This window comes from Ktedonospora formicarum, from assembly GCF_016587355.1.
In the GTDB taxonomy this organism is placed as follows: Bacteria; Chloroflexota; Ktedonobacteria; order Ktedonobacterales; family Ktedonobacteraceae; genus Ktedonobacter; species Ktedonobacter formicarum.
Genome location: NZ_BNJF01000003.1, coordinates 343,842 through 574,527, shown reverse-complemented (window position 1 = coordinate 574,527; position 230,686 = coordinate 343,842). Strand labels below are relative to the sequence as shown.

Sequence of the window (230,686 nt, the reverse complement as noted above, 5' to 3'; positions counted from 1 at the left end):
CGGTTCTGGCAATGTGTGCCGCAACTGGTTGCGCCCTCACTCTATCAGGCTGTACGCAACGTGGAACAAGCACAAACGCCCATTGAGATTCAGTACGCTTCATCCGTCACTCACTCCTGGTTCCATGTGCAGGTCTCCCCCACTGCTGCTGGTCTTGTGCTGCGCTTCCGCGAGGAGAAAGCACATCCCCAGGTAAGCCCTGAGCTTTACGCCATGATCGATACCATTCCGCAGTTACTTTGGATTGGGCAACCAGACGGACAAATCAGCTATTGTAACCAGCGTTGGCGTGACTATACAGGGCTATCCATGCAGCAGATACAGGAAAATGAATGGCTACAATACATCCATCCAGATGATCAGCAACGGACTCTGCATAGACGACAAGAAGCTCTTCAGGCAGGTTTGCCCTATGAAATCGCGATACGCCTGCGCCACGGTGCGACTGGCGAGTATCGCTGGTTTCTGAGCCAAGCCATCCCCTACAAAGACGCGCGAGGGAAAATCATTGCCTACATTGGTGCTTACACCGACATTGACGAGCAGAAACGGGCCAGGCAGCAACTCGCGACCAGTGAGCGGAATTTTCGTGTGCTGGCCGAAACAGTGCCGCAACTGGTCTGGACCACACTGCCCGATGGCCGTCTCGATTACTGTAATCGGCGCTACTGCGACTGTACACAGGCTCCCTTTGAACAACTGCAAGGGTACGGATGGCGCGCATTCTTGCATCCAGACGATCGTGAGCGTATCATCTCTCGGCGCCAACAGACCCTCGATTCCGGCGAACCCTTTGAGAGTGAACACCGTCTCAAAGATGGTCAAACGGGGACCTATCGCTGGTTCCTCGTCCGCGCTATACCGATACGCGACGAAACAGACCACGTGGTGAAGTGGTTCGGTACGAGCACCGATATTCACGACAAGAAGCAAGCTGAGAATGAATTGCGCGCCCTCATTGAGGCGATTCCGCAATTTGTGTGGACTATGTATCCTAATGGTGCATGCGAATACTGTAACAAGACGTGGTGCGACTATGCCAATATGTCGCTCGAACAATTACAAGGAGATGGTTGGGTCAACATGCTCCATCCTGATGAGCGAGAACACGTTCTGGCGACCTGGCACACAGCATATCAGACCAACATGCCTTATGCCATAGAGCACCGCATCCGTAATGGAAAGACGGGCGAGTATCGCTGGTTTCTTGCTAGAAGCATGCCCCTACGTGATAGCTGTGGCGTCATCCGACGCTGGATAGGAACCTGCACTGACATTGATGTTCGCAAGCGGGCCGAGCAACAACTTGCGGCTAGTGAGCGAAACTTTCGCGTGCTGGCCGAAACAGTGCCGCAACTGGTCTGGACCATGTGGCCCGATGGTCGTCTTGACTATACCAATCAGCGCTATCGCGACGTGACGCAGGCCAATCTGCATCTCGAAGGGGACGATCTATGGCGCGAGTTTGTCCATCCTGATGATATTGAGCACACGCTGGCACTTCGACATCAGTTGCTTAGAACAGGTGAGATCTATGAAAACGAATATCGTCTCAAGGATGCACGGACGGGCGAGTATCGCTGGTATCTCACGCGGGCACTACCGATACGCGATGAAGCGGGTCACGTCGTCAAGTGGTTTGGCACCAGCACCGACATTCACGACCAGAAGCGCATTGAAGAGGCTTTGCGTCAAAGCCAGGAACGGGCCAATGCCCTGATGAATTCAACTATTATTGGTATCATTATTAGCGAAGGCGAGCGCATTGTTGACGCGAACGATACCTTTTTGCGCATGACAGGTTATACCCGCGAAGACCTGTGCAACGGGGACATGTACTGGAGGCGCATGACGCCTCCAGAGTACCAGGAACGCACGCAGCAGGCACATCAAGAACTTGCTGCACGGCAATACTGGACGCCTTACGAGAAGGAATACACCTGCAAGGATGGTAGCCGCCTTCCCGTGCTCATAGCGGGAATCCGCTTACAACATCACCCTCAGCAAATTATCGCTTTTGTGCTGGACAACTCGGCACGGCAAGAACTTGAACAACGCAAGGACGCTTTTATCAGCATGGCAAGCCATGAACTCAAGACACCGCTCACAGCCTTAAAGATGCAAGCACAACTGGTGCGCAGGCGTCTGCAACGTCAGGAACACACTGAGGCCGCCGCACTCCTCTCTCATGTGGAGGGGCCCATCAAGCAACTCGAACGCCTCATTAACGAACTCCTCGATGTGTCGAAGATGCAGGCTGGACGCCTGGAATATCGCCGGGAGCAGGTTGAGCTTGAGGCATTGCTGCGCGAGGTGGTAGAGACGATGCAGCATATAACCCCGACACATACACTTGTACTGCATAGCTCAGCTCCCTGTGTGCTTCTGGGTGATAAGGATAGGCTGGGACAGGTCTTTATCAATCTCATTAGCAATGCCATCAAATATTCACCAGGCGTACGAACCGTCGAGATTGACCTGAGCGCGACACACAACACGGTAAGCATTCGCGTGCAAGATCATGGCCTGGGTATTCCCCAGGAGCAGCGCGACAAGATCTTCGACCGCTTCTATCGCGTCACGAGTGCCAACAGCACGGCCATTCCTGGTTTAGGCATGGGCCTCTACATTGTCGCGGAAATTATCAAATATCATGGAGGGACCATCACGGTAGAAAGCGAGGTTGGACAAGGTTCCACCTTCCAGGTCACGCTCCCCTGCTCAGATACTCCTCTCACTTCTCGGAAAATGAAACTTTGATTATGGTACATGTTTTTGAGACGGAAAAACTGAGAAGCTCTGAAAACAGTATCAAGCAATGGTGACAAAAACGCCATTCCTCTGCAAATCTACCACCATATCTGGCTCATCTTCATCATTGCCGGTGTCATGCACTTCGAGCAGATCTCCAATTGTGATATACTCAATAACAATGATTTTCGGGGGGCCTTCTATGCCTACACAGAGCCGTTTTACAGGGATAACCCAACAGTTTAAGGGCCTGATATCGAGGCAGGAAGTGATTTCTATGCACATTTGTTTGGTCGCGAACCTGATGTTGAGCCGCGCGAGGATTCCGACGCATGGGACCTCGCCCTCATGAGCTGGCTCCAACGAGCGGAAGGAACACCAGAATCCGCAGGCTGGTTGCGTCTGGAGGTGGACGATCTGGCAAGCAGACGGGCGCAGGTCCAAACGGAGCAGGGAATCACGTGTAGCCATAGCAAGCGCATCTCAGGGCGAGCTGTGTGATTCAATTTTGAATCCTTGGGGCAATCTCCTTGGCTTCTTGCAAGATCTGGCTGTCAATAGTGAGCCTTTTCTTCCTGGTGGGAACGTGAACGACACTTTTTCAGAAACGCCGAGAGTTAAAGAGGAGAATCCCTGTAAACTTCGTTCATCGTCACGTTACCTATAAGGCTTCGGAAGCGCTCTCCTATTTCAACGAAAAGGTGAAAGACATGCCTTTCTCTCCACAAATCGTGGCAATCGGAGCCCTTCTCTTACTCATCCTGCTCTTTGTGCTCTGGCTCCTTCTTGGGCGACGTCGCAGGCACCGTCGCAAGAGACATCATGAGGCCATCGTGCCCAGGAGAAGACGAGGAAGGGACCATGGGGCACGAATCGCAAAAAAACATGGGAAGGAACGAAGTGGTGAATGGTCCAGAGTGCAGGATGAGCACCTGCTTCGAGAACCTGCCTGTAGAGCCTGTGGCTATAAGGGCAAAAAAGTCCAGGTCCATCATATCAAACCTTTCCACCTTCACCCAGAACTGGAGCTTGACCCGAGCAACCTGATCACGCTCTGTCAGGTGAGAGGCAAGCACCATCATATGCTCCTGGGTCATCTCAACCTCTGGGCATCCTACAATGCCGAGATTGAGCACGATGTTAAGCATTTTTACGGCAAGAGTGCCAGGCAGATCAAGGCGAACCTGGAGTGGAAGAAGAAAGTGTTACAGCGACCATAAATCTTTGATGGTCGCCGAATTGCGGAAAAGGTGTGTAAATCATTCTTACTCAAAGGCAGAGGCAAAGAGAGCCCAAACAGCTCAGCAAGTTCCTCTGTCAACTTCCACATGGCTCTTAGCGTTACCGTGAATCCATGAATGATGGGCCTTCGGTGATATTAGAATGCAAAATTACTGATAATAAGCAATAGTGCATTTTTAAGGTATATAGATGCATTATTACCCAGAGAAGCATAGCTAATCAGATTGAGAGGGAATAACCAGCGAATGGAGAGGTTCCCTCTCATTGTTTCTTAAGCAAGAGTGTTGGCAATAACGAACGTGAGCATGGCGGTGCGCAACACTTGACCGAGAAGCACTATTCTTGATCAAGCATTCTCCGACAAGTTCCGGGTCTGATGACTGCTTGTAGCAGCTTCAAGAGACGTGCTATACTCATCGATGTTGGGGAGTTGGGGAAGATATTTGTTGTGGACAAGGAGCCTATGCCAAAATCACCTACTTACGTGCTCGTGTGGTCTGCCGAAGACCACATGTATGTTCTCCATGCGCCCGAATATCCACCACAGTCGATCATGCCCGGAAACGAAGAGGTGTGGCACGCTTGGCTGACAGCCCATACTTCGTTTGCTTTCCAAGGGCAATCTGGTCACCTCAATGTGCTTAAAGAGTCCCGCTCACGCGGCAGCGGCTACTGGTATGCCTACCACACAAGCTCAGGGAGTACTCGCAAGCGCTATCTCGGACACAGTGAGAACGTGACGCTTGCGCGTTTAGAGGCGGTGGCCCAGGACCTCCAGGAGGGTAAGCAAGAGTCTTCGCTACAGCCCTCACATCTGCCTGCTTCTCCTGTTTCTTTACAGACCATGCATGGTGGAAAAGAGATCCCTTCCAGCACTGTGCAGCCAGGCCATGAGTTCCATGATCCCAGCCTCATGATGGTAGTGACCAGGCTCTCTCCACCACATTTACCTGCCACACTTGTTGTGCGAGAGCGGTTGCTCGCAGCTTTAGATGCCGCCCTCTCTCGCCCGCTCACTCTGCTCTCTGCCTCCGCTGGTTGGGGAAAGACCACTTTGCTTGCTACATGGGTGCAAAGGCATCCTCAATCAGTGGCCTGGCTCCCTCTGGAGGAAATGGACAATGATCCGATGCGCTTCTGGGTCTCGCTGATTGAAGCCCTGCGCCGATGCAGACCTGCGATTGGGGAACGCGCGCTCACCCTGCTACGGGCGGCTGCTCCTTTCGCGACCAGTTTGACAGCCTTGCTCAATGAACTGGCCGGCCAGCACGCGGAGACTTCGCCCATTCTGCTAATTCTGGATGACTATCACGTCATCAATGAATCAACGATTCACTCCTCGTTAACATTCTGGCTGGAGCACCTACCGCCACATGTGCATCTGCTCATCGCTAGTCGCACCGATCCAGATCTTCCTCTCGCCCGTCTCCGTGTGCGTGGGCACCTGGGAGAGGTCCGCAATAACGAGTTGCGCTTTACTCAAGAAGAAACGCAGGACTTCCTCACTCAGCGCATGGGGCTTGCCCTCTCGGAGACGGAAGTCGCGTTGCTACAAGCTCGCACCGAGGGGTGGATTGCCAGCCTGCAACTGGCTGCCCTCGTTCTCCAGAAACATGCCGACCCGTCCGCATATGTGCAAAAACTGAGCGGCAGTCAACGTTTCTTGCTTGATTATCTGCGCGAAGAGGTCCTCGCAAGTCAGCCTGAAGTGTTGCAAGACTTCTTGTTGCAGACCAGCGGGCTCGACCTTTTGAGTGCCTCGCTCTGCGATGCTCTGACAGGAAGAGAGGATAGTCACCGCCTGCTTGAACAGGTGGAACGGGCCAATCTCTTTCTCCAACCCATCGACGAGAGTCGACAGTGGTATCGCTATCACGCCATGTGGGCGCAGGCAATGCAGCACGAAGCTCGCCGCCGCCTGGGAGCAACCGCTGTGGGTGAGCTTTACAATAAGGCGAGCCAATGGTATGAGCAACAGCGGCTACTGCCGGAAGCGATTGAAGCAGCTCTCAAGGGCGAGCATTTTTCCCGTGCAACGGTGTTAATTGAGCGTTTTGTGGCTCCTCATAACTTTCGCAATGAGTATCCCCTGGTCAGCTCCTGGCTAAGACGCATATCAGATGAGGTGCTGCAAGCCCAACCTGAACTCTGTTTCCAATCAACATTGGCTTTGATGCTTACGACCGATCGGCGGTCATCTGATACCTGGACACGTTCTGAGCAGCTCCTCCAGTGGGCAGAGCAGGGTTTTGAGGCCAGAGAACAGTGGGAACGGCGCGGGGACGCTTTGCAACTTCACGCGGTCCTGGCCTTCTTTCAAGAAGACCTGATGCATGTATTTGCGTTGACCCACCAGGCTCAACCATTCCTGACAGAACACAATCTCATGTATCCTAATAATCTTGTAACCAGAGGCATTGAAGCTTTGCTTGTGGGTGAGGTGCAGATGGCCTGGGAGTACCTTCTTGAGGGGTACGGGCAGCTAAAAAAACTCGGCGATCATGCTGGCGCTTTCGGGGCAACTCTCTTCCTGGGTGAGGTGTGCCTGGAAAAAGGCGAGCTGCGCAGGGCCTCACACTTCTTCCATCAAGCGCTTGGTCACATCGATGAAGATCAAAGTCTTGTCCGACAGCAATTTCTCCTGGAAACAGGGGACACCGAGCCGTTCTTCGTCTCCTGGGCCTTTTATTGCCTGGCGCAGCTTGCGTATGAACACCATGAGATGAACGAGGCGTGGCGGTATCTGTCCCAGGCGCAGACATTGAGAGAGAAACCGGAGCAAGAGATACACGTCCTGGCATCAGGTGCGCTCATTCAGGTTCGTCTGCTATGTGCTTCTGGAAAGCCTGGACAGGCACTAGATCTACTTTTAAAATGGGAAAAGCATACACGTTTTCCCTGCCCTTTGAGCACCATACGCACATGTCGAGCACAGATACAACTGGCACAGGGAAATCTGGCCGCCGTAGAGCAATGGGCTCAGGCAAGGGAAGAGGTAGTTAGTCCCCCATCGCTCGCACAAGAGCAAAACCTACCACTCTTGTATCAGCAGGAAGAAGCGCTTCTCCTCGCGCGTTTGTACATGGCGCAAGAGAGAGGAGAGATAGCATTGGAAGATCTAGCTTCCTGGAAAGAGAAGGCCCAATCTCAGGGACGCGCGCGGAGCGTCCTCAACATCCAGATCCTGGAGGCTCTAGCCCATGTTGCCTGCCAGCAACACAGCCAGGCCAGATCCTCGCTCCTCCAGGCCCTGAAACTGGCACAACCAGAGAATTTTCAACGCGTCTTTCTGGATGAAGGCCCTGCCATAGAAGCTCTGCTGCGAACGCTGCTGCCAGAATTGCGCGAGCCCTCCCTGCTCCTCTTTGCGCGTACCATCCTGCAAGCCTTTGCTCAGGAAGCTGAGACGCCATATGCGAAGAATCCCCCGTCCGCAGCAGAGATGCCGGGGCTCCTGGAGCCACTAAGTGAGCAGGAGCAACGTGTGCTGCGTCTGCTGGTCTCTGGATGCTCCAATCCAGAGATTGCGAATGCCCTGGTAATTTCGGTTAATACCGTTAAAACCCATGTCCAGAGTCTCTATCGTAAACTGGGTGTTCGCAACCGTGTCGAGGCAAGCAAGGTGGCACGGCACAACTCTTTGCTCTAGTCTTCCCTCTTTTCCTCTCACCCTCTCAGAACCACCCTATTGGGCGATCACAACTCACCCACTGGGGCTATATACTTCAACCATCCTGAACGGAAGGAGGATGGTACCGTACATGCGATGCCATATAGCTATAAAAGGACACCTGGACCCATCCTGGCAGGAATGGTTTGAGACCCTTGAAATTTTTCCCGAGGCCTCCGGTAGAACAGTGCTGCGCGGACAACTGGTTGATCAAGCGGCGCTCTATCGAGTTCTCCTGAAAATTCAAAGCCTCGGACTCGATCTGCTCTCGCTGGACACAGATGTGTTCTTATCTGACCAGGAGGAGCAACTGCCATAGTGGAAGAAAGTCGTTTTGTACATCCTAAGATGTACAAAACGACGACACCAAAGCTTGTTATGGACACATGAGATGTTAAAGAATGAACCGAGCGCAGGTTTATCGAGCAAAGTATCATCATCAAAATAGTACATTGACAATCACAGTACTATATCGTATAATCTCCATACGAGGTGATGATATATGAGTGAAAACAAACTGACGTCCGATCTGCTACGCGGTCATACCGATACGATAATTTTACGGCTCTTATCGGAAGCTGACCGCTACGGCTACGAGATTGTCAAACTGATTGCTGAGCGCTCGGGTGGCGAGTACGAACTCAAGGAAGCCACCATGTATTCCAGCGTCCGACGACTTGAGATAGACGAGGATATCGAGTGGCATTGGGGTGATGAATCTCAGGGCGGGAGAAGGAAATACTTCCGGATCACGGAAAAAGGGAAAGCGACCTACGATCGCAACACACGAAACTGGGGGTACGCCAAGCGCGTGCTAGAGGACCTCTTGTAGCTGAAGAATTTCTTGTAAAGGAAAGGTATTGATATGAACGATACATTGACCAACTATGTCAACGGCGTCTTTGCTCCCTACGATGAGGTCAAAAGCACGACCGAATTAAAGGCGGATCTGCTCTCCGATTTACAGGAGCGCTTCCGCGAGCTCAAAGCCGAGGGCAAGGATGACGAGACCGCCTTTGCCATGACCATTGAGAGCATCGGCGACATCGAGCAAACCGTCAGGGAGGTCGCCAACCTCTCCCACTCGCTGGAGCGGCAGGTGGTTACCAACTTGAGCGCGAGCCATCTCCCACAGAGCGACTTCGCCGACGTGGTTGCGCCGAAAAGCAACTTTCAAGGCAGCGCGTTGCGTGGCTCTGACTTTACGGGCGCGGACCTCACCGGGAGCTCGTTTCGGGGCAGCGACGTCCGTGAAGCCAATTTCACGCGCGCCAATCTGACCGATTGCGACTTCTCTGTCCTTGACCTCGTGGATGCGAACTTCAGCGAAGCCATCCTGGTACGCACCAACTTCAGCAAGTCGGGACTGGTTGGAGCGAAATTCGTCGACATCAAGCTGACGGATGTCAATTTTACCAAGACGGACCTGCGCAAAACGACCTTTGAACGCTGTACCTTTCTCGGTGTGAACTTTGCCTCTTCCGACCTGAGCGGACAGCGACTGGATGGGCAGACCTTTCTTGGTGTCACGTTTGACCTGCCGGCACTCAGGGATGTGTCGTTTCAGGGTGCGACCCTCAAAAATGTCTCTTTCCGCCAGACGGGCATCTGGTCTCTGAAGCGGGCCATCCAATCCATTCGCTTTGATGGCGCGATGATGGATAAGTTAACGTATGCCGCCCTCAAAGGCATAGGGGCTGATGTCTCGAAGGTGACTGTTCTCTCATAAGGAAAAGATTATGCACAACATTTCCATTCAGGTCAAAGACCTATAGAAATCATACAAAAAGCTTGATGCTTTGCAATGCGTGCATTTCACCGTGGAAAGCGAACCATAAGCGATGTGTCTGAGTTTTCCAGGAAGAATGAGCAGATAAGCAAGAATAAGGAATGATCATGTCAACTACTTTGAATCCAGAGGAATTCGCACCGGCCAGCACGCCGGAACAAGCAAAGCAGACAGACGAAACGAACGCACAAAAGGGTTCGATGGAAAGCGCAACGCAGCCAGACACAGCCAAACCAGTTGCTGGAGGGATGATGCGGCTCTTCAAACAGCGCAATTTTACCCTGTTGTTCGGTGGTCAGACCATCTCGACCTTCGGTGATGCGCTCTACATGGTGGCCCTGCCGTGGCTGATCCTGACCACGGGCGGCAATGTGCAGGAGTTGGGCGTGGTGCTGTCTGCTTACGGCATTCCCCGCGCGCTGTGCATGCTGGCGGGTGGCTGGCTCTCCGATCGCCTGCGCCCACGGCGGCTCATGTTGATTGCTGATACGCTGCGCCTGCTGTTGATGGGAGTCCTGGCGGCGCTGGCCTTTGGTGGTCATCCTCCGCTCTGGCAGCTCTGCGCCATTGCGGTACCGCTGGGTGCCCTGGGAGGCGCATTCACCCCCGCATCCATGTCCATGGTGCCAGATATTCTGGGCAAAGACGAGCTGCAAGCTGGCAATGGGCTGATGATGGCCTCAATGCAGGGCGCGAACTTGATCGGTTCATCAGTTGCTGGCGTGATCGTTGCTGGGCTCACATCGGCGGGAACGCTGGCTCTCGACGCAATCACCTTTCTCGTCTCGGCAGGCTCGCTCGCGCTGATGCGGGGGACCACACACGCCACCCCCGATGCAAGCCAGGCCGAAACAAGCCAGGCTCATCCACAAGCCAGCGCGCAGGACGCGGAGACGCAGATCAGCTTCTGGGGATTTCTGCGCACTTCACGGTTGATTCAGATTGCCCTGTTCATGTTCATTGTGAGTAGCCTGGTGACAGGCGGGTTGATCGAGGTGGCCCTGCCCGCGCTGGTTCAGGGTCCTATGCATGGGAGCGCGAGCGGATTTGGGTTCATCATGGGTGGGTGGGGCGGCGGCGCGCTCATTGGGTCTATCCTGGTTGGCATGTTGGGCAAATACAAACACAAAGGACTGATAATCCTCCTGGGAGGGTTCATCATCGCCGCCATGTTTGCGCTACTGCCAGTTGGAGGGGTGCCAGGAGCTGTGGTCTGCATGCTGATTGCAGCTATCGCCAGCAGTGGCTTCAGCGTCCTGTTCTTCACTGCGGTCCAAATGAACATTCCGAGCCATCTGATGGGGCGTGTCATGGGCTTGTTGATGTTTAGTTCATTCGGGCTCTATCCGGTCTCGACGATCCTGACCGGTGTGCTGGCGAACCATTATGGTCCAGTGATCATCTTCCCAATCGATGGGATTGTGCTGGCTGTGGTGATGCTGTTCGGTTTGACGCAAAAAGTGCTGCGAGAGCTCTAACGCAGAGAGCAGAGGGATGATGCTCTCTTGAAGGAGTCCATCATGGAAGGACGTGGGCGAAAAGCGGGGACACGGCGTGAGTGAGGGTTTGGCTTAATGGTGAGCCTCGCACATTCAGGAAAAGCACGCTTGATCTCTGCGCCTTGACGCCCACGTCCGGGTCCGATGTTCGCCCGCAACGCTTACCAACAGGGAACACGCGCACAACGACAGTACTCCGCGCCTCCGAGCAATGCTTCACGTGTGAGGGCCGGATCTGCTCATGTGCGTGGGATATGTTCCATCAATAAAGTAGAAGAGAATACAAAGGGAAAGAAGAAAGAATATGCAGGCTAATTCCAAGCGAGCAGAGCTCACAGCCACTTATGACTGGTATCGTCAGATGCGCGAGACCCAGCCTGTGCTCTTTGACCCAAATATCCAGGCATGGCACATCTTCCGCTACGATGATGTGCTACGTGTGCTCAGTGATCACGCGACGTTTTCATCCGATGAGAGCAGCTTCCTGCCACCTGAGTACCGCAATGCCACTCCGATCAGTTCGAGCATGCTCCGTATGGACCCACCACGTCATCGCAAGTTGCGCAATCTCGTCTCGCTCGCCTTCACGCCGCGCATGGTGGCTCACATGGAGTCGCGCATCCAGGAGATCACCAATGGCTTGCTCGATCAGGTGCTGGCATCGGGTGAGATGGATGTCATCAGGGATCTGGCCTATCCGCTGCCTATCACCGTCATCGCGGAGATATTGGGAGTTCCCGCTGAGCGGCGCGAGGAGTTCAAGCAGTGGTCTGATGCGTCCGTTGGGGGAGAGGCGGAATCGACACCAGAGGAAACACAGGCGATCATGCAGGCCATGGACAGCATGAAAGCCTACTTCAACGAGGTCTTTGAGGAGCGACGTGCGCATCCCCAGAATGATCTGGTGAGCGCGCTGCTCCAGGCGGAAGTAGATGGCGAGCGCCTGAGCAACGAGGAATTGCTGGGATTCTGCGTGCTGCTGCTGGTCGCGGGAAACGAGACCACGACCAATCTGATTGGTAATACCATCCTCTGCCTTGATGAGCATCCCGAAGCGGTGGAACGTCTGCGTGCCAATCGCGAGCTGGTGCCAGGTGCGCTTGAAGAGGCCCTGCGCTACTACTCGCCGATCAAACTCACGATACGCGGGACCACGACCGAGACGATGATAGGCGATCAGCGCATAGAAGCTGGCAAGTTGCTCTTTGCCTGGATTGCCTCGGCGGATCGTGATGAGGCTCAGTTCCCCGATGCCAGTCAGTTCAATATCGAGCGTGAGCCCAATCGGCACCTGGGATTCGGGCGTGGTGTCCATTTCTGCCTGGGGGCTCCCCTGGCACGTTTGGAGGCGAAGATTGCGCTGAACACGATGCTCGACCGCCTGCCCGGTTCCTGGCACGTGTCCGATGCGCCATTATCTCCGATCAAGAGCTCGTCCGTCTTTGGAGTAAAGCAGTTGCCCTTAACCTGGGAAAAGTAACAGAACGTGGGTTGATCCCTCTCCACTGACTGATTGGAACCCTCCTCAACGCTTCTCTCAGTCAGCGGAGGGGATCAACCAATGCGTTTGACGGCTGTTATTGCGTTCTCTCGACGATGTGTGCCGCTCAATAATTGGCACTAAATTGCCAACCATTGAGCGGCAGCCCAAACTCCTTGCTTCTCGGACGAGTTGACAAGCAAGCCTCATTCCGAGGCAGCGCGCTTTTTTCCTGAGCTGAGAGAGGATATACTGAGAGAAAACCTCGGAGGCAAATGCTGGTTATGAAACGTCTTTTTCATATGAGCCAGGTCGTGTCTCATCCCTCGACACTGGCTGTTTTTTCTGGTTTGTTTGCTGCGATCATCGCCTTCCTCATCAATCTTCTCAGCGGAGGAAATACTTCAGGTCAAATTGTCACCGCGTTGGTTTTCGCAATGTTGCTCAGTCTGTGCCTTGCCGCCTGGCAAATGTACGCGCAGGACCAGAGTGGAAAGCAATGGATGGCGATGATGCAGGAGATGGTCTTCCAGACCTACTTCCTCACGCTGCTTACCGACAATCCAGAGGTCTCGCAGATCGCACAACAACGGCTGGGCCAGGTATTGAAAACCTTAAATGCCGATCAGCAGGTCAGCATGGTGAAGTTTTTCAGTCACAACGGCTTGCCTGCGACCTTTATCCGCGATGGTTTGCAGGGAAGCACGAGCCTGGTCGGAGCTGATCTCCAGAAGATAGTGCTGCCGCAGATCAATTTAGCCCAGACGGATCTGAGGCGTGTGAACTTCAGGGAGGCTAATTTACAAGGAGCTGACTTCAGTGGTGCGAACCTCAATCGTGCCGACCTCTCTGGAGCCAACCTCTCACATGCGACGCTGAAGGGTGCCGACCTGAGGGGGGGCGATTTGCGCGGTACCGATCTCACGGATGCTGATCTGAGTGATTCGAGCTTCGGGGAGGCGAAGGAAGGCCATGATGCTCCTGGCTCTCAAGGCGAGAGAGGGAGGGCGAGCCGTCCCGATCTGCAAGCAGATCTCTCACATGCGCAACTCGTTGGCGCACAGATGCAAGGATCCTATCTCAGCGGCGTTGACCTCAGCCAAGCAAATCTGCGAGGCGCGGACCTCTCGAAGGCGTATTTCTATAGAGCGAATTTGCAAGGGGCCGACCTCAGCGGTGCGAATCTCACAGAGACGACTCTCACGGAAGCGAATATAGAGGGAGCCAACCTGACAGAGGCAAATCTGAGCAATGCGACCCTCATTGGCGCGAACTTGCGCCAGGCTGACCTCAGCGGGGCGACGCTCACCAAGGCAGTTCTCATTGAGGCGAATTTGCAGGGAGCTGATCTGGGCGGTGCGACGCTCAGCGGGGCGATCCTTGACGACGCTGATTTGCATGCGGCAAAAGTGACGGAAGAGCAATTGCAGACGGTAGTCTCTAAGAAGAACGTGAAGCGAGGGCCTTTCATTACAGAAAGCCTTTCGACTGACTCATAGGGGTTACGGCATATTTTTTTCACTGTTTTGGCTCTGACTCATGTGTAATGCCCATTTTGACGCGATTTTCAAGAGCAATTGGTGAGATTGTGGTCATAAAAGAGGAGGAGCGCGTTCTGTTTCTGCTCGTGTGATCAGAACGTTCTCCCCCTCAAGCGCAGTTCAACTCAATGGAATAATCGAGCGGTACTTACCACCGGGCGACTGCAGAGGTAGCTCCTCTGTACGCTCAAGCGTGATATGGCCCGCCTTGTGTTCGGTGAGAACACGCGTTACCTCGGTTTGTACCTGCTGCCACACATGGTCAGGATCTGTACCTGCTGCGTACCGCAGGCGTAAACGCAGGTTGGTAGGTGTGGTCTGCACGATCTGGAAGAGCGTGATTCCTGGCAAACTATCAATCAGAGTGCTGAATACTAAGGGGGCGATGCTCACTTGTTCGCCTCTTTCCGTGGGGAAGGTGAGCACATCTGCGATTCGGCCCTGAACACGGACTGCCGGAAATGGGTTGCCACATGGGCAGGGATCGGGCCGTTGCAAGACGCTATCCCCCAGGTCATAGCGCAGAATTGGTTGCACTCGATTAGCGAGATTAGAGATCAGTACCGTGTGCGACTGCGTTCCAGGTGGGACGGGCCGATAGTCGGCATCCACGGGCTCAAACACAACCCAGTCGCTATTGACATGATACCATCCTTCCTTACAGGATACACTCAGAAAAGGGCACTCAGTTGCGGCATAGGCGGTGCTGACCTTCGCCTGAAACGCCCTGGCTACCCGCTCAAATTCGCTTGCGGGGAGCGTCTCTGCGCCAGCTTGCACCAGAGCCGGGTGAATGTGCAGGCGGCCCGCCTCTTGCTCTCCAGTCAGCATTATGATCTGGCTTGCGTAGCCGAAGAGGATGGCCGGGCGAAACTGGTTGAGCTGCTCGACCAGTTCGGGCAGGGGGGTGCGCACCGAGAAGAGTTTGGCCCTTTTGCGGTATAGTGCGCTTTCCCTGGCCGCCCGGACGCTCCCGGCGGACCCCATAAAGTGTCCGCCAGTAGCAATCACCAGTGCCATGCGTCCGCCATGTGCGAGAAGCCTGATGAGATCGCTGGCTCCTAGCCCGGAGACCTCTCGTGGAGCGAGGGCAGATGTCACCGCTGCACTCCACGCGTCCTGTAGAAAGATCCCACGCATCCCGCTGGTGCCCGAGCTGGTCGCCATCAGATACTTGTCCAGGAACCGTTCTCCAATCAGGTCAGGATTGTCAACGAACTCGCTTACCTGCTCGATGTTCACCTCTCGGTCAGTCACCCAGTCATCGAAGTGGGGCATCAAGATCTTCTTGCTAGTGACAGGCAAGAGCGCAGGGGTTTCGATCCGCTCTGGCAGATCCTGATAGAGCTTGCGATAGTAGGGGGAGTTGGTGCGTGCGTAGGTCACCATCTCAGCCAGGCGCGTATGCTGTCGTTGCATGATCGCGTCCAAACCCTGCTTCTTGGCGCGACGAGCATCAAGGAGCAAAGGCAAGGTTTGGACATGATCTGGAGTATGAGCGTGTGACATCTTAAACACCTTCCTTTGTGTCTCTTGTTTGTCCGTGAGAGAGCCTCATGTGCTTCATTTGTCCTTTCGTTTCTGCAACAATCTGGCGAATAACATCCTTGCCTGCCTCGCTGTTGCCTCCATCTTCTGGCAACAGCCAGCGATCCATCATGTCGGCAAGTGCTTCCATGACCACAGGAAAGGGTGGAAGCTGATCAGGTGATTGAAAGTCTGCTATCGTTAACTGTCCATACGAGAGCGTTTCGATGAGGTGCGCTGTAACCTCTGGATCAAGGTCCTGGCGAGCCGCTCCTACCGCCTGAAGCGCTTTGATCCAATCGACGGAGGTCGAACCAGACTTTATCCTGGCAACTAGATTGTCTGGCTTGCGCAGATAATTGCCAAGCACACGCCGATCCCGTCGCATTATGGAGGCCATCAAGGGGCGGCTGCCCACAGCATGAAAGATTGCTCGGTAGAACCCTCCAATGGTGCCGCCGCGTGGATCGGACTCGATGGCTTCCAACCAGATTTGGGAGTACTGCGTCCATTCCCAATACAGGAGGGCTTCAAAGAGTTCCTCCTTTCCTTTGAAATAGAGGTAGACTGTCCCTCGACTGACGCCAGCTTCATCGGCGATATCGCTCATCGTGGTCTTGTCATATCCCTGACGGATAATAACGGCTGTTGCCGCACGGAGAATCTGAGCCTCTCGTTCGTCATGGTCGGGCATTGGCTTCTTCCTCTCGTCCTGCCGTGAACACATTGAACAATCTGTGATATTTTGTTCATTATAACAACAAGAACGATTCCGTGTCAAGGCGTATGATGGGCGATGAATCATGAGTTCCCAAGTACATTCACCTCTAGCGTGTTTTTCCTGGTCGTCTGATGAGGCTTGTCTCGAAATTGATGGGGTATTTGCTATCGGTCACACACTCATATGACATGAGCAAAGTTGCTATTTAACGTGATGCAATTTCAGCATGAGTGGTGAGGTGGAGTGGAGAGAGGAAACAGCGATTCTTTCCATACCCCAAGTTATCTATTATTCATAACAGACTCTAGAGAGATGCAGTCATGGGTAGAAGGGTGCTCTTGCCCAGGGCAATCGCATCTAAATTTTCAATCGGCTCGTAGGACGCATTTGCACTGCAGGGTTTTGAAAGTCTCCTTGTTGTGATGCAGCCTGTAGAGCCGGTTCCAAAAATGAGATGCGATTGCCCTGGGAGACGCACTGGCCGCACGCTTTTGGGGAACCAGATGGCCTGGTCCTGCGCGGCTTCCAGGGGCCTGCGATGAAAGGCGCTAAAGAACAAGAGTGAGGATATTGCAAGGTGCTTGTGTTGAGAGAAAGCGCCAGCTGAAATCAGGACCCAGAGCTTGACAGACCCATTGGATTGATGTGTGGGATGCCGCCCTGGTCTATAATGCGCTGGCTGATGGGCTGGGCGAGAGCCAGCAGGCGTTCGGATTGCTCTCTTCCCAGGTAGTGCCAGGGAGGCAGGGCCAGCAGATCGGTACGATCCTCTATCGCTTGGCGCACCTGTTTCCCAGCGGATGTCAGAAGCCCATGCTCATCCAGCATGCCACGCTGCTGCAAGCGTTTGGCTGCTGCATCCCATTCCTCGTCGCTCCAGCCGCGTAGGGGCTGCATCGTCGCTCTGGACACCTCGCCTGTACCAACATAGGTGAGGTGAGCTTCGCAGCCATCGACTCCCTCTGTCAGCAGCGTCGCCATGTGTCCATCCCAGCGATGCTCACGCAGGAGCGTCGTGGCGTGCCAGAGCACAAGATGTGGCTCCTTGGGCCAGGGCAGTTGTGAGTACCCTGCAAAGAGCGCTCGCCCATTGACGGAGCAGCCGCGTGTCGCCTCTTTTGCCAGGTCCGCCGCCTCCGCCATCTCAACGGACGCAACCTGGTCACCGAGGAGACGGCGCAGCGCTGCATCGGCAGCTTGGAGACGTACCTCCAGTACCTGCTCCGGGCTAGCGATGCGCCATGCATCGGGGAGAGCGCGAGCAACCATATCGGGATGGAAATGGTAAAAGATACCCGTTACGACAGCTGCAGAGGCAGGTCCAAGTGGTGCGGATCGTGAGGCAAAATAGCTCATCCAGTAGCCTTTTAGCCCGATATCAAGAAATGCCTGCCGCGCCTCCGGTGCAAAGAAAATCATGGTGTGATACGGCTCAAACATCCGCCGCGCGCGTCTTGACAGCGCGAGATCCGTGGGTTGTATGTGAGAAATCATGGCAAATCATTGCCTCCTTACCAGGAAATATACTCTAGAGATCACCTCAAATTGTTTTCCAGCTTTCCTCCCACGCGGGCAGAGAGCCTGGAGCACCGAGATGACCCATGATTCTTCCCTCTATCTTATCTCCGCATCTGTTCAACTAGCAAACAAGAGCGGCGACGAGAAAGCCGAGGAGAACGTATGAGCTGCTCACGGGCCAGGCTGTTTTTGATGGAAGAGATCCTGCCTCGCTTCTGTATCAGCATGTCCATGGTGTGCCCCGTCTCTGTTCCATATGTTCAGGTCCTCTCTCTCGGTATGATCAATTTTCCATCTTGATTGGTATTGATTTGTGGCGCTTTGACATGCTTGAAGATGCATCGATAGCGCGGAGCGTGGAACAGCTTGGCAGTCAGTACATCGTGGATGCCCACCAGATTCAGCGATCGAAAGAAACCGACGGCCAACAGCGCCCCGAGGGGAGAGGCGAGGTAATACACCCACTGGTCGCGCCAGAACCAGGAAACCAGAGCGGGACCGAAGCTGCGAGCAGGATTGAGGCTAGAGCCAGAGATAGGCGCTGCCAGCCAGTAGATGAACGCCATCAGAAGCCAGGTCATGAAAGGGGTCCAGTGCATCAGGCGATGGTTGCTGAGAAAGAGAAATATCGCCAGGACCAACAGGCAGGTAAGTCCCATCTCGATGAGCATAACGCTCCAGATGGAATATCCCATCCCTGGAGCGGTGACGCCATTCTGGATACTTGCCGCCCACGCCCCCCAGACCAGCACGGCCACACCCGCTCCAAGCACTGCTCCGAGCAATTGGCTCGCTAAGTAACCAGCAAGATCGTGTGGATGCATCTTGCCTTGCAGCCAGAACGCCAGCGAGAGAGCTGGATTGAGATGGGCACCGCTCAGCTTGCCCAGAGGCGAGATAGCCACGAGCGGCCCGCTTGCTGCCAGGATCAGTCCCGCAATGAGCCGACGGGCGCTGCTTTTGGGAAGCGCCGTTGCCAGCGGCGAACATGAACCGAACGTGAGGGTGACCACACTTAACGCGATAAAGACGAGAAATGCGGTTCCCAGCAGTTCTGAGCCGTATTCGGGCCAGTGGGGTCGTTGCCACCAGGAATGCTTCGGCATGCCTCTGTTCCTCTTAGATTATTGCGCGTGCCAGGGGTGTATGAACGAAGATGCTCTCGTGCAGGGCTGTAGATGAGCATGTGCATCCCATCTTTTCAGGGGTTCAGGACCCTTCTTCCACCTTTTCGAGATGACCACCGAATTCCAAACGCATAGCCGACATCAGCTTATTGGCGAAATCTGCCTCGCCACGCGAAGCGAAGCGCTCATAGAGCGCGGCGGCTAGCACATATGCGGGAACTCCTTCATCGATCGAGGCATGGATCGTCCACCGGCCTTCGCCCGAATCAGAAACACGGCCTTCAAATTGGGACAGGGCCGGATCTTTGAGCAGCGCGCTCGCCGTCAGATCGAGAAGCCATGAACCAATGACGCTCCCTCGCCGCCAGACTTCCGCAACATCCGCCAAGTTAAGATCATATTGATAATATTGTGGATTGCTTAATGGCGCTGTTTCGGCATCAACCTGTTGCTGGTCCTTGCCAATGTTCGCATGATGCAACACATTCAACCCTTCAGCATAGGCAGCCATGATACCATACTCAATCCCGTTATGCACCATTTTCACAAAGTGGCCCGCGCCAGTTGGCCCGCAATACAGGTAGCCTTTCTCTGCTGTGCCTCCCACTTTTTCCCGCCCCGGTGTGCGCGAGGTAGCGTCCACGCCAGGGGCCAGCGCCTCAAAAATCGATGAAAGGCGCCCCACCACCTCTGTTTCCCCTCCAATCATCAAACAATACCCACGGTCCAGCCCCCAGACACCGCCGCTTGTGCCGACATCAAGGTAGTGGATACCTTTCTGCTTCAACTCGGCGGCCCGACGAATGTCATCATGGTAATAGGAATTGCCTCCATCGATCACGACATCATCCTGCGCGAGCAAGGGAACCAGATCTGCCAGGGTAGCATCGACAGATGCGGCAGGGACCATCAGCCAGATGGCTCTGGGGGCATCAAGTTGCGCCACAAGGTCTGCCAGCGAGGTCGTTCCTTGTGTGATTGCTCCCTCCTGCAGCGCCCCCTGAACAGTACTGTCGTGGCGAGCCATGCCAATCACTGTATGCCCATGGTGAAGCAGGCGTTTGGCCATAAACCCGCCCATGCGCCCAAGACCGACTAATCCAAGTTGCATACGATTCTCCTTTCTCCAGATGTCTTAGAGAGAAATGCTTATCCACCTCTATCTATAAAGTATATCTCTCAGAGAAATCTCTTCGGGCGGGAGTACTCTACCATCGACAATGTTGACCATACCAGGTTGGAGGAATGTGACCGCGCCATAAAGAGCTTTCTGAGCTCCTGTCAGCGGTGCCAATTACAGTCTCCTCTTGCGGATAGAATTATCTGATACCCTAATCATTATATTAAGAGATTTATAGTATGTCTTTCTCAATAAGTTCGATTAGGTTGCTCCTCTGGTGGTATCAGTGTGTCGATGTTTATGACTGTTTCTCGTCTGGTATGGCATATTATTGTTCTAAACATTGTTTTTACGTCAAAAGCACAGGGATTTTCGAATAGCAATTGCGGGTTCTAGAGCTTGAGGGGCTCTCCATGCGTCAATGTGGGCGTATAAGAGCTGATAGCGTCCTGTTGTTAATGAAAATCACTCATATTATCATGACAACAATGATTTGCGTTCATCGTATGAGGTCCAGTATACTCCTGACAAGCGAGAGAACAGAAAAGAGCATTTCAACCTGACATTCGGTACTACGGACGTCAGTAAAGGAAAGAGATATGACTTTATTGAATGAAACGATTATCGTGCTTGGGGCAACGGGCCGACAGGGTGGGGCAACAGCTCGTCATCTTCTGGCAAAAGGCTGGCGCGTCAAGGCGCTCACTCGTGACCCGAACAAGCCTGCGGCACGCGCGCTACAGCAGGCTGGCGCTGAAATCATCCAGAGCGATAGTGAAGATCGTGATTCGTTGGAGGCTGCTATGCAGGGTGCCTACGGTGTCTTCAGTGTCCAGGGCTATGAGCAGGAGGCTCGCCAGGGGAAGAACGTTGCCGACGCAGCCCGGCAAGCTTCTATCCAACATTTCATATATTCGTCGATGCAAAGTGCGGAAGGCCAGGCCCGCGCGGGCAGCAGTGCGGCCATGTCCAAATGGGAGATTGAGCAGTATATTGAGGCATCTGACCTACCTGCAACGATTCTTCGTCCTGCCACTTTTATGGAAGATGTGATCGGCCCGAGCTTCGGCGTGTCGAATGGGACGTTTGCCATTGCGATCAAGCCTGATGGCATGATGCGGCTGATAGCTGTGGATGACATCGGCGTATTTGCAGCGCTCGCGTTCGAGCGCCCGGATGTCTACCTGGGTCGTATGATCGAGATCGCAGGAGATATGCTTACACCGCCTCAGATCGCCGCCGCCATTTCGCGTGCAACCGGGCGCATGATCCTTACGTCCAGATCCCGCTTGAGACCATCCGTCAGCAAAGTGAGGAGGCTGCTCGTGTGTTCAGATATGCGAATGAGGCAGTCTACGATATGGATCTTCCTGCGCTACGCGAGCAGCACCCTGATCTGATGGCCTTCAACACCTGGCTGAAGCTGGAAGGGGATGCAAAATTTGTGATAAACGATCCATCAGGAGATCACTCTTTATGAGAGCACTTTCATACGAGGGAAAGAAGAATGCAAGAAAACACACAAAATGAAAAAAAAGTAAATGGGAACTTGAGAACCTTCATCGTCGGCGTGTTAACTGTTGTGGCGGCCCTGGTTGCGAACCTTGTGATACGGGCACTGGCATTCGCAATCTGGCCTATCTCACCGATCTTTCTCCCATTGAAGATAACTTCAATCGGTGCTTTTACCATCGTCCTTGTCGGAGGCAGCGCGCTCATCTACATGTTGGTCTCGCGTTTTTCCAGGCAACCAACTCGTATATTCACGTGTATCGCACTAATTGCGCTCTTGTTGTCTTGCGTGCCCAACGCCCTGCTCTTTCTCAATCCTGATACCCGGATGTGGCCTGGAATCACGCCACTGGCGATCACCATTTTGATTGTTCTACACGTAGTGGATGCAATTATCGTTATCATGATGTTAACACGATTTGCACCTTCCAAAGGGCGTCCCGCAAAGGCGTAGGACGCTCTTCAAACGAGGTCAGTATCAAAATTGGCGAAGTTCCGTAACTTACCTTAAGGTGTAGGCTGACCAGTATAATAGGCATATTGTACAAAATAACGGTCAGGAACAAATGATGGCCATGCCATGATAAGGCTTTGCTGATAAGCGCATAAAGTGGGAGAGGCGCCGGCACCGAAATCGGCAATGCGTACTTTTCCAGACCATTGGGCTCCATCAAAATCGGCATACCAGAGATTACTCGTTTTATTCAGGAGATAGTCTTCTTGCCATGCCAGATAGAGACGATCATTGAAAATACCCAGAGCCGGAGCACTTACTACTTTATAGTTGTAGATAGAAAACGGGCCGTCTAGGTGATCGTAGGCATCGAGACGAGCGTAGAGAAGCTGATTGTCGTATCCTTGCCACACGAGGTGGAGTTGATCATTGTGCGCAACGACAGCTGGTGAGGAGCGAGTGTATATATCTTTATGCTTCTGAGCAGTCCAGTGACCGTTGCCATCGGTGCTCGCATACCAAATATTGGAACCCGCACCTGCGCCTTGCCAGAACACATATAATTGGTCCGCAAAAACCGCCAGCTTTGGTGTGCTTATCGTGCGTGCATCATGAGGAATATGAAATTTACCAGACCATTTGTGGAAAGCATCAAGAAAACCAATATACATGTTGCCATTTGCTTGATCATCTCGCCAGGCAAAATACAGACGGTTCTTGTAAGAGGCGAGAGAAGGATCTGCTTTTGTCCTTACGTCATCAGGCAGAGTCCCATGAAGTGTCCAGGTATATTTACCATTGTGGCTATGAGTGCTAATTTCTATATGATTATTCTCCGAGCGTTTTTCGCAGAAGCGAACGCAAGTGTATGTTTCTATTTCATGTATCGCATCTAACGCACCTTGTCGTATATCATCGGGACAATCTAAGGCAAAAGTATAGGGGATTTTCCAGGAAGGCCAGAGTTTCAGTGGTTGACTGGATGCTACCATAGAAATTGTCTCCAATGCTTCTTACTCTTATTCGCATTTTCAAGCTCAATCGCCTTAAGTAGGCCAATGTTACCTGCTTCTTTTCTAGAATAACCTGAGAAATTTCTTTTTAGCAACAATGATGAGCTTTCACCAAAAGTGACACTGCTGGTCCATATCTTCGCCAGTTTGATACATTTTTTCATGGCTCTTGACCAATTATGGAGCTTACCAAGCCCGTTTCAATGGTTCTATCTTTATTGTTCCGATGGAGATAGAAACAATTTAGAACTGAGAATAGGGTGTCTCGGCGTGCATCATCTCTCGGTATGTGGCTACCTCCTCAGCGTCGCAGGAATATCCTCACCAGTATCTTCGTAGCACTTGAATCTTCGTATGGGAGCAACACAGAAAGTGCTTGCTGATCTTTCCCTGGTATCGATGACCAGAGCTTTCTCGCCACGTTCTCTGTAAGCTGCTAACTAGTATCAGACTACCGGTTATCGTACATCAGGTGTTGACATTGGCATAGGGTATAATTTGTTTTCAAGAATAGGGACAAAAAAGGGCAAACATGGACATACCTTCCCTTGAAACATCAGCGACTTTGTGGTATATTTGTTCTACATTCACCACAGAGGAAGAAGCGCAGAAGATGGTACGTGGCTACCGAGGAGAACTTGATCTCAATAACGTGCAAAAGACACTCTGCCGCAAACATGCCGGGGCGGCTCGCTGGGCGTACAATTATGGTCTTCGCCGCAAACAGGAAGCCTACAAGGCAGGGCAGAAAACGCCCACCGCCATCGATTTGCATCGCGAGATCAATGCTCTCAAGCCCTCTGAGCCTTGGATGTATGCGGTCAGCAAGTGCGCCTTCCAAGAAGGATTGCGTGACCTGGATGCTGCCTTCAAGCACTTCTTTCGCAAGTGCCGGCTCAAAAAGGAGGGCACATGGAAAGGCTCATGTGGCTATCCCCGCTTCAAAAGCCGGAAGAAAGCCATCGGTGGTGCCCGCTTCACTGGGAGTATTCGGGTGTCTGTGGGTGCCATCCAGTTGCCTCGTTTGGGAGTGCTCCGACTCAAAGAGCATGGCTATTTCCCTCTCAACGGCAAGATCAGTAGCGCCACCATCCGTGAGCAAGCAGGCAGGTGGTTTGTCTCGATCTGTGTGCATGAGGATGCAAAAGACCCCCAGCCAGCCACTGGTGAGGTTATTGGAGTTGACCTGGGGATCAAGCGGCTGGCGACCCTCTCGGATGGACGTACGTTCGAGAATCCCAGGGCGCTACGTAAGAAGATCACGGCGTTGAAGCGCCTCTCGCGACGCCATAGCCGCAAGGCCAAAGGATCACGTAATCGTCAGAAAGCCAAGCAGCGCCTCTCGCGGATGCATGCTCGGATCGCCAACGTACGAAAAGATGCCTTGCACCAAGCGACCGCTCAGATCGTGGCGAGAACCAAGCCCGATGCCCAGAGGCCGCGTGTGATCGTCTTAGAGGATTTGCATATTGCAGGCATGCTCAAGAACCGGAGGTTGAGCCGAGCCATCGCCGATGTGGGCATGTACGAGTTCAAGCGGCAGATCCTCTACAAAGCCGAGCAGGCAGGGGTGCAGGTGCTGCTGGCCTCGCGCTGGGAGCCCTCCTCAAAAACCTGTTCGTGGTGTGGCTGGGTCAATGAGGCGCTCACCCTGTCGGATCGGGTCTTTGTTTGCCTGGAGTGTGGAAACGTGCAGGATCGAGATGCCAATGCCGCCAACAATCTCGCAGCATTGGCACAATGAAAACGGCGTACCGCAAGTTCTGCGGGAAGTGACGCCTGTGGAGCAGATGTAAGACGAGCGAAAAGCTTGCTCTCTGCATTGAAGCAGGAATCGAACACTGTGTATGGCTTGTCCATATATGGGTAAGTTTCGGAGAACGGTAGCTTCTGGGGTCATTCATAACATCGGGCCAGGCTTTACCATTGATAAGAAAATAATCTGGCTGATACTGGACCCAGTTGGGAGCCATTGCCATGCTATTGTGGATAGTGTCATAGTCCTCTTGATGCATCTTGCTATCCATCTCGCTGAGCAAGAAAGTATACTCTTTGTCGTAGCGTGGCGTTCCAGCGTAAACCTGGCTGTGGGTACCACGGGGATAGATAACAATGGGGCCATACATGCCCATCTGAATATGCTCTGGCGCTCCTTCGTGGCAGTGATACCAGTAGGTTCCTGCATTCTTTGCCGTAAACTGATAGGTGTAGTCGAAGCCCTGTTTTATCGAGCCACCCACTGTCATTGGGTCGCCATCATACTTGCTGGAAACGTCCAGGCCGTGAAGATGAATGGTATGCCCATCGCCCATGGCGTTTCCCGCTCCCATAGTAGGATCCTGGTTATTCTTTAATGTGATGATGACCTGATCCCCTTCATCTGCCGTAATCATAGGTCCAGGAATCTTAGCAGGTCCTTTAGGATCGTCAGTGTAGCCAAAGGTGTAGATCTTCTTTCCATCGGGCATAGTGAGCCAGGCGCTACGCACATAGAGCGTGTATCTGTGTACCCTGGCAGGAGGCGTAGTCTGTGTCTGTGTCGCGCTCGCGAGTCGTTGAAAACCGCTATATATTCCTATGCCGATCATTCCCAGTAGCGTCAATGCTATGAGGAATAGCATGCCAATTTCGCGTTTTGTGAGTGTTGTCATGAAAGATGTATCCTGCAGTTGTAGGAGTAGTTGAGATATTATGCGAAAAGACCAACCCACATACATGGGTCGGTCCTTCGTATTAGCCTTGTTTATCAGCCTGATAAACCCGCATTACCTATGAACTGGCTCGCCTGTCGTGGGATCGAGCGTGAGATTCCGGTTGTTGCCGTGGCGAGAGAAGTCGAACATATTGTTCACACTCCCTGCCAGAGCATCGAACGATTGATCACCGATACGGCCTGTGTTCCAGTTATCCTCAATGAAGCGGAGAACGGAGGTCTGATCCGTGGTCGAGTGGTCGACGAAGTTCTCTTTCGCAAAGGGCGAGACAACCAGCAGTGGAAGGCGGGGACCGTAGCCACAGCGACCAGAATAAGCACCAGCCTTCGCAGTCCCGCAGGCTCCTGTTCCGGTGAGCGCATCATTGGGATCGTTTGACTGATTGATTACTGGGGGCATTACGTGATCGTACCAACCGTCGGAGTCATCGTACGAGATAACCACGGCAGTACTACTCCACTCGGGGGTGCGCTGTAAGCGGTTGATGGTATCGACCAGGAAGCGCTGCTCATCCAGAGGATCAGAATAACCAGCGTGACCATCCTGGTAGGCTGAGGCTTTCAGAAAACTGACCGCTGGCATATTGCCCTTGTTTATGGCAGTCCAGAAATCGCTGAGGTCATACTGGTGGTTCGCCTGGTCCGTCTTACCAACCATCGCTGGCGAGGTAGGGGGCAGGTGATGGGGATTGGCGGTCGACTGATAATACTGGAAGGGTTCATGGTGAGGGATGTAGTCTGTAACCGACGCATTGCCCATGTTGGTATGCGTCGAACCACAGATCGCCTTATTATTCGTAGTTGTCGTGGGACGGAAGCCGCCCTCGAACCAGCCCCAGGTGGTATTCTTGGCATTGAGCAGATCGCCAATGTTCTTGCCAGTCATCCCACCGACGCTTCCGGAGGAGCAATCATCATACAATGGATCGAAATCGTTGAGGACAGTACCATTGGAAATCATTGGATAGCCAGGTGCACTCAGTGTGGTAGGAGTCGCGCCATGCGTTTGTCCTGCGATCAGATTCAACGCGCCGGGGGTTGAGGGGCCAAAGATCGTATCAAATGAGTTATCGCTCATCGCATAGTTTTGCGCATAGTTCCACAGCGCGGTCACGGTGTTACCATCGTAGTAGTCCATCACGATGGATTTATCTGAGCATTTGCTCCCGCTGGCCGACTCGACAAACTTATCGACTAGGCCATGATCATACGCCTTTTGCTCATCAGTGTAGGCATGATCCTGATCGCAGGTCATGTTCTGAGCGAGCCCAAGGCGCTGTGGGTTGGCCGAGTTGGGGTTATTCGTGAGCAGGCTTGGGGTCAGGCCATTGACGGAAGGTGTGCCTGGGCGAGCGTGGAACGCTGGTTCCCCCGCCGGATTTGTCGCGTTGGGATACGTTCCAAAGTAATGATCGAATGAGACATTTTCCTGAAAGATAACGACCACATGTTTAATAGGGGTCGAGGTAAGCGACCTATCATCTTGATTCGTAGAAGTTGAGGAGGCCGCATTTGCCGCCTGGGTAGCATAGAAGGAAGCGAGCAACGCCGCCACTATCACTACGCCGGCCAGAATCGATATAATCTTGCGCGGGTGCCTTTTCATGAAAATACTCCTGTTATGCGTCCAGGGGAATTCCCTGTCAGATTGATTGTATAGCGATATTGTTAACAATCTGCTAAATGGGCGTTAAGTGAGAATGTGATGAAAGGTGCCAGTAATAATCTTTATCGGGTTAGCACTCTAACTCCTTCTCCCTCACGAGGTGAGGAGATCAGTTCAAGATAGTTGTTCTGACCTCTCGCTAAGTGCCCCACTCGTGAGCGAATTGGTGAGAATCTCTCAATTGCTCCTCATTTGAACTTTGGTCGGTAAATTTCGTTTGTGCAGAAAAAAGAAACGGTCCTGACGCGAATACCAATTTTGGTATAATAGCCTAGAATTCCTCATTATTATGCATAATTACAAAAAAGATCGTATCTTCTCAATATATATAGTATACTTTCTTATATCATTACAGAGTGTATTGCTCATATTCAACATATCAAGGAAGTACGTCCAACACTAACAATAAACACATCATTAGCATCATGGATGGAGCATCAAAAATGTCCACAACCACCCCCACGATTCGCATTCCTGGTCCCGCAGGTTTTCCTTTGATCGGAGTATTGCCGTATCTCTCAAGAGATCCATGTGGTTTCTGTTTGAAGGCGGCTGCCGAAGGTGATGGGCTTGTGCGCCTCAATGCCGGTCCAATCAAGGTTTATCTGGTGAGTCACCCCGATTATGTACAACAAATCCTGGTAACCAATGCGGCCAACTACATAAAAGGCAGCATGATGGACGGTATTCGGCTCGCTCTGGGCAATGGATTGTTCACCAGCAATGGCGACTTCTGGAAACGCCAACGACGTCTCATGCAGCCAGCGTTTCACGCCCGGCGAATTCAGGATATGGTAGAACACATCAATAAGGTCGTTGCCGATGGCCTCAAACGGTGGACACCAACTATAGAGCGTGGCGAACCAATCGATATTCTGACGGAAACAATTCATCTAAACATTGAAATAATCATGAATACGTTGTTTGGCGCGACCGTCGAATCTGAGCGCTCAACGCGTCTATTAGACCTGACCAACAAAGTATTTCATGGCATGACGGAACGCGTGTGGACCTTCTTCCTTCCACGCTGGATTCCCACACCCGGAGCCACCGCGTATCAGCAGGCGATTACTTCACTTGATGAGGAAATCTACAGCATCATTGCCACGCGCCGTGCCAATCCAGTGGAACATGAGGATCTCCTAGGCATGCTGCTGTCCATCCAGGATGAAGAAACTGGCGAGCGGATGAGCGATGGACAGATACGCGATGAGATATTTACGCTCTTCCTGGCAGGCTATGAATCGACCGCTAGCGGCTTAACCTGGACCTGGTATCTCCTTTCCCAACATCCCAAGGTCGCCGCTAAATTGCGAGAAGAACTCGATCAGGTACTTGGTAATTGCCCACCAACATACGAAGACCTGCCTAAACTTACTTACACACGACAAGTTATCGACGAGGCATTCCGTCTTTATCCGGCCTTCCCGATGTTCTTCCGTAGTTCCGTTGATACCGATATACTTGGTCCATACCAGCTACCTGGCGGATCTCAGATCATCCTCAGTCCTTACGCGACTCACCGCGATCCTCGCTACTGGGATAACTCGGAGACGTTTGATCCAGATCGCTTCGCACCAGAACGCTTCGATGCTCGCGTACGTCACGCATATTACCCGTTCGGCAAAGGCCAGCGAATGTGCATTGGCGAGCCAATGTCTCTCACTATCGCTCAAATCCTCATCGCGACAATTGTTCGCGCTTACGAGGTTGAGCTGGCGCCAGGGGTAGTCATAACTCCCCGCTATGCGATGACTTACCAGCCCAGGCATGGCCTCCCGCTTATCCTACGTCCCCGTTCAGACAAACACTAGTACCATTTTATAGCTCATCTAGTTTTAGAGACAAGTATGAGCGACCCACGCCACCAAGATATAAGCGAGGGATATGTAGGCGCGTACTTCAGAAGCGCACTACATATCCCGCTCGATATCTCTTGCTCCGTAGCGTTCCCCAAGCGAGGGAGCGGAGGATTGAAGCCTCCGATATTACTCGGAGGCTGATAAAGTGCGAAGTAGCGGACCCAAGTGAGGGATGGGCCTGGGAGAGGAGGAGTGTATAGTAAATATTATGAGCGCAGTGATGCGCTGATGTACGAGTTGACGCTTGATGCAGCAGGATTTGAACAAGCCGCACAGAAGGCAGAGCAACTGTGCCTCGTTTCCAACGCTTTGCGCACCAATGTTGCCATTCGGCTCTAGGTATATCTGGCTGCCTTACCGTTCTGAGTGGAACCCAGAGGAGGAAATGAGATGAGCAAGCAGCCTATTATTATCGTGCTCAAACGTGTCTACGACGAGCCAGCAGCGAGCGATGGGACGCGTGTGCTTGTGGAACGCCTATGGCCACGCGGGATCTCCAAAGAGCGCGCCCATATTGATCTCTGGCTCAAAGAGGTCGCCCCAAGTCATGAATTGCGCATCTGGTTTGGGCATGATCCTGAAAAGTTTGAGGAGTTTCGTCGCCGCTACGAGGCTGAATTGGCGTCTGGGGTTGGACACAGTGCCCTCTGCACACTGCGGGATCTGCTCAGAGAAGGATCACTGACTCTTGTGTTTGCCGCCCACGATGTCGAGCATACCAATGCGGTCGTGCTGCGTGACCTCCTCATCAGGAACGATTTCTCAAACAAATATGAAGAAAAAGAGAAAGCCAGCAATTGAGGCAGCGGCGGGGGATGGGAAGAGGTGAAGGGTAGATCGACGTGCGAAGCGTCGGGGCATGTGCCGTAGGTGCCGTATCGGTGGCGTGAGCCAGGGTCGAGGAAGGTGCAGAGTTCATCGATATGGGCGCAGTGATGCGTTATTGTGTGCGTTGGCGCTTGATGCGGGTCTGGAGCCATCGCGTTGATGAGTAGGTGTGACAGGTGTGGTGGTGGGAACATGTGTGAAAATGTGGCGGGCCTGGTATGTAAGAGGCGTAGCAGCGCGTGTGCTGCTGCGCTTGGCGTGTCTGTGTCCCGTTCTCGCCGCTCGACGGTGTCTGGTGGCATTCATGAATAGTCGTGCTGATTGCGAAGCCTGGAGCGTTTGGTCTATTTTTGTGTTCAGGCGAGCGGCAACAATGTGCTGTTCTTCTTTTATGCTCATGGCCTCGGCTGGTCCAGCCGCGATCCACGTGAAACCGCTGCGACTCAGCCGAGTTCTTGGGCCAGCCCGATGAGAAGTCCTTCAGGTCCGCGGATGTAGCAGAGCCGATACGCGTCTTGGTACTGGACTACTTCGCTGCTGACAAGCTCTGCGCCGTGCTTGCGGAGCCGGGCGAGCGTATCGTCAATATCGTCCACGGCAAACATGACACGTAGGTAGCTGAGAGCGTTAACTGGGGCGTTCCGGTGATCGGCGACCACAGGAGGCGTGATAAATCGCGAGAGTTCGAGCCGGCTGTGGCCATCTGGCGTGCGCATCATGGCGATCTCTACGCGCTGGTCGCCCAGTCCAGTGACGCTCCCTGCCCACTCGCCTTCTACCATAGCTCGCCCTTCGAGCTCGAGGCCGAGCTCAGCGAAAAAAGAGATAGTGGTGTCGAGGGATTCCACTACGATGCCGACGTTGTCCATTCGTTTAAGTCCCATGTGTCCATTCTATAATATATTGCCCGTCCTGTCAACGAGCTCAGACCAGGAGATTCCACCAACAATCGGGTGCTAAGCTGCCATTACGTTGTATCCCGATGTGCTCTCTCTGTTGAAAGATACCTATCGTCTCGGGCTTGCCACCAATGGAAACACCTACCCAGAATGCTGCGGCTTACCGGGTCTGTTTGCTTTTACGATTTTTGCTCAAGATTATCAAGTACAGAAGCCTCAGCCTGAATTCTATGAGCGAGTCCTTTCTAAGACGTACACACATGCCCTCTGGAGATCATACATGTTGGCGATTTCTTACACAACGACGTAGGTGGAGCGCAAGCAGTTGGCATCCTTATCGGACCTCCTCTGCTCCTCGCATTCCTGACTCACAACGTGTTTTTCCGTCAAGCGAATAAGCGCCGCCATGAGCTACAACGGCAGGAGAGGGCGCGCTGGCAATATCTGGTGTGCCAATGGGAGCAATTCTGCTACTGCCATCGGTGCGATTGCGTCTTCTCTGCGAGTACCGAGAAAATCGCTGTACCTGCTCAAATACAGCAACTCTACTGTCAGTAAAGGCCTGCACGGTTTCTCTCTTTTGCCATCTAAAACTACCAGAGCCTTGAACCTCAGCATCTTTTCACATGGGACTAGCACCAATGACCCAGGTGCGTGCCTACGCCAGGTACGAACAGAAGGGTGGTCTCGCAAGCTGTTTTCTGGCATTCAATAACGAAGGCCATGTCCAGATCATCGAATTCCCTGGGAACGATGCCCCCATGCGAGTATCTACTTTGGTCCGTCGCTCACTGGTCTTGATGCCAGTACGGCTCCAGTGACGTTGCGCTTCAGTGATCCGAGGGAGATAGGACATCCTGCGAGCCCGTCTTCTTTGTTGCCTAACAGAGCAAGCTGTGCTATATTTGTTGGGTCACAGGTGTTAGGCAACATGATGTGCCTCTTGTCATTGCACAGAAAGTACGCTCTATGCCCAGATATGCCCTCGCTCAGTTTTGGTGGTCCGAGCACGCACAGACCTATGTCCTCTTCATGAATGATCAGGCCAGTACACAAACACTCACAAGTGATTGGCTTGAGCACGTTTCCTCCTTCTCCTTTCACAGCCGTTGGGGCATATCTTATACCGTCCGGAAGCAGCGGGTGCAACGTGGGAGTAGCTACTGGTATGCGTATCGACGCTTGCATGGGCGCCTCGTCAAGCGCTATCTTGGTTCTGCCGTTGCCATCACTTTTGCTCACCTGGAGGACATGGCCCAGGTCTTGAACGGCATTGCCCAAGAACAAGACGAGAGCACTATCAGCACCCCAGGCCCCAAAGAACGGCTGTTTGTGAGAACACCCGATGTTGTCTGGCAGCAGGGGGGGACAACAGTACGGCAAGCCCTGGAGAAAGATGCTCCAAGTTCCTCTCAAGAGAGAGGAACTGTTCAGCTTCCCAAGTTTCAACGCCCTGGCTTGCCTGTCTCACTGGTCGAGCGCCCGCGTTTACTTGATCTGCTAGATACCGCGCTCGTGCACCCTCTGGCGCTGCTCTCTGCCTCCGCTGGTTGGGGGAAAACCACCCTGCTCTCTGCCTGGACTGCGCGCCATCCTCGGCAGGTTGCCTGGCTCTCTCTCGATGAGCAGGATAACGATCCTGCCCGCTTCTGGGTGACATTTATTGAGGCCTTGAGACAATGTCCTGCCTGCCAATCAGGGATCGGCGAAGCCGCTCTCAGCCTGCTCCAGACCCGTCACTCCCCAACCCTTCGCACGATCCTGGCGACGCTCATCAGTGAACTGACGTTGCTCTCGGAAGAAATAGTACTCATTCTGGATGATTATCACGTTATCCAGGAGCAAGCTCTTCACGAAAGCCTGCTTTTTCTGCTCGAGCATCTGCCATCCTCTTTGCATCTGATGATTGCCAGCCGTGAAGATCCTCCGCTTGCTCTTGCACGCTGGCGCGTGCGTGGACAACTTGTCGAGCTTCGAGGCACAGAGCTTCGTTTTAGCCAGGCTGAAACACACGCATTTCTGATCCAGGGTATGGGATTGCACCTCTCGATAGACGATGTGCAGATACTCGAAGACCGTACCAAAGGCTGGATCGCCGGTCTCCAACTGGCAGCACTCTCTCTCCAAAAGCATGATGACTCTTCTGCTTTTCTTCAAGCATTGAGTGAGAGCGACCGTTTTTTGCATGAGTATGTGCAGGAAGAGATTCTCTCGCGCCAACCTCCTTCTCTCCAGGATTTCTTGTTGCAGACGAGCGTCCTCAGCCGTTTAAGTGCCTCGCTCTGTGATACCGTCACAGGCCGCAACGATAGTGCTCTTCTGCTTCATCAGGTGGAACGAGCCAACCTCTTCCTGCAACCGCTGGATAGCGAATGGTATCGCTATCACCCGTTGTGGGCCACGGCCATCCAGCGTGAGGCCAAGAGACGCCTGGGGGAGGCCGGAGTGCAGTGCCTCTATGCTCGAGCAAGCCATTGGTATGTAGAACACGACAACTTGCCTGATGCCATTGAAGCGGCGTTTCAGGCCAGAGACTTTGAGCAGGTGGCCACACTGCTTGAGCGGATGCTGGCTCCCCAACATTTTCGCAAAGACTACGCCGGGCTACGCCGCTGGCTCGAACGTTTCCCAGAATCCCTGCTCAGTGCTCATCCGTTGCTCAGTTTTGCCTATGCCGAATCCCTTATTTTTACATCGCAGCGGCGCGATCCTGCGACGAGAACACGTATTGAACAGCCTCTGGCGATGGCCGAACGGAGCTTTCGCTCCCAGAAGGATGAAAGCAAACTCGCCCAGGTTCTCTCTCTCCGTGCCACTTTTACCTTCTTTCAACACGAACTGCCCACGGCTTTCGCGCTCGCTCATGAGACCTTGCGCCTCCAGCCGGAGGGGGAGCAGCATTGGCGTGGCAGTAGCCTCTCACTGCTCGCCGTTGAAGAATTGCTTGCCGGACGCCTGGAAAATGCCCGACTGAAAGCCCTGGAAGCACGCGTGGCTTATGAGGCTGATCAGTCGCTGCCGGGGCAGTACGCTGTTCTGTGGATTCTGGGCGAAATCGAGGAAGGTCAGGGCAGATTGTCACAGGCCTCCCAGTGGTATCAACAAGTATTGAGATCCACAGAGCAGGAAACTGGGGAACTGGCTCAATTCCAACTCACCACAGTGAGTGGAGACCGGGAAACGTTTTTTATCCGCCAGGCTTTGCATGGTCTGGCGCAACTGGCTTACGAGCGCAACGAATTAGATACTGCTGAGCAGTTGCTCTCCCAAGCTCACCATCTCAATGCTGCTCAAACAGAAGAGTTGCACTTCTTAACCGATGGATCACTGCTGCTCGCCCGCATCCTCCAGGCACGTGGACAGACGCTCCAGGCACAGGAACTCCTGGGCCGATTGGCTGCTCAAGCACACTCCCCGCAGTTTCTGCGTGAGATCCAGGCTCACCAGACGCGCATCGCGCTAGCCACAGGTGATCTGGCCAGCGCCCAGGTGTGGTCACATCGTGTCTCAGGAGATCCCGCCCAGTATCACATCCGCCGTGAAGAAGAAGCATTTCTTCAGGTTCGTCTCTCCATTGCCAGGGCAGAAAGCAGGCAAGCACTCTCTTTCCTGGCATCCTGGAAAACAGACATGCAGGAGCGCCAGCGCTCGCTCTTCGAGCTGCAGCTGCTTGAAGCCCTCGCGTATGCCGCAGCCGATCAACAGACAGAGGCCAGAAAAATCGTGCTGCATGTGCTCACCCAAACCAGGAGTGAAGGATACCGGCGCCTCTTTCTTGACGAAGGTCAGCCCATGGAAACGCTGCTCAAAGCGATCGTCCCTCAGCTCCAGGATCTCGCATTAGCAACGTATGTGCGCACCCTCTTACACGCCTTCGCATCCAAACGCCGTGTCCCAGGTGCCGAAGAATCCTTGCTCCAGACAGGATCTTTGAGTCCACAAGAACGACGTGTGCTGCATTATCTCTGCGCCGGGAACACCTACGACGAAATTGCCCAGATCCTGGTCGTCTCCTCCAATACCATTAAAACTCAGGTCAGGAGTATCTATCACAAACTGGGCGTGAATCGCCGTGCCGAAGCCATTGCGCTGGCTCAACAACTCCACCTGCTCTCACCTGCTGCTCGTTTGCTGGTCTGATCTTTCCCTGCTGGGGTTCTCGCAAACAGGCAACCATCGATATCACCTGCTCCTTACCTCTGAAAATCACCCGCGCTATCACCAGAAGTGGCGAAGTCAGCTCGTCCATGAAAAGCTATACTTCAGGCATACTCAAAGAAATACATTTCCAGGGGGGAGCAACCGAGTAGGCCCTGGAATAGGATAAGGAGTGAACAACGAGTATGATCAGCGCAGAATTTCCCTATCAAAAAAAGCGGAAGCCTGTTCTGGGATTAGAGATGGCATATGTAGATGAAGGTCAGGGCGACCCAATTGTCTTCCTGCATGGAAATCCCAATTCCTCTTATAGCTGGCGCAACATTCTGCCGTATGTGCAGGGTTCCGGGCGCATTATTGCCCCTGATCTCATCGGCATGGGCGATTCACAGAAGCTGCCGGAGAGTGGACCCGGCTCCTATACCTTCGTTGAGCATCGCCGCTATCTCGACGCGCTGCTTGAAGCGTTGGGGGTACGTGAACGAGTCACTTTGGTTGGGCATGACTGGGGATCGGTCCTGGCTTTCGATTGGTCATATCGCCACCCGGAGGCGGTGCGCGGCATCGCCTATATGGAAGCGATTGCCATGCCGTTCTCCTCCCATGAGTCTTCAGAAACAGCACGCAACGTCTTCCAGAAGTTGCGCTCGCCAGCAGGCGAACAGATGGCGCTGGAACAAAATTCGTTCATCGAGTTCAACATGCCAGCTGGTATTCTGCGCGCCCTTTCGGAGGAAGAGATGAACGAATACCGCCGCCCCTTCGCAGATCCTGGTGAAGGGCGCCGCCCCACGCTCTCTTGGGCACGTCAGCTTCCGATTGATGGAGAACCAGCCGATGTGATCGAGATCGTCACGGCCTACGGAGAATGGCTTGCCAGCAGTCTCGTCCCCAAATTATATATTCAGGGAGATCCAGGTAGGGTGGTGCCAAGTCAGCATGCGTTTTGCAGCGCCTGGCCTGCACAGAGCACAGTGATCGTGAAAGGGCTGCATAATCTCCACGAGGATTCTCCTGACGAGATTGGACAGGCCATCGCGAGCTGGTTGCAGCATCTGTAAAAGCAGTTTGGCAATCTTTCATACATATTGTCCGGTTGACTTTTCTCTAAGAGAGTTGTGAGTGCATATTCACACCCATGTTTCCAAGGCAGAAAGAGCCTTGAGTTTCTCAACGTACGAAAGGATAATACGATGCAAAACGTTTTGATTGACATCTTTATCGTTCCCGAGGAATCGAGAACTGCTTTTTTGGAGGGTACACGTGGCATACTAGCCTTCCTCAAAACCTTGCCGGGCTTTGTTGAAGGATATGTCTATGAAAAGAAAGCGGGAGCAAGTCGGTACAACATCATAACGACCGCCGTCTGGGAAAGCGAAGAGGCCTTTAAGAACGCACAGAAAGTTATGGCAGCGGAAAACCAACGACAACACTTCAATCCTCAGGAAAAATTGAAACAATGGAAGGTTGAAATTGAACGAGCGGTTTATGAAAGATTTCCATATTGAGATTGGCCTAAGACCCCGGCGACAATGTGTTGGAAGCTAGGCTGAGCCGGTAAGAGGCAGGAAATAGGTGGGAAGCTCGATTCCCGCCTGTTTCTTTCGTGAATCCTGTGGAATGACCGTTCTCCGAAACTGACCCATATATGGACAGGCCATACACGGTGTTCGGTTCCTGCTTCAACGCTGACAGCAAGCTTTTCGCTCGTCTTACTACCAATTAAAATGTTTGACAATCAAACTCATTAAAAAACGAGCTGAGAGCTAAAACTTACCAACGAGCAGTGGTGGGATAACATGGAGGATGATATCGCAGGCAAAGTGCGCTACCATTGCCAATAAAATGCCACGCTTCCAGTAGACCCACCCAAAGGTCAGACCAACAATACCATTGAGCAGCAGAATATTGAGCACCATCGCCACGCCCGATGCGCCAATAATAGCCGCATTCGTGAAATGCAATGAAGCGAAAATGAGAGCCGCCAGAATATTTGCTATCCAGAATATGGATGCCGAGAGACGCCCACCGCGAACAATCTTTGTTCCGAGCCAGGCGAAAAGTGTCAGTAGACCTAAGCGTGTCCAGATCTCTTCACGAATACCTGCTGAGATCGCAGCAAGAAAGCCCTGCCAGGCTGAGGGAAGGTTAGCAGGCTCACTAGTTTTCATAGGCGCAACGAGAGAAAGGAGAGCCGCCAGGATGAAGACGATAATTCCAGCCAGGAGCCCGATAATGAAGGCCAAGGGGAGTCCTTTAACGAAGGCACGTGCCGCCTCGCGTCTCCCATTCAGCCAGTCTTCCAGCGGTGGCGCGCCTAATCCAATGCCACTTCCCAACCAGAGACCTATGCCCGCGCCAATAGCTGAGAAAATAACGTCCTGTACAATCTCTGCGATAGTAGTGATTGTAATAACTGGCATACTGGGATTATTGATACCGAGTAATGCAAAGGTATAGGGAATGATCAGCAGGCTACTCATAGCTGTACACAGGAGCAAAAACCAGAATGCCTTCGCATGCGAGCGTTTTGCTGGGAGGGAGGGTATTTCTTCAGGAGAGGGAACCTGTATTGGCTCTGAGGAAAAGTTCCCTTTCCCAGATGGGGGCGTCGTTGAATCATGCATCTCATCCATAAATAGAGATTCTCCTTCCTTAACAGCAGAATAAGAAACGGCGTACATTAAAAAGGACGCATACCTGCTGAATCACTCAAAATCACAATCTCCGACCAAACACGTTTTCACTGGATGATGAGTACACCCATAACCACAAACCAAGCCAGGACCTCAATGGCCAGGTTGCGTCTGCCACCCCGGTTTGCATTCCTTCCACAGTGGGCGAGAAGGTCATGAAGAACAGGACCACCAGTGCCAGTGGACTGCCCAGTAGTAGCCAGTTGCCGAGGCCCGGACGAGAACCCGCCCTACACGGGATTTTACCTCTAGCAGTACCGTACGAAGATGCAAGAGCCGCGTCACCCTCCGAGGTGGCGCGGCTCTTGTGCGTTTCGGCCCAGGATACACACGACCAAGATAATACAATGCATAACGGGCATGAGATGAGGCTGAACAGTGTATACCATTCATTGTCCCACATTGTTTGAGATTCACATAGGAGATACGTGTAATAGAAAGAATAGATGTTATAGAAAATGCGGAATCATGCCTATCCTGCTCTTTCGAATGAGGATTGGAGAGTTGCAAATGAAACCTGTATCGTTAGACTCCCAATGGTATGACTATCAAAGCATGGTGGAGACCTACCAACTAGGGGAACTACGCAGAGAGTTTGCACCCAATGTCAGAGTGTACATGATCCTCCTGGCGCTGCTTCCTATTGTAATGCTGTTTGTGTTCTCTCACTCCTATGACCCTGAAAACAAGTCTTTTTTTGCTCTCTGGCTGCCTATCTATGCCTTGATCGTCCTGAGTTGTCTCACAGGCTTGATGATCCTCTATCGAGGACGTAAGAGGCGCATATTTGTCTACGAGCATGGCTTACTCGCCGTGCGTACCAATAATATCGAGGTCATTCGTTGGGACGAGATTGTTATTGTCTGGCATAGGTTTACAAGGAATAAGAATAGTGTGACCCATGACTATACCCCTCAGCGTAGAGATGGTCGTCAATTTAAGCTTGGCTACTTCTTCTCGACAAATCAGGCATTGGGAGGCATAATTGAGCAGGAGACCACACATCTGCTCTTACCAGAAGCCCTAGCGAGCTACCAGCAGGGGCAATCACTTTTCTATGGTCCATTCACTCTCGATCAATCGGGTCTCAGCTACAAAGGAAAATCACTCCTCTGGAGCGAGGTCGCGAATTTCCAGGTCGCGCGAGGTCATGTAGTGATCAAGAAATATAACAAGCTCTTTGCCTGGGCTGATGTTGTCTATGGGGAGGTTCCTAATCTGCGTGTGTTTGAGCGGCTCTGTAAGATGATTCTACATAGACCAGATGAGAGATATACTTAGCAGCGGCGTGACAATAGACGCCACACGACCACTTAAACAAGTGGTGGATGAGATTCTTACGTGTACCCACGTAGCGTTCTGATATCATCTTCAGTTGGAGTCATCTACGAGATTGCCGTTCCTCTGTTTCGCGCCTATTTCCTACTATTCGCCAAACTCCGCTGCTGGATGCCTCTATTTTTCAAACATGGATAGGAAGGCGGTGAATGCACAGATGGCCGTGCTCTGGCACCAGGTACCCACCTCCTTTGGGAAAGGCTCGATGGGCAATTCGGCTTGTTGTTTCTGGAACTGCAACTAGACGCTTTGGTTTCATGGACATGGGGATGCTCCACTATTTCTCATCTTCTACTCCATTTCAGTCAAGGTGATACTTTTTCTCACCTTACCACCTTTGCTTTTTCTTGACGAATTGTCTGAACAAAAATTCCCAACAGAGTCATCAATCACAGGGATTTTCTCGCTCGGGTTTCTGTAATCCTCTTTTGAGCAGGGTACGCTGGTTGTCAACAAGACATGTTCTCAGCAGTATCGTCTTTTCTTTTGCCAAAAAGCGCACTGATGGAACTCCTCGCACAAAAGAGCGCACAATCCAACTAGCGGACAGTACACAATCCAACCAGAGGGCGATCCATTCCGATCGTTTTCCAGGTATGCTTCCTGGGAACAAAACAGGACTTGGCCTGCTACCGCATCTGGCACTTGTTGCCCCCGTCGTTGTTGTTGTGTCTGCTCAGAGTGAAAGGAGCTTACAGTATGCGAACGAAGGAAACAGGACCGTCAATTGCTCTCGCGAGAGGAGATGACCTGATTCAGGTTGAGCATCTTTGCCGAACAATTGCGACCCATGCTCAGAAAACGGTTCTCCTCGATGATATTACCTTTATTGTGCCTGCTGGCAGTCTCTTTGCCATCAATGGCCCTTCCGGCAGCGGTAAATCGACACTCCTGAACATGATCACAGGGATTGATCGACCTACCAGCGGGCGTGTGATCTTTGCCGGTGAGGAGCTACGGGCCAGGAATGAGGATGCACTGGCGCGCTGGCGCGGACGCCACGTTGGCATTGTCTTCCAATTTTTTCAGTTGGTGCCTACACTGACCGTGCGGGAAAATGTGTTGTTGGCCCTGGAATTAGGAGGAAACTTGCCGCGCCGGGCGTGGCAGGAGCGCACCCATACCTGTCTCGCGGAAGTTGGGATGGAAGCCCTGGCTGGGCGCCTGCCATCAGAACTCTCGGGTGGTCAGCAGCAGCGCGTGGCCCTGGCTCGAGCTCTGGCGAATGATCCACCGGTTCTGGTGGCTGACGAACCCACTGGCAACCTGGACTCAAAGACGGCTCAAGCAATCTTCGAAACGCTGGTGAGCCTGACCAGGCAGGGCAAGACGGTCATCTATGTCACGCATGATCCTCAGCTGGCGGCACATGCCAATGCTCGCATCGACCTGCTTGACGGCCATATTATCGGACAACAGAGAGCCAGTGCGATGGTTACTGCAGCCTCAGAGGAGCTCTCATGAGTTATCACATAAGTGCAAGCCTGCGCAAATCATTGGCCGACGTCACGAGACGCAAGGGCCGCACTCTGCTGGTGGTGCTGGGCATCTTCATTGGGGTCTTCGGGCTGACGGCGATTACTCTTACCCAGGATCAGCTCTTTGCCGCCTTTGCCTTTAGTGTTGGTAATCAAGCGACACAACCAGACCTGGTCGTGGATGTGAATCGACTGGACTCACGACTCGTCCCCGCTCTCCTCGCAGTTCCTCACATCGAGCGGGTGCAGGAGGAGACCACGCTCATGACGCAGTGGCACGTCAGCCGAGCTCCTGGGCACGTTGATTTCACGATCATCAGCTATCCTGATCTGCAACATCCTCCCATCACGCCATTTGAACTAGTCAGCGGACACTATCCGGGGGCGGGCGAAATTGTGATGGAGTACGGGGATGTTGCCATCCAGCCTTTCGCCATCGGCGACCTGATAATGGTGGATACCGCTCACGGGGTAGCACGACTCCGCGTCGTGGGATTGGCGCGTACGCCTGGAGTGAACCCTGCTACGACGGATAGCGCGCGCGGCTATATGGGTGAGAATGCCCTCCAAAGCCTGCCAGCATTTACCGATGTGACCACGGCCCCTCCGCTGGGACCGATCCGACTCTCTCATCTCGCGATCAAGCTCGCCTCGATGACACAGGTGAGCACGACAGCTCAGGCACTTGGCCCGCTGTTTCACAGTCATGGAGTGACCGTACTGGGAATCAGCTTCCCAACGCCGATTATCGCGCAATTGCGCCAGCTTGATGGGATTTTCACTCTCTTGCGTATCCTGGCGCTGCTTGCAGTGGTGATGAGCGCCATCCTGCTCTTGAACACGGTGGCGACACTCGTTACGGAACAAACGGCTACTATTGGCATTATGAAAGCCATCGGCGGTACACGCTTCTCTATCCTGCGTGGCTACGTGCTCTCGATTGGTCTGTACAGTCTGTTGGCGACGGTCCCGGGGCTTGTACTGGGCATTCTTAGTGGTGCCGGGCTCGCCTCTTTCCTTGCACAAAGAATTCCTCTGGCGCAAGGCCCGCTGATCGTAACGCCACAACTCATTGCGCTTAGCCTGATACTTGGGTTTGGCGTGCCCCTATGTGCTTCACTCTGGCCGCTCTTGAACGGATCGCGCATTACCGTACGCGCGGCCCTTGCTGCTTATGGGATCAACAAAGGCAAGGGTGCCAGTGCGCTGGCACGGATTGGAGGGTATCTTACCTGGGTCCCGCAGATAATCTGGCTGGGACTGCGGAGCGTCTTTCGCAAGCGGACGAGCGCCGCCCTGACGCTCCTGATGCTCACAGTGTCTGGGGCGAGCTTTCTTACTGTGCAAACGGCAGCAGGCTCAGTCAACAAGACAGTTGGCTCGGCTTGGACGCACATCCATGCCGACGTCGAGGTCTACGTGGATGAATCCTACAGCCAGGCACGCACCCAGCTGGACACACTGCCGAATGTGAGACGTATAGAACGCTTTGGGGTTGCTGGAGCGCAGACGCCCTGGGGGAAACTGGGGCTCTGGGGGGTCGAGCCGCAGACACAAATCTACCATTACCAACTCACCAGCGGGCGCTGGCTGCGCGAGGGCGATACCAATGTGGTGCTGATCAGCGATGCGGTGGCTGCACAGACAGGCTTGCATGTGGGCAGCAGATTGGTCGTCACGAGCCTTGAGGGCAACAAGCCTATCAACTGGACCGTCATCGGCACATTGAATGAAGCGGTTGATAGTCTGGGTCAGATTGGTACTGCTGTGGTGCCGGTCACGACCCTCTACCAGTTTGAGGGCACACCTCCCGCCAGTGTTGCTGATTACGTCAATAAGCTACTAGTCCAGGCAAAAGATTCCACACCTGCCGGGGTGAACCGGCTCGCCAACCAGATCGATACGGTTGGTACCAATCTCATTCTCAGTGGCTCGGTGGGAAGAGGAACTGGGCTTGGGCCAGTGTTTTTGGTACAGGATGAGGCCCTGCGACACCAACGGAACTTTTATGTCCTCTACGCGGTGCTCTATGCAGTTGCATTGCTCACCGGTGCGGCGGGCATCCTGGGACTGGCGAGTACATTGACCGCCTCGGTCGTGGAGCGCCAGCGTGAGGTCGGTTTGGTGCGCGCAATGGGGGCCAGTAGCTGGCGCGTGGGGCAGATCTTCTGGGTCGAAGGTCTGACACTTGGCGGTATTGCCTGGTGCCTCGGCGCGTTGTTGGGACTGCCTCTGGCCTACGCCTTCTTGCAGTTCTTCAGTCGCCTGGTCATCGCGGTTGATTTTGTGGTCGATCCCCTGGCCTTTCTCGTTATGCTGGCTGCTCTGCTTCTGATTGTTACGCTGGCAAGCATTATCCCTGCTCGACGCGCCTCCCGTTTGCGGATCGCTGATTTATTGCGCTACGAATGATTATGTTCAATAAAACTAGGATTCGGCGTTGTAATGCTATACTGATGCAGATATTACACAGAACTGTCTGAAGTCTGGAGGAAGATTCGATGAAAAGCATACGCTGGCGACCTGGAGGGATCTCCCGGCGATTGGCCTTGTCCTACCTCATCGTCACGCTGGTTGCCACCCTGAGCACCGGGATAACGCTGACGCTCCTCCAGTTCGTGCGAGAGACGCAACAGTCCAGCGTTTCCTCTCAGGCTTCGGCGCTGGAGAAACAGCATATTGTTGAGGTAGCTCCTTATCTGGAGCAGACAACTCCCGACCTGGAGGCCTTGCGTTACTGGCTGACTTTTGAGGTGATAGGCAGGAACGCTGGGGGTGTGCAGCTTGTGGTGGTTCTGGATCAGCAGCGGCGCGTTCTGGCTTCAGCTTCCTGCAATCAATTCGCACTGCTGTCGACCGGGTCGAAAACGTGTGCTGCGGATGCAAACAGCAGGACCACCACATACTTGGCGCAACCCCAGATACGTGCGACCATACAGCGCGTTATGGACTCTCCTGGAGAGATGGCGGGGACAACCTCTGATGGCAAGAACTTCCTGGTCGCTGCCGTGCCAGGGCAGAGAAAGCAGGTGATTGGGGAACTGGTCGCCGTCTTCTCCGACCAGGCCTCCACTCGGACGACGACTGGTCCAGGTGCTGTGCTAGATGACTTCTGGACGATCTGGCAGCCAACAGGTTTCTCCTTTCTCCTGCTCGCTCTGCTGTTGGGTACTGTGACAGGACTCCTCGTCTCACGCAATCTTGTTCATCGCCTGAACCTCATTGCGCTGGCTGCCTCTGCCTGGAGCCGTGGTGACTTCCAGGCCGTCGTACAAGACCGTTCACACGATGAATTGGGGCAATTGGCTAGCAACCTCAACAGCATGGCTGAGCAGATCAAATCGCTCCTCTCGACGCGTCAGGCCCTGGCTGTGGCTGAGGAACGCAATCGCCTGGCACGCGAACTGCACGATTCGGTCAAGCAGCACCTATTTACCAGCGCGCTTCTCGTGCGCGCTGCACGTAAGTTGTTTCCACGCGATCCCGAAGGTGCGCAACAGCACCTGGTCGAGGTGGAGCAGATTGCTGAACAGGTACAGCAGGAACTGAGTGCCGCAATCCAGGCGATGCGACCCGCTCCCCTCGAAGACCTTGGCCTGGCGATAGCGCTGCAGAATTACGCACGCGACTGGTCTCATCGTGTGGGGATTGCGGTTGATGTCAGCGTGCAAGGGGGATGCACGACTCCTCTTCAATCTGAAGAGGCTCTCTTTCGCGTGTCTCAGGAGGTGCTTGCCAACGTAGTTCGCCATAGCAGAGCAAGTGAGGTGAAGATTCAATTGAGCTGGAAGGAAGAGGAGGTTGCTCTGAGTATTTGCGATAATGGCCAGGGCTTTGACACCGCGCGAATAGTTGGTAAAGGTCTTGGACTGACGAGTATGCGTGAACGCATGGAAGCACTCTCTGGCCGCCTTACCATATCTAGTTCCAGAGAAGGAACCAGGGTAGTAGCTCAGATCCCTCTGGTGTGGGTCGATACAAGCACGAAGGAGGGAAGTCATGGGTGAGCCAATTACGGTTCTGATCGTAGACGATCATGCGGTGGTGCGCCACGGGATTCGGGCTCTGCTCGAAGCAGAAGGAGATTTTGTGGTGGTGGGCGACGTTGGTTCAGGCGGTGAGGCCGTGCTGTCAGCCGCTGACCTGGCACCTGATGTTGTCTTAATGGATTTGGTCATGCCAGGGGTAGATGGTGTGGAGGCAACTCGCCTGTTGAAGCAGCGTAGCCCTTGTTCGCAGGTCATCATCTTGACCTCGTACCACGAGGATGAACATATTTTCCCGGCTATTCGTGCTGGAGCCCTTTCCTACCTTCTGAAAGGAGTAGGGTTGGATGAACTGGCGGATGCCGTGCGCAAAGCAGCCCGAGGTGAGGCCGTTTTACACCCCCATGTGGCTGCACGCCTGGTGCAAGAGTTGCACGGAGCCTCCAGAGAACAGGCCCGGCTCTATGCAACCTTGAGTGAGCGCGAGCGCGAGGTGCTGTACCTGATTGCGAATGGTCTCTCCAATGCGCGGATTGCCGAACGCCTTGTGATCAGTGAACGCACCGTGAAGAGCCATGTCAACAATATTCTCTCGAAACTGCATATTGGGGATCGCACCCAGGCTGCTATCTATGCCTGGCGTGAGGGATTCATGGACCATTGACACTCCCTGGCTGATACTTCCACACAAAACATGAAGGATGAGAAGAGTGGTGCCTTCCAATAAGAAGATGACAAGGTCATGGTGGGAAAATACGGCTTTCTGAATCTTGATGGCAGCCTGCTGGTCTAGAGAGAGGTGGTGACCCAGATACACATCCGCAAACGCGTCCTGCCCAAGGAAGTGGACTAGACGATAGTGGCCAAAGACTTCACCAACGCGATTTTGCATCAAGCGTTCCCTCTGAATATGCATGAAAATATGTTATTGCGCTCATAATGGGTACAGCCCCACTAACCGGTGAACGTGCTCAAGCGAGCTTGCGGGGACGCCCTCGCGGTCGCTTGGGCACCGTTGGATCAGGCAACGGGCGTGAGCGAGGACGTCCCCGCCGTTTCGGCTCAACCCAAGGTGCTGGAGCAATCTTGAAGGTCAACACCTCGCCAATGCCCCAGATATGATTGGTGAGGCCTGACGCCATCGCTGGCGTACAAGGAAACCCGAAATGCTTGGCCGAACTCAATTCGTGGTGTGCAAAGCACAAATTGTAGGTGCAGCCGAGCAGATACATGCCCGTTTCCAGCGCGTGTACACGATGGGCCGCATGGCGACATTTACGCGTGAGGCTCGCGAGCCGTTCGCGCATGGTCCCATTGAAGCGCTCGATAAAAGCGGTGTTGAGCACCGTTCCGCCTCGTGACTGCTGTAACAGCTTTTCGGCTGAAGACAGCAGACCTTGTGTCATTCTCCGCGTGATTTCCACTACACGCTTTTTCTCCGTGCGCTTGATGACCGTTGCAATCACGATGTCAGGCCACGGCATCAAGCATGCTCTTCCTTTGCCTGCGGTCTTTTTCACCTTTTCACGGAAAGCTCGACGAATGCTGCCCGGATACGATGCCCATCCATCCGTGCAGACCAGTAGCGTCCGCAACGATTGGCTGCACGCTCGCACCTGCCGCAGAAGGCAATCAGCGAGCTGGTTATCGCGCCTTCGGCTCACTACCCCAGCCAGCCACAGACGCGTTGAGACCATCATCGCTAACCCCATCCAGGCAACCATTTGACGCCCTTTCACCCGGATCTCATCGGCCTGCACATGCACTAGATCAAGCTGTCCTTGCTGCACGATCGCCTCATGGACCTGCTTGCAGTGCTCGCCTGCTCGATCACGCCAACTGGCGACGGTGCGTTCGTCTAACCCAAACGCCTGCACAATGGCCTGGACCGGACAACCATAGGCCACTAACGTCATCACAATGATCACCAGGCTCGCTGGCCTGCGTAGGCCTTCCAGCATCGTCCCTTTGCGGGCACTAAAGGTCTTTCGACACATCTGACATCGATATCGTGGTCGCTTGCGTCCATGAATACTGATGTTTCCTGCCCCTTTTTTGCCTCTTGCGCAACACATCTCGTTCGGGCAAAATTGAGAGGATGCGTCCATTGGCTCTGTACTTTTTTGCATAAGCGCAGCATCTCTTTGGACGCTGCTTTTTTCAAGCTTTCCTGACCTTTTCACCAGTTAGCGCAGTGCTACCTCATAATGCCATCTATGGTAAGTATTTGCATATATTCTGTCAAGAAGCAATTGCTAAGGTATAATGAGTGGTATCAAGAACAGAACACGTATCACTGAGGATTGAGCGTGAGGGGCTCTCTCGTGAACTCTATGATAGGATAAAAATGCATATGTACTCTTTTTGCAGAGCACACGTTCCAATCTCGCCGAGCGTAGCAAGAGAAAATGCTTAATGGCAAGAGAGACAGCCTGGATATCCTCTCATCTCTTGGGAACGGAAATGGGTCACATGGTGTATTGCCATATGACCCATTTCGTGAGAGTATCCAACTTTGTGGCTGCCGGAGCAGGTCTGGAACGGTGAAAGCTTCCAGACCTGCCCGGTTGGCGTGCAATGTTCACACGCTCCGTGTTAGCATAAGCAACTTAGGCTAGTGCAACCCAATAATAGCTCGTATTAGCAACCGCAGTCGCAGGCACCACGGAGGCACTCCATGTGGCGACCCATCTGGCAGTTGTGGCACCGAGCACGCATCGCAATCACGACGCGCTTGATCTTGGCGATCATGGCCTTGCACCTCCTTCCCTGGCAATCAACGCCGTGTTGACCACCACATCTCAGAATACACTCACCGTATCCATCCGGTGAAACGAGTGCACCCTGGGTTGCGAGAGATCACCTGGTGTTGGCTTAGAAAGGAGAGAGCCTCATGCAGTACCATGTTAGACACATTCACTGTGTGACTTTTCAGTCCCATCACTCCAACAGCCTGTCTCCGAGCTGACGCGAGCCAGTGACCGAAGGAGTGACACGCGCTCAGGACACACCACAACCTGAGCTAGCGTTAAGGTTCAGCGACCCGGAAGGGGCGAAAGGGACATAACTCTACGAAGAGTGTAACATGACATTCATGAGGATGGTAGGGGGAAAGAGGGAAATAAGTTGGCGAGTCTATCTCGGAACGATCCCTGCGGTCATCTGGTGGAGTAACGATCATCACTCCCAGTAAAGAGGCGGTCAAACGTCACGCTGCTGATATGAAGGGGGTGATTGACAGAAATCGACATGCCCAACAAGAGAAACTCAATCACGTGAACCGGGGATGGGCGAACTACCATCGCCGAACAGCGGCGGGACATGTCGCTTGCTCGAACGAGTCTTTGCATAGCGTATCACGCAGTTGCATTACCACATTTCCACGAGGGAAAGCTGCACGAGCTACACGGGCGGTCTCCTCTGGAATTGGGAGAATGGAGGTTGGCTTTAAGGACATTGAGAGGCTCCTTCCTCGTTTTTCTTCCCATCGTCTCCCTCCAACATTGCAGAGTTCCCATACTTTTTACAGCTCAATGATTTTGCCACCAATATCGAGAATGTGTAAGAGCCCAAACTCCTGCGAAATTTGGGTGAAACCCAGGATACCAAGGAACATCCTCTTTGGCGTCGCCAAAGAGGATGTTCCTGCCTCTGCCGCTTCGTAGGGGCAAGACATGTCTTGCACTCTTATGAAACCATAACACTATCCCTTTCTCGATCGGTACTCCGAATCGGGAAAAGAGTGCTTGCATCCTCACTCGTAATACTCCGGCAGCTTTTTCAGCCCTTCCCATTGTTCCTTGTCATGACCGAAAATCACAAGCTCGATATGCTCCCGTTCGACCAGATCAAGCAGTTTAATCGTACTGGCGCGGATCGCTTCGGCGTCCGGGTTGCTACCGTCGTCCTGCTCGTCACGGGTAAAGCCCTCGCCGAAGGGTACAGCGTCAATCGGCAATAAAATCGCCCCCGTTTTGGGCAGCCGCACCAGCACCGATTGATGTCCTGGCACATGCCCGCTCGTCTCAATCAGCTCCAGCCCCGGCAGCAGTTCCGTGTCCCCATCCACCAGCCGAATGCGCTCCATTGGCTGATCCCATTGGGGCCGATTGGCAGCAAAACGTGGGTTGCTCGCCGCATCCAAATGATGCACACGCTGAACAACATATTGCGCCTTCGTGAATGCCTTGTGTCTTCCGGCATGGTCGATATCATAATGCGTCGAAATAACAGTATCAATATCATCCGGTTTTAAGCCAATGCTCGCCAACTGCTCGATAACGTCCTGCCCATTCTCGAACTCCGATTCTCCTTCAGGCATAATCTCCGGTAGGCCACTATCAATCAGAATATTCTTGCCGTCAACCGTTTGCACCAGATAGCACACAATCGGAATCTGGTATTCCGGCATGGACCCAACCTGCATCAGATAAAGATGCTTCATGGCATTCTGGCTCATAAGCCCCTCCTCGGAATTTAAACATATGTTCTATCACATCAATCGCGTTGGCGTTCGTATAAAGCTAACGCCGGGCCGATACGAACGCCAACGGTCTTCCGCTCCCTCATTGCATGCAAGGCATTCTACTGTCTTACTAAGCAAAAAACTTCTTCAATCTTGCTCAAATCCTCGGTCCGGCAGGGCAAACGCATGAGAAATTGCGCACAATAGGCAGACAGGTTACCGTATGGTCGCCGTGAAATCCGTCATGATCGTATGCAGTCGCTCGCTATTTTCAGCAAAGGCTTGCATGCGCTGAATAAGAAGCTCGTAACTTGAAGCGAGTCGTTCAAGCACGAAGCATTCACGGCGATCACCTCTCACCATCAAGGATGCACACGTTGGATTTCATCGGCTGGGAAAGGCACCGTTCGGCTTTCCCCATGCAATTTCCAATACAAGTCGTTCATGATGGCTGCTATCTGCCGCTCATCTTCGACGGACACGCTGGACAGAAAATACCGCTTTTCTGCCGTAGTGACTCCGTGCGACTTAATCATACGAATCGATGCCACCGCTAGAATGCTTTTTATTCCTGGCCAGTCTTCAAGCACCTGTAGCTCGGTGGGTACTGCATGCACAAACACCCGGCGACGGGTGAGACGACCATGACTCTCGTCAAAGGCATCCAGCACCGGCTTCAAGGAGGTCGGCACGGCAAAGGCATGTTCCTCAAACCAAGTTTCCACTTCTTGCAAGGTGTGGTGCTGATTTCCTTTCACGGTGATCACATAGTCGGCTTGCTGGTCGCGAATCGCCTGGGTGATAGCTTTCTGACAGCCTACTGCGTAGATGGTGACCAGCTCACCGGGGAGTGCCAAACCTGCGAGCAGAGCGGGAATGGCGGTGATCTCATTGGATTTGCTATCCACCGCCTCTTGCCCTTTTTCATGCGTTTACCCTGTTACCATGCCCAACATGAAACAGGAAGAGCAACAAATCCTTCACTTGTCTCCTCGGCTTTTGATAAGCACGCTCTTTGAGAGCAGCCACGGAGAACTTGCCAACGTGAGCAAATCCATGAGCCAAATAGGCCTGAAGAAAACCGGAAAGTCAACCGTTGCGCGCTCATGAAGAGGACTTTGGTCGCCTATTTGCTTCACCATGGAGCACCGAGCTCTGCTCCCAGTGTATCCACCATCGGTGGGGCCTGGCTTCTCCGCGAATTATCCAACATAAGAGATATCGGAAGCCACAGCACCACAGCAGCATAGTAAACGCTAGCAAGTGCAGAGCATCCCTTCTCTGCGACATCTGGGAAACTAACCTGCAAAGAAAGTCCCTGGCAAGATCTTTTCATTATCTTTGCTGATGACTTTCAGCTTCTTTTCAGCCTTCTATTAAGAAGGTCACATCCGTAAAAAGGATGCGAAGGCAGAAGAAACAGCACTTTTGTCCCATAAGAGAGTAGAAAAGGAGACAACACATGCTCACTGCCAAGCCTCAATCCCGGCCAGAGACGTTTCGCTGGTCCAATTTCTACAAAATCTTGCTGCTTGTCGTCTTTCTTGGTACCGCTTTTGATAACATGGATCAGGTCACGTGCTCGTTCATTCTGCCCATGATGCGCATGGAGTGGAACCTCAACTATATCCAGGGCTCCTACATGCCCACCGCCGCCCTCTTTGGCACCTGTGTCGGCGCCATTTTCTGGGGCATCATTGGCGACCGTATTGGCCGACAGAAGGCCCTGACCTACACCATCCTCTTATTTTCCGTCACCAACCTCATCCAAACGCACGCCTGGGACTATGTACAATTCACCATCACCTGCTTCTTCATGGGCGTTGGCGTCGGGGGAGAAATTCCACTGGCCTTCACTCTGCTCGCTGAGTTCCTGCCTGCTCACCTGCGCACGCGTACCCAGGTGGTGCTCGGCATCCTGGCTATTGTTGTCGGCTATGCTTTTTCCGCGCTCAGTGCCCATTTTCTCCTGCCAGTCGCTGGCTGGAAATCGCTGTTCTATATTCAGGCACTGCCGGCTCTGCTTGTGGTCCTGATCCGCTTCAAATTTCCCGAATCTCCTCGCTATCTTCTGACTGCGGGCAAAGAAGATGAAGCCCTGCGCGTCGCTGCTGAAATTCGCCGCCAGACCGGCAACAACTACGACCCTCTGGACGATGCGCAGGATGACCTCTCCCACGAAGATAAGCGAGTCTCAGTCATCGAGGGGCTGATGAGGCTCTGGCGCAGCGTCTACCGCAGGCGCACCGTTGCCAACTGGATCTTTGGCTTCTTTATTGGCTTCTTCGAGTTCTCCTTCATCATCTGGCTGCCCACAACCCTCGTGAATCTGGGCTACTCTGACGCCCAGAGTGTCAACTATCCCATGCTGATCAATTTTTTTGCCATTCCCTCGGTCTTCCTGGCACTCTTCTTGCTGAATAAGGGCGGCTCCAAGCTGGTGCTGACGCTCTACCCGCTGATTGCAGGCATTTTCATGCTCATTCTGGGTGTCTTTCTGCCTCAAATTGCCGCGCAACCCGTTTTCCTTGTGCTGGTGGGAGGTGTCATCTTCTTCTTCGGCACCACGCTGCTTGGCATCTTCCCACCGTATAGCGCAGAAGTCTACCCCACCGAGATCCGTGGAACTGGCGCTGGCTGGTCTGCTGGCTTCACCCGCATCGGCTCCTTTATCGGCCCACTTTTCGGCGGCGTGCTGCTGGATCTGGGAATTTCTGCGCAGGTCGAGCTAGTTATCTTCGGTGCCCCTTTGCTCATTGGTGCTCTCGTGATGCTGCTCTACGGCGTCCAGACGCACAAGCAATCCCTGGAGCAGATCTCTCCTTCCTTTGTGGAGACAGCCTCTGCTGAACAAGTAGGAGATTAAGCGATGCATCCGTGCGCCCGGTTCCATAAGTGGTCTCGTTTTCTCCACACGATCATAGTGTACAGCCTTGAACGCGATACCATCATGCGCTCGTTGAAGGCTGCACTGGTGATCGGCACGCTCTTGGGACTGATTAATCACGGTCAAGCGCTGGTCAGCAGCCACTTCACATGGAGCGAACTGGTGCCGCTGCTCATCACTTATCTGGTCCCATTCTGCGTCACCACCTACGGTCAGGTGCAGGGCAAACGCCAGCGTGACAGGCACTGGACAGGCCAGAGCAAGCTCAGTTAAGAACGTGTTTGGTGAAACATAAAAGCCGCCCTTCAGACGGCTTTTATGTTTCACCAAACACGTTCACAGAAACTCATCCTTCACCGAGAGTGGGTAAGAACCACCTGGGGAAATCAGCGCGAATTGTAGGAATTCATCATGGAGCATCTGGAGAAACAGCTTCCCATCTGAGGTACCAGCAGAAAATATTGTAAATAACTTGAGGCGCGTGGAGCAATCATTTAAAGAGAGGCAGTGAAGGCCACTGTCATTCACCGCAACGTAACCAAGAGAAGAAAAGTAGAGCAGATTGACAACCCTTCCCTTATAATTTTAATATGTTATTAAGTAATGACTTGTTAACCTATAAGGAAGCACCATCATGCCAACACTCCAAGCGCAAGCCCTCACCCTCAAAGCAAAGCTGTATCGTGGATTTGCTGATCCTTCACGCCTCTCCATTCTTGAAGCACTGCGCGCAGGCCCTCTGACGGTCAGTGCTATTGTAGAGCAAACTGGCTTGTTACGGACCAATGTCTCCAACCATTTACGCTGTTTATCTGACTGTGACCTCGTGACTTCTGAGTCGCAAGGACGTTACACCTTTTACCAATTGAGCCACCCCAAAATTGCTGTGCTGTTCTCCTTGACGGAAGAAATCTTACAGGACATTGCGCGCGGCATTTACGAATGCGCCAACTACACAGAAGAACATCCGCGCGTTGACGGAGAAAAGAGCGAACTGTGACGAATGCAACTCCTGATGCTCTACGCACAATAGAACTCCCGATCTCGGGGATGGATTGCACCGAGTGTACCCAGCATGTGCAACAGGCGCTCTGCGCACTTCCTGGAGTCGAGCAAGCGCAGGTTTACCTTTCCTCTGAGAAAGCCGTCGTGCGCTACGATCCGGTTCAGGTAGATATGAGTACTTTTCGCAAAGCAGTGGAGGGGGCTGGATACATCCTTTCGCTTCCCTTACGCACAGTTGAGCTGAAAATCGCCGGGATGGATTGTACCGAATGCACAGAACATGTGCAGCACGCGCTAGCGGGATTGCGAGGCGTCGAAGAGGCTCAGGTCTATCTCTCATCAGAGAAAGCTCTGATCCGTTACGATCCTACCCAGATTGATTTTTCTGCCTTTCATCAGGCGGTCGAGAAAGCAGGGTATTCCATTGACTCAGAGGGAACAGCACAAGAGGAAATATCTGCTTTTCCTTCGCTTGGCTCCTTCACCCGTCCCATTCTCACGCTTTTTGCTCTGGTATTGGGCATCGTGCTCCTAGTCGTGATTGTTGGCGAGTGGTTGGGCTGGATGAAACGGGTCACCGACCTGATTCCCTGGTACGTCGGCTGGGCACTTGTCCTGCTTGCTGGATCTCCCATTTTTCTGAATGTCATCAAAGCCGCTCTGCGTCGTCAGGTGATTTCTCATACGCTGATGAGCCTTGGGGTCGTGGCTGCCCTCGTCGTGGGACAATGGCCCACGGCTGCGGTCGTGGTCTTCTTTATGCATGTGGGCAATTTTGCGGAGAACTTTACCACCGAGCGTTCTCGACATGCACTCAAACATCTGACCTCGATGACACCCAAAACAGCTCGCCTTGAGCGCGATGGGAACGAAATCGAGGTGCCTATCGGTGAGGTGCAACCAGGTGAGGTCGTGATTGTCAGACCAGGCGAAGCCATTCCGGTTGATGGCCTGGTGCTCATGGGACAGGCCACGATCAACCAGGCTGCGCTCACCGGTGAAGCCATGCCCGTTGAAGTGAGTGAAGGAAGTCAGGTCTATGCTGCCACCATTGCCACGTTGGGGAGTCTGCGTCTTCGCACGACCCACGTGGGAGCTGATACCACCTTTGGACGAGTGATCAAGATGGTTGAAGAGGCGGAAGCTCACCGTGCCGACGTGCAGCGCCTAGCAGATCGTTTTTCTGCCTACTTCCTCCCGGTGGTGGCTGCCATTGCAGCCCTGACACTCCTCATCAGTCGAAACCCACTCGCAACCGCTTCTGTTCTGGTGGTTGCCTGCTCCTGCTCGCTGGCACTGGCGACCCCTGTTGCTATGCTTGCCTCCATTGGAGCTGCTGCGAAACGAGGCATGCTCATCAAGGGTGGCAAGTATCTGGAAACGCTGGCACGAGCCGATGTAGTCCTTCTAGACAAAACCGGGACTGTGACCGTGGGCGAGCCACAGATTGCCGATGTCATTGCGACCAGCCAGATGGGCAAGAACGAGGTCTTACAGCTTGCCGCCAGCGCCGAGCGCTATTCGGAACATCCTCTCGCTGAAGCGGTACGGGAAAAAGCAAGGAAGCTCCGTCTTCCTCTCCTTTCAGCAGAACAGTTTGAAGCCATTCCAGGCCAGGGGATACGGGTCTGTGTGGATGGCAGTCAACTTGCCGTTGGTAATACACGCCTCATTCCCTCCGGTCGCGATCAAGCTGAAACTGCTGCTCTTGAAGCACAAGGCAAGACGCTGTTGTTTGTCGAGCGTGATGGCGAACTCGTCGGCCTGCTAGCAGCCTCAGATACTGTGCGTCCTGAAATGCCGGAAGCTCTCGCCCATCTTAGACGGTATGGAGTCAAACATATCGAAATGCTGACAGGCGACAACGAACAAGTAGCAGCGGCTCTCGCCGAGCAACTTGGCATTGGATACCAGGCGAATCTCTTGCCCGAAGACAAGATTCGCCTCGTCAAAGAATACCAGGCAAAAGGGCATACCGTCGTCATGGTCGGCGATGGGGTCAATGATGCGCCTGCGTTGGCGCAAGCGGATGTGGGCATGGCAATGGGAGTGGCTGGAACCGATGTAGCAATGGATGCAGCTCATATGGCGCTCATGCGCAATGATTGGCGATTGGTCCCAGAAGTCTTTGCCATCGCGCACCGAACTATGCGTGTGGTCAAGATGAACATTGGTTTTACAGCCCTCTACAACGTGGTTGGCCTCTCACTGGCTGCCTTTGGCGTTCTTCCACCGATTCTTGCTGCCGCTGCCCAATCACTGCCCGATCTGGGTATCCTTGCCAATTCAGCACGATTGCTAAGAGCAGGGCAGAAGCTACAGAATAACAGGGAACGTGTTTAACCTGTCACCTTTCGTGAAGCGTATCTGAGTCCAAGAAGGATATTTAGCATGAGTGAACATCGAAAACGAGTGTTGTTTCTCTGTGCCCATCGCTCAGTCCGTGCACTCATGGCTGCAAGTTTGCTTGCAGCACGAGCACATGGTCTGTGGGATATTTGGAATACGCCATTCCAGAGTAACGACCATGAGCTAGATCTTGCTCGCCAAGTCCTTGGTGAGGTGAACATTCCGCTTCTCACGTCATCACAAACGACAGAACCAAACTTTGGTCTTTCTTGGGATGAAGGAGTCATTCTTTGCAGTGGTTTGGCGAATACCTGACCTATCGTGCCAGGTGCCGGTCGGCATCGCTACTGGGCCATAGAAGATCTCCCATCCACTCAGCTTGGAGATGAACAGCGGCTTCTTGGTTATCGCAGTGCTCGTGATGCGTTGCGTTCCCATATCGATCTAGAGCTTTTTCTCCCCTCACTTCGTCGAGGTCTTCCGCTTCGGAAATGAGCCTTGGAAGAAATCCATTGCAAAAATCTTGCCTAATGAAAATTAGGCAAGGTTTTTGCAATGGATATTGCACAGAGACGCAAGATCAAGGATCAAATGACGAGGTCTGATACAGTGTGATTTACGTGATAGGCGTCCTCATTATTTCCATTCTCTTTGTTTCTCTCGCGCGTCGCTTTCCCTATTTTCCTCCAAGTTTTACTTTCTTCAAAGGAAATGTGTATAACATTCATAAAGAGCATAGAGTCCAAAAAGATATGAAATGATGGAAAAGCATGTGAGAATAGACAAAAATAAGGCGTACTTCACTATGTTATTACATATATATGTTTAAAGTGCAAAGACTGATGGATGCTCTCTACGGATATCCTTATCCGTATGGCATAGCAAAAAACGTTCTTTTGCACACTTCCTCTTTCTTTCCATGAGGAGTTTGGCATGATGTATCAATTGCTTCAGCAGAGAAGAAGCATATTCGTCTATGGGGCAGCTTTCCTGTTCTTCATTCATCTCATCACCTATTTTCTTCCTAGTATTCGTGATGCCACAGTAAGTAGTTCCTGGATTGTCGCTGAGTTGAACGCACTGCTTGGTGTGGCTGAACATCTGCTCCTCTTTCCTGTAATTGCAACCCTACCCGCACCGCGTTGGGGGAGAGCAGCTGGATATGGATGGCTGGTCATCGATATGGCAACCGAGATCATGCAGTTAAATGGTGCTACTAAGATCGTCTATCTCACCCTCCGCTATGGGGGGCATATCGCAGCAGCACTGTGGACAGCGTCCGCGTCCTGGCAACTGAAAGGGGCGTTTCGCATCATTGGGGTGCTCTATGCTGTCGATCTGGTCATCTATTCCTTTGTGGCTTTTGTACCTCTCTCCTTCCTCATTCTGCTTCCTTCGCTTATTTTTCTTCCGGTATGGTTGGTGCTCGTTGGACGTGTCATTGCGCAACCAAACGAGAAGGAGCAGCTCCAACAAGGGGATGCTGAATCGCTGCTCCCAGAGATCTAGCTTCATTCCCACCTCATAAGAAGCGAAAACAAAGGGGGAGGACGTGGAACTGAACCAACTTTAGTTCCACGTCCTCTCCCAAAGGAACTTCTGAAGATGCAGAACCGTCCTTTGTAGGAGTATCTCTTGAAACATTGTGCCTCAACGTGGTCAAGCTCACCATCTCCAATCAATGGCCGACAGGATATTACCGGGCACGGCTGGACTATAGTGGAGGCTCAGAAACGAAGGGTGGTGGTGCCGCGACGGTTGTTTCAAGTGTGTTTCGGGTGGGCTGATAGCTGCTGCCGTCTTTTCTAGAACTGTAGGTATTGTAGGAACGTATGTGCTATCTTGGCTGCTCACCAGGAAGGGAATGGCCTTTTGCAACCATCTCCTTCTCCGATGCTCTGCACTACTCTGACAGTCACCCTAATTCACATTGATATCGTCAAAGCGTGTATAGGTCGCATCTCCAGCATAGTTGTCATTGTGGCTGGTCAAGGCGAGTGTGTAGGAATGGTTCGCTGTCATTCTGGCAGTGACCTGTGTCCATGTCGCACTGATGTTACAGGTATTTGTCGGGATAGTCGAGGTCGTATTGCTCATGTTGCCCTTAAGTATCGCCGTTGCCTAGTCGTACATCACCGTGTCGCCTTGAAATGAGGACACATTTTCCACAAATGAAGAGCTTCGGTTCAAGAAGGATAGTGTGGAGGGGCCCTGCTCTATTGCCTCATGGCTTCTGGGTAAAACTGGCCTAGCTTGTCCCCAGGTCGTGCCCACGAATAGCGACGTTCCAATGAGAAAGCCTTCTATCAAGATGCCTACTGAGAGCTCCCCGTGCTAAAACAGCGGAGGTTCCAGGGGTTCAGCCCACGCTTCCAATTCTTCTCCCTCAAGGAGAAGAATTGGCTCTAATGGAGGTTCCTCTGAACTTTTGGGCAGACGCACTCTGGCTCGAGTCAGACCCAAGCTTCGGGGCAGATCCTGCCCCTCTTTCGCACGTTGGATGAGGCACTCGTGTGCTGCCCGCAGGCGCGCTTCCGCACCTTCCCAATACGGCTGGTATTGGGCACACGAGGGAATGGGGTCTGCTGGATCAAGATAGGCAGCCAGAAACGCCGAATAGAGGTCACGTTGCACAGGACCCACACCACACTCGCACTGGTGCCAGCGCTCTGAGAGCGGTTTCTTCACCCGCTTGCCACAGCCATGACACCACTGGCTCAGTGCCGTGGTGCGTGTGGGAACTTCCACCAGGGTGCCGCCCGTGCTTACAACCCCCAAAGGGGGCACGGCGGTGCGTTTCAACAGTGCTACAAACATCCCGGGGGCTCGCAGACCCACACTCGTGCCAAATTGCTTTTGCCATGCCTTGTAGGAAATCTTTTCGAGGATGATGGTATTACCCTGTGTAAGCACCTCATGCACCTTATGGCCATGCAGGCTCTTTCGATACGCCGCCAACTTGCGTTCTTTGCTCGCCTTGCGTCGTCGCGTCGCCTGGTAGCGCTTGCTCTGTTTCCACTGTCGCTTCTGTTTGCCCTGCTTCCTGATGCGTCCCTTCTCGTCGTAGTACTCCGGATTGCCTGCTCGTCTTTGTCGATCCATCTGACGCTGCAGACGACGAATGGCTCTCTCATCAGGTACCAGTTCCGCACAGAACACCTGCAGGCTTGCCTCCCCTTCCTGAGGAACGAGCGCCAGAGTCGAGGGACCCAGATCAGCGCCAACGACTCCTTGACTCACCGTGTGCTTGGGTTTACGGTAAGGGGTGCCTTCCAGGATGAGTTGCACACAGTAGCGGTTGCTCTTGGCATCGGCACCAGCCGCTCTGGAACTGCTGGCAGGACGTTGGATGAGGCGGGCATACTTGATGCGATGTCTCAGGCCATGAGCCACCACTTCGTCCTGCCAATCGATGAGGGCTGGCAACTGGTCCCCGTTCCAGAGCAGGAACCCTGCGTTTCCCTCCTCGGGTGGCTGCAGGACAAAGCGCAGGCCAGTGTCATTGCGCTTGTTCTCGATGCTGGAGCAGCCTCGCCCTCGGCTCTTGAACCGGACTCGCCTGGCGTGGCCCAGGCAGACGCGATTGAGGGCACGGTAGGCGCGGCTCGACAGCGTTTGCGCCAGCACCGCTTCAATGTGCTCGGCAATCCACCCAACGCGCAAGCCTTTGACCGCTTGATGCAAGGCCGCCTCGGTAAAGCCATGGGCTTTGCGCAAGTCGGAGAACGCCACCGCTCGTTCCGCCTTGTGGGTGCGGGGAAGAGTGCGGGCCTCCTGCCAGGCAGGATCAGCGCGCATGCGGCGCAGGCGCTGTTGCCCCAGGGAGAGAAGAGCATTGTAGAGTTGTCGGGCCGCTTCCAGATGGGCACGCAGGCGCTTAGCCTGCCCCTGGTTCACCACGAGGGACAGTTCCAGCAGAAATGTGGGCGTACGTATGGTGGGTGCTTGTGTGTGGTCGTTTGCTGCCTGACGCTTCTTCATCCCATCTCTCCTGTGCATGGCGCTTTGTGTCTAGATCATATGTTCCATAGAATAGCAGCATGGTGACCTCTCGTCAAGTGCCCCACCATCCGTTGGCGCGAGGATTCGTCCCTCCCCTGCGCCTTGCAAGGAACGGCGATTCATCCCTGCCATCCATGAGCAGGGCTTTCTCGCTCGGTTTCTTGTAAGATCAGTCCAGCCAGCGCCAGATAGAAAAGGAGCATTCGGGAGTGTGCCATAGGTGATTTACCTTCCCTTCGTCGAAGACGTGTTCTCGGTCGGCTTCTTTGCGGGCGCCCCGCTGAGTGGGGTGCTGAGCCTGTCAGCGGAGTGGTGTCGAGGTATCTGACTTCGTAGACGCGTTCGCAAGTTGGGTAAGCTTGCTGGCCGTCTCCGCTTCGGGAAGCGACGTATAGAGAAACAGTTTGAGATTCGGGTCGTCTGCGACAAGCAAGGCCATGGGTTGCACGACCAGTAAGCCGACGTCCGGGTGAACCAGTTCCTTACGCTTGAGATGTTCCTCACCCACATCATGTCGCGACCACCAGGTACGAAACTCCTTGCAGGATTGCATCAATCGATCTCTGCGCTCAATAAACCACTCCTCATCTGCGTGCTGACCACCACTCGCGCGAAAAAGACCGAGGATGCGTCGGGCCGTTTCTTCCCATTGAATGTAGATCTTTCGTTGCTCTGGATCAGTGAAAATAAGCCAGACCAGATTGCGTTCCCAGGCCGGCAAAGAGGCATAATCCGCAAAAACTCGCGAGGCAGTCCGGTTCCAGCCAATAATATCGAGCCGCTCGTTCGTCACAAACGCGGGGTTTGGAAGAAGCGCATCCAGGACATTTTGGAGTTCTGCACTAATGTTCGGAAGAGGGGTATGTATAGGCAGGGGAAGCTGCGCACGTGCCAAGAGAAAAAGATAGTTTCGCTCATCAGGCGTAAGTTGGAGTGTGCGGGCAAGACTCTCCAATACCTGAGCTGAAACCTGAATATCCTGGCCTTGTTCCAGTTTGACATACCAGGTCAGCCCAATCCCAGCAAGGTGAGCCAATTCCTCCCGTCGCAGCCCTGGTGTCCGCCGCCTCCTTCCTTCATCTGGGAGGTGAAACTGCGCTGGCAAAAGGCGCTCGCGCCGTGTTCGCAGAAAGTGTGCCAGCTCCACTCTGCGTTGTTCCTCATTCATCTGCTCACCTTCTTTCAGAGGTAGTAGTTTTTATACTAGCTTATCTTCGGTTATTGTTCAACTCTTCTCGATCCAGCATACTGGTGACACGAATGCGACGAGACCCAACGATGAGCGTGACTCGCCGTCGTTGACAAGTAACAAGCGTATGAATATGAGCAGAGAAAGATGAATATTATTTATGACAACTCCCCGACTTCAACATGTTTCCCTTCTTGTTCCGCCTGAAACCCAGGAGACCGTGCGCGCATTTTATGGGCGCCTGATCGGCCTGGAGGAAAAACAGCCACCATCATCCCTGGCGCAGTTCAAACTCGTCTGGTTTGCGGTTGGCGAAGGTGAAATGGAGTTACATTTTCTTCCTACCACAGACCGTCCCGCTGAAAATGATCAGCACATCTGCCTGATGGTCGATGATGTAGACGCGTATCGGCACCGACTGCGTGCAGCGGGTGTATCTATCATTGAGGCCGAGCTGATCCCCTTGCGCCCGCGTTTCTTCTGCCGCGATCCATTCGGCAATCTGATCGAATTTACGACCCTTCTGAGCGAATATTACTCCGCCCGATAGAGCAAAGAAAAGAGAAGAAAGATGCTCTTTCAATCTGACAGAGTGTATGGAACAGGGAGTGGTCGAGATCTGCGGCTCGATCTGTTTCTTCCCGATCCACAAAAGAGCCTGCGTACAGTTGTGCTCCAGTTCCACGGTGGTGGATGGCGCATGGGAAATCGTCAGATGATGCATGTTCATGCGGAAAAACTGAGCAGCCTCGGCTTCACATGTTGTGCAGTCGAGTACCGGCTCGTTCAGGAAGCGCCCTGGCCGGCCCAATTGCATGATGTGAAAACTGCTATTCGCTGGGCGCGCGCTCATGCTGAAACATTGGGCATTGATGCTCATCGCATCGTTCTCCAGGGATACAGCGCTGGTGCTCACCTGGCTCTGATCACGGCGGGAACACCCAACTGGCGTGAGTTCGAGGGCGAGGGAGGCTCGCCCAGCCATTCTACCCAAGTCGCTGCGGTCATGGCTGTCTACCCTCCTACGGAATTCTTTGTTGATCCGCAAGAGGTGGTGTTTGGAAATCAGTATCCACCTGAAGACAAGGGTGAATGGGATCGACACAAACGCTCGCAGGAGGGGTTTCCTTCCTGGGTGCTGCTTGGTCCGAATGCCTCGCCAGAAGACATTCGGCAGGCCAGTCCTTTCACTTATCTCTCGCCTGCGTTTCCGCCAACCCTCCTGTTGCATGGAACCGCCGATGTTCATGTGCCTCATCCACCGACCGTTCGTTTCTACCAGCAGCTCGTGGAACTTGGCGTCAAGAGCGATTTGCACCTGTATAGCGGGCAGTCCCATGGGTTTGATCTCCTCAATGGTTTCCAGCAAGTCATCCAGGAAGAGGCAGCGCTCTTTTTTCGTCGCATAGTGAGTTCGACAGAGGGGGCGGAAACTGTTTGAGAAATCATTAGCACCGAACGAGGAAGTGGGAACAGTGTTAAAATGGGCGGGTGATCTGCCTTCCCATGTGGAAAACTATGAAACGCCAGAGCGTGCTTTCGGCTCTTGAAGAGCGTGTGCTCTTGGCCCGACGCCGATTTGGTCAGTACGATCTGATTGACTTTGCGGTTGTTTTGCTGGACTAAGCGATCAGCGGCGAACGCACGTTGGAAGTGTTCTATGAGCGCGTCCAGCCCTTTGCTGTTCCATTCACGGCCCTTTTCGGGCGAGAGCGGCTCTGCCACTGCTCGACGCTCTCTCGCTTTCTTGCCATCTCTCTCGGTTCGAGATCGCTTCTTCGCGCGCTCGACGCTGTGTCGGGCGACCTCCTGGGAATGACGCGATTCTAAGACCGAGTTGAGTGAATCGCAGAGGTGACCACATATGATAGACTGGAAAGGGTGAGTATCAGTTATCCCAGTAATCTATTTGATACGGAGTGGGCGTGTCTGCAACGTTCTCTCCCTCCCTTGCCCAAGCGAGAGAGATCACCAATTTACCCATTGCGAACCATCTTCGATGCGATATTCTATGTGCTGCGCATGGGCAGCCCGTGGCCCTACTTGCCAGCCAACTTCCCGTCCTGGCCGACGGTGTTCTCCCATTTTCGCCGTTTGCGCCTCAAAGGCATCTGGTTTCGGCTGCTCATGGCGCTACGAGCACAGCGAGCGGGAGGATTTGATGGGAGGGAGAAAGCCGCTATAGGGAGAATTGAAGATACACAGGCAGACTGATGTACTGAAAGAGAGGAAGGGGAAATTCATGATTATTTCTCAACGAAAGAAGAAAGGTGAGCAGAGATGAAGCATGGAAGGCGGAAGCGTCCCATTGGTATCACCAGGCTGGCGCTATTTGAGTTTTTGGGAGTGTTGGGGTGTTTTGGTCTGCTCTTGTTCACGGTGCCAGGCTCGCGTGATTATATTGCGTTGCTGATAGGAGGATGGGTAGGGGTCGTGGTGGTCTATGGGCTCTGGACGATGCAACTCTGGGCCTTCTGGATGACAGCATGTTATGAAGCAACGGAAATCTTGTATGAGGGGTATCTTCTCACGCAGTCTGAATATAGAGGGCTTCTGCATATGGCGGGTCCGTTGGTGGGAATACTTATGAGTGCAATCACATTAGGATACCTATTCCTGGACCGGACGATGAAGCCAGTGTTCAGCAGGCAGAGTTCAGTGTCGTAGCGCTGGATGTTCGGGTCTGAGGAGTGGCTCATTTACGAGAACGATAAAAATTGCGGCAATGTTCTTGAATGTGTGCCACATGTCCCTGAATGTATGGTATGCTATCCGCGAACATTCCTGTGTTTGTTTGAGAGGGCGTTTCGCTGTTGTCGCCGCGGAGCGGTGATGTGATGGATACGTCTATCCCTCATCTGGTCCCGGACAACATCAACCCCTGAAGCGTCCGCAGCAGCGTTGGCTTCGGTGGAGAAAGTCCTGGCGCTCACGACTCCTCTTGGGCGGATTGGCCAAGCCGACGAGGTCGCCAAGACGGTGGTGTTCCTTGCCTCCGATGATGCCTCAAATATCCAGGCTGCCGAAATTGTCGTCGATGGCGGCGCGGTTGGAGCGCCATTTGGTGCTCCAATTTATCGGCAATAGATGCTTTTGTCAGCCGGGGAATGAGAGGACAACCATTCTTCGGCTCTTTGAGGGCCAAAGCGCTTTACATTACTCCGGCAGACCTAATAGGCCGTCACGGCAACAGAATTCCTATTCACAAGGTCTGCCAGTTGGAGCGGGCAATTGATTTAGTACATAACTTGCTGAGAACTCGTTTCAGTAAGAGCCATATCCCGACTGTGGGCTAATTCAGATTTCATTTTGTGTTTTATCTTCCCGAATCACCTACGACGATCCTCCCCAGTGGATGTCGGATCACCCTCTGTCTTTCTGTATTTGTCTTTCAAAGGACACAACAACGTATCTATCCGCACAGTCTTGTCGTTGATCAGTATGTGTACTTTACGATTGTATAACAATCTCTGTTTATTAGGGCCCAAGTCAGAATGCCTTTTGTCCCGAGCCGCGTCCAGGTGCACGCTCTCACGTTAAGGATTCTTGACACATCTGTCTTGCTATCTGATAAAATACAAGCCATGATTATTTTGCTGCATTCATCGAAAACGATGCGCCGCTCTCCGAAGGAAGCTGTCCGCTTGCGAGAGCCCCTGCTGCTAGAGAAAGCAAGGCGGCTTGATACATACCTAAAAACGCTTTCGCCTCTCCAACTCACGAAGATCATGAGCATCTCACCTGCGTTGGCTGAAAAGACACACGCACTCATTGCCGCGTGGGCGGCTAAGCCAGAGGACCAATCGTTGGCCGTTGATAGCTTCGTGGGCGACATTTATAGTGGGCTGCATGCCAACGACCTTTCGCCCGCCGATCGCGACTATGCTGACCAAACGTTGCGCATTTTATCGGGCTTGTATGGAATTCTTCGTCCCTATGACGGCATTTGTCCTTATCGTCTGGAGATGGGGTATACGTTGCCCGATCCGGCATTTGCCCGTTTGCCAATCTATTGGGGGAGTCGATCGCAGCCTGCCTCCCTGAGGCGGGACCGATCATCAATCTGGCTGCGGGAGAATATGCCCAAACGGTGACACCTTTTGTTGATGCGTCGCGCCTTATTATGCCGAGATTCTTGACAGTGAGCCCAAAAACGGGTGAGCCAACCTTTGTTGTTGTCCATGCCAAGATTGCCAGAGGCGCTTTTGCTCGCTGGCTGATCCGCACCCGCACGAGCGATAGCGCAGCCCTCACGCAGTTCGATGATCTTGGCTATCGCTTCGCTGGGGATCTCAGCAGCGCAAACAGCCCAACATTTGTGTGCGAGACCTTTGAAGGCAAAGGGCTGAGCCTACGATTGCAGTAGACTCTAGGTCAGAGAAACAGGGAGTGTTGCAAAAAATAAGCTCATCAAAAAGAGGCATATTCGAGAACCTTCTGTTGATAAAGCACATAAAAAGAGCGCTCTTTTTATGTATGGGAGAGTTTAGCACGCGAGTTGGGGAAGAGCCATGTTTCCGGGCCAATTCCAGAGTGGAACAAAGGTATTCTTTATGATCAGTGCTGGCCTGATCAACCGTGATCAGCCATGCCTGGTATGAGGCTGACGAGAGACATCTTCTGTGTCAGGCCGATACCTCTGAATCAGCAGATCAAAACTTGGAAGCTGGACGCTAAGGGACGAGGAAGGAGAGAACCTTGACGGGCGTGATCCTTCCATTGGTCCCTGTGATAGGAATGAACCAGTGAAACAAGGGGGCTATTTGTTGATGCTCTCAAGATACCTTGTGTATACTCTATTATATGCTGCTACTCGTCCTTTCTCAGGTGCGGCGATAAGGGATGTATGAGGGGCTATCGAAGTTGTTTCCAGGGCATCGGCCCAGATACCACTTGCGATACCACTCAGTAAAGCAGCACCTCGCACGGAAGCAGCAGGCGTATCGACGGTGAGCAGTTCCCGGTTCAGGATATCGGCCAGCATCTGACGCCAAGCTGGATGTTCGCTCCCTCCTCCAGCTAAGCGCAGGGCGGTTGCCTTGTCAGCTTCTGGAAGAGCCTCGAAAGCGACACGGATGCCGAAAGCGACTCCTTCGAGCGCAGCATGCAGTAAATGCTCACGCCGATGATCGATACGCATACCAAGGAAGGCTCCCTTGCTAGATAGACTGGGATGATGCGCGCGTTCTCTGGTCAAGTAGGGCAAAAAGAGTAGGCCATCAGCACCAGGAGACACAGCAGCACTTGCGTAGACGTCATCCCAAGTGACATTGAGCATCTGACGTACCCAGTCGAGGGCGAGTCCGGCATTTTGCACAGCCGCCATGGTATACCAATGAACGCCGTCAGCAGCACGGTAGAGATGAGTCCGCCCTGTTAGGTCGGCAATGGGTTTCAAGGAGAGCTGTATCAATTGTGCTCCTGTTCCAAGGGTGAGTTGGATGGGACCTGGAGTGAATAGACCAGTACCAAGTGCGGCTGCGGCAGTATCAGCAGCCCCAGTCGCTACAGGGAGTCCTACAGGGAGGCTGAGCGCTTCAGCAGTTTGCGCAGAGAGCCTGCCAGCGATAGTCCCAGATGGGAGAATTGGTGGTAGGAGGTGACGTTTTAAGCCGAGTAAGGCAATAATGTCATCTGCCCAACCGTCTGCCTGCAGATCATAGAGCAGAGTAGCAGAGGCATCGCTGGGATCTGTGGCAACCTCACCAGTCAGGCGAAGCCGGAGCCAGTCCTTCGGTTGGAGTGCCCAACGGGCCTTCTGATAAGAGAATACTTCGTGTTCTGCTAACCAGCACAACATCGGACCTGCCATACCTGGCACAAGTGGATTTGCCAGACGTTCTCTGAGAGAAGCAGGGAACTTCCGATACCGTTCAAGCTCCGCTTGCGCACGTGTGTCAGCCCAGAGCATCGCTGGACGTTGTGGCAGCCCTTTCTCATCCGTAAGCACCACGCCATGCATCTGCCCAGAGAGACCGATAGCGGTAATCTCGGCCTGCGGAACCTGCGCTATCGCCGTTTGTACAGCGGATACTGTAGCAGACCACCACTCATTGGGATCACTCTCGGACCACCCTGGCTGTGGAGCCATGACCGTATAGCCTACTTTGCTCACGCTCAGGGTACGACCCTGCGTATCCTGGACAATGACTTTGACTGAGCTTGTGCCCAGGTCGATGCCCAATAGTGCCATTCACATAACTCCTTGAAATTCCGCTAGAACCATCTGACACATATCTTGGCGAGACCTGTTTCTGTATCAATAGTGTCGAAGATTGAAGAAAAGCAAAGCATTTGATAGGTGACAATGGCGTCTTTGCCAAATTATATTGACAGAGTGTAAGAAATGCAATGAATGATTCATCCTCTGAAGGTAAAAAAAGAAGAGAAATCTGGGCTATGCCAAGTTATTTGGCATAGCTTGCTTGTCTGAATCTAGCAAAATCGTCGCCAAGTTATAAAGTGCCTTCCATATTCATTCAAACTGTTCGACTTTGTACATTCCCAATTCAGGAACAGACGCCCAAAGAGCGCCACTTGATGACGTTCGCTGTGGAGGAGTATGTCAGGAATCGCGCATACCATCGGTTCATAGGTGTTGCCTGTGTTGCGAAAACGAATTTGGAGGCCGTTCACGCTTACTATCAGATCAGGATGGCGCGTACCTCCAGAGAAGGTGAGCGTGATAGGGGCAAGGTCTGCCCCTGGTCCAAGCAGGTGTGGCCCAACCAAGAGATGTGTGTACTCTGCATCGCCTCCTGGCACCTCGAAGATATACACCCGCCCTTTGAGATTGATCGCCGTGAAGTGAGTTGGGATCGATGTGTCATGCTCATGCCCCACAAAGTGATCGATCTGGGTGGTGCACGGTCGACCATTTCCACCTCCACAAAAATCTTGACGAGACGTTAGAGGTGCTGCTGGCCCGGCATCTGGCGGCACGATGACCAGGCAGTTCTTGGCAACCCCTCTGGGGGGCGAGTCAACCAAATTGCCGCCGAAGCAGAGTCTCAAGGAAACCCTTCAGAGTCAGGCGAAGCAAGAAGAGCGCTTGGCACAATACCACCAAGTGGTTGCCTTACGCGAGCTTGGCCTGAACCAGACAGGCGAGCAAGAGCGCCCACAGAAAGCGAGCCGGTGATGGCGGTGCCATCCATGTCCAAACACCTTCTGCCGCTATCATCGATTCAGATGACGTACGTGGCATGCGCGTCATCTGCTCAGGCATCCCTCTTCTTGGGAAGAGTGACCGTAAAGGTCGATCCTTTCCCGACTGCGCTGTCCACCGTGATCGTTCCCTTATGGCGCTTGACGATCTCCGCCACAATGTAGAGCCCCATGCCCAAACCGGGGATGGCTCTCTGCTTGGGATCAGCAGTTCGATAGAATCGCTCAAAAATCTTGTCGCGCTGCTCGCGTGGGATGCCCAGGCCATGATCCTGCACACGGATCGTGACCGACTCAGCAGAGGCGGAGAGATCCATCTCGACGGCCTCTGCGCTGGGAGAATACTTGACGGCATTGCTGAGTAGGTTGATGAAGACCTGTCCGAGTCGGTCTCGATCCGCCATCAGGCTGGTCTGCACCGCGCCACGCACCAGGATGCGATGGCTGGGGTGGGTTTGCTGCATGGTGTTGGTAATCTCCCGCAGCAGCGCATCGAGATCCGCCGTCTCCCAGACGTACTCCAGCCTCCCCGCCTGGATCTTGGAGACATCCAGCAACTCTTCTACGAGCCGGGTGACTTTGTTGATCTGGGTCTCCATGCTGGAAAGAGTCGGGGCAGAACCCTGGAGACCTTGCTTGGCCAGTTGCCGGTGCAGCAAGGTGGTGTGCAGTTTCAAAGCCGTGAGCGGGTTCCTCAGTTCATGGCTGGCCATGCTGATAAAGTCGTCCTTGCGTTGTTCGAGCTCCTTACGGGCCGAGTTATCCAACACAAAGCCGATTGCTTGATGTGGGTGATGCTCTAAGATGATACCGCCCACGAGCACCGGAAGGCAACTGCCATCTTTACACACATACTCTTTCTCATAGGGCGTCAACGATTGCTGGGTGACAAGTTCTTGATGGGCCTCTAAGGTACGAGCCAGATCGTCTGGAGCTGTCATGTGCAACCAGTTCATACGCCCTTTGCACAAATCTTCCCGGCTATAACCAGTCATACGTAGAAAGGTGTCGTTGGCGTCCACGATCTGCTCACCTTCGATGATATTGATCCCAATAATGTTGGAGTTCATCAGGACGCTCGCGCGCTCCTGACTCTGACGTAAGGCTTCCTCCGCCTGTTTCTGCTCCTCGATATCGGTGTTGGTGCCAAACCATTTGATGATCTGGCCTCTTTCATCACGTACCGGCAGGGCGCGGGCTAAGAACCAGCGATACTCTCCAGTCGTGTGCAGGCGCAGGCGCAGTTCCGTTTCATACACCCCGCCGGTCTGGACAGCGTGCTGCCACGCGGAGCGGACGCGTTGCCGGTCTTCCGGATGCAGACACTGCATCCATCCCTCCCCCTGGGCCTCTTCGGGGCTCATGCCGGTATAGTCGTGCCAGCGTTGATTACATGAGTAATGAGAGTCGTCGGGCCGCATGGTCCAGACCAGCTGGGGGATGGTATCGATGAGGGAATGGATTTCAGCTTCGGCGCGCTTGCGCTCGGTGATGTCGATGCCGGCGATAATGAGGTACGCGATGTGGTGATCTGCATCCCTGTGGGGGGTGATCGCGATTTCCAGATGGCGGTCCAGGCCTTCCCTGGGGGAAATGACCGTCTCAAACCGTACTGTTTCCCCCTTGCTAGCGCGCGCGATGGCGGCACACAATTGCTCTTGACTGGCCGGAGTACAGGACCACCACCGGGCTTCGGCCAGCGGCTGGCCAATGACCTCCTCGCGTCGGACGCCCGCCTCCGCCAGGGGATCCTCATTGATTTCCAGGACGATCCCCTCGGGGGTCAGCACGCCGATCCTGCTATACAAGCCATTCAGGTCCTCGATGGAGAGACGCTTGCCCTGGGGAACTGGCGCCCCTCGTCGGGCTGCGGCTCTGCCCTGGTGGACCTGCACCATCAGCCCCCCCATCGTGGGAGCGAGCTGCACATGCAGCCAGGTTCTGGTCATGGGAGACACATACTCCACTTCGCTAGGTGCCTGGGTCTGTCTGGTCTGCTGGACGGCCTGGTAGAGTGCGGTGCTCACCAACTGGGGAGCGCCGCGCCACAAGGGCTTGCCCAAGACGTCCTCTCGTGTGACGCCGAGCAGGGCCTGCGTGCTCGCATTGGCATAGACAATCATGGCGGCGTCATTGACGACAAACAGGGCACCTGGAAGCGTCTCAAGCAGAGGAAGGAGCGTGCCACTCGATGCAGGAGTGACACGCTGGGTCTGTTCAGTATTCGACATCGTGCAGTAGTTCTCCCTTTCACGTACCCCCATCCCTGAGAATGAAGACGCATTCCTGCTCTCACCTCAAGAAATCTATGTCATCTCCCCCTTTCCTCGTCCTCTACACGCAAAATGATTTTTCCGCGCGTGTGCCCCTGTAGGGCCTGCTCAAACGCCTGGGATGCCTCTGAGAGAGGGAAGATCCGCTCGGTGATTGGTCGGAGTTGGCCTGTATCTATCAGGTTCCCGATGTGTATGAGTTGTTCTCGATTGGGCTTGACAACAAAAAAGAACGCACGCACACCAAAGGCGGCAGCCTGCTCTTGGGATGGGGGCTAAACACACTCAGGAGCAGTCCGCCCTTTTTTATGACGCGCCAGGAGCGAGCTACTGTCTCACCGCCTATGGTATCAAGCACCATATCAACATCACGCACCACATTCTCGAAACGCGTGGTGGTATAATCAATGATCTCATCGGCTCCCAACGTGCGTAGGAATTCATGATTGCGTGCAGAGGCGGTCGCGATCACCGTGGCACCAGCCCACTTTGCCATTTGAACCGCCATGCTTCCCACGCCACCAGCGGCACCATGAATGAGAAGAGATTGCCCACTGGTAAGCCCTGCGTGCTCAAAAAGCGCTTGCCAGGCTGTCAGTCCAACCAGAGGAACTCCGGCTGCCTGTATGTGCCCAAGGGTTCGTGGCTTGGGCGCCACATCAGTCGCGCGTGCGACAGTGTATTCCGCAGCCGCGCCATCCAGCCAAAATTCGGTGAGCGCATAGATAGCCTCTCCTACGGCTATACCAGTGACGCCGGGCCCCACTTCAACGACTTCGCCAGAAACATCATGACCTGGTATGGGATGCTGACGTTCGATACCAGCTGGTGTTTGCCAGGTTTCCGACCAGGTAGGTTCCTGCCACATCACACTTGTCGCATGGACACGAATCAGGACTTCTCCCACTCCTGGCTGAGGTTGCGGTGCATCTTCGAACACAAATTGATCAGGTCCGTTCTGACCATATAGGCGAATAGCTTTCATCTCTTACATATCTCCTTGTTCTTCCCCATTCTTCTAGAGCGTTCCCAGGCTGATTTCTTCAGCAGGGCCTACACATAACTCACGAAGTGCCACAGGCGCTGAGAAGTCTTGAGCCAAAGGGGAGCTTCATAGATACGCTACGTACCAGCATGGGGCTCCGAAGTGCCTTACCTGGCAAAATTATAGAATGATAATGGTCTTCCTACAAGGGCCATTTTTTATGGATACTACGGAGCCATTTTGCTATGCCAGGTTTTGGAACTGATCTCTTTTACACATTCCCCTGTTTCCAGAGACAGATGTGTGTCTTCTCCCATGTTATTATCGATCTGTAGACGCTTTGTGCCGTCCGCCTATATACGCTCCCATAGCGTTGTCAGCCTTCGTAAACGAGTCGCGAGTATTACCATCTTCTTTCTTCCTCTCTTCATCACAGATGTATCCCTTTCGGCCATCGGGGCTGACCAACCTTCCATCGCCAGCCCCGAACGAAAGGCTAGGAGGTAGCTGTGATGTGCTTGAGGTCTGTTTCGAGATTGCTTAGCGCGGCATCGACACTAACTTGCCTCTTGAGAGCCTGGTAGATATTCTGCTGAATAGCCTCCGAAACGTCGCTATATTTAGGCGAGACTGGGCGAGGGAGAGCATTCTTGAGGATAGGCCCCAGTTTGGCAAAAAGCGGCTGTTTTGCTAGTACTTCGCTATCCGTGTAGATGCTTTGCAGCGTTGAGGCCCGGCTTCCCTGGAGAGCAAGTTGCTTCTGGGCATCATTTTGCAGCATGTAATGGATAAACTCCCAGGCAGCATCTGCGTTTTTAGAGAAGGCATTGATTGCCAGATTCCAGCCGCCAATCGCAGAATGCCCAACAGTTCCGCTGCCGCCATAGGGTAATCCCGTAATATCGAATTTGTTGGCAATTTTCGACTGGGTGGAGTCATTGCCCAGGGCATATGCATAGGGCCAATTGCGCATAAAGGCGGCATCTCCGTTCTGCCAAATGTTGCGTGTGGGCTCTTCCTGAAATGTAGTCACGGACAGGGGCGAGATCGTGCCAATCCACTTTACCATGCGTGCCAGCGCTTGCTTTGCTTCAGGACTATTGACGGTGACTTTGGTTGGATCGTTTCCATCCAGAATGGAACCATGATAGCCATATAAGACTTCAACAAAGTCACATACGAGTCCTTCGTACTGGTCCCCCTGCCAGACATAGCCATATTTCACTTTGGAAGGCGAAACAGCAGACGCGGCGCTCGTCAAATCATCCCAGGTCGTCGGCTTACTGGGAATTACGTCTTTACGGTAGTAGAGCAACCCGAGATCCGTGTACAGCGGTGCGGCCCAGAGTTTTCCCTGATAGGTGCATCCTTGAATTGGCCCTGATAAATATTTCGCGCGTTCGGAAGCTGGCCACTGGGTATCGCTGATTGGCACCGTCCACTGGCTGGCGGCAAACGACGCCGGATAGACAATATCCATCGAGAGGATGTCTGTACTGGCGCTACGTGCACGCAGCATGGTCGTATACTGGATAAGCAACTCATCGGTCTTGGCTGGCCCTTGATGCCAGGTGACGTAAATGCCTTTCTGTTGGCCAAGCGTCTTGTTGAAAGTATCCACCAGCGTTTGATAGGCATTCGACGGATCTGGCTCGCTGGTCCAGAATAAGCTCGTTGCCGCCCCATTTCCCCCACTGCTGTTACTATTTCCCCCACATGCCTCCAACAATGAGATGGCTGCGCTGCTCGTCAGGCCAATAGTCAGAGTCCGCTCCAAAAAACTGCGCCGGGTCAGGCGGCCAGCACGCATTTTAAGAAGCATGTCATCCAGGGCAATACGCTGTTCAGGCAACAAAAACGTTCTCCTTTGTCATAGCTGAACATTATAAAAATATGATTAAAACGATATATCGCAAAAGGCACACCGTGTGCCAGGAAATTTGATGTACACTCTTAATGTCCCTCTCGAGAGTGTCGAGAGGGACATCACTTGCAGTGTAAATAGTGTGATTTCTTGTTCCTACGTCTATCTGCTGTTTCGTTGTCTCGTCTTTAGGTGATACGCTTGCCATCCCTCTTGCGACTGAATTTCCTGACTCTTCCGCTAGTTTGGAGATCTTCCTGTATGCCAAAAGACGGGCTTTCCTTCTCTGCTTAAGGAGAGTGAAATTACGCCGAATCGCGCACCACTCACTCCGGCTCTAACACAAATTGACGATCTCCCAGTACTTCACATGCGGATACACGTCCTTCGATACTGCTAGCTCTTCCTGATTCATATTGTTGACTAACAACTCCAGCAGTAGTTTCGATAGTTCACCCATAGGCTGACATATAATTGTCAATGAGGGAGTCGCAAAAGGCTGATCGTCAAAACTGGCTACAGCAATCTGTCCCAACGCTTTTCCCACTGAACACCCTCTTTCTCGGAGAGCACCCAATACATACAAGGCAAATTGGTTATTGCCTGTTACTATTGTGCTTGGAACGCTCCTAGATGCTCCATAGCGTAGACATGCTCGACCAACTTCCATACTCCAGTCTTCCCATCAATATTGACAAAAGGGCAGGAAAGGTCATTTTCATCCAATAGGCGTCTAAAAGGAATACCTATCTTTTGTTGCAGAGGGATGCGCATATCTTGCGGTTGAATTGCAGCCAGGATGATACCATCCACACGCCCAGTTCCCGCCAACTCCCAATACATTTCAGCTTCATCGTGTTCGGAGGAAGGCAGAGTCGCCAGCAGGCTGAGGTTGTATTGGAAGCTATCAAAAGCCAGTATACCAATAACTCTTTTGAAGAAGAGCATCGAATCGACATGCTGTGACAACCAGGGGCAAAGGCAATGGTCTTAGTCTTTTTGATGCGTAAATTGCGTGCTGCGGTATTCGGGTAATAGCCAAGTTCTTTGGCGATACGTGCGATGCGTTAGCGTGTGCTCTCACTGACATCTCAATGTCCATTCAGAGCACGTGATATAGTGGTAATCGAAACTCCAGCAGCTTTTGCAACTTCACAGATTGTATGCATTGATCCCGTATCTCCTCCTTCCCTGACGGGAAACGCTTACTATCCAACATTATCCAAAAACATTTTGGATAGGCCTCAAGCATATATCCAAACATTCTGGTTGTCAATTACGCATTCCCCCCAGAAACCCCTTCTGATCTCCCAATAGCTCGATATAGTGTGTAAGCTTGTATAAGGCTTTTGGTAATTTTGAAGGTGATCCATTTGATGGCAACTATCTTACAAGAAACCGAGCGAGAAAGCCCTGCTCATTGATGGCAGGGATGCATCGCTGTTCCTTGAAAGGCAGAGGGGAGGGGTGGATCCTCGCAACAGCGGATGTCGGGGCACTTGACGAGAGGTCACCATGCTGCTATTCTATGGAACGTGTGATCTAAGTACATTCAAGAAGCTTTTTGGGCTTGAGAGCCAATAATGGATAAGATTTTCTCAGGGCTCTGATTGTAGCGGTCAAAGAAATCCTGTGCCGCAACAAGCAGAGCCTGCTTCGTCTCAAACAACTCGCAATGGGTCACTTCTCGCCGAAAATGCCTCCAGAGCATTTCGATAGGATTGAGCCAGGAGCTGTACGTTGGTAAATAGAGCAAGACCAGGCGTCCCGTAGCAGCTCGTACTCTCTCCTCAATCTCATCATCTTCATGCGTATCTGCATTGTCCCAGGCGACATACACCGTCCCAGTCGGGTGCTTCTCGAGCAACGCTTGCAGCAATTGAGCAATCTCCTGACGTCTTTTCCGACGGCGGAAGGGCACCAGTGTTTCTCCTGTGTGATAGTTCACCGCTCCGATTCCGTAATACTTGTCAGGCTGCCTAGGTGTGGGGATCATGACTTGCTGACCAACCGGACTCAACATCGCTCGTAAGGTGGGAAACCAACTGAGATTGAACTCATCTGCGTAGTAAAACACGTCCCCCTTTTTCAAGGTATCTCGTGTTTCCTCAATCGTCTTTTTTTAGCAGATAGTCTGGGTCTGGACTGCTCACTTTATGCTGGGGGCGTGAGAGCACAATTCCTCCCTCGAGCAGCACCCGACGAAGCGTTTCAGACGAGACACGAATGCCTGTCTGTTCAGCCATGTAATCAGCTAGACGTTGATAGGTCCACATCGAGTAGGGCTGGCAAAGGGCACGAGGCCGACATCGAACAGCCATGAGTGCCTGTTCTTTATATGCCTTGGTCACCTTGGAGGGAGCATCTGGCATGGGACGATCTTTGAATCCCTCGATGCCTTCTGCCATCCAACGCTTGAACCAATTGCGTACGGTTTGATCGTCGGTACGCACAATCCCGGCAATTTCGGGAGCGATCATGCCCTGCTCTCCCGCCAGCAAAATGATTTGGGCATGTGTCCGTCGCCTCACATCTTTTGTCCCCTGATACAAGGCGTCTATAGCTTCCACTTCTCCTGCTTTCAGCGTGGGAATTGAGATTGGCCTTGGCATATTTCCCTAACATCCTACCTCATTTCCGAAATCTTTTTGTGAGTGTACTTAATGGTACAAAGAAAGAGGGAAGCCGTTATGAGCCAACCGGCCCTCCCTCTCTCCTCTCCTCTCCTTTCATCTGCGCCCACATGTTTGGCATTTTTCACGCCTGCGATAGTAATATGCAAGTGTTGCTGTTCCCAATGCCAATCCCCATACCGGCCACAGGAGTCCCGGAAGATAGGTTCCAGGATTTTGTGCTGCAAAAGCAAAGGCTCCATTGAGGGCATGGCGTATCATTCCCAGGCCAGCCTCCAGGACAAAGAGGGCAACGAGAGAGGCTGGAATGATGGCAAGGGCCGGAGGTACTCGTTTGCCAGCCAGACCAATCATCCAACGAGGAAAGATTTCACCCCAACGTTGTACCAGTCCTAAGGTGAGGAGAGCGCCGACGAGACCAATAGTTGCGATAGCTGCACCTCCCAACCAGATACCGGGATTCTCGCGCTCCATTGTCCTTAGGAACGTCGCACTTACCCCCAATGGGATTCCTAAGACAAAGGCCCAACGTGTAACACAATATATGAGCGGGGTTATCACAGCAAGAGCTACAGCCCATTTTCCCCATTGTAGCATAAGGTTCGGTTGCAACTGTTTTGTCATCTCGTCATCTCTTCGACCACAATACAGGCACCGACGACGAATATATCGTTGATAGCTAAAAGCCATAGCACTCCAACAAACGCCGCCAATAATACAGAACAATTGGTTTGCAACCGTCCAGTCAAGCATCTCAAAGTGTCCCAACAGAACGTGAACAATACAAGCGAGAACACGGTCATCAGGGATCATAAAAAGGAGTAGAATGGCAATTACACTGGCAAAGGTGAGGTAGACGACCGGCAGGATGCCACGCCCCTGTCGTTTTGCCATGAAAAAAGCTATTGCTGTCCCCATTCCACTCAGTAGAGCGATGGCTGGCGCTCCCACCTCGACAGGCATTCCACGAAAAATCGAGTATTCGGGATGAGGATCTCCCACCCCAAGAGGGAAGCCACTCCTGGCGAGCATCCAATACAGAGCCAGGAAACAGTAGCACAGCGACCAGAGCGCGGTCGCATAACCAACCCAATGCGGCCAGCGCGAAAGAGGGCTCACTCTGGAGGGAACAATTAAGTGAGATGTTCTGATCAATTTCATACTTCCTTTATACCTTAAACTTGATCCATCTTCCCGACTGATGGGGACAGCCTTCTTGTTCATCGGGCTGTCCTTCTGGACATATAGCCTCGGCATTCGTTCTCATGCAAGCATACTGGAAGGAGAGCGTTTTGTGATGCGTCAATTGTCCTGTTGGGAGCAAGACATTTGGCCTGCTCCCATGAAGCGTTACTCTTTATGGACCAGTCCCTGTTGCCAGGCAAAGACAATGGCTCGCGTGCGATCCATGAGATGGAGCTTTCTAAAAATATTACTCAGATGTTCCTTGACCGTCTTCACGCTGATGGTAAGCCGTGCAGCAATCTCAGCATTAAGGAGACCGCATTATATTCGGCCAGAGCAAGCATCTTTGCCTTTGGTTTCTCCACTCTATGCTGAATTGCATGGCTTCCCTCCCAGCTTTATCCAGGTAGGTCAAAACGAAATGCTCTATGATGATGCATGTCAACTCGCCAAAAGAATCAAGGAACATCATGGGAGAGTACATTGTGTCGTGTGGGAAAATATGTTTCATGGGTGGCATTTATTTGCTGATGAACTGCCTGAGGGACAACTTGCCCTTGAGCAAGTTGCAGCCTATTTTGAAAAATATTTTGAATCATCAATTTGAACTGCTTAATATAAACACACAAAGATTGTTAAGAAGAAGTCTCAGGAAATATGAGTTATCCCGAATTATTGACTCATGTTTCCTGGACTTCCACTATTCATAGGACCTCTCGAAATATTGCCTCATGTGATGCTCAAAATCGTCAGAATGTGTACTACTCCCATCATGATGGGAGTCTTGGGGTGAGCTTGGTCAACATGCGGTAATTGGCCGAGAGCGTGATGAACGCCTCGCTCGTCTCCAGTAAGTTCTCGTGGTCGCAGCAGAGAAGCCGCCAGCGCACCATCCACGAAAAACTGCGCTCGATGGCCTATCATCTGGGCAGTGGGCAGAAGTTGGAGGAAAGAGCTTACCCCAATCAACGTCTTCGCTTTCATGCGCAAGTAAACCGCGCTTGGGAACCATGAGCGTCTTTATCGTCTGCATCGTCCATCCAATGCCGTATTTGAGCCAGTTCACGAACGTTCCTCCAAAGTAGCTATCCCCTCAAAATCTGTTCGTGTTGTTGCTGGGTCAATGAGGCGCTGACCCTTTCGGATCGAGTCTTTGCCTGCCTGGAGTGTGGAAGCGTGCAAGACCGAGATGCCAACGCCGCAAAAAATCTCGCAGCGTTGGCATCGCGAGGCGTGGAGTACCGCACGTTCTGTGGGAAGTGACGCCTGTGGAGCAGATGGAAGACGAGCGAAAGGCTTGCTCTCTGCACTGAAGCAGGAACCGAACACGAAATGTGGACTGTCCATGTTTGGGTAAGTTTCGGAGAACGGATTCTTCTAATCTTCCACATTTTGAAGATCAACGTGTGGGTTTGGATAATTAGCTCCATAAGGAGCATCTGGCCTTTCAAATTCTCCCATTAATGCACGCCGCAAAGGCGTCGTTCGCTGCAAAAATTCTTGAGAGTTCTGCAGACGATCAGAACTTCTTATCCATGGTGGACTATATATGTAATGCATGGTAAAGCGATCATAATCCCCATCATGGGCGTAGGTTCGATGCCATAGCGCGTTATGGAATAGCAGTACAGAGCCTGCCGGTGCACAAATTACATGGCCGATTGGCACCTCAGTTGCTCCCTTGCGAACAGTGTCAGGCAGAACCACCATACTTCGGTGGCTTCCAGGGATAAACTCCATATTACCGGTCCGTGGTTTGCTTTGATCCGTTAAGAGGTAAGAGGCGCGAAGCTGAATGAGCGGGATGGGGGAACTCACCTTGTTAAAGTTATATGCACTTGAACCATCCTGGTGCCACCCTCCCATCTTGCCATGCGCTGGCTGCATGGTATTCCATCCGGATTGTAAAATAAAACGATCTCCATAGATGCCTCGTATCTTTGGGAGCACCGCCGGATGATCAATTAATTTTTCCAAAGCAGCCTCTGTCTCATATCCACGTCCAACCTGACCCCAACCTTTGGTACCTGCGGCGGCGTGTAATCGCTTGGATGCTGCAAGGCATTCAGCTACTTCATCTTTCGAGAGAACATTCGGAATAATAAAATAGCCCCAAGATTCAAAAATGAAGCTGTCAAGGTCGGTAAAGCGACCTGGCTCGACAATAGGATCTAACATCGACAATCACTCCCTTCGTACAAGGAAACAATAAGATACCTGCGAAGAACTTAGAGTGTATCTCGCTGTTTGCGTACTTTTACTCTAGTGTTCTGCCCATCTTCATGTGCAAGGTATGTCACCTGCGGTGGCTGGTGGAGGGAAGACACAGAGGGGCTTCACCCCCTCTGTGCTCCCCACTTCTTCAACCCTTCTATTGAAGGTAGTCAGAGTACCAGTGATCGCACAACCTGGACGCTCTTATTGCTTGACCGGTGGTAGATTATAGGCTTCGCGGACAAGTTGGAAATACTGGTCTCCGCGTACCACCGCGTAGCTGTTGTCAAGATGCTGAGCTATGTAGACTGCATCTGTTGGGGTTGTATTCCAGGCAACCAGGGAAACAGTGATAAACAATGGTGAGTTTCCATCCCAATTCGCGGCTTGTTGCTGAATAGCATTTATCACAGCATCATTGCTACCAACATTCATCTGAGTAGAGACTGGTAGGTTTCCATTGACAATGGATGTTGTGCTTTGATTGTAGTTGTTGTAGAACATGCCATTCAGTTGCGTTTGTGCATAGGCTTTACCAACTGATGCAGGCATCGTTGGGCTTGAATCCAATGCATAGATGATATTTGTACCCATAGCACGCAAGTACTTATTCGACTGCTGTAGATAGAGAGGTAAGTCCTTCTGGGGCCACTGCGATGGATAGAAATATCCCGCACCTGAAGGTGCTGCAATCAGGAGATCGTTCGGTGTTGCAGTACGTTGGTAGTAATTCAAGAAGAACGGTGCGGCATCAATGAGCAAAGGACTAATCGACCAGTTCAACGGTACCTTTCCTCTATCTGGATTACTCCAGAGCATTCGCATGTAATGTTCGTCGTACTGGAGATTGTCGCCATCACTTACTACAAAGGTGACATAAATCTTGTTTTGCAGTGGTGGGGCAGCGATTGGTTTGATCTTATGTGGTGGGGCAGGGACACCAGACCAGACAGTCAAGTTAGAGAACCAGTCGGCGGCCAGGACATATACGCCATGTTGCGATGCCATCGCCACCCCGGCAGGCTCATTATCAAACCAACCCAGGTAAGGCGTACCAGGCTTGACTGCCGCCAGAATTTTGTTGAACAGCGCGACCTGGTTCGGGTCCGTGTTAGCTGTGAGCCAGAAGACAAACGCATGGTTGGCGACTGCATAATCTCTGAGATAGCCAAACGGTACCTGCTGGTCGGACGAGGCTGCTGGTGTAACTTTGGATGCAGAAACCAGGAACTGGTTCCACATATCTACTGAGACGGTTAGCTGTTTCGTTCCAGCAGGAGGAACAAAGTGGTACACAAAATAGCTTTTGCCGTCAGCAAAACGATGTGCATTGGTCTGGCTAAGATCACACGATGAGCCACCATGGTCAAAAATATATTGCTCTTCTTGTTGGCTGCAACCGGTAAACTGTGCGATAATGTTCCCATCTGCCTTTACCGTTGCTTGATGTACGGAGGGGCCCCACCCATCATTGGAGAAAGCATCCTGGAAACGTAGATAGACCCCGTCTCCACCAAGGAAATTTGAGAGATCTATCGTATAAGTCTGTTGGTTTGATCCATCAGTAAGCTGCCTGCTCTCTTGTAAAACCGTCTGAAAATCTTTCCAATTGTCCGAAGGTACCTCAATACTGGTAGTGGGCACTAACCCGATCAGCATGCGGTGAGTCGTCTGGGGCCAGAGATTCTGGAATTCCCAGGTATATGCATCGAGGGCGCTGGAAAATTTTCCACGCAAATCATCTAAAACAGGCATATGATATGGCGCTACGGTGAGCGTTTGTGCCAGGGTTGGACTCACAACAAGACCATCTTTGAGACCTGCTAACGTTGTTGCGACATCTATTGAATCCAGCAGGTTCGGATCATAGATAATGATGCCCTTTGCTTCATGATAGTACTTATTCACGATTTCCCAGGGGTCCTGGTGTACTTGATAGGGGATATGCGAATCATTTAACCAGGTATACGGGCCTTCGTCGTGATTATGCTCCAGTAAATATATTCTTGGTTGTGTCCTGTTGACAATTCCTTCCAATGTAGACAGCAGCAGGCTAACATCGCCTGGTCCATTTTCAAGGTTAACCACATCCAGGTGATGAGGCATTGAGAATCTGGGTAGAGCCTGGTTGTCCGGCCATTGGACTCCCCTCGTATTCATAAAACTCGATGCGTTGGAAGCTGCATGGGCAGAAGGGGGGGTGCCTATACCTGTAAATCCGAAACAAACGGAGAGTAGCGTTGCGATAAGTAAACTAAAAGACAGCCGTCTCAGGAGAACAGTTTTCACCATAAGGATCCTTCCTTTTCATCAAACTTACAGAGAACGCTTATCTTCGATTTTTGTACGAATCACCAGTCTTATTGTCATCCTGACTGCAGTCAAGCACAACAATTGTCTGGATCGCCTTTCGTTTTCTTAGCAACTTTTTTGACCTTTCATCCATCAGGCATCGTAGGAAGAGCAGTTTTCCCCCCTTTGGAAGCTGTAAAAATGCCAGTTGGAGAGGCAGAGCTGAGAGGATACCAATTTCACAAAATTAGCACGACAAGTATTACTTCATAACTGAGACAAATACTCCTTTCGACCATTAAAGGTATAGGAAATCAAATACAGACATTTTATATTGTCTATACAAAATGATAACTAGCATACATGGATTTGTCAACACATATTATTAGCAGTAACGCCATTTATGAGATTAGCAGTTACTTTGGGTTTTATAAGACAAAAAAGTTCGTCAAGGGCAACCTGGCGCTGCGCTGGTTTTGCCGGGTCTATTTTGAGTGCGTTCCCAATGATATGATGATTATTCTCTAACAAAAGAGGTATTATATGTAATTTACAATGCCTCAATATTCTTCATGTATTGAGTAATCGCTCTCGCTTTTGCTTGATACATCAGCTATAATATACCTCAATGTACAATATTCGTATATAAAATATGTACATAACTTTCCCATTGTTTTTCATTGTCTGCACCGCTTAGAGGAACTTTTCTCGTGTTGTCGGAGGTGAAACGAGAATGATAAAATTTGTATAGTTGTTTTGGCTAATTTGAATGAAATACTTGACTTTTTTTGCACAACACAGCTTACTGTGGGTACTACAAAAGTAGAATAGGTAGCAAGTTAGCTATTGGTTTTATAAGGACGCTCAGACTGTGCAAAACCCTAAAAAAGGCCCCCATTCACAGGCACTCTATTCTCAGATCTTGAATGAAATTCGGGGATGTATCCTCTCTGGAGATTTAGCGGTAGGAACCCGTTTACCTACTGAAGCCGTAATTGCGCAACAGTACCAGGCCAGCCGAGGAACAGTACGTCAAGCACTCACTATACTGGTAACTGAAGGGTTACTCGAACGTATTCAGGGGAGTGGCACATTTGTGCGCAAATTGCCAGCAAAGCAGGAAAGAGAACCACAACAGCCGCCTGCCAAGAAAAATGTTGGCTTAATATTAAGCCAGGCAGACGATGAATTAAACATGGATATCCTGCTGGGTGTAGAACAAGTTGTCAAGCCAAGAGGCTATCAACTGAGCTTTGCATATGCTGAGGAAGACCCATTGGCGTTGGCCGTTGATATTGCACGTCTACGCGCAAATACGGTAGGGTTAATTATTTTCCCTATCAGTAATAGTTCTCGCGATGCCTCTATCGAACAACTCAAAACTGACAACTTCCCGTTTGTGCTGGTTGACCGCTATATTCCTGAGATAGATTGTGACTACGTCGCATCGGATAATACTGGTGGGGGATATAGAGGCACTGAACATTTACTTATTCTAGGCCACACACGAATTGGCTTCGTGTATTCTAGTCGAGGAGGATTGTTGACAACATCTGTACGAGATCGGTGGGAAGGCTATCGTAAAGCCCTGAAAGAGTATCGTCAAGTATACGATGAATCGCTTATTTACGACAATGTTCCGACGCCCGCTCCTGATCCTCCAAATGTCTACGATACTATCATGCTCAACCCAGATCGTCCAGGTGCGTTCTTAGCCATCAATGATGCAGTCGCATTAGGATTACTTCAGGCAGCGCAACGCCATCATATACGAGTGCCCGAAGATGTTGCGCTCGTTGGTTTTGATGATGTGAGCTATGCGGCACATCTCAGTGTGCCACTAACCACTATCGCTCAACAACGTAAAGAACTGGGGGAACGGGCCGGGACATTACTTATCAATCGCATTGAGGGCCAGGTTGTAGGAGCACCGAAACATATTAAGCTGCCTACAAATTTAATTATTCGCCAATCATGTGGCGCACGTCTACGAGTCTCTAGTTCTTCATTTGATGAGCGAAGCAATAATATCATCTAGCAGAGAAGTCGTTCTACAAGCTTTGCACTTTCATACTTGCGTGAAAGTATAAAGCTTGTTGGCATTTGACTATGCCTTGTCACTGAGATCAAGCAAGAGTACGACGGTCTACAGAGCATGACGCAAGCGCCGCATTCTCTATCTTCAGAAATGTCTATACAAATTATTTGTATGTACTTTTTCAATTCGCCATGCTCTGTATTCTGACATTTGTTGACGCTCTGAAGTCTGGATATGGTGATGCAATCAGGGGACACGAAAGACTTGTAGCATATAATCTTTATACCCATAACGACAGAGCGAGAGGCAAGTTTTATTGCTCAAAATCCCGTAGTTCAGAGGAGTAATCAGTGCCAGAGAACGGCTATCAGGTGACCAGGCCAGTTGCTCTGGATTTTTCGGTGCGCTATAGGTAAACAGCGCTTGACCATTGGAAGCATCCCAGAACTGAACAACTGAACGGCCACCATTGTCCCCTTGCGCCAGTTCACCGGAGCCGACAATATAATTTCCTGCGGCCAGGTATTTCCCATCGGGTGACCAGGTGACGTAAAGTGGCTGTCCACTGACATGTTGACAGGTAAAAAGATGCCGACCGTTCTGAAGAGACCAGACCTCAATCGCTGAGCCTATATTATTGATGACGCCAAAGGCCATACGTGTACCATCGGGAGACCATGTGATACGCTTGTCTTTCCCATTTTGAGCGGTGACACTGACATCTGCGTTGGTTTGCAAACGTACCTGACCGGTACGTGCATTCCATACTCCCAGCAAGCTCTTGCCTGTCTTCCCAGTGGCGGCAAAAACAAGAGCGTTCCCATCAGGCGACCAGCCGAGCACAGAGCATGGCTCGGAACTCACAGAGGCATCGTAGCGCCAGAGAAGATGAGCATTAGCTGCACCCCAGACATGTACTGAACCGTCCTGATATATTGACGCGATAAATGCTCCATCCGGTGACCAGATAATATCATTGAGTCGTGCAATCCCCTGTCCTTTTAGAGAGGCAGGATACCGCGAGAGCATCGTACCATGCTCTATGTCCCAGACCTCTACGATATCTGGCTGATGAGCAGCATTGGAGGTGTTCTGCGATAGGCTAAAGGCAATACGAGTGCCGTCAGGAGAGAGGGCTACACGACGTTGTGGAAACGGGGTATAGCGATGCGTCCAAATGTTTTCTCCGCTCTCTATATTCTGCACCAGGAGCGCTGCATCTCCAACATATGCAACAGTCGTGCCACGCTCCGCCGTTGATATCGCCCATGTGGATGTATACTCATAACCAGGCCATATTTTCTGTTGCCAACGCCGTTGTCCATTTTCCACATTCACAACGAACAACCCGCGATTGCTGGCATAGGCGATATGTAAGCTATCTGGCAACCATGAGAAATCGAGTCCATCCCAATTGATACTACACAGCAAATGGTTACTTGTGGGACTCCCCTGGCTCTTTCCCTGTGGTAATAGGCTGAAGCCACAACTTGCATTGGCAAGAGCCACCCCCGACATGACTCCCCCAAGGAGTAAACTCCGCCTTGAGAAGCTTTTTTGTGCGAATGGAGGAGCTTCTCTCCCTTTTGATTGACTACGAAGTATCTGTTCATCCGTGAGGGAAGATGAGCTCTTCTGAACGCCCAGCATGTCTAGATGCTGTAACCGCTCTCTCGCGCAGTATCTCATAGGATAGTGACCTCCCTGCCAGTAATTTTCTGTCATTAGTATACCAAATTGAGGATAAATGTACGAGACAAAAGCATGTATAGGTATGTATCAATTATCACTATTGACAAATCAATCAAAGTTTTATTAATATAATTTGTATAGATGATTACTAGTGAATGAATCTCTTGTTATTGGCAAGTTTGATCATCTTTCATTTTCAGTAATGGTGAGCAGGAGTTGTCAGGAAAAGACGATAGGCAAAGTATCTTCTCATAGGTCGTTTCATAACGCGAGAAGGAAGATAGAGGAGATCAACAAAACAACTCATCTTTGCACATAGCGATTATTCCCTGGTAAAGATGTTCATCCAAGCGCTTCACTTCGATACACGCTCTCTCTAGCAACAAACACTGACATGGCTGTCAGATGCATGCCCTTGTATCCATGTATCTATGCGTATACACACTGGCAGAGTCATTATTTTTATTTGATGATACGACTCTCGTCCAGTTGCTATTGCCGCCAATCTCTGTAGATTGGAACGGGAAAGGGGTATTTTTTATGACTGAGCGACCCATGAACAACGACGAACTCTCCATGACCAGACGACAGGCGTTGCAGCTTGCGCTGGTGACTGGGGGAAGTATCGTTGGCGGCAGTTTCTTGGCTGCCTGTAACGATAGCACAAGTCCGACAGAGTCAATTACGCCAACCCCACGCAACCAGACACTTATCGTCGACCAGTCAGCACAATTCACTGTCTTTGATAGTTTCAACCCATTTATTCCCAACGGGCAACAATACCAAACTGGCTTTGGTCAAGTCTGCAAAGAATTCCTTTTTTACTACAATCTCATTACCGGTGAAACCAAACCCTGGCTCGCCAAAAGTTGGGAATATAACTCAGACCACACACAACTCACGCTCAAACTGAATCCCAAAGCACACTGGAATGACGGGACAGCATTCACAGCCAAAGATATTGTATTTACACTGCAAATGCTGTTACAAAACGACGCGTTGATTGGAGCATCCAACTATATCCCATTCGTGAAACAGGCCAAAGCGTCAGATGATCAGACAGTGGTGATCGATTTGAAGATTGCCAATCCCCGTTTTCATTACAACTTTATTTGTGGGATCATCAATGGGATAGAAATTGTTCCTGAGCATATCTGGTCCAAACAGAATCCACTCACCTTCAAGGCCGGTCCGCCAGTCTGGACTGGTCCATACAAATTGGACCGCACCATCCCTTCCCAATTCATGTATATCTGGAAAAAAGACCCCAATTACTGGAACAAGGACGAGCTTGATCCCAAACCCGAATATGTCGTCTATCGTACCACTCCAACGACAGACTCTGAGGTTGAACAATTCAAACGCGGCCAGGTTGATGTGCCAGCCTTCGACTATCAGCACGCGGTTGCGATCAAAAATCAATATTCAAATATTGCCATCGAACAGAAGTTTCGCGATCCCTGCCCACGAGCCATTGCCATTAACTGTGATCCATCCAAGGGCTTATTGGCCGACCCACGTATGCACTGGGCTATTTCATACCTGATAGATCGCAAGATGCTTGGTAGTACTGTCTGGTCTGTTCCTACACCACCCGCGCAGTTCCCCTGGGGCGACTACCCCTCCAATGAGAAGTGGTCGGATCAGAGCATTGCCGCAAAGTATCAATTGACGTATGATCCCAAAAAAGCGGCAGCTCTTCTCGACGAAATGGGGGCGAAGCTCAATAGCAGTGGGAAACGCACATACAATGGTCAACCACTGCAATACGAGATCATGACATCAGCAAAGGTTGGCGATCCTGAATACATCTATGGGCAGAAGCTAGCCGATGAACTCAACAAGATCGGCATCAGTGCCAATGTCAGATACTACGATGGGACAGTCTGGACCAACAAGTTCAATAATGGACAATTCGATATCACAACGTACTATATCTGTGGCGAGGTGTTAGATCCTGGTCAGTTATATAGCAGTTTCGAGATCAGCAAAACCAAACCAATCAACCAGGATGCAAGTGCCGGCGGTAATTTTCAGCGTGTCACATACAAAGATCTTGATAGCCTGGCAAAGGAACTGGATCACACAGATCCCGGCGACACTGCGAATATGGCCTTATTCAATCAGGCGCTAGACACATTTTATAAGGACCTGCCGATCATTCCGGTGACACAAACAACCTATCCCACCGTTTTTAATACATCATATTGGACGAACTGGCCTACGGATGACAATCTCTACCAGGTACCATCCAACTGGTGGGGTCAGTTCTTATTCGTCGTTGGCAGCCTTAAGCCCACTGGCAAAGCATAAGCTTCATCCAACATCCTCATTCCTTCATTCAGCAAGCAGGCTGGGCAGAGCTGTTTTCTGTCCAGCCTGTTCTGATCCTAGAAAAAGGAGCATTGTATGATCAAAGGCATGACACGTGAGCTTTCACCGGGCAAACAAAATATGTTCTCCTCTCTGCGCACATGGCTGGCTGCTCACCCCCTGATAGCCTATGCTATCCGCCGTTTGGGTGCCTATATTCTGTCGCTGTGGGGATCACTCACCGTCACCTTTTTTTTCTTCCACCTCATTCCAGGCAATCCAATTGCTTCTTATGTCCAAAGCCTGCAATCGCGTCAGGGCTATAACGCCCATGCCAGTCAGGGCGTTGTACAGTATTACAACAAGATATTTGGACTCGAAGGCAATCTATTCCAGCAATATCTCCACTACATGTACCAGTTGGTCGTAAAACACGACCTGGGGCCGTCGCTGATCAGTTTCCCCAACTCTTCGCAGGATATCATTGCGCGTTCTCTCCCCTGGACGATTGGCCTGTTAGGACTTTCAACCATCATTTCCTGGATTCTCGGCCTTGCTCTTGGAGCACTCATTGGTTGGAAACGCGACAAGCACGTATCGGAATGGTTAACCAACCTGTGTATCGGGCTCTCACATATCCCCTATTACTTTGTCGCGTTGATTCTCATCTTCTTCATCGCGTATCGGCTCAACTGGTTTCCCCCAGCATCGGCCTACGATCCTAACTATGCAGTAGGGTTCAACTGGAATTTTATCCTGAGTGTCATCAACCATGGCACACTACCCGCGCTCTCTATTGTGATCATCAGTGTATGTAGTTGGATGCTCTCAACACGTATGCTGATGGTGACCATTGTAGGAGAAGATTACCTGACATTCGCGGAAGCGAAAGGTCTCAAGCCGCGCAATATCCTGAACCGGTATGCTCTACGCAACTGTTATCTTCCTCAAATTACCGGTCTGGGCATCACATTGGGAGCTATCTTCAATGGCAATGTGCTCGTGGAACAGTTGTTTGCTTATCCAGGTGTGGGCAACCTTTTCGTCACTGCCATTCAACAACTTGACTTCAATACAATTCAAGGTATTGTCGCCATGGCGATCTTCGGTGTCCTTACTGCCAACTTGATTCTTGATTTGTCCCTGCCAATGCTCGATCCACGAGTCAAATATTACTAAGAACATGATGAAAAAGGAAGGACCAATGCGGAGATTTTTACTTGCGCTCTGGGGATTGTGGACATCTAGCCGCAAAGTTCAGGTTGGTATTCTGATCCTGGTATTTTTTCTCTTGCTGGCTATGTTTCACCCGCTCATCAACGCTATCATTGGGCATGGGCAGGACCCGCTTGCTATCTCGGTGAATCCTCCCTGGGAGCTACCGAACGCGCACCACTGGTTGGGGACGGATCGTTATGGGCGTGATATTTTGGCAATGACGGCAACGGCCTTGTCGGCTTCGCTCGAAGTCGGAGCAGTTGCAGGCGTGCTCTCCACCTTAATCGGGGTAGTGGTCGCTTTTATCGCTGGATATAAAGGCGGCAAGGTCGATAGCGTGCTCTCGACCATCACCGATGTCTTTCTGGTTGTGCCGAGTTTCCCGCTGCTGATCACTCTCTCTGCCTATTCGAGAGAGGTGAGCTTGCTTTCTGTTGCAACTCTCTTATCCGTATTCAGCTGGCCGTTCGCTGCCCGGACGATTCGTTCACAAGTATTGAGCCTGCGTAGCCGCCCCTATGTTGAACTGGCAAAAGTGACTAAGCTAAATGATTACGAAATCATCTTCCTGGAACTGCTGCCTAACCTCTTACCATTTATTGGTGTTGGATTTGCCTCCGCTTCGCTTGGCGCGATCTTTGCCCTGGTCGGACTTGAGGTTATTGGATTGGGACCTGGTAACACATTGGATCTTGGACTTATGCTTAATTGGTCCCAGGATTGGGGCGCGTTAAGCCTGGGTGCCTGGCCGATCTTCGTCGCACCTGTGGTCGTGCTGGCACTCCTGTTTTTCTCTGTCAATCTGATCAATATCGGACTTGAAGAGGTCTACAATCCCAGACTGCGCAAAACAGCAGGAGCATAAGCAGGGAGGCATAGGAATGGTAAAATCAAACAATGCATCGCAAGGGACGCAGACAACGGGAAAAAACACGGACGAATCGCTTCTGCTCACGGTTGAAGATCTCAAAGTATATTATGACACTGTCGGCGGGGTCTCAAAAGCCGTAGATAGTGTCAGCCTGCGCATCAAGCGTGGTGAAATCCTGGGCATTGCCGGGGAATCCGGCTGTGGCAAAAGCACCCTGACAACCGCGCTCCTGCGGCTCACACAGCGACCAGGGTATATTGCGGGAGGAGCCATCCACTTCTATCCACAAGAAAAAGGCCCAATCGACCTGATCACGGTGAGTGGCGAACAGCTACGCGCAATCCGTTGGCGCAATCTATCATACCTGCCACAAGGTTCGATGAACTCGCTGAACCCGGTACTACGCATCGCTGACCAATTTTGTGACGCAATCCTTGAGCATAGCCAGATGAGTAGGCGCCAGGCTCTGAACATGGTATCTGATCTGCTCCAACAAGTCGGCCTTGAGCCTCATGTCGCACGGATGTACCCACACGAGTTATCAGGAGGAATGAAGCAGCGCGTCACGATAGCCATGGCTATCGCGCTTCGTCCCGACCTGGTAATTGCGGACGAGCCAACTACAGCACTCGATGTTCATAATCAACGTATTATTATCCAGATGCTCAGCGAGTTGCGCGATAAGCTTGGGATGACCATTATTCTGGTCACACACGACATGTCTGTACATGCTGAACTGGCGGATCGCATCGCGATCATGTATGCAGGTACGCTTGTTGAGGTCGGCAATGTACGTCAGATATTTAAAGCACCCAAGCATCCCTATACGCAGGGACTAATCAACTCAATTCCGCGAATTGGTGGACAGAGAGTCCGCATGGAAGGTATTCGTGGAAACACGCCCAGTCCCAAAAACTGGCCAGCAGGATGCCGCTTCCATACACGTTGCCCACAGGTGATGCCACAATGCCGTGAAAAAGTTCCACAACTCCTCACGATAGCCAATGAGCAAGATGCTCAGAGCAAACAATCGATGCTCGTTGCTTGTCACCTGTATACACAATCTGGAGCGGGAGGTACTCATGACAACTAGCTCTTGTAATATCGAATTGCAAAACATCACACAGGTTTTTCGTGGCCCCGCAGCACGCAGCACCGGTGGCACGTTTACGGCAGTGGACGATGTCTCGTTTCACCTGACGTCTGATCCACCTGGCATAACCAGTCTTGTAGGGCAGAGTGGCAGCGGTAAGAGCACGATTGCACGCATTATCCTTGGGCTGCAAAAACCAACGCAGGGCATCGTGGCATATCGAGGGAAAGATATCTACAAGCTTTCACGCCAGGAATATGATATCTATCGGCGAGAAGTTCAACCAGTATTTCAGGATCCCTATGGCATTTTCAATCCGTTTTATCGCATTGATCGTATCTTCTGGACGGCCATCAAAAAGTTTCAACTTGCCTCGACACGCCAACAAGGATTAGCACGTATCGAGGAATCGCTCTACGCGGTGGATCTACGACCAGAAGATGTATTGAATCGCTACCCTCACCAGATCAGCGGTGGACAGCGCCAGCGCATTATGCTTGCGCGTGTTCACCTCCTGCAACCAAAGTTCATCATTGCCGATGAGCCAATATCAATGCTTGATGCCGCTGTACGTGTACTCTTCCTAAACATTCTGCTCGACTTCCAGCAAAAATATGGCATGTCCACGCTTTTCATTACCCACGATCTCTCAACTGCGTACTATGTCGGAGGCAACATCCTTGTGATGTCACAAGGGCAGATCGTCGAATGCGGAAATGTCGATGATGTCTTAACGCATCCAACTCATGCCTACACTCAGATGTTACTCTCCTCCATACCGGTCCCCGATCCTGATGCCAGATGGCAAGAGAAAGCAGACATCGCACTAATGGAGGAAGCACCGCCAGTCGTTACAGGAAACGAGTGAGAAAGCCCCACTCTTCGAAGGCTGTCTTTTATCCACATTTTTCTAGCTCGTCTCCATCAGGTGCGCTCCAAGCCAAACGTCACTTTGGAAGTTCTTGACACTCCCCTGGCTCAAGCACAGGGGATTCTTCCTTCATCCAGGTGGCTTGCAGGATCGCATGGCTGAGACCCTGTAGCGGCCCTCCTGTCCAGAAGCGTTTCATGCACGCAGCGGTGCATCAGTTCCCGTCTGCCGTGCCGCCGACCTGGATGAAGGTTTCTACAATGCAGGTGAACAACTGACGGCTCACGACCAGAGGCGACCAGCGCGCTCGATTGAGCACTTGATGGAATGTGGCTAAAGTTGGTCTCCCTCTCCAGGCCGGTGTGGCGCAGGGCAGCAGCAACCGTGCGGCATCCATGAGCTAAGAGCGTGCCAGTCAACAATATGATCAGTTTTCTCCACGTCGGAGCAGTAAACAATGGTCGAAAAGCAGCAAGAACCTCTAGAATGGGATTGGGAAGCGCCATGCGTTTTTCTCGCTTTCAGAGAGAGTGGGAGATACCTCTTGTCTGTAAAAACTGGTAGTGAGGCCAGAGAAAAGGTGCCTTTTCGGCTCAGGCGAAGGACCCACCTTACCCCTTTTGAGAGTGAGGTGGGGTCGCCACGACGATTGTTGAGGATCGGCATTGAAGGATCAGGAAGGACGACTGGAGGAATCAGGCGAAAATGGGAGCAGACCTGTTGCTCATACGTTAGCTTACCAATCTTGCGATGGTTTCGCCCAGGACCAACGCTCGGACTGCTGGGTCTGGGGTAATCTGCTCGACCATGGTCCGGGCGACCAGAGGATTGCCATTGGGAGCATCCGAACTGAAAAGCGAACGCTCTGGGAGTTCACGAATGGCCAGAGTAGGTGCCAGGGTAGTATATGCAGCAGAAAGGTCCAGGTAGGTTTGTGGATGCTCTTTCGCTAGTTTGATGGTCTCCATCCAGTTCAGTCCACCAAGATGGCCGAGAATAACCGGAACGCTTGCATACCGTTTGCTCAACGTGGCCAAAGCGCGAATATCGTCAAGTGTGAGGGGATCGAAGGTATGCACCCAGAGCGGCAGGTTGCCCGCTTCACTGGAAAGCGCGAAGATGGGGTCCAACAGGCCAATCTGGCCTGATGCGAGGGTGAACTCGCCGATGCCACGCATACCTGGCGCGATCACGTATGTTTGCAACCAGTTCGCCGTGTCGTTATACGAAAGGCCCACAGGGACCCAGCCAAAGCCAAGAAAGCGCGTGGGATGTGCTTGCAGTACCTGAATCTGCTCCTGAATGGCACCTCTTGCGGATTCTAGCCCGTTATTCCATTGCCCACTGATAATGGCAAAGAGTGTGGACATTTCTTGCTCGAATGCCTCTAGATCGGCGGCTTGTTCTGGATGAACGCGCGTACTAAAGAGAATCGTCCGTTCAACACCCGCACTTTCCATCAGCGCGAGCTGTTGCTCAACCGGCAAGATCACGTGAGCGTGACTGTCTATAATCATTGATTGACTCCTTTTCTTGATCAGGGGACATGACTGTCAGATGGTGCGCAATGCGCTCACGCAGTTCTTGCAACGTCTGAATGTGCTCATCCAGTTCCGCAAGTTTCTGCTGATACCGTTGGATGCTCACCGCGCAGAGCGGCGCACCCTGTTCTGTTTGCAGAAAACAAGGAACGAGCAGTTGAATGTCTGTGAGCGAGAACCCCAGATGCAACAGATTACGAATGCGCTGCACCTGTTCAATGGCCTCTGGACCATAGCTCCGATAGCCATTCCCTTGCCGTTGTGCGTGCAACACGCCCATCTGTTCATAGTAATGGAGCGAACGGACGCTCGCCCCTGTGCGTTTCGCAAGTTCTCCAACATGCATACCCTGTTTCTCCTTCTGGACAGATCATACACCCTCACATTGATGTCAGGGTCAAGAGGTTTCTGGTCGTATCTTACCATTTGTGATGGGCTTGTCAGGAAGAGAAGGTCCATCTGCCAAAAATGTACAAAGTGGAGATGAGGAGAATGGGAGAAAAATACGTCAAGAAAGGGATATCAAGTCGAAGCGACAGCAGAGCAGACATTGATCCCACAGCGCAGACACTGCATCGTGTGCGGCCAACCCATGTGGGTCGCTTATCATACGCACTGGTCTATTACAGAGAAGATGGCGAGAAAGCCCTGGTCATTGATGTCAGGGATGAATTGCCACATCCGCTCTCGTGCGCGAATGGAACAGCGTCGTGTGTGTCCTGCAATGGAACTTGTGTTCTTCTCCTCGTTCTGGTAGAATAGGGAGATCAGCACGACGCATCAGTGGGAATGGAGAGAAGGAGCCGACATGCCTGGACCACGCCAGAGACAGCAGAAGCCACCACCTCCCAAGGAGAAGCGATCGGCAACGCCGACCTTTCTGCTCGAATTACCCCTCGTCGTTGATCCAGGACAAGCCACTCGCCTCCGCGCTCACCTGGAAGCCGCTCGTCACCTCTACAACGCCATCCTCTCCCAAGGACAGAAACGCCTGCGCCGCATGCGTGCTGACCCTGCCTGGCAAGCGGCTCGCGAGCTTCCTCGCACGCAGAAGACCCAACGAGCAGCAGCCTTCTCTGCCTTGCGCACGCAGTATGGGTTTACCGAGGCGGCATTGCATGAAGCAATCAAAAGCTTGCGCGTGGGATGGATTGCTGAACACATCGAGGCAGTGCTCGCCCAAACGCTGGCCACCCGCGCCTACCGCGCCCTCAACCGCGTCTGCCTGGGCAAGGCCAAACGCGTGCGTTTCAAGAGCCGAGGGCGAGGCTTCTGCAGCATTGAGAACAAGCGCAATGATACTGGTCTGCGCTTTGTGTTGCAAGCCCCCGAGGAAGGCAATGATGGGCTCCTGCTCTGGAACGGGGATCGTCTCCCAGCCCGTATTGATTGGCAGGATGAGGTGGTGTGTCATGGCCTGAGACATCGCATCAAGTACGCTCGCCTCCTCCAGCGTCCCGCCAGCAGCAAGAGAGCGGCTGGTGCCGATGCAGAAGGGGATCGCTACTGTGTGCAGCTCGCCTTAGAGGGTATGCCTCACCGCAAACCGAAGCACACGGTTGGGCAAGGGATCGTTGGCGCTGACCTGGGTCCCTCGACCCTGGCGCTCGTTCCCCAGGAAGGGGAAGCCAGCCTGGAAGTGTTGTGCGCCGAACTGGCCCCTGATGCCAAAGCCATTCGTCGTCTGCAGCGGCAGATGGATCGGCAGCGGCGAGCTGCCAACCCAGAGCACTACGACGAGCAAGGACGTCTCAAGAAACAGGGAAAGCGGAAGTTGCAGTGGAAACAAAGCAAGCGCTACCAGGCAACGAGGCGACGCAAAGCGGCCAAAGAACGGAAGCTGGCAGCACACCGCAAGAGCCTGCATGGTCGTAAGGTCCATGAAGTGATGGCACTGGGCAAGACGATCATCCTCGAAAAGATGTCCTACAAGGCATGGCAAAAAAACTATGGCAAGAGTGTGGGACTGCGAGCCCCAGGGATGTTTGTAGCATGGTTGAAAGTGCGCCCAAAGAGGCGCCTGATCTTCTGTCGTGCGAGAGCACGACCTCACTCAGGCGAGGTGAGTAACGCGGCACCTTACTTCCAGCCGAAAGGTATGGGGGGACTGTAGCATGGTTGCTGAAACGTCTCTTGAAGCTCTACTACCAAGAGCCAGACGAGAGGCAGCGAGGCCGTCCAAGGCAAAGGCTTGATGGCTTGAACCCTAGTCGTGGTGGAATTCATGCGTCCGATGGGATTGGTAGAATTGCCCATGCCTGATGAGCACAATGAACGTCTCAAGCGTTGTGCTCGCCTGCATCAGGACCAGCCCGTAGGGAACGGGAAACGACGAACGGGGTGCCTACAGACGGAGCGAAGATCAGGTGTAACTTGGGGATCGTCTACCATCCGCGAGGATCAAGGCGACGGAGTGGCGGTAGTAGCGAGTCATCTTGTGACAAAGTGAAGCGCCACAGGAGGCCAGACTCAAGAAGCGATGGTTGGCACGGATGTGTCAGCAGACCATCGTGGGAGTTGCGTTGAAAAGACGCAGGCCTCTGGAGAGCCTGGTGCATGGAAATCGTGCATGCCATGGTTCGGGGAGGGCCGTTGGAAAAGGGCTGGCGTGAGCCAGTACCTCGCTGGCGGCCTATCCTACCGCACCGCCGTGCCCCCTTTGGGGTTGCAAGCACGGGCGGCATCCTGGTGGCGCGTCCCCACACGCACCACCGCGTTGAGCCAGTGGTGTCATGGCTGTGGCACAAAGGTCAAGAAGCCCCTCTCCCAGCGCTGGCATCAGTGTGCTGCGGCGTGGGTCCCATCCAACGCGATCTTTATTCCGCGTTTCTTGCCGCCTACCTTGATCCAACACATCCCATCCCCTCGTGTGCCCGATACCAGGTGTATTGGGAAGGTGCGGAGGCGCGCCTGCGGGCAGCACACGAGTGTCTCATCCAACGTGCGAAAGAGGGGCAGGTCTTGCCCCGAAGCTTGGGTCTGACTCGAGCCAGAGCGCGTCTGCCCGAAAGTCTAGGGGAACCTCCACTAGAGCCTGCTCTTCTCCTTTGGCGAGAAGAACAGGAAGCGTGGGCCGAACCCCTGGAACCTCCGTTGCTTGAGCACGGAGAGCTTTCAGTTAAAATCACTGCCCACCGGTGTCAATTCTCATTAGGCGAGGAGGCGTCGAAGGCTGGCCTCTCGTCCGGGTAGGGCTTTCTATCCTCATGGCTCTCTCGATCATATGAATCGCAGGCTTGACACTCGCCTCTTTCGCTGCTAAACTACTACTAGTATATTAGTAATTTAGTATATTAGTAGTCTAGTACAAATCAGAGCCTGGACATGATCGAGTTTCATCTGGAGAAACGCACTGGCGTAGCACCTTATATGCAACTGGTGCATCAAGTAAAACAAGCTTTGCGCCTGGGATTGCTTCAGCCGGGAGAGCAGTTGCCAACCGTGCGTGAAGTGGTCTCAAAGGTTGCTATCAACCCCAATACTGTTTCCAAAGCCTATCGAGAACTCGAACATGAAGGACTAGTAGAGAGCCGCCCTGGGATAGGGACGTTTGTAAAGAAGAGTCTGGTAAACTCATCCCCTGATCTACAAGAAGCGCTACGGCATGAGCTGCTGCAGTGGTTGTATAAAGCATTTGAGGCTGACCTGGATAGTGAAGATATCGCTGCTCTTTTTGCCAACACACTTCGCCAGTTCCAAAAGGAGGAGAAGCCCACCCACACGTCGTGAGGGGGGCATACAGTATCGGGTCTCTGCAACTTTGATGAATTGGTCATTTCAAACGGATGGAGAAAAATTCGTGATCAATGCGCTGCACACACATCAGCTTGGAAAGCGTTATGGCACGTATTGGGCATTGCACAACTGCAACGTACAACTTCCCCAAGGATGCATTGCAGGGTTGGTTGGAAGCAATGGCGCAGGCAAAACTACCCTGCTACACCTTGCCTGCGGACTGCTCAGGCCGAGCGAGGGGCGTATAGACGTGGTAGGTATATCTCCACATGATACGGCGACGTTGCTTCCACGTATTGGCTTTGTCGCTCAAGAACGCTCGCTGTATCGCCAGTTCACGGTAAACGAAACGCTTACGCTAGGGAAGAAGCTCAACCCGGCTTGGAATGAAACCCTTGCTCGCTCCCTCGTTGATCGCCTCAAGATGCCATGCAAGCGAGTAATCGGCAAACTATCAGACGGGCAGCAGGCGCAAATGGCAGTCATCATGGCGCTAGCGAAAGACCCCGATTTGCTCATCCTTGATGAGCCATTCGCCAATGTTGACCCGCTAGCAAAACATGAAATAAGTAAAATCTTAATGGAGATTGCTGCTGAGCGTGCCCTAACAATCCTCATCTCTTCGCATATTCTTGCCGATATCGAGCAGCTTTGTGATCACCTGATCATCCTTGCAGCGTCACAGGTGAAGCTGGCTGACAGCATCGAGCATATTATGGAGCAACACAAATTACTCGTTGGGCCATCTGAAAGTTTTGATATCATCACAAAATCACATACGCTTATCCAAGCCAGCCACATCGGCAGGCAGAGCACAGTCCTCCTGTGCACGGATAAAGCTGTAACCCATCCAGCCTGGGAGCAGCAGGATCTGGCACTCGAAACGATTGTGCTTGCGTACCTCGCCGCTCAAGAAATCTCTCTCCCCTCTCTGGAGGCCCACGCTTCATCGACTCCCTCAGCATTTCAGAAAGAGGTATGCTCATGATTTGGCTGATCTGGCGACACTATCGCTGGCTGGCCGCACTCGGCATTCTCGCTCTTGTGGTCATGATCCCACTCTTCGTGCTGAATGCACATGCGATCAATGTAGCATCTCAGCAACCCGATTTGGCATATTGCTTTCATGAAGACAATCGCTCCTGTAACCTTGTGGTTTTTCCCGGAATGACAACACTGACGTGGTATTTTCTCGTTGTTCAGACGTTTCCCCTGCTTCCCTTTGTTGTAGGCATCTTTCTCGGTGCTCCCCTACTGGCTAGAGAATATGAGCAGCGCACGCATAAGTTTGTCTGGATGCAGAGTGTGTCGAGCTCACGTTGGCTGAGTACAAATCTCATGTTCGTTGGAGGAGCGGTAGTTCTCGGCTTTGGGGCGCTCTCCCTCATAGCGACATGGTGGAGCTTTATTCAGGATGCTACAGTTTCTTCTCCCTGGTCAACCTTCATGATACGGGGAAGTGTCTTTGTAGCCAATGCACTCTTCAGCCTGATGTTTGGTGTTATGGTTGGAGCCGCCATTCGCCGTGTGTTGCCAGCTATGGTTGTTACGCTTCTCATACTTATTCCTCTTCAAATAGCTCTCTCAATGGGATATCCTTACCTGTTTCCCCCTTCAAGCCAGCTCGAATACAACTTCAAAATAGTGCACGGGGAGGTCATAGGGCTTCTTGATGACCAACCGCAGGATTTAATTGTATGGAAGGGACAGGTTGGTGCAGATGGCAAAATCCCTATCGATGCGCTCTATAACCCCTGCCCAGACGACAAGTTAACTGGTGAGGCACTTCGGCGGTGTAACGCAAGCAGCTTCCATGAACTGGTGAAGTATCATCGTTTCAATGAACATTTCTGGCCACTACAACTGATCACAACAGCCCTGTTGCTAGCCTTGGCCGCGGTGTGTACAGGCACAACCTATTGGCTACTGCGGCGTTGAAGTTGAGACAAATCTCTATCGTTTCTTGGAACGCATTGATGTGTTAATGCGCTAGAACAATAATGAGACTCGTCGATTGCTACTTAGAAAATTCCCGGTCTGATCGGGAAGCCACACCCATGACACAGGGAAAGCTCAACGGTTATGCTTTGCAGAGAAAGGGCAGGGATACACATTGCGTCCTCTGCCGAAAGCGACAAACAAAGATCGCAGGAATTTCCTGCAAGGAGGCAATCTCTCATGTCATCAACCACTTCGTACCGTCTGAGCGGAATCGCACTGATCGTTGGAAGCGTGCTTTCAATCGCCTACCTGCTCATCCAAGGAATGTTTCTCAACGGCAATGACCTCGCAACAATCACCGGCTCGTTGTCTCTGGTCAGCAGCATCATCGGGTTTGTTGGGTCTGTGCTTGTTCTGCTTGGGCTGCCAGGGATATATGTCCGCCAGGCTGGACGCGCAGGCATTCTGGGGTTGCTTGGCTTTTTGCTCGTCTGGTATGTTACTCTGTATCAGGGCGTCATCATTCCTTTCACCTCTGTGACCATCATTTCACAGATGACCGCTCATATCATCCCGCAGACAGTTTCGGTGGCAACGACTCCTCCGCCAGCATGGGCACCGTTTTTCATCGCGAGTATGCTCAGTGAGGTCCTGGGTTTTCTTTTGCTGGCTATTGCAACCCTGCGCGCCAGGGTCTTCCCACGCTGGATTGGCTGGCTACTCATCGCCATCCTGGTTGTCGGCGTCGTGAGTTTCGTCCCGTTCTTCCCTCAAGCCCTGTCAAATCTTGCGGGCGTTGTCGCGAGTGTGGCTACAGCCGGGTTTGGGTTCGCTCTGCTCTCACCAGATCAGCGTACAGCGGTGGAGACGATATCGGCGAACGCACAGGTGGAGGCTCGTGCCTGAACGTGCTTGCAACCTTCTAATGGATCAGAACCGGGGAGCGCCTGAACATGATGAGTAACTTCACCTGGACAGGTGCCCCCTCTTTGGATAGAATAGAAGCATGACGTGTGAGAACCAGACCGATGCTGTGAAAAAGGAACGTTTCATGAACCAGACGAAGACGCAACAACAGAGCGCAAGCGCATCGATCGCTTCTCACGTCGCGCATAAGCGCCTTTCGGGTCCCTCCCTCGTAATGGCTCGCGTAGTGTGGCTTGTACTGGTGCTCTATAGCCTGGGGCTCTTTGTCGTTGGACTTCCAGCATACTACCAGCAGGTTCAAAGGCCTTGTGTTGATCCCACAACATGTAATCTTGCCTTCGCACTGACAGCAAAAGGGCTGCATGCATTTGCCGCACTTGGGGTCTCTCCCGGTGAGTACGCCGCTTTTATCACCCTCTTTTGGGTCGCTATTGTTGCGATCTGGAGTGGGATCGGCTTCCTGATCTTCTGGCGCAGGTCTGATGAGTGGTTTGCTCTGCTCGCCGCCTTTGCTATCATGATGTTCAATCTCACCTATCCGGGGCTTTCTGCCTCTGTGCTCTTGATCTCCTACCCGCTTCTCAATCTTCCTCTTACGATACTCGATTTGCTTGGACAAGTCTCCTTCTTTTTGTTCTTTCTTCTCTTCCCCAATGGGCGACTGGTCCCGCGCTGGATGGGGCTGATTATCCCACTCATTGTGGTCCAGGCTGTCACAATCGTCCTTCCTCCCACGTCACCATTCAGTCAGAATAGGTTGCCTGCCTGGCTCGACGGACTACTTTCTCTCGCCATCTTTAGCACAATTATCTTTTCTCAAGTCTATCAGTACAGACGAGTGTCAACCTCTGTAGAGCGATTGCAAACGAAATGGGTCGCCTTTGCCATCACCACTGTAGCTACCGGGTTTCTTGTCTTTGGCCTGCTTTTCAACGTCCTTTTTCCGGTACTCAATCAGCCAGACAGTCCATATGTTGTGATTGGGATCGCCTATCCGTTCCTCTTGCTCTTGATTCCTGGCTCAGTTGGCGTCGCCATCTTACGCTATAGGCTGTGGGATATTGATCTCATTATCAAGCGCACTCTAGTCTATGGTATCCTCACTGCCTGCGTCGTAGGTTTCTATGTACTGGTTGTTGGTTATCTGGGCGCACTCTTTCCCACTGGAAGCAGCCTGCTCATTTCCTTATTTGCCACGGGGCTGGTTGCTGTGCTCTTCCAGCCGGTACGAGAACTCCTTCAGCGCGAGGTGAACCGGTTGCTCTATGGGCAGCGCGACGAACCCTACCTTGTGATTACGCGTCTCTCCCAGCGGTTGAAGGAGACGCTGGAGCCTGATGCTATCCTCTCTACCATTGTCGAAACGGTCGCCCAGGCACTCAAGCTGCCCTACGTAGCTATCCTGTGGAAACAGGAAGAAACCTTCCAACTGGCCGCGAGCTATGGCGCGCCGGCTGGAGAGCCGTTGACGTTCCCGCTTGTCTATCAGGCGGAAACTATTGGCCACCTGCAGTTGGCACCGCGCGCACCTGGTGAAACCTTTACTCCCGCAGACATACGCCTGCTCGATGAGCTGGCCCGTCAGGCCGGCCTTGCTGCCCACGCCGTCCGTTTAGCAACTGACCTGCAGAGGGCTCGTGAGCGACTGGTGCTGGCGCGCGAAGAGGAGCGCCGCCGCCTGCGTCGTGACTTGCACGACGGTGTTGGCCCAACGCTGGCTAGCCTGTCTCAGCGTATCGATACTGCCTGTCACCTGGTCAAAAGCGATCCAGATACTGCCATCGCCCAGTTAAACAATCTCAAGGCTCAGGTCAAATCCACTGTTGCCGATATTCGCCGCGTCGTTTACGCGCTACGCCCACCCGTCCTGGATGAACTTGGCCTGATCTCAGCCATCCACGAGCACGTCATGCATCTGCAAGGAGTAAATGGCCTCCACATCTCTGTGGAAGCACCTGCTGATGTGCCGCCTCTGCCAGCAGCTATTGAGGTTGCGGCCTATCGTATCGTACTGGAGGCTCTTACCAATGTTGAGCGCCATGCGCATGCGCAGCACTGCTTTGTTCACCTGGAACTGGCGAGCGAGCAGTCCCTGAGCCTCTTGATCAGTGACGATGGTCGTGGCTTGCCCGGTGATTACCAGGCGGGAGTGGGTATTGCTTCCATGCGTGAGCGAGCAGCGGAACTTGGAGGAGACTGCACGCTCAGCTCGCAGCCTGGAGGTGGAACGAGCGTCCAGGTTCGACTGCCCTTGAAATCGTAAAAAGAGGTATGAAGAAGTGGAAGGAAAAAGCCCAACAGATCCAATTCGCCTGGTCATTGCCGATGATCATGCATTCTATCGCGAAGGTGTGCGCACAATGCTGCTGGGGATGCCAGACATGGAGGTGATTGGCGAGGCTGCGGACGGCGACGAAACGATTGCCAAAGCCGAATCTTTGCAGCCAGACGTGATACTCATGGATATCAAAATGCCAGGCACGAATGGCATTGAGGCCACGCGGCGTATTCTGCACACAAGCCCACACATCAAAGTGTTAGTCATCACAATGTTCGAGGATGATGACTCGGTCTTTGCAGCTATGCGCGCGGGCGCTCACGGGTATCTGCTCAAGGATGCCGATCGGGACGAACTGGTGCGAGCAATCAAAGCGGTCTCCAAGGGCGAGGCCATCTTTAGCCCTGCCATAGCACAGCGCATGATTCGTTACTTCTCCGCGCTGCCCAGGACAGCTTCAGCGATTGCCTTTCCTGATCTTACCGAGCGCGAACGGCAGATCCTTCACCTGATAGCACAAGGTGAGAGCAACATTGCTATCGCGAAACGCTTCACCCTGAGCCTCAAGACAGTGCAAAACCATGTTTCCAACATTTTTAGCAAGCTCCAGGTGGCCGATCGCGCTCAGGCAATTGTGCGTGCCCGCGACGCCGGTTTAGGGTCAGGATGAGGAGCAGCCGAAAGGGGGTAGGTGGTCGGTGATACCAGAACTTTGCTAGGGTGAGATCAGTCCTTGCTCAATACCAACGGCCACTGCTGAGATGCGCGAATCCACTCCCAGTTTTGTATAGATGCTTGTGAGATGGGAACTGACAGTACGGATACTGATGCCAAGCCTAGCGGCGATTTCTTTGCTGCGTTCGCCGTGTGCTACCGCCTGTAACAATTCGCGTTCCCGCTCGGTCAAAATGCTCTCTTTCTCTCCCTCAGTGCCTGACGATGGCGGGTAGGGCATATCAGTGGTATGAGCCAGAATGCGGGCCATAATTTCTGGTTGGAGGAGCATATCACCATGAGCCGCCGCGCGAATAGCGTGAAACAATGTCTCGCGGTTGGTATCCTTGAGCAGATAGCCGCATGCGCCTGCCCGCAGCCCGCGCAGCATCAAATCGTCTTCATTGTAGGTTGTCAGGATCACGACCGCAATGTGCGGCCAGCGCTCTCGTATTTGGGCAATCGCCTCCAGACCGTCCATACCGGGCATACGCAGATCCATCAGCACGACATCTGGCTGGAGTTCTTCAATGATACTCATAGCCGTGGCTGCATCCTCCGCATCGCCGAGCATGGTAAAGCCTTTGCCAGCGATCTCCAGCATCATTCGCAGCCCTTCGCGCACGACGAGATGATCGTCAACGACCACGACGCGGATGGTACCCCGTCTTTCATTCATAACTTGATCTGCGTTTTCAAGCATATATGTGTCAACTCTTCTTTCCTCTTTGCAGCAATTTGGAACTGGCGCTTCATGCTCCTGACGAATTTCATCTGGTACCGCTCCAGGCCTTCTCTCTTTGACTTAGTCTCCATACTTGAGGCGCATAGGTGATTTTACGGGCTGTGTCTGAAAAGGCAGGTAGAGGCGCATAGTTGTCCCCTGGCCCGGTTCACTATTGATCAGTAGATGACCATTCATCAGGCGAGCTCGTTCCCGTAGCCCCAGCAGGCCATAATGTCCGGTCATGACCTGTGCGGGGTCAAAGCCAATCCCATCATCTTCTATATCAAAGGTGATTCCCCCGTTCTCAATGCTTGATCGTATCCAGGCCTGACTGGCCTTGGAGTGACGTGCGATATTAGTTAAGCCCTCGCTGACCATACGCAAAAGATGGGTATAATAGTCGCCTGGCAACACCGCTTGTAGGCAACAAGTGCAGGTGATACCAGTCGATCGTGTGAAATGCTGCGCCTCGGCCTCGATGGCCTCAAGAATGTCGCTGGTGGAGATGGGTTCTGTGCGCAGGTCCGTGATGATGGCACGCGCGCTGGTGATGGTGGCTCGCGACCGCGACATTGTCTGTCGAACAATGGCCTGCGCCTGCTCATATCCCTGCTCGGTGAGAAGCGAGTCGATGGTTTCTAGCTGCATCGTCAGGCCAACGAGCCCCTGGGCCAGGGTATCATGCAACTCACGCGCCATGCGCTGCCTTTCGGCGGCCAGTGTCAACTCCTTGACCTGTGTCGCGTAATCTTCGAGCTGTCTATGCGTAGCCTCTAATTCGTGGAGAAGGTGCTGATCTCTCTGGTGAGCCCTGGTTTGTTGAATGTAGAGCATCACGCTGGCACAGACGAACGGAATAAGGTATGAACTTTCCGTGAGCCCCCAGATGAGTTTGGGTTCCATAGGGAAGCTTAGCTGCGTCGGAAACCCAAGCATCCTTATTCCTTGAATAGTAAGGCAAAAAAGCAGACATCCAGTGGCTGTCGCAATGACCAGAGACATCCGTTTGAACAGGAGCATTGCCTCAATAGCCAGTATGAAGCACAGTCCTGAAAGGACGTTATCTTGTCCATCGATCATGAGATAGATGAGCCAGATGCACATCGCCTGGAGTGGAAAATAGAACCATAGATAATGCTGCCTGCCCTTTTGAGTGCTGCTCGTTTTGAATAATGCCAGCCAATGCAGGACGCTATGCAACGCCATTAAGAGCGTAAAAACGAGAAGAGCAAGGATGATGGCGTTGCTATTGTTTTCGGAGAGTGCTTCAACAAAAAACAACGACGAAGCATTTTCGTCTCTGCCTTGCGAGAGCGACGGTAGACGTGGGAGCACATATTGTAGATAGATGAAACCAAGGCAGAGCAAAAGAAACCAGTTCAGCGACCTTTTCTGTTGCCCATGTTGCTCGGTTGCTTCCCCTTCTTTTTTCGTGAAGAGATGAAAAAACATGTTTGCCATAGTGTCCTCGCTCTTTGTACTTGCAAGGTTCGCATTTCAGACATGAGGAGTGGTTGTGCTCAAGTATACCATGGTCTACCCGCGAGACACCACGTCAATTCGCGCAAACACTTCTGCGTATCTCGGCAGATCACCTACCTTTCTCGGCAGATCACCTGCCTTTCTCGGCACCTTCTGGCTTCCGAGTTTCTCGATAGCTTTGTCGTTCACTTCAGGCTACACTTTTGTCCAGGGCAAGCGATTGCCATACATAAGGGATTCTGAAGAAAGAGGTACCCGCAATGGAGTTGGAACGATCTAGCAATATACAACCAAAAGAGGTTGTCATCGAGGCTAGCGATGTTCACAAGCACTATGATACGGGCAAAATCAAGGTGAAGGCTCTGCAAGGAGTGTCTTTGCGCATCCAGCGCAAAGAAGTTGTCGCCATCATGGGACCCAGTGGTTGCGGCAAGACGACCCTGCTCAATTGTCTGAGCGGACTAGATTGGGCGACGGCTGGGACGGTCAAGATTGCGAACCAGGATATTCGTCAGCTCTCAGATCGTCAGCTCACACTCTTGCGTGCCCGCGAGATGGGCTTTGTTTTTCAAACCTATAATTTACTGCCGGTGCTCACCGGGCTGGAAAATGTAGAATTGCCTCTGCTGGTCAGCGGCGTCTCGGCCAGGACGGCACGTACACGCGCGCTCGCCAGCATTGAGCAGGTTGGCTTGCTTGACTGGGCGGGTCAGCGACCAGCAGAGATGAGTGGGGGGCAGCGCCAGCGCTTTGCCATTGCGCGAGCGCTGGCGACAACCCCTTCGATTGTGTGGGCCGATGAGCCTACGGGTGCGCTGGACAGCACGACCAGCCAGGAAATTATTGATTTGATGCTCACACTTAATCGAGAACTGGGCCTGACCTTTGTCTGGGTCACGCATGCGCTTGATGTCGCTCGCCAGGCCAGCCGGATGATCACGATGCGAGATGGCCTGATTAGTAGTGATGTGCTCGTTGAGGCACAAACGGAGACTGGAGCGTTCGAGGGGAAAGGGGTACAGTGATGAATCTCTCCCTGGATCTTTTTGGCCTCTCCGCTACGACCCAGGCCCTGCTACTGGTTGTTCTGGTAGGGGGGAGTTTGCTGATACTTGCAGGGCTGAGTGTGAACAACCCTCTGCTATGGCGGATGGGTGTGCGCAATATCGTGCGTCACCGGACGCAGACGCTTATCATGCTCTCCGGCCTGTTGCTCTCTTCCATGTTTCTAACCACCTCCTTTGGCTTACCAGATAGTCTTGCTCACTCATTGGTAGCTGACCGTTTGCTAAAAGTTGGCGATGTTGATGAGTCTGTTAGCGGTCACTTTACACAAGCCCAGCTTGATAGTGCCCTCACTCAGATTCGACAGCAGGCGGGAGTGCAGGCCGCAACAGCAATCTATCTGAGACCCTTGGGTGTCGATTTTCGTGTTCAGCGAACTGGCGCTACCCAGACCAATCAGTATATTCTGGCGGTCCCGCCTGACTTTGAACATACCTATGGCTCTTTACATAATAGTCAGGGGCAGACGGTGTCGAGCGCGAGCCTACGCCCCGGAGAAGTATTGCTCAGTCGCACAGTCGCAAGGTCATTGGATATCAAGCCGGGCGATCACATTCAGTTGACCATGCATGGGCAGGACGGGACATTAGATGCTCTTGTACGAGACATTCTCTCGAATGACCCGGTCGTGACGGGAGGCGAACTCGCGGCGAATGGGTCCTATCCAGAAATCCTGCTTCCTCTGGAGACGCTCCAGCAGTTCAGCCTGCGCACTACCCATCAAGCGCTGCTCCCTGATATCATCTGTATCAAGAATGCTGGTGGTCCGAAGAACAGCCAGGCCATGCTTACCTTCTTAGAACAGCACTTTCACACACCAACAGATACACATGGTCGGCTCCCCGTCAATTTTAATAGCACGATCATTCACCCTCTCAATCCAAAGTTTGTCGAGTACACTGGTGGGAACCCGGTCGCGAACAAAGGTGATTTCTTGACAACATCGGCTGGCCGACAGGTTGATCTGTTCCTCCCGGTCTGTACGGGACTGCTCATCAGCATGGGTCTCTTGCTCCTGGTGTTGTTGTGCCTGTTCCTGGCGGCGGATCGTCGGATGGAGATGGGCATGGCGCGGGCTATCGGTCTGCAGAGGCATCACCTGGTCCAGGCCCTGCTGATCGAATGTTATGGCTATAGTTTGCTGGCCGTTGTCCCAGGCGTACTGCTTGGCCTGGGTGTCCTGAAACTTGAATTACTCACGCTCTCTACGCTCCCCTCCCTGAGTTTTACCTCTAGCGTGGGTTTTCCGCTTCAGCTCTGGATAAACTGGCAGAGCGTGCTGATGGTGCTGTGTATCGGCGTGCTAACGACGTTTATCGTGACTTGGTTGACTGGCATCTGGATCAGTCATAGTAATGTTGTCACAACCATCCATAACCTGGATGAGGTTCACAGTCAGGCGAGCCTCAAGGACCTTCTGGGCGAATTGAGAACCGCGCCAACCCTGACACTGTATGGTGTCGTTCTCCTGCGGTTGTTCCAGGCGTTCTTCGTGCGCGGTCCGCTCTGTCTCCTGGCGGGTTACGTGGTGCTGCGACTGGGGCAACACCTGGTTGTGGGCTGGCTGGAACAACTAGGTATGAGTGTGCTGATTGGTGGCGCGGGACTGTTCTTTACCTGGCTATGTACTGTCCTCCGTCTACCAGTAGCACCGAGCCGCTGGCTTGGCCGAACACTTATGGGCCTGGGCTGGCTTCTCTATGGCCTTCAGACCGGGGCAGGGACACTGCTCTTCGTTTTTAGCACCACATTGCCACCATCAGGCCAGCTCAACAACGAGGAGCTTATACTTGGCCTCCTGCTCAGCCTGCTCTTGCCGCTGATTGGCCTGGTTGTGCTGGTACTCAACAACAGTGACGGCCTGGCAAACGCATCGCACATCCTACTTCGGCAGGTGCGGGGTCTGGCACCTATCAGCCGCACAAGTCTCTCCTATCCGCTGACCTTTCGCTTTCGTACGGGGGTCGCTGTCTCCCTGCTCAGTCTGGTGCTGTTCCTGGTCATGCTCATCATGACCAACAATTTTGGTATTGGGCAGCAGATGGTGGACACATCCTCCAGCGCGTCAGATGCCCAGTTTATCGCCGCGCAAAATGCCTACACAATGAGCATTACACGGTTTCTCGTCTCATACCTGGTCATCGGGATCCTCTTTAGCGCGGTGTCGATTGGCATCATTGCGATTCGTGCCGTAGCCGAGCGGCGGCAGCAGATCGGTATGCTACGGGCGCTTGGCTTCTCACGCATACTGGTGCGGCGCTCGTTCTTGTTGGAAACAAGTTTTATCGTGACATTGAGTCTGCTCATTGGCACAACCCTGACCTGGTGGCTGGTCTCGCAGATTGCCTACGCCACCTCGAAAGACTTCTCAATCCCGCTGCTTCCAACGCTTGGCCTCTTGTTGGGCTGCTACCTGGTGTCGTTTGTTTGCACCTTCATTCCCGCTCAACAAGCCTCTGGCATCACCCCCGCCGAAGCGTTGCGCTACGAAGACTAGAGACACAGTTGAGAGAGCAAGAGAAGGAGGAAGAGATGCTGAACAAAGATGAACATCACGCGAACCTGCTCCAGCAAAAGCCACAGCGGCAACAGAAATTGCGCCTAGCGCCTTTTCTGTTCCTGCTGGGAGGGATGGTTATTCTGAGCGTTCTGCTCCTGGCAGGCTGGCAAGTATACATCACGAACACAGCCCCTTCGAGCACAGGAAACATATCAACCCAGCATGATGATCCTGTCCATAAGCCCTGGGATGATTACCCTGATGTGTACTGGCAGACACTGAGAGCGCAGATGGCTCAGAGATTGCATATGAGTGAGCAGCAAATAAGAGACAACTTACACGCAACCCTGCTTGCGAATAATTCTGCCGATGGGAACAAGACAAACATCAGTTCAGCCGATGCTGCGAAATGGATGAAAGATCTTGCCAGCGCGCACGGCATTTCACAGGAGCAGCTCCATATCATCGAGCTGACCGCGGTTCGACAGGCCCACAAGACCCTGGTCGATCGGCATAAGTTGACACAGCAGCAGGCAGACGAGAATATGCGCAAGATGAACCAGGATGACTTAAACTTTCATATGGTAGATGCCTTTTCTGGAGGAGACGATACAAATGGTACAAAGCAGTGAACAGCCGCAGCGTGAGGGACAAGAGACAAGGGTGCCTCTCCCCAGCAGGCAATGGTGGCAGCGCGATAGTGTCACGTTGGTGCGTCTACTGATTACAGTGGTGCTGATCGCAGCGGGTTTCTGGTATCTCGCGTGGCGAGCGGCACCTCCCACCGTGTTTGGTCTGGCATCGTGCGATGCTGGTCCTACACCATTTGCGCCAAATACAGTTCTGGCTGCCAGCAGTGTACACACCATAAAACAGGCGTATAACTGTATTCTCGATAGATATCCAATCCCCCTCGATCACCAGAGGCTACTCCAGCATGCGATGATCGGTATGGTAAACTACCTTGTGCAAAAGCACCAGGATCAACGTAGCGCCGTCTTGCCTGCACTGACGGGTGATCGTCAGAAGGATTGGCAGGCGTTTGAGCGGACATATACGGCGATGACCGCGCATCGTTCGTTGAATCAGCGAGAATGTGTTGCCGCAGCGATATTAGAGATGGTGAACAGTTTGCATGATAACCACGCCTATTACCAGCCAGCCCCGACGGGCGGGAACCCTGCCGGACGTGTGCAACCTGGCACCCGGATCGGGCTGGGCATTCGCCTCATCGTCGATCCCGACCAGTTCATGGATGCCTTACCTCCGCTCTCTATTCTCCAGGTTGATTCGGGCAGCCCTGCGGAGAAGGCTGGTGTGCGTCCTGGTGATACGGTTGTTACCGTCAATGGGCTCCCCACTTATATCGGCCAGCAACCAGTGCAGCAGGCCATCCTCCAGCTCTCTGCCCAGGCACCTGTGCAGCTACAGATACAGCATCCCGGATCTGATAAGATCATAAGCGTACATCTGACCCCTGCCGCTTTCCCAGCCGAGCCCCTCGTCACCACACGGATGCTGCCAGGGAACACCCTCTATGTGCATTTCACCGCCTTTGAGCGAGGTGTCTATGAGCAGATCCACAGCGCCGTGCAAGAGGCGGGAGCGCAACTCAAAGGCGTCATTCTCGATCTGCGTGGCAATGGTGGGGGAGATGTCGAGGAACAGAGGCGCGTGATCAGTCTGTTTGTTCACAACCAGATCATTGCCTCCTTTGTTGATAAACAGGGGCAGCGTACAGATCAGAAAACAGATGAGAGTATACCGCTGCTCCACGTCCGGCTTGTTGCTCTCATTGATCGAGGCTGCGCTTCTGCCTGTGATGCGACCGCGATGGATATTCGTGATCTCCACCTGGGACGGCTGGTGGGAGAAAGAACGGCTGGTGTGGTCTCTGGACCATCGAGCGGGTTCTTTCTCGACGATGGGAGCGTCGTGATCGTCCCTGTTACATTTATGCAAGGGCCTGCTGGAGAGATCATCGATGGTATTGGCGTGCCACCTGACGATGAAGTGCGCCCCACACAGATAGACCTGGCTAGAGGTCGTGATCCTGTTCTTGAGAAAGCATTGGAGGCATTCTAACATGTAGTCCATTGTTGTTTGATACATATCTTGGCCTCTACGACAATAAAATTGTCAAAAAGAAAAACGTGGCCAAGATATGGTCAATCGGCTGTTCTACGAGAACAAAGACCTGTTTCAATGCTTGGCGCTAAGAATACTCCTGTTCTTCAATAGATGGGCTGAAATTTGCAGAAGCACTAGATAACAGCAAAAGAAGCAAAAATAGGGAAGGGTACAGGTTGCGCGAGCATCTCAATTGACAAAGACCAAATCGCGACCAACGTCAGCCATCGACGTTCTTCCTTGGCAACACCAGACTACTTCCCCTCAAACACCCTGAGTGCGGCGTCCCTATGATTCCAGTTGCGATGTCTGCACAGCAACCTTGTCTGTCTCGTTTTGTCGCGTCTCTGGGCTTGATCCAGTTGGACTGTTTCGGCAAGCCTGTCCCCCTGCTCCGGGCGTACCATTCATCGACCCTCCCTTTCCCCTCCTGGAGCGTCTTGCGCGGTGGGAAGGCATTTCCCTGCCGTCCGTATGGGATCGAACCAACTTTCATCATCTCGTACGGCCAGCTCAAGCCACAACCACAACTACCGGGAGGGTTCTCTCCTCCGCTAGGAATGGCGTACCCGATCTTCCCCAGCGCTGTGACCACCGCTCCTTGCGTGGCCCCAGTCTGGACCGTCGCGACCTCTGCGCTTGTATCAACGTGAATCTGGTTCATATCACTCACGTCAATGACGACCCATCATCCAGCGATGACCATCCTTCCAGGCAGTGTCGACCGCTTCGTGCTCGCAAGGCGACATGGTGTTCCCGGCACCAACTGAGCGCATTCACAACATCCTGCACGTTTTGACAAAAGACGATGACGATGGGGAACTTGGAGAACTGTCTGGCCCAGCCCAAACGAGCACTATCATACTCTGGGCTATTGGGAAAGACAAGACGCCTTGTTAGCTTGGTCCCCCTCACCAGGTCCTCCATCGTGAAGGGCAGCCATGGCACGATCATCGAGACCAAGCTATTGGGAGTCCTTCCAAACAGCTGGTTCCTGCGAGGGCTGCCAGAGCCTGGAGAGCCTTTCGCCGCGAGGTCGGAGCTTTGGCGATTGCATCAAATCGAGTTGATTTCATCTTCGTTTGCACCTTTTGGAGGATGTGAGCATGACGTTCTTACATCCGTATGTCTAGCAGACAGTTACATAAATAAGCAGCTTTTTTACAGCGAATAACAATGGAGAGCGTTGTTTTCCTTTCATCGTTACGGCAAAGACACTATCTACTGGCAGTCTAGCCTGTGGGCAAAAAAGAGAAATCTACCTATTTTTACTTAGAGAGGAAGTTTCATGCAAAAGGGAATTTTACTGCCTTGCGAACAAGATTGCTCTATGGGTAGCACGTGCTCCATCAGTGAAAGAGGCAAATGCTGAAAATAGCTGAAGCTTAGCACGGCAACTAGGCTTCCATTTTTGTTGTCCTTTTCCCAAATTTCTTGTGTTTGTCTTCAGTTTTATAAAAAAAAGGAGACCTGGAAAAGAAATTGTAGCGTTCCCCCCTTTAGGCTTAGAATGTTCGGTTGCATCGGATGAGATGTGTTAAATACGCTTTAGAACTTCTCATCCAAAGGGAGGATTATATGGAATTTTCAGTTCGTGCGAAGCTTGTGTGCCTGACTGTCTTCGGCAGCTTACTCGCCCTCTTGCTGCTCCTTGGGACGGCCCATTCGGCATCAGCTGCCAGTGTCAAGACCAACGTGCCAACGAAAATTGCAATGCCTCTGCCAGATGGTCCAGGCTATGGTGGCTATGGATCTTCCGCTCCCAGCTATAGTGGCTATGGATCTTCCCGTCCGTATTCCTATGGTGGGTACTCTCGTCCGTACTCCTATGGCGGGTACTCTCGTCCGTATTCCTATGGTGGATATTCCCATCCGTATTCCTATGGTGGGTACTCTCGTCCGTACTCCTATGGTGGATATTCCCATCCGTACTCCTATGGTGGATATTCCCATCCGTACTCCTATGGCGGCATGCGCTAAGAAGAACCTGCACATGGTGAGTAGGTAGTCATGACCGGGTCACTCGTACTCTGTCAAAGCACAAGAGAGAAGGGCGGTGTCAGCCTCTCTACACTCCCTTCTCTCACCTCAGACTGCACACCTTCTGAAGCTCCCCGTGCTCAAGCAGCGGGGGTTCCAGAGGTTCGGCCCACGCTTCCAGTTCTTCTCCCTCAAGGAGAAGAACTGGCTCTCATGGAGGTTCCTCTGAGCTTTCGGGCAGACGCGCTCTGGCTCGAGTCACACCCAAGCTTTGGGGTAGGATCTGCCCCTCTTTCGCACGTTGGATGAGACACTCGTGTGCTGCCCGCAGGCGCGCCTCCGCACCCTCCCAATACGGCTGGTATCGGGCACACGAGGGAATGGGATCTCTTGGATCAAGGTAGGCAGCCAGGAAGGCCGAATAGAGGTCGCGTTGTACAGGGTCCACACCATATGCACACTGGTGCCACCGCTCTCAGAGCGGTTTCTTCACCCGCCTGCCACAGCCATGACACCATTGGCTCAGCGCGGTGGTGCGCGTGGGAATGCGCCACCAGGGTGCCGCCCGTGCTTGCAACCCCCACAGGGGGCACGGCGGTGCTCCTCAAGCATGCTACAAACATCCCTGGGGCTCGCAGACCCACACTATTAACCTAAGCAGAGGAGTCACCTCCTCTGCTCGGCTTCAGAACCGTGCTTGAGATTTTCACCTCACACGGCTCCTCAGTTGTACAGTCATTGTCATTGATGCTCGTCTTTTGCAACCTCGCGTGTCTTTCGTCATGGCAGTGTCGATGAATTGCCATGAGATTGTGCAGTACATCGTTGCTGTGATTGCAATCGATGTGGTCAATTTCTATCAGGTCACCCTCTCGAAATATGAGTTCACACCACCTACATTTGCCCTGTTGTTTTCGTAAGAGCTTTGCGAGTTTGCCTTTTGTCATGGAATGGTTTGCTATTCGCTGGCTCCAATAGACCAAGTTTCCATCGTAAGGGCTTGCTGCTCCTTTGACTTTCACATGCCTTTTGATTACTGTGTCGCGGTGGTTTTTCAGGTTGAGTTCTCCATTCCCAAAGACCCAATGGCGTTCTCCTACTGTTTTCCAGTATTTTTCCGTTCTCCATTGTGTGTTCTTGTGTGGATGCCTGAATTTTGCCCATGAACGCAGTTTTTGGTAGACCAGATGATCGCATTTCTGGTAGGTCTCTTTCGAGACCACCGTTTGATAGTATCTTGACCATCCTACGATTTTAGGATTTAACTCCGCAATAAGCTTCTCTTGTGGTGCTCCTTTCAGTGATCGTACCACTTGTTGAATGTCTCGGAGGTGTCGTTTGACTTTTTCTTTCTCTGGCTTAATAATGGTTTTAAACCCGAGAGGTTTTCCGTGTCCATTCTTCCCCGTGTGCGTTTTCCCTACGGGAAATTGTCGGATGGTGAAGCCCAGAAAGTCAAATCCAGCTGGACCTCCTCGTGCTTTGAGTGTATGGGCGATTTTTGTTTTACTTGGTTTTAGCTCTAACCCTATGGTTTGTAACCACTGTATGGCTAGTGTCTGGGCTTTCTTTACTCCTTCCTCTGTCGGGTGTAACACCACAAAATCATCAGCATATCGGATGACTTGAGGAATACCCTCCTTGGGCTTATATGCGCTTGTTATGGTCGTTTCTAGTCCGTGTAATGCAATATTTGCCAGTAATGGAGAAATTACTCCTCCTTGCGGAGTTCCTGCTTCTGTTTTCACAAACATTTCATTTTCAATCGCACCCGCTTTTAACCATGTTGTGATCGCCTGAGTCAGTTGTGGATAGGTCGTAAGTTTCCTTATCAGTTCTTCATGGTTGATGTTGTCAAAACAACCTGCAATATCAGCATCTAGCACAAATTTTCCTTTGTGTTTGATGCTGATAAAGATTGCATCGATCGCGTCATGGCAGGAACGACCGGGACGAAAACCATAACTATTGATCTCGAACTTGGCCTCCCATTCTGGTTCAAGGGCAAGTTTGACGAGCATTTGTCGCGCTCGCTCCGAGAGAACGGGAATGCCTAATGGCCTTTTCTCTTGCTTTCCCGGTTTCGGAATGTGGATTCTTCGGACGGGGGGCGATTTTTCGGGCCATTGTTGAGGATGGATGTGTTTCACAAGATCAAGTCTTTGTGCCGGTTTGACTGATTTTACTCCGTCAATCCCAGCCGTCTTTTTTCCCTGATTATCCTGCGTCACCTTTCGTACCGCCAGGGTTCGGGCTGCTTCCGACTTGATCAGCAGTTTCTGAAGTTTCTGTACTGCTCTTTGGTTGCCTTGTTGACTCGCTCGGAAAATGCGCTTTTGGATGCGGAAGCAATGTTTCTCTAGCTTGCGCCAGGGAATGCTGCTCCAAGCCTCACTCTCAGGGTCATTGGCCTTCTTTGAGGTTTTGATCCTGGATGCTTTCCTCTCTGCCATCGTACTTGTGCCTTTTCCTTCTGTACTACCGCGCTTACGTCAGCATATCCTGGACGTTACTCCAGGCATTCGCTTTTTAAGCGATCTCGCCAGGAGAGGCATACGGTTGGCACCTGCTCATGGTATCGACCTCCCTTGAGAGCCTTGACCTGGTTATTCCGTTCCTGTTACCTGTTTTGCGCTATCGTAGGTCTGCACTATCCACCGATGAACTCTTTGGGTGATGAGAAGAGCGGCAAAAATCCCTTCTCCAGTTCATGTTCCCTTTTTGGGCAAGCCTCTTATTCTGCGTAGGCTTGGTACAGTTAACGATGGTTCTTTCATGCATTCGTTTCATCCGTCTTGTTAGACGAACTGCTGACCGTAATAGCCTGCTAGAAGAGATCAACAGGGCAGACTCCTGTCTTATCCTCATTTAAACCCGCTTTGGAGATTGATGACCAGTCGCTACTCCAGGGTTTATGCTGTTTCCTCATCACCAGAGGAGAGAGGAATTACACCTCTCATCAGGCAACAAGTTGTCTCGTGTTCGCGAGCTCGTCATCCCTCGATCTTCTCGATTTCGACGAAACGGATCGCACTTTGCCAAACTGCTTCTGCCATGCCTTGTAGGAAATCTTCTCGATGATGATGGTCTTGCCCAACGCCACCGCTTCATGGACTTTGCGGCCATGCAGGCTCTTGCGCCGTCGGGTGGCCTGGTAGCGCTTGCTCTGTTTCCACCTCAGCTTCTTAGCACCACGCCTCATGATCTCCTTTCAGCAAGCTTGGGTTAGCTCCATGGAAATTCCCACATGGACACAAAGAGAGCGATAGGTGTACTTCACACAATGGTTTTGAGTTAAAATGGGTGGTTCTTTTCCCCTGTGAGTTTCGCAGCAGGATCAATCATTGGTAATTTGCCTATACGCTTGCCTTCTCGCTTTGGCTTCTGAAGGCCACCAATACGGATTGAAGATGAGTTTGGTTTCATCGTCAAAATCGATGATGGCTGTACGCTTTTCGGGCTGCTAGAGCTTTTAGCGTGGCGGTGATATATAGTATGCTGGGACACGGTCTATTTGAGCGCCTGATGATAGTTGTGGATCTGACTGGCTCTTGCCACTTTTTGCCATTCTTCATGTCTACTAGAGATATAGATTGAAAAAACTATTTTTTTGTGTAAGGTTTTGAGGTTCAAGCACGACATAGAAGCGGAAAGCTAAAGAGAGGTAATTTGACTCTATATTTGCTATAAAAATGCCTATGTATAACAAAGATAGCTCAATAAATGAAGGGGTTCCCTTCGAAGAGGATGAGTTCACGATACTCACAAACGATCTGGAAAAGCTCTTGGAGGCGGCTCAGCCGCGCCTCACTCGCATTGCTCTGGCATATGGTGTCGCCCCTGATGGCGTAGAGGATGTTGTGCAGGAGACGCTTATAAATGCCTGGCAACATCTTGCTCATTTACGCATGCCCGCTCACTTTGAAGCCTGGCTCAATGGCATTTGTCGCAACATGAGCATGCGTTGGACACGGACGCAGGGAACTATCAATCGTCGTCAACAGCCCTTACCAAGTGTGCAGGAGAGCGACATTGAGAGCGATATTCCTGATCCACAGATGCTTGATCTTGCGGAAGAACTTAATCGTCAGGATCTAGCAATGCTTCTTGATCGGGCCATGAATTACCTGCCAGCTACAGCGCGTAAGGCTCTAGAGATGTACTACATTGCTGAAATGCCACAACGTGAGGTTGCATTGCAATTGGGTATGACGATCAATGCGTTGGAGGTCAGACTCCATCGTGCTCGTCGCCAATTGCAAGGGGTTCTTAATGGCGAATTGCGCAATGACGCACAGGCATTTGGCCTGCCACTCAGTAGCGATAGCCTCGTTCAGGGCTGGCGTGAGACCAGTATCTGGTGTTATATCTGTGGACGCCGGCGGCTGCAAGGTCTCTTTGAGGAGCAGACTGGGGGGAAGTTGGTCTGTGGCTGCGTTGCCCGGATTGTTCCTCAAAAACTGGTATCGACATTATTCGTCCTGGTAATATCATCTCGTTCTCTGATATACGCTCCTTTCGCCCCGCCTTTAAGCGGGTGTTACAGACTGTGCCAGCCTTTTATGCGCAAGCATTTGCGGCTGGCTATCAACATTGTCCAGGCTGTAATGAGCTTGCGCCATTAGGTGGCATTGAGCCTGAAATCTTGCCTGCGCCTTTCTATAGGCGGCTTGGCATTGCGCTTGAATGTCCTTCTTGCGGGAAGACCACATCTGGCATCTTCTCGCTCTGTGTGACCTATCCTCCTGCCTATCAATTTGTTCTGGAACATGAACGCTGTGTTATAGATCCGGAAGAGTTTATTGAATATGAAGGGCAACCCGCTATACTTGCCAGCATAAGCGACGTTTTGAGTTCGGCGCGAATTACACTGATCCTTCAGTGCCAAACGCTTGAGCTACTTGCCAGTTTTAAAAGATAGGCCTCTTCCTTGCCTCTCAGGTTTTTCAATCTCTGGTATGGAACAGTTTGCCTTGTTTCTCATCATTACCCAATCTTTGTGAAGCATAACAGACCTTTGATCGCAATGGTTTTCTTGATCAAGGAGTGTTGTGGATCACCGACAGAAAGAGGACCGATATGACTTTTCTACGTCGTCTGCTATCATTAGCACTTGTGCAAATGGCAATCGAAGTCGCGGCGGTTTCTATCCTGGTCATCTTACTTCAATCCCTGCTGAATATATTCCCTGAAGCGTTTCTTCAGAGCCCCTTTGGTGACACACTCGCGAACGTCTGCTATGCCTGCGTCATCGTTGGTGTTCTGTTCCTGGCAAGTAGGTGGCTTGAGCATCGTTCACTTGCCGATATGGGCTTGCCACGGAAGCGTTGGGGCCGCCCGCTCTTCCTTGGTTTTCTGTGCGGCGGTGGTTTGATAGCCAGTGTCATTGTCGTGTTGGCAATAACTGGCGGCTATCATATTACAGGTATTCAGCCGCTCAATGCCGTTCAACTTGTGGTGCTCATTATCGCATCGGGCTTGCTTGCCTTACTCCTTTGGAGAAACAAGGGGAAAAGGAAGCTTGGTTTCATTCATTATCTGCTCTTTATTGCCATTGGATTTGGCCTTCTGCCTATCGCGGCCCCTCTGCTTCTCTTGTTGGCAGCGGCTATACAGGAAGAACTGGTGTTTCGTGGGATGATCTTCCGTTTACTGGAACGTGCTCTTGGCTCATGGATTGCGTTAATAATCAGCGCTCTTGCCTTTGGCATACTTCACTCGACGAATCCAGGTGCCACCCTGGTGAGCACGCTAGCAGTTGCGCTCACGAGTGGAGTTGTTATGGTGGCTATCTATCTACTGACACGAAACCTGTGGTGGGTGATCGGCCTGCATTTAGGCTGGAACTTTTTTGAGGGACCCTTCTTTGGCGCGCAGGTCTCAGGACATGCCACGTATGGCGGCTTCTTCTCGGCCTCTATCACCGGGCAAGAGGTGTGGACGGGAGGGGCTTTTGGGCCAGAAGCCGGGCTGGTAGCCATCTTCATTGTCTGTATGGTAGGGTTTCTCCTTTGTATTCGCGCAGCGCAGCAGCATCGCATTGTGAAACCAACTTGGCGACAGCAGGCTTCTCAAGCAGCGCAATCAGAGGTTACAGAAGAAGGAGTAGAAGAACAGCAATCAAAACTATGAGCAAACATGATCAAACGTGCGTTTGTTGCGCACAGTGAGATGCATTGACAGAGAGACGATAGCATGGTACCATACACGCAACAAGGAAGAAAAAACGTTCTATATTGGACATTTCCTTTCTCTGGCAAGAGAAACGCTTTCCATCTCTTGGAGCGTTGTTCGAAGGGGAGGGGTCATCGTGCTACTGTGTAAAAAGATCAACGAGTGAAAACTTCGTAACAGTTGCTCAAAACTGAGGTGGTTGTTCTTTTGTGCAGATCTTGACGCGTGGGTAGGCACCATCCTGTTTTCTCACTCACTCAGACAAATTCTGCGTCGCTTCAGATTCCATACCTCCTGATCAATTTGCATTCTCTCTTAAATAGAAGAGGAGAGATAGAGCGTGCCTGCCTTTTCTGTTCATTCTCAGCCCCACCTTATTTTGAAAGAGCCAGTCCAAACAACTCAGCCAATTCCTCCGTCAGTCTCCTTCTAGCTGTTAGCGTTACAGTAGATTAATTAATGACGGCTCGATGGCGGATTAAGAATATCAATTTATTAGTAGCATATTGTACTATCTTTCCAGTGCCTCGTACCCTAAAGAATCTATCAGATCGAGTGGTGTTGCAATTGAAGGTGATGACCTCTCTCATAGCTGTCAAGTTGTTTTACAAAATAGCAATAGTTCGGAATGCACGCCTGTGGAGATCCTGTAAGACCTGGTCTCTCCAGGCACGTTGTTCGTTGAAGCAGGAACCGAACGCGAGATATGGCTTGTCCATATTTGAGGAAGTTTCGGATAACGGATGTGCTTGTTTCCTTTCATTGCTGATCCTCATTTGCTCCTCGACTCGGGAACCTTCTGAACGCGAGTGGTTTGTGAGGAACTGGATGCTTCCACAGATCCGCATTCAGAGGAACCAAGAGGCCATTGAATGAATCATAGGAGGTAACAGTGGCAAAGGAAGAGAAGCAGTCGTCTGACTCCACGGACAGCTCCAGCGGCGACGAGGTCACTATGGAGTTCTTGAGGGCAGACGCACAGTTCGGGGGTGGCGAGCTCGCCCCAGAGGTCGCACAGCACATTTTCGACAACCTCACGGGTGAGTAGCCCTTTCTGAGTGATGTGAGCCGAGAGGGCGCCTCCTCAAGAAAGGGGAGGTGCCTTCTCGGTGTCTGGTTTGCTGATTGCTGTGCGCTTTTCTGTTTTTCCTTCGTTGTTTTGCTGATTGTGAAAGGAGCTTGCTGCATGCCATCTGACCAGATTTGCATATATAGCAAACAGAGATATGTCTTGTGTAAATCACGAAAGAGCCCCTTCTTCCACTTCTCAGCTCTCGCGCGATAAGCTGGTCTATCTCTGCCCTTTCCCTGGCATATTCATCGCAGGATTTCCTGCTTCTGTCGCCATTTTCTCCCGCTCAGGCTCTCCGCAGTGGTGCGCCAATCTGGTATAAATGTTGGAGTATCTCTTGAAAAGACTGTATGATACCCGTCTCGTGATAGGGGATAGCGCGCTCCTGGCAAAATGTTTTCACAATATGCTGTGCTTCTTTCAACTTATTGCGAGGCATGCTTGGAAATAAGTGGTGCTCAATCTGGTAATTTAAACCACCATAGAGAAAATCGGTCAGTGGGTGTGCATGAATGTTACGGGAAGTCATCACCTGACGATGTAAGAAACTGATTTGGCTCCCTTTCTCAAGGACAGGCATGCCTTTATGGTTGGGAGCAAAAATCGATCCGAGGTAAAACCCAGTGAGCGCCTGGTGAATAGCAATAAAGAGGATGCCCGACCAAAGCGATACATGCGAGAAGACAAAGGCGAAATACAAGACGTAATGCGCAATCACGAGAAGCCACTCAAGGCGTTTGTACCTGGCTTTCTGGTGCAAGAGGAACGCGATGCTCTTATATTGGAGATCGGCTGCGACCGTCATTAACGCCGGAAAGAAGAGCAATGCCTGGTGCTTTACCAGAAATTGCCGTGGCGGGCCCATGTGCTTCACATCTTCCATGCCTGTAAATTCAAGCAATGGAATCTCAATATCAGGGTCCATATCCACTTGATTAGGATGACTATGATGCTTATTATGCTTGTCAAGCCACCAGGCATAGCTCATGCCGATCAAGAGGTTTCCTCCTACTAGACCCAGCAGATCGTGTTTCCACGAACGAGTAAACATTTGGCGGTGACCTGCCTCATGGCTGAGCAAGCCAATCTGAGCGAAAACAAAGGCGAGATAGACCGCATCAAGGAGTTGTAACCACAACATCTGGGCAAACAGAAAGATGAAGACTCCAATAGCAAGTAAACCCAGAAGAAGAGCAACTCTATAAGTATAATAGATAGGCTGTTTGTCCAACAGCCCTCTTTGCTTCATCAGTTGTTTGAGTTCGGCATACTCATTCCCAATGCCCTCTGGCGTAGCATAATGTATTGGGGATGACGTCATATCATCATTCGATAACACGGATGTGGAGGATTGTTTCGCTCTCATAAAAATGCATTCCCTTATGGAGAAGTGCTTTCTCCTTATCTATACTAGTGCCTTATCAGCACATTGGATATAGGAGCAAAGCAAGAGCGAATTTGTTTCAATGTAGTATTTATGCCGTTTTTTCTCTCCCGTTGGCTAAAAGTAATAGAGGTTCTAATATTAATTATACAGGCAATATTCAAATAAGCAAGTATACTACCATAATACTGAATATGAGAAGAGATATGATTGCAAAGTATAAATATTGGTATGAAGCGTGGTTGCTCCCTCAGGGAGCAACCGCTACGGATTAGGAGAGCGTGATCCCCGCTTCCGCATGCCCGACCACGATGTCCGTGCCCGCTTGAGGTCCTGTGATGATCCGAAAATGCAGCGCGTTCACCATCATCAAGAGTTGGTTGGCATCCTGTGGTACCGTCTGCTCATTGAGGGTTATAATGTTTCCTCTTCTTGAGACAGATGGAGGCAAATAATGACATCTCTTCCTCCCCTTGCCAAAGCTGTGATTTTCTGGTATATTTGTTCTACATTCAACACCGAGGGAGAAGAGCAAGAGATGGTCCATGGGTATCGGGGAGAACTTGACCTCAATAACGCGCAGAAGACGCTCTGCCGCAAACATGCTGGAGCCGCTCGCTGGGCCTTCAATTATGGCCTTCGCCGCAAACAAGAGGCCTACAAGGCAGGAGCGAAAACGCCCACCGCCATTGATCTGCATCGCGACATCAATGCCCTCAAACCCTCTGAGCCCTGGATGTATGATGTCAGCAAATGTGCCTTTCAGGAGGGGCTGCGTGACCTGGATGCCGCCTTCAAACATTTCTTTCGCAAATGCCGCCTCAAAAAAGAGGGCACATGGAAAGGCAAGTGTGGCTATCCCCGCTTCAAAAGCCGGAAGAAGGCCATCGGTGGCGCTCGCTTTACTGGGAGCATTCGGGTGTTTCCTGATGCCATCCAGTTGCCTCGTTTAGGAATGCTCCGACTCAAAGAGCATGGCTATTTCCCTCTGAATGGCAAGATCAGCAGTGCCACCATCCGTGAGCAAGCAGGCAGATGGTTTGTCTCCATCTGTGTGCACGAGCAAGCGAAAGACCCCCAGCCAGCCAGAGGTGACGTCATTGGAGTGGACCTGGGGATCAAGCGGCTGGCGACCCTCTCTGATGGACGCACCTTCGAGAATCCCAAGGCACTGCGCAAGAAACTCACGACGTTACAACGCCTCTCGCGGCGCCAGAGTCGCAAGGCCAAAGGATCACGCAATCGCCAGAAAGCCAAGCAGCGCCTCTCGCGGATGCATGCCCGCATCGCCAATGTGCGCCAAGACGCGTTGCACCAAGCAACCGCTCAGATCGTGGCGAGAACCAAGCCCGATCAAGAGCGCCCGCGTGTGATCGTCCTGGAGGATTTGAATATTGCAGGCATGCTCAAGAACCGCAGGCTGGCTCGAGCCATCGCCGATGTGGGCATGTACGAGTTCAAGCGGCAGATCCTTTACAAAGCCGAACAGGCAGGGGTGAAGGTGCTGCTGGCCTCGCGCTGGGAACCCTCTTCAAAAACCTGTTCGTGTTGTGGCTGGATCAATGAAGCGCTCACCCTTTCAGATCGGGTCTTTGTCTGCCTGGAATGTGGAAGCGTGCAAGACCGAGATGCCAATGCCGCCAACAATCTCGCGGCGTTGGCACAATGAACGTGGCGTACCGCAAGTTCTGCGGGAAGTGACGCCTGTGGAGCAGATGTAAGACAAGCGAAAGGCTTGCTGTCTGCGCTGAAGCAGGAACCGAATGCTGAGTATGGCCTGTCCATGTTTGGGTCAATTTCGGAGAACGGTCACCGTACCCGAACCAGAAATGTTGTCTTCCTTCCATAAGGAGGGGCTCACTTTGCTCGTTGCCCATCCCTTGAGCAGGTTGTTCGGAGAACGGAGTGGAAGAAACGTGTTCAAATGGGGCGCTTCACTTGTGTTTCGCCTTTTTTTGTTATTTCTTTTTCTTAATACTGTATGGCTTCCCGTTTAGGTGCTGCCCACTAGCCTTCAGTATCTGGCGATAGTGGAGTTGGTGCGAGATCTGCTAAGATGTGTTTGGGGAGCTTACAAATCATGGTATAAGCGGGATTATAGACATTACCTACCTCGTATTCCACACCCATTCCCATCAACACTGAGATGGTACGCGGATCGAGCTGATATTGCTCCTGTAACCAGAGGTACATCTCCGTTGTCGCATGCCGAAGAGCCACCTGGAGTGGATAGGCATTGCCGACGGTAAAGAGGTACTGTGCATTTTCCCCGCGTGGCCAGCCAATGCGATGGCCTTTGTGCAGGTCCACTGTAAACTGGACCTCAAAGGATGTTTCAATTCCTGTCCCAAGAATTTCCCCATCCCCCTGGGCTGCATGACCGTCACCCAGAAAAAGCAAAGCCCCAGAAGTAAACACGGGTAAGTAGATGGTGGTACCTGGCCCAAACCCGCGATAATCCATGTTGCCTCCATATGGACCGGAGGTCGCCGTCGAAATCGCTCGACCGCCTGAGGCAAAGAAGTGACGCGGCCAACGTCTCCGTCGAATTAGCAAGGCGGTCCCCGATACAATCTGGCTCCTGGTGGGAGCCACGCCAAAACAGCCGAGCATAGGAGCCAGAGGCACGGCCAGCGAGTGGGGGATCACTGCAGATGGGCGCATTGTGCCTATTCCCCGGGTTACATCCAGATCCCAGTCAGCAATGGCCTCTCGCAGATGCGTCTGCGCAGAAGGAGGATCGAACACTTGGCGAGAGATAATTGTACGCGTGAGGCCGGTAGAGCGCGAAGGAGAAAGACGATCCAGATGAATGATCAGCGTATCACCCGGATTGGCTCCTTCCACAAAAAACGGACCCGTTTGCGGGTTCCCTCCTGGGGTAATATGCTTGCCATGTTGATCTCCTCCAGCAGCATCAACCGTCGAGGTGATCACTGTATCACCCGGTGCAATGCGTAATACTGGAGGATAGTCACCGATCGCGGTGAAATAATGGGTCGGCTGAAATTGGTATGTGGCCATGATGCTGCTCCACTCCAAGCTTGCTTGTTCTTGACGTACTCTATCATCCTGCAGGGAGAGTTGTCAAAGAGAGGAACGTCCATTGCTCTGCAGCGTCTAGCTTCCTGCTTAGAATGTGTTTTGTTAATCGCGGAGATAACCTTACATGATAGGCCGGAAGGATGAGTAAGAGTTCTCCAAGCAATCTTTCTGATGCAGAGTGGGAGTGTTTGCAACGCCATTTTACCGCCCTTGCCCAGACGAGGGAGACCACCAAGTCACCATATTGCAAGGTGACGCTGTAGCTGGTCTTCCTGAATGCGGGCCATTCGACCGTATGATCTTTGGGTGTGCGATCTCCCAGCCTCAGGTGGATCAACATCTCCTCGACTAGCTTTCAGATCTCGCTGACATCGTCGTTCCCACTGGTACATATAATCCGGAGCGGCGGGTCGTCGTGGGGGATCTCCTCAAGGTCGTGAAGAAAAAAGGGGAAGTTCGCCAGCAGATAGACGATGTCTTTGCCGGGACGCTCTATTTCTTCCCTCTCATCTCACCTAGGCCGATTGGATGGACCTGGCAGAAGGAACGATTCGTACCGTCGGATCAAGCTTCGCCTAAAAAGTGGTGGCACATCTGGCGCGCTTCATAATTTTCTAGATACCAGCGGAACGCGGGCGGACCGCGCCATGCACGCACCAGGTTGGTGTGCACACGTCGCGAACCCACGATTGCGAGGAGAGGCCTTTTTCTGTGCACATCCCTATCGGGAGCTTTCCCTTCTTTGGAGGCGGCGTGATTGGTTGTGGGGTGTTTTCTTCTGACATTTCAATCCCATGTATGATCGGGAGAGGATAAGGTTGTCGCAAGGAAGCAAGGGGCGTAGAGTAGCCCTGTGAGAAGAGGCAGACTGAGGTGACCCTGTGCAATCCCTTGATGCGGTCGACATCGTCCGCTTGATTGGGGTCTCTCAATCTGCTCAATCTCCCAAGATCGTACGGGTGCACCACGCCGAATGAAATGTGGCGTTTGCCTGTATCATTCTTCAGAAGAACCGTTGGTAGCGTCGATTACAAATTAAATTCATTGCAATCAAAAATCGATTTTGTTACGCTTGTCATACAAGCAGATGGCATAGAGATAATGTGAAAGAGCAAACATAATTGTTGTTGAGAAAAAGTGAGAAGAAAAGGTGCATGACCAAGAGGCCCAACGAAGCGATAATGCTGGATTTCTTGGTCTATAGGCGTGTGATTCGCAAGCCATATATACACGTGTTGCATGGATTGGATCAAGCAACTTTGATGCTCATTAGAGCATCAAACAAGCAAGAAAAAGACAAGGAAAATGGAACTATTGTCTTTGACTCCCCCTGAGAACGATAGTGTTTGCCTCCAAAAACGCAATAAACAGTGCCAACCAGTCAGAGCTCCTTTGGTTTCAAGAACAACGAATATTTCTACTGCGATTAAGGTAGGGCTAGGATCTCCCCTAGAGGCTAAAAGTGACGATCGTACCTGGTAAGAGGAAGAAGGCGGTGCACATACAGTTATAGCAAGGTAGTAGAGGAGGAATGAGTTGGCCAGCGGCCAGGGAGCAGTCCTCAGACTGTCCCCGGCCGCTGGCCTCGCCGCGATGAGATCAGGACGCGTTGACTCCACTGGCGAGCGTCTTCCGCATGTCCCGCGTGAGCAGGTGCGCTTGGACCAGCCACTGGCCCAGCTGGGCGCAGGGCAGAGCGATGACGGACAGGACGATTCCCCTGAGGATCCAGGGGAAGGAGTCCATGACCTCGTAGGACACGACCAGGTACGCGGTGAGTCCCGCAGCGGCCCAGCCGAGCCACCCCCACAGGTACTGCGAGGTGTTGGTCCGCTGCCTCTGCAACACCTGCCCGGAGACCGCCTTGGCCGCCTCCACGTGCTGGTTGTCGGCAAACTTGACGCGCTGGCGCCAAGTCGCGACCAGGACGATGATCAGCAGGGGCGTCATCACAGGCACCGCGATGCGGTCGGGAACGATCCAGCCGACCTCCATGACCGGCACCGCGATGAGCATGTAGCGCAGGAACTGCTTGTGGCCCCGCCGGACCACAAACCCAAGGGCCTGCAGGAACATCTGCATGTACTTGTTCATTGATCCTCCCCGGATCGAGTCTTGCATGATAGGCTGTCTTGCGTCGTGCGAAGGAACAGCTTTTCTTGGCGTCTCCTCTCTTTGCGGCAATGGCAAACGTGTGTGGTTCATTTCTCCTGCGCGAGAGGTTGTCAACAACCATATCGGCGAAGAATGTTCTGCTTCAGATTGTGGATCGGAATTGTTTGCCGCAACTCCGCGATCTTTTCGCGCTCCAAGCTCTTTCGTGTGCTTTGAGAGCACAACAGAGCGGGCGGCGACTTCGGAGAGAACGATAGTGGCCCAGATTGGGGTCCCGACATAAAAAAACCTCAAGCGTAATGTCTCTGCGGACAGAGAAGAGGATGAAAATGAGCTACAATAGCAGCGAGGCCAATGAGCTCGCCTCATGACCAGTGTATCGCACGAGAGAGGGGGAAGACGAGCAAACAAGAAAGCATCAAGGCCACTGGATGCCTGGTTCGCATGCCCATATTCCTGAGAGGACATCACTTCATACGCACGAATGCTCGTAGGGACATCCTTCAGTAGTGCAAACTGGATGATTGTTGCTGAAAGCTCTCCGTGCTAAAGCAGCGGAGGTTCCAGGGGTTCGGCCCACGCTTCCTGATAGCGCTCGACCCACTCAACCGGCACATAGGCACGAACCCATTCAGGAGCCACTTCCGCGAGTACATTCAAGACATACTCCATGATTTGCGCAACGCAGAGGACACGGTTCAACGCGTGAATCTTCGCTAGAATATGTGTGGAATCAGTGCGTTGCCTCCCATGGGCTTTGAGCCATCCTTCTGCTCGGCACCGTTCCAGCAGCAGGTCCAACAGACGTTGTTCGGCATTGCCAGCAATCAGGCACGAACGAAACTCGGAGAGGACGGTATGGTCGAACCCTGAATCGGTCAGTTCCAGGCTGAGGGCGTACTTCCAGTCCAATCGGCTTCGGGCCGCATCAGCAGCTTGCCGATCCGTCAAGTGCTCCATGAATTGAAACACCATGACCAAAGCTAGGCGCCACGGGGCTTCTGCAGGCTGGCCATGCGTCGGAAACAGATTCGCAAATGCTTCATCAGCGTACATGGTTCCCACCATATTACGCACTTGCATCAGCATATTGCCACGGGGAAACACAACGCGAGCTACACGAACGGTCTCTTCAGGGACAGGTGGCATGGGAGCAGGTTTGAGTGACATGAATGATTTCCTTTTGAGTGAGCAACGACAGTTTATTTTCTGCATGCTACTGGATGAGATCTAGTACTCCTGATTTCGCCACTGGTATCAAATCTGTGCCAGATCCTAAATAAACATGAGCAGTTGCCCTCAATGTTGAGCAGCACAACCATTGATCAGTTGAGAAACCGCCTTTGGATCCGTTGACGATGAATCGTTTTTGGTAATTCCAGGCGCTATGGATAGTAACAAAAATGACCCGAATGTTCGGGCAGCTCTTTCAGGCCGGACTTGTGCCCGAATATTCAATACCAAATTTGCCGCTTCTAGAAATGTGTTCGAGCAGAGAGTGTAAGTCCCAGGTTGAAACTGGTCCTTTTCCAACAAATCTCCTGGTGGACAAGGAGTTCCAGAGGCGTTTGCCCACCAGGAGATTTGTGTGAGTTTAGCCAGAATACGGTCAGGATTTACACGCTCCTTGTAGAGTTGTTTGGTAAGTTTGGAAAAGAAAAGTTGCTTCCCAATCCCCAGAAACTCTCCTTTAGATGGATGCGTTGATGCCAGGTAGTGAGCTATTATTCAGGCATCACAAACAAGCAGTTTATCAGAGAGGATGCAAAAATGAGCGAAACGCTGACACGAACGTTGGGCCGCAGCGGCATAGAAGTGAGCGCATTAGGTATGGGCTGCTGGGCTATCGGCGGTCCGTCCTGGCTCGCACCTGATCTACCCACCGGCTACGGGGAGGTGGATGACACCGAATCCATACGCGCCATCCATAGGGCACTGGACCTGGGTGTCACACTTTTTGATACTGCGGATGCCTATGGAGCGGGTCACAGCGAGCGAATTCTCGGACAGGCATTAGGTCAACAGCGTGCAAATGTGCTGATCGCTACTAAATTTGGTAATCAGTTCGACGAAGAAACGCGCATGAGAACTGGCGGGCTCTCTGATCCTCAATCTCAAGTTCGCCGGTCCTGTGAAGCCAGCCTGCGCCGTCTGCAAACCGACTATATTGACCTTTATCAGCTTCACGTTGGTGACTATGATCTTGAACGTGCTGTTGAGGTCCGTGATATCCTGGAGCAACTGGTTACTGAGGGGAAAATTCGTTTCTATGGATGGAGCACCGATGATCCCGATCGGGCGCGTCTTTTTGCTCAGGGACAGCACTGCGTGGCTGTTCAGCACACGCTTAATGTCTTTGAGGACAACCCCGCCATTCTTACGGCTTGCGAGGAGAATAATCTGGCAAGTCTCAATCGCGGGCCTCTCGCCATGGGCCTGCTGACCGGAAAGTATACCGCACGTGATCAGGTTGGAGAGCTAGATATTCGGCGCTCCTCATTCTCCTGGAATCCCTTCAATGCTGAGCGCATGCCCGGATTTTTGCGCCAGCTAGACAAGGTTCGCCAGATTTTGACACGTGATGGCCGCACTCTGGCTCAAGGAGCACTTGGGTGGCTCTGGGCGCACAGTGGTCACACTATCCCCATTCCAGGCTTCAAAACAGTGCAGCAGGTGGAGGAAAACGTTGCAACCATGCGCTTTGGCCCGCTGACCTGGCAACAAATGAGCGAAATTGAGCAACTCCTACGCCCCGCTTTCTGATGCTAGGCAACCTAAAGTTTCCCATACCATCCAGAAGTTCAGAAGGGCCGAACTTCTGGACGCTGCAAATGAGAACGAAAGGGTCATGAATGTCTGCCAGCTCTTCTTCAATGATTGGGCTAGATTACAATTTTTAGGTGAGGTCGTGCCTCATCCGGCGCTGGTTCCCTGCTTCTATGCTGGAGACAAAGCGCATGGGCTAATCGTCATGGTGGATATGTCAACGGGAAACGGGCTCCACCATCTGCTGCTCGCGGATGCGGCAGAAGAGGCAACTGTACAGTAGCAACCGTAGGGAAGATGCATGCCGCCACGATTGGGAAGCAAGAGACTTACTCCTACATTCGGAAGGTGCTTGGGTCAGTAGATCTCCCAACTATGCCTGGATTTCGTCAGTTTTGTGGGAGACCATTCAGAAGCTGAATATTGTATCTGCTGCTGATATCGAGGATGAATTGAAGCAACTGACTTCTATCATGGAAAATCCAGGACCTTTCTCAGCGTATACGCATGGTGACCCTGAAGCTGATCAGATGCCTTTGTATCCAGCATTCCGCTAGCAATGATCATTGTGGCAGGTTTCTGGGGCCTATCTCTGTCCTATGAGAGTGAGCAATGCCCATCCCGAACGGATTTTTTTGTGCCTGGCCTTTGTGCCAACAAGGTAATAGACCGGCGCGAATAAGATAAGCGACCCACATGGGTTGGCCGCACACGATGCAGTGTCTGCGCTGTAGGATCAATGTCTGTTCTGCTATCGCTTCGGCTTGATATCCCTTTCTTGCCATAGTTTTCTCCCATTCTCCTCATGTTCTCCTTTTTGATGGCATGACCTATCTCCTTGAGAACGGGATCGTGAGGGGCAGAACCCTCCTTCATTCCTCACGATCCCGCCTGAAACAAACGTGTTCCTGCGACCACGCTGGCGGAAGATGGCAGAGTGCCCCAGCCAGCTAGAGGGTCGTCTTCGCTTCTTTTACTGCCGGCATAATCTGTTCAGCCAGGAGTTGCAGCGTTTCCCCATCACCTCGGAAGAGTGAACAGATAAAATACTGGACACCCGCAGAGGCCAACGCCTGATAGGAGGTGATCACCTCTTGTGGTACTCCTGCGATGAGGCTTGATCCGAACATCTTGAGCCATCCCTGTGGAAGCTTCTCGAGTTTGAGACGCAATGCCTCGTGCGTTTCAGCCAGAACCAGTGGGAAGGTCAGATGGCTGCGCAAGACCGAGTTGTACGGTCGCGAATGCGTCTCACAATGTCTCCGCAAGGCATCGTACTTGCGCACCACATCGGAAATGTCATAAGCTCCGCCTATCACAGCATGTGCGCCAAAGTTGGTGACATCGGCATACTGTGCCGCCTGTCGCAGCGTCACGCGCTCTCCCCCGCCAGCGATCAGCAGTGGGATACGAGGCTGTTGCACTGGCACTCCAGGCAAACGCATCTGCTGTGTTTGAAGAGGTGTTCCCTGCCAATCGAAATCCTCGCTTTGCCACAATCCCACAATCATCTGGATCGCTTCTTCCAGCGCTTGCTGCCGTGCTTTGATGCTCTGAAGCGGAAGACCAAGGCGTTCAAACTCCTGGGGCAAATCCCCGATGCCGATGCCAAGAATAACGCGTCCGTTGCTCAGGCGATCCACGTCGGCGGCCAGGCGTGCAAGTAATGCGGGACTGCGGTAGAAGACACAACTGACCAGGGTACCCAGGCGAATCTTCCTGGTTGCTTGAGCCGCAATAGTCAGGGTGATCCAGGCGTCCTGAGACAGGAAAGGATGGTCACTGGCCCAGAACGAGTCGAAACCAAGATCTTCTACCATCTGTACCCAATCGCGTTGCTCTTGCCAGTCGGCGCCCTGATCGATCATCTGAGCACCAAAGCGGATTGTGTGCTGTCCTTCGGCGACCCAGGGATGGGTGATCCACGAGGATGATGCCTCGTTCTGCCAGGTCTGACCGCTATTGTGTACATTCTGCGTTTCCATATGGTTCTCCCTCATGGTGTAATCGCGTTGTCGGTCGCTAGATAGCGACTGTCTTACTACTCATTGCTAGAGAAGAAGTGTAAGGGAGAAACAGTGACAATCCTATGTCACTATTGATGGTGGCGGTCCACAACTTCCTGAGCCATTTCTCGCACGAGATTGCGCAGGGGTGGAGGCGCGAGTACTTCTGCGTCGGGGCCAAAGCTGAGCAGCAGGCGCGCGAGCCAGTCGTTTTCGGCTGGCGGCCAGCGAAAGCAAAGCAATCCTTCCTCCTCACCCAGCGGTTGGATCGCGTCGCTGAAATAGGGATTGCGCTCCATGAGGAGGGCGCCTCGTGCGGTCAGCCGGATACGGACTTCCGGGTGTGAGGGATGCTTGTAGGGAAGCCTGGAGGGGAGTGGCGTTGGGTGTTCTGGTGGCTGGGTCGCGCTCACGGCGATGAAGCGGTCCACGCGATAGGTCCGCTCTTCCTGATGCTCCTGAGAGTACGCTTCACAGTACCAGAACCCCCCAGAGGAAGAGAGGCGGCGAGGGAGGATGGTTTGTTGAGAGGTTCTTTGCTGAGAACGATACATGACACGAAGCCATTGTTGCGTGCGTGCGCTTTCGATAAACTGCTCGATGAACGGTGTGGCATAGCTGCGAGTTGGGACATTGAACTGAACGGTCTGCAAGAGCTGATCGGTTTCAGGCCTGTGCTGCGGGGGAATGAGGGCTTGGACCTTGGCAAGCAAAGACTCTCGCTCCTGTTTGAAGGGAGTTTGCGCCAGTTGAGAGATGCTACTGAGGGCCAGGCGCAACAGCATGGTTTCATGGAAGGTCAATTGGAGTGGAGTCAGAGAGTAGTCCGGCATGAGCGTATAGCCGCCATTTGCGCCCGCTTCGGTCACAATGGGTATACCCATCTCACAAAGTGCCTCGATATCGCGAAACACCGTGCGTTTGGATACTTCAAAGCGGCGAGCGATCTCCCCAGCGGTGCGTCTGCCTCCCTGGAGAAGCAAAACGATAGCCGTCAGACGATCCATGCGATTCACCCTCGTTGCTCCCTCTCTTTTCTTCACAAAAGATATAGTACCTCGGTCAGAGACCCCACGCCCTTTGGGCGGGGACTTGTCCCTCGTCGGAAGACGGAGACGAGAGGCCGTCCGACGGCGACCCACCAGCCAGGGATGTACCGAGACTGGCAAGGTGTTTCTCAGCAATGTTGCGAGAGGCGTTCAAATCAGCATGTTCGCTCAACCCACAGAGACGACAGAGGCGCAGGCTTTGAGAACGGCGATTCTGGCGCGCCTGATCCCCACAACGCGAGCAGGTCTGGCTGGTGTGACGAGAGTCCACCTTCACCACGCTGATGCCCTTCTCTTGCGCTTTGTAGATCAGGAAGGAGTGAAACTGCGCGAAGCTCCACGAGTGGAGATGGCGCTGCCCTTCTCCCTTGCGCAGGAGAGCACGAGCGCGAATATGGGTCAAGTTCTCAAGCACGATGGCCGACCCAGCAGCGGCATGCTCTACGATGCGTTTGCAGAGCACATGGTCATGAGAAGGGGAGATAACAGGATCGGGGAGGCTCACCACGACATGCAGTGTGTACCTGCCTTTGCGGGAGCACAGCTCAGCGCTACACACCTTGCTGCCAAGGTATTTGTGAGCATGAGCAGGAATGGCAAAGGGAAGGTGCACACGTCCCTTGATAGTGGCGAGACTACAGGTGCGTGTCTCCCACTTGACCCAGGAGGAACGAGCATCGTAGCGGATAGGACAGAGACGCGAATGCGGAGCACGTGTTTTGTGTCCCTTTTTGAGGCGAGCAAGGGCACTTTTCACGGCTTCAGTGGCTTTGACGCGAGCGGCACACACCAGTTGCGAAGGCAGATGGGGATGCTGCGCGCGCAGATCATAGTAGGTGCGCTTATGGAGTTCGATACCGTTGCTACACCCCGTGTGAAAGCCCTCATCGGTTACCGCATTAAAGCACGCGGTATGCTGGTGCAATGTCTGCTGCAAAAGTGCTGCTTGCTCATCGGTCGTATGCAGGCGTGAAACAAGTGTTCTATCCATGCAAGCAGTCTCTCATAGTAAACCTGTTTTGTCAAGGAGATGGGCTTTCCACCGCCATCTCCACCCAAAGAAAGGAACGCTTCTTTCCTCCCCATGTCTGCAAGCACAGGGGTATCCAGAAGCGGAGGTTTCGATGAGAAGTAGCCGCCTGCCCTCATCTCGAAGAAATCACCTGCCTTATGCTCTTGTCCACTCTCTACCTCCCCTTCCCTCTCTCTTGCCTGCCCCTCTCCTGCCTCCTGTGCAGAGGTATGCTCAAGAACAGGCGATGCATGAGGAGAGGTTAGGGCTGAGTACATGAGTACATGTTCCATACGTTGTGGGGCATGTACTCCACTTTCCTGTACTGATGGCATGTTGTAGTAGTTGTACATCACTCTGTGGCATAGGTCCACCACTTTATAGAGCCTGTGTCTCAGAGTATGAGTCATAAAAAGGATGGCTTTGAAGTATGCTGACCACGTTTCTCCTCTATTATGCCGGATTTGAGGTTGGTTCTGGATTTGCGGGCATAAAATTGCTTCCCGCCGATGGGCTGACGCTGGCGCAGGACCTCATTACGCTCCCAAGTTTTCTCGCGGACGGTGAGGTTGCAACTCTTCTCAAGGGCAGCGATCCACATGCCAAACTCGCCGATGTTCTTCAGCCGGGCGATTATGTGCTCTCGTTGGAGGATCATACTTATTTCCTTGGGCGTTTGCTCGCGCATGGCACGCATAGCCACAACGCGTTTAATGACGAACGCCGGTACTGGTCTGAGCACGCCCAGATCTTGCTCCTCTGCCTGGCCTGCCTCCTTATTCCGGAGCGCTGTTTTGAGTTGCGTCTGGTGACGGCGTTGCTGGTGAGCCTCTACGAACGCACACGACGGCAGCGTGTCAGGCAGGCGCTCTCGCGGCATTATCGCTTTAGCTTCAATGGGCGGAGTCGTAAGGTTGTTGTCAAGTGCGGCTATGTCGCGATGGAGGGACAGGGCATTCTCATTCATTGTGGAGATGAAAGCAGTCAGCAGGCGGTCATCGATGTGGGTGAACGCACCACCGATCTGGTGGCTGCCGATGGGCAACGGTTGCTCATTCCGTTGTGCAAAGGCGAACAATTCGGCGTTGGTCATTTGGTGGAGGATCTTCAACAGTTGGTGTGGAAGTATCATCGGAAGCTCCCTATCGAGAAGGCGCACGCGTTGCTGAGAGCCTATGCGCATCATCAACCCTATCCGTCATCGCCACTGGGGCAAACGACCTTCCAGATGAGGAGATCACCGAAGTGATTACAGGCTCGCTCAAGCGTCTGACGCGCTCCCTATCCTCATTTCTTATTGGGATGTGGAATGTGGAAGGGGCTCATGCCGGGACGCAATTTGACAAGATCTATCTTGGCGGCGGAGGGGCCTATTACTTTGAAGAGGTGGTTTGCCAGGCGTTACAGGGATGTCAGATCGTCACGGTGCCTGATCCAGAGCATGCCAGTATCTGCGGGTATGCCGAACTTGCTGCCTCGCTGGATGAGGATCGCTGGGAAGAGGGATATTAAATGCGCAACGATGATGATGTGTACTGGAACACGAGCCTTCCCAGGCAGCATGAAGCCTTGCAAGCGCTCGATACCTTTTGCAAAGAGTGGGGAGGGCTCAGCCGCGCCGAAGCTACCCGCCGCATTCTCATCGAGTGGGACAGGCTTCGCCGGGGCAAAGATGTCTCCGCCTGGGCACCAGCCGCCTCGGCTCAATGGGTGCTGGCTACTCCCCAAGAGCAACAACGAACGCCGCGACCTGCTCAAAAAACAGTTATGGTGAACCAGGTTGCCAGAGCCGCAAGCCAGGTGCTTGATGAGTGAGACTCGTTTCTGCGAGCAGAAACTCTATGGTTGCAATACATCAGGCAAGGCAGCTTTCCTTGACACTCCCCTGGCTCAAGCACACCTTCTTTTTCAGCAGACAGAAGCTGGAAACACACAGACACAAGGAACGGCGATGCATCCCTGCCATCAATGAGCAGGGCTTTCTCGCTTGGCGTTCCGTAAGGACAGAGCGGAATACACCTTCAAGTACCGAGGGTGTGTTCCGCTCCATTCATAAAAATATTCTTAATTTGTTTGTAAAATGGGTACTTATTCACGTCTACTTCTATAGAATACTATTGCTGACAACAACGGTATCAATTCTTCGTAGGAGACGAGATGAGCCACCTTCTTTCCTTTGCCATTGCCCTCTTCCATAAAGGTCTATTGACTGGTCTACAGCCTACTCCTATTGCTACGCCAACTCCAATACCGCAGCCGTCTCCTGGCGAGTGGCTTGCATTTGCAAGTGCAGTCATTGTCGCTCTCATAGGTGGATGCTTTGCTGTGTATTCACTTCGTAAGGGCCATGCCAATACAAAAGAGCTGAACGCGGAGCAGAATAGTCGCGAGGAGGTGCGCCAGCATCGACAAAACGAGAGCGAGCTCGAACGCACGCATCGTGAAGAGCAACAAAAACTTCTCCGCAGGCAGCAGGAACGTGAGCAACAACTGTTAGCGGCCACGAGCAACCAGCAGGTTCATACTGACGCCGAGCTTCTCGATATCTACAAAACAGCGCTACACGCAGATCCGCGTATCTCTCAGATGAAGATTCTCGACATGAGTCATCCCTTGCAGCTTGAACATATTTACGTGCGCCTGCATTTGCATGAGGAGACGCGCTCTGGCTATGATATTGAGCCTATGCTTTTTACAGCCCAGAAAGAGCGTGATCCTAATGCCTTCTTCCTTGCTAACCGTCACTTCCTTGAGACTCGCGTGAGTACTGCTATGACACCTGAAAAAGCGCTGCAAAAGTATCAGCGCTGCATTGTCCTGGGAGATCCCGGTGCTGGTAAATCCACACTGCTCAAGCATCTTGTGCTTCAATCCATTGATGGACAATTTCCCTATCTTCCCAAAGTTCCTGTTCATATCACCCTGAGTACGTTTGTCTCTTCCGGCCTGACTGATCTCATTGCCTTTGCTGCCATTCATTGGAGTGAGCTATACCGTATAAGCGAACAAGAAGCATATAGGTTTATCCATGCCCATTTGATGCGAGGTGATGCCATCTTGCTGCTTGATGCCCTCGATGAGACGGTCATTGGCGATACGCCTATCCCTGTGAAAGATTCTTACGGCCATGCTCTAAACGCTATTACTCGTGTCACAACTCAGTATCCACAAGCATGTATTATTGTAACTACACGTAAAGCTAGCTATCAACAGCGGACGCGTCTTATGGGCTTTACGGAACTGGAGGTCCTTGATTTCCGTCAGAAGGAGATTGAGCAGTTTATTACCAACTGGTTTGATTTTCATCCTGCCCCTCGTCGACATGCGACCGCAGCTCATCTTCTCTCGTGTCTCAAGCAGAATCCACGCATTAAGGTGCTCGCTGCCAATCCGTTGTTGCTCTCTCTCATCGTGCTCACCTACGAGGTGCAGCACGATTTACCTGAGCGACGTGCTGATCTCTACAAGCAATGTCTCGACACACTTCTCTTTAGATGGGATACGTCGCGCGATATCCGTCGTCGGCGCCTTTTTAAGGCCGAACATAAACAGCAGCTTCTCATCGAAATTGCCTGGCATTTTCATAGTCAGGGGCGGCGCTATTTCCCTGAAGATGAGTTGCTTGCTGTCATCACGCGCTTTCTGCCAACGATAAATCTTCCAGCTGAACAAAGTAAGCTTGTGTTGCAAGAGATTGAGGAAGAAAACGGCCTGTTAAAAGAACAGGCACGTGGCTGGCATGGCTTTCTGCATCTCACTTTGCAGGAATACTGCACAGCCCTCTACATCCATCAGCACAACAACTGGCAGGAACTATTGAAGAATTGTGGTGATCCCTGGTGGGAAGAGGTCCTTTCCCTGTACGCAGGTGTGACACCTGATGCCAGCGCCTTGATCTCACAACTTCTCAGACGCCATAAACGGCAATGGTTATGGCGAGATATTTTCTCCACGCATCTGCTTTGGGCTGGACAATGTCTTGTTGCCCGCCCTCGCCTCACGCAACCACACCTGCGTTCGGAAGTGGTTTCTTGCCTCATTGCCTCATTGATCAATTCAAACTATTCTTTAACAACAGAACATCTCACAGCTATCTTGAGGCAATGCTCCGATGAAGATATAAAAAATCATGTATTCTCTCTTGCCAAGAATACCGAAAAAGACACATTTGTACGTCAGAAAGCGCTATGGGCAGTAGGAAACTTGGAGGACACAAGCGTTGTAGCTGATTTGCTTGCGCTTCTCAAAGATCCTCAGCAAGACATAGGTGTACGTATGCGAGTACCAGGGGTTGTGTTGAAATTAGAGCGCAAAAGAGTGGTTGGAGATCTCCTTACGCTTCTCAAAGATCCTCAGCAAGACGCGGCTCTCCGTGCGCAAATAGCGCGAGCATTGGGTGCTTCAAGGAATAAAAGAGTGGTGGATGATTTGCTAAGACTTCTTAGAGACCCTCAGCAAGATATAACTATGCGTAGGCAAATAGCATGGGCGTTGGGGGACCTGGGAGATACATGCGTGGTTGGAGATCTCCTTACGCTTCTCAAAGATCCTCAGCAAGATACAACTATGCGCATACAAGTGGCATGGGCACTGGGGAAATTGGGAGACAAAAGCGTAGTTGGAGACCTATTCATACTTCTCAAAGATTCACAGCAAGAAACAATTGTACGTGCACAAGTGGCATGGGCGCTGGGAAAATTGAGTGATAAAACCTTAGTGGGTGACGTGCTGACGCTTCTTAAAGACCCTCAGCAAAATGCATCTGTACGAGGATACTCAGCACGCGTGCTGGGGAATTTGGGGGAAGAAAGTGTGGTTGCTTATCTGCTCACACTTCTCAAAGATCCTCAGGAAGAAACAATTGTACGCAGGCAAGTCGCGCGAGCGCTAGGGGATTTGGGAGATAGAAGTGTGGTAAGTGATCTGCAGAAGCTTCTCAAAGATCCTCAGGAAGAAACAATTGTACGTAAGCTAGTGCTATGGACATTGTGCAAGCTCGGGGAGAAGCCGTTCGTCTCTGACTTGATTTCTCCCACTCCTGCTTCTTTGGGTTCCAATGAAATAGCCATTCTTGAAAATATTACTCAAACAGAGCGGGATATTTACTTATGCGCTTGTTTGATCACAAAAAGAAAGTTTGCAGATGAAATTCATCGTGCGCTTTGGACAATTAGCCGCCGTGAGAAATATTCTATTTATCTTCTCAGATGGAACCGCCTCAAGTTTGTACGTGTGCGCCATTGGTCCACACTTCATTGATTTTTCTGCTCATCGCAGTATCTCAACCAAATGCTCTTTGCTGTGAAAGAGAGGCAGGTGCATTCTGAGAATGCGTCCGAAAATCCCCCTTAATTTTGGCGCAAAAAACAATTTGCGAAATGGAAGAAATCCTCCTCTAGCTGGTGAGCCGCCACAAAACCATAGGCGGGCCGCTTTAACGAGAATCGTCGTTCTATTGTATATGCCCACCCCTGGCAAGCAAAAGGTACTCAGGAGGGATGCGTGGGAGGATCTGGTGGGGAGGTGCATGCCTCTCCACCCCTGCCCATAGCCTCTCCACCCTTCCCAACATCGCTCCTCTTCTCCCCCCATCAGCTCTCCACGGCTACTTGCTAGACTCTTCTTTGGGAATGTGTGAAGGAGCCAGGAAATATACCAACACACATCCAAAGCGCCTTTCCTCAATGCTTCATGTAGAGCTCCATATATGCGAAAGAAACGAGGTATCGTCCGTGGCATCAGAAGATTCTACAAGCAGCAGTCCTCAAGAACAGGTTGTGCCCGCCCCAGGTGCTTGCAAAGTTAGGATGGACCCAGGCTGGTCTCTCTCTGGGTGACGCCATGGAAGCGCTGCGAACAGGGGCCACATTTACCGATAGGGAGATGAGTTATGATTACCGCATATTGGCACTCCCACCAATCACAGTGGAACGCAGACTGGCTCCACGTTCCTTCTGACGCCAGGGGGGCAGGTTCGCTTCGCCAACAATGATGTGCGTGTGATCAACAATGTGCTCTATGAGAAGATACGGGCTGGCAAGATCATTCAACAAGTCGTGAATGCGCATTCCACCCTGGTGCAATTTCAGACAGCGTCAGTCCAGGGGAAACAACGGCAATTCGCCTGGGTCAATGTATCCTTTGCCTTGCTCCAATCAACGATTGATCCTGCAAGCGGGAAACGCACCGAGCGCCTGGATCAAGATCCCGCATCCGGTCAATCGCGCCTGCACCATATGGTGGTGCTCCTGGTTCGTGTGCCTCTTCAGGATCAGGGGGCCAACGCACCGATGGGAGGGACAGGGTGGTTGGTCAATACCTATGCCCTCGATCCACAAGGGCTTTCAGTGATTGCAACCAACTCATCAGTCTAAGCAACAGAGAGGGGGGCTGGCCTTCATTTTCAAGAAAAAGGCCGGCCCTCTCTCTGAGCATGCGTCATATCAACATGTTTGGTGCTAGGTCGTACTCGCATGGAGCGGGATGCTGGCAAGTTGTTGCCATTGCAGGCTGAGCCAGAGGCTTTCGCCAACCGTTGCTCCGCCACTTCCAGGTATGACGAAACTCCTCAATTGTGCAGCCTTTTATATCTCCCAATCCTGATCGAGGTGCAAAAGACTGTTTTGGGACATATTGCTATCACCGGTCATGACGGCTATGCCAGGGGATAGGCAGGTGGACGTGAGCAGCGACCTTCTTCCACCACGCGTAGGACAATTTTTCCATGTATATGGCCAGCTTCACCGCGCTCGTGGGCTTTGCGTGCCTCTGCCAGAGGCACAACCGTATCAATAACCACATGTACTTGTCCAGTATCGATCAGTTTGCCAATTTCGGCCAGTTGTACACTACTGGATTGCAGCGCTTGATGATGGCTTGTCCCAATGGTGATACCCGCGAGGGCGGCGTGTTCAGTGGAATAATTGCCGATATTAATTGGTACAAATCTGCCACCACGCTTGAGTATGGAAAGCAGGCGATTATTCTCGCCGCCTACTGTGTCAAAGACAACATCGATATCGTGGATAACCTGTTCAATAGGGGTGACAGTATAATCAATGAATTGATCGACGCCCAGTTCACGCAAAAATGCTGCGTGGCGCCCCGATGCCACGCCAATGACACGCGCACCTTTCAATTTCGCCAGTTGAACTGCGAAGTGACCAACTCCACCAGCTGCTCCATTGATCAGGACCGTCTGGCTCGCCTCCAGATCCAGGTAGAGCATCTGCCAGGCTGTCAGGGCTGCCATAGGGACCGCTGCCGCTTGGAGATGATCTAAGGTCACCGGTTTGCGGGCCAGGTCTGTTACAGGGGCTCTAGTATATTCCGCATAACTCTTGCCCCCATGTGGGAAACGCACCATGCCATAGACAGCATCGCCTTCACGAAACTCGGTGACACCCGGCCCGACAGCCTCGACAATACCCGATACATCAAAACCCGGTATGCTGGGCCGAGGAATTGGAGGAATGGCGTGTCGGAATTTCTCTGGAACGTCGGGGAAGCCCGCGCGCGCACGCCAGTCGGCTGGGTTGACGCCTGCGGCATAGACACGAATCAGAACTTCGCCCGGCCCTGCTGTAGGGCGCGGCACATCCTCGTACACTAAGACCTCTGGATCTCCCTCGGTATAGACTTGTATAGCTTTCATCGTTTCACTGGTTCTTGTACTCATGTTTTCTCCCTCAATACACTTCTCAAATGGTGTTGAGCATCGTCTATCGGTTGCTTGACGTCACGACCGTTGTCTATAATGCTAGAGTGGAAGCGTATGACAATCAATGAGCAATCAAGCCTTTTTGTAAGATACTGAACACAAAAGGGAAACTGTCAGGAAGAGATGACACTCGGTGAATCCTCGTTCGCCAAAACGGCGAACGAACGCTTGCCTACGTGAAGAGAGATGAACAGAGAAAGGCAGTATGAACAATGGCGATCTCCTCTAGAAGTGAAGATCGGCGTGTCCAGCGCACACGTCAGTTGTTACAGCAGGCTTCTCTTGATGTTATGCAAGAAAAGGGTTTTAAGGCCACGAGCATCCAGGAGATTGCCGAGCGAGCCAATGTCAGTCGGGGAACCTTTTATGCCCACTTTGTGGATAAATATGCGCTGTTGGAGTCGCTTCTCCACGAGGAAGTATTTCAGAACCTGATAAGCCCGCTTCCTCCCGTGTCCCAATGGGACAAAAAAACCTTGCAACGCTTCATTCGGCTCTTACTGGAACACTTCAGGGATGTACAGCGCCAATGTCACCCATTAGGGGCTATTGACCCATTGATCGAACGCTTCTTCCAGGAAGCAGTAGCAGGGCTTCTCTTGATGTGGCTGAAACAAAAGAGACGAGAAGAGGTCCGAGGGACAGTACCAATGGAAACAATCGCACAAACCATGAGTTGGGCCATTGTGGGCGCGGCGCTTCAATGGAGCCTGGAGCCAGCCACCATACCCTCAGAACAGATGGCCGAGAATGTCTTGCTGACGCTTATGGAGGGAGTCGAGCGTCTGGCACCTGATGCGTTACCAAAGTAACTGTTTAGATGGGCTATGTAGTTGCAGCGAAGGAGGTACAGGCACCGGCGCAATATGGAACAGACATTCAGACCGTCGCGACGTATCTGGCCGCTGGTCAGGTCGTTCCCTATGCATGTGCCAGTCAACTGCTGCATGATCTCTTCGGTGTTCATCTCTTTCCCGCAAGCATTGCCTAGTTTGTGACCTGTCTGCTACTGCTAAATGCGAGGCTGCCAGTGATTGTTGACTCTCCCGTGTGCGATGGTGATGGTGTTGAGAGGAAAATCAGAGGAAGCAGGAGAATACTTGCTACAATGAGGATAGCGAGCATCACGATAAGGTGGTATGACGGTTTTCCTTCTGATAGGCGCTGGGTGGAAACTATGCCCAAGCTGAAGCATACTTGCAGGAAGGTCTTGAGCTTGCGAGCAAGCTAGTTGGGCAAGAGCAGTTAGCAATAAATTTACTCCTCAATCTTGGTTTCAATGCTGGACAGCAGGGAAATCAAGATTGAGGCTGCTCTGTATTTTCAGGAGGGTTTAGAGTTGGCGCGTCGTATTGGTCATAGTCAACGTATCAGCGCTTTACTAGCGAATCTGGGAGCTTCTGAGATGGAGCTTGGGCGCTATGTTCAAGCCGAAACCTATTTCCAGGAGGGGCTTACAGTTGCACGCTGTATTGGGCATCGTGAATGGCAAAGCATCCTTTTGCTGAACCTTGGAGAGACATCCATAGCACAAAATCACATATCACAGGCTGAGACGTATTTGCACAATGCTCTATCCTTATCTCGTGAAATTGGCAGACCTCAGATTATAGCTAAAGTGCTTTACGACTATGGCAACGTGCAATTGAAAAAGGGTGAAATTCATGAGGCGCATATAACCTTCGATGAAATGCTGATGAACATTCCTGGAGGAGATAAAGAGCTCAGATTATTAGTTTATTACGGCCAAGCTCGTGTAGCAGCACTACGAGGAGATGTACATAAGGCCGTAGCATTAGGAGAACAATGTGCTAAGGGTTTGGAAAATATGGGGCATGGAAGTGCTCAAGAAGTACGTATCTGGTTAGAAAGATTGTTGTTGAACGCACAATAAAGTGTTTTTATGCAGGTATTACGCCTTTAATACTCAAACCTACAACGGTAATGTTGATTAGAAGCATGAAGCTCTGCATGAGATCGTTGCTATGGGAGCCAGTACGAATTTGGATGAATATGTCCTGGTTGTGCTTGTTGCTCTGTTGCATAACTTGAAGCGTTTACTCCAGCAGCGTGAGTGACTGTGACCATAACTGAACCGATGACCACTGCGACGACGATGACAGCCAAAATAAACAGTGGTGAAATCCAACGAATGAGTCGTTTATGCATACTCTTTTACTCCAAATGTACTTACAAAAAATACTTCTGCCAGTGATACTGCTTCTCTGTTTCGGGTATACCTGTTTTGTGAGCATGTCATAGAGGATCATAGATGATTTTATTTGTATTATCATGTTTTTCTACAATTTCTACAGTAAAGTACCATCCTCTCATCTATGATTGTGGCGGTTGAGAGGATGGTTGGTGAAGACATATTGCCTGCCCTTGGTCGAGGAAGCTTTATTGGTATCTGATTTTTAGTCTGTCTCGTACGGGGAGTGTCGCGAGCGGACTGAGATCTATCGTTGCCATGTGATGGCCAACGAACGATACTTCTTGCAAGTTGACGCTCTTGCTTAAAGGGGTGAGGTCTTGTATTGAATCGCAGTAATGTATTTCTAATTTTCTTAAGTCTGTTAAATAGCTGAGAGGGCTAATGTCTTGCAATTCTGGACATGACCACACGCTGAACTCTTGTACGCTGTCCAGATGGGATAGTGCCTGGATATCCCGAAGCGTTGAGCAGTCGACAATGTCTACCTGTTGAAGCGACGGAAGATGTGCCAGGCCCTGCAAGCTCGTAAGGCTGGTACTTCCCCACAGCTTGAATTCGCACAGTTGGGGAAGATCCGCCACCCCGGTCACATCAGTAAGCCCATGAACGTTCTTGATGTTGAGGCGACAAAGATTGGGATGGCCGGAAAGACGCGTTAGATCAGGAGTATAGGTGTCACCGTCTTTCCCTTCGATATGGAGCTCTTTAAGACTTATCGGAAGTGGAGGGAGTGGAAAGGAACCACAAAGCCAGAGATAGGTGAGATGAGGAAGCTGTGCAAGGCATGTCAACTCCTGCTCTGAAGCTGATCTTGTGTTTGTGAGCCATAATGTGCGAAGGTTCTGTAATGCACTTAGAGGACTGATATCATCCAAAGAAGAACAGTCTAGCTGAAGCAGTTCCAATTGCGAGAGACAAGCAAGGCTACTGATATCGTGTACCTGATCAAGGCCATTCATGTGAAGATCATACAGTTGGGTCAGGGAGGCAAGACTACTGATGTCTTGTAATGCTGTGCAATGATCTAGATCAAGGGTCCGTAACTGCGTCAGGGAAGCAAGACTGCTGATATCCTGCAATGCAGCACAATAATCGAGGTCGAGATGTTGAAGTTGCGTCAGGTGGGCAAGGCTGCTGATATCTTGCAACTTTCTGCAATTGTGCAGGTTAAGCCACTTGAGTGCCGGCAAACCGGTAAGCGGCGTGAGATTCTCTAATCTTTCGCAATGGGCGGCATACAGTGTTTCCAGAGCAGGTTTGTCAGAGAGCCCGACAAGGTTACGCAACCGTTTGCAATTTGTAAGATTGAGCTTACGGAGCTTTGTCAGGCCAGCCAGCGAGGCCACACTGGTAATTTTGCCGCAGTTCTCAAGAGTCAGTTCCTCTAGTTCGGTCAAGGTTGCCAGTTGGCTGATATCGTTGAGGTGTTCACACTGATTCATAATTAATTTTTTCAGCGTCATCAGATGTTGCAGGCCCCGTAGCGACTTCAATTGCACCTCATCGCTCCACCGCGCTTTGCCTCGACAGATAATCAGCTCGGTTCGGCCTTCGCGTTGAAAGAGCGGAGCCAGGACCCTTTCGGCGAATCGCTCAGGATCAATCGCCGATGACCAGAGCTTGAGGCAGGCCTCACCGTCAGGCTGAGGCGCTGTCTGTATATAGGTATTTAGCACATCCAGGGCATCATCATTGTTTATGAGCACTAATGCCTGAAGACAGGCAAACCGCGTTCTCTTTGAGAGCGTAGGCAAGGACAATTGCTGCTCAAGTGGTTTGACTGCCAGCGTTCCCACATTTGCTAGCTCCTGGGCAGCTTTCGCATTGTGCGGCGGAACCAGTTTGCCCAATCGTTTCTCGACCGCTCGAACCAGAGTGGGAGATGGTTGGTTTCCAGAGGGTGAAGCGAGGGCGGAACCGCCCATGGTATCCAGACAGGCCGCTGCCAGAAGATGCAAATGAGGGCGCTTCTTCGGAGCATAATCACCGAGCCGAAGCAATTCGTTGATCAACCACTCGTATTCGTGTGTTGAGAGTTGTGAGAGCACGTTCAGAACAGCGCGTTGCCATTGAGGCCATGCGACCTCGTGAACCTGTGTCACAAGCATGGAAACATTCATAAAACATGTTTTGTGATCGTTCTATATAAAAAAGGATCACATACTCCTCTCGCTGAAATATGGCAAGGTGGAAAAATTACAGAAATTCTCTTCCGCTCTATTCTTACAGAAAAAAGGCAAAGAGGAAACTTCTGCATATGGCCCCTGAGTATTAATGCTTGGGAAAACCAAAAGGCACCATTCAGAAAAGTAAGTTCGACGCAGATTTGGAACGGACCAAGGATCTCCTCAAGTTAGGACTCTCCGTGCGCAAGATTGCCAAACTGTTTGGCTATCCCAACCACCTTGCCCTCAACACCTACATCAACAAACGTGAGTTCCGTGAAGAAGGTTCAGAGTTGGCTTAGCAGGAGGAATGATGGGGGTCACTTTGTGCCTGGGAGAGCCTTAGCGGGAAAAATCGCACGAAAAAAATGGTATCACTCCATCTTGAGGTTTGCATGAAGATCTCGTCAGAGTTACTTTCCCTCCCCCCAAATGTACTCACCCATTTCTTCTCTCTCCCAGAAAAAAGAGAATAATTAATTGTACATGGTGGAACTCTTGAACTCATGGTAGAGATCTTCTGGAAGAAAAGAGTATTGGAAGAAAGATTGGAAGGCATCTTTTCATGCACAACCTCAAGATAGGTACGATGGTCCTTATTCTGAATGCCCAATGGCAGTCGTATGAGGGGAAGAAAGCACAGATCATATCCACCACCGATACCAAAGTGGTGGTGGAAGTCCATGACTGGTTTCAGCGGGAAGCCGTTGAGCTGGCTCCTGAACAGGTGATCACACTGGATCAGATCAACCCAACAACGGAAGGCCCTTTTCATACCGGTGACCTCGTTTTTCTTCACGAAGCCGTTTATGGGCAGGCAAGAGATCAAGGGCAAATTGGCAAGGTTATCAGTGCATTTTCCGTATGGCAGAAATGCCTGATAGAGCTGGAAGAAGGAGATGAAACAGAAGAAGATAAAGAGAACAGGAAACTCTGCGATTTTGATGACATCAGTTTGATGTTGCCCGAGCGCCGCCTACCTGACGAAGATTACCTGAGAGCAGTCGCGCGTGCAGTTTCACGACGAGGATATTGGCAGCGGTACTATGAATGGTGGCAACAACAGGCGGAGAAAAAACTCTGGCCCATTGATGAATTATCCGATCTCTATGCTGCCTCCATAGATATCAAAGCCCACATCGAAGCTGAAATAGCCACCGAAGCCGAGCGACAAGGCCAGTTGTTGGAGCAAGCATTTGGAGGTCTGACCCATGCTCAAAAGGTCAAGAAATGGCAGACCGAATGGTCTTCATGGACAGAATATCGCTCCTATAACAATGAACCTACCCCTGAAGAAAAACTCTTGAAAGCGATTTTCGGGGATGATGCTTCATCAGAAGAAGAAAAGAGCGAGGGGCAGGAGCCCCAACCCGAAACGCCTGAGGAGCATGGTCAAGAGTATGGCTATCGTAATTCCGGGCTAGAGCTTTTAGAGCGCTGTGAAAAGCATATAAAGCACCTCGCTCAGCCAAGAGGCTATGCCTATGATGCTATTCCGTTTCGCGCAATCCCCTCTGAAGTCGTTACCAATGCACCTGGCCCCATTTCTTCTCCTCCAGCGCTTCCACCAACCACTTTCCAGCCCGTTGAACCGTTGACCTTGCCAGGACGCGAACAGGCTCTTACGCTCTTAGAAGATGAAGGTGAGCATTTCACCGCCGCTCTGGCTCGCCTCGCTAGCGATGCCGATGACGCAGCCGTGGTTACACTTCTGGAAAAGTACGAAGCCTTACAAACGAGAGAAGGCTATGACAACCTACGGTATCATCACATCAACAGCGTGGCCTTGGCGCTCCTCGCGACCCAGCGTGAAGCAGCGATAGATGCTGTCCTTAAAAAGGAGCTAAACATGAAATTTTGGGGTGATGCCTCCTCATATAGCGTGCAAGGAATCATGTTCAAGGGAAGCACTCACGCGCTTTTCTGGGATGAGGAGAACCCTTGGCACATCAGCGCTGGAGAAGAGGTGCAGACTGCCATCGCACGCATCTGGGCATCGGTTGCACGGTACGCGCCGCGTTTTGTTGCGCTTTTGTGCGAGTACACCTGTGGACTGGCTCTCTTCAAACATCAAGCAACTGGCGAGTACTCTCTTGGCTATTTTCATCTCGTGCCCTTTACATCCTATGAACTGAGGAAGTATCGTGTTGAACCCAGAGTTCCGGCCGACACCAGCATCCATCATCTCGCAGAATGGCTCAACCAGGGGGACCTCTGCCTCCTACTGGGCTATCCCCCCGCGATCCTGACAACGACGGCTTAGAACATCTCCCACATTTTCGCTTGCCTCTGGCCCTCCGCGAGGTGTATGCGATCCACGGTGGACTGGACGGGGCAGGTGGGCACAACATTGATCCTCCCCATCGAATTCACCGGCATCTGAGTTGGATAGACAAGAAGGATACCTACCTCCTCGATCGGTTTCATGCGCGAAACCTGGGCCTCTTGCCGGATCAATTCGTTGCCTTTGCGCCTGATAGTTTTGGCAATACGTATGTGTTTAATCTGGATTGTCTCGATGAGCGACATGACCCACAGGTAGCGGACTGGGATCACGAAACGTGGGAAGTGAGCAAAGGTGTGCCTTTCTGGCCATGGTTCGCAGACTTCGCACCCAGGTCCTTGCTTGGCCTCAATGAGGAACATGTGGCAAGCATCGCTGATAAATAGAGGTTTATTGGCCCTTTTCCCACATTCACCGTCCAAAGGAAGAAGACAGTAGACTGGTATGAGCTATAAAGGGAGGAGACGAGACATTCACCTCGTCTCCTTTTTTCAACCAGGGGTAGTATGAAGGTTCCTGTCACCAGGCCCAAAGTAGGAGCATGAAAAGTTCCGCTTTGCATAATGGTTTCGGAACTTGGGCACTTTTTACTGGTTTCAAGTGGCTAACTTCCAGGATCAGCGGCTTTTCAAAGCTGAATAGTGCCATCTCCAACAGAAATAGGCACTTTCAAGTCGACTTGCCATAAGCCCCTTTGGGCCTGGTGACAGGAACCTTTATACTACCCCTATTTGACAGCAATAACCTCCAAGTGCTTGCTTTTCGAGATCTCCTAGGATTTTTGGGCTGTTTTCCTATGTACGTGGGATGAAGCTTGTAGCGACTTGGTTTGGGTGAATTGCGAGAGCGCATGATATATCCTCGCTTTTGTAGGGAGGAGAGCAGGCGATGAAGGCATCCACAAGGTATGCCAGTGGCGTGTTGGAGGGTGACAAAGTCCGCCCCATGAGGTGTTGACCAGAGGGAGGTGAGCACGAGATGAGCGCGTCTTCCCATTGGGAATGGTCTCCTGAGGTGAAATTGCCCTCTTGTCTGTGTGTGGAGAGTATGAAAAGGCGCTTGCGGCGAAACAGTACGAGGGGTAGGTAGAGATGATCTGTCGACACGACTGGCAAGCGCTTGTAGGAGCGTACTTCCTACGGCGAATGCGGCTCCGAGATAGGCCAGGGGTGGAAAGCGTTCGTGAACAAAGAAAAACGCCACGATTGCTCCGGCAATAGGCTCTATGGTGGAAAGAAACGTGAGCGTCACTCCATTGACGTAGTGTCTCATGACGATCATGGTTACCATGGGGGCAAATGTGGTGACCAGGCTGATATAGGTGAAGGTGAACAGATCGGAAGGATAGACGAACTGGAGCGATTGCCAGTTCCCAAAGAGTAGCGCGTACAGAAGCATCTCTCCAGCCATGGTCAGGCACTCGATGCCTAACACCGCTCGCCGGGAGAGTGGGTGCCTGTCTGGAGATGGTAGGCAACACTTTTCGACGAGAAATGAGTAGCCTGTGAGCAGGAGTCCTCCAAAGAAGGCAAGCAGGTCTCCTTGCCAATGCATCTCTGAGATAGAGAGTAGGAGAAGGATGCCTGCTATCGAAAAGAGGCAGGCGCACCAGGTCAGGCGCTGTACACGTTGGCGAAATACCAGCCAGGAGACAAGCACCACAAGAATGCCATTCATGCAGGAGAACAGGGCGGTTTCCGTAATACTGGTGAAAGCCATAGCCAGCGTCAGGCAGAGAAGCCCAACTCCCATACAACTGCCAAGCGCCATGCCACGCAGGATGACTATGCGCGTTATGTGGCGTCGTGACCAGAGGAGCAGGGCAGGAGGTACAAGCCAGGCCATTTGGATGGCCACAAAGATGGAGCTGTTCATCCGATCAAGTACAGGCTTGGCAAAGGGGAAAAATGAGGCTGAGAGCAGGCTCATGCAGAGGAAGGCTCCATAGCTCCAGAGACGCATGTGTCTGCGCGACCAACCGGCAAACCAGAGAGAGCGTGCTGATTGCCTTTGTGGAGGGGCGAAGCCAGAGAGCATGGTGACGGGAATCTGGGTGACATACATTGAGCATACCTGCCTTCTTTTTCTGCAAGCCGATAATGTCAGCCTACAACCAAACGAAACACTGTGCTGGCATGAGGGCAACCTCCGCGCTGACCTGCTTTGTGTCTGATCCTTATCTGGATGCTAGTTTTAAGCGTTGCCTGCGAATTTTATTCAACTCCTCTTTCGACGGTGGGTGTGGACGCACATAAAAGCGTTCTTGAAGCCTTGCTATGTCATGTGGGACTGAAGCAAGGATTGTCGAGGCATGCGTAGCGGCGTTGTGTTGGGCTGATGGATGCCGTTCGTGCGACCGTTGCTGCGGGCGGACATGAGGGGCTAATAAGAGAGGATGATTGTGGGTTACCTGCTCATCGATGGCCGCACAGATCGTATCGCGTGCAGCTTCCCACGCTCTATCTTGCTGCCGTGCCTGCTCAAAGGCGTGGCAAGCCTGCACAAAGACCTCAAAGAGTCCTCTCCCGTATGTCTGATCTAGCCCCCAGTCCAGGCGACCGAGTATGCCCAGTCCGAAGGTGGCATCAGTGCGCTCGAAGGCGGTGATTGAGGCTGCATTGGACTGCGCACAGGCGGTGCCACAGTCTCTATTGCTTGATGGGGCATAAAGGACAACTTCCACGGCTCTGGTTCGCCCTCCTGTGCCCGTACGGCTGGTTGAAGATAGGAAGCCAGGCGGATTTGACTGCGGACACGGATCATATGACGCTCCCAGTTCTCTGGTGTCGTGGGTTCTGGAGGCGATGCGCTGGCTGGCACCTCTTGTATTGTTCCACCCAGAGCCACATTCCATTTTTTCGCTCCATCGGCGATGGCAAGAATGGGCATGCCAATGAAGGTTGCCAGTTGCATGAGCGCCATCTCCCAGGTGAGGGACCAGATCTGCGGTCCTGGACGGTTTTCGCGTTGATGCCAGTGGGTAGACCAGTGCGCTCCTTGAGTGCTGGCAGGCAGAAGCAAGCCATCCATACTTCCCGTTGCAAGAGTGCCTCCAGACGAGAAGGCGACCGCTCTGAGGGTTTGCAGGGTATCAAAGTAATATCCATGGATCTCTTGCTCACTCGTCGCATTCCAGACCCGAGCGACCCCACCCTGCGATGCGGTCACGACCGTGTCCTGTAGCGTCGCGAGTGCTTCAATCGCCGCAGTATGCCGTCGAAAGGTTCTTTCTGGTTGATGAGAGCGCCCATTCCAGACAATCGCTTTCTTATCTGCCCCGGCGGAGACGATATGCAAGAGCCCCGATGGCCCTTGCACCCATCCAAGCGCAGTCACCACATCCGTATGGTGCTCAGTATCCCTGGCGAGTTGCGTGCCTGTATGCGCGTCAAAGAAGGTAACTGTCGTGCTGGCTCCTGCTACAAGCTGAAGGCCATCGGGTGACCAGGCAAGGGCGCGTACATGTGCATCAAGCATATGGGTGCGCAGGAGCGTGCCATCCAGTTGCCAGACCAGCGTGAGGTGATCATTGCCTCCGCTGGCGAGCATCTGCTCATCAGGAGACCAGGTGAGCGCTTTAACAGTCTGTTGATGCTGGGTGAAGATAGCCTGGGCGGAAATGCCAAAGGGGGCTGGTGTTAGCTGCTTGTGAGTTGGAAGGCTGACCTTTTGCGTTAGGAGGCGTTGGGCAAAGGCGGTTGTTACCCCCGAGCCCAGCCCAAACAGGCTCACGCCTGCAAGCATACAACTTCTCATGATCCACCGTCGAGAAAGCCGCAAGGTGGAGTCTGCCTGAGGTGTGGAGTGGTGCTGGTCAAGCGTGGCAGCGGGCATCTCTTCTGTGTGGTAGGTCTCCGGTTCCAGGACAAAATGGCTCCCAGAAGGAAACTCGACATCGGCAAAGCGGCCTGACGTCAGCAGGAGGCCCTTGCGCGAGACGCACCGCAATCGGTAAATGATGGGAGCGCCAAAGGAGTCAACCGGAGGATAGTGTAGGTGTCCTGCCAGTGTCATCACCCATGATCCGATTGGTGTCTGATCATCAACATGGACACGTACCTGAAAGGGAAGCCTCTTTCTGTAGCGAGAGGCTTGCTCAATGATGAGTTGTCGTTGCCCCATAGTTTTTACCTCTCGTGGCGCTAGTGTGCAAAGGATACGCTATGACACTTTTTTCTTGAGAGCAAGTGTACCAAGTGAAGAGTGGCAGCACAGGGGGAAGGGCAAGGGGAGGTAAGGGGAGGCTGGCTGCCAAACACAGCCATGCAGTAGGTGGACGAGGAGTAAGCGGTAGAGAAGGAAAAGACTATGGGGTGCATATGGAGGAGAATATTTCTTGCGCCCCTTCCATATGCGCTCCATTGTCTTCGTAGAGACGAATCAACTGTTGTGCGTCACAGGGGTGATGAGCGCATCACGGATTTGTGTATCATAAATCGCCTGATTGAACCAGTGTGGATAGATTGCTTGTGGCATGGTCAAGCGGCCAAGATCAGCTAATTCCTCAGCGTTCAGATGAAGCTCTGTCGCCCCGAGATTTTCATCAAGTTGCTTGCTTTTGCTCGCTCCAACCAAAACAGAGGTCACGGATGATTGAGCGAGTAACCAGGCTAAAGCCATCTGAGCTGGTGAGACCTCATGCTTTGCGCCCATAGCGCGTAGCATCTCAACGACCGTATAGCCATGGTCACGATCAAATGGGATAAGATCAAAGCCACTAAGTCTTCCACCATTACCTCCAGGGTTGTCTTGGGTATATTTGCCGCTGAGAAACCCTCCGGCCAGTGGACTCCAAACCTGGATACCGATTCCTGCATCCTGGGCAAAGGGAATCATCTCATACTCAAGATCGCGCCCCAGAAGAGAATAGTACATCTCAGCTGCGCGAAATGGTGCCCATCCATGTTCACGTTGGAGTCCTACCGCCTTGGCTGCAAGCCATGTAGGCCAGTTCGAGAAGCCGATGTAGCGTACCATCCCTTGCCGGACAATATCGTTGAGGGTTTCAAGCGTCTCCTCAAGAGGCGTGTAAGGATCGAGTCGGTGGACAAGATAGACGTCGATATAATCAGTTCCTAGCCGTTGTAAGCTGGCCTGTACCGCTGTGATGATGTGCTGTCGCGAGAGTCCTTGATCAATGAGTGCTTCACTCATGCGATTGCCCACCTTTGTGGCAATGACAACTTCCTGGCGGCGCTTCCCTAATGCCCGTCCCAGCATTTTTTCTGACTGCCCATTGGCATAGGCATCGGCAGTATTGAAAAAGTTGACGCCAGCATCAAGTGCCTGGGCGACCAGGTTGTTTGCACTGTCTTGATCGACTTTATACACGGACCCCAGGGCCCCTTCTCCCGATCCGAAGGTCATACATCCAAAGGCCAGTCGGGAAACGACCAGTCCAGTATTTCCTAAGCGTGTATATTGCATTATCTACTCCTCAGTGTTGATAAACATGATGCCAATTCATTGAAGTGGAGGAAGGTATGGTTCTTGTTTCTTGCTTCTCAGGATACTTTAGCCTGTTCTGATTGTCCAAGACATGTTTTCTCTTACGTGATAGAATGCCTCTATCACACAGAGAGAGTCTCAGGCAAAAGCGATGTGGGAGAAAGATGGCTGATGGAATTACGCGTTCTCCATTATTTTGTTGTGCTGGCTGAAGAACTGCACTTCAGTCGAGCTGCTACACGGCTTGCTGTTGCTCAGCCATCGCTGAGTTATGCGATCAAAGCACTGGAGCAGGAGCTTGGTGTTGCGTTATTTGAACGTGATCGTCGGCATGTCTCGCTGACAGAGGCAGGTGATGCCGTTTTGATTGAGGCACGGCGTACCCTTGCACAGGCCAAGCAGATCCATGTCGTGGCTGAACAATATCATGCCAAACTCGCAGGAATGCTTCGCGTGGGATTTGAGGCCACCGGAGCTGGCCCGATTGGAGCGGCAGTACAGGCGCGCATGGCCCAGGAATACCCCGATGTCAAGATCATTCCCAAGCGATTTGATTGGGGTGCGGAGGTCGATGCTTTGCGCAGAGGTATCGTCGATGTCGCGTATGTCTGGCTCCCTGCTCAGATTGAAGGACTGCATACAGAGGTCATCGCCAGTGAATCCCGTTTTGTGGCTCTGCCTCTCGCTCATCCTCTTGCGGCGCGTTCTCAGTTGCGAATTATGGAGCTGGCAGATGAGCCGCTGATGTGGACCAGGAGCGCGCCGAAAGCCTGGGTTGATTGGTGGGCAGTCAATCCGCGACCGGATGGGAGAGAACCAGTGTGGGGGCCAACCAATGAAAATGCTGAGGAGATGCTTGAGCAGGTCGCTGCTGGACGAGCAATCTGTTTTGCCCCTGCCTCCATGTCTTCGTATTATGCGCGACCTGATCTTGCCTGGCGTCCCATTGTCGATATTGAACCACTGCATATTGCATTGGCCTGGCGAGTAGACGAGAGGAATCCGTTGATCGAGCATTTTGTTTCTATTGTGCGGCAAGTACAGTCCTCTTCACGTAATCAGGAACTTTGACAGGTTTCTATGGGGTCATCTATATTTATTTGTTTTGTTATTATTAATGAGGGATGGGTGAGGGAAAAGGTTTTTGTTGTGCTTATATCATAAGAAGATCTTTAGCAGAGCCTCTTCACATACAATACGGGATTATCACACATAGTAAGGAAAATAGGAAAGGAGAATACGGTGAGGCATCCTGTCATTAAAATGAACGCTCATCTCGTCATACTGACTAAAGTGGTGACATTGCTGTTCGCGGTTGGTGCAATGATTGGCACAACGGTACCAGTGTCAGCCGCAAGTACAAAGGGAACAGGAGCGGCCACTAGCATAAAGACGGTAAGAATAACCGAATACAACTACAATGAGTGCGGCTCGTATTCAAGTGACGTTGGCAATATGAAGTATTGGTATTGCTGGAACACCCCAGCAGACGAGAACACAGCGTATCAATACGATCAGTGGCAGCAGCTTGTTGATACGCCGTGTTGGACCCATTCCACAGGTTTCGCAGCAGGAGGTACAGGACCGGCGTACCAGTCCTCCCTGAATGTTGAGAGTGGTCCTCCCACGCCTGAATGTTAAAACAAACGGTCATCGGAAAGCTGGCTTAGTGCCTAGCTATAATCCTCTTACAAGAATCCGAGCGAGAACTAGATGGTGGGGGGCGAGCGGGGGAGCAGCCCGAAAGCAGCTCCCCCTTTGCTCAGTTCCGCTTCTTGGGCCCGGTGTAGCGGTACCATTCGCCATCGTCGTCGCGCCAGACGAGGCGCAGAGGTCGCGCCGGGTCGGATTCGAGGGTGATGTGCGGCTTGCGTGCTTGTACATCCTTCACCGGGAGGAGATTCCACACCTGCTGGAGCCCAGAAGGTGTGAGTATTTTCCTTCCTTCCAAGTGGAGATCGAGCTCCTTATTGGGATCGAAGGGCATCGGTCACTCCTATGTTCAAGCCTCGGCACGCCACTTCCTGAGCATCTGCCCATCATCCTGCCAGCGTTGGCAGAATACACGGAGATCTGCGTCCGTAGAGCGAACCTCAGACGTGTAGCAACGAGGCGGATGAATTCTTGTCAATTTGGAATTATAGCAGATTGTTTGCGTCCTGGGTAGAGGCGTGACGCTTGCGCGTATACTGCCGACGCACTTTGGCGCGGCTACCACGTCCTTCCATGCGGCACCAGTGCCGGCTACCGTTCTTCGTCGTATTAAGGATTGACATGCTCCCCATGCCTGGAAGGGCAGGGGATTCCAACAATCACTTGTTGGGTTTCCTGCTTCGCTGAGGCTTGCCCGAACGAGACGGAACTCGCTCAGGTCTTACGGCCTCTCCACAGGCCAGGACGGCTTGCCCAGCCGCCACAATGTTCTTGGCCGCATTGAGATCACGGTCATGGTGCACCCCACACTCAGGGCAGTCCCAGCGACGAATCTCAAGCGGTAAGGCGTCGAGCACATGCCCACACGCGAAGCAGCGCTTGCTGGATGGATACCACGTGTCAATCTTGACCAGCGTTCGCCCATACCAGTCCGCTTTGTAGCCGAGTTGGGTCACAAACTCACTCCAGCCCACATCGCTGATCGCCTTGCTGAGCTTGCCATTCTTGAGCATGTTCTTCACAGCCAACGATTCAACACAGACCACTTGGTTCTCGCGTATGAGTCGGGTCGAGAGCTTGTGGTAGAGTAGGCGGCCAACGAGGTACTGGTTTCAGCCCTTTTTCGACCACCCCTCTCCGAACCGAACAGGCCCGTTTCCGAGCATTCGGCTCTCCAGTGCCGCATTTTCAAGAACTTGACTTGACATGTTTCTTGGATTCGTTCATGAAACCTGTTTGAGATTTTTGTCGTCTCATGGGGCGTCCATAAGTGATATCTTCGTGGCATGTCCGACAGACAACCATTTTCTGCCGCGTTCTTGAATAAGTCCTAGAACGGTGTGGGTTTCGCGCATCTCACGCCCCTTTCCCGCTCTAGTGCCTCTGTGACACCTACCCTGTGCTCCTTTGTCAGAGGGAGCACTCTGGTTCTCTTTCGAGGACTGCCCCTTCCCCGTGTACATAGCTTTCCTATGCTCAGAGTACTATGGGGGTTCCGTAGCCGTGAGGCCCTCGCCTTTTAGGCCATCCCACTTTTACGCTCGTTTAACGTTGAGTACGTGTAGGTGCCCGTTTGTTCCTTGCGCCTGTTCATTACAGGCCATTTACCGTAGTGAGCTTTCCACATCCTTTCTGCACTGATGTGTATTACGGTATCATCGCTTCAGATATGCTGCGATGGGCGCGTGATTCACCATGTGGAACTGGGGTTCAGCATTCGTAGCTTCACCATGCGTACAGGACTTGCAAGACTAGCTATACATATCTTCCAGCTATCTCACTTTACAGCCATGCTATTGTCCCCTTTGAGTTTCCTCATCAGGTTAGGTGTTGTCCTAGAGGTTATCTGCTCACAACCCCTTCTCTCTTTGAGAGAAATTAAGCGAGCGCCGAGGTGGCGCACGAGAAAATCACGGCGGCGGTCAGCGATACGGGCATGCAGACGAGCCACTTTCAGACGGGCCTTTTCTCGGTTCTTGGAGCCTTTCTGCTTCCTGGCATGGTGGCGTTGGGCTTTGGCAAGCTTCTGTTCATCCTTGTGAAAGAACCTGGGGTTGCCCACAATTTCGCCATCAGAGAGGACCACAAAGGACGTCAAACCCAGGTCAGCCCCGATCACCTGCTCATTGGATGGCAGATGAACCATCTCCTCTTCCACCAAAATGCTGAGAAAGTATCGATTCGCACGGTCTTTGGTGATGGTGACGCTCGAAGGGATAGCACCATCGGGCAGCGGTCGAGACCAACGAATGTCAAGAGGGTCCTTCATCTTGGCAAGGGTGAGGGATCCATTGCGCCAGGTGAAGGCATTGGCGGTATAGGTCGCCGATTGGCGGTGGCGCTTCTTTTTGAACCGAGGATATTTGGCGCGCCCCTGGAAAAAGTTGAGGAAGGCTTTGTCGAGGTGGCGAAGGGCTTGCTGTAAAGGGACGCTTGACACCTCGGAGAGCCAGGCAGACGCTTCTTGCTTTTTCACCTGAGGGAGCATGGCAGAAAGGTCTTTGTAGGAGAGGCGTTGGTGCTCGTTGGAGAAGGCATCGGTCTTCTTGCGCAGCGCCCAATTATACATGTAACGAACACAGCCAAAGGTGCGAGCAAGTGTGTGCTTCTGCTCGTCCGTCGGGAAACACCTGTATTTATAGGCGTGTGTTTGTTTCATACGTGACAGTCTAGCAGAAACAGTGGAAACAAGCAACCATATGCAACACCCTCTCTACCTAACAGAGGAACGCGCCATTCATCCCCATGGGTGAAGCCCAGCGGTCTTCTGGCGCGGATATGATAAGGATCCGTTATCCGAAACTTCCCCAAAGAGGGACAAGCCATATCTGGCGTTCGGTTCCTGCTTCAACGAACAACCTGCCTGGATCTACCAGGTCGTACAGGATCTCCACAGGCGTACATTCCGGTGTCACTCACCGTACGAGGAACAATTCTCGCAGAAACGAGGGAAGAACGCAAGAGCAACAGATGTCAACGGAAAGGGAGACTTGTCCACTCTTCAAGAAACTTGTTTTAACCCTGGTTGAGAGACTGTGAATACCACCGGTAGCTGTATGTGGTTCCACAATCTATCGGCGGTGTATTAAAGCTCCTTCTTTTTGCAGCCTTTACTGAGAAGCGAATCGCAGAGATTCTAGAGCCTAAGGAAGAGATTAAAATGACATTGGTATTATGTTAATCTCTTTTCTATGACGCATACAATAACCTTAAATAAGGTTCTTTTTCTCAGCTTGCAGAGCGATGGTGCATTTCTGAAAGGAGCTCTGTGGTGGATAAAAGCTCACACCATGTCACACAACGCAACCAGCAACAGGGGAGGACACCTGCAGGGGAATCCGTTCCTCATGCCCGCCCTTTGAGGGGAACACACAAGCGACTCAACCAGGTGGAAGCCATCTGGGAGTCTTTCCCAGAGGGCCTCATTGCGTATGATCGTAACCAGAAGATTCTACGGATCAATGCCACGGCGCGCAAGCTCTTTGAAGTGGGTTCCGAAGCCCAATGTCAAGGAAGAGACTACCAGCAATTTCTCACATCTTACATCCGCTCTGATGAGCAGCCACCATGCGCTCCCTCAGAGCAATGGCTGATGAACTTCGCTCTTGCCGGGATAACAGGAGCCTGTTCGCCAGCACAGGCGCTGCTGCTACATCTCCCTTCCGGGCGCACGATCTCCGTTTCGGTTCGTTCCTTTTCCGCGAGGGATCAAGAGCGCAACGTGGAAGAAACCGTCTCTGTCATCCAGGAGTTCACACATTGCCGTCAGGAAGTCTCCCACCTCCAACGTGCCCACGAGGCGATGTTGAAGTTGATTGCCGCGATCGAGCAGATGCCCGAACAGATGAATCACCTCTTGCCAGAAGAAACCTTCCTTCTCTCGCCTCCGGTGCTCTTCGTAGCCCAGCAGGTGGTAGATGTCATCCGGTCTGTCCTGGATGGTCGCCGGGTGAACATGCTCGCGTGCGGCCATCGAACAGGTCATCTGTATTTTGTCGTGGGAAGTGGCTATACCGCTGAACGAGAACAGTACTGGCGAGACATTGGGGGACGCTTCAATCTCTCAGAATGGATTGGCGACGCGGCCTTCGCCCGTCTGGCTGCCAACCAGGAGGTCGTGCTTGCGAGGGATCAGTTGCACACCATTGAACGTCTCGGGAAACAACTGCCTTTTCCGGCGCCTCTTCACCCCGCGTCTTCTGGCTCCGAGACCCTCCTGTTCGTTCCTCTGTTTCTGGAGCAGCAGTGGGTTGGGATATTGACCATCATCACAGCGACTTCTAAGGGGGAGTACATGCCAGAGGAGATTGCGCTTGTGAACGCCGTCACCGCGCAGACCATGCTGCTCCTTGAGGGCATCCACGGTCTCTCCGCCCAAGGAGAGCAACAGAAGAGAGCACTCGTCCAGCGCGAAGTGCATCGCCTGGCTGGCGACTTTCTGACCCTGGCCACGCATGAATTGCGCACCCCACTGACCGGGATCATAGGCAATCTGCAATTGGCACAGCGCCGCTTGAAAGCCTTAAAGAATCAGTTCCCGCCTCTGTCAACCCAGATCCGCGACCCACTGACCTCTGTTCAGCAACCCTTAGTCTCAGCTTCGCAGAGCGCCCGGCTTCAGCAACGGATGATCAATGACGTGATCGATGATGCGCGTATCCAGACCCATACGCTCACCCTCTCTTTGAACCCGGAGGATCTGGGCACCCTGCTCAGAGAGGTGGTGGCCAGGCAGCAACAATCTGCGCCAGAGCACCCCATCGTGCTGGATGTTCCGCCTTTGGAACAAGACGTGCCCATCCTCGCTGACGCTGAGCGGATCACGTACGTGCTCACCACCTACTTAACGAATGCACTCACCTTTTCTTCCCCAGGACAGCCCGTGGTAGTGCAGTTACAGATTGCGGATGCGCTCGCCCGTGTCTCGGTTCATAACGAGGGATCGGGCATTGCGAGAGAAGAGCTCGATCATATCTGGGAACGCTTCTATCGCGCCAAAGGCAGCGCCGTCCAGCATGAACTGGGTCTGAGTTTCGGATTGGCCCTCTATTTGTGCCGGGAGTTCATTGAACGACATCAGGGGAGCGTTGGGGTGCAGAGTGTTCCTGGTCAGGGAGCCACGTTCTGGTTTACTTTACCCATCACCACATTTCCAGGAGAGTGACACAAGCTTGCCTGCCATGTAGCTCAATCTTTATTGAACCCCGCTGTAAGAACTGGCGGTCGTTACGGGGGAGGCTCGTCGATCTAGAAGATGTGCTACAGGTGTACCTTGATCTCTATCCAGAACGCGATCAAGCCATACGAGATATGCTGCGCCTGCCAAAGGAGGAGTACTTTCCCCACCGTGACGTCCCCCTCTCAACCATTGCACGGATCATGAGCATGAGTGCTCGGATCCGTGCATTCATCGATGTTATCTCGAATGATCCATTGCCCGAGAGTCTCTTGAATCGTTAGTTCATGCTCCTATCGGCCAGTGGTGCTCAGATCGGAGCGAGCATACGTTCTGGCAAGGGAGAGAAGCAAGTGTGCTGGTTGCCCTCCCTTGCACCAGCTTGCTCCAGAGAGGTCTGAGTCGAAGAAAGGAAGAGAGATTTCTATGAAGATTACCTGTGCTCAACAAGAGCTTGCACGTGCGCTGGTCACGGTTGGTCATGCGTTTCCACGTCGGAGCACGCTTCCGGTGCTGGCAAAATGTCCATGTGGCCACCGATGGTGAACTGCTTCAGGTGTCTGCCTCCAATGGAGAGGGGGTGAGTATTGTGTATCGGCTTGCAGCCACCATTGAAGCACACGGATCTATTGCGTTCCCTGCCAAGCTCCTGACGGACTATATTGGGAGCCTGCAGACAAATCCTGTCTCACTTGCTCTGCAAGAAGGCACTTATGCATGCCATATCAGCTGTGGGCGGTCGAGTGCGGACATCAATGGGACGGATCCTTCGCAATTTCCTGTAATGCCGGCCTTTGACGATGAGCAAGAGATCATAGTCTTGGAGGCAAATCAGCTCAAAGAGATGATCGAGCAGGTATCCTTTGCCGCAACCCAGGACACGAGTCGCCCCATCTTCACCGGGATGTACCTGACGGAAAAGCATGGACAGCTGACCTGTGTGGCTGCGGATTCATTTCGCCTGGCAGTGCGCAACCTGCCAGTCGCCGAGCACCTGATCGAAGAACTCCTTATCCCTGCACGCGTCATGGAGCAACTTGCTCGCATCTTGCCCAAAGAGGGAACCGTGGAAATAGGTGTGACTCCCCGCCGGAATCTAGTGCGATTCCATACGCCGTCTCTGGATTTCTTTGCACCATTGCTTGAAGGGACCTATGCCAATTATCAGGCCGTGTTGCCCAAAGTGTGGAGGACACGAGCTGTCATGGAGTGACAGGCGCTTGCCGCAGCGGTCAAGGAAGTAGAGCCGTTTGCCAGAGATGGGGGCAATCTGGTACGTGTGACGCTGCGTGGACAGGAGACTCAGGAAGGAGAACCAAATACTGTGACATTGCAGGCCACGGCTGAGGAGTTGGGCACGAATGTGAGTGTCATTCCTGCGACCATCTCTGGCGACGATCAGCACGAGATTTGTTTGAACACCAGGTATCTGGCGGATGTACTTGCTGTACTCGATATGCCAGAGATGGCGTTAGAGGTGGTGAGCCCCCTCCGCCCCATTGAAATCACCCCGGCCCTTGCCTCCACACAGTATCACTACGTCATGATGCCGTTAAGCACCAGGGCGTCAGACACGGCCCAATCCACATCTCGTCTGCAACGAGCGCAAGTTCCAGAAGAACATGGGTCTGCTGCTCTCACATAAACGATGGCAACAGGGCAAAACGGTATGCGGACGTGTGGATAGTGTGAAAATAACGAGAATGTGAGCAATACTTTGTATCCAGGGAAGGAGGAGCATGTGCTTTTGTCTTAAGTGAGAGCACATGCGCATAGCGTATGAATCCAGATAGCGACGAATTTGTGCAGTTCTTACGCTCGCTTGGTGTAGAAATGGAAGACAAAGCGCAATCCATCGAAAGAGAGCAGATGCCTGGGCACCACCAGCGATCTGAGCGCTCTCTTGATGAACCAGAGATGACGATCCTTCGGTATGCTGAGGAGGATGAGGCGCTCTATCATTTGAGTCTTGCCCATACTACCCCTCAGCTTCGCGTGGTACTTCCTGATACACAGGGCCAGCTCAAATTTCAAATCTACCTCATTCAATTCAGCGAACATCATCCTCTCGCCTCCGTGTTTACCCAGTTTGCACGCTATAGAGAAAGCCATGCGTTTGAGCAGAAGCGCAAGACTGCGCAGCAGCACTTACTCGCTGCTGTGGGTGAGATGATGAAGGACCTCTTCTGGGAAGGGGTTGATGTATCTGAGATCCCGCCTGAAATCACGGTTGAGGAACTCATATAGCAAGAAGGCACCTTGGATGAGATCAAAGGAAAGGACGATATCGGTATGCTTATACTACGAAGAAAAGTAGGGGAGCGCATTGTGATTGGTGACACTATCCATCTCTCTGTGCTCGCCATTGAAGGCGAACGCGTCAAACTCGGAGTGGAGGCACCGCCTCATGTGCCAATTGTGCGCGAAGAATTGCTCCGTACGACGCGCGAGTCAGGCACCATAGAGGAAAAGGGAACGATTACGGGCCGAGCGACGATATGATGAGCATACGGATGCCTTCTTGAGCAGCGAAACCAACACGACTATTGACTGGTTGCGTGCACACCCCAATGGGCACGAAAAGGAGCGTCAGGTCTTGATATGTGTGCACTTTCAGACGCTGGCCTGAAGAACCCATCAGATCATTGCGGGAAATTTTTCGCCATATGGAAGTGTTCCCTCCTCGATGTATCGCTTGCCATGTGGTTATTGCGCTCACGTTTTTCGCCTCTTGCTCCACCATTGATACTCCTGCACAACGTGTGCTCTTGCAATGGAGGAGGTGCCAGGGCCTGAATAATTGGTAAGAATGAGCCAGGAGAGGGCGGACGCTGCGCTGCGTGCGGGACCGTTCTGTGGTCTCATGCCTCCTCTCTTCTCCTCATATGCTGCCCATGAGCGGCTTCGCGCGCGCCATCAATGCCAATCAAACGCAACCAATTGCCATTTGGGAGCCACGATGAATGTCGTGGCTCCTTTTGTGTGCCCTTCCACCCAGGCGTCAATCCTCAAACGTGGTCATCACTGTTGTGCCACCCCCGTCCAGTTATTGGTATTGCTCCGGTTGGAAGGACCTGGAGCTTGCCAAAGGGAGCATCTTTCCAATCTACGGGACGTAAAATGATCGGAATAACACGAGCACTCCCGTTTTCATGCCTCTCTAAGGCTTGCATCATTTCGCGACTATAGCAATACTTGGATGCCAGAAAAGATGCACTGACAAGCAAGAGGATAATTTGAGCGGTGTTGAGATGGTCACTGATTTCTTGCGCCCATTCTGTTCCCGCGCTGATATTTCGGTCATGCCAGCCAACGATGAGACCTTGTTGTTGCAAGAGACCAAGATGAGTCTCAAGTTTTCTCCGCAGGCGTTCGTCTTCATGTGCATAGGAGTAGAATACCCGTATGATCTCCAAGCGATTTTCTCCACATCCTGCTGGAGATCCTGCTTGCTCCCACGCACAGAGAGCATCGTAGTATCCAGCGAGTCATGGCCCATGATCTGGGCGAGTCGGTGTAAGGGCTATAGTTAGTTTTACATTATTGAGACAGGAACGACCTCGGCCATTCGATAACCAACGTGGTGGCAAAGATTATGAGGGCTGAGGTCGATAACCTGTGCATACATCGCATACTTCGCGATTACGTGCCCCAGTGCTCGCTCTGTGAAGGCGCGGTGCGTTTTTTCGAAGGGAAATGGTACTGCTCTTCTGGCGGCAGAGCCTCCAAATAGTGGTGTAAGGCCAAGCGGGCCGTTGCATTCAGCGGAACCTCGCGCACTTTCTTGCGTTGCACTATGATTGCCATCAATGAGCAGGGCTTTCTCGCTCGGATTCTTGTAAACTGGTGTTTTTGAGGATCGCTTGTTCAAGTAGTGCATCCTGGAGATTGGCCCCTTGGAGATTCGCTCCCTGGAGATTCGCTTCTTGGAGGTTAGCCCCCTGGAGGTTAGCACTTTGAAGGTTTGCCCCTTCTAAGTTGGCCGCTGAAAGATTGGCTCCTGAGAGATCGGCGAGGAGGAAAAAGGCTTTACTGAGACGGGCTCTGTGGAGATTGGCCTCTGAAAGGTTTGCCCATAGGAGGTCAGCCCCTTGGAGATTCGCTTCTTGGAGATTCGCTCCCTGGAGGGTGACTGCTTCCAAAGTAGCCCCTTCCAGGTTGGCATTTTCAAGAATAGCCTTCGAGAGATTGATCCAGTGGAGCTCGATATCGGCCAAATCTGCGTTTCGCAGATCGAGAATGGTGTCTGGGTGCTGGTCTTTCCATTGGTACCATATTTCGTACCATTCTTTATCGCTGCGGCTTTTTCCATGCCCTGTGGTGAGGAGGGCAAGATGCTCTGGGTTTGCCATGTTTTCCCTTCTCCCTAACCGTTGCTTTTCTCCTAAGAAATTTTATAGTTCGGAAAACTAGTATAGCATGCGATGTATGCAAACGCTATAACTAACCCCTATACAGCCTCTTCCAATTGTGCAATAGCCTGCTGAGCTTGTTGGGCAACAGTATCAGTCGAATCAGTCAAGAGAGCACGTAAAGGCGAGATGGCACGTGCGTCTCCCAACTTGCCCAAGGAGTGAGCCGCAACCCGACGAAAAGCCCAAGATGTATTGCTGAGCATGGCCAGGAGGGGGTCAACAGCACGCACATCTCCTAGCTTGCCTAGGGCAGAGGCTGCCCACAAACAAACGTTTGCATCTGTATCGTTGAGCATGGCCAGGAGGGGGTCAACAGCACGCACATCTCCTAACTCGCCTAATGCTGAGGCTACGCTCCAGCGGAGAGATCTATTCATATCGTCCCGAGCAATAGTGATGAGAGGGTCAACGGCGCGCGCATCTCCTAACTTGCCCAGAGCAGAGACCGTTCCCAAGCGAACACTTGCATCTGCATCGTTGAGCATGGTCAGGAGGGGGTCAACGGCACGCACATCTCCTAACTCGCCTAGAGCACGAACTACCCAGTCGCGAACGTCAGCAATCGGATCGTCCAGAGCGGTGATGAGGGGGTCAACGGCACGCACATCTCCTAACTCGCCTAGAGCAAAGGCTGCTCTCCCACGAAGAGGTCTCTTGGTATCGCCCAGAATGATAATAAGGGGCTCAACAGCACGCACATCTTTCAGGGCTATGTTTGCTGCCTGACAGATACGCTTGCTCACGTCGTAACGGTTCTCAAGCCAATACAGGATTGCCTGGGGAAAACTCAACTGCTCCAGGGTCTTCAGCGCGAGCAAGCGAAGCTGAGGGGAATAGTGGGGCAGTTCTTGGGCCAGTTGAGGAAACGTGCGGGGATCGTTAAGGGAGCCCAGAGCGTTGATAGCAGCTTTGAGCACCTCCTCTTCGGGATCCTTGAGCAGTGCCAGCAATGGCATATATGCTTGTCCTCGCTCGGAGCGACGGCGCATAATGCTCCTGATGGCCTGCAGGCGCACCTGACTGTTAGGATCGGTCAGTTCTGTAAGCAATACGGTGAAGGGGATGCGGGGAGTCGTCATGAAATGCAGGTATTCCTTTCCTAAAAGATCACAAGAGTTCTCTGCCCCTATTCTCTCCACGCACCTCTGAGCTGGCAAGGCGGGAGGACCATTGTCTTAGCTGCTGTTCGCCTGCTTGCCGCAGATGTCCACCACATCTCCCTCTCTCGCTTCTCCGTCAGAGCAAGAGCACCTCTCCAAGATAGCTACCTGTGACTCACTGCTCTGTCTGGCTCAGTGAGTCACAGGTAGCCGTCCTGAAGAGATTCTTTCATCCTCAGCCAAAGGGAAACCATATGATCAGAAAAAGGCATGGAGCCCCATTTGTGGCAAGCCAGGTGAGATGATGGTCCCCCCAGTTTGCCAGCCCAGAGGCATGTAGAGAGAATAGGTGCAAAGAAGTCGGATGCTCTCCCAGGAAAGACCCTCTATGTCAAGAGCCAAAAACGAGAAAGGAAAAAGCAAGGTGAGCAGAGGTGAAACTGCCTCCCGTGTGGGCTTACAAGCCTCCCACCTCGGTCAAGGCCAAGACGAGCGCGCCTACCCTCGACTCTTTCCCCTCCTGCGCGGCCTTGACTCGAGATGGTCTGCTGCAAGTAACCCACACCGGAAGTCGGGAACGCGGTGGCGGGCTGCGGCAGACGTTGGAGCGAGGAGCAGGGATGAAGGAATGGCTCACGCTCGGCAGAAAAAGCGCAGCGGGAACCGTTTGGGCGACTCCGTTGGAGCACACGGTCTCAGCACTGACAACAGACGTTGCAGTGCTCAGTCTGCCCAACCAGCCATGACGCCAAGGGACAGCCTGGGTTTAGGCAGCACGTTGACGAGGCGCGTGAGCCAGCTTCGCCGCTTCAAACGTTGCGGCCTGATAGAGGTCCTTGCTCACCCACATGCGATAGATGATGCGTACCCAGACATTAGCCAGGCAGCGCACGGCCATACTGTGGGTCTTGCCTTCCATCCGCTTGCGCTGGTAATACTCTCGTGCCCAAGCATCTTGTCGCGTCGTCTGCCAGGCGAACTGATAGAGCACATTGCGCAGCGGCTTCAGGCAGGCAAAGCGTTTATGGGCTTTGGAAAAATTGCCGCTTTGGAACGGCACGGGAGCCGTTCCCGCCAGTTCCTGCACGCTTTGGGCATCTCTGTAACGTGCTCGGTCATCACCCCATTCGGCAAGCAACCGCGGAGCCAGACGCTGAGCAGCCCGAGGCAGAGATTGCCACAGGTCATGGTCGGGATGCTTCAAAAAAAGGGTAGCAATCTCCTTATCGTAGCTTTTGATGTCCTCAAGCAGTGGCAGCAACTGTCTGACCAGCGAGAGCATCAGGCGCGATTTGGCACGCACGATGACCTCATTGGCCGTCAACTCTTGAGAATGCAACTGCTCCACCATCTCAAGGGCTGCCCGCCGCGCATGAGGATACTTGCAGCTTTTGAGCAGTGCCTCGATCTCTTCAAGGGAAGCTGCCGCCGCTGCGGTTGGAGTCGGATACGCCTGCAAAAACAGCAGCGTCGAGGGCTGATGCAGTTTTCCAAACAGCTTCAAGCTGACCGGGTAATACTCTTTGAGGCAGGCGGTGAGTTGGTTGACCAGCCGCGTTTGGCTTTGAATCAGAGCATCCTGATCGCGTGTGAGCGTCTTCAATTCAGCAATGATCGGGCTATCAGGAGAGAGGCGACGCAGATCGGGCAGGTCAAAGCGTCCGGTTTTTGCCAGCAGATAGGCATCAATGCGGTCTGTCTTCGCGCCTGCTGTTTTACGCAGTTTGTTCGCTGTCTTCGGGTTGACTGGATACACCGGAATGCCTGCTTCCAACAGGAAGGTAATGAGCAGGCCGTGATTCGTTTCGACGATACAGGCCAGATCCTCCGGCCTAGAGGCGATACCCAGCAAAAAGTCTTTCAAGTGGTGCAAACCTTGATGGCTGTGGGCAAAACGCTGTATTCCCACCTGATGTCCAGCTTCATCGAGCACAACCACATCATGATGGGTATCGCTCCAATCCAATCCAACATACCACATCTTCGAACTTCCTTTCGCCAAAACTTCCTGGGAGCGGTCGGGTCCTTATATAACAGGTGCTCGAAGCAACTACCCTCCAATCGTCGATTGGCCCAGGAAAAGCTGCTGGGAAAGAGCGATCTTTCCTTGCCGGTCAAGCCGTGTGGAGTCCTTAGCCTTTCCCCAGCAGGACGAATCGAGCAGGGAGCGACCCTGCTAGCCCTTGGTCGAGAGGGCTTGAAAACATATTAACATATAAGGAGTTCTTGTATTTCATGACGAGATCCCACATTCCCTTTGCGACGTTGCTAGCGGGACTGACCGATCCCAGCAGTCAGGTGCGCCGGCAGACCATCGCCAGCATCATGCGCCGTCACTCCGAGCGAGCCCAGGCCTATCCGGCGCTGTTGGCCTTGCTCAACGACCCCGAAGAGGAGGTCTGCAATGCTGCTATCAAGGCGCTGGGCACCCTCAACGATCCGCGTGCTGTTCCCGCGTTGATTCAGGCGTTTAACTACCGTTCCTCTCACACCCGCCCGCTTGCCCTGAAAACGTTGGTACAACTCGATTACACACAAGCTATTCCATACCTGCTTGCTGGTATTTGCGACGAAAACGCATCCGTCCGTCGAGTCGCCGCTGCAGCTCTTAGAGACGTGCAGGCCATCGATGCTCTCATTGCCGCATTGAACCATGCAGATGCAAAGGTTCGTAGAGCGGTGGCTGGGATTTTGGGGAGTCGAGAAGATGCACGAGCGGTCGATCCTCTCATTGCACTGTTACATGATGAGGATGCAGACGTTCGCGGGGTGGCGGCCCTTCGTCTAGGCGAATTGGGGGAGGCACGGACCATTGACCCTCTTCTCTCTGCTTTAAATGATACAGACACTCTTGTGCGTCTCCGTGTAATCTATGCTCTGAGCAGACTGGGAGATGTATCCGCTGTTGATCCTCTCATCGCCCTCTTTAGCGGTACGAATCAAGAAGTTCGTGCAAATGCTGCCTGGGCTCTTGGCAGGCTAAGAGATGTGCGAGCCGTCGATCCCCTCATCGTCACACTCAACGATGATGATGGAGCTGTTCGTCAGTGGGCAGCTTGGGCCCTGGGTGAGCTTGGTGATGTGCGGGCCATTATGCCATTACGCGCTTTGTTCACCGATCTCATCGATGCCGTAGCCCGACAAGCAAGGCAGGCGACTGTACAATTGGAGAGCTTGATCACCTCGGACTGAAGTCCCCTTTTCCTGTTTCTGGATACACGCTCACCGATGGTGGGAAGGAACTGCATCCGTCAACGTTGGGTAGAGGCGCTTGAGTTTGATGCGTGCGTCTGCAGTGGTAAAGCGCCAGTTAACAGTGGTTTCTGCGTGTCATAGGTGTAGTCTTCCCGCTTGATCTGGCCAGGTTTCGCCTCTTCAGGTGGGTGCTTGTCGGCCACAAGGTTTTTGCCCATCTCATCCAGGCAAATCAGCGGGCGAGCTTGGTCGGAGGGACGGCAATACACATCGAGCACATCTTCCATTCGCCACACAAACTCAGCGGTCGCTTTGGGAAAACACCACTGGCGTTTCAGCCAGGGGCGCAATGTGTTTTGTCAGCGCCAGGCGCACGGCTTCATCGCTGATCTGGTCAACAATGCCCAGATCTACCACCCGATCAGCTAATAATTGCATGGTCCAGCGTCGATAACCTTGCAGGGCTGGTCCACAGGCCAGCGCGATCAGGTGGGCTTCCACCCGCCCATCGATCTTGCGCCGTAGGGGACGCTCTTGGGGGTAGTTGCCGCGCAGGGTTGCCGGCAAGCCTTGCTGCACAAAGCGTTGTTTGATACGGATCACGGTGCGAGGGTTGATCTCCAAGGCGGCTGCAATCTGGCTGCTGGAGAGGTGCTCGTCATTGGCCTCATCGGCTTTGAGCAGCACACGGGCAGCTATCTGTTGATGTGCCGTGGATTTGCCAGTATGGATCAGGTGCTGCAGGTCTTGCCGTTGCTCTGTGCTGAGATGGACTGGGTAGCGTCTCTCGCCCATTTTGGTTCCTCCCTGCGTTTTTTCTCAGTCTCGCAGCTTTTCCTTATTCTGTCAAATCTAGCTTGGTCACTGTTGCAACTCAGTCAAGTTGTCACAGAAGATGAATGCATCCTGACAGAAGATGTCAGGATAGTGGTGGTAGACTAGCCAAAGACAAACTGAGAGAAACACATAACAGAGGGAAGTTTCTGCGGCCATACGAGCGAGTATCAGTATTTCCAAATAGTTTGTACACGGCCTGATATGTCCGAAGCAGTGAAGCCTTTGTGGCAAAAGCTTCGCTCTGTTCACGATGGTGTTTTTCTGTGGATAACGTTTCCTTGTACATACATATTTTTTTGCCGTTTTTCTCTGATTTTTTAGGACTGTCATGAAGAGAAGTGCATTCTAGAAAAGGAGGGATCCTCTTCCATGTACGATGTGATTGTTGTCGGCGCTCGCTGTGCCGGGGCACCAACCGCCATGTTGTTGGCACGCAAAGGCTACCGGGTGCTGCTCGTCGATAAAGCGACATTCCCCAGCGATACCATGTCCAGTCATTTCATCCTGGCACGGGGAGCGGCTCATCTCAAGCGCTGGGGAATTTTAGAGCGCATCGTTGCGACCGGGTGCCCGGAGATCAGGAGCAGAACCATTGATGTCGGTTCTACCTCGTTCACTGATGCAGTCGAGCCTACAGATGGAGTTGCCGCTTGCTATGCTCCACGACGGATCATACTTGATCAGATCCTTGTCAACGCGGCTGTCGGGGCGGGAGTTGACCTGCGGGAAGGCGTCCATGTGCAAGAATTGCTCTGGGAGGAAGAACAGGTAACTGGAATACGCGGCTTCCAGGTTGGCGGCAAAGAGATCAGCGAGAAGGCGACGCTCGTCATAGGGGCCGATGGAAAGCGTTCGGTGGTGGCACGCCTCGTCCAGGCTCCCACTTACTCGGTTGCACCCACCTTCACCTGTGGCTATTATAGCTACTGGAGCGGTGTTTCACTAGAAGGACAAGAAATCTATGAGCGCGATCGGCGCGCCATCATTGCCTTTCCCACTCATGACAAGAAAGTTGTGGTTGCCGTGCAATGGCCGAGCGCCCAGTTTGATGAAGTTCGGCGCGATATCAAAGGTCACTTTCTGGAGACACTTGAGCAGTATACTCCACATCTTGCCACGCGGCTAGGAGAGGGCGAGCAAGCGGAACGCTTCATTGGAACGGGGGACCTTCCCAACTTTTTCCGTCGTTCCTCTGGGCCAGGCTGGGCATTGGCTGGAGATGCGGGCCATTGCAAAGATCCTATTCTGGCGCATGGGATGAGTGACGCCTTCCGGGATGCTCAACTGCTTGCCGACGCGGTCGAGAATGGGCTCTCCAATACATGTTCTCTGCAAGAGGCGCTGGCCGATTATGAACAACGACGTAATGAGGACGCAGCGCCTCTCTACGCGTTTAACTGCCAGATGGCAAGGCTCGAAGCCCCTTCTCGCGATGGGTAACCGTTTCTGACCACGTCTTTCTCGTCAAAAAAAGTAACAAGAGTTGAACATATATATAAGGAAGAAGACAGGCTTCTTCTTCCAAGTGCTCAGGGAGGGGAGATTTCATCTGGACGGTGAGTTTCTCTTGCCCTTGCCTTCACCCCCCAATCCCATTTCCTTTGCTTGTAAGATAGCCTGCGCGCGATCGGCGACCTGGAGTTTGCTGATAATATTGGAAACATAATTACGCACGCTTTTTGGACTAATCACCAGCCGGTCAGCAATTTCTACGTTTTTGTAGCCCTGGGTCAGCAGCGCGAGAATCTCACGTTCACGGTTACTCAATTGGGGAAAGACCTGCGCGGAGTGACTCGGCTGCAGTACCGCGAAATAGTCAACCAGTTTGGCAGCAATCGCCGCACTGAAGATTGCGTCACCATTGCCAACAGCGCGAATGGCGCGTACCATATCTGCCTGTTTGGCCCCTTTGAGGGGATGGCCGCGTGCCCCAGCCCGCATCGCTGCGAAGACGAGTGCATCGTCCTCGAACATCGTAACGACTAACACACGAACGTGCGGACTACTGCCCACGATCTGGTGTGTCGCCTCCACACCGCTCATGCCGGACATTTGCACATCCATGAGGACAACATCCGGCTGCACCTCTACTACCAGACGCACTGCCTCTTCGCCAGTGTTCGCCTCCCCCACACATTCCATGTCAGGCTGGGCGTCCAGGAGCGCATGCACACCATCACGAAAGAACTGATGATCATCCACAATGAGAACCGTTAAAGCGTCCATATCCTTCATCCTTTACCTGTGCGCACCTGTCCTGGTGCTATTTTCCACCAATGGGAGATGCGCGATAAGCAATGTTCCACTGGGAGAGGCTTTTTTCAACGTGAACGAGCCTCCCAATTCCTCCGCTCGTTCGCGCATCGAGGTAAGTCCGACATCAGCCTGGTGTGTTTCCCCAAGGCCAGTGCCATCATCCTGCACCTCAATCTGAAGGGTCTCAGCCGCCAGGAGACGTACCTGGCATGTGCGTGCGTGGGCACGACGAATGATATTCGTTACGGCTTCCTGCACAATCCGATAGGCTGCGACTTCTACGGCGGCAGGGAGCAGAGGCAGTGAGGAGGGGATTTCCACCATGACTTTGAGTGTCTGCACCTCACCCCGAGCCTGGTTGCATATTCATGAATGGCTCCAGAGAGCCCCAGTTCGTCAAGCGCTGGGGGGCGAAGATTATCAACTAGGCGCCGAATATCTGCGATGACCAGTTCAATTTCTGATTCAAGCTGGTTCAGCAAAGCATCGGTCGTAGCAGGCTCGCGTAGGTAGAGCGTACGCACCAGCCCACTTTTAGCATGACCGCGCTCAGTAGTGGCCCCAGGCCATCGTGCAGGTCGCGCCTCAACCTGCGCCGCTCTTCTTCTCGTGCCGTTACGAGGTGCCCACGTGAGCGCTGCAAATCATGGGTCAGACGTACCGTGTGGATGGCGATCCCGATCTGATGGGCCAGATCATCTAAGAGGCGCACATCAGCGGGTGTGAGCGTATCATCGCCTCCACGAGGCGCGATAAGCAGTGTTTCCACTGAGTCGCTCTGGTACACCAGAGGCAGCCGCAGAGCCTCTCGCGCTGAAAGAGAACCAGCGGAGGCAACGAGCACCAAGCTGCCCCTTCCTTCACTTCAATGGCTGCGTACGAGAGCTTGAGTGCCTCCTTGATCGTCGCTACGATCGTAGGCAGGACGGCATCAGAGTCCAGTGTCGTCTCTAAGCGCCGTCCAAGCCTGGCCAATACCACATACGGCTCATCGCGCAGGCCATAGAGCAGTCGGTTCGCGCTCCGCTGAAGCCAGTTGGGCAGCGGTTGAAACAACACCGCTATCAGGCCAGTGGCGAGAAGCTCGATAAGCAGATTCCCACTGGTACGAAAGAGCGCGCCCAGATAGTCAACCACCAGCACATAGAAGCCAATAACGCACGCGGTCAGCGTTCCATAGGGCGGCTTGCCGATAGGGCCAGGAGGAACCGAGAGACACTACGGCGCAAGACTGGATTGGTGCCCCGAAGAGAATGGCGAAGTGACCATTCTTGACGACTACGGCTCTGATCATCCTACCGTCGAATTCCGGCGGCGAAGATAACAAAGATGGTATAGCCAGCTAATGGAGAGGCTACTATGATCTCTACCTTCTACCATAGCCACGTCGGCAGAGATCATAGTAGCCAGTAATGGAGAGGATACCCTGGCTACTTTATAGAGGTTATGTTGTCGCGATGATTATGGATATCCTAGCCTCTATGGCCCATAGAGATAGGGAATGGGAAAGGGGTTAGCATATCCATAGCTAGGACCGTAGGGTCTAGGATATCCATAGCGCCTATAAAATCTGTAGGGTCTAGGATATCTGTAGGGACTAGCATAACGTGAGGTAGGAAATCCCGATGGGCCATAGGGGCCATGGACGAAGCCAGGAAAGTATGCGCCAGGATATCCAGCGCCAGGATATCTAGCGCCAGGATATCCATAGGGATAGGGGCTGCCTGGCTCCATTACAGCCTTACTTGGCAGTGTAGTAGTTGTACTAGCGGCTGATGCTGAATGTGCAGTACTGGTTAGCAGTAGTAGGGCAAGCGCGCAACTGAATGCAGTAAGGCAAACAATTTTGGTACATCCTGAGGGCTTCATTGAGTTACCTCCTTTTACGTAAATGTCTTAGGTCCTTAAAAATATCTAAGCTAAGCAAAAATAAGCTGAGGGCTTCATGTGATAAAACACTACAAAAAGCGCTTATCCAGGTATATTCTTGTTATAGTACCGGAGGCAAACTCAAGAAGCATTCATAAATACAACAAACAGCCACGGTTGGTAAATCGAAAGGTTCACCCAGTTTTCTGTGTTAGCTGTGTGTGAACTGGGCCGTCTAGTCATATGCGCTCTCTCTGAAGACCCATGAGGCACGCACTGCCGCGCGACATTTGAAGGTCGAAGGCTTCCTGGACAATGCGCAGGCCCTGCAGGAGCAAGACGAAAACGCGCTCCTGTGAGCGGCTTCCCTCCATGCCTGATACGCGCATTATTAGCACAGCCAGATTCTGGCGTCGTTGCTGGCCAGGGATATCAAGGCAGGATCGACACTCGAGGACGAGAAGGAACCCTGGCAAGCCTCAACAATACCCTCCTAGATGACCTGGCGGACATCCAGAAAGGCGACTTCAGGCGGCAGCTGGGCAAGGTCCTTTCCTACCGCGCTGGCACCCAGTTTGACGAAAGTGGCCTGCACCTGGTCAAAGGCGAACCCGATACACGTAGCGGTGCAGTCTATTGGTTCGTCGCTTTTCCAGAACCTGAGGCGACGGGCTTATAGCTATGATTCCTTGTCGCCCTCACACATTATTGTTGGTATAACCAGCCCTTATAGCACCTGCTGTAAGGGTCGGCTATACTACCAGACCGTTTTTATCAGTCTGGTATAAGCTTATCCGGTTCAACTGCATCAAGTTCTGCATAACCACAATTGCTACAAACAAGAGCTTGGATGCTTGAAGTATTTTCCCCTCCAAGCCCAAGTACACCACCTGCATTCTTTTTCGGTTGGTTAAAATACAGCCCCCCATGTAATACTTCTACCGTCGTGCGGTTTTCCTCACATTTTGGGCAAGGGGCTACCTCAATCTCAGACATGAGCACTAAATCCCTTCTCAAAGATGTTCCATTCTTCTTGTGTGTTGTGTATATGTTTTTTCAGCAATAGAACTCCAGGATTTCAGGCCACTCGACGTTTTTGCACATCTAGAACGAGACAGCTTCCCATCGCCTCGGAACCATGTGAAGATTTCCCATATCTGTCCTCTGTCATCACCTCGCACACGCACTCACCACGTTCTTTCTCTCCAATACAGCTTCGTTTCCGGGTTGATCCTCTCCGCTAAATCCTTGACAACCTGGAAGTGAGCACCTATAATTGTGACTGACTAAGTCAGTCACAATTAAGAAGGAGGGAAAGCGATGCCTCGAACAGCAGAAGCGAAGCAACACATTCGTGAAGAGCAACGCGCACATATCTTGGAGGCTGCCAAACGTATCTTTGCGCGGAAAGGTCTGGCGGCAACTGTAGATGATGTCGCCATTGAGGCCGGGGTTAGTCATGGATTGGCCTATCGGTACTTTGCCAACAAGGAAGCGATTTTTTCTGCGCTCGTCAAGCAGGCTCTGCAAGCTCCCTCTGCGGATCAGCAACGCGTTTGGGACATGCCGGGGACGCCAGGGGAACGTTTGAAATGGCTGCTTTCAGCGTTTGTAGAGAGCCGACGACACCCCGAAGCTTTCCTGCTTTTGGGTCAAGTCCTTAGTTCTCAGACGGCACCAGACGAACTACGCGAGTTGGTACGCAAGCAGAGCCAGGATTTACAAAGCACGTTAAGGCAACTGATCGTCGAGGGCCAGGAGACATTCGAGGTAGTGGCAGGTGATCCCGATCAACTCGTGAGAGCTATTTTCGCCTGCGTTGACGGCTTAACCAGATGGGCAGTGTATGATCCTGAACACTATCAGGAACATTTTCCTGATGCGAATATTTTTTTGCGTCTGCTTCAACCATAACGTGCCTCGGTGTCTCTTGTTTTTCGTCTTCCACGATGCGCGGAGCGCGTTGGAGAAACACAGAGAGCGATGGAGCATGTTCTGTTGAGACAGAGAAACGAAGTGAGGAAGTGAAATGAGTTCAACGAAAAGCGGCACCTTGCGTGTGCCTGGTGCACATCTCGCCTACGAGGTACGCGGCTCTGGCCCCGTCCTGCTTCTGATCCATGGTGGAGGTGGTGATGCCCGCGCCTTCAACGGCATCGCCAAGTATCTCGAAAGAGAATACACCGTGGTGACCTACGACCGCCGGGGCCTCTCCCGTAGCACACTCGACAATCCAGAGGAAGAACAGCAGGTGGAGATGCATAGTGACGATGTTCACCACCTGCTGGTTGCGGTCACATCCGAACCGGCGTATGTGTTTGGGAGCAGCGGCGGTGCGGTCGTCGGGCTCGACCTGGTCGCACGCTATCCCGAACAAGTGCGGGCGCTGATCGCGCACGAGCCTCCATCTCATCTGATGTCTGGGCTAGAAGAGCGCCACGATACCATCCGAGAAATCGCTCGCCGTGAGGGTGCGACTTCGGCGATGCAGCAATTCATGGCACAGATCGGGGTGACCTACGATGACCGGGAGCCAGATGCCGACCTCCCAGAACAAGGAGAGCGACCCCTTGAGAACACCTTGTTCTTACTGAAGCGGGAATTTGCCATGTACGACCGCTACCAGTTCGATTTCACCGCACTCAGATCCGCTTTGATCCAAACTCGGATCTTGATTGCTGCTGGAGAGAGCGGACGAGCGTATGTCGGATACCAGAATGCAGTCGTAATGGCGGACCAGCTTGGAACGACCGTTGTGGAGTTTCCCGGGCACCATGTGGGCTACGTCAGTCATCCGAGGGCCTTCGCCGCGAGATTGCAAGAGGTGCTTGGCCAGACACCCCTCCTGTAAGGCACGAGGATGACCGCGTGCTGAGACATCACGCAGACACGCTGTCACCCTCACAGTAGCTCTGGTCATAGACAGTAGCGCATATTGTGTCGTTGATGCAGCAGAACCCCCACGAGGTCACGCAGCGCACCGGAGGCGTGGATGGCGAACAGTGAAAGGGAAAATCGTATGGAAGAGCAGGAAGCAAGAGACAAGGAACACGATCAAGCAGCAAAAACGCATTTGGTCATGCTCATGCAAGTGGGATATCCCTGGCACAAGGCAGCGGCAGGACTTCACATGAGTAGATTGACGGCGTATCGTTTGGTGCAAGCGGTACAGACACGAGGAGAAGTCGCCTTCCAGGATCGGAGACATGGGCATCCAACAAAACTGCGAGAAGCCGTGCTCCAATGGTTGCTGGCTTTCTGCTGCGCCAATCAAGAGCCGCAGAGCCATGAGGTGCAAGTGGCTCTGCAAGAACAGTTTGGCATCCATGTCAGCATTGGGCACCTCAATCTAGATCTCCTGAATGGTTACTTTATATTTTTGGGTGATGGGAGTGAATTGAGTGAATGAGTGAATTCACCGCGTGCGTGCGTATGTGCCTGCGCGTGTTGGGGCTCATCAATATGCAATGGTAGACCCTTCACGAGAATGGTAGACTTTTCGGAAGATGGTAGACTCTTGGGGAAGGGCAGTGCGTGATTGTTATTGTTAACTGGCAACACGGCGCGGCTTTTATAGCGATGATGTAAACGTCCTACCGCAAAGTAGCCTGTTGCGACCAGCAGCCCAATCACAAAGCAGATTTGCCAGAGGAAGGCAGCATTGAATTGCTGCATGACAAAGCCACCTAGCCCGGGCGCGACCACTACCGCTACGGCGCGTATCGTCTGGAATATGCCCTGGTACGTGCCACGTAGGTGTGCTGGCGATATATCCGCGATGATGGCGACCGAGGTGGGGAAGTATGGTATCTCGCCAAGGGTCCAGATGGCGACGCCCAGCAAAAAGCCTTGATAGGTATGTAGCATGCTAAAGAGGCCCATACCAATTCCCAGTAACAGCGCCGCAATACTCAGCGAGGTGTTGGGAAAAAAACGGTTGCAGAGCGCAGTCACAGGTAAGCTGATCAGGACGACCTCCACGGCACTGATTCCCATGATGGAGCCATATGCGAATGGACTCAGTGTGTGTGCCTGCATATCCAGCGGTATCGCAGTCATGGATTGCATATACACACAATCGAAGAGGAAGGCCAGGAGTGCGTAACTCCATAGCCAGGGATCGCTCAGAGCGATGCTGAGATGCTGTCGATTGTCTACATGCTCTTTGGTGGCGGCCTTGCGTGGCTGATGCGTCTCAGGTAGCCCAAACCAGATCAGGAGGCTAAAGCAAAAGGTTGTTAGCGCATCCCCCAGGAAGAGTAGCAGATATGAGATTGGGGCCAGTAGGCCCGCCAGGACCGGGCCTATCGCTGACCCGATATTGTTTGTCCAATAACGCAGGCTATAGGCTTGAGGAAGCTTCTGAGTGGGCGTTGTATCGGCGACCGCCGCCGATATCGCTGGCGCAGCAAGGTCGGCGAAAAACGTATATAGCAAAGCTAGTCCAGTGATAAGTACAATGTGTGACGCAAATCCCAGAGCCAGTAGAATACCCGCACCTATGAGCAGGCTTATCAGGATGGTTGGTCTGCGTCCAATAATGTCTGAGAGCACACCACCACATATGCCCGAGGCCAGCGATCCCAGGCCCATAATCGAGATGACCAGTGTTGCTTCGCTGATCGTGAAATGCAGGGATGATGTGAGGTATATAGCGAAGAAAGGCGCAACAAAGCGGCCTGCTCGATTGATAAATGATCCTGCGGCAAGAAGCCAGAAGGGGCGTGAGAAACGATAATTTTCCAATATATCTGTAAAGCGCTTTGTGAGCGGCTGCATAGCGAAATCCTTTCGTCGATAAAGCGTCTCTTATAGATTGTAGTGCGAAGCAGCCAGCCTGGTGCAAGATTATAGATGGGCAGAAAGCAGGCCATTGAGCTTGACCACGTTCCGCTTGCCATGGACCCACTTTGGTTCAATGGGATTGAGCCAGGGGGATCATTTGCGTTTGTTTTCTGATGACTCGCACTTGTTATACTGGTGGTCTGAGTGAATTGGTTGTCATCTCTCAACTTGCACGCGAGTTGGCAGATGACCGGGTTCTGGTTCATCCCCGTACGCAGTTCCTTCGTGTGTCTTGATCGTTGAGACATCGCGGAGGAGACAGGAGGAACCATAAGATGAGTTGGCCGCTTGTCTCGTTCAGATGAACCTCCTTCAGCAACAGAGAAGGATTGGCCAAACCGATTGCTCGTGTTTTGTTCCATCCAACCGATCCCAAGAAGGGAGGGAAGTGCGATGTGTACTTCCCAAACACTCCTCGCTGAGGCGCTGCCCGAGGAGGAGGTGAAGAAGAAGTTCGGCGGCATCATCGCCGAGCTGATCGGCGAAACTGGGTACATGGGCACCAGCCCTTCGCCGGCCATGTACTGCGGTGCGTGCGGCATCGGCGCCCACAGCGGCTGCGGTAGCAAGCGGCCCAATGGGAAGGGCGGCACCAGGTGCTGCTGTGGCGAGAAGGAATGATCCAAGGAGTAGCAGCGATGACGCTCTGCCCATGATCCTCTGAATCAGCGGGCTTCGCTGCCCATCACGGAATGGGCACAACATCGAGCAAGACGAACGCGGGTGGAGTCGCGACGTGTGCACGCCAACCTGGCGCGTGCATGGCACGGTTCGCCCGCGTTCCGCTGGTATCTAGGAAATTATGACGCGCGCCAGAACTGCCATTTCTTCTTGCATTCCACCTGATCCGATGTGTCACATTTCGTGCAACAAAATGTTATGTTATTTTCAACACAAAAGCTTGTGTTAAAGAGAGTACTACCAATACCCCGGTAGTTACTCTCTTTTTGTGGGGAGGGCTATAGTGAGAAAAGAGATAGTTCATGTTGTATATGGAAGGCCCTTGGAATCAAAACCAGGGGCCTTCTTTTTGTTTGATTTGCAAGGATGAGTATACTGAAAGTAGAATCCCGCATGTTAGCATTTTCGAGATTCATTTTACGTATGAGAAGAAGCCTGTTTCCCCTCCTGGTTACAGGCTTCTTCTTTTTATCCCTCTAGTGCCGGGCCTATTTATGACGGTTTCCTTTTATTCGGCCTGGTCATGTTCAAAGCTTTCCTGTTCCATCCAGTCAACGGTCAGACCAGCAAATGGTTCCTGATCACTAAAAACGCGGCCCGGATGCTAGGGGATGGAAGGTGCTTCGAGCCGTCGTATTTCTTCGTCACTCAGTTTGAGTTCAACAGCCGCGACAGCGTCCGTCAGATGCTGTGGTTTGGTCGCACCAACAATAGGCGCAGTCACCGCCTCCTTCTGCAGCAGCCATGCCAGAGCGATTTGCGCCATGGGAACCTGGCGTTCTTGGGCAATAGTTCTCACGGTCTCGACGATCTGCTGGTTGGCTTCCTCCGTCTTGGAGTAGATGGGGTTCGTAAACTGGTCGGTCGCACTGCGTTTGGTTGGTGCATTCCACTCGTGAGTTAATAGGCCTCGCGCCAGCGGACTCCACGGGATCACCCCAATCCCCTGGTCGAGACAGAACGGCACCATTTCCCGTTCTTCTTCGCGCATGAGCAAGTTGTAATGGTCTTGCATCGAGACAAAGCGGGTCCAGCCATGCAAATCAGCCACATACTGCGCTTGAACAAACTGCCAGGCGTGCATACTGCTTGCTCCGATGTAGCGCACTTTGCCGCTCTTCACCAGATCGTGCAAGGCTTCCAGCGTTTCTTCTATCGGGGTGTTGGGATCGTAGCGATGAATCTGATACAGGTCGATGTAGTCCGTCTTGAGTCGCTTTAAACTCTGCTCGACTTGCGCAAAGAGAGCGCCCCGAGAGAGTCCAGCATCTTTGGGACCAGACCCCATCGGAAAAAAGACTTTGGTCGCAAGAATTACGTCGTCGCGCCTGGTCAGTTCAAAGAGGACTTGGCCGACAATCTCCTCACTGACACCGAGCGAATATGAGTTAGCCGTATCAAACGTCGTAATCCCCGCTTCCAGAGCTTGCTGAAGAATGGGCCGAGCCTCGTCGATCCCGATCGCCCATTTAAGCGCGTTATACGTGTCAAGTGAGGGGTCACCAAAACCCATACAGCCCAAAATGATCCGTGAAACTTTCAACCCTGATTTGCCTAACTGTTTGTACTCCATATCTCTCTCCTTTGGATAGTTGGTTAGCCAGCATAGAACGCCAGATATGGAAGAACCTCTTTCAGTTCCATCTCTCTCAGTCCTTCTCCTTTGCTCTTCGGAGGCTCGCCCGAGAGCTGTTCGAGGTTGCTACCTGCTCCCCTGGTGGTCATTATAGACGCACCTTCATACCGAGTGATAGAATGATTCTCGCCAATGATTGTCTGATTCTGCACGTCTTCCAGACCTGCCAGCGATAAACCAGAGGAGAGGTTCCGATGAGTGTCATGATCCACAAGCCTGCAGAACGCGAAGCGAAGAGGCTCGCAGCCAATCGCGAAGAACTGAGTGAGCGAATTGGGCAGGCCATCAGTTTCGATGGAACCTACCAGCCGCTCCAGGGACTGCATCTGTCCCGCTCCTCCACCCCTTTCAAGCAGCATCACAGTGTCCTTGAGCCATCCTTGTGTGTCACTGTTCAGGGAAGCAAAGAGGTGCTTTTCGGTGAGAGCCGCTACCAGTACGATCCCATGCATTACCTGCTTATCACCGTCGAAATGCCTGATATCGCTCAGGTCTTGGAAGCCTCGAAGGAGCGGCCCTACCTCGGTCTTCGCCTGGAACTGGACCCCACCCTTGTCAGTGCAGTGATGCTTGAGGCGAGTTACACGTTGCCTCCCGGCACTGCTCATATGAGGGCCATTGACGTCAGCCTGTTTGATGTCCATCTGCTGGATGCCATCGTTCGGCTTGCCAGGCTCTTGGATACCCCTGACGAAGCGCCGATTCTTCAGCCACTGATCACACGGGAAATTATGTATCGGCTTCTAAAGGGAGGACAGGGCGGCAGACTCCGGCACCTGGCGATTCAGGATGGCTATACCTCCCATATCAGCCAAGCAGTTGCGCGACTCCGTCAAAACTTCGACCAGCCACTGCGCGTTGAGACTCTCGCGCACGAACTGGGTATGAGCATCTCAGCATTCCACCACCACTTCAAAGCCGTCACAACGCTGAGCCCTCTGCAATTCCAGAAGCAGTTGCGACTCCAGGAGGCACGACGTCTGATGCTCTCGGAAGACCTCGATGCTCAAGTAGCGGCCTATCGCGTGGGCTATCAGGATGCCTCCCACTTCAATCGTGAGTACAAAGGCCTCTTCGGTGCTCCCCCGATGCGCGACGTGCAACGGTTGCGGGAAGTTCGGCACGGCTTCGGAGAACGAACCAGAAGATAGGTTGGGCTGGACAGGGGGAAGGGCTTCTCGCCTGGGTTTTGGCAGTATGTGCTCACTCCTCTCCATGTATCGCCTATCTGCGGGATAGGTTATGCATCGGGTCTGCGCAATGTTCCAGCTCCCCAGATTTCGGCTACGCGTCCGTTTTCGATGCGAAAAATCTCCAGAATAAGAGGGAGAGGCTCTCCCGGAGGCGTGGGAACGCCGTGAACGGTGACTCGTAGCGCGACTTTGTTGCCTTCCGCTGAATGATGCTTGTCTTTTTGATCGATTGCTTGTGTACTGCCCATGCACTTATGGTTGCTCACCCTGAAGCGTGCGTATGTTGGCACGTACGTGTTGGAGAACGCGTCGCGCCGTCTCTTGCTCTTCTTTGGGGATATTAGCAAGGAGCTGTGTCTGAAAGAGGCGGTGTGACGCGCTCAGGGCAGCAACGGTTTGCTGACCAGAACCCGTCAAAGAGACGAGCGTGTAGCGATTATCCTGGGGATCGAGGCGACGGCTGAGTACTCCTTCGGACTCAAATTGCTTGACCAGACGAGTAATCGTGGCTCCATCAATGGCTAAGTGGTGCTGTAAAGCAGCATGGCTCATCTCGCCGAGCTCGGACAACAGGATCAGCAGTTGCCGTCGGAGCTGACTCATGCCAACATGACGATCAAAGGCGTGTCTGGATTCAGAACAGACAGCCGCCAATTGTTGAAAGAAGGTATCCTCAAGAACAGCCATTTGTCACTGTGCCTCCGAGTTCTCTGTCATGTTCGCGCTTTGGGAGTAGGTGGTACCTTTTTTATTGATAATATCAATTATTGATATTATCAATAACATGAATCCTGGTCTTTTTGATCCCGGAGACACGCGTATGTGTGAGAACATGCTAGCCTTGATAAGGCTCCGTTGATCATAGGTGTACTGCTTCCACTTGCTTTCCTCGGAAAATCTGCATCGTTGGTTTGGAAGGCAAGAAAATTCTTTCTCTCAGGCAATGTGCTTCAGACGATTTCAGCAAGCACTACCCATAAGTTACTTTAGCAATTCCCATTCTTGAGGCGTTAGCCTGCACTCTGTTTGGTGTCGGGGGCAGAGAGAGTATCGTTTTTCACGATGATGAATAAATCTGCTGCGATGTATTTTTATGTGTTGCATTAGCGGGAAAATTTGGATTAAACATGTATATTATTGTTTTTGTGCGAAATATTAGGTTTGTTGTATTATATCCCACATTCCGCAGGGTAATTGACAGGAAAACTGAAATTGGATAAGGTAATCTCAGAACGCGCAAGGAGTAGAAAAAGCATGCAACGAGCTGAGGATTACCAGAACGAACGTTTGGACCATTTGGGCATTGTGGCGGGCGTGTGCCAGGAATTGGGCTTGGCGCAGTGGTTGGATGCCTTGGAACCCAACCAACAGCGCGCAGTGAGTTACGGGACCTCCACTGTCGCCATGATTCTCAATGGATTGGGCTTTGCCAATCGTCAGCTCTATCTGGTGCCACAATTCTTCGAAAATAAACCGGTCGCGCACCTCTTGGGAGCCGGCATCAGCGCGGACATGCTCAATGATGATTGCCTGGGACGTACCCTTGATTGGCTCTATGAGCACGATGTGACCACGGTGTTCGCTGGCATTGCCCATCAGGCCCGGCAACGTTTTGGGATAACAGCCCAGCACGTGCATGTGGATACGACCTCGTTTTCGGTGAATGGAGCCTATGAAACCGAGCAGGAACATGAGCACGTCATTGCAGTCACCTATGGCTACTCGCGCGATCATCGCGAAGATCTCAAACAGTGGATGCTGGCTCTGGCGACCACCCATCAAGGGGATATTCCGCTCTTTTTGCAGCCGCTTTCGGGCAACCGCAGCGATAAAGAGAGCCTGATCAAGGTGATTGCCGACCTGCATGCCCAATTGCAAGAGACAGAACCCGAGGAAAACCCGCTCTACGTGGCCGATAGTGGCCTCTACAGTGCAGAGAACATGCGCCAGCTCAATCAAACTGGGGTACGGTGGGTCAGTCGCGTCCCCGAAACGAGCAAAGAAGCCAAAGCCGCCGTGATGCAAGACGAGGAGGCGTGGCAACCCAGTGCCGATGGAATTCGTCACCTGGTCGTGCAGCACATGGATCTGCCTCAGGGGCCTGAGCGGTGGATCATCGTTCGCAGTGATGCTGGGATCAAGCGAGCGTTGCAGACGGCGCGCAAGCAGGCCGACAAGCAACTGGAAATGTGGAGCAAGAAGGTGTGGCATGTGAGCACGAAGGCATTTGCCTGCCGAGAGGATGCGCAACAGGCCTGGGAACAAAGTCTCAAAGGGCTGCCGCAGTGGCTGGATGCCTCGATGGAACTGAAGAGCCAGGCGGTTTTTGAAGGACGAGGCCGTCCTGCACGCAATGCGCAGCCAAGCGGGGTGCGTTGGAGTGTCACGCCCCAGGTTCTCCTCAACGAAAGCAAACTGTTGGCCTTCGCCCAGCGCAAAGCCTGCTTTGTCATTGCCAGCAATGTGGTGGATGAAGCCGAGATATCCAACGATGCGTTGATCAACCTGTATCTGGAACAGGGAAGCGTCGAACGGGGCTTCCGGTTCCTGAAAGATCCCTTGTTCCTGGCGTCCTCGGTTTTTGTGAAAAAGCCAGAACGCATCGTGGCCCTGAGCTTGATCATGGTGCTTGCCTTGTTGGTGTACCGTCTGGCGGAACATCGCTTGCGTGAGCAATTAGAGGCAACTGGGCAAACTATCCCCAATCAAGTCAACAAGCCCACGGCTCGACCGACGATGCGCTGGGTCTTCCAATGCTTTGAAGGCGTTGAATTGTTGCACATCCGCACCGCAGCCACCACGCAATCGCTTGTCCTCCGCTTGCAACCATTGCATCATCAGATCCTTTCTTTATTGGGGCCTGCCTCTCAACAATTCTATTTTTTTTCAGATTAAAACTGCGGAATGTGGGTTATATTCTGTAAATGGCATATAATAGGTGTTAGGCATATTGTTGGGTTAATATGCATGACTGCTTTTTAGTAGGTGAATGCTTTGAGAAAGCATTCAAGAGGAATACATAGAAGCGAGTGGGCTAAATGGTGCATCCACCAAGTAATGGTAAAATAGGAACATCTCAAAAGTGAGGTGTTCCATGCCAAAGATTTTACAAGTACGAGCGATGACTGACGAAGAAAGCAAGATGATAGAGCATTTGAGCCGTTCTAGAACAGCGCCAGCAAGGCAGGTAGAAAGAGCCAAGATAGTGCAATGGGCGAGCGAACAACAGCGTGTTCCCCAGATCGCAACCCGGTTAGGAGTCGCGGAGAATACCGTGCGCAACTGGCTCCATCGCTTTAACGAGGCAGGATTACCTGGACTCTTTGATGAGGACCGAACCGGGCGACCGCCAACATATAGTCCCCAGGAGGTCTCAGTCGTGGTGGCGACCGCTCTTACCAAGCCCGATGACCTCGGTTTGCCCTTTGGGCACTGGACCCTAGATCGGCTTGAGGTGTACCTCAATGAGGAAAAAGGGATCGCCATCAAGCGCAGCCGGATCAACGAAATCTTGCAGGCGGAAGGGCTGCGATGGCGCAAAGATGAGCATTGGTTTGGCGAACGGGTTGATCCCGACTTCGCCAAAAAAAGGGGGTCATCACCACCCTCTACACGGTTCCACCAAAGAGGAGCACCGTCGTGAATCTCGATGAAATGGGCCCTGAGTCGGCGAAAAGTTTTCTGGGGAAGAAACTGGTTCATGCTCAGCCCGCTCCAGAGAAGGGCAAGCCCGCCGAGCGGGCCAGCCAGGAGATCGACTATGGACGCCGGGCCAAGGGGTATATCTTTGGTGCCTTTCAACCTGCCACTGGCGAGGCGTTGACGAGGCCCTACGACCGGCGAACGACGGAAAACTGGATCGATTTTCTCAACCAGGTTGAGCAGTGGGTTCCCCAAAGCATCGAACGCATCTACGCGATCTTGGATAATCTGGCAATGCATCGGGCAACCGATGTCCTGCTGTTTGCTTTGCAGTATCCGCGTTGGGAATTCGTCTTCCAGCCGATCTATGCCGCTTACTTGAACCTGATTGAGCCCTGGTGGAAAACGCTGCGTTCCCTGGCGCTCAAAGGGCGGCGCTTCGAGACCTGGGAACAGGTCTGCGATGCTATTGATCGAGCGACAGTTTACTGGAACGCTCATCGTCATCCTTTCGTTTGGGGGCGAAGGCGGCGTCATCGCCATCGTCGTTCATCTGGGATTGCCATCCCGGCCAATGTCCGTTAATTTGGTGGATGCACCACTAAAAGTATCATGGAAAGTGAGCGTGAGGATGGCTAACTACTGTGGACATGTGGGGTTCTGGCGTAATCTGGATGGTTACCGAAGAACGCGTCATGCTACGAGAGTATCCTCCTTGTGTCAATTTAGGCAATCTGTGAGATATATGTGTGATTGGTTTGCTCCCAAGGCGTGCTAGAAACCTCGCACGTACCGTGAACATCTCTCCTTCTGAGAAAAAGAGATCCCTGCGAAGGGAATCTAGCAGGGATCTCTCGGCTTCCCATGCTCTCTTGTCGAATCTGTGCGTTTCCTTGAGGAGTTCCAATCGCCACAGGTTGCGAGAGGCAGTTCAAGAAGAAGAGTGAGATCGCCTCCTCTCGGTACAGAGGCCGACAGAAGTCAGCCACCTTCGCTTGTTTGCTCTCTTACCTGCAACAGCAATTTGCCGACATGGGAGCGGGCTTCGATGCGTCGATGCGCCTCCGCAGCTTGCGAGAGTGGGAGTGTCTCGGAAATGGCCAGTTTGAGAGCGCCCTCAGCCATGAGCTGAAGGGTTTGCCTGGCCATTGTGGTGAGGAGATGCGGTGTGGTCTGACTCAGCGTGGTGATGCTGTAGCCAACCACCGCCTTGTTCGAGCGCCACAGTTCGTTGGGGGAAATCAGCTTCTCGGGATTTCCGCTGGCATCCCCAAAGACCACGAGACGACCAAGGGGAGCAAGCACGCTCAGACTTTGACTGCGTGTCGGCTCTCCGCGTGCATCGAGCACGATGTCGATTCCCTTGCCATCCGTCGCTTCTATCACGGCCTGCTCGAACCCATTGACCGGGAAGATCTGGTCGTATCCAAATGAGCACGCAGAGGCGGCATGCTTTTCGTTGCCGATGGTGCCTAGCACGAGCTGCGCTCCCAAGGCGCGCGCAATTTGCCCTGCTGCCATGCCTACCCCACCTGAAGCCGAATGAATCAATATGCTCTCTCCCTCACGCATCCTGGCCGAATGTTGGAGCATCCCATAGGCCGTGAGGGCTACGGTCGGGAAGACAGCGGCTTGTTGCAGATCGATCTTGCTTGCGAACGTATCCAGGGGAAAGGTAAGGGCGGCCTGTGCGAGCACAAACTCCGCGTAGCCACCGCCGACGGTGAGGGCTGAAACGTCCTGCCCAACACGAAATCCTTCCACCCCCTCCCCCAATGCTCGAATCGTCCCGGCAACCTCATAGCCAGGAATAAAGGGCAAGGCTGGGCGATGACGTCCCTGGCGAGACCACAGATCAGTATTGTTCACCCCTGCATAGGCAACCTGGATCAAAATCTGTCCCGATCCCGGCTCCCCAATGGGCATATCGCGAGTTTCAAGCACCTCTGGCCCGCCGAAGCGAGGTACCACTACAGCTTTCATCAATGTCTCTGCCATTTTCTTTCTCTTTCTTTGCCAGGCTTTTCAGCGAACTGCTGTTCAGAACTAACGGGTCAGCACCTTCAAGGCAACTTGATCGCGTCCCTTGCCCTGGAGAAGTGCAAGCGTCACCCAGAGCCGTAAGACATCGTCTACCACTTCGACCTGATCCACATCACCAAGTCGCACCGGGCACAGACCGACCTCGGTAATGAGTTGCTCAACCACTGTCCGTGCCTCACCTTCAGGACCGCAGTAGAACAAATCCGCCTGCACACCCTGATAGAGTGGATCGGCAAACGGCTCCCACCCGTAGGAGTTAAAGGCCCGGTAGACCTGAGCGTGAGGAGCATGAGCTTGAAGGGTACTCAAACTCGTCAGAGGCTCATGATCAGCCCATTTTTTGGTAGACAACGTTTTCTGAATGTGTGGAAGTTTATTTGCTGCTTCAATGACAATTTTATGATCCAACAGGTGAGCGTGGGTGGTAACAAGTTCCTCGACCACCTCCCCTGGCACGGCAAGCACGGCAATATCACTCATTGCCAGAGCATCTGCTGGGGAGCCGATCAGCACATGCTCTCCTAAATGCGCTCGCAAGCTTTGTGCTCGCTCCGATGACGGATCTTTGACTCCAAAGGCAACGGTATGTCCAGCTCTGGCCCATTTGTGACCCAAAGTACTCCCCACAGGTCCTGCGCCCAGGATAGCAATACGTCGTTCCGGCATAATTCTCTTTTCTTTCTTCTCGCTCTTCTCCATCTGAGGCGATGGAGAAGAGCACCACTCTTTTCTCAAAGCTCTCCCCCATTGGAGAGAGCTGTTACCCTCAATGGTACAAAAAAGACTTTCTTCTTGTAAGGAGGAACAAAAAAGTGCTATAGTCACCCTATGGTAACCAAAAAACAGAGAGTGGAACCCATTCCAACGGATTGCCGAACACGGCGTGGGCTTGAGTTAATCGCTGACCGATGGACATTGCTGGTCATTGTGGCGCTACAGCAGGGCACAAAACGGTTTAGTCAGATCCATGCTCAAATTGAGGGTATCTCCAAGAAGATGTTGATACAGACGTTACGTGCATTGGAACGCGATGGCCTGGTCAAACGCGTGGTGTACCCTGTCGTGCCTCCTCTAGTAGAGTATTCTCTCACCACGCTTGGCCAGACGCTCATCGAACCAATTTGGGCGCTACGGGATTGGTCGGAGAAATACATTGAAGAGGTTGAGCGGATACGTGCTGAGTATGATCAGACAGGGAAGAATTCCCTCCAGGAGGAAATTCTAGCACTGGTTCAAAAACGAGCAAATGGAGCAGATTCCTCGGCAGAACCTGAGAAAGAATAGCAGCGGATAACTCATTTTTCGACGGCTTTTTTCTGAGCTTGGAGGTAAGTGATCTCTTCCTTTTGCATACCGTTTGGCCTGGTCGCGTCTTTCGACGTACGCATCAAGCTCTTGCAAAATTTTGCCATTACAGACACCGAAATGCTATCGCAAGCCATCTACAACTGTAGGACGAGCCAGAAGCCCACTTACCGAATTATTCGCGCATTTCGCTCGACATCATGCCCAACCTGACGCTTCCTTGTCTCGCGCATAGATCTCTTGACGGATTCTCTCGGAAGCGAGACACGGTTTCCGCTCATGTGCCCGCCTCTTATTGTTCAGTTATGGTTCTCGTTGCACAACCCGTGGGAAAGGAAACGTACCTGATTTCCTGTTGGTGGCAGAACGTCGCTTCTTCTGTAAGGTCTAACTCAGACACTTCCGTGGAGGTCAGCAGAGACACCAGGATGTCAACGCTTTGATCTCGTCGATAGGCCAGTCGCCGCCTCGTGGACGTGCCATGATGCTGATCTTGCCGATAGAAAGTTCTTGAACAGAGTAAAGTGGCCCTCGCATCGCGAAACCTCCTTCTCACAATGGCTTTTTGGCCTGGTCAAGACACTCACGAGAGACGCCTGCGGGCCTCCTAATGCTTATACAGTGGTAAATTGGGCCAAACCTCTGCGCATTTTTGGGCGAAACCCAGGAAATCAGCGTGAAACCCAGGAATGAACCAGGTGGGATCTGGAGAAATCGCTTCCCACCTGATTTCTTCTCCCATCATGCTGAAAATGTTCTCCGAGAGAAAACATCGACTTCCTTTTCCTTCCATACAAGCATCTGCTCGGCATCACAAGGCGAGCGTCCTTCCACTCTGATGGCTGCGCAGATAGGTGAGGACAGCTTCAACTCCCTGATTGATCACATTGGGAGGTGGATAGTGCAGGTTCGGGTTGTTGATCAGGTCCAGGCTTTTCAGCTGCGTGAGCCATCCCAATTCCATTGGGATGGAGGTAAGCTGGTTGCCAGATAAATCCAGCACCTGTAGCTGGGAAAGTTGACCCAGTTCCTCTGGTACCGAGGTAAGCTGATTAGAGTACAGATGCAGCTCTCTCAGTTGCAAGAGCTGACCCAGTTCCCCTGGCACCGATGTAAGCTGATTGACGTGCAGATACAACTTTTGTAACTGAGGGAGTTGACCCAGTTCTCCCGGCAAAGATGTGAGTTGGTTGTATTTCAGATGCAACTCTTGCAACTGAGAAAGCTGGCCTATCTCTGGGAACAGCCTGATGAGACCAAGCCCAGTCAGATCCAAACGGGATACTCGTCCCTGCCGATTATACGTGACATGCTTCCTTTGTCGATACACGGACCACGTCGTGAGTTGGGGAAGCAAGCGTACAACAATCGCTTGATCGTGTGGGGAACGTGGCATGGGTTTTCTTTCCTTCTGGCTCCACCTGCCAGCGTTGCGGCAGAGAGCATGGCAGACTCGTGTTGGTGATGCTCCGATGGGGATGCGGATCAGCGCGAAGAAGAAGCTGCTTTGCCATCTCCAGGCATATCTTCCAGATGTGCTCATTCTAGCAGAACCACCTGGTTCTGGCCCCTTGGTGGGACTATTGGAGCAAAGGAGACGTCTCAACCCGGAACACACTTCGTTGCGTCACCCGTGGGATCGACTGCCCATTGGAACATTCCCTCGCCGTTTCCAGTTGCATTCTCTTTTCCCCTCAACGATCTCTTCATTCCCAGCATGATGGGAGAAGAAATCAGGTGGGAAGCGATTTCTCCAGATCCCACCTGGTTCATTCCTGGGTTTTACGCTGATTTCCTGGGTTTCGCCAAAAAATGCGCAGAGGTTTGGCCCAATTTACTATACAGAGCTGGCATGGACGGCGTTTTTTCTCTCAATGTTGCTAGACCGCTGTGTGTTGTGGGGAAAGTGTGAGGAAGTTCTTGAAGAGAATGGAGGGGAATAGCTTGAGTATATCTCATTCTCTCATTCTTTGCAAGAGCTTCTCCAAGGTGTGAAGTTTTTTGCCCAATTTGAGTGCGCACCCCTTTCAAGCACCATAGGGCGAGGTGTCGTATGGAGTACCGCAAGTTCTGTGGGAAGTGACGCCTGGGGAGCAGGTGGAAGACGAGCGAAAGGCTTGCTCTCTGCACTGAAGCAGGAACCGAACGCCGGATCTGGCCTGGCCATATCTGGGTCAGTTTCGGAGAACGGGATAATTGCGTGCAGAAGTGGTCAAATCGGATGCCCCATGTGTCGCGTTTCCGACAAATGGCCCTGCATCAAATGCATGCGGTGCCCCAACGAGGATCGCGTTGGGGCACCGCTTCGTCAAGCGATCCCAACAACACAGATGCTTTCACCGGGGATCTCTACTCTTCCATCGGGCGTGGCATAGCGTCGTGCAGCCTCTGTAATCTCCTGCCAAATATGCGACTGCTGTTCGGCACTCAGATGAGCTATCATGGCTGTGATAGGAGGCGCGATCTCTCGTTGAAAGCGTGTGTAGTCTTCTGCCGTAGCAAATTCCCATACGATAGTGATGCGTTCACTGCGCACATTACTGAAACCTGCCCGCTCCAAAGAGTGAGTGAGTGCGAGAGCCTCGGCAAGGCTAAAGGGACCGGGAGTCCCCGGCGCAGATGGCGGAACCTGTATATGCTGACTCACAACACGTAAAGCCAGACTGGCCACAGGAGCTTTATCTGGTGTGCTCCATACCGCTGCCGCCAGCCGTCCACCTTCCTTCAAGCATTGCCGTATGTCGCTAAGAGCCGGGACGAGATTGGGGAGAAACATCAGTCCCCAGCGCGAGAGGGCAGCATCGAAGGACTGCTGTGGCAGATCAAGTTGCTCTGCATCACTGATAGCAAAGGTGATGTTCTCTCTTCCATGCGCTGTGGCTCGCTCCTGTGCAATCGCTACCATCGCTTCAGCAAAATCAAGGGCAAATACTTCCCCGGCTGGCCCCACACGATGCGCTGCAGTAATGGCTGGCTCGCCAATGCCGGTGGCAATGTCGAGAACCCGCTGACCAGCTGTGATCTCAGCCATGCTGACGAGGTGATCGGAGACTTCTTGGCCCGCTCGTTCAAATGTTTTCCACCAGCTCCGCCAGCCAGCGGCAACTTGGTCCCATCCCTGGCGTTGAGCGATTTTGTATTGAGTTGGGTCAAATGGGGTGTTCTTCACCGTTCCTTCTCCTAAGAAACTAGGTAGATTTTCTACCAATATTGATATGTTAAAATAGTAAGAAAATCAACCTAATTTGTCAAGGGTCTGGAGGAAGAAAAACACATGCCTGAGAACCAGCAAAATATCTTGCTTGGCCTGCATATGAATATGGTCTTGCAGGCCATTCTCGATCGTATCCTTTCCTCTCTGCATCAAGCTGGCCTTGAAGATATTCGACCTGCTCATCTCTCTATCTTCAGAAATCTCGTTCCCCATGGACTCCACATCAGCGAACTGGCTAACCGTGCAGGCATTACTAAAGCTTCGGTCATTTATCTGGTGAATGATCTGCAAGAGCGCGGCTATGTGGAACGCATCTCTGATGCCCGCGATGGCCGTGCCACCCTCGTCCAGTTCAGTGAGCGAGGCTGGGCAACTTATGAGGTTGCATCAGCAGCTGTCAGAGAGCTTCGGGAAGAGTGGGCCAGCATCATCGGTCAGGACGAGATGGACGCCTTTCTTTCGACTCTTGCTCGTCTGGCAAGCCTCTCGTCCTCGAGAGAGGAAGGGGCCACGACATCAAAATCTCGTCCTGCTCGTTTACGTGGGAGGCGTCATACTGGCTTATGAAAGCAGGTACTGAAGCAGTAATTGTTATGTAAAGTATATATTTGAGAGTATGTACACGTTTGGGCAACGAGATTGCAGTGAGAGCACTCTCACACTTGTCATTGGCCTGCTTGTATGTTACATTGCCTGTAGATTATTGTGTTTTCTCGTCTAGGAGCGGTGTCGTTGCTGGTTGAACTTGCAATAGGAGATGCCTACGGAGCTGGTTTTGAGTACGCTGATGTTGCACTGATTCATCGGCACAACAACCTATCCACATTTGTGAAGCATCCCAGGCATAAGATAATCCCAGGATCATATACGGATGATACGCAAATGAGCATTGCCATTGCCGAGGCAATCCTTTCAGGTGATTCCTGGGCACCTGAAATGCTGGCACAAAAATTTGTTGATGCTTTTAAGCGTGACCCACGAGAAGGATATGCTAGAGGATTTTTTCTCTTCCTGCAGAACGTTGAGGACGGAACGCAATTTCTCAAAGAAATCGAGCCAACGAGTGATAAAAGTGGGGCAGCCATGCGTGCGGCTCCAATTGGAATATATCCAAGAATCTCAATGGTTATCAAGTATTCCGCGATACAAGCGGCCCTTACGCACAATACGCCTGATGGTATAAACGCTGCGATTGCCTCTTCCTTGATGACACACTACTTCTTGTATGGCTTGGGACCGAAGAAAGATCTGGGTCATTTTCTCGAACGGCAAGTAAGCGGACAATGGGCAGCCCCCTGGATTGGCAAGGTCACAAGTAAAGGCTGGATGAGTGTGCGTGCAGCTATCACAGCCATTGGTAGGAGCAACTGTTTGAGTGAACTCCTCAAAGCGTGTATTGACTTCTCTGGCGATGTTGATACGGTCGCTACCATCGCACTAGCAGCAGGGAGCTGCTGTTGGGAAATAGAGCACGATCTGCCTGAACACCTTTTCGATGGGTTAGAGAACGGCACGTGGGGAAGGGATTATCTCTGTTCTCTGGACGCCAAGCTGAAAGCCCTTTGGGAAGAATACAAGCTATCGGGTGTTGATCCAGTTTAACTACATTATGCTGCCAGCCCATGGGCGTTTGTGCGAGAAGAAATCGTTGTTGCATATGAGGCTTGCAAACGGCCTTCATTGCTTGCTTCCCTACCCAGCCCCTAACAGGTTCTAGTCAAAAAGGCACATCATAAAATGCCCATTCGGGCAAAAAACATGAAAATCCACTCCTGTATAGTTTGAGTAAGGTATGTCTTTGATATAGGTATGATTTTGACAGTATATCTTTTTACATATTCTACAATAAAAAGGAACATCTCCACTCAAATACTCACAGGGAGACGCAAAATCTCCTTGTTGAAAGGCTCGCTCAGCCAATGTGTATGTTTCGCATGAGAGTCTCCCATCGTAACATCCATCAATGGGCCAGGCTCGCAGAGCGGTGTGGCGATGATATTCGTCAAAGGTATAGAGAAGCGTCGCGACTATTTCTTCCCCTTCGCCTGGCAGCCTCTTGATAGGACCCTCCTCAGGATGGATCACGCCAATTCTGGCAAGGTCTAAGCACAGGACGACTTCTGAACAGCCAGAAACGTGGCAAGTGGCCTGCGCTCTGAGCAGGCCCGGGATGATCTCAACAGGCCATGCTATTGGGATGCCTGCAACGGTGGACCAATGCTCGATCTGGGGGATATCGACTCCCTCCCAACGTGCTCCCTGAGCCTGGGCATACATCATGTTCGCCTGTTCCACCTTGGCAAAGGCAAAATTTGCCCCTCTCAGATCTGTACAGACCAAAGAGGCGGATCGTAAATCAGTTCGTTCCATGTTGGCACATCGGAAATTCGCTTCGTCGAGATTGGCAGTTGATAAATTCGCACCACGAAGGTCAGCGGATTTTCCAGAACTATTTCGCATGTTCGCTTGGACCAGTTGAGCATTGCTCAAATCTGTTTGAAACAATTTCGCTTGGCGAAGGTTGATAGCATGAAGGCTTGCAGCATGAAGGTTCGCTTCGCTGAGATCTGGAAAGACGCGATTCCTCGAACGCCACCGATTCCACCTGTCTACTCCTTTTTGTAAACGCTTCAAATGATTCTCGTTCACGGTTCCTCTTGCATTTCCATCGCTCGGATATGATTTTTCGGTCGCTATGCGACTATTTTACCAGCTTTTATCTATCGAGCCCCCTAACAGCCTCTAGAGTTAGTCCACCATGTCCTGGGTGACTTCAGTCTCGCTGTTTCAAACCCTCAAGCGGGAGGAAGCCTATTGCACGTCTCATGCTGTTCCAATCCCTCAAGCGGGAGGAAGCCTAATCCTTGACACTCTGCTGGAGAGTTTCAATGGCATGGATCGCCTCCCACAGCCCCTCTCGCAAGGCCTCGTTCGTTGTTTGGAGTGCCTGATTCTCTTGTTGTAGTTGCTTCAGTTCTTCATCCCTGTGCATGAAGCTACTCTAGCAGATTGACAGATATCTCCGCAACTGCATAGCCCTTCTGAACAGTTACTTCTTTGGCTTCTTCCAGGGAGATGGCGATCCTTTTCTCACAATGAGAAAAGGATCGCCTGTTTTCTCTCATCCTATCTGATCACACCTCTATTGTCTCGTTCCTGGAGCGTTCGCCAACGATATCTTCATTTGTCATGGGTTTCGATCCTGTGCCTGCTGACCTGGCTTTGTGGCAGAATAGCGTCAGTTCCAATCATTGACGTCATCTGGAGGCGTTCCCATCGATCTTCCCCCTGTTTTTGCATTTTCTTTAACGGCTTCTGGTGTCTTAAAGCCTTTGACGACGAGGTAGACTCCCAGCGAAAACTCCCATAGCGCGATTGGGAGTGCGGCGAGCACCGCCACCGAGGACGTTTGTCCCCAGAGGTTGAACAACACGCCGATGTCGGAAGCGACGAGTAGAACCGCTCCGGTGAATCCGAGCAGGGGAAGAACCCGCGGCACCAGGCGCGACTGGTACAGCAGGGAGCCCAGCAAAAGAGCGTTCACGGCTGGCATGAGGCTTTGTCCGACGAGGAATGTTCGGTTGTACATGATGATCAGCGTCTGGGCGGTAACCAATCCAGCGGCTCCGACTCCAGCCTGCCGCAAGCTCACGACTGACAGGAGGAACACGACGCCAGCGAAGATGGTGGCGGCTTCCAGAACTCGCGAGCCAACGAAGCCCAGCGCGACCCCTTCGTTCTGCCTCTTGAGTACTGGCAACAGCGCGACGGCGGTGCCAATACAGGCGAGAGCCACGATAATCTCCAGGATGCTGCCAACGATGACGGCAGTGTCTGGACCCGGGCCCAGGATGTAATTTGCCCCTTTCACCTGATTGTAGAGAGAGAGGGTCGGGATCGAGACAAAGGTGAGCAGGTAGAGCACGCCTGCGACAAGAGCGGTTTTTCTACGTGGACTCATCTGAAACGCTTCACGGTCTCCTCGTGAGGTCTTTGAAACGGTCTGTGTCATAACAATACTCCTTTTTCTACCGCTGCCAGGTTACTTTTCCTGTACAGCAACATTTTCAATACGACGTGAGTCTGCTGCGAGAAGGCGCGCCGCATGAGTGATCGCACATGAGAAGGGAGGACATCGAGGAACAAAGCACTCGTTCCACAAAAACTGTATCAAAGGCAAAACTCCTTTCTCAGCAGCTTGCCTCAACTCAGTCTTTGACCTCTGACGCATCGGTCTGTCTGGACCTGACGCGGTTTACCAAGAGTAAGGGTAGGCCTAAATCCCGCACTTTTCTCAGCACGCCATGCAAGGCAGCCTGATCGACCACCGGGCCGGTTAACAGCGTCTCGCCGTTGTCTTCTCGTGTCAGGGTCAGGCCTTCAAACCAGGCGGCCCACCGATCATCAAGGTGTCCCTTGAGGCGGATCTGGTAGAGCTCGGGTTCGTGATGATCTGCCGTTGAAGTGGGCGTTGCACTCATGCTACTCCTCGCGCCTTTGCCTCCGCTGGATGAAGCTCCAGGTGGTTGTCAGCGTTCTATGCTTCTGATCAGAAGATACCCGAGTATGGGATGAGAAGGCATCACCAGATGTGGTGAGTCTGGTGGTGATTTGTGCTGCAGGAGGTGGTGAGGCAGTGGGTAAACAGAGATAACTCCCCGGCACGTGGTTGGTAGAGGTGGTGATTGTTAAAGCAAATCGAGTTCCTCGGCCCGGTGGACCGCTGCCCGCCGGTTGTTCACCCCCAACTTGCTGTAAATGTTTTTGGTATGAGTACGCACGGTGTTGAGGGACACCACGAGTTCGTCGGCAATTTGCGGGCCGTTCAAGTCGGTTGCGAGCAGCCGCAGCACGTTTAACTCACGTTGCGAGAGTGGATCGATCAACCCCTGTTTGATAGGCGTTCTGTTTTCAGCCGAGCCCAGGGCTACCAGGAGTTGACTGACATAGTTCGTGGCGATCCCCTCTTTCGCAGCCGCTTCCAAGAGGTGAGCCATGGCTGCGCCTTCATCTACAAAGATTCGAACGTAACCCTCCGGCTGGGCTAACATCAGGGCGCGTTCTAGTGGCACAAGAGCAGCAGAGATAGCGCCTTGCATCTGGTGGGCGAGGGCCTGTAGCATCAGGATTTCGATGATGCTTCCCGTCCTCTTCCCTTCTTCCGCCGCGTGCAGGAGGCGCTCCAGGAGTTCCATTGCCTCAAGCATGGAGTATTCTGTACAATCGCTCTTCGACTGGGCCAGGAGCATCCTGCCCAGGGTGATGTGCGCGAACTCGCGCAGGTAGCACGGCGCGTCATGGGCAGAGAGACCAATCTCACGCGCCCAGTCGAAGGCTTCATCCAACCTCCCCTGCGCGACCCACACCCGTGAAACGCGCGCCGCGATAGGATGCACATTGGGGAAGAAGTCTCTCACATACAGGCGTTCTGACTCGTGGAGCAGGTCGAGAGCGCCGTCCAGATCTCCCTGAGCCTCTCTTATGCGAGCGAGAGCAACACACCAGCGAGACCGGTTTTGCGGGAACCCGGTGCGTTCGCCCAGCTCCTTGCTTTTCAGCAAGTGCTGCCAGGCTGTATCCAGATCATTCTGTTCCCGGTAGAGTTCGCTCATGCCCACATACAGATCTGCCGTTCCCCGTAGGACAGGCTCGCCTGGCGCTATCGCCTCCTGCAAAGAGCGCTTGTAGGTACGCATAGCCTCGTGGAGACGACCTTGCGCAATCCTGATATCAGCCAGAGCGATGGTGCCACTAATGGCGTCAGAGAGATTCCCAGCTCTCTGCACACTCACCAGGCCATCGGCAAAGGCCTGGTACGCGGTCTCCAGATCCCCGCTCGCCCAGGATGCAAGTCCCAGGAGCGCCACTGCCGGTCCACGCAAGAGATGGTCATCCTCAGAGACAAGGCTAAGCGCTCGTCGGGCGTATTTCATGGTGTTGGTTCCATCACCTAGCGCCTGGGCACGTGCGGCACGGTAGATGGCGATTGCCCCAGGGAGACGGCGAAATTCTTCTTCGTCCACGACGACCATCCTGCGTTGGAGGCTCTCCTGGACGTCATCGAAGGGCTGAGAACAGGTTGTCGCCGATGGAGCAGGCGCAAGCTCATTCGTGTCTGCTGTCGTGTCCAGCCATCGTTCGGCAGCCGAGAGGCGCGCCTCGGCGCCCTCCAGATCCCCGTCGGACAGCAATGCATAGGCATACCCAACGCTGAGCACGGGTCTGAAGTGGACGACCTCGTCAGGTAACGCCTTGAACCAGCCAAGCAAAATGGCATCCTGTCTACTCCTACGCATCGCAGGCACTGCCAGTTCGATCAGGTCTGCCGCTCGCTCGAAATCAAGTGCGGAGAGTGCGTGGCGGATCGCATAGGTCGCCGACCCATGCTGCTCATACCACCCGCTTGCGCGCCGATGCAGCGTCGAAACCAGAGTGGCCTGCTCTGCCATCAAATGCGCGGAGAGTACTTCGGCAAAGAGGTGGTGATAGCGATACCAGTGGCGTGTGTCATCGAGCGGAATAACAAAATAGTTGCCTCGCTCCAGGGCCTCCAACTGCGCGTCGCCTTCCTGCTGACCGGTAACTGCATCGCACAGCGAGCCGCTTAACTGGTCGAGAATGGAGGTCTGGAGTAAGAAGTTGCGCAAAGGGGCAGTCTGGTGCTGCAAGACCTCTTCGACCAGGTAATCCACGATGTAGCGGTGGTCTCCGGCGAATGTCTGGATGAAGCCGGAAATATCCTGGTGGCCTTGCATGGAAAGCGCCGCTAATTGTAGACCGACGATCCAGCCTTCGGTGCGGTCCGAAAGTCTGGCGATGTCTGCCGCCGAGAGAGGCAGGTCCATCACCTGGGTGAGAAACGCAGCGGCTTCAGATGTGGTAAACCGCAAATCGGCAGCACGCAGTTCGGTCACGTGGTCCCGGGCGCGCAAGCGAGCCAGGGGCAGGCGAGGATCTTCACGGGTAGTGATGACCAGGTGCATCTGCGGTGGTAGATGCTCGACGAAAGAGGCGAGCGCCTGGTCAACCGCCAGGGCCTCAATTACGTGGTAGTCGTCCAGGACGAGTACGAATGGTTCTGTGATGATGACCAACTCATTGAGTAGTGTCGCCAGCAGCGTTTCGAGAGGCGGCGGCTGGCTTGCCTGGAGCGCGTGCAAGACCCCTTCTCCAATGGTGGGCACAATCGTCTGTAAAGCCGCGATGAGGTACGTCAGAAAGCCGGTGGGGTCGTTTTCCCCCTCGTCCAGGGACAGCCAGGCAACTGCTCGCTCAATGGAGGCGGCCCATGCGCTGACCAGCGTGGTTTTCCCAAAGCCAGCGGGGGCAGAGATGAGTGTCAGTTTGTGGTAGAGCCCCTCGTTGAGCCGCTCGATCAGTCGGGGTCGGATGACGATGTTGGGCCGAAGCCGAGGTTGATACAGTTTTGTGGTTACAATAGGCATCACGTTCTCTCCCGTTCTCCGAAACTTACCCAAACATGGACAAACCATGCTCAGCATTCGGTTCCTGCTTCAGTGCAGACAGCAAGCCTTTCGCTTGTCTTACATCTGCTCCACAGGCGTCACTTCCCGCAGAACTTGCGGTACGCCACGTTCATTGTGCCAATGCTGCGAGATTGTTGGCAGCGTTGGCATCTCGGTCCTGGACGTTTCCACACTTCAGGCAGACAAAGACCCGATCCGAAAGGGTGAGCGCCTCATTGATCCAGCCACAACAGGAACAGGTTTTTGAAGAGGGTTCCCAGCGCGAGGCCAGCAGTACCTTCGCCCCTGCCTGTTCGGCTTTGTAAAGGATCTGCCGCTTGAACTCGTACATGCCCACATCGGCAATCGCTCGGGCCAACCTGCGGTTCTTGAGCATGCCTGCAATATGTAAATCCTCGAGCACAATCACACGCGGCCGCTCTTGATTGGGCTTGGTTCTCGCCACAATCTGAGCGGTCGCTTGGTGCAAAGCATCGTTACGTACATTGGCGATCCGGGCATGCTTCCGCGAGAGGCGCTGCTTGGCTTTCTGGCGATTACGTGATCCTTTGGCCTTGCGGCTATGACGTCGCGAGAGGCGCTTCAACGCCGTGATCTTCTTGCGCAACGCCTTGGGGTTCTCGAAGGTGCGTCCGTCAGAGAGGGTCGCCAGTCGCTTAATCCCCAGGTCAACCCCAATGACGCCGCCTGTGGCTGCTTGGGATGCTTTCTCTTCCTCATGCACACAGATGGAGACAAACCATCTGCCTGCTTGCTCACTGATGGTCGCACTGCTGATCTTGCCGCCCAGAGGGAAATAGCCATGCTCTTTGAGTCGGAGCCTTCCCAAACGAGGCACCTGGATGGCACCCGCAGACACCCGAATGCTCCCGGTGAAGCGGGCACCACCGATGGCTTTCTTCCGGCTCTTGAAGCGGGGATAGCCACACTTGCCTTTCCATGTGCCCGCTTTTTTGAGGCGGCACTTGCGAAAGAAGTGCTTGAAGGCGGCATCCAGGTCACGCAAGCCCTCTTGGAAGGCGCACTTGCTGACCTCGCGCATCCAAGGCTCAGAGGGCTTGAGAGCATTGATCTCGCGATGCAGATCGATGGCGGTGGGCGTTTTCTGCCCAGCTTTGTAGGCCTCTTGTTTGCGGCGAAGACCATAATTGAAGGCCCAGCGAGCGGCTCCAGCATGTTTACGGCAGAGTGTCTTCTGTACATTATTGAGGTCGAGTTCTCCTCGATAGCCACGTACCATCTTCTGCTCTTCTTCCTCTGTGGTGAATGTAGAACAAATATACCACAAAGTCGCTGCTGTTGCAAGGGAAGGCCTGTCCATGTTTGTACCTTTTTGTCCCTATTCTTGAAAAAATTATACCCCTCCAACGACTTTCCAGATCGTTTCACGCATGACCCATCGTGGGTCTGTATATGGAGTGCGCGTGTTGCGTTTCTCGTGAGATAGAAAGCGGAAGACTCCATGACGCAATTAAAATGTGTGAGTCCTGAGACAGTGAAGGCATTCCACGAGCTTGATGCCGCTCTCCAGAAAACGTTTTGGGTCGATTTCCACGATGCCAGGAAAAGAGCATTTGGGTGTCTTCGCCGTTTTCATTCATAGAATTGAGTTCGTTTATAGTATACTCTTCTGCTTTCTGTTTCTGCAAATGCTCTATGATTATCGCTTTTGTGTTCATCATTTGAATGAGACAAACTGAATGGGAAACTGTACTATGAAAGAATTCGCTACGCGTCAAAAATACATTAGCCTTGTTGGAGCAAGAATGCTGGCTCAAGGGAAGATATAAGTTCCATTACATCAACACGGAACCATTACACGCCATTGTACAGCGTTGGATGGGAAAAAAGAAGGAGGATGCATGAGGATTTACATCACGAGCATTCCGATAGCTGACTACAACCAGGCCCTGACCTTCTACACCCAGATACTGGGATTTCAAAAGAGGAGGGACATCGAATTGGGCGGAGGCGCGCTTTCTTACTGTGGTTTCTCCAGAAGATCCTGATGGCCCAGAACTCCTGCTGGAGCCGAATGCAGACTACCCTGCCATGAAAGCTTTGCGCGAAGTATTAGCAGAAGATGGGATTCCCATCACCTCGTTTGCGGTCGATGATGTCCAGGCTGAGTATGAGCGCCTGCAGAAGTTGGGGGTGATCTTTACCCAGGAGCCATTTAGCCAGGGCGGACCGACGACGGCCGTCTTTGACGATACCAGTGGCAATCTTCTTCAAATTGTCGAGTTGAAGAAGGGAGCCTAATGGAAGGCAACAATGATCGAACCTGGCTTCTGCTCTGATCTGATTCAAATGGCCTGTTGTCCAGGTTCCGCCACATCGGGAAACTGGATAGTATTTAACTCCAGCTTCCCGATGTGGCTTTTCTCGCGCTGCGTCGTCAGAAAATTTCAGGAAAAGCAGCCATGGTCAAGGCGGATCATCTGCAAAATTTCACCACCTTCTCTCACCTGTCCGCAACACTTGTCCGGGACATCATTGTACCAAACGGCACTTTCAGTGTCGAGACAGCTACCATACTGCTTGAAATCCGTTAATGGATCTGCCCCGAATGCGGCGTTCACCATGACGGAGATCCGCAATGCGGCAAAGAACAGTGTGGTGGCTGGGTTAGCCATCTGGACCTGTGGAGAGGCTGTCAGGCCTGGATGAGCGTTGTCTCGTCTGGGTAAGCTTCAGCGAAGCAGGAAACCCTCGAGGTGAATCGAGCAATCCCCCGGCTTGAGCCGGAGGAGGATGTCAATTCCATAATGTACAACGAATGATCGAAATGGATTGATCAAGTCCGACACCAAGAAAAAGAACGAAAACCGCATCCGTTTGCCGCACGGTTCAGACACGAGATATGGAGCCTGGATATCCGCTTTTGAAACACCACATCGCTGGCCCAGAGTGACCATGATGAACGGCAGAGGCGTATCTTTCATTATGACTACTCAATAGTGTTACCTATCCGGTTCTTACGCAATGTTGGTGGTAAGCGCGGTAGTAAGTGTGACGAACACCATCATTTGGCTACCGCAGCTAAGGTGTGGTGTTAGGAGAAATATTCTCAATGTGTTGCCTATGTACATCTTCTGTTCCCAACACACTACATCAGTACAATTCATTGAAAATGAAGGATGCCAAAATCAGTGAGGCAGTTCCAATCCCTGCGGCGGGAGAGAGCCTATTTAGACGGAGGCAAGTGACAGGACTATATTAAAATATCGTTATGGTTCCAATCCCTGCGACGAGGGGTGCAACTAAATCAGCAAGAGAAAACAGCCTCTTTCTCAATTTCTGATCGCTTCCATGTTCCCTAAAAACAGGAGCAACTAAATAAGAGATCGAAAATGTGCCTGTTTTCATAGAAAACACCCTTCTTGCTTGACAAGAGAACGACTCCCTTGCAGAGTATTCATAACCTCAAATCTCACCGCAAAGGAGTCCTCGGTTATGATACCTGCTTCTCGTGTTTTTGACCAGACTATCTTGACCACCCTTCTCGATCATGATCCCGTTTTGCAAGACTATCGCCAGTTTTTCGCCTTGCTCGATTGGTCTCTCGTGCACCAGTGGGAAGGCCAACAATCCTTGCATCGTCGCCCGCCTCTCCATCCCGAAGCAGCCTACATCAAAGCTTTCCTCTTACGCATCCGAGAAGGCTTCATCTCCTCGACCCAACTGCGGCGCTATTTACTCAAGCATCCCTTGCTCATCATCGAGTTGGGCTTCCATCTGGAACTCGATCCATCAGCTCCCTACGGCTTTGATGCTCACAAGACCCTTCCTTCTCGCTATTGGCTAGGAGAAAAATTGCGCACACTTGATCCCGTGCTCCTGCAAGACCTCCTTGAGGCAACCGTGCATTCCTTACAGGCAGAGATACTGGCAGATCCATTGAAGCGGTACGTGTCATTCCAATTCAGGTTGCTAGCCGAACTACATGGGCGCATGGGGCGTTTTCCAACGCTTAACCATTTGCGTCCTATGCCTGGTCCGCTTACTGAGTTTGAGATTGCCGAACTACTCAACATGCAAACTCTTCGAGAAGAAGCCCGCAAGCATCGTTAAGCCTCTTTTCGATCTGTTGCTCTTGTACGGTAAATACAGCCAGAGTGTCATTTCATATATCGAGTTGCTTCATCCCTTTTGACTTTCAACAGCTGCCAATGTATATAATAGAAGCACTGGCGCATATGTAATTGCTCTATTAGCATACATTGCCGGTCTCATTCGAACACCAACGCCGCTATCGCCGCGCTCAGGTTTTCGGATAAGGAGGTCTTTATGGCTTCCTGTTGCAGTTCCGCATATGAGTGCGACCTGAAAAGAGAGCAGAGCAGAAGAGATGGAACTCATTCTCACCCAGCAGCCAGATTATCAGGTAGAGGTCATCTGTGATGATCAATATTCCCATGCGTTTGACGTGCAACCGCTACGACTCCTTGCGCATTGGTACGAACGTGTCTCTCGCGATCCTATGGGCTATGGACAACGCCTCTTTCATGCGCTTTTCCCTACGAATTCCAGGGCAAGCAACGCATTGAATGCTCATCCAGAGCGCATTGTCCTCGTCACAACAGATGATGAACTCGATGCGCTCCCCTGGGAATATCTGTATAGCCCTACTGGTTTTCTTGTGCTAGAGTTCCCGTTTGTACGCGCGCTTCCTTCGCAACAGCGTAGGTCACCACCTACGCTCGATACACCATTGCACATTGTGGCGGTTCCTTCACATCCCCTGAGCCCTCTCATTGCACCGCTCAATATCGACGCAGAATGGTGGCGACTCAAAGAGATTGTTGATCCACTGCCTTTTGCCATTACCCTGGAACGGGTTCGCCCGCCAACGCTCCAGCAGGTTCGTAGCCTGCTCGCCAACAGGCACCAACGTGTCATTCACTTTATGGGTCACGGAGAACACGCTGAGAACGGAGCATTTCTCTCTTTCGAGAAGGAGAATGGGAGCCTGGATCGAGTCGAAACCAGACAATTGATATCCCGCATACGTGGCACCACCTTTCTGATCACCCTTAACGCCTGCGTGAGCGCCTCTCCTGGGCCAACGGGGTTTAGTAACCTTGCCGCGTCTCTTGTGAAAGCCAACATTCCCTATGCCCTTGGAATGCGCTTCAATATCTATGATGAGGACGCGCTTGCTTTTTCCCGTATGTTCTATACAGAACTGGCACAAGGGACACCTGTTGAAGAGGCATTGTTGCAAGCGCGTCTCTCACTCGCCGAGAGCCCTCGCTCCTGGGCGGTTGGTGTTCCTGCCCTCTACACTTCGCTGAGCACACCAGCACATGGTTTTATCCATTCCCCTGGCTCATCCCGCATTATTGAACATCAACCGCGTATAGAAGCGAACAGCGTTGCTCGTGCGGTCGGGATCTTTCAGGGCCGAACTGCAGATCTGACGCGCCTTGGGAGCCTGCTTACAGGCAACAACCGGCCACGTATCCTCACGATTCACGGAGGCGGAGGGCAGGGGAAGACAGCGCTGGCACGAGAGGCCATTGAACGCTTTGCCCATGCATGGCCGGGAGGCGTTTGGGGCACCATACTCAATCCACTGCCAACTCGTCCAGGCTTCGTAAGCAACCTGGCCCAATTTTTAGGTAGCAACGAGCAAGAGATACACACGCCGGAGGAGAGAGAATACCAGGTCTTGCGCCAGCTTACGACGAAACGTCTCCTGCTTGTGCTCGATAATGCCGAAACGTTGATCGATGCTGTTGATGCTCATGATCCCCAGGCCATCGCGCTCGCGGAGTTGCTTCAACAACTTCCTGGCACATCGGTCAGTCTGCTCATCACATCGCGTATCCAACTGGGGTGGCCCGGAGAGGTCACACATGAACTAGGAGGGTTAACAGCAGAAGAGGGGGCGCTGCTCTTCCGGCAATGTGCCCCTGGACGTCAAGAACTCATCGATACAATCGAAGCCCAGAAACTCAGCGAGAAGATAGAAGGGCACCCATTGAGTCTGCGTTTACTTGGAGGAGCATTCAATGCGAGCACGCTTCTCCTACATACCTTTGTCCAACACTATGAAGAGCAACTCCTCAATGCCGAGAACAAATACATTGGCGAGGAGCATCGACACCGTAAGCTTTATGCCAGCATCGAAACCAGTATCCGCTTTCTCAACAATGAATTGTGTGATCTGCTCAGTAACCTCCCGATCTTTCAATCGCCTTTCTTGCCAGCGCTTGCTTGCTCTCTCTTTGATCCAGAGACAGAGGGACAAGATCCACTCCGCTCCCCCGTGCATGCGCAACTGGTTAGCCTCTGGCAACGTGGACTACTCGCCCGTATCACTGTTGCAGGCCTTGATGGCACACAAAATCACCTCTACTATCTTTTGCCAACGACACGTCCCTATATCCAGGCCCATATGCAAAGTACCATGCCACTGGAAGAGCTGTTTCACCGCTATGGGAAGACCTATGAAGCCTTCACCAACAATATGTATGCCCTGCTTGATTACAACCCCCACCTGGTTGCAATCGTGCAATACATGGAAAAAGATCTGGAACAAGGAATTGAGCATGTTGCCAATCCAGAGCAACAGACCTATCGAGCACATTGGGCGTGGATGCTCTTTCGCTTAGGGAGATTGCGCGATGCACAGACACTCCTCGAAGATGTGCTGGAACGCATCCAGGGGCAGGATCACCTGCTAGAATTACAGGTAACCGATTCTCTGGGACACGTCTATCAGACGAGAGGGCAACCTCAGCAGGCTCTCACGCTCTTTGAACACTTCCTCTCCACTGTTCGGGGGATGGAACTTCGCTCCTCCGAAGGGACAGCACTATATAATATGGGGAAGGTATATCTCGTGACAGGGCAAATGCAACGCGCTCTTGAGCTCTTTGAGCAGGCCCTCCCCATTTTGCGTGAAGTTGGTGACCTCACCAGCGAAGGGGGTGCCCTCAGTAATATGGCCGCGATCTATCAAGCGACAGGGCAACCGCAACGCGCTCTTGAGCTCTTTGAAGAGGCTCTTCCCCTCATACGAGCGTCTGCTCGTCGACCAGATGAAGCCGCTACTCTCAGCAATATCGGCGGAGTGTATAGAGCAACAGGGCAACTGCAACGAGCGCTTGAGCTGTTTGAAGAGGCGCTCGCTATCCAACGTGACATCGGTGATCGTATGGGTGAAGCTGTCAGTCTCAGTAATATCGCATCAATCTCTCAAGCCAACGGGCAACCACAACGGGCGCTTGATCTCCTTGAGCAAACGCTCTCAATCCAGCGTCAGGCTGGTAATCGTGCTGGCGAAGCTACCACCCTTCATAACATCGGCATGGCACATCAGGGCCTTGATCAACCGCAACGCGCCCTCTCTTTCTATGAGCAGGCGCTCTCCGTCAGGCGTGAAACCGGTGACCGTACTGGCGAAGCGGCGACACTTAGCATCATCGCCTCTCTGTATGGAGCTCTTGGGCAGCCGCAAAGAGCGCTCGATCTCTTTGAACAGGCTCTCCCTCTCAGGCGCGAAACTGGTGATCGTGCAGGTGAAGCATTTACACTTCACAATATGGCTGGAGTTTATCAGGACCTTGGACAATCGCAACGCGCGCTCTCTTTCTACGAGCAGGCCCTCTCCATCAGGCGTGAGATTCATAATCGCGCTGACGAAGCTATGACACTGCACAATATTGCCCTTATCTATCAAGATCTTGACCAACCGCAACGGGCGCTTGATCTTTTTAAGCAGGCCCTTTCGCTTCTACGTGAAGTGGGGGATCATGTGGGGGAAGCTACCACGCTTGGTGCTATGGCAACGATCTATCGAGATCTTGACCAACCGCAACACGCTCTTGAGCTCTTTGAGCAGGTGCTCTTGCTCGGGAGGACGACCGATGATCGCGCCAGTGAATTCGGCATCCTTATCCACATGGCCGAGATCTACCATACCACTGGTCAGCTTCAACGGGCGCTCGATCTCTTTGAGCAGGCCCTTTTTATCTCCCAGGAACTCGATGATCGGGCAGGCGATGCGATTCTACTCAACCACATGGCCGAGATCTACCGAACCCTCAGTCAACCCCAACGAGCGCTCGACCTCTTTGAGCAAGTCCTCTCCATCCAGCGGGAAACGAGGAATCGTGCTGACGAAGCCGCTACACTCAACAAACTTGGGCAGGCCTATCAAGACCTCGGTCAACTACAGCGCGCTCTTTCGTTCTATGAAGAGGCGCTCTTGATCTCACATGAAGTACATGATCGCGTTGGTGAAGCCAGGGTTCTCAACAATCTTGGTCTTGTCTCTCGAATTCTTGGACAGCCGCAACGCGCTCTCTCGTTTTATGAACAAGCGCTCCCTCTCTTACGCGAAATCAACAATAATGCAATAGAAGGCATCACGCTTAGTAATATGGGCAGTGCCTATCTCTTCACTGGTCAACGACAACGAGCGCTCACGTGCTTTGAACAAGCACTCCCTCTCTTACGAGAAGTAGGGGATCGTGTCGGCGAAATGACGACACTCAATAACGCCGCTATGATCTATCAAGACTTTGGTCAGTCACAGAAGGCCCTCTCTCTGTTTGAGCAGGCCCGTCCCATCGCCCATGAAATCGGGCACCAGGCTGATGAAGCCTCCATTCTCCACAATATAGTCAGAGCCTATCACACCCTCGGTCAATCGCAGCGGGCTCTCCCATTGCTTGAACAGGCGCTCTCCATTTTTCGAGACCTGGGCGATCACGCAAGCGAAGCGGCGACCCTCAATAGTATGGTCTTTCTGCTCTATGGAGATCTCAAGCGTCCCACAGAAGCGTTGCGCTTACTCCAACAAGTTCGCGGGATTTTTGAGCGATACGGTCTGCAACAAGATGCAGCAGGCAATACACGTGAAATGCTTGATGCATGGCAGAAGAAGATACAGCAGGAATCGCCACCTGGCCCCGCGCAGGCAGATCAAATGACGCTTTCGCCCGATAGGCTGCAACAAATGATCATCAATACGATCGCTGTCATGACAAAGACGCCGGAGCGTCGTATACAGTGGAGCCAAAGAATTGAGGCATTTCTCCAGGAGGCACAGGCACATGGAAACGATCAGGAAGCTGAGTTGTATGCCTCTATGCTTCACATTCTCAATCACCAGGCGCCAACTCTTGCGCCAGACCATCCCTATGCCCCTGCGATACAAGCTATCCAGAAGGGCATTGCACAGAGAAAAGCTTCCCAATAATGGTAAATTCGCGTGGAGAGGTAGCACGCTTACGCTTTTTTTGCCGTTGGAGGTGAAGGCCTTGACTGTTGTCGGATGTTGTGTGTATTGTACACTATCAATACACGCTCCAGGCGACGCCGATGCGTTACGTCTATGAGCCTCCTTACTCTTCTTCTGATCACTGCAAAGGTAGGACGAAAGCGGCTGTGTATATATGGAATTACTTCTCAAACAGCAGACAGACTATCAGGTAGATGTCACCTGTGACAACCAATGTTCCCATACGTTTGATGTGCAACCGTTGCAACTCCTCACGCATTGGTACGAGCGTCTTTCTCGTGATCCTATGGGCTATGGACAACGCCTCTTTCATGCGCTTTTCCCCGTGAACTCGAGAGCAAGCAACGTATTGAATGCTCATCCAGAGCACATTGTCCTCGTCACAACAGAAATTGATGCTGTTAATGTTCACGATCCTCAGGCCATTGTGCTTGTGGAGTTGCTTCAACAACTTCCTGGCCCATTGGTCAGTGTGCTCATCACATCGCGTATCCAGCTGGGTGGCCAGGAGAAGTCACACATGAACTGGGAGGAGTAACAGCAGAAGAAGGCCCGGCTCTTATGGTAATGTGCCCCTGAGCGTCAAGAATTTATTAGGAGTAGCAATGGCATTACGCATTTTTGTGTTACATGCACCAGAGGATTCAGCCTGTGCGGATCAGATACATCATAGTGGTCAAGCTCTAGGCTATCAGATCTGGCATATATCGCAACCACCCAAGCCTCACGAGACCATCTCTCCAACCAGTAGAGAACTCATGATTCTTGGTAGCGCCGCACTTCTTCTCGTATGGAGCCAGGCTGCCGCCCAATCAGACGAGGTAGAACGCCTGCTTCTCTTTGCGCAACGTTTGCAGAAACAGATTGTTGTGCTTGCGTTAGATCGCACGGTACTTCCAACCACATTGACTGTATCCCCTATTATCACGCAACTTCCCTGCGACCAGTGCATGGCGCAGCTTGGTCCATTACTTCCTCCTCCAGCGACCAACGATACATTACAAGCACTGGCAGAACAGGCCTCGCATGAGTATATTCGCGAGCGAAAGGCGGCCATTGAGCAGGCGGAACTGATGTTACAGCGCAATGAACAGAGAGAAGCCGTCCTCGCCCTGCTCGAACATCTGGCACGGCATGATACGATCACCAGCGTCCGCGATAAGGCACACGATGTGCTTGATCGCTATACACAGCCCGCATCACAACCAGTACAAACGCCATTGCCTTCAACACACATCCAGGATCAGCACGCTCTTTTTGGTGTGCGTTGTAAACATGGGCATGTCTCCTATTTTGACAAACGGTACGTCTGTAAAGCGTCTTCCCCGGTTCCGCGAGGTCACATCCAGCGCGCAGGGAAAGAGTTAGATGAACTCATTCTTTCATGTACAACATGTGGGGAGACCATCATTGCCCACGTTGACTGTGAAGGATATAAATGATGAACAATCAGCAAGAACCGGTCGAAATCCAGGACACCCAGGACCTCTCGGAAGAAGGGAAGCAACTTGTCCAGATTTTCACTGACATGAAAAGCAAACAGCTTGAGTTTCTCGATGAAGCGAGCAAAAGCCTGATTGAGCGCATCGCGACCTTCCTGGCAGTCCTGTTTGCCGTTACCGCATTTAGCAATAACTTTCCGCCTCCCTATCTCAAAGGAAATATGCCAGCAAAAATTATGGTGATTCTCACACTCATTCTGTATCTGCTCGCGATGGCGGCGGCGCTTCTGGCAAGTCAGCCGAGACTCTACACGATTCCTCGCTATAATGTCACGGAGATGGGCAAAAGGTTGCAAAATATCACAACATATAAAATGCGACGTTTGCGACTGGCTGGTATCCTGTTCGCGCTCGGCTCTCTTGCCCTCGCGATACTCATCATCACGATCATTTTGGAACTGTGACGATTCTCTACGGCGAAAGCCTGCTTTAGGAAATGACGGTGGAGAAAAGAAAAATCTTCCAGCGTTATCATTTTCATGCCTTGATTCAGCCATTTGATAGCTACGCACTACGCTCTTCAATGGCTCATCATTTTATGATGCCGCCGCCAGGCTTTTCTGATGAACTACCAGATATAACAGCAATGTATCAGATACTGAGACTTGATTACTGATTTTGACAAGACCTCAAGGAACAACATTTCTCACAAAGGAGCGAATGAGATCTATGCTTGCTCTCTCTGACCTGCGTCGTGCCTGGAACCTCTCACCTATCATGAGAAGTAGCTGCCTGCCCTCATCTCGAAGAAACCAGATGCCTTGTGCTCTTGTCCACACTCTCCCTCCCCCTCCCTCCCTCTCTCTTGCCTGCCCCTCTCCTGCCTCCTGTGCAGAGGTATACTCAAGAACAGGCGATGCATGAGGAGAAGTGAGGGCTGAATCTATGAGTACATGTTCCACATATTGTGGGGCATGTACTCTATGTTCCTGTACTGATGGTATGTTGTAGCAGTTGTACATCGCTCTGTGGCATAGGTCCACCACTTTATGGAGCCTGTACATCAGAGTATGAGCCATGAGAAGGATGACTTTGAAGTATGCAGACCACGTTTCCTCTCTACTATGCCGGATTTGAGGTTGGTTCTGGGTTTGCGGGCATAAAATTGCTTCCCGCCGATGTGCTGACGCTGGCGCAGGACCTTATCACGCTTCCAAGCTTTCTTGCGGATGGCGAGGTTGCTACGCTTCTCAAGGGCAGCGATCCACATGACAGACTCGCCGATGTGCTTCAGCCAGGCGACTATGTACTCTCGCTAGAGGATCATACTTACTTCCTTGGGCGTTTGCTCGCGCATGGCACCCATAGCCATAACGCGTTTAATGACGAGCGCCGGTACTGGTCTGAGCATGCCCAGGTCCTGTTACTTTGCCTGGCATGTCTGCTGATTCCCGAGCGTTGTTTTGAGTTGCGCCTGGTGACGGCATTGCCGGTGAGCCTCTACGAACGCACACGGCGGCAACGCGTCAGGCAGGCGCTCTCGCGGCACTACCGCTTCAGCTTCAACGGGCGGAGTCGTGAGGTCGTCGTCAAGTGCGGCTATGTCGCGATGGAGGGACAGGGTATTCTCATTCATTGTGGAGATGAAAGCAGTCAGCAGGCGGTCATCGATGTGGGGGAACGCACCACCGATCTGGTGGCTGCCGACGGACAGCGGTTGCTCATCCCGTTGTGCAAAGGCGAACAATTCGGTGTTGGTCAGTTGGTGGAGGATCTTCAGCAGTTAGTTTGGAAATATCATCGTAAGCTCCCAATTGAGAAGGCGCATGCGCTGCTGGGTGCCTATGCGCATCATCAATCCTATCCGCACATCGCCACTGGGACAAACGACCTGCCAGGTGAGGAGATCACCGAGGTGATTACAGGCTCGCTCAAGCGTCTGACACGTTCCCTGTCCTCATTTCTTATTGGGACGTGGAATGTGGAAGGGGCTCCCGCCGGGACGCAATTTGACAAGATCTATCTTGGCGGCGGAGGGGCCTATTACTTTGAAGATATGATTCGTCAGGCGTTGCAGGAATGTCAGATCGTCACGGTGCCTGATCCAGAGCATGCCAGTATCTGTGGATATGCCGAACTTGCCGCCTCTCTGGATGAGAATCGCTGGCAGGAAGGAAACTAAATGCGCAACGATGATGATGTGTACTGGAACACGAGCCTGCCCAGGCTGCATGAAGCCTTGCAAGCGCTCGATACCTTTTGCAAAGAGTGGGGAGGGCTTAGCCGTGCCGAAGCCACCCGCCGCATTCTCATCGAGTGGGACAGGCTTCGCCGGGGCAAAGATGTCTCCGCCTGGGCACCCGCTACCTCGGCCCAATGGGTGATGCCTGTTCCCCAGGAGCAACAACGAATGCTGCCGCCTCCTCACAAACCAGTCAGGGCGAACCAGGTTGCCAGAGCCGCGAGTCGGGTGCTTGATGAGTAGCATTCGTTCCTGAATAGCACTGTGAACAGATAGCAAATCAGAAAATTAGGGAGTTCGTTGGATCGTGGCATCATATTGACCTCTTTGCTGGAATATGATGCTACCATCCATCGAATTCCCAGTTGCACATTGTGGGCCATAATAGCTTCATTTACAAGTCTAGGGGATTTGTTGCCTTATTTGCTTGCTTAACGCTGCCTTGGCCTGAAATATATGCGAGGATTTCTTAGCTTTATATAGGTAAAAGAAAATGCATCCATAATAAAGAGGGAGAATTAAGGTATAATACAAGATACATGCGTAAAAGTGATAGTTCATTGCTACGAAAGTGAATAAGATCTATGTTGATATAGCATTCATGTCATGAACATCAATCTAGTACATTGAGGCAGAGAAACATCCGGGATAGAATAGGAGAAAGAAAAGCAGCTGTTGTCGGAGAAAGGAGAGCCGTATGCGGACAGTGAGACCCGTCAGTGAAGCGGAGATGGTTGCCCTCTTTCTGGCCACTGAATATCCCTCCTCACGCACCCATCAGCACATCTTGCAGGTCTTACAACGAGAAGAATGGCCGCCACGCCTCATTGAACAGCCGAACCTTCACGATGCGCAAGAGAATGCCCAGCGCCGGAGCATCCTGAGAGCCTATCGAGGATATGGCAAGACTCCAGACTCCTTTGAGAGCTTGCCTCTCGACGTAGAGTACCTGGACTACTTTGAGGGTTTTCCGCTCGACGTGCGGTGGGAACGGGCCATGCTTTCCCAGCAGGAGTTGGAGCAGGTCCAATACATTGAGTACGATTACTGGGTTGAATTGTCTGGGGGATCGCGTTTGCCTCGTGATGCTCGCAAGAAGATTCTGGCTGGAGATGAAGTGTTTGGGGTCAGCCATCAAGGGGTTCTCCAGATGGCAGAAGCCTTCCATGCGGGGGTTCAGTTTCCGACGTTGATCTTGGTGGGGAAGAACAGGGAAAGTCCGCTCGTGGTGCTTGAGGGGCATATGCGCTTGACGGCGATGGTGCTCGCTGCTGAGTGTATTCCCACTGAGCTTGAAGTCATGGTCGGGTTTTCTGAACAGATCGAGCGTTGGGGGTGTTATTGAAGCATTCGGGGGAAACGACGAACGGGGCGCCTACATACGGAGCGAAGATTACTCGTAACTTGGGGATCGCCTACCATCCGCGAGGATCAAGGCGACGGAGTGGCAATAGGAGCGAGTCACCTTGTGACGGTGCGAAGTGCCACAGGAGGCCAGACTCAGGAAACGGCGGTTGACCTGGATGGGTCAAACAGACCATCGTGGGAGTCGCGTTGAAAAGACGCAGGCCTCTGGAGAGCCTGGTGCATGGAAATCGTGCATGCCATGGTTCGGAGAAGGGCCGTTGGAAAAGGACTGATGCAAATCAGTACCTCGCTGGCGGCCTATCCTACCACCCAGTGCCTCTCGCAGTAGGAGTATAAATGAAAACAATGCTAACATTTGCTAGCATTTTTCAATACTGTTTGTAGTCGGACTCCTGGCGCTTAAAATCTAGGATCTAGGTGTGGTGGTAAGTTGGTTGTTAGTGGCCGAGAAGATCAAGATGCGAGATTATTTGTAGTAATTTCCCTTCCTTCTTGTTGTGTTTGCTTGAGGGATTACTGCGGTCATGTGGAACGAGGCTTGTGTAGCAATTCATTGTAGCGCTTGTAGGAGCATCCTCGAATGATCGATAGACATGACAGGAGCAATCTAGACTCAAGTACTAAAGAGAAAAAACATGAGTCTTCCCGCCATACGAAAAATCCTTTGCCTGGTCATGCTTTGTGTGATCGTCGCTGTTGTCTTCGTCATGGGAACGACAGCTAACGCCTCCGCAGCAAGCCTTACCCCAACATAGGAGAAGGAGCAATATTATGTCCTTGAGAAGCAAATGCGTTGCCATCCTCTTTCTGAGTGGGCTACTCGCCTTGTTGCTTATGGGTAGCTCTCCAATGTCAGCTTCTGCTGCCAGTACCAGGGCTTGTGTACACACAGAGGCTCTTGGAAAGCACCAGCCGGTCCAAGATGGCCCTGGGTTTATAAAGTACTACGGTGAACATCGTTGGTCCGACACACCCATCAGACAGTATGAGAAATTCGTCATACATAGACTCGTTTATCGTTGTCTCTATGCCGAATGCGCCAAATGGCATGGAACATTAGTACCCAGCCCCTACGGCGGATACCTATGTAACGTGGGCATGCTGGGAAGCCTTAATTTTTACGACTCTTGCAGTATAATGATATCGCGCTCGTAGAACTACTTCACTGATCCCGACAGCCGTACTTTCCAAGATGGTTCGAGCTGGTGGAAGCTGATCGCAATTTCCATCGTCAGGAAGCGGAAACGAGGCATGGATGCAAGGGAGTGTGCAACTTGTCCATGTTCTTTGAGATGAGTTTGCCTGATGATATATACGTAGTAAGTGTTTAGTGCTTTGGTTGTATGTTCTGATCGCGTTTGTTGTTGACCCTTGTCCCCTTGGCGAGGAGAAGGAGCAATATCATGTCTTTAAGAAGCAAAAGCGTTGGTCTCCTCTTCCTGAGTGGGCTACTCACTCTATTGCTCATGGGTAGTTTTTCCATGTCAGCTTCCGCTGCCAGCGCCAGGGTGAGCGTTTCCACGAAGGCTCTTGGAAAGCACCAGCAGATCCAAGACGGTCCCTTTGGGGATCAGCAGTATGGCAGGTCCTTCGAACCGAACACGCCCATCCTCCGTTCGTATGTGGATCGATACATAAAGTACCAACTCGACCAGCCTAACCGTTTATATGACTACTACAAGGCGATACTGCGGGAGAAACAGAGATACAATTGCCTCAAAACCGGGTGCATGCAACTGGGTGGGCATTTGGTACCCTATGAAACAGCCTACGGCCGCACGTATTACGTCTGTATGGTGTCCTCCGATACCTCTATTGCAATGTCCTCTAGCAGCTGTGGCTGAGATTTTCCTTACCTTGGAGCAACGGCTGTGGATTGAGATAATACCAGTCAATCCAGGATGGATAACCGAGAATCCGTCTTGACGGCAGTGTGTTTCACGAATCCACCTCCAGCCGGTATCCTGGCCCACCGAATGGTGGTTATTCTGAAGGAATGACGATCTTCGGGAAAACGTTCGCGCAACCGATTGATATGCACATCCAGCGTTCGCTCGTTGCCAACAAAATTATAGCCCCAGATGTCTTCGATCAGTTGGTTACAGGAGAAGGTCCTTCCGGGCTCACTTGCCAGCTTGAATAAGAGCTCGAATTCTTTCAGGGGGGGTTACCCATGGTTGAGCAGTCCTACCATCCACGGACCAACATCGTGATTGTCGGGGAAAAACAGGAGTATTCTATGCTTCTCCCGCTGATCCACAATGATCGCTTTGACGTCTTGTATGTCGCCAGCGTTACTCCTGAGCATCTGCCATGGGCTTCTCCGGCGTTGGCGTGTCTTAGCTAGCGCTGGGCTCATACCGTGCAACAGGTGCGCCATCTTTTCCCACAGACACCTATTATCCATATGATGAGTCCAAGCGCCAATACACCCAGACCCGCGATGTCTCCCACCCAGTGCAGAATATGTACCGTTTTCATAAAACCATTTTCCTTTCTGTTCAAGCAGAGGAAAGCATTTTTCCGCTCTCCATGGAGCCGTGTTTTGTCATGGCCTGCGCGCATTTGCTACAATGAATGTACAGGAGGCGTGCGATGGGAACAAGTACGCAATTCTATGTGACGGGAAAGTCGAGTCAAGAAACATGACACGTGTCAAAAAGACCACGGTGTGCCCAATCGGAGGAGTGGGGGTGGGAGGCAAGTGGATGTTCTGGATCTGGCATCATCTGCTCAGCGGAACCAAACGCTTCGGCGAATTACAGCGGCTCATCCCGGGAGCCAGCCGACAGATGCTGACCCAGGAGTTACGGGAATTAGAGCAGATAGGAGTGCTGCGCAGAAAGGTGTATGTACAGGTCCCTCCAAAGGTGGAGTACTCACTTACGGAATTGGGATGGCAAGCAGAGCCGGTTGTGCGCCAACTTGAAGCCTGGGGGAGATGGTACTGCGAGCAGGTTCATCTGGAGTTTGATTGGATGGTCAGCCTGGGAGGCAAATGGACGTTTTGGCTCTGGTATCATTTGCTCAGTGATCCCAAATGCTTTAGCGAGTTACAGAAGCTGCTTCCCGAGATCAGCCGACAGGTACTTACCTTGGAACTGCGGAAATTGGAACAGATGGGTGTGCTCTACCGGCAAGCCTCTTCTGGGAAAAAGACAAAGGGAGCATACACGCTTACAGAATTGGGACGAAACTCAGAGCCGATCCTGCGTCAGTTCTATGCCTGGGGCAGGTGGATTTGCGAGCAGCTTGACCTGGACTACGATTGGCCAGTGCTGGATGAACCAGTGGCGCGTGCGAGCTAGCAAGGAAACTGCGATTCTGGGCCTTTTCTCAGCCCAGGGCCACAGTTCCCTTGCGCATTCATCAGGTTATTTTGTCTCTTCAAACGTATAATCGAATGGTAGAGAATAGATCTCCTGATGGAGGTCGCTGATCAGCGTTGCCTGTCCGCATAGACCACTCAGTTGATCTGTGCCTGATCCAGGGAGCACCATCAAGGTCATCTTAAGCTTCCCATGATCAAACGTGCCTATTTGTTGGAAGACAAAACTGCCCGACCTTCCATCAACACTGCCTGTCACCTTTTCCAGCGCAATCGTGCTGCCTGTAAGATTCTTGTTCTCGGCAATGAGATACTGAATACTGCCTTCCCCTTCAATGATGCCTTCATAGCGATGAAGGATCTCCACGCGGAAGAGGTTCGTGCCTGAGACTTCTGTTTTGTCATGCCATGTTTTCCGCTGCCAGTCTTTGACTGAACGGGTAGTATTTGCTTGTATCACGATGTTTTTCTCTCTTCACGATGTATTTGAACTTTATCTTCAAAAGTTCATACAGGAAATGTACAAGAGAAAGAGAACGTACACAAGTACGTAATTTTATGTGACAAAGCAGAACACCGTGCTCGCGAGATGAGAAATCCATGAGCATGATACGATCTTCGCCATACATTTGCCCGCATCACTCCTTGATCCTGCTGCCTATGATCTGGATTACCGTTGCCTGGGCCTGGAATAAAAGCGTACTCAGTTTTTATCTGTGTGACAGTGGGTTGGGCATTAACGAAAAAGATCTGCCGCACATCTTTGACAAATACTATCACAGGTCAGCGGGAGTGATTGAACGGGAAGGGAGGCCGAAAAATCAACGGGACTTGGTCTTTATATCTGTAAGGAACTGGTGTTGCGACATGGTGGAAGTATAGCAGTGCGCAATCTCCCTCCCTAAAGGGGGATGTGAATTTTCTTTTTGGGTTGCCCTCTTCGCATGCTAAAGAATCACGATCTCCTCCACAAAACAATCTGGCAATTTTCGAGAGATGAATATTTTTTGTCACGCGGCTGTCACGTTTTGAAAGACTCAGTTGTCCCTTTTCCAGAAGCGCAGATACAGAAAGCGACTGATAACCGTCGCTTTGGAACATCTGCTGCTCGATCCAGTGGCGTTCTATCACGTTTCACTCAATATCGAGCCTTATGTATGTAAACATTGATCTCATGTGAGATTTGCTAAAAAACACCATCTATAAGGTAAAGAAAGAGTAGAACATAAAGCATCTCCCAAAGCACATGGATAGGGCGGGTAGCTCGTTCCCGCTTCTCGTACAGGCTGGATAATTAGCCACACAAGTCAAAGACAGAAAAAGGAAAAAGAACATGACGCCTAAAGAACAAATTGCAAATACCGTTCTCTCGATGTCTCCTCCAAGCGACCTTCCTCTCCAGGAACAGCTGGATATATTAAAGGATCAGGTCTACAAGCTTATGCCAGAGGATGCAGCAAAGGAGTCGCAGAAAACCCTTGAATCCCTGGTGAATTCCGGTATGGTGGAAAAAGCCCTGAAGGAAAATAATCTAGCGCCAGATTTTACGCTTCCCAATGCTCTGAACCAACGCGTCACCCTCTCACATCTGCTTGAGCAGGGACCGGTTGTGCTGGTCTTCTATCGTGGTGGATGGTGTCCCTTCTGTAATCTGGAATTGCGTGCCTACCAGAAGTTGCTACCAGAGTTTCAGGCCCTGGGAGCAACGCTTGTTGCCCTTTCACCCATGCTGCCAGATCATAGCCTCACGATAGCGGAAAAACAGCATCTGACCTTCTCGGTCCTCTCAGATGTGGGCAACCTGGTGGCACGCCAGTTTGGCTTGGTCTTTCAGATGGATGAACAAACACGTAAGCGACGCGCTCGACTGGGCGGCGCGAATCTGCCAGAGTACAATGGCGACGATTCATGGGAAGTGCCCATTCCAGGAACCTTTCTGATTGATCAGTCCCGCACAATCCGTCTGGCTTTCGTCGATGCAGACATCACCCACCGCCTTGAGCCATCAATTGTGCTCGCACGATTGAAAGAACTGAAAGGTGAAGCAGAATAGCACATCTCTGTGCGTGGATGGTTTCCGACAGAACGCTCCGTTGAACAAAACGCATTCTGTTCCTCATGTGCGAACACGGCACAGCTACCATCTTTCCCGCGAGGTAGATGCAAATGTCTCGCAAGGGGTGATCATAGCTTCTTGAACTATGAACATTTCTTGCTATTTGTAGACATTTAATGCTCTTAACTCATCTGCTATACTTATTGCTAGTACGGCGAGTTACGTCGGAATGTACGCCTGTGGAGATCCTGTAAGACCTGGGAAACCAGGCAGGTTGTTCGTTGAAGCAGGAACCGAACACCAGATATGGCTTGTCCATATGTGGGTAAGTTTCGGATAACGGTACCGGGATGCTGTTCACCGAATCTGAGGGAAACCCAGGATACGTGGAAAATGCTCTCACGAGGATCTCGCTTCCGAGAGTGTTTTCCACGTGTCCTGGGTTTATCTCTTCTCCCTCAATTGGGCCAGATGCATCTCTCCCCTATGGAAGAACCTGTGAGGACGAAAGGAACGGCTCCGGGCGGCTTTCCAACTGGCGTTGGAGAAAAGCCAGCTTGTCAGGATTCACCAGGGTATACAGCCCAACGATAACATGATCGCGGATATCGAGCGTCAGAACCCAGTTGAGATGGCTGTCACTCCAGCAGAGAATGGCGGGCACGCCATTGATCTCTTCTATAAAAAGAATGGCGTCCGCAGGCATTCGGTGCATCAAGCCGACCATAAAGCGCTTGGCCACCCGTTCCTGACCGGAAATGGGAGCGAGCCTCGCACGAACCTTGCCACCGCCATCTGCCCAGGCCGTGACATCGCTAGCCAGCAGTTTGGTCAGGGCGGTGAGGTTTCCCGATTGACAGGCCGCCACAAAGGACTCGGTGAGCTGTCGCTGATGGGCAGGCGAGACCGAGATGCGGTGGCGTTTCTCCGCGAGATGGTTTTTCGCGCGATGAAAGAGCTGGCGACAGTGCTCCGGGGTTTTCTCAATGATCTTGGCAATCTCCACCAACGAGTAGTCAAACACCTCATGCAGGAGGAACACCGCGCGTTCCGGTGGCGAAAGACGCTCCAGGAGCACAAGAAAGGCGATCGAAAGGGATTCTTGCTGCTCATACGTCTCTTCGGGAGAGTTCCCTTTGGGGAGAGCAGTAAGAAGAGGCTCAGGGAGCCAGACCCCAATATATTCTTCACGCTCTCGCTGGACGGATTTCAGATAGTTCAGGCTGAGATTGGTGACAATTGTGGTGAGATAGGATTTTGGCGAGTGAATGGCGGCCTGATCCACTTGTTGATACCGTAGATACGCCTCCTGCACAATATCTTCGGCCTGACTGGCGTATCCAGTCAAGCGGTAGGCAATAGAAAAAAGGAGGGGTTGATAGGTTTGAGTGTTCTCCATAAGGGTCTTGGGAAATGGCTCCTTCCAATAATCGGTTCTCTCTTTATCATAATCCAGCGTGGCCAGATTCAGCAATGTTTGGGCCTTTCTCTGCGGGCGTGAGTCCCGAGTATTGTTGCGCTGTGTTCTTTAGAATGGGTACTGAAGCAACGACCATCAGGCCATTTTCGAGAGACGAAACATATTGGGTGCGGCAAGTTTTTTTGCGTCGAGCTCATCCAGGGCAACGGAGAGGTGGCGGGTAGCTCCTGGCTGCCTGCCACCTTGCACCACTCCACCAACTTAAGCACGCTCTTTGAAAGGCTGAGCGGCCTCTACCTGAGTGTGGAAGCGTAGAACATAGCCACACAGATGACCAGGGGAACGAAGAGGAGAAGAGGGCTCAGCAGGGCAAGAAACGCCTTTCCGCCGCTGATATCATGTACAGCCTTGATTGCCAGAGTTGCCAGGATTATTTCATAGATGCCCAATCCGAAGGTAACAAGTGGGCCTACGAATGGGATAAGGCTAAGTAGAGCTGATATAAACGAAAGCGGTAAGCTGAATAAAAGGAATGTATAACATTGTTCAACAAAGCGGCCAGTCTTCTCTGTTGAGAAGCCCCGTCCAGCGCCAAACATGATGCCAACCCCGATAAAGAAGCCAGCACAACCAATCAGCATGGTGAGAATGAGGTTAAGGATAAAGGAACCAGGATACAATGATGCCTTACTGGCTGAAGGCAGGACAGAAGTGAGCGATGTCAGGAGCGAGCTGATAATAAGCAGTATCCAGACCAGCCCCCAACTCGCATTGCTTTGTAATTCAACGAAGTTATCGCTGGAAGGTGAAAGGGCCTGCAACATCTGACGAAAAAGATTGCCGTTGTTCTCGCCAGGAGTTTCCCTGGACGCTTTCCAATCGAAAGTATCTTCGGACCAGTTTATTGTGCTGCGTGAAACGTTTTTAGAGGCCAAAGTTTCCTCTTTCTGGTTAGTCTCTTGAACTTTATTTTGTGGCTTCTCAAATTCATTTGTCATTGACATGATGGGAACCTCCTTGCTGGTTTGACTTTCTTAAATCATGCCATGAGAAGATCCAAAAAAGAATAGCAACGATAGAGCATTTATAAGGCGGTTATTGTGCTACTTCTGTATGAGGTGCTTTGCCGATAATGACCTCAAGATAGCCTTCTTGTTCATTCCAGCTGGTTTCCGTTTTCAATAGCGTGCATAACCGCTGCATCTGTGAAAGCATTGTCTTGCGCTCATCATTGTTCGCCCGCCTAGCCCTACCTCAGGATTTGTTGGATCTTGTGTTTCTCAATGTTCGTCTCGAACGCTTCTCAGATGGGCACATCCGTTCCGAAAAGAGAAGCGGCATATACGAAAGACAAAGGAGCACTATTGTGAACGACTTGACATGCATTATCATCGGAGGCGGTCATGCAGGGCTTGGAGCACTTAAAGCCCTCAAGGAAGAGACCCAGCACATGGCGAATGGACAGCGGCTTCGGTTTGTTCTGATAGATAAGCAGCCTAGCCATATGCGCAAAATGCTGTTGTTCCGGCCAGCCGTGGGCGAAGAAGAGATTATGATTCCCTGGACCCAGTATGGATTTTCAGAGGGAGTCGAATTCGTGCAGGGGACGGTGATGTCTGTGGAGCGTGAGGAAAAACAGATTCGCTATGAGGATGCGCAAGGACGCCCTGCCCGAATGCGGTATGATCTTATCGTTGTAGCGGTTGGGAGCGTCATTCGGCAACCTGATCCTGGTCAGGGAGGCATTGCTTTAACGGATTTGCAAATGGCGGCAGTCATCCGGAAAAGCTGGCGCGCCAATCTCCGGCAAGCGGTTGATGAAACCAATCCTCAAGAACGAAAGCGGCTGATGACCGTCGCAGTCGCAGGGGCGGGCATCAGTGGCATTGAGACATCAGCTGAGCTGGCACGTGAGATGCTGAAGGAAGCAATATCACTTGGACTGAACCCGTCTGATATCTCTGTCTACCTGCTGAGTGGACAGGAACGATTATTCTTGGAAGGACCTGAGCATGTTGGACGAAAATTAGATCAGATCCTCCGCGAAGGTGGCGTGACCGTGCTTTACAACCGGAAGGTAATGCGGGAGGATGCAGGAGTGATGACGTTGGACACTGGCGATCATCTCCCGGTTGGTCTCTGTATCTGGACGATTGGTCTGATTCCGAATCCGGCCCTGCGCACGATGGGCTTGCCGCTTACTCCTCATGGCCAAGTGCTGGTGGATGGATCGTATCGCGTCCACGGGACACCTGGCATCTACAGCATTGGTGACTGTGCGAGAATCGTCGACCCGACAACCGGTAAGGCAGATCTAATGAGGTGCGGAGAAGCTGGACTCCAGGCAGATCGACTGGGAAAAGTCTTGAAGGCTGATCTGGAGGGCCGCCCCGCACCGGTTCACAAAGCGGCAGCGTCGATTCTCGAGTTCTTCTGCATCGGCCTGGGAGAAAATCGCGGATTGGTGTGGGGACGCAAATGGGGACTGAATATGATTCTCACGGGAAAGCCTGCGTGGAAAGTCAGAAATATTGCATGGGAGGCAGGCAGCAAGCTTCGATAGCAACAAAGAGATCAGGATGGCCAGGGCCTGTCGGTGTTTTTCTGGCCAGGAGAGACAACGCGCGGGAGAAGGAACGCTTCTGTCTTGTTCACCTTGCTCCCGCTCGCACTGATCAGACGGATCAAAACGCTCTCTTGGCTCTGAGCGTTTTGAAAAAAACAGAGCCAAGAGAGCACAAACATGCTTCTGACGAGCAGAGAGCATGGACAGAAAGCGTCATTTGTGACAGGGGGACTCACTCCCGCACGGCATCCGCGCCGACCTGGAACCCGTCACGATCAACCTGAAACGTCAAACACATGAAAAGAACCTCTGCCATTCTCTTACATGGCTCAATGATTCTGCTCGCTGCTGTAAGGTTGAGCCTGGTTGCAGGGACTGGATCGCTCCACACCGGTCCCGTCATTGGCGTGGACCTGTGCCTGGAGTCGAGCCTTGAGGCGTTCGTGATCGGCGATGCGTAGAGTCACTCACTCTTCATAGCGATGCATCAAGTGAGTGACACTGCGTAGCACAATGCTCACCCCACGAGCCTGTAAGGCTTGATGCATTTCCGGCACACTACGGTGTTCTCGAAAGCGCCACTGGCCAATCAAGGCAATCACCTCCAAGCCAAATTCGCCATGGGGCAGTGCCCAGCGCCCCTCTTCTTCCGGTCGTTGGTGTTGGTGAGAGTTGGGGCAGTCCGGCTGGATACATTGACGGATCACGAGCGTCAATTTCCATTGGCCAGATAACGTGGCTACGCTGCGATGACCATGATTTGACACCGACAGGGGCTGGTCACACTGCTCACATCGCTCTTTTAACGGAATGAGGATTCTGTTGTGCGTCGCCTCCGGGCGCGGTGTGACTCTCGCCATACTCTTTCTCCTCTTGAGGTTCTCACATGCTTTCTCCTTCCAGGCTACACCTTCCTTCAATCCCAGTTTGCCACTCAGCTTTTTTCTAGGATGGCAAGCTTGATCTGAAGCTGATAGAAGGGAGAAGGGGCGGCTTTGTCCTCCAGAACTTCTGCGGAGGCGAACGCGAGGTGTGTGGCAGATCTGCTTCGTTTGGCTCGCGAAGCAAAATGGTCCATCAGGTTCGGATTCTGGCCCATCGCTCTCTTTGGCGTTTTCAGGACAGGTGTGTTATACTCACGTGTGTTAAGCTGGTCAGAAAGGAAGAAAGGAGGTGCTCTATGAAGAACAACACCATGATTGTTCACCAGGTTGTCATTGATCTCTCTCTAAAAACACAACATCAAACAGATTGGAGTACCATCCTTGCCGACACATACCACAAGAGATTTTCTCAGTGTTGAACCATTCCCTTCGTATGAACCTACCATTGGGCGCTGGCTCTGGATGCTTGAGGACACGCGCCGCGAAACAAAAATGGCACTGGCCAATATTGACCAATCCCTGCTCGATTGGACACCTTCTCCAACAGAAAATAGCATTGGAACCTTGCTCTACCATATTGGACTGATTGAGCTCGATTGGCTCTACGTCGAAGCTCTGGAAAACGCACCCTGGCCTGAGGAACTGAAAGCGTTGTTTGCCATCAAAGATCGAGATGCCCAGCACGTTTTGAGTGTGATTCGCCATGTCTCTCTGGATGAGCACTTGCGGCGTCTTGATACCCTACGCACCCATCTCCTTGCTGCCTTTCGCGGGATGTCTCTCGAGGAGTTTCGTCGCCCTCGTACCTTCCCCGAATATGATGTTACTCCAGAATGGGTGCTTCATCACCTGATCCAACATGAGGTTGAACATCGTGGACACATCCAGATGCTTCGTAGTCTGGCGGAACGCGCTCTGCAAGCCCCATAAACAAGACAGGGACTCATCTTTCCTCTTTTGCATGGCACCAACGCGTGTTGGTGCCATGTTTTCCTTCTTCCGAAAATCATCCAGTGACAGATCCAGAACATGCGTAGACAAGAAGCCACAACGTTGTCTTGGCTGCGGCTTCTGACATGATCCAGCAGGAGGTTCTTTGTGGCAAGAAAGCAAATTCGTCCACCGGCGACTCGATTGTCCGCGTCGAGCAAAAAAGGGGCTCCCTGTTGAACTCAGCCGCCTCCACCACGCGGTGCGAGCGGGACTGGCAGCAACAGAGGACCTCTTCCCGGCCATTCACCAAGCCTACGCGTGGGTGCATCAGGCTGCCCACCTGCTTGCCAATGCCGATATCGCGCTGATCGGCATGGTGAAACGGGACTATCAGCAACTCTTATCCACCATGACGCAGCAGCAAGAGCGGCTCGGAGTCCTGGCTCCTGCGGTCAAGCACTTCCAGAAAGTCACGGCCAGCTATTGGGATGGCCTGTTTGCCTACTACCAGGTGCACGACCTGCCTCGGACCAACAATGAACTGGAACAGTTCTTTGGCACCGCCCGCCATGTGGAGCGGCGCGCTACTGGACGCAAACGGGCCTCACCAACGCTCGTGGTGCGCGGCTCAGTGCGTGTCGTTGCAGCTGGGGCCAGCCGCATCTTTCCCGTGTCAGCAGCAGAGTTGTGCCCTTCTGACCTCGCTGCTTGGCGGACCTTGCGCCACACGCTCGATTATCGCGGTGAGGGTCGTCGCAAGCAACTCCGTTTTCGCCGCGACTCTCAGACCTATCTCACCTTGTTGGAGGAGCTGCTTTGCAGATCAGGTTTGCCGTCGTAGTTTTTTTTAGCACAGCGTTCTCCAGAGCCAGCTGTCCACAGAATTGCTCCAATTCGGCAATGCGCGCCACTTCTGGCGTGGCTAATTCTGCCTGGGACCAGGATGCAGCTTCTCCACGTTCCTGGTACTCCTTGCGCCAACGCGACAACACGCTCTCGGCCAGCCATGTTCATGGCAGACCTGGGCAGGCCGTTTTTCTTCAGGAGTGACGAGCCGAACAATCTCCAATTGAAACTCAGGACTGTGCTGGCGTTTGTGCATCATCGCTTCTCCTTCGTCTACTACATTTCGGAGAAGTTGACCTCCGTCACTGTTCGGTCTCGAGGGTTCACTCCAAGTGGTAGACTTTCTTCGCGACTAGCATTCTTTCATCACAGTCAATAAGAAAGCTCTCCACAAGAGAAGAGTCAACCACAAGAATCGTTTTTACAGGAGGGTATTCTCCAGAGCCACTTCGCTCTTCTCAGTCATCGAAACACCATCCCTATTTTGCTCTTCATGGAAAAACTCTACTAAAAGGAATACTCCTCAACAAGAAGAATAGCTTCAGCAGAAGGAGAGAGGGTCTCGTAGCAGTTTCTGGAACATGGCTTTCTCTCGTTATGTAGTAAATAAGGTAAATGTTGGCTCTTATACATTCTCGGTGATAAGTACATCAAGCGAACAATGAGAAACAATTCTTTGTGCTCAAAAAACGCGAGGAACTTTCAAAAGTAAGCTCATACTTCACCAAGAGTGTGTATGAACCGAATGTTCGACAGTTTTAGAGCAGAAACGTAGGAATTCGGCACGAATGCTTGGAATCAACAGGTTCTTTGAAAGTGAAGCCGTGCTGGAAGCGGTCTGGCGCACATACATAGTGTAAATTGATGGCAGCCCCCGTGAAATTGATCCGACTTTTGAGCCCATCAGCTGACGAGGCTTGCGTTCTGTTTGGTGACACAGATGAGGCAACTGGAGTACGCACAGACAGAAAAACGGACGAGCGAGAGTGTTCGCAGAAATCGAGTTGGTGATAGCCGTGGGCATCCGTGCCCAAACCCCTTCTGTCACCATTACCGACCCAGATGACGTGCATGGCGTACTTTCCACGCTCAGTCCCCCCTCCTCATGGGAAGGGTAACTGTAAAGGCCGATCCTTTTCCCACCTCGCTCTCCACCATGATGGTTCCCCCATGGTGTTTGACGATCTCGGCCACAATGTAGAGTCCCATGCCCAAGCCGGGAATCGCCCGCTGCCGGGAATCAGTGACCCGATAAAAGCGCTCAAAAATCTTGTCGCGCTGCTCTCGTGGGATGCCCAGGCCATGATCCTGTACACGGACCGTGACGGTCTCAGCAGAGGCGGAGAGATCCATCTCGACGGTCTCTGCACCGGGAGAATACTTGATGGCATTGCTGAGCAGGTTGGTGAAGACCTGTCCCAACCGGTCTCGATCCGCCAGCAGGCTGGTCTGCACCGCGCCACGCATCATAATGGTATGGCTAGGGTTGGTTTGCCGTATGGTGTCGACGATCTCCCGCAGCAATGTGTCAAGCTCTACCCACTCCTGGGCGTATTCCAGCCCGCCTGCTTGGATCTTGGAGACATCGAGCAACTCTTCCACTAGCCGGGTGAGTTTGTTGATTTGGGTCTCCATGCTGCAAAGAGCCGAAACAGCAGCCTGGAGGCCTTGCTTGGCCAGTTGCCGGTGCAGCAAGGTAATTCGTAATTTCAAGGCGGTAAGTGGGTTCCTCAGTTCATGGCTGGCCATACTGATAAAGTCATCCTTACGTTGTTCCAGTTCCTTGCGCGCCGAGTTATCCAGCACAAAGGTGATCGCTTGGAACGAGTGATGCTCTAAGAGGACCGCGCCCACGAGCACGGGGAGGCGACTGCCATCTTTACACACATACTCTTTCTCATAGGGCGTTAGCGACTGCTGTGTGTCCAGTTCATGCTGGGCCTCTACGGTCCGAGCCAGATAGTCTGGATGGGTCATGTGTGTCCAGTTCATGCGCCCCGCGCGGAGGTCTTCACGGGTATAGCCGGTCATGCGCAGAAAGGTGTCGTTGGCGTCTACAATCTGGTCGCCTTCGCCGACAAAGATCCCAATAATGTTGGAGTTCATCAGGATGCTTGCTCGTTCCTGGCTCTGGCGTAAGGCTTCCTCCGTTCGTTTCTGCTCCTCAATGTCGGTGCTGGTGCCAAACCATTTGATGATCTGACTAGTGCCATCTCGGACTGGCAAGGCGCGGACTAAAAACCAGCGATACTCCCCAGTCTGAGCATGTCTGAGACGCTGTTCGTACTCAAACATGGTTCCCGTCTCCAGGGCATGCTGCCAATGCGCTCGGTTGCCATCCCGATCATCGGGATGGAGAACCGGGAGATACGCCCATTGGTCGCTTTGTATCTGCTCAAGCGTCAGCCCGGTGTAGTCACACCAGCGTTGGTTCGTGTACTCGAAATGTCCATCGGGTCGTTTCGTCCACACCATCTGCGGCACTGTTTCGGCCAGCACACGCCAGTTCTCCTCACTCGCTTTGATTCTCTGTTCAGCCTGTTTCTGCTCATCGATGTCAGTGCTGGTGCCAAAATATTTCAGGATCGTGCCCTGCGCATCTTTGAACGGCGCACCTCTGGCAAGAAACCAACGATAGTCTCCGGTGGTGCTACTGCGCAAGCGCTGTTCCCCTTCATAGGGCTTGCCTGCCAGGACGGCGCTCTGCCACTCCGCCAGGATGCGTTGCTGGTCATCGGGGTGAATGGCCTGGAGCCAGCCGTATCCCTGGTATTGTTCAAAGGTCATGCCGGTATAATCACACCAGCGTGGGTTCGCGTATTCAGCAGAACCATCGGGATGCATGATCCAGACTAATTGGGGGATGGCATCAACCAGGACACGGATGTCGTCTTCGATCTGCTTTTTCTCATGAATATCGGTGCAGGTGCCAAACCACTTGATGATCTGGCCTGCTTCATCGCGTACCGGGAGCGCACGAGCTAAGAACCAGCGATAGCCCCCGTTTTACCATTCTTGAGACGATATTCGATCTCGAAGGGTTCACCGGTTTCAAGCGCATGACACCAGAGCGTCAGTGTGTGCTGAGAATCGTCAGGGTGGATGACCTGGAGCCAGCCGTTCCCCTGGTATTGTTCAAAGGACATACCGGTATAGTCACACCAGCGCTGGTTGCCGTATTCACTCGAGCCATCGGGCCAAGCATCCAGACCAATTGGGGAATGGTATCGATGAGAACACTCAGTTCTGCTTCGATCCGCTTTTTGTCATGAATATCGGTACAGGTGCCAATATATTTGAGGATCGTACCCTGTGCATCAGTGTAGGGTGTTGCTTGCATCAGGAACCACCGGTAGTTTCCGGTCGTGCTCTGGCGCAGGCGCTGTTCCGTTTCATACGGCGTGCCCGTTTGGACGGCATTCTGCCACGCTTCCAGCACGCGTTTCCGGTCCTCAGGATGGGTACACTGCATCCATCCCTCCCCCTGAGCCTCCTCGGTGCTCAAGCCGGTATAGTCGCGCCAGCGTTGATTATAAAAATCGACATACCCGTCGGGTCGCCCAGTCCAGACCAACTGGGGGATGGCATCGATGAGGGTATGGAGTTTCTCTTCAGCGTGCTTGCGCGCGGTGATGTCGATGCCAGCCATGATGAGATAGTCGACGTGGTGATCCGCACCCCTGTGAGGGGTGATCGCGGCCTCCAGGTGAAGCTCCATGCCTTCTCTGGGGTAAATGGGAGTCTCGAACCGCACCGTTTCACCCCTGCTGGCTCGTGCAATGGCAGCGCGTATTTGCGCTTGACTGGGAGGAGAAAAGGACCACCAGGGGCCTTCAACCAGGGGTTTGCCAACCACCTCTTCGCGTCGGATCTGCGCATCGTCTAACGGAACCTCATTGAGATCCAAGATGATCCCCTCGGGCGTCAGAAAGACGATCCCAGCATGCACGTTCTCCAGTACCTCCATGTAGAAGGACTCGCGCTGGTGAGCTATCTCCTGGCGCTCAGCTGGTGCTCCCATCTCATGGAACTGCAAGGTGAGTCCCCCGCTGGTCGAAGAAAGATGCACGTGCAGCCAGCGCTGGGTGACGGAAGATACATACTGCACATCGGTCAGAGCTCGGGTCTGTTTCGTCTTCTGGATGGCCTGATAGAGCGCCGTGCTCACCAACTGTGGCGCGCAGCCCCAGAAGCTGTTTCCAACCAGTGTCTCTGGTGTGGTGCCTAGCAAGGCCTGTGCACTTGCATTGGCGTAGATAATTATTGAGGCATCATCGAGCACAAATAAGGCCCCAGGAAGGGTCTCGAGAATCGTGAGGAGCGTCTCATGAGACTCTGGTGTAAGACGCGTGATGTGCCTTGTCTTTAACATAATGCGGTCAATCTCTCTTTCACGTGTTCCCATCCCTGGTGGCGAAGATGCGTACCTGTTCTAACCTCAAGACGTCGAGAAGAATACGTTCTCTCTTTCCATCCTTCCCTCTCCGTAAGCGTTCTCTTGTTATTCATAAGTATCGGCTTATTCAATGAGACATAGAGACCTTAAGGGGAGGTAGAAAAATATGCTCAACATCTCTCTGTGGGCCATACCATTTTTTCCACCAAGCGGCACGCTCATCGCCCAAAGGCCTCATACGTCGCAGCCGCACCACCCGGCAGAGAACCTAGGCAAATGTGCCTTATCCTCTTGCTCTGTGGAAATTCTCGATGAATTTACAGCATGCGTATGCACCAGGCCGCTTCCAACGCGGGTTCACTTTCAAATAACCTGTTGATTCCAAACATTCGCGCCGAATTCCCACGTTTCGGCTCAAAAACTGTCGAACATTCACATATTTACCATTATGTGGTAAATGACTTGAAATGTGTGGTAAATTGGGCCAATCTTCGAACAAATCGGCTCCAATCATCGAAAATTGGGATCAAAAAGAGAACAAGGAGACGAATTGACCTCCCGATGAGCTTGTGGCGCGAGTACACTGTTCTGTAGAGATGGAAATTCATGGATGTAAGGAGTTGCCCATGTCTGAGAACGGAATTCGTGGCATCGATCTGTTCAAAATTGCTGGCGAGAGTATTTCTGGTTGGATTCCCAGTTGGAAGACAGGGGGGCAAAAACCTACCCGACA

Annotated in this window: 214 protein-coding genes and 13 pseudogenes (2 of these 227 only partly in view); 126 read left to right on the top strand and 101 right to left on the bottom strand. The window is 52.4% G+C overall.

Annotated elements, in window-relative coordinates:
- Nucleotides 1–2,760, top strand: partial view of a PAS domain S-box protein gene (locus tag K3T82_RS29010; protein WP_220197002.1) — the 3' portion only. Its footprint begins 183 nt before the window's first position; 2,760 of the gene's 2,943 nt are visible here — the last part of the coding sequence; its start codon lies off the left edge, out of view; its stop codon occupies nt 2,758–2,760.
- 51 nt (nt 2,761–2,811) lie between these two features.
- Here the strand turns inward: K3T82_RS29010 and K3T82_RS29005 are convergent, their stop codons facing one another.
- The gene (locus K3T82_RS29005; RefSeq protein WP_220197001.1) at nt 2,812–3,222 is read right to left on the bottom strand and encodes a hypothetical protein; all 411 of its coding nucleotides are present in this window, start codon (nt 3,220–3,222) and stop codon (nt 2,812–2,814) included.
- Between the two features lie 239 nt (nt 3,223–3,461).
- On the opposite strand from K3T82_RS29005, the gene K3T82_RS29000 reads away from it, so the two are divergent.
- The 8 genes from K3T82_RS29000 (at nt 3,462) to K3T82_RS28965 (ending at nt 13,930) form a co-directional block, all read left to right on the top strand.
- A complete protein-coding gene (locus K3T82_RS29000) occupies nt 3,462–3,971 on the top strand; it encodes an HNH endonuclease signature motif containing protein (protein WP_220197000.1) in 510 nt (169 codons plus the stop codon).
- 485 nt (nt 3,972–4,456) lie between these two features.
- On the top strand, nt 4,457–7,642 hold the full coding sequence (locus K3T82_RS28995; RefSeq protein WP_220196999.1) for a winged helix-turn-helix domain-containing protein: 3,186 nt from the start codon (nt 4,457–4,459) through the stop codon (nt 7,640–7,642).
- Nucleotides 7,643–7,754: 112 nt separating this feature from the next.
- Entirely contained in the window at nt 7,755–7,982 is a 228-nt protein-coding gene (locus tag K3T82_RS28990) for a hypothetical protein (RefSeq protein ID WP_220196998.1), read from the top strand.
- Between the two features lie 183 nt (nt 7,983–8,165).
- On the top strand, nt 8,166–8,495 hold the full coding sequence (locus tag K3T82_RS28985; protein ID WP_220196997.1) for a PadR family transcriptional regulator: 330 nt from the start codon (nt 8,166–8,168) through the stop codon (nt 8,493–8,495).
- Between the two features lie 33 nt (nt 8,496–8,528).
- The gene (locus tag K3T82_RS28980) at nt 8,529–9,392 is read left to right on the top strand and encodes a pentapeptide repeat-containing protein (RefSeq protein ID WP_220196996.1); all 864 of its coding nucleotides are present in this window, start codon (nt 8,529–8,531) and stop codon (nt 9,390–9,392) included.
- 167 nt (nt 9,393–9,559) lie between these two features.
- Nucleotides 9,560–10,930 (top strand): MFS transporter, encoded by a 1,371-nt coding sequence (locus tag K3T82_RS28975; protein ID WP_220196995.1) that lies wholly within the window; start codon nt 9,560–9,562, stop codon nt 10,928–10,930.
- 325 nt (nt 10,931–11,255) lie between these two features.
- Nucleotides 11,256–12,431: a cytochrome P450 gene (locus K3T82_RS28970; protein ID WP_220196994.1), complete on the top strand. Its 1,176-nt coding sequence runs from the start codon at nt 11,256–11,258 to the stop codon at nt 12,429–12,431.
- Nucleotides 12,432–12,715: 284 nt separating this feature from the next.
- Nucleotides 12,716–13,930 carry a pentapeptide repeat-containing protein gene (locus tag K3T82_RS28965; protein ID WP_220196993.1) on the top strand — a complete coding sequence of 405 codons (1,215 nt, stop codon included), beginning with the start codon at nt 12,716–12,718 and terminating at the stop codon, nt 13,928–13,930.
- A gap of 162 nt (nt 13,931–14,092) precedes the next feature.
- Here K3T82_RS28965 and K3T82_RS28960 read toward each other — a convergent pair whose 3' ends face one another.
- From K3T82_RS28960 to gnd, 5 genes are all read right to left on the bottom strand, one after another.
- Nucleotides 14,093–15,481 carry a phenylacetate--CoA ligase family protein gene (locus tag K3T82_RS28960; RefSeq protein WP_220196992.1) on the bottom strand — a complete coding sequence of 463 codons (1,389 nt, stop codon included), beginning with the start codon at nt 15,479–15,481 and terminating at the stop codon, nt 14,093–14,095.
- Between the two features lies 1 nt (nt 15,482).
- On the bottom strand, nt 15,483–16,193 hold the full coding sequence (locus tag K3T82_RS28955) for a TetR/AcrR family transcriptional regulator (protein WP_220196991.1): 711 nt from the start codon (nt 16,191–16,193) through the stop codon (nt 15,483–15,485).
- A gap of 636 nt (nt 16,194–16,829) precedes the next feature.
- On the bottom strand, nt 16,830–17,714 hold the full coding sequence (locus K3T82_RS28950; protein WP_220196990.1) for an SCO6745 family protein: 885 nt from the start codon (nt 17,712–17,714) through the stop codon (nt 16,830–16,832).
- Nucleotides 17,715–17,998: 284 nt separating this feature from the next.
- Nucleotides 17,999–18,844, bottom strand: a complete 846-nt coding sequence (locus K3T82_RS28945) for an MIP/aquaporin family protein (protein ID WP_220196989.1) — start codon at nt 18,842–18,844, stop codon at nt 17,999–18,001.
- Nucleotides 18,845–18,947: 103 nt separating this feature from the next.
- Nucleotides 18,948–19,976, bottom strand: coding sequence for a phosphogluconate dehydrogenase (NAD(+)-dependent, decarboxylating) (gene gnd / locus K3T82_RS28940; protein ID WP_220196988.1), 1,029 nt, complete (start codon nt 19,974–19,976; stop codon nt 18,948–18,950).
- A 608-nt stretch (nt 19,977–20,584) separates the two neighbouring features.
- Between gnd and K3T82_RS28935 the strand changes: the two genes are divergently transcribed.
- Together K3T82_RS28935 and K3T82_RS28930 are read left to right on the top strand one after the other, a co-directional pair.
- Nucleotides 20,585–21,385 (top strand): NmrA/HSCARG family protein, encoded by an 801-nt coding sequence (locus tag K3T82_RS28935; RefSeq protein WP_220196987.1) that lies wholly within the window; start codon nt 20,585–20,587, stop codon nt 21,383–21,385.
- A gap of 107 nt (nt 21,386–21,492) precedes the next feature.
- On the top strand, nt 21,493–21,951 hold the full coding sequence (locus tag K3T82_RS28930) for a DUF6069 family protein (protein WP_220196986.1): 459 nt from the start codon (nt 21,493–21,495) through the stop codon (nt 21,949–21,951).
- Nucleotides 21,952–22,004: 53 nt separating this feature from the next.
- Here the strand turns inward: K3T82_RS28930 and K3T82_RS28925 are convergent, their stop codons facing one another.
- Complete coding sequence (locus K3T82_RS28925) at nt 22,005–22,943, bottom strand: M12 family metallopeptidase (protein WP_220196985.1); 939 nt, start codon at nt 22,941–22,943, stop codon at nt 22,005–22,007.
- A gap of 553 nt (nt 22,944–23,496) precedes the next feature.
- On the opposite strand from K3T82_RS28925, the gene K3T82_RS28920 reads away from it, so the two are divergent.
- Nucleotides 23,497–24,708, top strand: a complete 1,212-nt coding sequence (locus K3T82_RS28920; protein WP_236031629.1) for an RNA-guided endonuclease InsQ/TnpB family protein — start codon at nt 23,497–23,499, stop codon at nt 24,706–24,708.
- Here K3T82_RS28920 and K3T82_RS28915 read toward each other — a convergent pair.
- Together K3T82_RS28915 and K3T82_RS28910 are read right to left on the bottom strand one after the other, a co-directional pair.
- On the bottom strand, nt 24,611–25,615 hold the full coding sequence (locus tag K3T82_RS28915; protein ID WP_220196984.1) for a multicopper oxidase domain-containing protein: 1,005 nt from the start codon (nt 25,613–25,615) through the stop codon (nt 24,611–24,613). The genes K3T82_RS28920 and K3T82_RS28915 overlap by 98 nt on opposite strands.
- 114 nt (nt 25,616–25,729) lie before the next feature.
- A complete protein-coding gene (locus tag K3T82_RS28910) occupies nt 25,730–27,283 on the bottom strand; it encodes an alkaline phosphatase family protein (RefSeq protein WP_220196983.1) in 1,554 nt (517 codons plus the stop codon).
- A gap of 503 nt (nt 27,284–27,786) precedes the next feature.
- On the opposite strand from K3T82_RS28910, the gene K3T82_RS28905 reads away from it, so the two are divergent.
- The 3 genes from K3T82_RS28905 (at nt 27,787) to K3T82_RS28895 (ending at nt 30,006) form a co-directional block, all read left to right on the top strand.
- The gene (locus tag K3T82_RS28905) at nt 27,787–29,157 is read left to right on the top strand and encodes a cytochrome P450 (RefSeq protein ID WP_220196982.1); all 1,371 of its coding nucleotides are present in this window, start codon (nt 27,787–27,789) and stop codon (nt 29,155–29,157) included.
- A 240-nt stretch (nt 29,158–29,397) separates the two neighbouring features.
- Nucleotides 29,398–29,544 (top strand): hypothetical protein, encoded by a 147-nt coding sequence (locus tag K3T82_RS28900; RefSeq protein WP_220196981.1) that lies wholly within the window; start codon nt 29,398–29,400, stop codon nt 29,542–29,544.
- Between the two features lie 51 nt (nt 29,545–29,595).
- Complete coding sequence (locus K3T82_RS28895; protein ID WP_220196980.1) at nt 29,596–30,006, top strand: DUF488 domain-containing protein; 411 nt, start codon at nt 29,596–29,598, stop codon at nt 30,004–30,006.
- Nucleotides 30,007–30,120: 114 nt separating this feature from the next.
- Here K3T82_RS28895 and K3T82_RS28890 read toward each other — a convergent pair whose 3' ends face one another.
- Together K3T82_RS28890 and K3T82_RS28885 are read right to left on the bottom strand one after the other, a co-directional pair.
- On the bottom strand, nt 30,121–30,432 hold the full coding sequence (locus K3T82_RS28890) for a hypothetical protein (protein ID WP_220196979.1): 312 nt from the start codon (nt 30,430–30,432) through the stop codon (nt 30,121–30,123).
- A 44-nt stretch (nt 30,433–30,476) separates the two neighbouring features.
- On the bottom strand, nt 30,477–30,917 hold the full coding sequence (locus K3T82_RS28885; RefSeq protein WP_236031628.1) for a VOC family protein: 441 nt from the start codon (nt 30,915–30,917) through the stop codon (nt 30,477–30,479).
- 641 nt (nt 30,918–31,558) lie between these two features.
- On the opposite strand from K3T82_RS28885, the gene K3T82_RS28880 reads away from it, so the two are divergent.
- The 4 genes from K3T82_RS28880 (at nt 31,559) to K3T82_RS28865 (ending at nt 36,598) form a co-directional block, all read left to right on the top strand.
- The gene (locus tag K3T82_RS28880) at nt 31,559–31,753 is read left to right on the top strand and encodes a hypothetical protein (RefSeq protein ID WP_220196978.1); all 195 of its coding nucleotides are present in this window, start codon (nt 31,559–31,561) and stop codon (nt 31,751–31,753) included.
- A 148-nt stretch (nt 31,754–31,901) separates the two neighbouring features.
- Nucleotides 31,902–35,072: a winged helix-turn-helix domain-containing protein gene (locus K3T82_RS28875; RefSeq protein ID WP_220196977.1), complete on the top strand. Its 3,171-nt coding sequence runs from the start codon at nt 31,902–31,904 to the stop codon at nt 35,070–35,072.
- 203 nt (nt 35,073–35,275) lie between these two features.
- Nucleotides 35,276–36,151 carry a haloalkane dehalogenase gene (locus K3T82_RS28870; RefSeq protein ID WP_220196976.1) on the top strand — a complete coding sequence of 292 codons (876 nt, stop codon included), beginning with the start codon at nt 35,276–35,278 and terminating at the stop codon, nt 36,149–36,151.
- 132 nt (nt 36,152–36,283) lie between these two features.
- Nucleotides 36,284–36,598 carry an antibiotic biosynthesis monooxygenase family protein gene (locus tag K3T82_RS28865; RefSeq protein WP_220196975.1) on the top strand — a complete coding sequence of 105 codons (315 nt, stop codon included), beginning with the start codon at nt 36,284–36,286 and terminating at the stop codon, nt 36,596–36,598.
- 258 nt (nt 36,599–36,856) lie between these two features.
- On the opposite strand, the gene K3T82_RS28860 is transcribed toward K3T82_RS28865, so the two are convergent.
- The gene (locus K3T82_RS28860; RefSeq protein WP_220196974.1) at nt 36,857–37,726 is read right to left on the bottom strand and encodes a CPBP family intramembrane glutamic endopeptidase; all 870 of its coding nucleotides are present in this window, start codon (nt 37,724–37,726) and stop codon (nt 36,857–36,859) included.
- 570 nt (nt 37,727–38,296) lie between these two features.
- Here K3T82_RS28860 and K3T82_RS28855 point away from each other — a divergent pair.
- The 5 genes from K3T82_RS28855 to K3T82_RS28835 all read left to right on the top strand — a co-directional run bounded on the left by K3T82_RS28855 (nt 38,297) and on the right by K3T82_RS28835 (nt 45,252).
- A complete protein-coding gene (locus tag K3T82_RS28855) occupies nt 38,297–39,067 on the top strand; it encodes a DUF6585 family protein (protein ID WP_220196973.1) in 771 nt (256 codons plus the stop codon).
- Nucleotides 39,068–39,823: 756 nt separating this feature from the next.
- Nucleotides 39,824–40,588: an ABC transporter ATP-binding protein gene (locus K3T82_RS28850; RefSeq protein ID WP_220196972.1), complete on the top strand. Its 765-nt coding sequence runs from the start codon at nt 39,824–39,826 to the stop codon at nt 40,586–40,588.
- Complete coding sequence (locus tag K3T82_RS28845) at nt 40,585–43,014, top strand: FtsX-like permease family protein (protein WP_220196971.1); 2,430 nt, start codon at nt 40,585–40,587, stop codon at nt 43,012–43,014. The genes K3T82_RS28850 and K3T82_RS28845 overlap by 4 nt, the downstream gene beginning before the upstream one ends.
- Before the next feature lie 89 nt (nt 43,015–43,103).
- Nucleotides 43,104–44,609, top strand: a complete 1,506-nt coding sequence (locus tag K3T82_RS28840) for a HAMP domain-containing sensor histidine kinase (RefSeq protein ID WP_220196970.1) — start codon at nt 43,104–43,106, stop codon at nt 44,607–44,609.
- A complete protein-coding gene (locus K3T82_RS28835; RefSeq protein WP_220196969.1) occupies nt 44,602–45,252 on the top strand; it encodes a response regulator in 651 nt (216 codons plus the stop codon). The genes K3T82_RS28840 and K3T82_RS28835 overlap by 8 nt, the downstream gene beginning before the upstream one ends.
- Nucleotides 45,253–45,559: 307 nt before the next feature.
- Here the strand turns inward: K3T82_RS28835 and K3T82_RS28830 are convergent, their stop codons facing one another.
- On the bottom strand, nt 45,560–46,717 hold the full coding sequence (locus K3T82_RS28830) for a hypothetical protein (RefSeq protein WP_220196968.1): 1,158 nt from the start codon (nt 46,715–46,717) through the stop codon (nt 45,560–45,562).
- A gap of 550 nt (nt 46,718–47,267) precedes the next feature.
- Here K3T82_RS28830 and K3T82_RS28825 point away from each other — a divergent pair.
- Entirely contained in the window at nt 47,268–47,420 is a 153-nt protein-coding gene (locus tag K3T82_RS28825; RefSeq protein ID WP_220196967.1) for a hypothetical protein, read from the top strand.
- A 463-nt stretch (nt 47,421–47,883) separates the two neighbouring features.
- Here K3T82_RS28825 and K3T82_RS48105 read toward each other — a convergent pair whose 3' ends face one another.
- The 4 genes from K3T82_RS48105 to K3T82_RS28810 all read right to left on the bottom strand — a co-directional run bounded on the left by K3T82_RS48105 (nt 47,884) and on the right by K3T82_RS28810 (nt 49,961).
- Nucleotides 47,884–48,045 carry a hypothetical protein gene (locus K3T82_RS48105; RefSeq protein WP_236031673.1) on the bottom strand — a complete coding sequence of 54 codons (162 nt, stop codon included), beginning with the start codon at nt 48,043–48,045 and terminating at the stop codon, nt 47,884–47,886.
- Between the two features lie 66 nt (nt 48,046–48,111).
- On the bottom strand, nt 48,112–48,264 hold the full coding sequence (locus K3T82_RS48100; RefSeq protein ID WP_236031672.1) for a hypothetical protein: 153 nt from the start codon (nt 48,262–48,264) through the stop codon (nt 48,112–48,114).
- A gap of 78 nt (nt 48,265–48,342) precedes the next feature.
- Nucleotides 48,343–49,047: an N-acyl homoserine lactonase family protein gene (locus K3T82_RS28815; protein WP_220196966.1), complete on the bottom strand. Its 705-nt coding sequence runs from the start codon at nt 49,045–49,047 to the stop codon at nt 48,343–48,345.
- A gap of 368 nt (nt 49,048–49,415) precedes the next feature.
- Nucleotides 49,416–49,961, bottom strand: a complete 546-nt coding sequence (locus K3T82_RS28810; RefSeq protein ID WP_220196965.1) for an ISAs1 family transposase — start codon at nt 49,959–49,961, stop codon at nt 49,416–49,418.
- 554 nt (nt 49,962–50,515) lie between these two features.
- Between K3T82_RS28810 and K3T82_RS28805 the strand changes: the two genes are divergently transcribed.
- The 6 genes from K3T82_RS28805 (at nt 50,516) to K3T82_RS28780 (ending at nt 56,803) form a co-directional block, all read left to right on the top strand.
- Nucleotides 50,516–51,919, top strand: coding sequence for an MFS transporter (locus K3T82_RS28805; RefSeq protein WP_220196964.1), 1,404 nt, complete (start codon nt 50,516–50,518; stop codon nt 51,917–51,919).
- Between the two features lie 3 nt (nt 51,920–51,922).
- A complete protein-coding gene (gene nrtS, locus K3T82_RS28800) occupies nt 51,923–52,213 on the top strand; it encodes a nitrate/nitrite transporter NrtS (protein WP_220196963.1) in 291 nt (96 codons plus the stop codon).
- A gap of 361 nt (nt 52,214–52,574) precedes the next feature.
- Entirely contained in the window at nt 52,575–52,940 is a 366-nt protein-coding gene (locus tag K3T82_RS28795; protein WP_220196962.1) for an ArsR/SmtB family transcription factor, read from the top strand.
- Nucleotides 52,937–55,288 (top strand): heavy metal translocating P-type ATPase, encoded by a 2,352-nt coding sequence (locus tag K3T82_RS28790; protein ID WP_236031627.1) that lies wholly within the window; start codon nt 52,937–52,939, stop codon nt 55,286–55,288. Before K3T82_RS28795 ends, K3T82_RS28790 begins: the two co-directional genes overlap by 4 nt.
- Nucleotides 55,289–55,336: 48 nt before the next feature.
- A complete protein-coding gene (locus K3T82_RS28785; protein WP_220196961.1) occupies nt 55,337–55,609 on the top strand; it encodes a hypothetical protein in 273 nt (90 codons plus the stop codon).
- Between the two features lie 618 nt (nt 55,610–56,227).
- Nucleotides 56,228–56,803 carry a hypothetical protein gene (locus K3T82_RS28780; protein WP_220196960.1) on the top strand — a complete coding sequence of 192 codons (576 nt, stop codon included), beginning with the start codon at nt 56,228–56,230 and terminating at the stop codon, nt 56,801–56,803.
- 411 nt (nt 56,804–57,214) lie between these two features.
- Here K3T82_RS28780 and K3T82_RS28775 read toward each other — a convergent pair whose 3' ends face one another.
- From K3T82_RS28775 to K3T82_RS28765, 3 genes are all read right to left on the bottom strand, one after another.
- Nucleotides 57,215–57,391 (bottom strand): hypothetical protein, encoded by a 177-nt coding sequence (locus K3T82_RS28775; protein ID WP_220196959.1) that lies wholly within the window; start codon nt 57,389–57,391, stop codon nt 57,215–57,217.
- 237 nt (nt 57,392–57,628) lie between these two features.
- Nucleotides 57,629–59,275 (bottom strand): AAA family ATPase, encoded by a 1,647-nt coding sequence (locus K3T82_RS28770; RefSeq protein WP_220196958.1) that lies wholly within the window; start codon nt 59,273–59,275, stop codon nt 57,629–57,631.
- A 322-nt stretch (nt 59,276–59,597) separates the two neighbouring features.
- The gene (locus K3T82_RS28765; RefSeq protein ID WP_220196957.1) at nt 59,598–60,464 is read right to left on the bottom strand and encodes a helix-turn-helix transcriptional regulator; all 867 of its coding nucleotides are present in this window, start codon (nt 60,462–60,464) and stop codon (nt 59,598–59,600) included.
- 181 nt (nt 60,465–60,645) lie between these two features.
- Between K3T82_RS28765 and K3T82_RS28760 the strand changes: the two genes are divergently transcribed.
- The 6 genes and pseudogenes from K3T82_RS28760 (at nt 60,646) to K3T82_RS50190 (ending at nt 64,851) form a co-directional block, all read left to right on the top strand.
- Nucleotides 60,646–61,035 (top strand): VOC family protein, encoded by a 390-nt coding sequence (locus K3T82_RS28760; RefSeq protein WP_220196956.1) that lies wholly within the window; start codon nt 60,646–60,648, stop codon nt 61,033–61,035.
- A 21-nt stretch (nt 61,036–61,056) separates the two neighbouring features.
- Nucleotides 61,057–61,926 carry an alpha/beta hydrolase gene (locus K3T82_RS28755; RefSeq protein ID WP_220196955.1) on the top strand — a complete coding sequence of 290 codons (870 nt, stop codon included), beginning with the start codon at nt 61,057–61,059 and terminating at the stop codon, nt 61,924–61,926.
- Nucleotides 61,927–62,366: 440 nt separating this feature from the next.
- A pseudogene (locus K3T82_RS28750) lies at nt 62,367–62,624 on the top strand (transposase); the annotation flags it as partial.
- A gap of 141 nt (nt 62,625–62,765) precedes the next feature.
- Nucleotides 62,766–63,152: a hypothetical protein gene (locus K3T82_RS28745; RefSeq protein WP_220196954.1), complete on the top strand. Its 387-nt coding sequence runs from the start codon at nt 62,766–62,768 to the stop codon at nt 63,150–63,152.
- A 174-nt stretch (nt 63,153–63,326) separates the two neighbouring features.
- Nucleotides 63,327–63,572 carry an SDR family oxidoreductase gene (locus K3T82_RS28740; protein WP_220197493.1) on the top strand — a complete coding sequence of 82 codons (246 nt, stop codon included), beginning with the start codon at nt 63,327–63,329 and terminating at the stop codon, nt 63,570–63,572.
- A 497-nt stretch (nt 63,573–64,069) separates the two neighbouring features.
- Nucleotides 64,070–64,851: pseudogene (locus K3T82_RS50190) on the top strand (YaaA family protein).
- Nucleotides 64,852–65,244: 393 nt separating this feature from the next.
- Here the strand turns inward: K3T82_RS50190 and xylB are convergent.
- Nucleotides 65,245–66,678, bottom strand: a complete 1,434-nt coding sequence (gene xylB / locus K3T82_RS28725; protein ID WP_220196951.1) for a xylulokinase — start codon at nt 66,676–66,678, stop codon at nt 65,245–65,247.
- A 347-nt stretch (nt 66,679–67,025) separates the two neighbouring features.
- Between xylB and K3T82_RS28720 the strand changes: the two genes are divergently transcribed.
- The gene (locus tag K3T82_RS28720) at nt 67,026–67,397 is read left to right on the top strand and encodes a hypothetical protein (protein ID WP_220196950.1); all 372 of its coding nucleotides are present in this window, start codon (nt 67,026–67,028) and stop codon (nt 67,395–67,397) included.
- Nucleotides 67,398–67,428: 31 nt separating this feature from the next.
- Complete coding sequence (locus K3T82_RS28715) at nt 67,429–67,626, top strand: hypothetical protein (protein WP_220196949.1); 198 nt, start codon at nt 67,429–67,431, stop codon at nt 67,624–67,626.
- 79 nt (nt 67,627–67,705) lie between these two features.
- Here the strand turns inward: K3T82_RS28715 and K3T82_RS28710 are convergent, their stop codons facing one another.
- The 11 genes from K3T82_RS28710 to K3T82_RS28665 form a co-directional block, all read right to left on the bottom strand.
- Entirely contained in the window at nt 67,706–69,883 is a 2,178-nt protein-coding gene (locus K3T82_RS28710; protein ID WP_220196948.1) for a PAS domain S-box protein, read from the bottom strand.
- Between the two features lie 80 nt (nt 69,884–69,963).
- A complete protein-coding gene (locus tag K3T82_RS49265) occupies nt 69,964–70,167 on the bottom strand; it encodes a zinc-binding dehydrogenase (RefSeq protein ID WP_268886688.1) in 204 nt (67 codons plus the stop codon).
- Nucleotides 70,104–70,910 (bottom strand): NADP-dependent oxidoreductase, encoded by an 807-nt coding sequence (locus K3T82_RS28705; protein WP_268886687.1) that lies wholly within the window; start codon nt 70,908–70,910, stop codon nt 70,104–70,106. Before K3T82_RS28705 ends, K3T82_RS49265 begins: the two co-directional genes overlap by 64 nt.
- Nucleotides 70,911–71,406: 496 nt before the next feature.
- A complete protein-coding gene (locus tag K3T82_RS28700; RefSeq protein WP_220196947.1) occupies nt 71,407–72,762 on the bottom strand; it encodes an ABC transporter substrate-binding protein in 1,356 nt (451 codons plus the stop codon).
- A gap of 349 nt (nt 72,763–73,111) precedes the next feature.
- Nucleotides 73,112–73,444 (bottom strand): substrate-binding domain-containing protein, encoded by a 333-nt coding sequence (locus K3T82_RS28695; protein ID WP_220196946.1) that lies wholly within the window; start codon nt 73,442–73,444, stop codon nt 73,112–73,114.
- Nucleotides 73,384–73,722 carry a type 1 periplasmic-binding domain-containing protein gene (locus tag K3T82_RS28690; RefSeq protein WP_220197515.1) on the bottom strand — a complete coding sequence of 113 codons (339 nt, stop codon included), beginning with the start codon at nt 73,720–73,722 and terminating at the stop codon, nt 73,384–73,386. Before K3T82_RS28690 ends, K3T82_RS28695 begins: the two co-directional genes overlap by 61 nt.
- 143 nt (nt 73,723–73,865) lie before the next feature.
- Nucleotides 73,866–73,943 (bottom strand): LacI family DNA-binding transcriptional regulator, encoded by a 78-nt coding sequence (locus tag K3T82_RS50185; RefSeq protein WP_220197492.1) that lies wholly within the window; start codon nt 73,941–73,943, stop codon nt 73,866–73,868.
- Between the two features lie 383 nt (nt 73,944–74,326).
- Nucleotides 74,327–74,851, bottom strand: coding sequence for an IS630 family transposase (locus K3T82_RS28680; protein ID WP_220196945.1), 525 nt, complete (start codon nt 74,849–74,851; stop codon nt 74,327–74,329).
- Nucleotides 74,852–74,882: 31 nt separating this feature from the next.
- Nucleotides 74,883–75,386 (bottom strand): helix-turn-helix domain-containing protein, encoded by a 504-nt coding sequence (locus K3T82_RS28675; RefSeq protein ID WP_220196944.1) that lies wholly within the window; start codon nt 75,384–75,386, stop codon nt 74,883–74,885.
- A gap of 117 nt (nt 75,387–75,503) precedes the next feature.
- A complete protein-coding gene (locus K3T82_RS28670; RefSeq protein WP_220196943.1) occupies nt 75,504–76,562 on the bottom strand; it encodes a hypothetical protein in 1,059 nt (352 codons plus the stop codon).
- A 195-nt stretch (nt 76,563–76,757) separates the two neighbouring features.
- A complete protein-coding gene (locus tag K3T82_RS28665; protein ID WP_307811210.1) occupies nt 76,758–76,868 on the bottom strand; it encodes a LuxR C-terminal-related transcriptional regulator in 111 nt (36 codons plus the stop codon).
- Here K3T82_RS28665 and K3T82_RS28660 point away from each other — a divergent pair.
- Nucleotides 76,855–77,199 (top strand): alpha/beta hydrolase, encoded by a 345-nt coding sequence (locus K3T82_RS28660; protein ID WP_220196942.1) that lies wholly within the window; start codon nt 76,855–76,857, stop codon nt 77,197–77,199. The two genes, K3T82_RS28665 and K3T82_RS28660, sit on opposite strands and share 14 nt — an antisense overlap.
- A gap of 122 nt (nt 77,200–77,321) precedes the next feature.
- Here the strand turns inward: K3T82_RS28660 and K3T82_RS28655 are convergent, their stop codons facing one another.
- Nucleotides 77,322–77,576 (bottom strand): hypothetical protein, encoded by a 255-nt coding sequence (locus K3T82_RS28655; RefSeq protein WP_220196941.1) that lies wholly within the window; start codon nt 77,574–77,576, stop codon nt 77,322–77,324.
- 114 nt (nt 77,577–77,690) lie between these two features.
- Between K3T82_RS28655 and K3T82_RS50180 the strand changes: the two genes are divergently transcribed.
- The gene (locus tag K3T82_RS50180; RefSeq protein ID WP_220197490.1) at nt 77,691–77,855 is read left to right on the top strand and encodes a zinc ribbon domain-containing protein; all 165 of its coding nucleotides are present in this window, start codon (nt 77,691–77,693) and stop codon (nt 77,853–77,855) included.
- 114 nt (nt 77,856–77,969) lie between these two features.
- On the opposite strand, the gene K3T82_RS28645 is transcribed toward K3T82_RS50180, so the two are convergent.
- Both K3T82_RS28645 and K3T82_RS28640 read right to left on the bottom strand, forming a co-directional pair.
- The gene (locus K3T82_RS28645; protein WP_220196940.1) at nt 77,970–78,770 is read right to left on the bottom strand and encodes a phytanoyl-CoA dioxygenase family protein; all 801 of its coding nucleotides are present in this window, start codon (nt 78,768–78,770) and stop codon (nt 77,970–77,972) included.
- 240 nt (nt 78,771–79,010) lie between these two features.
- On the bottom strand, nt 79,011–81,098 hold the full coding sequence (locus tag K3T82_RS28640) for a GxGYxYP domain-containing protein (protein ID WP_220196939.1): 2,088 nt from the start codon (nt 81,096–81,098) through the stop codon (nt 79,011–79,013).
- A gap of 363 nt (nt 81,099–81,461) precedes the next feature.
- Here K3T82_RS28640 and K3T82_RS28635 point away from each other — a divergent pair, with 363 nt between their 5' ends.
- Nucleotides 81,462–81,626, top strand: a complete 165-nt coding sequence (locus K3T82_RS28635; protein ID WP_220196938.1) for a hypothetical protein — start codon at nt 81,462–81,464, stop codon at nt 81,624–81,626.
- Between the two features lie 343 nt (nt 81,627–81,969).
- Nucleotides 81,970–83,136, top strand: coding sequence for a GntR family transcriptional regulator (locus K3T82_RS28630; RefSeq protein ID WP_220196937.1), 1,167 nt, complete (start codon nt 81,970–81,972; stop codon nt 83,134–83,136).
- Between the two features lie 246 nt (nt 83,137–83,382).
- Here the strand turns inward: K3T82_RS28630 and K3T82_RS28625 are convergent, their stop codons facing one another.
- The gene (locus K3T82_RS28625) at nt 83,383–84,645 is read right to left on the bottom strand and encodes a WD40 repeat domain-containing protein (protein WP_220196936.1); all 1,263 of its coding nucleotides are present in this window, start codon (nt 84,643–84,645) and stop codon (nt 83,383–83,385) included.
- Nucleotides 84,646–85,368: 723 nt separating this feature from the next.
- On the opposite strand from K3T82_RS28625, the gene K3T82_RS28620 reads away from it, so the two are divergent.
- The 5 genes from K3T82_RS28620 to K3T82_RS28600 all read left to right on the top strand — a co-directional run bounded on the left by K3T82_RS28620 (nt 85,369) and on the right by K3T82_RS28600 (nt 91,191).
- On the top strand, nt 85,369–87,141 hold the full coding sequence (locus tag K3T82_RS28620; protein WP_220196935.1) for an ABC transporter substrate-binding protein: 1,773 nt from the start codon (nt 85,369–85,371) through the stop codon (nt 87,139–87,141).
- A gap of 96 nt (nt 87,142–87,237) precedes the next feature.
- Nucleotides 87,238–88,320 (top strand): ABC transporter permease, encoded by a 1,083-nt coding sequence (locus K3T82_RS28615; RefSeq protein ID WP_236031624.1) that lies wholly within the window; start codon nt 87,238–87,240, stop codon nt 88,318–88,320.
- A 25-nt stretch (nt 88,321–88,345) separates the two neighbouring features.
- Complete coding sequence (locus K3T82_RS28610) at nt 88,346–89,224, top strand: ABC transporter permease (RefSeq protein WP_220196934.1); 879 nt, start codon at nt 88,346–88,348, stop codon at nt 89,222–89,224.
- Nucleotides 89,225–89,240: 16 nt separating this feature from the next.
- Complete coding sequence (locus K3T82_RS28605) at nt 89,241–90,323, top strand: ABC transporter ATP-binding protein (RefSeq protein ID WP_220196933.1); 1,083 nt, start codon at nt 89,241–89,243, stop codon at nt 90,321–90,323.
- Entirely contained in the window at nt 90,313–91,191 is an 879-nt protein-coding gene (locus K3T82_RS28600) for an ABC transporter ATP-binding protein (protein WP_220196932.1), read from the top strand. Before K3T82_RS28605 ends, K3T82_RS28600 begins: the two co-directional genes overlap by 11 nt.
- Nucleotides 91,192–91,301: 110 nt before the next feature.
- Here the strand turns inward: K3T82_RS28600 and K3T82_RS28595 are convergent, their stop codons facing one another.
- From K3T82_RS28595 to K3T82_RS28585, 3 genes are all read right to left on the bottom strand, one after another.
- Nucleotides 91,302–91,700: a hypothetical protein gene (locus tag K3T82_RS28595; RefSeq protein WP_220196931.1), complete on the bottom strand. Its 399-nt coding sequence runs from the start codon at nt 91,698–91,700 to the stop codon at nt 91,302–91,304.
- 225 nt (nt 91,701–91,925) lie between these two features.
- Nucleotides 91,926–92,711 carry an amidohydrolase family protein gene (locus K3T82_RS28590; protein WP_220196930.1) on the bottom strand — a complete coding sequence of 262 codons (786 nt, stop codon included), beginning with the start codon at nt 92,709–92,711 and terminating at the stop codon, nt 91,926–91,928.
- Nucleotides 92,671–93,081, bottom strand: coding sequence for a MerR family transcriptional regulator (locus K3T82_RS28585; protein ID WP_220196929.1), 411 nt, complete (start codon nt 93,079–93,081; stop codon nt 92,671–92,673). Before K3T82_RS28585 ends, K3T82_RS28590 begins: the two co-directional genes overlap by 41 nt.
- Nucleotides 93,082–93,227: 146 nt before the next feature.
- On the opposite strand from K3T82_RS28585, the gene K3T82_RS28580 reads away from it, so the two are divergent.
- From K3T82_RS28580 to K3T82_RS28535, 10 genes and pseudogenes are all read left to right on the top strand, one after another.
- Nucleotides 93,228–93,497 carry a hypothetical protein gene (locus tag K3T82_RS28580; protein ID WP_220196928.1) on the top strand — a complete coding sequence of 90 codons (270 nt, stop codon included), beginning with the start codon at nt 93,228–93,230 and terminating at the stop codon, nt 93,495–93,497.
- 46 nt (nt 93,498–93,543) lie between these two features.
- Nucleotides 93,544–94,737 (top strand): annotated as a pseudogene (locus K3T82_RS28575) (nuclease/transposase family protein); the annotation flags it as partial.
- A gap of 231 nt (nt 94,738–94,968) precedes the next feature.
- Entirely contained in the window at nt 94,969–95,184 is a 216-nt protein-coding gene (locus K3T82_RS28570; RefSeq protein WP_220196927.1) for a hypothetical protein, read from the top strand.
- A gap of 215 nt (nt 95,185–95,399) precedes the next feature.
- Nucleotides 95,400–95,927 (top strand): annotated as a pseudogene (locus K3T82_RS28565) (hypothetical protein); the annotation flags it as partial.
- A gap of 132 nt (nt 95,928–96,059) precedes the next feature.
- The gene (locus K3T82_RS28560) at nt 96,060–96,464 is read left to right on the top strand and encodes a GntR family transcriptional regulator (protein ID WP_220196926.1); all 405 of its coding nucleotides are present in this window, start codon (nt 96,060–96,062) and stop codon (nt 96,462–96,464) included.
- A 70-nt stretch (nt 96,465–96,534) separates the two neighbouring features.
- Nucleotides 96,535–97,458: an ABC transporter ATP-binding protein gene (locus K3T82_RS28555; protein WP_220196925.1), complete on the top strand. Its 924-nt coding sequence runs from the start codon at nt 96,535–96,537 to the stop codon at nt 97,456–97,458.
- Nucleotides 97,455–98,408 carry a hypothetical protein gene (locus K3T82_RS28550; protein ID WP_220196924.1) on the top strand — a complete coding sequence of 318 codons (954 nt, stop codon included), beginning with the start codon at nt 97,455–97,457 and terminating at the stop codon, nt 98,406–98,408. Before K3T82_RS28555 ends, K3T82_RS28550 begins: the two co-directional genes overlap by 4 nt.
- Before the next feature lie 240 nt (nt 98,409–98,648).
- The gene (locus K3T82_RS28545) at nt 98,649–99,317 is read left to right on the top strand and encodes a hypothetical protein (RefSeq protein WP_220196923.1); all 669 of its coding nucleotides are present in this window, start codon (nt 98,649–98,651) and stop codon (nt 99,315–99,317) included.
- Between the two features lie 145 nt (nt 99,318–99,462).
- Nucleotides 99,463–101,601, top strand: coding sequence for a GAF domain-containing sensor histidine kinase (locus K3T82_RS28540; RefSeq protein WP_220196922.1), 2,139 nt, complete (start codon nt 99,463–99,465; stop codon nt 101,599–101,601).
- A 16-nt stretch (nt 101,602–101,617) separates the two neighbouring features.
- Nucleotides 101,618–102,286, top strand: a complete 669-nt coding sequence (locus K3T82_RS28535) for a response regulator (protein ID WP_220196921.1) — start codon at nt 101,618–101,620, stop codon at nt 102,284–102,286.
- A gap of 45 nt (nt 102,287–102,331) precedes the next feature.
- Here the strand turns inward: K3T82_RS28535 and K3T82_RS28530 are convergent, their stop codons facing one another.
- A complete protein-coding gene (locus K3T82_RS28530; RefSeq protein ID WP_420799351.1) occupies nt 102,332–103,033 on the bottom strand; it encodes a response regulator in 702 nt (233 codons plus the stop codon).
- 102 nt (nt 103,034–103,135) lie between these two features.
- Nucleotides 103,136–104,518, bottom strand: coding sequence for a sensor histidine kinase (locus K3T82_RS28525; RefSeq protein WP_220196920.1), 1,383 nt, complete (start codon nt 104,516–104,518; stop codon nt 103,136–103,138).
- Nucleotides 104,519–104,799: 281 nt separating this feature from the next.
- On the opposite strand from K3T82_RS28525, the gene K3T82_RS28520 reads away from it, so the two are divergent.
- From K3T82_RS28520 to K3T82_RS28505, 4 genes are read left to right on the top strand one after another with little or no spacing between them, the layout of a single operon-like run.
- The gene (locus K3T82_RS28520; protein ID WP_220196919.1) at nt 104,800–105,564 is read left to right on the top strand and encodes an ABC transporter ATP-binding protein; all 765 of its coding nucleotides are present in this window, start codon (nt 104,800–104,802) and stop codon (nt 105,562–105,564) included.
- Nucleotides 105,564–108,101: an ABC transporter permease gene (locus tag K3T82_RS28515; RefSeq protein WP_220196918.1), complete on the top strand. Its 2,538-nt coding sequence runs from the start codon at nt 105,564–105,566 to the stop codon at nt 108,099–108,101. Before K3T82_RS28520 ends, K3T82_RS28515 begins: the two co-directional genes overlap by 1 nt.
- Before the next feature lie 35 nt (nt 108,102–108,136).
- Nucleotides 108,137–108,736, top strand: coding sequence for a hypothetical protein (locus K3T82_RS28510; RefSeq protein WP_220196917.1), 600 nt, complete (start codon nt 108,137–108,139; stop codon nt 108,734–108,736).
- The gene (locus tag K3T82_RS28505) at nt 108,720–110,189 is read left to right on the top strand and encodes a S41 family peptidase (RefSeq protein WP_220196916.1); all 1,470 of its coding nucleotides are present in this window, start codon (nt 108,720–108,722) and stop codon (nt 110,187–110,189) included. The genes K3T82_RS28510 and K3T82_RS28505 overlap by 17 nt, the downstream gene beginning before the upstream one ends.
- 559 nt (nt 110,190–110,748) lie before the next feature.
- Here K3T82_RS28505 and K3T82_RS50175 read toward each other — a convergent pair.
- Nucleotides 110,749–111,137 (bottom strand): annotated as a pseudogene (locus K3T82_RS50175) (FAD-binding oxidoreductase); the annotation flags it as partial.
- A 675-nt stretch (nt 111,138–111,812) separates the two neighbouring features.
- Between K3T82_RS50175 and K3T82_RS28490 the strand changes: the two are divergent.
- Nucleotides 111,813–112,214 carry a hypothetical protein gene (locus K3T82_RS28490; RefSeq protein ID WP_220196913.1) on the top strand — a complete coding sequence of 134 codons (402 nt, stop codon included), beginning with the start codon at nt 111,813–111,815 and terminating at the stop codon, nt 112,212–112,214.
- A gap of 103 nt (nt 112,215–112,317) precedes the next feature.
- On the opposite strand, the pseudogene K3T82_RS28485 reads toward K3T82_RS28490, so the two are convergent.
- Nucleotides 112,318–112,861: pseudogene (locus K3T82_RS28485) on the bottom strand (AAA family ATPase); the annotation flags it as partial.
- Between the two features lie 6 nt (nt 112,862–112,867).
- Nucleotides 112,868–114,667 carry a group II intron reverse transcriptase/maturase gene (gene ltrA / locus K3T82_RS28480; protein ID WP_220196912.1) on the bottom strand — a complete coding sequence of 600 codons (1,800 nt, stop codon included), beginning with the start codon at nt 114,665–114,667 and terminating at the stop codon, nt 112,868–112,870.
- On the opposite strand from ltrA, the gene K3T82_RS28475 reads away from it, so the two are divergent.
- Nucleotides 114,555–114,806, top strand: a complete 252-nt coding sequence (locus K3T82_RS28475; protein WP_220197514.1) for a hypothetical protein — start codon at nt 114,555–114,557, stop codon at nt 114,804–114,806. The two genes, ltrA and K3T82_RS28475, sit on opposite strands and share 113 nt — an antisense overlap.
- A 442-nt stretch (nt 114,807–115,248) precedes the next feature.
- Here the strand turns inward: K3T82_RS28475 and K3T82_RS28470 are convergent.
- A pseudogene (locus K3T82_RS28470) lies at nt 115,249–115,419 on the bottom strand (transposase); the annotation flags it as partial.
- A gap of 493 nt (nt 115,420–115,912) precedes the next feature.
- On the opposite strand from K3T82_RS28470, the gene K3T82_RS28465 reads away from it, so the two are divergent.
- The 4 genes from K3T82_RS28465 to K3T82_RS28450 all read left to right on the top strand — a co-directional run bounded on the left by K3T82_RS28465 (nt 115,913) and on the right by K3T82_RS28450 (nt 119,436).
- Nucleotides 115,913–116,839 carry an RNA polymerase sigma factor gene (locus K3T82_RS28465; protein ID WP_220196911.1) on the top strand — a complete coding sequence of 309 codons (927 nt, stop codon included), beginning with the start codon at nt 115,913–115,915 and terminating at the stop codon, nt 116,837–116,839.
- Nucleotides 116,764–117,135: a DUF2199 domain-containing protein gene (locus K3T82_RS28460; protein ID WP_220197513.1), complete on the top strand. Its 372-nt coding sequence runs from the start codon at nt 116,764–116,766 to the stop codon at nt 117,133–117,135. The genes K3T82_RS28465 and K3T82_RS28460 overlap by 76 nt, the downstream gene beginning before the upstream one ends.
- Nucleotides 117,136–117,293: 158 nt before the next feature.
- Complete coding sequence (locus K3T82_RS28455) at nt 117,294–118,346, top strand: CPBP family intramembrane glutamic endopeptidase (protein ID WP_220196910.1); 1,053 nt, start codon at nt 117,294–117,296, stop codon at nt 118,344–118,346.
- 934 nt (nt 118,347–119,280) lie between these two features.
- A complete protein-coding gene (locus K3T82_RS28450; protein WP_220196909.1) occupies nt 119,281–119,436 on the top strand; it encodes a hypothetical protein in 156 nt (51 codons plus the stop codon).
- Nucleotides 119,437–119,746: 310 nt separating this feature from the next.
- Here K3T82_RS28450 and K3T82_RS28445 read toward each other — a convergent pair whose 3' ends face one another.
- Both K3T82_RS28445 and K3T82_RS28440 read right to left on the bottom strand, forming a co-directional pair.
- Nucleotides 119,747–120,826, bottom strand: coding sequence for a fatty acid desaturase family protein (locus K3T82_RS28445; protein ID WP_220196908.1), 1,080 nt, complete (start codon nt 120,824–120,826; stop codon nt 119,747–119,749).
- Between the two features lie 289 nt (nt 120,827–121,115).
- Nucleotides 121,116–121,295: a choice-of-anchor P family protein gene (locus K3T82_RS28440; protein WP_220196907.1), complete on the bottom strand. Its 180-nt coding sequence runs from the start codon at nt 121,293–121,295 to the stop codon at nt 121,116–121,118.
- A 3-nt stretch (nt 121,296–121,298) separates the two neighbouring features.
- Between K3T82_RS28440 and K3T82_RS28435 the strand changes: the two genes are divergently transcribed.
- Nucleotides 121,299–122,513 (top strand): RNA-guided endonuclease InsQ/TnpB family protein, encoded by a 1,215-nt coding sequence (locus K3T82_RS28435; protein WP_220196906.1) that lies wholly within the window; start codon nt 121,299–121,301, stop codon nt 122,511–122,513.
- Between the two features lie 338 nt (nt 122,514–122,851).
- Here K3T82_RS28435 and K3T82_RS28430 read toward each other — a convergent pair whose 3' ends face one another.
- Nucleotides 122,852–123,868, bottom strand: coding sequence for an acetamidase/formamidase family protein (locus tag K3T82_RS28430; RefSeq protein ID WP_220196905.1), 1,017 nt, complete (start codon nt 123,866–123,868; stop codon nt 122,852–122,854).
- A gap of 161 nt (nt 123,869–124,029) precedes the next feature.
- Between K3T82_RS28430 and K3T82_RS48095 the strand changes: the two are divergent.
- Nucleotides 124,030–124,129: pseudogene (locus tag K3T82_RS48095) on the top strand (IS5/IS1182 family transposase); the annotation flags it as partial.
- 1,359 nt (nt 124,130–125,488) lie between these two features.
- On the opposite strand, the gene K3T82_RS28425 reads toward K3T82_RS48095, so the two are convergent.
- Nucleotides 125,489–125,983 (bottom strand): hypothetical protein, encoded by a 495-nt coding sequence (locus K3T82_RS28425; protein WP_220196904.1) that lies wholly within the window; start codon nt 125,981–125,983, stop codon nt 125,489–125,491.
- Nucleotides 125,984–126,550: 567 nt separating this feature from the next.
- The gene (locus K3T82_RS28420) at nt 126,551–127,174 is read right to left on the bottom strand and encodes a transposase (RefSeq protein WP_220196903.1); all 624 of its coding nucleotides are present in this window, start codon (nt 127,172–127,174) and stop codon (nt 126,551–126,553) included.
- Nucleotides 127,175–127,774: 600 nt separating this feature from the next.
- On the opposite strand from K3T82_RS28420, the gene K3T82_RS28415 reads away from it, so the two are divergent.
- A complete protein-coding gene (locus tag K3T82_RS28415; RefSeq protein ID WP_220196902.1) occupies nt 127,775–128,767 on the top strand; it encodes an aldo/keto reductase in 993 nt (330 codons plus the stop codon).
- Nucleotides 128,768–128,852: 85 nt separating this feature from the next.
- Nucleotides 128,853–129,053, top strand: coding sequence for a hypothetical protein (locus tag K3T82_RS28410; RefSeq protein ID WP_220196901.1), 201 nt, complete (start codon nt 128,853–128,855; stop codon nt 129,051–129,053).
- A gap of 667 nt (nt 129,054–129,720) precedes the next feature.
- Here the strand turns inward: K3T82_RS28410 and K3T82_RS28405 are convergent.
- The 3 genes from K3T82_RS28405 to K3T82_RS28395 all read right to left on the bottom strand — a co-directional run bounded on the left by K3T82_RS28405 (nt 129,721) and on the right by K3T82_RS28395 (nt 132,816).
- Nucleotides 129,721–130,755 carry an LLM class flavin-dependent oxidoreductase gene (locus K3T82_RS28405; RefSeq protein ID WP_220196900.1) on the bottom strand — a complete coding sequence of 345 codons (1,035 nt, stop codon included), beginning with the start codon at nt 130,753–130,755 and terminating at the stop codon, nt 129,721–129,723.
- A gap of 110 nt (nt 130,756–130,865) precedes the next feature.
- Nucleotides 130,866–131,783: a helix-turn-helix transcriptional regulator gene (locus K3T82_RS28400; protein WP_236031664.1), complete on the bottom strand. Its 918-nt coding sequence runs from the start codon at nt 131,781–131,783 to the stop codon at nt 130,866–130,868.
- A gap of 55 nt (nt 131,784–131,838) precedes the next feature.
- Nucleotides 131,839–132,816: an RNA-guided endonuclease InsQ/TnpB family protein gene (locus K3T82_RS28395; RefSeq protein WP_220196898.1), complete on the bottom strand. Its 978-nt coding sequence runs from the start codon at nt 132,814–132,816 to the stop codon at nt 131,839–131,841.
- Nucleotides 132,817–133,267: 451 nt separating this feature from the next.
- Here K3T82_RS28395 and K3T82_RS28390 point away from each other — a divergent pair, with 451 nt between their 5' ends.
- The 5 genes from K3T82_RS28390 (at nt 133,268) to K3T82_RS28370 (ending at nt 139,211) form a co-directional block, all read left to right on the top strand.
- A complete protein-coding gene (locus K3T82_RS28390) occupies nt 133,268–134,086 on the top strand; it encodes a ParM/StbA family protein (RefSeq protein ID WP_220196897.1) in 819 nt (272 codons plus the stop codon).
- On the top strand, nt 134,083–134,349 hold the full coding sequence (locus K3T82_RS28385) for an acetate and sugar kinases/Hsc70/actin family protein (RefSeq protein WP_220196896.1): 267 nt from the start codon (nt 134,083–134,085) through the stop codon (nt 134,347–134,349). Before K3T82_RS28390 ends, K3T82_RS28385 begins: the two co-directional genes overlap by 4 nt.
- Complete coding sequence (locus tag K3T82_RS28380; RefSeq protein ID WP_220196895.1) at nt 134,350–134,652, top strand: hypothetical protein; 303 nt, start codon at nt 134,350–134,352, stop codon at nt 134,650–134,652.
- 342 nt (nt 134,653–134,994) lie between these two features.
- Nucleotides 134,995–138,096 (top strand): NACHT domain-containing protein, encoded by a 3,102-nt coding sequence (locus tag K3T82_RS28375; protein ID WP_220196894.1) that lies wholly within the window; start codon nt 134,995–134,997, stop codon nt 138,094–138,096.
- 740 nt (nt 138,097–138,836) lie between these two features.
- Complete coding sequence (locus K3T82_RS28370; RefSeq protein WP_220196893.1) at nt 138,837–139,211, top strand: hypothetical protein; 375 nt, start codon at nt 138,837–138,839, stop codon at nt 139,209–139,211.
- Between the two features lie 281 nt (nt 139,212–139,492).
- Here K3T82_RS28370 and K3T82_RS28365 read toward each other — a convergent pair whose 3' ends face one another.
- A complete protein-coding gene (locus K3T82_RS28365) occupies nt 139,493–140,515 on the bottom strand; it encodes an NADP-dependent oxidoreductase (RefSeq protein WP_220196892.1) in 1,023 nt (340 codons plus the stop codon).
- A 254-nt stretch (nt 140,516–140,769) separates the two neighbouring features.
- Between K3T82_RS28365 and K3T82_RS28360 the strand changes: the two genes are divergently transcribed.
- The 3 genes from K3T82_RS28360 to K3T82_RS28350 all read left to right on the top strand — a co-directional run bounded on the left by K3T82_RS28360 (nt 140,770) and on the right by K3T82_RS28350 (nt 142,451).
- A complete protein-coding gene (locus K3T82_RS28360; RefSeq protein WP_220196891.1) occupies nt 140,770–141,369 on the top strand; it encodes a TetR/AcrR family transcriptional regulator in 600 nt (199 codons plus the stop codon).
- Between the two features lie 8 nt (nt 141,370–141,377).
- A complete protein-coding gene (locus tag K3T82_RS28355; protein ID WP_220196890.1) occupies nt 141,378–141,548 on the top strand; it encodes a hypothetical protein in 171 nt (56 codons plus the stop codon).
- 348 nt (nt 141,549–141,896) lie between these two features.
- Nucleotides 141,897–142,451 (top strand): tetratricopeptide repeat protein, encoded by a 555-nt coding sequence (locus K3T82_RS28350; protein WP_220196889.1) that lies wholly within the window; start codon nt 141,897–141,899, stop codon nt 142,449–142,451.
- Between the two features lie 89 nt (nt 142,452–142,540).
- Here the strand turns inward: K3T82_RS28350 and K3T82_RS28345 are convergent, their stop codons facing one another.
- Together K3T82_RS28345 and K3T82_RS28340 are read right to left on the bottom strand one after the other, a co-directional pair.
- Nucleotides 142,541–142,726, bottom strand: a complete 186-nt coding sequence (locus K3T82_RS28345) for a hypothetical protein (protein WP_220196888.1) — start codon at nt 142,724–142,726, stop codon at nt 142,541–142,543.
- 231 nt (nt 142,727–142,957) lie between these two features.
- Nucleotides 142,958–144,880, bottom strand: a complete 1,923-nt coding sequence (locus tag K3T82_RS28340; protein WP_220196887.1) for a leucine-rich repeat domain-containing protein — start codon at nt 144,878–144,880, stop codon at nt 142,958–142,960.
- 170 nt (nt 144,881–145,050) lie between these two features.
- Here K3T82_RS28340 and K3T82_RS28335 point away from each other — a divergent pair, with 170 nt between their 5' ends.
- The 3 genes from K3T82_RS28335 (at nt 145,051) to K3T82_RS28325 (ending at nt 147,607) form a co-directional block, all read left to right on the top strand.
- A complete protein-coding gene (locus K3T82_RS28335; RefSeq protein ID WP_236031622.1) occupies nt 145,051–145,239 on the top strand; it encodes a hypothetical protein in 189 nt (62 codons plus the stop codon).
- 263 nt (nt 145,240–145,502) lie between these two features.
- A complete protein-coding gene (locus K3T82_RS28330; RefSeq protein ID WP_220196886.1) occupies nt 145,503–147,200 on the top strand; it encodes a hypothetical protein in 1,698 nt (565 codons plus the stop codon).
- Entirely contained in the window at nt 147,131–147,607 is a 477-nt protein-coding gene (locus K3T82_RS28325) for an SMI1/KNR4 family protein (protein WP_220196885.1), read from the top strand. Before K3T82_RS28330 ends, K3T82_RS28325 begins: the two co-directional genes overlap by 70 nt.
- Nucleotides 147,608–147,890: 283 nt before the next feature.
- On the opposite strand, the gene K3T82_RS28320 is transcribed toward K3T82_RS28325, so the two are convergent.
- From K3T82_RS28320 to K3T82_RS28305, 4 genes are all read right to left on the bottom strand, one after another.
- On the bottom strand, nt 147,891–149,285 hold the full coding sequence (locus K3T82_RS28320) for a DMT family transporter (RefSeq protein ID WP_220196884.1): 1,395 nt from the start codon (nt 149,283–149,285) through the stop codon (nt 147,891–147,893).
- 112 nt (nt 149,286–149,397) lie between these two features.
- Nucleotides 149,398–149,724 carry a hypothetical protein gene (locus tag K3T82_RS28315; protein ID WP_220196883.1) on the bottom strand — a complete coding sequence of 109 codons (327 nt, stop codon included), beginning with the start codon at nt 149,722–149,724 and terminating at the stop codon, nt 149,398–149,400.
- 35 nt (nt 149,725–149,759) lie between these two features.
- Nucleotides 149,760–151,343 carry a WD40 domain-containing protein gene (locus K3T82_RS28310; protein ID WP_220196882.1) on the bottom strand — a complete coding sequence of 528 codons (1,584 nt, stop codon included), beginning with the start codon at nt 151,341–151,343 and terminating at the stop codon, nt 149,760–149,762.
- Nucleotides 151,344–151,601: 258 nt separating this feature from the next.
- Complete coding sequence (locus K3T82_RS28305) at nt 151,602–152,648, bottom strand: aldo/keto reductase (RefSeq protein ID WP_220196881.1); 1,047 nt, start codon at nt 152,646–152,648, stop codon at nt 151,602–151,604.
- 192 nt (nt 152,649–152,840) lie between these two features.
- On the opposite strand from K3T82_RS28305, the gene K3T82_RS28300 reads away from it, so the two are divergent.
- Nucleotides 152,841–153,740: a LysR family transcriptional regulator gene (locus tag K3T82_RS28300; RefSeq protein ID WP_220196880.1), complete on the top strand. Its 900-nt coding sequence runs from the start codon at nt 152,841–152,843 to the stop codon at nt 153,738–153,740.
- A 171-nt stretch (nt 153,741–153,911) separates the two neighbouring features.
- On the top strand, nt 153,912–154,310 hold the full coding sequence (locus tag K3T82_RS28295) for a hypothetical protein (protein ID WP_220196879.1): 399 nt from the start codon (nt 153,912–153,914) through the stop codon (nt 154,308–154,310).
- Nucleotides 154,311–154,431: 121 nt separating this feature from the next.
- On the opposite strand, the gene K3T82_RS28290 is transcribed toward K3T82_RS28295, so the two are convergent.
- The 4 genes and pseudogenes from K3T82_RS28290 to K3T82_RS28275 form a co-directional block, all read right to left on the bottom strand.
- The gene (locus K3T82_RS28290; protein ID WP_220196878.1) at nt 154,432–154,620 is read right to left on the bottom strand and encodes a hypothetical protein; all 189 of its coding nucleotides are present in this window, start codon (nt 154,618–154,620) and stop codon (nt 154,432–154,434) included.
- A gap of 187 nt (nt 154,621–154,807) precedes the next feature.
- Nucleotides 154,808–154,945, bottom strand: coding sequence for a CGNR zinc finger domain-containing protein (locus tag K3T82_RS28285; RefSeq protein ID WP_220196877.1), 138 nt, complete (start codon nt 154,943–154,945; stop codon nt 154,808–154,810).
- A 36-nt stretch (nt 154,946–154,981) separates the two neighbouring features.
- A pseudogene (locus tag K3T82_RS28280) lies at nt 154,982–155,404 on the bottom strand (RNA-guided endonuclease TnpB family protein); the annotation flags it as partial.
- A gap of 695 nt (nt 155,405–156,099) precedes the next feature.
- Nucleotides 156,100–156,981, bottom strand: coding sequence for an RNA-guided endonuclease InsQ/TnpB family protein (locus K3T82_RS28275; protein WP_236031620.1), 882 nt, complete (start codon nt 156,979–156,981; stop codon nt 156,100–156,102).
- A gap of 612 nt (nt 156,982–157,593) precedes the next feature.
- On the opposite strand from K3T82_RS28275, the gene K3T82_RS28270 reads away from it, so the two are divergent.
- The 6 genes and pseudogenes from K3T82_RS28270 (at nt 157,594) to K3T82_RS28245 (ending at nt 162,000) form a co-directional block, all read left to right on the top strand.
- On the top strand, nt 157,594–159,486 hold the full coding sequence (locus tag K3T82_RS28270) for a sensor histidine kinase (RefSeq protein ID WP_220196876.1): 1,893 nt from the start codon (nt 157,594–157,596) through the stop codon (nt 159,484–159,486).
- Nucleotides 159,483–159,782, top strand: coding sequence for a hypothetical protein (locus tag K3T82_RS28265; protein WP_220196875.1), 300 nt, complete (start codon nt 159,483–159,485; stop codon nt 159,780–159,782). The genes K3T82_RS28270 and K3T82_RS28265 overlap by 4 nt, the downstream gene beginning before the upstream one ends.
- A gap of 176 nt (nt 159,783–159,958) precedes the next feature.
- Entirely contained in the window at nt 159,959–160,711 is a 753-nt protein-coding gene (locus tag K3T82_RS28260; protein WP_220196874.1) for a DNA polymerase III subunit beta, read from the top strand.
- Nucleotides 160,712–160,729: 18 nt separating this feature from the next.
- Nucleotides 160,730–161,143: pseudogene (locus tag K3T82_RS28255) on the top strand (hypothetical protein); the annotation flags it as partial.
- A 134-nt stretch (nt 161,144–161,277) separates the two neighbouring features.
- Nucleotides 161,278–161,745, top strand: a complete 468-nt coding sequence (locus tag K3T82_RS28250) for a hypothetical protein (RefSeq protein WP_220196873.1) — start codon at nt 161,278–161,280, stop codon at nt 161,743–161,745.
- A 45-nt stretch (nt 161,746–161,790) separates the two neighbouring features.
- A complete protein-coding gene (locus K3T82_RS28245; RefSeq protein WP_220196872.1) occupies nt 161,791–162,000 on the top strand; it encodes a carbon storage regulator in 210 nt (69 codons plus the stop codon).
- A 213-nt stretch (nt 162,001–162,213) separates the two neighbouring features.
- Here K3T82_RS28245 and K3T82_RS28240 read toward each other — a convergent pair whose 3' ends face one another.
- From K3T82_RS28240 to K3T82_RS28220, 5 genes are all read right to left on the bottom strand, one after another.
- Complete coding sequence (locus K3T82_RS28240; protein ID WP_220196871.1) at nt 162,214–162,363, bottom strand: hypothetical protein; 150 nt, start codon at nt 162,361–162,363, stop codon at nt 162,214–162,216.
- Nucleotides 162,364–162,506: 143 nt separating this feature from the next.
- Entirely contained in the window at nt 162,507–162,914 is a 408-nt protein-coding gene (locus K3T82_RS28235) for a toll/interleukin-1 receptor domain-containing protein (protein ID WP_220196870.1), read from the bottom strand.
- A gap of 226 nt (nt 162,915–163,140) precedes the next feature.
- Entirely contained in the window at nt 163,141–163,305 is a 165-nt protein-coding gene (locus K3T82_RS28230; RefSeq protein ID WP_220196869.1) for a hypothetical protein, read from the bottom strand.
- Nucleotides 163,305–163,850, bottom strand: a complete 546-nt coding sequence (locus tag K3T82_RS28225) for a pentapeptide repeat-containing protein (RefSeq protein WP_220196868.1) — start codon at nt 163,848–163,850, stop codon at nt 163,305–163,307. Before K3T82_RS28225 ends, K3T82_RS28230 begins: the two co-directional genes overlap by 1 nt.
- A 98-nt stretch (nt 163,851–163,948) precedes the next feature.
- A complete protein-coding gene (locus tag K3T82_RS28220; protein WP_220196867.1) occupies nt 163,949–164,992 on the bottom strand; it encodes a HEAT repeat domain-containing protein in 1,044 nt (347 codons plus the stop codon).
- Nucleotides 164,993–165,447: 455 nt separating this feature from the next.
- Between K3T82_RS28220 and K3T82_RS28215 the strand changes: the two genes are divergently transcribed.
- Nucleotides 165,448–165,759, top strand: coding sequence for a hypothetical protein (locus K3T82_RS28215; RefSeq protein WP_220191797.1), 312 nt, complete (start codon nt 165,448–165,450; stop codon nt 165,757–165,759).
- A gap of 20 nt (nt 165,760–165,779) precedes the next feature.
- Here K3T82_RS28215 and K3T82_RS28210 read toward each other — a convergent pair whose 3' ends face one another.
- Nucleotides 165,780–166,994 (bottom strand): IS110 family RNA-guided transposase, encoded by a 1,215-nt coding sequence (locus K3T82_RS28210; protein ID WP_220191798.1) that lies wholly within the window; start codon nt 166,992–166,994, stop codon nt 165,780–165,782.
- A 254-nt stretch (nt 166,995–167,248) separates the two neighbouring features.
- Here K3T82_RS28210 and K3T82_RS28205 point away from each other — a divergent pair, with 254 nt between their 5' ends.
- On the top strand, nt 167,249–168,205 hold the full coding sequence (locus K3T82_RS28205) for a HEAT repeat domain-containing protein (RefSeq protein ID WP_220196866.1): 957 nt from the start codon (nt 167,249–167,251) through the stop codon (nt 168,203–168,205).
- Between the two features lie 59 nt (nt 168,206–168,264).
- On the opposite strand, the gene K3T82_RS28200 is transcribed toward K3T82_RS28205, so the two are convergent.
- Together K3T82_RS28200 and K3T82_RS28195 are read right to left on the bottom strand one after the other, a co-directional pair.
- The gene (locus K3T82_RS28200; RefSeq protein WP_220196865.1) at nt 168,265–168,504 is read right to left on the bottom strand and encodes a hypothetical protein; all 240 of its coding nucleotides are present in this window, start codon (nt 168,502–168,504) and stop codon (nt 168,265–168,267) included.
- A gap of 4 nt (nt 168,505–168,508) precedes the next feature.
- Entirely contained in the window at nt 168,509–169,003 is a 495-nt protein-coding gene (locus K3T82_RS28195; protein WP_220196864.1) for a helix-turn-helix domain-containing protein, read from the bottom strand.
- A 411-nt stretch (nt 169,004–169,414) separates the two neighbouring features.
- Between K3T82_RS28195 and K3T82_RS28190 the strand changes: the two genes are divergently transcribed.
- Nucleotides 169,415–170,485 (top strand): FAD-dependent oxidoreductase, encoded by a 1,071-nt coding sequence (locus tag K3T82_RS28190; protein WP_220196863.1) that lies wholly within the window; start codon nt 169,415–169,417, stop codon nt 170,483–170,485.
- Nucleotides 170,486–170,590: 105 nt separating this feature from the next.
- Here K3T82_RS28190 and K3T82_RS28185 read toward each other — a convergent pair whose 3' ends face one another.
- The 3 genes from K3T82_RS28185 to K3T82_RS28175 all read right to left on the bottom strand — a co-directional run bounded on the left by K3T82_RS28185 (nt 170,591) and on the right by K3T82_RS28175 (nt 172,145).
- Nucleotides 170,591–171,271, bottom strand: a complete 681-nt coding sequence (locus K3T82_RS28185) for a response regulator (protein ID WP_220196862.1) — start codon at nt 171,269–171,271, stop codon at nt 170,591–170,593.
- 12 nt (nt 171,272–171,283) lie between these two features.
- On the bottom strand, nt 171,284–171,643 hold the full coding sequence (locus K3T82_RS28180) for a sensor histidine kinase (RefSeq protein ID WP_220196861.1): 360 nt from the start codon (nt 171,641–171,643) through the stop codon (nt 171,284–171,286).
- A 133-nt stretch (nt 171,644–171,776) separates the two neighbouring features.
- Complete coding sequence (locus tag K3T82_RS28175; RefSeq protein WP_220196860.1) at nt 171,777–172,145, bottom strand: histidine kinase; 369 nt, start codon at nt 172,143–172,145, stop codon at nt 171,777–171,779.
- A gap of 203 nt (nt 172,146–172,348) precedes the next feature.
- Between K3T82_RS28175 and K3T82_RS28170 the strand changes: the two genes are divergently transcribed.
- Both K3T82_RS28170 and K3T82_RS28165 read left to right on the top strand, forming a co-directional pair.
- Nucleotides 172,349–172,576: a hypothetical protein gene (locus K3T82_RS28170; RefSeq protein WP_220196859.1), complete on the top strand. Its 228-nt coding sequence runs from the start codon at nt 172,349–172,351 to the stop codon at nt 172,574–172,576.
- Nucleotides 172,577–173,525: 949 nt separating this feature from the next.
- The gene (locus tag K3T82_RS28165) at nt 173,526–173,849 is read left to right on the top strand and encodes a hypothetical protein (RefSeq protein WP_236031618.1); all 324 of its coding nucleotides are present in this window, start codon (nt 173,526–173,528) and stop codon (nt 173,847–173,849) included.
- Between the two features lie 95 nt (nt 173,850–173,944).
- On the opposite strand, the gene K3T82_RS28160 is transcribed toward K3T82_RS28165, so the two are convergent.
- On the bottom strand, nt 173,945–174,166 hold the full coding sequence (locus tag K3T82_RS28160; RefSeq protein WP_220196858.1) for a hypothetical protein: 222 nt from the start codon (nt 174,164–174,166) through the stop codon (nt 173,945–173,947).
- A gap of 324 nt (nt 174,167–174,490) precedes the next feature.
- Here K3T82_RS28160 and K3T82_RS28155 point away from each other — a divergent pair, with 324 nt between their 5' ends.
- The 3 genes from K3T82_RS28155 (at nt 174,491) to K3T82_RS28145 (ending at nt 176,579) form a co-directional block, all read left to right on the top strand.
- Nucleotides 174,491–175,084 (top strand): TetR/AcrR family transcriptional regulator, encoded by a 594-nt coding sequence (locus K3T82_RS28155; protein ID WP_220196857.1) that lies wholly within the window; start codon nt 174,491–174,493, stop codon nt 175,082–175,084.
- A 115-nt stretch (nt 175,085–175,199) separates the two neighbouring features.
- A complete protein-coding gene (locus tag K3T82_RS28150) occupies nt 175,200–176,021 on the top strand; it encodes an alpha/beta fold hydrolase (protein WP_220196856.1) in 822 nt (273 codons plus the stop codon).
- Nucleotides 176,022–176,189: 168 nt separating this feature from the next.
- Nucleotides 176,190–176,579 carry a COG3415 family protein gene (locus tag K3T82_RS28145; RefSeq protein WP_220196855.1) on the top strand — a complete coding sequence of 130 codons (390 nt, stop codon included), beginning with the start codon at nt 176,190–176,192 and terminating at the stop codon, nt 176,577–176,579.
- Here K3T82_RS28145 and K3T82_RS28140 read toward each other — a convergent pair.
- A complete protein-coding gene (locus tag K3T82_RS28140; protein ID WP_220196854.1) occupies nt 176,537–177,949 on the bottom strand; it encodes an MDR family MFS transporter in 1,413 nt (470 codons plus the stop codon). The genes K3T82_RS28145 and K3T82_RS28140 overlap by 43 nt on opposite strands.
- Nucleotides 177,950–178,408: 459 nt before the next feature.
- Here K3T82_RS28140 and K3T82_RS28135 point away from each other — a divergent pair, with 459 nt between their 5' ends.
- Nucleotides 178,409–178,636 (top strand): hypothetical protein, encoded by a 228-nt coding sequence (locus K3T82_RS28135; RefSeq protein WP_220196853.1) that lies wholly within the window; start codon nt 178,409–178,411, stop codon nt 178,634–178,636.
- A gap of 664 nt (nt 178,637–179,300) precedes the next feature.
- Here K3T82_RS28135 and K3T82_RS28130 read toward each other — a convergent pair.
- Nucleotides 179,301–180,269, bottom strand: coding sequence for an aldo/keto reductase (locus K3T82_RS28130; protein WP_220196852.1), 969 nt, complete (start codon nt 180,267–180,269; stop codon nt 179,301–179,303).
- 257 nt (nt 180,270–180,526) lie between these two features.
- On the opposite strand from K3T82_RS28130, the gene K3T82_RS28125 reads away from it, so the two are divergent.
- Nucleotides 180,527–181,483 carry an AraC family transcriptional regulator gene (locus K3T82_RS28125; RefSeq protein WP_220196851.1) on the top strand — a complete coding sequence of 319 codons (957 nt, stop codon included), beginning with the start codon at nt 180,527–180,529 and terminating at the stop codon, nt 181,481–181,483.
- 89 nt (nt 181,484–181,572) lie between these two features.
- On the opposite strand, the gene K3T82_RS28120 is transcribed toward K3T82_RS28125, so the two are convergent.
- Complete coding sequence (locus K3T82_RS28120; protein ID WP_236031617.1) at nt 181,573–181,773, bottom strand: nuclear transport factor 2 family protein; 201 nt, start codon at nt 181,771–181,773, stop codon at nt 181,573–181,575.
- Between the two features lie 4 nt (nt 181,774–181,777).
- Nucleotides 181,778–182,212 (bottom strand): MarR family winged helix-turn-helix transcriptional regulator, encoded by a 435-nt coding sequence (locus K3T82_RS28115; RefSeq protein WP_220196850.1) that lies wholly within the window; start codon nt 182,210–182,212, stop codon nt 181,778–181,780.
- A 567-nt stretch (nt 182,213–182,779) separates the two neighbouring features.
- On the opposite strand from K3T82_RS28115, the gene K3T82_RS28110 reads away from it, so the two are divergent.
- From K3T82_RS28110 to K3T82_RS28100, 3 genes are all read left to right on the top strand, one after another.
- Nucleotides 182,780–184,420, top strand: coding sequence for an IS1634 family transposase (locus tag K3T82_RS28110; RefSeq protein WP_220193725.1), 1,641 nt, complete (start codon nt 182,780–182,782; stop codon nt 184,418–184,420).
- A 199-nt stretch (nt 184,421–184,619) separates the two neighbouring features.
- On the top strand, nt 184,620–185,168 hold the full coding sequence (locus K3T82_RS28105) for a helix-turn-helix domain-containing protein (RefSeq protein WP_220192431.1): 549 nt from the start codon (nt 184,620–184,622) through the stop codon (nt 185,166–185,168).
- Entirely contained in the window at nt 185,165–185,752 is a 588-nt protein-coding gene (locus tag K3T82_RS28100; RefSeq protein WP_220196849.1) for a transposase, read from the top strand. Before K3T82_RS28105 ends, K3T82_RS28100 begins: the two co-directional genes overlap by 4 nt.
- Nucleotides 185,753–186,148: 396 nt before the next feature.
- On the opposite strand, the gene K3T82_RS28095 is transcribed toward K3T82_RS28100, so the two are convergent.
- Together K3T82_RS28095 and K3T82_RS28090 are read right to left on the bottom strand one after the other, a co-directional pair.
- Nucleotides 186,149–187,165 carry a quinone oxidoreductase family protein gene (locus K3T82_RS28095; protein ID WP_220196848.1) on the bottom strand — a complete coding sequence of 339 codons (1,017 nt, stop codon included), beginning with the start codon at nt 187,163–187,165 and terminating at the stop codon, nt 186,149–186,151.
- Nucleotides 187,166–187,213: 48 nt separating this feature from the next.
- Complete coding sequence (locus tag K3T82_RS28090; RefSeq protein WP_220196847.1) at nt 187,214–187,876, bottom strand: NADPH-dependent F420 reductase; 663 nt, start codon at nt 187,874–187,876, stop codon at nt 187,214–187,216.
- A 162-nt stretch (nt 187,877–188,038) separates the two neighbouring features.
- On the opposite strand from K3T82_RS28090, the gene K3T82_RS28085 reads away from it, so the two are divergent.
- Nucleotides 188,039–188,494, top strand: a complete 456-nt coding sequence (locus K3T82_RS28085) for a winged helix-turn-helix transcriptional regulator (protein ID WP_220196846.1) — start codon at nt 188,039–188,041, stop codon at nt 188,492–188,494.
- 432 nt (nt 188,495–188,926) lie between these two features.
- On the opposite strand, the gene K3T82_RS49260 is transcribed toward K3T82_RS28085, so the two are convergent.
- Nucleotides 188,927–189,052, bottom strand: coding sequence for a hypothetical protein (locus tag K3T82_RS49260; protein ID WP_268886686.1), 126 nt, complete (start codon nt 189,050–189,052; stop codon nt 188,927–188,929).
- 274 nt (nt 189,053–189,326) lie between these two features.
- Nucleotides 189,327–189,911 carry a leucine-rich repeat domain-containing protein gene (locus tag K3T82_RS28080; RefSeq protein ID WP_220196845.1) on the bottom strand — a complete coding sequence of 195 codons (585 nt, stop codon included), beginning with the start codon at nt 189,909–189,911 and terminating at the stop codon, nt 189,327–189,329.
- Between K3T82_RS28080 and K3T82_RS28075 the strand changes: the two genes are divergently transcribed.
- Entirely contained in the window at nt 189,910–190,236 is a 327-nt protein-coding gene (locus K3T82_RS28075; RefSeq protein WP_220196844.1) for a hypothetical protein, read from the top strand. The two genes, K3T82_RS28080 and K3T82_RS28075, sit on opposite strands and share 2 nt — an antisense overlap.
- Nucleotides 190,237–190,823: 587 nt before the next feature.
- Here K3T82_RS28075 and K3T82_RS28070 read toward each other — a convergent pair.
- Nucleotides 190,824–191,684: a class I SAM-dependent methyltransferase gene (locus K3T82_RS28070; RefSeq protein ID WP_220196843.1), complete on the bottom strand. Its 861-nt coding sequence runs from the start codon at nt 191,682–191,684 to the stop codon at nt 190,824–190,826.
- A gap of 105 nt (nt 191,685–191,789) precedes the next feature.
- Here K3T82_RS28070 and K3T82_RS28065 point away from each other — a divergent pair, with 105 nt between their 5' ends.
- A complete protein-coding gene (locus K3T82_RS28065) occupies nt 191,790–192,296 on the top strand; it encodes a MarR family winged helix-turn-helix transcriptional regulator (RefSeq protein WP_220196842.1) in 507 nt (168 codons plus the stop codon).
- Nucleotides 192,297–192,461: 165 nt separating this feature from the next.
- Entirely contained in the window at nt 192,462–193,331 is an 870-nt protein-coding gene (locus K3T82_RS28060) for an ADP-ribosylglycohydrolase family protein (RefSeq protein WP_220196841.1), read from the top strand.
- A gap of 111 nt (nt 193,332–193,442) precedes the next feature.
- Here K3T82_RS28060 and K3T82_RS50910 read toward each other — a convergent pair whose 3' ends face one another.
- The 6 genes from K3T82_RS50910 to K3T82_RS28035 form a co-directional block, all read right to left on the bottom strand.
- Nucleotides 193,443–194,378, bottom strand: a complete 936-nt coding sequence (locus K3T82_RS50910; RefSeq protein ID WP_220196840.1) for a pentapeptide repeat-containing protein — start codon at nt 194,376–194,378, stop codon at nt 193,443–193,445.
- A 208-nt stretch (nt 194,379–194,586) separates the two neighbouring features.
- A complete protein-coding gene (locus K3T82_RS49255; protein WP_268886685.1) occupies nt 194,587–194,721 on the bottom strand; it encodes a hypothetical protein in 135 nt (44 codons plus the stop codon).
- 246 nt (nt 194,722–194,967) lie between these two features.
- Nucleotides 194,968–195,741: a DUF4386 domain-containing protein gene (locus tag K3T82_RS28050; protein ID WP_236031615.1), complete on the bottom strand. Its 774-nt coding sequence runs from the start codon at nt 195,739–195,741 to the stop codon at nt 194,968–194,970.
- Between the two features lie 196 nt (nt 195,742–195,937).
- Nucleotides 195,938–196,210: a hypothetical protein gene (locus tag K3T82_RS28045; protein WP_220196839.1), complete on the bottom strand. Its 273-nt coding sequence runs from the start codon at nt 196,208–196,210 to the stop codon at nt 195,938–195,940.
- Nucleotides 196,211–196,417: 207 nt separating this feature from the next.
- Nucleotides 196,418–199,174, bottom strand: a complete 2,757-nt coding sequence (locus K3T82_RS28040) for a winged helix-turn-helix domain-containing protein (RefSeq protein WP_220196838.1) — start codon at nt 199,172–199,174, stop codon at nt 196,418–196,420.
- A gap of 151 nt (nt 199,175–199,325) precedes the next feature.
- Nucleotides 199,326–200,537, bottom strand: a complete 1,212-nt coding sequence (locus tag K3T82_RS28035) for an RNA-guided endonuclease InsQ/TnpB family protein (protein ID WP_220196837.1) — start codon at nt 200,535–200,537, stop codon at nt 199,326–199,328.
- A 541-nt stretch (nt 200,538–201,078) separates the two neighbouring features.
- Here K3T82_RS28035 and K3T82_RS28030 point away from each other — a divergent pair.
- The 10 genes and pseudogenes from K3T82_RS28030 to K3T82_RS27985 all read left to right on the top strand — a co-directional run bounded on the left by K3T82_RS28030 (nt 201,079) and on the right by K3T82_RS27985 (nt 215,368).
- A pseudogene (locus K3T82_RS28030) lies at nt 201,079–201,478 on the top strand (VOC family protein).
- Between the two features lie 1,194 nt (nt 201,479–202,672).
- Nucleotides 202,673–203,290 carry a CRISPR-associated protein Csx15 gene (gene csx15, locus K3T82_RS28025; protein WP_220196836.1) on the top strand — a complete coding sequence of 206 codons (618 nt, stop codon included), beginning with the start codon at nt 202,673–202,675 and terminating at the stop codon, nt 203,288–203,290.
- 277 nt (nt 203,291–203,567) lie between these two features.
- Nucleotides 203,568–208,430 (top strand): tetratricopeptide repeat protein, encoded by a 4,863-nt coding sequence (locus K3T82_RS28020; protein WP_220196835.1) that lies wholly within the window; start codon nt 203,568–203,570, stop codon nt 208,428–208,430.
- A 196-nt stretch (nt 208,431–208,626) separates the two neighbouring features.
- Nucleotides 208,627–209,010, top strand: coding sequence for a hypothetical protein (locus tag K3T82_RS28015; RefSeq protein ID WP_220196834.1), 384 nt, complete (start codon nt 208,627–208,629; stop codon nt 209,008–209,010).
- A 67-nt stretch (nt 209,011–209,077) separates the two neighbouring features.
- A complete protein-coding gene (locus K3T82_RS28010; RefSeq protein WP_220196833.1) occupies nt 209,078–209,914 on the top strand; it encodes a hypothetical protein in 837 nt (278 codons plus the stop codon).
- Nucleotides 209,911–210,378, top strand: a complete 468-nt coding sequence (locus K3T82_RS28005) for a hypothetical protein (RefSeq protein WP_220196832.1) — start codon at nt 209,911–209,913, stop codon at nt 210,376–210,378. Before K3T82_RS28010 ends, K3T82_RS28005 begins: the two co-directional genes overlap by 4 nt.
- 635 nt (nt 210,379–211,013) lie before the next feature.
- The gene (locus K3T82_RS28000) at nt 211,014–212,096 is read left to right on the top strand and encodes a ParM/StbA family protein (protein ID WP_220196831.1); all 1,083 of its coding nucleotides are present in this window, start codon (nt 211,014–211,016) and stop codon (nt 212,094–212,096) included.
- The gene (locus tag K3T82_RS27995; RefSeq protein WP_220196830.1) at nt 212,097–212,399 is read left to right on the top strand and encodes a hypothetical protein; all 303 of its coding nucleotides are present in this window, start codon (nt 212,097–212,099) and stop codon (nt 212,397–212,399) included.
- A 454-nt stretch (nt 212,400–212,853) separates the two neighbouring features.
- Nucleotides 212,854–213,501, top strand: a complete 648-nt coding sequence (locus K3T82_RS27990) for a hypothetical protein (protein ID WP_220196829.1) — start codon at nt 212,854–212,856, stop codon at nt 213,499–213,501.
- A gap of 1,426 nt (nt 213,502–214,927) precedes the next feature.
- Entirely contained in the window at nt 214,928–215,368 is a 441-nt protein-coding gene (locus K3T82_RS27985; RefSeq protein ID WP_220196828.1) for a hypothetical protein, read from the top strand.
- A gap of 94 nt (nt 215,369–215,462) precedes the next feature.
- On the opposite strand, the pseudogene K3T82_RS50165 reads toward K3T82_RS27985, so the two are convergent.
- A pseudogene (locus tag K3T82_RS50165) lies at nt 215,463–215,688 on the bottom strand (helix-turn-helix domain-containing protein); the annotation flags it as partial.
- Nucleotides 215,689–215,697: 9 nt separating this feature from the next.
- Here K3T82_RS50165 and K3T82_RS27975 point away from each other — a divergent pair.
- Nucleotides 215,698–215,871 carry a hypothetical protein gene (locus K3T82_RS27975; RefSeq protein WP_220196827.1) on the top strand — a complete coding sequence of 58 codons (174 nt, stop codon included), beginning with the start codon at nt 215,698–215,700 and terminating at the stop codon, nt 215,869–215,871.
- Nucleotides 215,872–215,879: 8 nt separating this feature from the next.
- Here K3T82_RS27975 and K3T82_RS49250 read toward each other — a convergent pair whose 3' ends face one another.
- Entirely contained in the window at nt 215,880–216,005 is a 126-nt protein-coding gene (locus K3T82_RS49250; RefSeq protein ID WP_268886684.1) for a hypothetical protein, read from the bottom strand.
- Nucleotides 216,006–216,169: 164 nt separating this feature from the next.
- Here K3T82_RS49250 and K3T82_RS27970 point away from each other — a divergent pair, with 164 nt between their 5' ends.
- The gene (locus K3T82_RS27970) at nt 216,170–216,832 is read left to right on the top strand and encodes a winged helix-turn-helix transcriptional regulator (RefSeq protein WP_220196826.1); all 663 of its coding nucleotides are present in this window, start codon (nt 216,170–216,172) and stop codon (nt 216,830–216,832) included.
- Between the two features lie 147 nt (nt 216,833–216,979).
- On the opposite strand, the pseudogene K3T82_RS27965 reads toward K3T82_RS27970, so the two are convergent.
- A pseudogene (locus K3T82_RS27965) lies at nt 216,980–217,312 on the bottom strand (DUF3224 domain-containing protein); the annotation flags it as partial.
- An 873-nt stretch (nt 217,313–218,185) separates the two neighbouring features.
- Between K3T82_RS27965 and K3T82_RS27960 the strand changes: the two are divergent.
- Nucleotides 218,186–218,905 (top strand): peroxiredoxin-like family protein, encoded by a 720-nt coding sequence (locus tag K3T82_RS27960; RefSeq protein ID WP_220196824.1) that lies wholly within the window; start codon nt 218,186–218,188, stop codon nt 218,903–218,905.
- 487 nt (nt 218,906–219,392) lie between these two features.
- Here the strand turns inward: K3T82_RS27960 and K3T82_RS27955 are convergent, their stop codons facing one another.
- Nucleotides 219,393–220,382 carry an RNA polymerase sigma-70 factor gene (locus K3T82_RS27955; RefSeq protein WP_236031613.1) on the bottom strand — a complete coding sequence of 330 codons (990 nt, stop codon included), beginning with the start codon at nt 220,380–220,382 and terminating at the stop codon, nt 219,393–219,395.
- 239 nt (nt 220,383–220,621) lie between these two features.
- Nucleotides 220,622–221,332, bottom strand: coding sequence for a Yip1 family protein (locus K3T82_RS27950; RefSeq protein ID WP_220196823.1), 711 nt, complete (start codon nt 221,330–221,332; stop codon nt 220,622–220,624).
- Nucleotides 221,333–221,694: 362 nt separating this feature from the next.
- On the opposite strand from K3T82_RS27950, the gene K3T82_RS27945 reads away from it, so the two are divergent.
- Complete coding sequence (locus tag K3T82_RS27945; RefSeq protein ID WP_220196822.1) at nt 221,695–222,891, top strand: NAD(P)/FAD-dependent oxidoreductase; 1,197 nt, start codon at nt 221,695–221,697, stop codon at nt 222,889–222,891.
- 299 nt (nt 222,892–223,190) lie between these two features.
- Nucleotides 223,191–223,355 carry a hypothetical protein gene (locus K3T82_RS27940; protein WP_220196821.1) on the top strand — a complete coding sequence of 55 codons (165 nt, stop codon included), beginning with the start codon at nt 223,191–223,193 and terminating at the stop codon, nt 223,353–223,355.
- Between the two features lie 6 nt (nt 223,356–223,361).
- Here the strand turns inward: K3T82_RS27940 and K3T82_RS27935 are convergent, their stop codons facing one another.
- Nucleotides 223,362–223,754: a hypothetical protein gene (locus tag K3T82_RS27935; RefSeq protein ID WP_220196820.1), complete on the bottom strand. Its 393-nt coding sequence runs from the start codon at nt 223,752–223,754 to the stop codon at nt 223,362–223,364.
- Nucleotides 223,755–224,159: 405 nt separating this feature from the next.
- Here K3T82_RS27935 and K3T82_RS27930 point away from each other — a divergent pair, with 405 nt between their 5' ends.
- Together K3T82_RS27930 and K3T82_RS27925 are read left to right on the top strand one after the other, a co-directional pair.
- Nucleotides 224,160–224,708: a DinB family protein gene (locus tag K3T82_RS27930; protein WP_220196819.1), complete on the top strand. Its 549-nt coding sequence runs from the start codon at nt 224,160–224,162 to the stop codon at nt 224,706–224,708.
- Between the two features lie 166 nt (nt 224,709–224,874).
- A complete protein-coding gene (locus tag K3T82_RS27925) occupies nt 224,875–225,552 on the top strand; it encodes a hypothetical protein (RefSeq protein ID WP_220196818.1) in 678 nt (225 codons plus the stop codon).
- Between the two features lie 81 nt (nt 225,553–225,633).
- Here K3T82_RS27925 and K3T82_RS27920 read toward each other — a convergent pair whose 3' ends face one another.
- The 4 genes from K3T82_RS27920 to K3T82_RS50150 form a co-directional block, all read right to left on the bottom strand.
- Nucleotides 225,634–225,816 carry a hypothetical protein gene (locus tag K3T82_RS27920; RefSeq protein ID WP_220196817.1) on the bottom strand — a complete coding sequence of 61 codons (183 nt, stop codon included), beginning with the start codon at nt 225,814–225,816 and terminating at the stop codon, nt 225,634–225,636.
- Between the two features lie 830 nt (nt 225,817–226,646).
- A complete protein-coding gene (locus tag K3T82_RS50160; protein WP_220196816.1) occupies nt 226,647–228,401 on the bottom strand; it encodes a PAS domain-containing sensor histidine kinase in 1,755 nt (584 codons plus the stop codon).
- Nucleotides 228,402–228,538: 137 nt separating this feature from the next.
- Entirely contained in the window at nt 228,539–228,703 is a 165-nt protein-coding gene (locus K3T82_RS50155; protein ID WP_420799350.1) for a PAS domain-containing protein, read from the bottom strand.
- On the bottom strand, nt 228,631–229,929 hold the full coding sequence (locus tag K3T82_RS50150) for a PAS domain-containing protein (protein ID WP_420799349.1): 1,299 nt from the start codon (nt 229,927–229,929) through the stop codon (nt 228,631–228,633). The genes K3T82_RS50155 and K3T82_RS50150 overlap by 73 nt, the downstream gene beginning before the upstream one ends.
- Before the next feature lie 650 nt (nt 229,930–230,579).
- Between K3T82_RS50150 and K3T82_RS27905 the strand changes: the two genes are divergently transcribed.
- Nucleotides 230,580–230,686 carry the 5' end (the start) of a hypothetical protein gene (locus K3T82_RS27905; RefSeq protein ID WP_220196815.1) on the top strand. It continues 1,723 nt past the right edge of the window, so 107 of the gene's 1,830 nt are visible here — the first part of the coding sequence; its start codon is at nt 230,580–230,582; its stop codon lies beyond the right edge, outside the window.

Excerpts from the sequence above, each read along its gene's own strand:
- K3T82_RS28955 (WP_220196991.1), bottom strand. The coding sequence starts at position 16,193 with ATGCCCGACCATGACGAACGAGAGGCTCAGATTCTCCGTGCGGCAACA.
- K3T82_RS28240 (WP_220196871.1), bottom strand. The coding sequence starts at position 162,363 with ATGAGACCACAGAACGGTCCCGCACGCAGCGCAGCGTCCGCCCTCTCC.
- K3T82_RS28305 (WP_220196881.1), bottom strand. The coding sequence starts at position 152,648 with ATGCAATATACACGCTTAGGAAATACTGGACTGGTCGTTTCCCGACTG.
- K3T82_RS27935 (WP_220196820.1), bottom strand. The coding sequence starts at position 223,754 with ATGGCGAGAGTCACACCGCGCCCGGAGGCGACGCACAACAGAATCCTC.
- K3T82_RS28945 (WP_220196989.1), bottom strand. The coding sequence starts at position 18,844 with ATGCCGAAGCATTCCTGGTGGCAACGACCCCACTGGCCCGAATACGGC.
- K3T82_RS28505 (WP_220196916.1), top strand. The coding sequence starts at position 108,720 with ATGGTACAAAGCAGTGAACAGCCGCAGCGTGAGGGACAAGAGACAAGG.
- K3T82_RS28835 (WP_220196969.1), top strand. The coding sequence starts at position 44,602 with ATGGGTGAGCCAATTACGGTTCTGATCGTAGACGATCATGCGGTGGTG.
- K3T82_RS28775 (WP_220196959.1), bottom strand. The coding sequence starts at position 57,391 with ATGAGCAATACGACCTCGACTATCCCGACAAATACCTGTAACATCAGT.
- K3T82_RS27960 (WP_220196824.1), top strand. The coding sequence starts at position 218,186 with ATGACGCCTAAAGAACAAATTGCAAATACCGTTCTCTCGATGTCTCCT.
- K3T82_RS28250 (WP_220196873.1), top strand. The coding sequence starts at position 161,278 with ATGAATCCAGATAGCGACGAATTTGTGCAGTTCTTACGCTCGCTTGGT.
- K3T82_RS28085 (WP_220196846.1), top strand. The coding sequence starts at position 188,039 with ATGGTAACCAAAAAACAGAGAGTGGAACCCATTCCAACGGATTGCCGA.
- K3T82_RS28990 (WP_220196998.1), top strand. The coding sequence starts at position 7,755 with ATGCGATGCCATATAGCTATAAAAGGACACCTGGACCCATCCTGGCAG.
- K3T82_RS28545 (WP_220196923.1), top strand. The coding sequence starts at position 98,649 with ATGTCATCAACCACTTCGTACCGTCTGAGCGGAATCGCACTGATCGTT.
- K3T82_RS28435 (WP_220196906.1), top strand. The coding sequence starts at position 121,299 with ATGACATCTCTTCCTCCCCTTGCCAAAGCTGTGATTTTCTGGTATATT.
- K3T82_RS28425 (WP_220196904.1), bottom strand. The coding sequence starts at position 125,983 with ATGAACAAGTACATGCAGATGTTCCTGCAGGCCCTTGGGTTTGTGGTC.
- K3T82_RS28890 (WP_220196979.1), bottom strand. The coding sequence starts at position 30,432 with ATGAGCATAAAAGAAGAACAGCACATTGTTGCCGCTCGCCTGAACACA.
- K3T82_RS28360 (WP_220196891.1), top strand. The coding sequence starts at position 140,770 with ATGGCGATCTCCTCTAGAAGTGAAGATCGGCGTGTCCAGCGCACACGT.
- K3T82_RS28300 (WP_220196880.1), top strand. The coding sequence starts at position 152,841 with ATGGAATTACGCGTTCTCCATTATTTTGTTGTGCTGGCTGAAGAACTG.
- K3T82_RS28405 (WP_220196900.1), bottom strand. The coding sequence starts at position 130,755 with ATGGAAACGCAGAATGTACACAATAGCGGTCAGACCTGGCAGAACGAG.
- nrtS (WP_220196963.1), top strand. The coding sequence starts at position 51,923 with ATGCATCCGTGCGCCCGGTTCCATAAGTGGTCTCGTTTTCTCCACACG.
- K3T82_RS28915 (WP_220196984.1), bottom strand. The coding sequence starts at position 25,615 with ATGACAACACTCACAAAACGCGAAATTGGCATGCTATTCCTCATAGCA.
- K3T82_RS28550 (WP_220196924.1), top strand. The coding sequence starts at position 97,455 with ATGATTTGGCTGATCTGGCGACACTATCGCTGGCTGGCCGCACTCGGC.
- K3T82_RS28930 (WP_220196986.1), top strand. The coding sequence starts at position 21,493 with ATGCAAGAAAACACACAAAATGAAAAAAAAGTAAATGGGAACTTGAGA.
- K3T82_RS28445 (WP_220196908.1), bottom strand. The coding sequence starts at position 120,826 with ATGAGAGCGAAACAATCCTCCACATCCGTGTTATCGAATGATGATATG.
- K3T82_RS28245 (WP_220196872.1), top strand. The coding sequence starts at position 161,791 with ATGCTTATACTACGAAGAAAAGTAGGGGAGCGCATTGTGATTGGTGAC.
- K3T82_RS28830 (WP_220196968.1), bottom strand. The coding sequence starts at position 46,717 with ATGCAAAAAAGTACAGAGCCAATGGACGCATCCTCTCAATTTTGCCCG.
- K3T82_RS28195 (WP_220196864.1), bottom strand. The coding sequence starts at position 169,003 with ATGGGCGAGAGACGCTACCCAGTCCATCTCAGCACAGAGCAACGGCAA.
- K3T82_RS28390 (WP_220196897.1), top strand. The coding sequence starts at position 133,268 with ATGCTGACCACGTTTCTCCTCTATTATGCCGGATTTGAGGTTGGTTCT.
- K3T82_RS28430 (WP_220196905.1), bottom strand. The coding sequence starts at position 123,868 with ATGGCCACATACCAATTTCAGCCGACCCATTATTTCACCGCGATCGGT.
- K3T82_RS28510 (WP_220196917.1), top strand. The coding sequence starts at position 108,137 with ATGCTGAACAAAGATGAACATCACGCGAACCTGCTCCAGCAAAAGCCA.
- K3T82_RS28365 (WP_220196892.1), bottom strand. The coding sequence starts at position 140,515 with ATGAGTACAAGAACCAGTGAAACGATGAAAGCTATACAAGTCTATACC.
- K3T82_RS29005 (WP_220197001.1), bottom strand. The coding sequence starts at position 3,222 with ATGGCTACACGTGATTCCCTGCTCCGTTTGGACCTGCGCCCGTCTGCT.
- K3T82_RS28970 (WP_220196994.1), top strand. The coding sequence starts at position 11,256 with ATGCAGGCTAATTCCAAGCGAGCAGAGCTCACAGCCACTTATGACTGG.
- K3T82_RS28410 (WP_220196901.1), top strand. The coding sequence starts at position 128,853 with ATGAATGTCTGCCAGCTCTTCTTCAATGATTGGGCTAGATTACAATTT.
- K3T82_RS28845 (WP_220196971.1), top strand. The coding sequence starts at position 40,585 with ATGAGTTATCACATAAGTGCAAGCCTGCGCAAATCATTGGCCGACGTC.
- K3T82_RS28285 (WP_220196877.1), bottom strand. The coding sequence starts at position 154,945 with ATGTCAATCCTTAATACGACGAAGAACGGTAGCCGGCACTGGTGCCGC.
- K3T82_RS28400 (WP_236031664.1), bottom strand. The coding sequence starts at position 131,783 with ATGGATCGTCTGACGGCTATCGTTTTGCTTCTCCAGGGAGGCAGACGC.
- K3T82_RS28105 (WP_220192431.1), top strand. The coding sequence starts at position 184,620 with ATGCCAAAGATTTTACAAGTACGAGCGATGACTGACGAAGAAAGCAAG.
- K3T82_RS28585 (WP_220196929.1), bottom strand. The coding sequence starts at position 93,081 with ATGCATGTTGGAGAACTTGCGAAACGCACAGGGGCGAGCGTCCGTTCG.
- K3T82_RS28595 (WP_220196931.1), bottom strand. The coding sequence starts at position 91,700 with ATGGCGCTTCCCAATCCCATTCTAGAGGTTCTTGCTGCTTTTCGACCA.
- K3T82_RS28415 (WP_220196902.1), top strand. The coding sequence starts at position 127,775 with ATGAGCGAAACGCTGACACGAACGTTGGGCCGCAGCGGCATAGAAGTG.
- K3T82_RS28515 (WP_220196918.1), top strand. The coding sequence starts at position 105,564 with ATGAATCTCTCCCTGGATCTTTTTGGCCTCTCCGCTACGACCCAGGCC.
- K3T82_RS28160 (WP_220196858.1), bottom strand. The coding sequence starts at position 174,166 with ATGTCTGAGATTGAGGTAGCCCCTTGCCCAAAATGTGAGGAAAACCGC.
- K3T82_RS28605 (WP_220196933.1), top strand. The coding sequence starts at position 89,241 with ATGGTAAAATCAAACAATGCATCGCAAGGGACGCAGACAACGGGAAAA.
- K3T82_RS28135 (WP_220196853.1), top strand. The coding sequence starts at position 178,409 with ATGTGTACTTCCCAAACACTCCTCGCTGAGGCGCTGCCCGAGGAGGAG.
- K3T82_RS28815 (WP_220196966.1), bottom strand. The coding sequence starts at position 49,047 with ATGAGCCAGAATGCCATGAAGCATCTTTATCTGATGCAGGTTGGGTCC.
- K3T82_RS28035 (WP_220196837.1), bottom strand. The coding sequence starts at position 200,537 with ATGGACAGGCCTTCCCTTGCAACAGCAGCGACTTTGTGGTATATTTGT.
- K3T82_RS28855 (WP_220196973.1), top strand. The coding sequence starts at position 38,297 with ATGAAACCTGTATCGTTAGACTCCCAATGGTATGACTATCAAAGCATG.
- K3T82_RS28600 (WP_220196932.1), top strand. The coding sequence starts at position 90,313 with ATGACAACTAGCTCTTGTAATATCGAATTGCAAAACATCACACAGGTT.
- csx15 (WP_220196836.1), top strand. The coding sequence starts at position 202,673 with ATGATACCTGCTTCTCGTGTTTTTGACCAGACTATCTTGACCACCCTT.
- K3T82_RS28540 (WP_220196922.1), top strand. The coding sequence starts at position 99,463 with ATGAACCAGACGAAGACGCAACAACAGAGCGCAAGCGCATCGATCGCT.
- K3T82_RS50155 (WP_420799350.1), bottom strand. The coding sequence starts at position 228,703 with ATGTCCTTTGAACAATACCAGGGGAACGGCTGGCTCCAGGTCATCCAC.
- K3T82_RS28840 (WP_220196970.1), top strand. The coding sequence starts at position 43,104 with ATGAAAAGCATACGCTGGCGACCTGGAGGGATCTCCCGGCGATTGGCC.
- K3T82_RS28075 (WP_220196844.1), top strand. The coding sequence starts at position 189,910 with ATGGGTTTTCTTTCCTTCTGGCTCCACCTGCCAGCGTTGCGGCAGAGA.
- K3T82_RS28615 (WP_236031624.1), top strand. The coding sequence starts at position 87,238 with ATGATCAAAGGCATGACACGTGAGCTTTCACCGGGCAAACAAAATATG.
- K3T82_RS28895 (WP_220196980.1), top strand. The coding sequence starts at position 29,596 with ATGAGCAAGCAGCCTATTATTATCGTGCTCAAACGTGTCTACGACGAG.
- K3T82_RS28110 (WP_220193725.1), top strand. The coding sequence starts at position 182,780 with ATGCAACGAGCTGAGGATTACCAGAACGAACGTTTGGACCATTTGGGC.
- K3T82_RS28985 (WP_220196997.1), top strand. The coding sequence starts at position 8,166 with ATGAGTGAAAACAAACTGACGTCCGATCTGCTACGCGGTCATACCGAT.
- K3T82_RS28355 (WP_220196890.1), top strand. The coding sequence starts at position 141,378 with ATGGGCTATGTAGTTGCAGCGAAGGAGGTACAGGCACCGGCGCAATAT.
- K3T82_RS28870 (WP_220196976.1), top strand. The coding sequence starts at position 35,276 with ATGATCAGCGCAGAATTTCCCTATCAAAAAAAGCGGAAGCCTGTTCTG.
- K3T82_RS28130 (WP_220196852.1), bottom strand. The coding sequence starts at position 180,269 with ATGGAGTACAAACAGTTAGGCAAATCAGGGTTGAAAGTTTCACGGATC.
- K3T82_RS28590 (WP_220196930.1), bottom strand. The coding sequence starts at position 92,711 with ATGATTATAGACAGTCACGCTCACGTGATCTTGCCGGTTGAGCAACAG.
- K3T82_RS28010 (WP_220196833.1), top strand. The coding sequence starts at position 209,078 with ATGGCATTACGCATTTTTGTGTTACATGCACCAGAGGATTCAGCCTGT.
- K3T82_RS27990 (WP_220196829.1), top strand. The coding sequence starts at position 212,854 with ATGCGGACAGTGAGACCCGTCAGTGAAGCGGAGATGGTTGCCCTCTTT.
- K3T82_RS28805 (WP_220196964.1), top strand. The coding sequence starts at position 50,516 with ATGCTCACTGCCAAGCCTCAATCCCGGCCAGAGACGTTTCGCTGGTCC.
- K3T82_RS28045 (WP_220196839.1), bottom strand. The coding sequence starts at position 196,210 with ATGAGTGCAACGCCCACTTCAACGGCAGATCATCACGAACCCGAGCTC.
- K3T82_RS28920 (WP_236031629.1), top strand. The coding sequence starts at position 23,497 with ATGGACATACCTTCCCTTGAAACATCAGCGACTTTGTGGTATATTTGT.
- K3T82_RS28530 (WP_420799351.1), bottom strand. The coding sequence starts at position 103,033 with ATGCTTGAAAACGCAGATCAAGTTATGAATGAAAGACGGGGTACCATC.
- K3T82_RS28225 (WP_220196868.1), bottom strand. The coding sequence starts at position 163,850 with ATGGCAAACCCAGAGCATCTTGCCCTCCTCACCACAGGGCATGGAAAA.
- K3T82_RS28760 (WP_220196956.1), top strand. The coding sequence starts at position 60,646 with ATGACAACTCCCCGACTTCAACATGTTTCCCTTCTTGTTCCGCCTGAA.
- K3T82_RS28465 (WP_220196911.1), top strand. The coding sequence starts at position 115,913 with ATGTATAACAAAGATAGCTCAATAAATGAAGGGGTTCCCTTCGAAGAG.
- K3T82_RS28420 (WP_220196903.1), bottom strand. The coding sequence starts at position 127,174 with ATGTCACTCAAACCTGCTCCCATGCCACCTGTCCCTGAAGAGACCGTT.
- K3T82_RS28475 (WP_220197514.1), top strand. The coding sequence starts at position 114,555 with ATGCGGAAGCAATGTTTCTCTAGCTTGCGCCAGGGAATGCTGCTCCAA.
- K3T82_RS27970 (WP_220196826.1), top strand. The coding sequence starts at position 216,170 with ATGACACGTGTCAAAAAGACCACGGTGTGCCCAATCGGAGGAGTGGGG.
- K3T82_RS28220 (WP_220196867.1), bottom strand. The coding sequence starts at position 164,992 with ATGACGACTCCCCGCATCCCCTTCACCGTATTGCTTACAGAACTGACC.
- K3T82_RS28050 (WP_236031615.1), bottom strand. The coding sequence starts at position 195,741 with ATGACACAGACCGTTTCAAAGACCTCACGAGGAGACCGTGAAGCGTTT.
- K3T82_RS28695 (WP_220196946.1), bottom strand. The coding sequence starts at position 73,444 with ATGGAAGTTGGTCGAGCATGTCTACGCTATGGAGCATCTAGGAGCGTT.
- K3T82_RS28120 (WP_236031617.1), bottom strand. The coding sequence starts at position 181,773 with ATGGGCAGTACACAAGCAATCGATCAAAAAGACAAGCATCATTCAGCG.
- K3T82_RS27950 (WP_220196823.1), bottom strand. The coding sequence starts at position 221,332 with ATGTCAATGACAAATGAATTTGAGAAGCCACAAAATAAAGTTCAAGAG.
- K3T82_RS28850 (WP_220196972.1), top strand. The coding sequence starts at position 39,824 with ATGCGAACGAAGGAAACAGGACCGTCAATTGCTCTCGCGAGAGGAGAT.
- K3T82_RS28705 (WP_268886687.1), bottom strand. The coding sequence starts at position 70,910 with ATGAAAGCTATTCGCCTATATGGTCAGAACGGACCTGATCAATTTGTG.
- K3T82_RS28525 (WP_220196920.1), bottom strand. The coding sequence starts at position 104,518 with ATGGCAAACATGTTTTTTCATCTCTTCACGAAAAAAGAAGGGGAAGCA.
- K3T82_RS49260 (WP_268886686.1), bottom strand. The coding sequence starts at position 189,052 with ATGCGAGGGCCACTTTACTCTGTTCAAGAACTTTCTATCGGCAAGATC.
- K3T82_RS28095 (WP_220196848.1), bottom strand. The coding sequence starts at position 187,165 with ATGGCAGAGACATTGATGAAAGCTGTAGTGGTACCTCGCTTCGGCGGG.
- K3T82_RS28715 (WP_220196949.1), top strand. The coding sequence starts at position 67,429 with ATGACCAGGCAGTTCTTGGCAACCCCTCTGGGGGGCGAGTCAACCAAA.
- xylB (WP_220196951.1), bottom strand. The coding sequence starts at position 66,678 with ATGGCACTATTGGGCATCGACCTGGGCACAAGCTCAGTCAAAGTCATT.
- K3T82_RS28770 (WP_220196958.1), bottom strand. The coding sequence starts at position 59,275 with ATGAAGAAGCGTCAGGCAGCAAACGACCACACACAAGCACCCACCATA.
- K3T82_RS28720 (WP_220196950.1), top strand. The coding sequence starts at position 67,026 with ATGACGTTCGCTGTGGAGGAGTATGTCAGGAATCGCGCATACCATCGG.
- K3T82_RS28865 (WP_220196975.1), top strand. The coding sequence starts at position 36,284 with ATGCAAAACGTTTTGATTGACATCTTTATCGTTCCCGAGGAATCGAGA.
- K3T82_RS28675 (WP_220196944.1), bottom strand. The coding sequence starts at position 75,386 with ATGCCAAGGCCAATCTCAATTCCCACGCTGAAAGCAGGAGAAGTGGAA.
- K3T82_RS28645 (WP_220196940.1), bottom strand. The coding sequence starts at position 78,770 with ATGTTAGATCCTATTGTCGAGCCAGGTCGCTTTACCGACCTTGACAGC.
- K3T82_RS28380 (WP_220196895.1), top strand. The coding sequence starts at position 134,350 with ATGCGCAACGATGATGATGTGTACTGGAACACGAGCCTTCCCAGGCAG.
- K3T82_RS28745 (WP_220196954.1), top strand. The coding sequence starts at position 62,766 with ATGAAGCATGGAAGGCGGAAGCGTCCCATTGGTATCACCAGGCTGGCG.
- K3T82_RS28190 (WP_220196863.1), top strand. The coding sequence starts at position 169,415 with ATGTACGATGTGATTGTTGTCGGCGCTCGCTGTGCCGGGGCACCAACC.
- K3T82_RS28765 (WP_220196957.1), bottom strand. The coding sequence starts at position 60,464 with ATGAATGAGGAACAACGCAGAGTGGAGCTGGCACACTTTCTGCGAACA.
- K3T82_RS28780 (WP_220196960.1), top strand. The coding sequence starts at position 56,228 with ATGATGTATCAATTGCTTCAGCAGAGAAGAAGCATATTCGTCTATGGG.
- K3T82_RS28275 (WP_236031620.1), bottom strand. The coding sequence starts at position 156,981 with ATGAAACAAACACACGCCTATAAATACAGGTGTTTCCCGACGGACGAG.
- K3T82_RS28975 (WP_220196995.1), top strand. The coding sequence starts at position 9,560 with ATGTCAACTACTTTGAATCCAGAGGAATTCGCACCGGCCAGCACGCCG.
- K3T82_RS28635 (WP_220196938.1), top strand. The coding sequence starts at position 81,462 with ATGGATTTGTCAACACATATTATTAGCAGTAACGCCATTTATGAGATT.
- K3T82_RS50185 (WP_220197492.1), bottom strand. The coding sequence starts at position 73,943 with ATGCATACAATCTGTGAAGTTGCAAAAGCTGCTGGAGTTTCGATTACC.
- K3T82_RS28965 (WP_220196993.1), top strand. The coding sequence starts at position 12,716 with ATGAAACGTCTTTTTCATATGAGCCAGGTCGTGTCTCATCCCTCGACA.
- ltrA (WP_220196912.1), bottom strand. The coding sequence starts at position 114,667 with ATGGCAGAGAGGAAAGCATCCAGGATCAAAACCTCAAAGAAGGCCAAT.
- K3T82_RS28020 (WP_220196835.1), top strand. The coding sequence starts at position 203,568 with ATGGAACTCATTCTCACCCAGCAGCCAGATTATCAGGTAGAGGTCATC.
- K3T82_RS28155 (WP_220196857.1), top strand. The coding sequence starts at position 174,491 with ATGCCTCGAACAGCAGAAGCGAAGCAACACATTCGTGAAGAGCAACGC.
- K3T82_RS48100 (WP_236031672.1), bottom strand. The coding sequence starts at position 48,264 with ATGTCTTGCCCCTACGAAGCGGCAGAGGCAGGAACATCCTCTTTGGCG.
- K3T82_RS28015 (WP_220196834.1), top strand. The coding sequence starts at position 208,627 with ATGGAATTACTTCTCAAACAGCAGACAGACTATCAGGTAGATGTCACC.
- K3T82_RS27985 (WP_220196828.1), top strand. The coding sequence starts at position 214,928 with ATGTCTTTAAGAAGCAAAAGCGTTGGTCTCCTCTTCCTGAGTGGGCTA.
- K3T82_RS28140 (WP_220196854.1), bottom strand. The coding sequence starts at position 177,949 with ATGCAGCCGCTCACAAAGCGCTTTACAGATATATTGGAAAATTATCGT.
- K3T82_RS28755 (WP_220196955.1), top strand. The coding sequence starts at position 61,057 with ATGCTCTTTCAATCTGACAGAGTGTATGGAACAGGGAGTGGTCGAGAT.
- K3T82_RS28210 (WP_220191798.1), bottom strand. The coding sequence starts at position 166,994 with ATGTGGTATGTTGGATTGGATTGGAGCGATACCCATCATGATGTGGTT.
- K3T82_RS28580 (WP_220196928.1), top strand. The coding sequence starts at position 93,228 with ATGGGAGAAAAATACGTCAAGAAAGGGATATCAAGTCGAAGCGACAGC.
- K3T82_RS28880 (WP_220196978.1), top strand. The coding sequence starts at position 31,559 with ATGGGACTAGCACCAATGACCCAGGTGCGTGCCTACGCCAGGTACGAA.
- K3T82_RS28345 (WP_220196888.1), bottom strand. The coding sequence starts at position 142,726 with ATGCATAAACGACTCATTCGTTGGATTTCACCACTGTTTATTTTGGCT.
- K3T82_RS28560 (WP_220196926.1), top strand. The coding sequence starts at position 96,060 with ATGATCGAGTTTCATCTGGAGAAACGCACTGGCGTAGCACCTTATATG.
- K3T82_RS27920 (WP_220196817.1), bottom strand. The coding sequence starts at position 225,816 with ATGATGCACAAACGCCAGCACAGTCCTGAGTTTCAATTGGAGATTGTT.
- K3T82_RS50150 (WP_420799349.1), bottom strand. The coding sequence starts at position 229,929 with ATGTTAAAGACAAGGCACATCACGCGTCTTACACCAGAGTCTCATGAG.
- K3T82_RS49250 (WP_268886684.1), bottom strand. The coding sequence starts at position 216,005 with ATGAAAACGGTACATATTCTGCACTGGGTGGGAGACATCGCGGGTCTG.
- K3T82_RS28690 (WP_220197515.1), bottom strand. The coding sequence starts at position 73,722 with ATGCTCTTCTTCAAAAGAGTTATTGGTATACTGGCTTTTGATAGCTTC.
- K3T82_RS28935 (WP_220196987.1), top strand. The coding sequence starts at position 20,585 with ATGACTTTATTGAATGAAACGATTATCGTGCTTGGGGCAACGGGCCGA.
- K3T82_RS28620 (WP_220196935.1), top strand. The coding sequence starts at position 85,369 with ATGACTGAGCGACCCATGAACAACGACGAACTCTCCATGACCAGACGA.
- K3T82_RS50160 (WP_220196816.1), bottom strand. The coding sequence starts at position 228,401 with ATGCATCCCGATGGTTCTGCTGAATACGCGAACCCACGCTGGTGTGAT.
- K3T82_RS28000 (WP_220196831.1), top strand. The coding sequence starts at position 211,014 with ATGCAGACCACGTTTCCTCTCTACTATGCCGGATTTGAGGTTGGTTCT.
- K3T82_RS28340 (WP_220196887.1), bottom strand. The coding sequence starts at position 144,880 with ATGCTTGTGACACAGGTTCACGAGGTCGCATGGCCTCAATGGCAACGC.
- K3T82_RS28330 (WP_220196886.1), top strand. The coding sequence starts at position 145,503 with ATGCACAACCTCAAGATAGGTACGATGGTCCTTATTCTGAATGCCCAA.
- K3T82_RS28005 (WP_220196832.1), top strand. The coding sequence starts at position 209,911 with ATGATGAACAATCAGCAAGAACCGGTCGAAATCCAGGACACCCAGGAC.
- K3T82_RS28125 (WP_220196851.1), top strand. The coding sequence starts at position 180,527 with ATGAGTGTCATGATCCACAAGCCTGCAGAACGCGAAGCGAAGAGGCTC.
- K3T82_RS28065 (WP_220196842.1), top strand. The coding sequence starts at position 191,790 with ATGCCTGAGAACCAGCAAAATATCTTGCTTGGCCTGCATATGAATATG.
- K3T82_RS28455 (WP_220196910.1), top strand. The coding sequence starts at position 117,294 with ATGACTTTTCTACGTCGTCTGCTATCATTAGCACTTGTGCAAATGGCA.
- K3T82_RS28640 (WP_220196939.1), bottom strand. The coding sequence starts at position 81,098 with ATGGTGAAAACTGTTCTCCTGAGACGGCTGTCTTTTAGTTTACTTATC.
- K3T82_RS28795 (WP_220196962.1), top strand. The coding sequence starts at position 52,575 with ATGCCAACACTCCAAGCGCAAGCCCTCACCCTCAAAGCAAAGCTGTAT.
- K3T82_RS29000 (WP_220197000.1), top strand. The coding sequence starts at position 3,462 with ATGCCTTTCTCTCCACAAATCGTGGCAATCGGAGCCCTTCTCTTACTC.
- K3T82_RS28980 (WP_220196996.1), top strand. The coding sequence starts at position 8,529 with ATGAACGATACATTGACCAACTATGTCAACGGCGTCTTTGCTCCCTAC.
- K3T82_RS28910 (WP_220196983.1), bottom strand. The coding sequence starts at position 27,283 with ATGAAAAGGCACCCGCGCAAGATTATATCGATTCTGGCCGGCGTAGTG.
- K3T82_RS28205 (WP_220196866.1), top strand. The coding sequence starts at position 167,249 with ATGACGAGATCCCACATTCCCTTTGCGACGTTGCTAGCGGGACTGACC.
- K3T82_RS28995 (WP_220196999.1), top strand. The coding sequence starts at position 4,457 with ATGCCAAAATCACCTACTTACGTGCTCGTGTGGTCTGCCGAAGACCAC.
- gnd (WP_220196988.1), bottom strand. The coding sequence starts at position 19,976 with ATGCAACTTGGATTAGTCGGTCTTGGGCGCATGGGCGGGTTTATGGCC.
- K3T82_RS28655 (WP_220196941.1), bottom strand. The coding sequence starts at position 77,576 with ATGAAAGCGAAGACGTTGATTGGGGTAAGCTCTTTCCTCCAACTTCTG.
- K3T82_RS48105 (WP_236031673.1), bottom strand. The coding sequence starts at position 48,045 with ATGTCCTTAAAGCCAACCTCCATTCTCCCAATTCCAGAGGAGACCGCC.
- K3T82_RS28230 (WP_220196869.1), bottom strand. The coding sequence starts at position 163,305 with ATGGCAATCATAGTGCAACGCAAGAAAGTGCGCGAGGTTCCGCTGAAT.
- K3T82_RS28885 (WP_236031628.1), bottom strand. The coding sequence starts at position 30,917 with ATGGGACTTAAACGAATGGACAACGTCGGCATCGTAGTGGAATCCCTC.
- K3T82_RS28310 (WP_220196882.1), bottom strand. The coding sequence starts at position 151,343 with ATGGGGCAACGACAACTCATCATTGAGCAAGCCTCTCGCTACAGAAAG.
- K3T82_RS28520 (WP_220196919.1), top strand. The coding sequence starts at position 104,800 with ATGGAGTTGGAACGATCTAGCAATATACAACCAAAAGAGGTTGTCATC.
- K3T82_RS28115 (WP_220196850.1), bottom strand. The coding sequence starts at position 182,212 with ATGGCTGTTCTTGAGGATACCTTCTTTCAACAATTGGCGGCTGTCTGT.
- K3T82_RS28080 (WP_220196845.1), bottom strand. The coding sequence starts at position 189,911 with ATGCCACGTTCCCCACACGATCAAGCGATTGTTGTACGCTTGCTTCCC.
- K3T82_RS28925 (WP_220196985.1), bottom strand. The coding sequence starts at position 22,943 with ATGGTAGCATCCAGTCAACCACTGAAACTCTGGCCTTCCTGGAAAATC.
- K3T82_RS28145 (WP_220196855.1), top strand. The coding sequence starts at position 176,190 with ATGGAAGAGCAGGAAGCAAGAGACAAGGAACACGATCAAGCAGCAAAA.
- K3T82_RS28905 (WP_220196982.1), top strand. The coding sequence starts at position 27,787 with ATGTCCACAACCACCCCCACGATTCGCATTCCTGGTCCCGCAGGTTTT.
- K3T82_RS28570 (WP_220196927.1), top strand. The coding sequence starts at position 94,969 with ATGGGATTGGTAGAATTGCCCATGCCTGATGAGCACAATGAACGTCTC.
- K3T82_RS28950 (WP_220196990.1), bottom strand. The coding sequence starts at position 17,714 with ATGATTTCTCACATACAACCCACGGATCTCGCGCTGTCAAGACGCGCG.
- K3T82_RS28710 (WP_220196948.1), bottom strand. The coding sequence starts at position 69,883 with ATGTCGAATACTGAACAGACCCAGCGTGTCACTCCTGCATCGAGTGGC.
- K3T82_RS28325 (WP_220196885.1), top strand. The coding sequence starts at position 147,131 with ATGGCTCAACCAGGGGGACCTCTGCCTCCTACTGGGCTATCCCCCCGC.
- K3T82_RS28090 (WP_220196847.1), bottom strand. The coding sequence starts at position 187,876 with ATGCCGGAACGACGTATTGCTATCCTGGGCGCAGGACCTGTGGGGAGT.
- K3T82_RS28395 (WP_220196898.1), bottom strand. The coding sequence starts at position 132,816 with ATGGATAGAACACTTGTTTCACGCCTGCATACGACCGATGAGCAAGCA.
- K3T82_RS28875 (WP_220196977.1), top strand. The coding sequence starts at position 31,902 with ATGCCCAGATATGCCCTCGCTCAGTTTTGGTGGTCCGAGCACGCACAG.
- K3T82_RS27975 (WP_220196827.1), top strand. The coding sequence starts at position 215,698 with ATGGTTGAGCAGTCCTACCATCCACGGACCAACATCGTGATTGTCGGG.
- K3T82_RS28860 (WP_220196974.1), bottom strand. The coding sequence starts at position 37,726 with ATGGATGAGATGCATGATTCAACGACGCCCCCATCTGGGAAAGGGAAC.
- K3T82_RS28785 (WP_220196961.1), top strand. The coding sequence starts at position 55,337 with ATGAGTGAACATCGAAAACGAGTGTTGTTTCTCTGTGCCCATCGCTCA.
- K3T82_RS28610 (WP_220196934.1), top strand. The coding sequence starts at position 88,346 with ATGCGGAGATTTTTACTTGCGCTCTGGGGATTGTGGACATCTAGCCGC.
- K3T82_RS28960 (WP_220196992.1), bottom strand. The coding sequence starts at position 15,481 with ATGTCACACGCTCATACTCCAGATCATGTCCAAACCTTGCCTTTGCTC.
- K3T82_RS28185 (WP_220196862.1), bottom strand. The coding sequence starts at position 171,271 with ATGGACGCTTTAACGGTTCTCATTGTGGATGATCATCAGTTCTTTCGT.
- K3T82_RS28320 (WP_220196884.1), bottom strand. The coding sequence starts at position 149,285 with ATGTATGTCACCCAGATTCCCGTCACCATGCTCTCTGGCTTCGCCCCT.
- K3T82_RS28490 (WP_220196913.1), top strand. The coding sequence starts at position 111,813 with ATGGAATTTTCAGTTCGTGCGAAGCTTGTGTGCCTGACTGTCTTCGGC.
- K3T82_RS28375 (WP_220196894.1), top strand. The coding sequence starts at position 134,995 with ATGAGCCACCTTCTTTCCTTTGCCATTGCCCTCTTCCATAAAGGTCTA.
- K3T82_RS28040 (WP_220196838.1), bottom strand. The coding sequence starts at position 199,174 with ATGCCTATTGTAACCACAAAACTGTATCAACCTCGGCTTCGGCCCAAC.
- K3T82_RS27940 (WP_220196821.1), top strand. The coding sequence starts at position 223,191 with ATGAAAAGAACCTCTGCCATTCTCTTACATGGCTCAATGATTCTGCTC.
- K3T82_RS28150 (WP_220196856.1), top strand. The coding sequence starts at position 175,200 with ATGAGTTCAACGAAAAGCGGCACCTTGCGTGTGCCTGGTGCACATCTC.
- K3T82_RS49255 (WP_268886685.1), bottom strand. The coding sequence starts at position 194,721 with ATGCACAGGGATGAAGAACTGAAGCAACTACAACAAGAGAATCAGGCA.
- K3T82_RS27995 (WP_220196830.1), top strand. The coding sequence starts at position 212,097 with ATGCGCAACGATGATGATGTGTACTGGAACACGAGCCTGCCCAGGCTG.